Origin of the sequence: Lysinibacillus capsici (genome assembly GCF_003367505.1) — a bacterium.
In the GTDB taxonomy this organism is placed as follows: Bacteria; Bacillota; Bacilli; order Bacillales_A; family Planococcaceae; genus Lysinibacillus; species Lysinibacillus capsici.
Genome location: NZ_PXXX01000013.1, coordinates 57,672 through 252,418, shown reverse-complemented (window position 1 = coordinate 252,418; position 194,747 = coordinate 57,672). Strand labels below are relative to the sequence as shown.

Sequence of the window (194,747 nt, the reverse complement as noted above, 5' to 3'; positions counted from 1 at the left end):
TTTATAAAGGGTACACTTTACAATAGGACTGACCTTTTTACATGAAAAATCGCACTGCTGCCATAATGATTACTCCTGCAACTACTGTAATCGATAAGCTTTTTGTGACAAGGGCAATAATAAGAGTAGGAACAAATGTAATAAAGACTGGCCAATCAAGTGTCACTACTTTGCCGCTTTCAGTATCTATTAAATTTTCAATGACAAGAGCACTTAATATACAAACAGGAATAAAACTAAGCCATTTTAGCACAACATCAGGTAGTGTTACACTACGCACAAAAATAAATGGAATGACACGCGGTAGCCATGTTACAAGTGCGCAGCCGATAATAAGCCAGACCATATAAGAAGTTGTTGTCATTTATCTGTCACCACCCCAATTGTTGCGACAATCACAGTTGCCAGTAGCACAGCCACATGTGAAGGGACTACATAAGAAAGACCGTACATAATAACCGCCATATAGCCAATTAACTTGATATAATGCATGATTTTACTTTTACCAACACTGCTCAATTGCAAAACTAAAAGTGCAATAAACATGGCAACCAAGGCAAAATCTAAACCCCATTTTTCAGGATTTGCTACCCACTGTCCTAAAAAGGCACCCGTAACACAGGAAAGAATCCAGAAGATATAGGCTGTTATATTTAACCCATCCATCCATTTACCATATAATTTACCTGTTTGCATTTGCTTTGTGACTGCTACACCAAAGGTTTCATCCGTTAATAATGTACCAAAGCCCACATTTCTAAGCATGGAGTAGCGCGTAAAGTGAGGTGCTAATGTTAAACTCATTAATAAATGGCGTAGATTCACTACGAAAATGGTTACAATGATAGCAGAGGCAGGGCTACTTGTTAAAAGAAGTGCACAAAAAATAAATTGTGCAGAACCTGCGTAAATCAGTATCGTTAATAGCGCGATTTCAAGGACGGATAACCCTGAAGCGGAACCTACAACCCCAAATGCAAGTCCTATACTAATATAACCGAGTAATGTAGGCACGCAATCTTTCACGCCTTGTAAAAAACTGTCATTGGAAGAGCTTGTTGTGTCATCATGTTGAAGCTCTGTTGTACTTGTCATAAATAGGTCATCCTTTCTTGATAATTTCCATGTATACTATTGATGGAATTGTTTGATAGTTCTTGATGTTTATTAAAGTATACATATGTCTGATAAAATAAACAATAGAAATTGGTGAGTAAAGATGGAACAAATGAGTCGAAATTTAGCATTTCAATTAAAGAAAATTAGACAGCAACGTCATTTAAGTCTCGATGATGTGGCCAAAGCGACAGGTGTCAGTAAAGCACAGCTTGCACAAATCGAAAAAGGAGAGGCCAATCCGACTGTTTCAACAATTTGGAAAATTGCAGCGGGTATGCGTATGTCATTCTCTTCATTATTACAGCCGCCAACTGCCCATTACATGCGTTATAGCAGTAAAGATGTACCACATGTCGATGAGGATGAGGGACGCTATCGTGTTTACTCCATTATTCCGTATAATCCAGAGCGAGGCTGGGAGTTTTATAAGGTTGAAATGGAGCCAGGGGCAGTTAGTAGGAGTGAAGCCCATACAGAAGGGGTAGAGGAAACTGTAATGGTTATTAAAGGACAAGCAGTTATTTCTGCTGGAGACATGCATGAATTACTAGATGAAGGGGATACACTAGTATTCTCAGGGCATCAACCCCATGAATATCGCAATACTTCAGAAGGGTTAACAATTTTTCATTTAATTTTACAGTATAAATAGAGGTGTCGATATTGAATGAATGGTTTACTGTAGAAAATATTGAACAGGTTGCGGCACAGTATCGAACGTTCGGCCCAATCATTGGTTTACTGCTCCCGTTTTTAGAGGCGTTTTTACCATTCCTACCATTAGTCGTATTCGTTGTGGCGAATGCCAGTGCATTCGGCTTATGGCTAGGATTTCTATTATCTTGGCTAGGCTCTGTAGCTGGCTCCTATGCGGTTTTCTTACTTGTGCGTCATTTTGGCAAACATCCAAGACTACAATTTTTAACAGGTAGTAAAAAAGTACAGAAGCTTATTAAATGGGTGGATATGAATGGCATTAGCCCTCTTTTTGTCCTCCTCTGCTTCCCTTTTACACCATCTGTGATTGTCAATATTGTAGCGGGATTGTCACATATCCATAAAAAATTTTACTTAATCGTTTTACTTGCAGGAAAGTTTGTCATGATTTTAGGTATGAGTGTATTGGGCTATGATTTAAAATCGCTCTTGACTAGCCCAGTGAGATTGATAATTGCAGCTGTGGCCATTGTTATTTTATGGTGGGTTGGGAAGTTGATAGAGAAGCGTTTGAATGCCCGTGTAGAAAGAGATTTAAAGCAAGCGCGAAATTTGACGAAAAAGCAGGACCACCATGCCAGTTAGTAAAAATTTGTAGCCTCTTTCATTATGTGAAGAGGCTGCTTTTTTGTGTAATAAATTATCCTTTTTATAGGTAGGTGAAGGTTGATAGATAGTATTTACTAGTTTTTTTCGATAGAATTTAAGATAGATGATTTATGTTGTTTTTAGTAGGCTGGGAAAACTGCTCCACCATAGATGAGAAGCGATCAATAGTCTGGAGAAGCCGCTCCAAAATAGATGAGAAGTAATCAATTCAGTGAAAGAATCGCTCAAATAAAAGTACAAATTTTTATTTCATTAAAAGAGAGACACCCGCAACAGCAAGTTAATGAGGAGGGGGAAAGTAAATGACATTGCGTATTGTTTCAGGACGTTCGGGAACAGGAAAATCCGCATTTATTCATCAGGAAATTGTTGAGCAATTAAAGACAGATCCATTGGGACATCCAATTTTCATTATAGTGCCTGACCAAATGTCTTATTCTACGGAATATGAGCTGACAAATAAGCATGGTTTACAAGGCTTGATTCGAGCACAGGTGATGACGTTTAAACGTTTAGCATGGTTGGTTTTACAGGAAACAGGAGGTATTGCTCGTAAAGAAGTGAATGGCTATGGCTATCGAATGCTTATACGTAAACTTTTGGAGGAACAAAAAAGCGAGTTTTCCTTATTTCGACAAGCAGCAGGAAAACGTGGCTTTACGGAGGAAATTGAAACCCTTTTAAGAGAATTTAGTCGCTATAGCGTCAATAGCTCAGTCTTGGCAGAGGTAACGGAATCGTTAAAGGCAATAGATGCACCTAATACATTGCAGGCGAAAGCGAATGATTTACATGTCGTTTTGCAGGCATTGGAGGAACGACTTGGTACGACCTATGTTGACAGCGAGGGCTATTATCCGATTTTAACGGAGCAACTGAAGTATGCAGAAACGATGAAGCAAGCGACCATCTATATTGATGGTTTCACCGCTTTCACTGTGCGAGAGTTAGAACTGGTTCGTGAATTGTTAAAGGTAACGAAGCAAGTAACTGTCGTCCTTCCATTTGATCATATGGATGAAGCCTTTGATGAACAAGCTTTATTCCATGAAGCAGCGTTAACGAATCAACGTCTTCATGATATAGCAAAAGAAGAGGGCATTGATGTTGAATTACCATTACATTTTTATAAGACTCAAAGATTTCATTCTAAAGATTTACAGCATGTGGAGGCAAAGTTTGCTGTTTTGGAGCCCCAAACGATAAAAACTTCAGGAGATGTAACCGTGCTTGAAGCATCAAATCGTCGAGCAGAGATACATGCGATTGCCCGGGAAATAACAAAACTGACAAGAGAAGACGGTTTTCGCTATCAGGATATCGTACTTTTGTATAGACAAGCAGATCTCTACGATCCACTTATTACAAGTATTTTCCAACAATATGAAATTCCTATTTTTACAAATACAAAAAAGACAATGCTACATCATCCATTAATAGAGCTAAGTCGTTCAGCCTTGGAGGTTATGACCTCGAATTGGAAATATGAGCCAGTTTTTCGTAGTGTCAAAACCGATTTGTTTTTCCCATTACAAGCGGAGCTAACAATTTGGCGTGAGCGAGCAGATCGATTAGAAAATTATTGCTTGGCACAAGGCATCTATGGTGAACGATGGTTTGAGGAGGCACGTTGGTTTTATAAAAAATATCGAGGTCTAGAATTCCATTCGCGTGTACAAACAGATGAGGAGCGTGCAATGCAGGCAGAAATCGAGGCCATTCGAGATGAAATTCGCCAACCTCTAAAACTTTTACAAGACAAGCTTGATAGCGCCAAAAATGGCAGAGATATTGCGACTGCTTTATTTGAATTTATAGAGTCATTACAGGTATATGATAAACTGCAAGCCATGAAAGATCGTGAGCTAGAGCGAGGTGACGCATTAGCTGCAAGTGAACATGAACAAGCTTGGAATGAATGGATTGCTGTTCTTGACCAATTCGTTTATATGTTTGGAGAGCAGGAGATGTCTGTAGAGCAAGCAGCCAAAATTCTTGATGAAGGCTTTGATACATTAGAATTTTCAAGAATTCCGCCAACCCTTGATGAAGTAATGGTGGCTACTGTTGATTTAGCTCGTTTATCCAATATCAAAGTCGCTTTTGTAATAGGAATGAATGATGGTGTTTATCCAACTCGGATGGAGTATGAGGGCTTGTTGTCAGATATCGAACGTGAATGGTTTAGTCAAATTGGCTATGAGCTTGCTCCTACCTCTACTAATCGTTTATTACAGGAAAATTTCTTGTTCTATCGCGCTATTACAACGCCATCTAACAAATTGTATATGACCTATCCTACGGCGGATGAGGAAGGCAAGGCACTTCTAGCCTCACTTTATATTAAGAAAATAATAGGAAATGACAAAAAGGCTGGCTTATTAAGTGGTGTTTCGATAGAACGAGTGGTAGTCGATCCGATTGAATTACTAGATGGGGATGTTTTATCATATTTACGCCATCCAAGGACTGCATTGGCACATCTAATGGTACAGCTACGTCAAGCTGAACATAGCCGTGAACTAGCTCCAGAATGGCTAGCTTTACAAAGATTTTATAAACAAGATCCGTATTGGGCACTCATTTTCGACCGCGTACTTTATCCAATTACCCATAAAAATGAGGCTGAGCCACTTGAAACCTATATTACACAGGAATTATATGGTCAGAAGCTAACATCCAGTGTGTCGCGAATTGAGAAATACTTCAGATGTCCTTTTTCTCATTTCACTACGTATGGCCTACGTCTTGAAGAACGAGCTGAGTATCGGCTAGAAACGTTTGCAATGGGTGACTTATTCCATGAGGCATTAAAGTGGATTACAGAGGAAACACATCGTCAGCAATTATCTTGGATTCGTTTAACAACAAAGCAAATTAAACAATTAGCACGTCAAGCAGTAGAACAAATTGTTCCAGTTTTTTCCCATCAAATCCTATTATCCAGTGCCCGCTATCGCTATATTCAGCGTAAGCTAATTCGAATTGTTGAGCGTACAATGACAGCACTGACACAGCATGCAAATGTATCACACTTCAAACCAATTGCAATTGAGGCGTCGTTTGGTCCTGGACAACATGAACAGCTACCACCATTAGAGATTGATTTGACTGGTGGTAAGAAAATGTTTATGCGTGGACGTATTGATAGAGTGGATAGTGCAACGATAGATGACCGCTCTTATTTGCGGATTGTCGACTATAAATCCTCAGCTCGTGACCTTGATTTAAATGAGGTTTATTACGGATTATCCTTACAGGTCCTAACATATTTAGATGTGGCAATGGAAAATAGTTCTTACTGGCTCTCAGGTGAAGCAGAGCCAGCAGGGGTACTGTATGTCCATGTCCATAATCCGATGCTGAAGCTGGATAAAGATTTGACGGACAGTGAAATAGAAGAGGATCGTTTAAAGCAGTATAAAATGAAAGGTTTGCTATCTGAAAATGCTGAAGCGATTTTATCGATGGACGAGCAATTGGAAGAAAGTAGCGGACATTCAAAAATCATTCCTGTCTATATGAAAAAAGATGGGACACCGTCTGAGTCACAATCGCGTATAGTTCCTGTCAATGATATGAAAAAGTTGCAGCATTTTGTTCGTCGTAAACATCAGGAGGCAGGGAATGGTATCTTATCTGGTGATACGGCCATTAGCCCCTATAAATTAAAAGCTAAAACGGCATGTGATTATTGTCAATTTGCTGCGGTTTGCCAATTTGATCCATCAGATGGTAAACAAAGCTATCGTCAATTAATGCAAGCAAAGCCGAATGATATTGTCGATAAAATTCGGAAGGAGATAAAATAGCATGGTACAAACAATTCCTGTTAAGCCAGTAGATGTCACATGGACAGACGATCAGTGGAAGGCCATTTATGCTAGCGGTCAAGATACGCTTGTTTCGGCTGCAGCAGGGTCTGGGAAAACAGCGGTTCTGATCAATCGTATGATTGAAAAAGTCATTGCTACTGAAAACCCGATCAATGTAGATGAACTATTGGTAGTGACCTTTACAAATGCCTCAGCCGCTGAAATGCGCCATCGTATGTCTGAGGCATTAGAAAAGGCGATAGCAGAAAATCCAACATCTAATCATTTAAGACGGCAGCTAAGTCTTGTGAATAAAGCACAAATTTCTACGCTACATTCATTCTGTTTAGCAATTGTGAAGCAATATGCCTACTTACTTGATATAGACCCAGGCTTCCGTATTGCCAATGAAGCAGAAATAGCATTATTGCGAGATGATGTTTTAGCAGAAGTTTTAGAAGATGCCTACGATGCGGAGAATGAGGCTCACGTACAAGCCATCTATCGTCTTGTCGATAGCTTTACCTCAGATCGTGATGATCAAGCCATCGAAACGCTGATTAGTAAACTTTATGATACGTCTCGTGTCCATGCTGAGCCTCAAAAATGGCTTTGGAGCCTGCCGAAAGCTTATGAATTAGCTGAGGAAGTGACAATCGATGATTTAGAGCTATCTCAATACGTCAAATTAACCGTACGTCATAGTCTGGAAGAGGCGTTTATGTTAATTTCTGAAATGCGCACAATTACATTACAGCCAGATGGACCTGCACCCTATGCAGAAACGGCAGAGGTAGATTTTGCTATGATTCAGGAAGGGATACGCATTAGTCAAAGTGGGACATGGCAGGAGCTATTTGATTATTTTGCAACGGTTAAATGGTCTACCTTAAAGCGGGTATCGAAGGATGCACTAGTTAATGTAGAGCTACAGGAGCTCGCGAAGAAAAAACGAGAAGCAGCCAAAAAAATGATGAATAAAATCAAGGAGACATATTTTGTTCGTACGCCTGCACGGCTACTTGAGGAAATAAGGTTAATGGCACCGACCATTACTACGCTAGTTGAATTGACCACTACATTTAGTGAACAATTTCGACTAGCCAAGTTAGAACGGGGAATCATTGACTTTTCAGATTTAGAGCATTATGCACTTCAAATTTTAACGGTAGAGATAGATGGTGCACTTCATCCATCACCGGTTGCACTAGATATGAAAAAGCGATTTAAAGAAGTACTTGTGGATGAATATCAGGATACCAATATGCTACAGGAAACCATCTTACAGCTTGTCAAAACGGGTGAAGAACAAGATGGCAACCTTTTTATGGTTGGGGATGTTAAACAAAGTATATACCGTTTCCGATTAGCTGAGCCAAAGCTTTTTATGAGAAAATATAATGAATACTTGGAGTCACCTGATGTAACGGGGATGCGAATTGATTTAAACGCTAACTTCCGAAGTCGAAAAGAAGTATTAAATGCTACAAACTATGTTTTTGCACAAATTATGGGTGAGCGTGTCGGTGAGATTTCGTATAATGACAATGCGTCACTAAAGCCTGCTGCGCCCTATGATGATAAAGAAATACCTGTTGAGCTGGTCGTATTGCATCCACCACAGGAAGAGGAAACACCAGAAGAACTGGAAGAACTAAGCAATGAGGCAACGGAGCTAGAGGAATTAAAAAAATCACAGTACGAGGCACGATTTATTATCGATCGTATACGTCAAATGATGGAAGATGGAACAACCGTATACGATACGAAAACAAAAACAGAGCGACCATTAAAGTATAGTGATATTGTGATTTTAATGCGCTCGATGACATGGTCAACAGACTTAGTAGAGGAATTTAAGCTGGCAGGGATTCCACTCTATGCAGAATCATCTAAAGGTTATTTTGACGCACTCGAAGTAATGATTATGTTAAATGTCCTGAAGGTAGTCGATAATCCCTATCAGGATATCCCCTTAGCCTCTGTACTGCGCGCACCGTTTGTTGGTTTAACGGAAAATGAGCTGGCGAAAATTCGTTTAGCCGATCAAAAGGTACCTTTTTATGATGCTTTACGACAATTTATTCGTAGTGAAGGACATGGTGTGCAAACCACTACATTTGAGAAGTTGCAACGCTTTATGCTAGCCTTTGAAAATTGGCGTGATTTAGCACGTCGTGGATCATTATCAGATTTAATTTGGAAAATTTATTTAGATACACATTATTATGAAATGGTTGGGGCAATGCCGAATGGCAAACAGCGTCAAGCAAATCTACGCGTATTACATGATCGTGCATTAATGTATGAAAAAACGGCATTTCGTGGGCTATTCCGTTTTTTACGCTTTATTGATCGTATGCGTACGCGTGGCGATGATTTAGGTACGGCCAAATCAATTGGCGAAAAGGATGATGTAGTACGTCTGGTGACAATACACTCTTCCAAGGGGTTAGAATATCCAGTCGTCTTTGTGGCAGGAATGGGACGTCCGTTTAATAAAATGGATTTTCATCAACCCTATTTGTTTGATCAAGATTTTGGACTAGCTGTTAAGGCCATTGATCCCGAAAATCGTATCACCTATACATCGTTACCGTTTTTAGCATTGAAGGAGAAAAAAGAACTGGAGATGCGTGCAGAAGAAATGCGTGTCTTATATGTTGCGATGACTCGTGCGAAGGAGCGTTTGATTTTAGTAGGCTCAGTGAAGAACTGGGAGAAAACACGCGACAACTGGCAGGACGCACAAAGTTTACCAATGGATGCACCGCTTCAAGAATATTTACGTGCAAGAGCTAACAGCTATTTGGACTGGGTTGGCCCAGCAGTAGCAAGACATGCAGATTTTGCAGTAGTAGCAAGCACATCTTATAAAGAAGTGGAGGATCAATCACATTGGTGGGTTCAAGCCATCGATACAAAGCATTATTCATATGAGATAGAGGCGATGGGCGATGAAGTACAGCAAGTGCTTGCGATGCAAGAGGATGAGGACTTGCTGGCTGAAATCACTACCCGCTTTCAAGCGCAGTATGTCTATCAAAAATCTACAAGAAAGCGCTCCAAAACATCTGTTAGTGAAATAAAGCGATTAGAAAATTTACAGCGCCAGGAGGAACCTGAATTTTATTTTGCCTCTCCTATCAAGCAAAAGGCTTCGTCCATTGCACCTCGACCCGCTTTTTTACAGGAGCAACAGCTAACTGGTGCTGAAATTGGTACAGCTGTACACACAGTGATGCAGCATGTTCCTCAATATGGCTTTAGTCATATCGATGCTGTAAGGGACTTTGTGGAGGATTTAGTGGCAAGACAGCTTTTAACAGAGGCGGAGGGCAAAGTAGTTCCGCAAGCGAAAATTTATCGTTTTTTTGAGACAGAAATAGGGCAACGCTTTCAACGCGCAAGGCAGATACGTAGAGAAATGCCGTTTACAATTAGTAGAATCGATGAAGATGGTGATGCTCAAATTGTGCAAGGGATCATTGACTGCCTATTTGAGGATGAATACGGTAATTGGGTCTTGTTGGATTATAAAACGGATCGTATACAATCTCATTTTGCGCAGGAGCCAGCCTTGTCAAAGGAAATACTAGGTCGTTATGCCGTACAGCTTCGTGTTTATAGCGAAGCCATTGAATCCATCTTACACATCAAGGTGAACGATAAAGTATTATTTTTATTCGATAATGAACAGACCATACACGCATAAAGAACTTGTTACGGGCAAAGTGGGGCAAAGTTTTTTCTTGCCCTGCTTTCACCATAGCTGCTAGTCAAGAGGAGGCTATTTTGTGGAGTTAAAACCAACAATGTTGCAGGAACGAATAGCAACATTAGATATTTTACGAGGTATTAGTTTAGTAGGTATCTTACTTGTAAATATGTATACCTTTTATTTGCCAATGCCGCATATTGATTTGGCATCATGGTTTACAACCCCATCAGATATTGTTTGGCAGAAAAATATAGATATTTATGTGCAAGGCAGCTTTTACCCGCTTTTTGCCATGCTATTTGGTTATGGGCTAGCCATGCAGTGGCAAAAGGCTCAAAGTCGTCAACAAAACTTTTATACGCTGGGGCTTCGTAGACTGTCCATCCTGTTTGCTTTTGGTTTTATCCATGCTGTGCTAATTTGGTGGGGCGACATATTAATGATGTATGCATTTTGTGGCGTTTTCTTAGTGCTTTTACTACGATTGAGTCCCATCTGGCTATTAGCGAGTGCTTTGATTATTAATGGCTTGATGCAAGCTTTTATGCTCTTTGTAGTAGGGATTGTAAATTTTAATACAAAAGTAGATGATTACTTAGATATCGTTTCAGTAGAGAAGGCCATCACAGCTTATGGGACAGGAAACTGGGTAGATGCCTTTTTGCAACGCTTAACAGATTTATCGACGCAGGCAGGCATCGAGATGTGGTTTGTCGCACTGTTCACGATTTTACCGTATATGTTAATAGGTGCCGCTGCCTCTAAATGGCGTTTAGTAGAACGGGCTAAAGAATTGAAGTGGCTCTGGCTGACGTTTGCAATTGCTGGATTGGTCATCGGTATTGGTATAAAAAGCTTATCTATTATGTTTACAAGAACATATTTACTAGATTATTTAAAGGTATACATAGGGGGCCCAGTTCTATCGGTGGGCTATATTGGGGTCATTGTGTTACTTTGCTTAGTGCCAATAATGCTAAAACTACTTAGTCCTTTTGCTAAAATCGGACGCATGTCATTAACGATGTATATTCTTCAATCTATTATAGGTACTTGTTTATTCTACCAATTTGGCTTTGGCTGGTATGGTAAAGTAAGTGTAGAAACAGGGGTATTAATTGCTGTCGGCATTATTGTTGTGCAAATGATCATAGCAGAAATCTGGTTATCTAAGTGGAAACAAGGACCGTTAGAAACAATATGGCGTAAATTAACATATAAGCAAAAAGTAGAAGTGCGTTAATATATTCCTCTTCACATGCATATTTTATGAAGATATAACAACTTATAAAAATGTTGTCGCAAAAATGAGGTAATTTCTATCATATTGTTGTATTATGTAGAAAAAAGAAGGAGCTCTTTCAATCATGAAAATTTTATCATTCAAATTAGGTGGACATGTAAGCTTTGGACCAAAAGTAAAAAAAGAAGAAGCGGTATGGGATGTACTCGCTATTCAAAGTGAACTTCAAGTTCTCCCTTCTTTTTCAAGTTCAATCGTGGATGGCATTGCTTTAGGCTTTGATTTTGTGGAACAGATTCGTAAATTAGTAGAAGCAGCGGAAAAATCAGATAATGCTAATAGTTTTAAACGTGAATTTACAGAGATCGAATGGCTTTCACCAATTCCACGTACACCTAAAAATATTATGTGTATTGGTAAAAACTATGATGAACATGCAAAGGAAATGGGTGCAGAGGCAGCACCAACGGATTTAATGGTATTCACAAAATCACCAACTGCAATTGCTGCAGATGGACAAACAATTTCCATTCATGCAGATCTTTCTTCAAAAATGGATTATGAAGGTGAGCTAGCTATCGTTATTGGTAAACGTGGCAAAAACATTCCTAAAAACTTAGCGTTTGATTATGTATTTGGTTATACAATTGCCAATGATGTAACAGCTCGTGATTTACAAGAGAAACATAAACAATTCTTCTTGGGTAAAAGCTTGGATGGTACTTGCCCTCTTGGACCATACCTTGTGACAAAGGATGAGATCCCAAATCCACAAGACTTAACAGTAGTGACAAAGGTCAATGATGAAGTACGTCAAAATGGCTCTACGAAAGATATGATGTTCTCTGTTGAAACGTTAGTATCCATCCTATCTCAGCATGTAACATTAGAGCCAGGAGATGTGATTTTAACAGGTACGCCAGCTGGTGTTGGCAAAGGGATGAACCCGCCGCAATTCTTAAAAGCTGGAGATACAGTAAAAGTATCTATTCAAGGAATTGGTACTTTAGTCAACCATTTTGAATAATGATGATATCAATCCGCGTGAGTCTATACTCCGCGGATTTTTTACTGCTTTAAGGCATAGTAACAGAAGTAAAAACTATGAGATGCAAGGATTCCAAGTTTTAAATGATGTAAATTGTGTGAACACTATTGTAATATTTGAAACCCTTTCCATCGCATGGTAGGATAGAGTTTGATAGAAAAAGAATGAGGGGGACAATCATGAGTTTTTTAACTAGCCAAACGCATTTGCATATTACTACGTGGGTAGTAGGTATTGTCATCTTTTTAATTGCGGCACTAATGGGCAAGCAATCAAAAGGCTTACATATGACATTACGTCTGTTTTATGTACTAATAATCATCACAGGTGGGGCATTATTTATCGAGGCAATGGACTATGGTAAAGGTATGCTTTACGGATTTAAGTTCTTAGGTGGCATACTTGTAATTGGCATGATGGAAATGGTCTTAGTGCGTCAAAAGAAAAATAAACCAACAGCTATGTTTTGGATTTTATTTGCAGTATTCCTATTAATCACTTTGTTCCTAGGATTTAAACTGCCAATGGGTCAAGATTTCTTAGCATAATGATTTAAAAGTCGTGAAGTAGTTGCTTCACGGCTTTTATTTTGTAAACGAAAACGGAAGACGGAATTGACACCTTTTTGTCGTAATTCATTTCGCTTTTACGCAAAATCTTTGGAAAAGATAGCGACGTGACAGAGTTATTTGGTAAAATGACGTTGATTGGTTTGAAAGAGAGGGAATAACAGTGAAATTTAAGAAGTGGATAAGTGCGACGGCTGCATCACTTTTATTAGCAACTTCATTAGTAAGTACTATACCAGTAGCACATGCGGATGAATCAGCGACTAGAACAATAGCAGAAGAAAGCATCTATGATTTACTCGTTGACCGTTTCTTTAATGGCTCGGGCACAAACGATTTTGATACAAATACGCAGGACCCTTCGAAATTTGCGGGGGGCGATTTTACAGGTTTACAGGATAAACTGAAATTTATCGGTGAGATGGGCTATACAATTGTTTCCATTGGGCCTATTTTTTCTACAGAGAAGTATGATGGATCAATGCCCACAAGTTATACTACAATAGAACGTCATTTTGGAACAACGGAAGAATTCCAAAGTACTGTAGAGGCCTACAAAGCGAAAAATATGTCCATTATGGTGGATTTTCCACTTACAAATGTGAGTCCAAATCATGAGTGGGCAAAGGATGCATCGAAAGCGGATTGGATTGTATCTACCAATAATGAACAAGTACAGTGGGATTTATCGAATAAGGATGTGCAAGAAGCACTTATTCAAGCAGTAACTGAATTTGTTTCTACATATGACATCGGTGGCATTCGTTTAACAAATATCACAGGGGCTGATACAGCGTTTATCAATGCAGTAATAGCTGCATTAAAAGAGACAAAAACATCACTTTATGTGATAGCAAATGAAGAAAGCGATGCTGACTTTGATGCAACTTTCTCACCTGTAACGGCAGATATCTATCGTAATATATTTAAAAACGTGGATATGGATTCTTCTAAATTAATGGAACCCTTCACAGGAGAAAAACCGACACAAATTATGGTGGATTCACTTGAAACCCATCGTTTTACATTTGACTCTGCTAATGAAAATATGTTCCCACCTACCCGCTTAAAAATGGCGATGGGTGCTTTATTTATGCTACCAGGAATTCCTGTCGTACAATACGGGACAGAAATTGCTATGAATGGGGAAGCAAAACCAGATACACACCAGCTTTATAACTTTAAAACAGACGAGGAACTGATAGATTATATTAAAAATGTTCAATCTTTACGTAATCAATCAGCTACTTTACGTAATGGTGATTTTGAAGTCATTACAAATGAAAATGGCCTTCTTGTCTTTACACGTTCTTCTGACGAAGAAAAGTGGGTAATCATGGTTAATAATACTGGTAAAACACAACGCGTCGACTTAACACCGGAACAACTTGGTGAAGGGAAAATGCTGAACGGTATTTTACATGAGGAAAAAGTTCGCTTAAATGAAAAAGAAGTCTATCCTGTTATTTTAGACAGAGAAATGGTTGAAATTTATCAAGTTCGCAATGATGAAGGCTTAAACACTCCTTATATGGTGGCTCTTGGCTTAGTATGGGTGATCTTTATTGGCTTTGTTGTCATCATCATTAAACGAGGGAAAGTTCGTCGTCAGGAGCAAGACGTCCAATAATAATAACACGACAAAAAAGCATGCCAGGAACCATCCTAGCATGCTTTTTATTAGCCTTCAAAGCTTTTATTTGTGAAGAAAATTGCAATAGTCCCAGGTCCGACATGTGAGCCGATCGCGGAACCTATCATGGTAATTTGCACAGCTTGAGGTGAAAAACGCTCCTGAATAGAGGCTTTTGCTTCATTCGCAAAGGCAGCGTCGTCACTATGGCTAATACCTACGATTTTATTTGTAAAGCTGCCACCACGCTCCTGCATTAAATCTAACATACGATTAAGTGCTTTTTTTCGACCGCGTGACTTTTCAATCGGTACAAGTTTGCCATCTTCTACATTTAAAATAGGCTTAATACTAAGAAGGCCACCTAAAAATGCACTAGCTTTTGATACACGACCACCTTTTGCAAGGTAATCTAAGTCTTCTACTGTAAATAAATGCTCGACCTGAGGTGCAAGGGTATTTATTTTAGAGGCCATGTCTTCTAAGGATACTCCTATATTTCGCAGTCGTACAGCTTCTTCCACGACAAGGCCATGTCCTAGTGATGCGCATTTAGAGTCGATAATGACTAGTTTTAAGGAAGGATACTGCTCAAGTACCTGATTGCGAATCATTTGAGCGGTACTATATGTGCCTGATAATTCTGATGAAAAAGCGATATAAATACCTTCTTCATCATTTTTGGCTAGCTCCTCAAAATGCTTCAAAAAGAGCTCAGGTGACACTTGTGATGTTTTTGGCTGAGCACCTTGGCGTATTGCATCATAGATCTCTTTGGAATCAATTGAAATCACATCTTCATATTCTTTGTTGTTCAATTGCACTCGTAAAGGGAGTAGCACGACATCTTTTTCTTCATAGTAAGATTTTGGTAGATCACATCCACTATCCGTAAAAATCTTCATTCTCTTGTCCCCCTAATTTCAACTTACTTTTAAAGCTTTTTAACTTTATTCAGTAGATACTCACTTTAGATAAATGGAAGGGGTACCACTGAATAAAGTTAAACTGGTAAAAATGGAATGTTAACTTGAACTTACTACTTAACTATGATAATTTCAAGCGTTCAATGAGTATTTTTGCAATTCCATCATCATTATTCGTTGTCGTAATTTCATTGGCAATGTTTTTAAGACTTGAAATACCGTTCCCCATCGCTACACCAAGTCCAGCATATTCGATCATTTCTAAATCATTGTCTTCATCACCAAATGCGATGATGCGCTCACGAGGAATACCTAAATCTTTTGCGACATGTGCAATACCCACAGCTTTATTTAAGCCGCGACGCACAATTTCAATAATATGAAGTGGCGCGCCCCAGCGACGATGCTCGATGACTTCAGCATGCACTGCCTGTAAATGATCACGTATAATAACCGAATTGGCTTCATTTGCCTGAATCAGCAAACTTGTAGGATTTTCCAAGAGGTGTGTGTATAAATCGCCAAGTGTAATTTTTGGGTTACCCATATTAAAGATATTTAAGATACGATCGTCCTCTGTGTGAACATAAACTTCATCTTTTACCTCAGCGATAATATTTTCGTATTCATAACTGTTAATAGAATCAACGACATCATGTACGACACTTAAATCAATTGGTGTGTGCATATGTTGCCAAGAGACATTTTTAGGATGATGCACATATGCGCCATTAAAATTAACAATGGGTGTAGTGAGCCCAAGTTCTTGATAATAAATAGTACTTGCTCGGTAAGGACGTCCTGTCGCAATCATCACTTGATGCCCTTGTTCCTTAGCCTGCAATAATGTTTTTTTCGTTTTTGCAGAAATTTGCTGTTGATCTGTTAATAAAGTTCCATCTAAGTCTAATACGATTAAATGCGGTTTCATAGCTCGTTGCCCCTTTCCTATAGTTTGAATAGTATCTCTTTGTCTTACATTCGTCAAAATTTTGTCACAGTGAAAAAAGTTTGCTAACATAAAGATGAGAGAATAGTTGGGAGTGACAATAATGTTTGTAGAAAAAGAAGTGTGGGGAAATATTCCTTTATTACATATACATACAGACAATATGAATGAAGAAACCCCGGTAGTCATTTTTTTGCATGGCTTTATGAGTGCAAAAGAACATAACTTACACTATGCATACCAATTGGTGCATAAAGGGGTGCGTGTCCTATTGCCAGATGCAAAATTTCATGGTGAGCGTAGCGAAGGCCTAACAGAAATGCAAATGAATTTAAATTTTTGGGACATTGTTTTAAATTCTATTCATGAAGTACAACAATTATATGATGTATTAAAGAATAAAAATTTATTAGCTAGTCATAAAATTGGCATAGGAGGCACTTCAATGGGTGGCATCGTGACATCAGGCTGTCTGAAACTTTATGATTGGATACAAACAGCTGCAATATGCATGGGTGCACCTGGTTTTATAAAATTGGGTGAATACCAATTGCAACAATTTGCTAAAAGCGGAGTTAACTGGCCGATGTCAGAGGAAGACGTAGAAAAAATTAATGAAGCCCTTGCTAAATATGATGTCAGTTTAACACCAGAAAAATTCGCGGGTCGCCCTGTATTCTTTTGGCATGGAGAATTAGATAAAACAGTTCCTTTTCACGAAACGTATAAATTTTATGAAACATTACGGGAATACTATGAAGCAAACCCTGAATATTTAAAGTTCATGGTTAACAAAAGGGCTGGACATGCTGTACCACGTGACGGTATGCTAGCAGCTACAGCATGGCTTGCACAGCATTTGGCATAACAGGGTGCATCTGCTATGATAAGGTTAACACTATGATGGAAGGAGAAATACGAATGGATCAGGATATGAAAGATAGCATGTTAGGTGCTTTAGAAAACGTAATTGATCCTGAGCTTGGCATTGATATTGTCAACTTAGGTTTAGTATATGATGTGGAATTAGATGATGAAGGTGTTGCAACTGTTACGATGACACTAACATCTATGGGCTGCCCACTTGGTCCAGTCATTGTGGATCAAGTGAATACGGCGTTAGGTGAACTTCCAGAAGTGAAAAGTACAAATGTTAATATTGTATGGAATCCACCTTGGTCGAAAGATAAAATGTCACGCTATGCCAAAATGGCATTGGGCGTACGTTAAAATGGATTATTTAAAACCCTGCTTATTTTTCAATAAGCAGGGTTTTTGCTTGTAACGAAACTAATCGATACGGCATATTTGTAATGGACAATTTTCACAGGCAATTTCATTTTTTAAAAATTGTAAATCATGAATGGTAATAAATCCTTTATCAAAAGTGATAATCTCATGTTTTTTTAAATCATTCAGCATACGATTAATCATTTCCCGACTTGTCGCACACAGATTTGCAATTTCTGTATTTGTTAGCTGAAAATCAATAAAAATCGAGTCATTTTCTACAGGTTTACCATACGTATTGGACAGCCGAATGAGCGTTGAAAATAGAGCACCTTTTTTACCGTTTAACACTAAATCGCGCAAACGACTCTGATGCTTTAAGTTTTCTGTTTGTAGCCACTTCATGTATTCCACCATAACTGTCGGCTGCTCTTCTAGTAAATGCTCCAAAGATTTACGACTCAAAACATACAACGTAGAGGGTTCTAAAACTTTGGCAGTCATTGAATTATAGACGAGATTACAAAATAACGAACCTTCTCCTATTATGCTGTCAGGGCCACAAATACGAATGGTTAATTCCTTACCCGTCTCGGATTCTTGGCTAATCGAAATAACACCTGATTGGATGTAATAAATTTCTTTTGCCCGTTCACCCTCTAGAAAAATTTTATTTCCTTTATTCACTTTGATAAAAACACCGTGGTTTTGAAAAAGTTCTTTAATTTTTTCAAACATATTATCCATTAAAACCATATCTCCAACACATCGCTTTCTTTTTGTAATAAATGGCGATTATTACAAAAGGATAGTGGATTTCGATACTAAAACATAGAAACATACCATTATTATAACGTAAACTTCCATAATAAGTGAAAAAATTTTAGGACGATTTCTTTGCTAAGCATTGTCGAGTGATGTAAAATAAAGTTAGTCAAAAAAGGTCAAACTTTTTTAATGAATAAGAATGGGTATATAAATAATGAGAAATATGAAAAAAAGGAGTGCTAGCTATGCAATTTCAACAAACAGACAATAAAAAACCATTAGAACAATTTGGGCGCAATTTAATTGAAGAAGTAAAAAACGGCAAGATGGATCCTGTTATCGGGCGTGATGAAGAAATTCGAAATGTAATTCGTATTCTAACACGTAAAACGAAAAATAATCCTGTATTAATCGGTGAACCAGGAGTTGGTAAAACGGCAATTGTGGAAGGTTTAGCACAGCGTATTGTTAAAGGTGATGTACCAGAAGGCTTGAAAGAATGTGTGCTATATGAACTGGATATGAGTGCGTTAATCGCTGGTGCAAGTTATCGTGGACAATTTGAAGAACGCTTAAAAGGTGTGCTAAAAGAAGTAAAAGAATCAGAAGGACAAATCATTCTATTTATTGATGAAATTCATACGATCGTAGGTGCAGGAAAAACAGATGGCGCTATGGATGCAGGAAATATGCTAAAACCTATGCTAGCACGTGGTGAATTACACTGTATTGGTGCTACTACCTTAGACGAATATCGTATGTACATTGAAAAGGATCCTGCCTTAGAACGTCGATTCCAGCAAGTACTAGTGCGTGAGCCATCTATAGAGGATACGGTATCCATTTTACGTGGTTTAAAGGAACGCTTTGAATTACATCACGCAGTACGTATTCATGACAGAGCAATTGTTGCGGCAGCAGAACTATCCAATCGCTATATTACAGAACGATTTTTACCTGATAAGGCCATTGATTTAATTGATGAGGCTTGTGCAATGATTCGTACAGAAATTGATTCAATGCCACAGGAATTAGACGCAGTCACACGTCGTATTATGCAGCTTGAAATTGAGGAACAGGCATTGCGTAAGGAAAAGGACGAGGCAAGTAAAAAACGTCTGGAGCAATTACGCGAAGAATTAACAAAGTTAAAAGAGTCATCTAAGGGCATGCGACAACAATGGGAAGCAGAAAAAGAAAAACTACACGATATTCAGAAAAAACGTGAAACATTGGATAAATATCGTCGTGATCTAGATGAGGCAGAAAGTAAATATGATTTAAATAAAGCTGCTGAATTACGTCATGGTAAAATTCCGACACTTGAAAAAGACATTCAGGTACTTGAAAAGGAATTAGAGAACGGTGCAGAATCTCGTATTTTACGTGAAGAGGTAACAGCAGATGAAATCGCAGCAATTGTTTCACGTTGGACAGGAATCCCTGTAACAAAATTAGTAGAGGGTGAGCGTGAAAAATTATTACGTTTAAAGGATACATTACATGAACGTGTGGTTGGACAAGATACAGCAGTTCAATTAGTGACAGAAGCGGTATGGCGTGCACGTGCAGGTATCAAAGATCCACACCGACCTATTGGTAGCTTTTTATTTTTAGGTCCAACTGGTGTAGGTAAAACAGAACTTGCCAAGGCACTTGCTGCACAGTTATTTGATTCAGAAGATCACTTTATTCGGATTGATATGAGTGAATACATGGAGAAACATAGTGTGTCTCGACTTGTTGGGGCTCCTCCAGGCTATGTGGGCTATGAGGAAGGTGGACAACTAACGGAAGCAGTTCGCCGAAATCCTTATTCTGTGGTGCTTCTAGACGAGATTGAAAAAGCTCATCCTGATGTGGCGAACATTTTATTGCAAATTTTAGATGATGGGCGCATTACAGATAGTCAGGGACGAATGGTGAATTTTACAAATACAGTAGTCATTTTAACTTCGAATATCGGATCAAGTTATTTAATGGAGGCAAAGGAAAATGATGCGGCTGTGGAGGACTTAGTCATGTCAGCCCTACGACAACATTTTAAACCTGAGCTATTAAACAGAATGGATGATATCATCTTCTTCCATGCATTATCTACTAAACATTTTACTGCGATTGCCTGGAAGTATGTGGAGCAATTGATTAAACGTGTCGCAGAGCAAGAAATTACTTTATCTGTGGAGCAAGAAGTCATTGATTGGGTAGTAGAGCAAGGTGCAGATGCCCAATTTGGAGCAAGACCACTAAAACGCTTTGTACAGCGACATATCGAAACAGCCGTTGCTAAAGAACTATTACGCGGAGAAGTTTTACCGGGGGAGACGTTGCATGTGAAAATGCATGAGGGTCAATGTGTTGTGGAAAAATAACAGAAAAAACCTGTTCGGCATGAAGCTGAACAGGTTTTTTCTAGCTGAATTAATGATGGTCTGCAGCTTCTGGTGTAGGGTCGTTTGGAATGATTGCTCCAATAATAAAGATAAGGATGGAGAATACAACAGAAACGATTGCCCCAGTTTTGAAATCAAATGGTACACCAAGTACAGAGCTGACTACGTAGTTTAACATAGAAACTAGTAGGAATGACCATATGAACGTTACGATATATTGCATTAATTTCACCTCAACCGAACTTTTTTCATCATAAGGTTTTACTCATATTCATTATCATATCATAACATAAATCAAAAAAAAATGAACCATTTATGTGAAACATGGCGATTTTGTCACAACAAATATGAGATTTAGTATTTTATGTTTAGTAATGTAAAGTATTTAGGAACAGCTCTGAAATAGGGGAATGTGCTCCTAAGCGGGTGAAAAGTGCTCCAAAAGGGAAGAACACCGCTCATACATGATGCAAGGTGCTTTGAAAAATAATGAACAAGCTCAACAAAGTACGATAGATAAAGCTCTAAACAGAATAACCTCATTCCATAAAATTCTTCACTTCTTTATTCAAAGAACACTACCCTCAGCCGCATAAATTTTAAATCATCTTGCGTCATTCCTTTTATATGCGTTATAATTATGACCAGTTACTAATAATTGATAGTAAGAAAGCTGAGGGGTTGCTATATGAACGCTGGTATTATAGGAATAGGCAAATATGTTCCTGAGAAGGTCGTTACAAATTTTGATTTGGAAAAAATCATGGATACTTCTGATGAATGGATTCGTACTCGAACAGGCATTGAAGAACGTCATTTTGCGGCAGATGATCAGGAAACTTCAGATTTGGCAGTAGCTGCTGCAAAAGAAGCTATTGCAAATGCGGGTATTACGCCTGAGGAAATTGGTTTAATTCTTGTAGCAACTGTCACACAGGATCAAACTTTTCCAAGTGTAGCTTGTATGATTCAGGAACAAATCGGAGCAGTAAATGCTGCAGCAATGGATCAAGCAGCAGCATGTGCAGGATTTATATATAGTTTAGTGACAGCAAAGCACTTTGTTGAGGCAAATGCTTATAAATATGTCTTAGTAGTAGGTGTTGAAAAGCTGTCGAAAGTCGTTGATTGGGAAGATCGCAATACAGCTGTATTATTTGGCGATGGTGCCAGTGCAGCTATCATTGGGCAAGTCTCTGAAGGTAGAGGTATTCTATCCTTTGAACTTGGTGCAGATGGTACAGGCGGAAAGAATCTTTATTTAACGAAGCAAGATACAATTGCGATGAATGGTCGTGAAGTGTTTAAATTTGCTGTTCGACAAATGGGTGAATCGGCTGTTAATGTATTAGAGAAAGCGGGTTTAACAAAAGAAGACGTTGATTTCCTAGTGCCACATCAGGCAAATATACGTATTATGGAATCTGCACGTGAGCGTTTAGAGCTACCACCAGAAAAAATGTCAAAAACGATTCATAAATACGGAAATACTTCAGCAGCATCTATTGGTATTTCCTTGGTAGATGAGCTCGAAGCAGGTAAGATTAAAGAGGATGATTTATTAGTCCTTGTAGGTTTTGGTGGCGGCTTAACATGGGGTGCCGTAGCCATGAGATGGGGAAAATAAGTAGGAAAAATGCTTGAGGGGAGTAAGACAATGAGTAAAAGACGAGTAGTAATTACAGGAATTGGCGCAGTTACACCACTAGGAAATAGCATCGAAGAAACATGGGCAAACATTAAAGCTGGTAAATCTGGCATTGGTGAGCTGACACGTTTAAATAAAGATCTTTTTGCCGCAAAAATCGCCGCAGAAGTAAAGGACTTTGATATTGAAAAATACATTGATCGTAAAGAAGCACGTAAAATGGATCGCTTCACACAATACGCATTAGCGGCTTCTATTATGGCAATGGAAGATGCACAGCTATCAATTGATGAAGAGCTAGCTCCACGTGCAGGTGTATGGATTGGTTCTGGTATCGGTGGAATGGAAACATATGAACAACAATTTTTAACATTCCAAGAGCGTGGCGCAAGACGTGTTAGTCCTTTCTTTATCCCAATGATGATTCCTGATATGGCATCGGGCCAAGTCTCTATTCACTTTGGTGCAAAGGGGATTAATTCTTGTTCTGTAACGGCATGTGCTTCAGGCACAAACTCTATTGGTGATGCCTTTAAAGTAATTGAGCGTGGAGATGCTGATGTTATGATTTCTGGTGGTGCTGAATCACCAATCGTAACAATGGCGGTTGCAGGTTTTTGTGCCAATACAGCACTATCATTAAATCAAGATCCACAAGCAGCATGTCGCCCATTCGATAAAAACCGAGATGGCTTTATTATCGGAGAAGGAGCGGGTATTGTCATTTTAGAAGAATATGAACATGCAAAAGCTCGTGGTGCCAAAATCTATGCTGAAGTTTTAGGTTATGGTGCAACTGGGGATGCGCATCACATTACGGCTCCAGCTCCAGAGGGTGAAGGTGCAGCACGTGCGATGACGCAAGCATTAACAGATGGTGGCGTAGAGCCATCACAAGTTGATTATATTAATGCCCATGGTACAAGTACGCCATATAACGATTTATTCGAAACACAAGCTGTGAAAACTGCTTTTGGTGATCATGCGTATAACCTTGCAATGAGCTCAACAAAATCTATGACGGGTCACTTATTAGGAGCAGCAGGTGGTGTGGAAGCTATTTTCACAGCATTAGCCCTTAAAGAAGGAATTTTACCACCTACAATCAATTTAAAAGATCCTGATCCTGAATGTGATTTAGATTATGTTCCAAACGAAGCAAGAGAAGCAAATATTCAATATGCAATGAGTAATTCTCTTGGTTTTGGTGGTCATAATGCAAGTCTCCTATTCAAAAAATATGAAGCATAATAGATAAACATAAAAAAACGTCAGCCAAATTTAAATGGCTGACGTCTTTTTTTATAGTTTTGTGAATAAATGATAAGTAAGAAGAAATAGAAAGGATGCCATTACTATGTTTCGTCTCTTTTTATTTTTAGTAAGTTATGGCTTAATGATCCTCTCTGTAGGGAATCTCATATTGTATTTAAATTACCGCACACTAGGTTATTCATGGAAGGTTGTTTTCAAATTTATTTTTCAAACAACAGAATTTTATATGGCGGTAGGAGCCTGTATCATCATCTGCGCAGTTGTGCTTGATTTGGGCTTTGATCGATCCTCAGACAAGCCGTAAGTTTAGCGACGTGCGCGACCAAGACCCATAGCATCTTCCATACGTTTTAATGTAGCACTAGCAATCGCATTCGCCTTTTCAGCACCTTCATCTAGAATGACATCTAATTCTGATGATTCTACTAGATGATAGAATTTCTCTTGAATAGGTGTTAGGTGTTCAATTACTGCTGTTGCTACACCCTGCTTGAATCCACCATAACCAATTCCCTCATATTTTTTGACTAAATCTTCAACGGCTACCCCTGAAATAGCTGATTCGATTGTCAATAAATTTGAAACACCTGGTTTATTTTCCACATCAAATGCAACGATGCCGTCAGAGTCAGTTACAGCTGATTTAATTTTTTTCTCAATGTCTTTCGCAGTATCTAATAAGCGAATTGTCGCTTTCGTATTTGGATCTGATTTACTCATTTTCTTTGTTGGCTCTTGTAAGGATTTAATGCGTGCGCCAGCTTTAGGTAATTGAATTTCAGGAATTGTTAAAACATCGCCAAAGCGTTTGTTAAAGCGTTCTGCAAGGTCACGAGTTAGCTCAATATGCTGCTTCTGATCATCGCCGACAGGGACAATATTTGTGTTATAAAGTAGAATGTCTGCAGCCATTAGCGGTGGATATGTTAAAAGAGCAGCAGATACGCTTTCCTTACCATGTGATTTATCTTTGAATTGTGTCATACGTTCTAGCTCACCGATAGACGCAACACATTGTAACATCCATCCTGCCTGAGCATGCGCTGGCACCTCTGATTGAATAAATAATGTCGATTTTTTAGGGTCAATGCCAGTAGCAATGTAGGTAGCAGCAAGCTTACGAATACTTTCTCGTAATTCTTTAGGATCTTGTGCAACAGTGATGGCATGTTGATCAACGATACAATAAATAGCGTTTCCTTCATCTTGTAGTGCCGGGAACTGCTTGAATGCTCCTAAATAGTTCCCTAATGTTACGATACCTGTAGGCTGTACGCCAGAAAAAATAGTTGTCATAAAAAATTCCTCCTCGAATTCAATTGCTGTAACTTATGTCACAGTGTTGTCTTCACCTTTCAACTTGGTAATGAAGACAAAAAAACATCATGCGTCCTCATTAGATTTTTTCTAATGAAGGGACGAATGATGTTTGAATCCGCGGTACCACCCAGCTTGCCTAAAAAGGCCACTCAGCTTCGTAACGTGAAGGGACGAGCTTTGCTAATAGCTTCAAGTAGCGTTCACAAAGCTAACTCGGAAGTCCATTCCACATGCATCCACGATCTGTTTACAGCAACCACAGACTCTCTATACGTGAATTAGCATATGTACTACTCTTCGTCAGCGTTTTTCTCAATTTAAATTGTTCAAATTGATTTGATTGCAAAGAATTATATTATAAAGATTCCTTTGTGTAAAGTCAGACTTTTGACGGTGTTTTTTTTCTAGAAAAAATTATATGCTTTTTTTATTATGTAATTTTGTTATAAATTTATAATTTTTTATTAAAAAATTGTTTAGATGTACACGTGGGATTGACAATTTTCTCGATTATTTTTCTTAAATGAGAACAACTGAGATATCTGTTTAGATGTTTAAAATGCTTTAAAAATGGGAATGGTAGTAGTAGCACATAAGTTTGAAGAAAATACATCATATTTGAAAGCTGTATGAATAGACAGAATATTTATGGATAGGTTCAGATTTTTTTTATTGGAACTATATTCAAATACAGCTGAGTACTGTATAATGGTACTGTGTATTTTACATTACATTAATTCTAATTTAACACATTGGTTCTGGTTTATAGATAATGATTTTTAAATGAAAGGATGTGTCAGAATGATCGTAACCCTATTTACATCACCAAGTTGTACCTCTTGTCGTAAAGCAAAAGCTTGGTTAGAGGAGCACGAAATTCCATATACAGAACGTAATATATTTTCTGAACCGCTTAGCATAAGTGAAATAAAAAAAATTTTACGAATGACAGAAGATGGAACTGATGAAATCATTTCCACTCGTTCTAAAATATTCCAAAAATTAAATGTGGACGTTGAAAGCTTACCATTACAACGTTTATATGAATTAATTCAGGAATATCCTGGCTTACTACGTAGACCAATCATTTTAGATGAAAAACGTCTGCAGGTTGGCTACAATGAAGATGAAATTCGTCGTTTCTTACCTCGAAAAGTTCGAGCATATCAATTACAAGAAGCGCAACGAATGGTGAATTAAACCTTTCTATTCTGAATAATATATGTAATAGATGTTACAGATGTGGAATACATGTTGTGACATCTTTTTTTATGTTTTACTTCTGTAAAACCTTCTATATGAAGTATAATAATTAATAGGGAAAAGTCATATATTTCCGTAAAAGTATGTTAAACTTGATTTAAGTTAAATAGTTTACTACAATTTCAATAATTCAAATATCTTCTGTGAAACGGTGTATATCCTTTTCATTTTATGACAGAACAGCATACAATAGAGTTAGAGACAACTGTGAACACAAAAATTCATGTTTACGGTTACTCGATGGTTTTACTGTAGTGTGGTCAAAGGTTGAAAAACAAATGCAGTATGAAGGTTAAAAACAAAGAATAAAAGCATACTAATGAAACAAACTGTTTTTCGACATATGACAGTGAAGGGAGATGAGGTCTAGTGGACATCGAACGTGTAAATGAAAATACACTCAAGCTCTTTATTACGTACAATGATATAGAGGATCGCGGCTATAGTCGTGAAGAAATTTGGTACAATCGAGCAAAGGGTGAACAACTTTTTTGGGATATGATTGATGAAGTAAACACGGAGGATTATTTTGATGTAGAGGGTCCGATTTGGATTCATATCAATGCATCTGAAGTAGGCTTAGAAATCATTGTCACACGTGCACATATTTTAAAAGACGGTGAAACATTAGATGGTCATTCGAATTTTGATGAACACAAAGATATGTTTGCACCATTCGATGAAGTTGGAGAGGATCTTCTTAGCCAACTAACTCAATTTGGTGACATGGATGAGTCAGAATTATTTATGGATACAGACATTTATGTTTATAAATTTAAAGATATTGATGAGTTAATCCCTGTCGCAAAACGAATGACAGACGAATTAGTGGATTCCTCATTATTCAAATATGAAAATTGGTACTATCTAGTTGTTGATTTCGGAAACGCAGATGAGGATTTAAATCGTCATGATAGAAATGCAGTTATCAAGGAATTTTTAACACCATCCAATTTTACAATTCATCGTCTAGAGGAGTACGGTGAAAAGATTATGGAATTCAATTGCTTTGAAACAGTTCGAAAATACTTTGCATAGGCAATGAAATACTAATTATTTTAGACTGTAGTGAAACTCGTAAATGAATCGAGTTTCGCTACAGTCCTTTTTTATGTTTTCAGCATCAAAGAGCTTGAATAAGAGCGCATTTTTAAAATTTCAAGAAAAAGGTGCTTTATTTTTGTTAGTGAAAATCCATTCTATTATAGTTGGCTAAAAAGGAGCTGATACTATGCTGATTGCCTATAACAATCAACAGCAACTATTTCTCCCATATCAATATACGAGGAAAGCTTTACAGCGATATAGGCGGCAAATGAAATTTTATTGCCCTCAATGTTTAGAACAAGTTCAATTGAAAATAGGTAACTATAATATTCCCCACTTTGCTCACTTCACAAAAAATCAATGTTCACAGCTGTTCGCAGAAGGTGAATCTAAAATACATTTACAAGGTAAAGTGCAATTATATGAGTGGCTCCAAAAGCATGGACATCAGGTGAAACTAGAACCATATTTAAAGGAGGTTTCTCAGCGCCCAGATTTGCTTGTTACACTCGATAAGGAGCAGTTTGCAGTTGAATTTCAATGTAGTACTATCTCTCATGAAAAATGGCATCAACGAACAATGGGCTATGAAAGAAACGATATACAAGCAATTTGGCTTTTTCAAACTCCACAAGGCAAAGAAGCTGTCAACGGCATCAGAAAAATTAGAATCTCTCCACTCTTGCAAAAGGCGTTTATAACGACAACGGATTTACCATATTTATTGACGTACAACCCGGTGACAGCCCAGTTTGTTTATTGGACGAATCTTCTTCATGTTCATGGGCATACTTTCATAGGTAAAGTACAGAAAATTTCGGTCGATCTACAACATTTCCCTTTTTATAGACCTCAACGTATTACCCCAGAAGAATTTCAACGCTATTGGCAGCTCTATAAACAGACTTGTAGGCAATTTGCGCATAGTCGTCTTTTACATAGCAAGAAGGGGGCACAAGATCCATTTTTACGTAATTGCTATGAATTAAATCTTTCTCTTACTGCTCTGCCACCATACATTGGTATTCCAGTGAAAGAAGGAGCAGCTATCCCTTTGTTTACGAGCGAGTGGCAAATAATGCTGTTTTATTTTAGTAAACAATTAGGACGTCTTCCATTTGAATTAACAAAGGGGCAGATGGAAAACTTTTTATGTAAGCATCAGCTGGAAGTAACCGAACAAGCACTCAGGGCTATTCAAAATTATGGGTATCTTCTTAAGCGTATATATCATGAGGATGGTTTACTAGATAATTGTGAGCAAGTCTATGTACATTTATTTGCAATTGCCACAATATACTGAGAAAATATGAGAGTAAAAGGAAAAAAGCACATATAAAGGGGGCTGGCATATATGGCTAGTAACAGTAATCAGGTTTTGGTTCGAAAAGAAGTACCAGAAGAATTAACATGGCGCTTAGAAGACATCTTTGCAACAGATGCAGCTTGGGAAGAGGAATTGAAGGAGGTTGCAGAGCTTGCTAAACAAGCACCTAGCTATGCAGGTACTTTAAATAATGGGGCAGAGGCATTATTAGCAGCTTTACAGTATCATGATCATATATATGAACGTGCAATGAAGCTCTACACATATGCTCATATGCGCTATGATCAAGATACTACAAATAGCTTTTATCAAGATATGAACAGCCGTATTCAAACATTGGCAACGAGTATCTCAGCTGGCCTTTCCTATTTAACGCCAGAAATTCTGTCATTAAGTGAAGAAACGATTGAACGCTACTTAACAGAAAACCAACACCTAGAACTATATAAGCAATCTTTAAAAGAAATTACAATGGCACGTCCACATGTATTACCAGCCGAACAGGAGGCATTGCTAGCGCAAATGTCTGAGGTGACAGGTACAGCTTCGAATACATTCAGCATGTTAAACAATGCCGATATGGTATTCCCTCATGTGAAAAATGAAGAGGGAGAAGAAGTACAACTTACGCATGGTAATTATATCAAGTTTTTAGAGAGCAAGGATCGCTCTGTACGTGAAGGCGCATTTAAGGCTATGTACGAAACATACGGCAAGTTTAAAAATACGTTCTCGTCTACGCTAACTGGTAATGTAAAGAAGCATAATGTAAGTGCTCGAATTCGTCATTATGAATCTGCACGCCACGCTGCCATGTCTAATAACTTCATTCCTGAAAATGTCTATGATCAGCTGGTGGAAACAATTCATAAGCATTTACCAGCTATGCAACGTTATATTTCGTTGCGTAAGAAATTATTGGGTGTAGACGAATTGCATATGTGGGATTTATTTGCGCCACTAGTTAAAGAGGTGGAAATGAAGGTCTCTTATGATGAAGCGAAAGATATTTTAGTAAAGGCTTTAGCTCCATTAGGGGAGGAATATCAAAGCATCGTTCAAAATGGACTGGATAACCGCTGGGTCGATGTTTTAGAGAATAAAGGGAAGCGTAGTGGAGCCTATTCTTCAGGCGCCTATGGTACGAATCCGTATATTTTAATGAATTGGCAGGATAATGTGAACAATCTATTTACATTAGCACATGAATTTGGCCATAGTGTTCATAGTTATTATTCACGCAACAACCAGCCATTTGTTTATGGAGACTACTCTATTTTTGTGGCAGAGGTCGCTTCTACTTGCAATGAAGAGTTATTAAATGACTATTTACTGAAAACAATTGATGATCCACAACAAAAAATATACTTATTAAACCATTGGCTAGATGGCTTCAGAAGTACGGTATTCAGACAAACAATGTTTGCAGAGTTCGAACACCTTATTCATCAGATGGATAAGAACGGTGAATCCTTGACAGCAGATCGTTTAACAGAAGTTTACTATGAATTAAACAAAAAGTACTTCGGTGATGATATGGTGGTAGATGAGGAAATAGGCTTAGAATGGGCTCGTATTCCACACTTCTACTATAATTACTATGTTTATCAGTATGCGACTGGTAAATCAGCCGCTACAGCGTTGAGTAAACAAATTTTAGAGGAGGGTGCACCAGCTGTAGAACGTTATATTAATAACTTCTTAAAAGCGGGATGCTCTGATTTCCCTATTGAGGTATTAAAGGCAGCAGGCGTTGATATGAACGTAGCTAAGCCAATTGAAGATGCATGTAAAGTATTTGAAGAACGTTTAAATGAATTAGAAAAATTATTGTTAAATAACTAATTAATTGGGCTATAGGAATGTTCCTATAGCCCAATTATTTTTATTAACAGCATAAATTAAAAGGAAAGAATAATGTTTTTTTTTGATTTCTAAATAGTTTAAAAGTGTGCATCTTGGAAAAATACTGTTTGTAATCGCTTTCTATTTGACAAATTTGTGAATCTAGTATTGGTTTCATTGCTAAATATATTATTCCATGATAGAGTAATTCTTGTGAAATAAATCACAAAACAAACATACACCCCTTTGTTTGAACGTGAACATTTCTCCCATCCCCTTTGTGAAAAAGAAGCGTCTCTATCGGTCGAGGATAGAGGCGCTTCTTTGTATTTTGCGTTATCTTGAAAAAGGGACTCCATCATGATGATTGGAGTCCCTATTGTTTATTTTATTATTTAAGACGCCATAACGTAGCGTGAGTAGTCTGGATTCGTTCGATCTTTTGTTGCAGCATGCGTTTCTTTAGTTCACGCTCTGCTGCTTGCTCTGTTAATGAATAGATAAAAGCTATTTCATTTGTAGAAAGAGTATGGAATTTAGAAAATAAGTCCTCTATTGATGGTAAAGGCTGACGGACAAGCTGTTCGTTCAGCATTTCTTGTAAAATATGTTCATAAACTTCATAGGAATAGCTACCACTAACTTTTAGTCCCTCATCTTCAATACATTCATTGAAAAATACGATACTTGGTACTTCATCTACTTCCATTTCGCGTTTAATATATAAATCGCATTGGAAAGCACGTGCTGCCTCTTTTGAACCAAAGTCAACAGTAAACTCATTCATATCGAGTTGAACATCCTCAGCTATTTTTAAAAGCGTTGCATAGGAGTTTACATCTTGATGACTTAATAATACGTATTCTTGTAGTTTCGACAAATAACGCGCACCTGCACGTTTCCCCTGTAATTCAGCTGCTTTAATAGCGATAGAAGGTAAAACAGGGTGATTAATATCAAGTTCGATGCCTGAAATACAGCCTTTGACACGTTTACTTAAGCAATTTAAAGAAGTAAGTTCTGTACTTAAAACAAAGCGCCATGTAAAGTAATGGTTGTATTCAAGCTGTAATTTACGAAGAGTTGCTTGCATACTGAAAGCTTCAGGGCAAAGTGGATCTACGAAAATATACAATTCAATTGGCTTGTTTGCAGTAGAAATCGTTGGCGTTGGCTCTTGCAACATTTGAATATTATTCACGTAACAATTCCCCCTCATCGTCATTTGGCGTATTAACCATGTGATGAGCTGTTAATACTAAACGTTGATAATAAGTTTCACGGAACTTCCCTTCCAAACCTACCTCATCCATTGCTTCTGACATACACTCTAGCCAAGCTTGAGCGCGGTCAGGTGTAATAGGAAAATTCATGTGACGTGCACGCATCATCGGATGACCATGCTCCTCAGTAAAAAGATTTGGCCCTCCTAAATACTGTGTTTGAAATTGAATTTGTTTACGGGCTGTTTCTGTTAAATCTTTTGGAAAGATTGGAATAAGATCAGGATGCTGAGCAACTCTTTTATAGAACGCATGAATGAGTTCTGACAGTTTTTCAGCTCCCAGCTCCTCATAAGGAACAGTGTATTTTCGACTCATAAGTTATATGCTCCTTTAATTCTTTATATCGTAAAGTACCATATTGTATACTTCATCCTCATCAAATTGTGAAATTCTTGTGACTACCTTCATTCTATCAACGTCTTTTCGTTAACACAAACAAAGAGCTCTTTCGAATTGCTGTTCGCTACAAAAGCACAAATTTCACCACTATGGGTGAAATTTGTTGGAAATGACATAGATAACAGGAAAGATGCGATTACACTGTAAAGTAATTCATCACTTTTTTGACATAATTCTGTGTTTCTTTGAAAGGAGGGATTCCTCCATATTTCGTAACACGAGATGCGCCAGCATTATAAGCTGCTAATGCTAGTGAAGGGTCATTATTAAACTTATCTAGCATTTGACGCAAATATTTTGCACCAGCCATAATATTCTGCTCTGGATCAAAAGCGTTAGTCACACCCAAATATTGTGCTGTTTTGGGCATGAGTTGCATTAAACCTTGCGCACCCGCATGGCTTACTACAGTTGGATTAAAATTAGATTCTTGTTTAATAACCGCTGCAATAAGCTTCGCGGGTATCTGATAAGTAGCGGCTGCTTTTTCAATAATGGCAGTATACTCATTTGATCCTGCTAGTGAATTAGCATATGCTGTAGAGCCTATTACATCGTCTGAAACATAGGAATCAAGTTTGTTATTAGCATATGTGTTTGCTAAAGCTTGTTTGACTGATTCAGGTATAAACACAGCATTAGACCCTTTGTAAAGTAATGATTCTAATGGACTTTGCTCCAAAGTAGCTAATTCTTTGACGAAATTTGAATTATTTGCTGTTCCTGTAGCAAGCAAGCTTGATAATTTAGCATTACTTGCTGTCGAAGTTTCTCCTAATAATTCGTTAATCATATCAGAAAAAATAGACTCATTGTCCGTGGGTGAACTTTCGCTTGATCCAAGTGTTTGCAGAGCCCGAATTTCTAGTAAAGATTTGAATGATTGAATATCCAAGGAGTCAGACACCTTCCTTTTTTCTACTTTTATAAATTTTGTGCTTTTAGTGCCTTCATAAAACGAGCAATTTTTTTATCAGTTGGTTGCTTATCAATACCATATTTTTGTAAAAATTCGTCGAAAATTATATTTCCTTTTATTGCATCTTTTGCTTCATATTCTACCTCATAATCGTCACGCTGCAAATAGAAAGAATGATCAAAAACGAGAAGTCCCTCTTTGTAAGGAATTTCGACACGATCTGTAGTGAGAGAACCAAATACATGCAATTGTTCTAAAGGAATGTGATGAAGAGCTAATCTTTTAGCTACCTCTTGAGCATAAAATCCTTTGCCATCTAACATTTGTTGCGCCTCTATTGCTGTTATTTCATCCGTCGTTTCAAGGTGAGCATGCTCGGCGTTTTTTTCTTTGAGCGTACATTCGAAATAATCACCAATTTGTCTAATACGAAGACCACTTTGTAGGTTGCGAATTGCTTGATTAGGTGTGTCAAAATAATGATTTGTTTGACGATGAATAGCATTTTGGCTAATGTGGAACTCTTGTAATAATTGCTCGTATTGTTGTTTTGTTAATAGATTTTTAAATTCAATTTCAATTTCTTGTGTCATTTATAGTCACCTATTTATTTTTTATTTTTCATCCGTTGTTTCGCTCGAATTAATATTTACACACTGCAACTATTTACCCTGTGTGCTAAAATAAGAGGAAGAGTACAACGAAAAGGGGAACCGCATGTGCGTAAAATTTATACAATAGATACATCGAATTTTGAACAAGATCAACTTCATTTTAGTTTAAACGACAATGAAGTAAATTTACAGTTAAAACCTGCTGGACAACTCATTGCAGATTCAGATGATTTTGCATTCATTTATTTACTTGATGCAGGTGAAGACTATCATTACTTGCGTTTTCCACCGAGTAGTTGGGAAAATCTTGTACATATTTTACAAAAAGGGAAAAATCCATTGCTACGAATAGGTGAAGAAGTGATTGAGCTGACAAATTTCTACGAGGAATTGGAAATGCTCGTGTATAATATTGAAGGAAATTACAATTATGGGGCAGAATTTGTCCAGGCAGTGGAACAACACTTCAAGGCTATTCTTGCTGAATAGAAAGACAAAACGAACAGATGGTGGTGTTCGATACCGATTGTCGGGAGGTTTTTACAATGGGACAATGGGAAATTTTTTTAAGTCCTTATAAACAAGCAGTAGACGAATTAAAAGTAAAATTAAAGGGCATGCGTTCGCAATTTGGTATTGTTAATGCCAATTCGCCAATTGAATTTGTTACAGGACGTGTCAAGCCTTTAGCAAGTATATATGACAAAACGTTAGAAAAAGGACTAGCTTTTGAGCCTTCTAAACAACTTGGTGATGAACTTGGTGATATTGCTGGCCTTCGGATTATGTGTCAATTTGTTGATGATATTTCAACGGTAACTGAGCTAATTCGTCAGCGAAAAGATATGCGTGTAGTGGAAGAACGCGATTATATTACACATAATAAGCCTAGTGGTTATCGCTCCTACCATATGATAGTGGAGTATCCTGTTGAAACAATACAAGGAAAAAAAGTAGTATTAGCGGAAATACAAATCCGTACACTAGCCATGAATTTCTGGGCTTCAATAGAGCATTCTTTAAATTATAAATATAAGGGCATGTTCCCAGAAGAGATTAAGAATCGCTTGCAAAGTGCTGCCGAGGCAGCATTTCGGTTGGATGAGGAAATGTCATCCATTCGTAGTGAAATTCAAGAGGCACAGGCCTACTTTAGCGAATATAAAGAAGCATCGAATCCTAATTTACTAACGGAGAAGGAGCGTGACGCACAATGAAATTTTCGATTCAATCACGTAGAGATGCACAATCCAACGAGCTGATGGAACTTGCTAAAACCTATTTACAGGATTTTGGCTTGACCTATGATGAAGAGACGCCAGAAATTGTTGTTTCGATTGGAGGAGATGGCACACTATTGCATGCCTTTCATCGATACTCCCATTTATTAGATCAGGTAGCCTTCGTTGGTATCCATACAGGGCATTTAGGATTTTATGCGGATTGGAAACCATCTGAATTAGAAAAATTAGTTTTGTCCATTGCTAAGAAGGATTTTAATGTTGTGGAATATCCACTGCTGGAAGTAAGGGTAGAGCATCATAATGCCGAATCAAATACGTATCTTGCTTTAAACGAAGCAACCGTCAAATCGCCAGATGTTACACTTGTGATGGATGTAGAGTTAAATGGCAATCAATTTGAGCGTTTCCGTGGTGATGGTCTTTGTGTATCCACTCCCTCGGGTAGTACGGCTTATAATAAAGCTCTAGGTGGAGCCATCATACATCCTACACTAGCGGCACTCCAAGTCACTGAAATTGCCTCAATTAATAACCGCGTTTTCAGGACAGTAGGATCGCCATTAATCTTACCAGCACACCATCATTGTGTATTGCGTCCTGTAAATGAACAAAATTTTAATATGACTGTTGATCACTTGCAAATTACTCAAGGTGATGTCAAAGCCATAGCGTTTAATGTAGCAAATGAAAGAGTACGTTTTGCCCGTTTCCGACCATTCCCATTTTGGGAGCGAGTGCATGAATCATTTGTTGCAAATGAATAACGTGGATACAAGATTTACATTACAATTTGAGGCAAAGAAAAATGGCCAATTATTACGAGAGGCTCTTCAAGAGTGGCGTATTTCTAAGCGAGCTCTAACAGCTATTAAGTTTGATGGTGGCATGTTGACTGTGAATGATGTCGAACGTAATGTGAGACATATCCTGCAAGTTGGAGATTGTGTGAAAGTAACGTTTCCTCCTGAAGAAAAAAGTGAAGGGCTTGCTATCGAGTATGGAGATTTGTCCATTGTATACGAAGATGATGCCATCATAGTGCTCAACAAACCAGCTCATCAAAGTACGATACCCTCACGAGAGCATCCAACCAACAGCATTGCAAATTTAGTTTGTGGCTATTTTCAGCAACAAGGATTGGCCTCTACGGCTCATATTGTTACAAGGCTAGACCGAGATACATCAGGTTTACTATGCATAGCTAAGCATGCTCATATTCATCATTTAACAGGGCTTGCTCAGCGTAAGAGAGAGATTTCAAGACAATATGAAGCCATTGTACATGGACATATCGAACAAAACTTTCAATCGATTATAGCTCCGATTGGTCGTAAAGAAGCTAGTATTATTGAAAGAGAAGTACGAGAAGATGGACAATATGCACATACGGATGTAAAGGTTCTGAAGCGTTTTTCACTGGGTGCTGAACCAATGACACATGTACGACTTCAATTGCATACAGGGCGTACACATCAAATTCGCGTGCACATGTCACATCTTGGACACCCACTTGTGGGGGATGACCTTTATGGTGGTAGTCGTCTTCAGATTGATCGACAAGCATTACATTGTGTATCTTTAAGTATGGAGCATCCTTTAACAAGTGTGCCATTACACTTTACAAGTATGCTAAATGAAGACATGCAAAGATTACTGAAGGAATCTTCAGCATAAATTTTTGATAAAAGGAGGTGTTCGCGCAAACGAGCATCTCCTTATCGTTTTTTGAATTAGGTTAAACTGCGTATTTCTTCACGAGGGAGATTCTTAATATCACAGGTTGTATGGTAGGTGAAAATTGGATGTATTGTTTATCTGCGCGTCAACAACAACTATCTTGGAGTTTGGCTAGAGAAGTAGATTATTTTTTACACCTTATTCATAACAAAGTGACAAAGGTAAGGTATAGTAAAATAGAATCGTCATGATTTTAGGCGTAATATTGAATTTTATAAAAATCTGCCCAATTGCTCATAAATATAACTTAAAAAAGAGTTTGCAGAAAAGGTACATTACACTCTATTATATAGAAGGTAGATTTACGGCAGCATTGCCCGTAAAATGATTGAAAGCTCGGAAGGAGGGGACAAGCATGATAGAGGAAAGAAATGAAAAGGATGATGTGCAATTTGATGAGGCACATCTACGAGAAATGCTGGAAGCACATAATATTGACGCATTCCGTGATGAGTTTTTAGAACTTCATCCATATGATCAGGCAACGTTTTATGAAAAGGTGGAACCTGATATAAGGAAAATCATCTATTCGTTCTTGTCTCCGACAGAAATGGCTGATATTTTTGAGGCAATCGATATTGAAGATGATGAGTATAAAGCATATCTTGCTGAAATGGATCCATCATACGGTGCAGAAATGCTATCTCATATGTATGCGGATGATGCGGCAGATGTCTTAAATGAACTGGATACAGCACAGCGCGAAAGCTATTTAGAAATGATGGATGAAGAAGCGGCAGAAGATATTAATGAGCTACTAAGCTACGATGAATATACTGCTGGCTCTATCATGACCACTGAATATGTCGCTATACCAGAAAATTCAACAGTTCGTTCAGCTATGGCTATTTTGCGTAAAGAGGCACCAGATGCAGAGACCGTTTATTATATTTTTGTTGTGGATGAAGAACATCGTCTAACGGGTGTTATATCGTTACGTGACTTAATCATTGCTGACGAGGATACACTTATTCGGTCAATTATGAATGAACGTGTCGTAATGGTACATGTAGGCGATGACCAAGAAGAAGTCGCGCAAATTATGAAGGATTATAATTTTTTAGCGACACCTGTTATTGATGATAAAGGAGAATTACTTGGTATTATCACGGTTGACGATATTATTGATGTTATTGATGAAGAGGCTTCTGAGGATTACTCTAAATTAGCTGGTATTTCGGATATGGATAAATTTGATGTAACACCATTCCAAGCAGCTAAAAAACGTTTGCCATGGCTAGTAGTTCTACTGTTTCTAGGTATGTTAACAGCTAACCTAATGGGGCAATTTGAGGATACTTTAGATAAGGTTGCCTTACTAGCGGTCTTTATTCCATTAATTTCAGGAACTTCAGGTAATAGTGGAACACAGGCATTGGCCGTGGCCATTCGAGGGATTGCAACAGGTGATGTAGAAGAACATAGTAAATTGAAGTTACTATTACGTGAAGCAGGTACTGGCTTAATGTCAGGCATTGTTTGTGGATTAATTGTTATTGGGATCGTTTATTTTTGGAAACATGAACTTGTCCTAGGTATGTTAGTAGGGGCAGCGCTTTGTGGTTCTATTTTAGTGGCAACATTAGCTGGTTCATTTATTCCATTGTTAATGCATCGACTAAAAATTGACCCTGCTGTTGCATCAGGACCCTTTATTACTACATTAAATGATATTACAAGTATTTTAATTTATTTGGGCTTAGCGACAGTTTTCTTAAGCCAAATAGGCTAAGAACCAATTTGCTTACTTTCGCATATTGTATGGAAAAAAGGGAAGTGAGTAAAGTGGATCAAGAACCACGCTTGTTTATAAAATCACCATCATATTTTTTAAATATTTCTAAGGTGTTACATGAACTTGATTTGGATGAAAGTACATCTGTCTATGTAAAGGACACTATGTTCGATGAGCAAATAGTTGAAGAAAAAAATGAGACAGTGGATGAAGTACAAATAGATCCTTATTTACTGAAACAGCTCCAGTTTTTAGAAAAACCATTTCGTCAGAGAGCCTATCAGCCATTATTAGTTTGTTTAAAGGATGGTAGAAAATTAACTGGGACAGCTTCAGATGTACAGAATGATTCTTTAATGCTCACATCATTAGAATTAAAAATACAGGAAATCATTCATTTTGAAGATATACAGCAAATACTTTGGCGAGGAAGAAAATTGCCAACTTTATAAAAAAAGTGTACAGCAGAGGATGCTGTACACTTTTTTTATGTGTGTGTGTCAAAGGTGAAAGAATTAGTCACAAATCCCTAAGTCAACATCAGCGATACATTGTACAGCGCAGAAGCAAGATAAATCCACAGTAATACAGCTATCTGTTGAGCTCCAGTCATCTACTTTACAGATTTTCTTCATGTTGATACAACAACCATCTTTGCTTAGTAAGTCTACTGTACTTTCACTAGAGTCAAATGTACATAATGGCTCTAAAACACGTAAAGTAGCACAGCATTCATCAAACATATCTTCTACGCGGAAGAATACGGATGTACAAATACAAGGATCTGCTGTTGGAGAGTTAAAGAATGCTTTGAAAGGAGTACCATCTTTTGTAATTAACATGAAAACACGTGTATCTGCTTGTGAGCGTGCAGGACTAACAATCCCGCCTAGTGGCTCTAAGAAACAGTTTGCTGTACATGGAGAACACTCATCTCGCACCGCTTGATTTTGAATATCTAAAATAGCGCGAACTACGTCACAAACGCAGCCTGCTGAATGGATTGGTCCAATAGGATTTGTTGGCTTACCACAACCCATATTGTCACCCCCTTTCCTTGTTACTACTTCTACAATATGTACTTTTGAAAACTGGACTCGGGCTTTTGTGTATTTCTTTGAATGAATAGTTTTTTTATGTGTGGAGAAACTGTAAAGAAAAGGAGGGTAAAACTTGAGGCTACTAGGAATGACGTTACCTCTCTTAGTTGTTTTATCGCTGTTAAATGGTTGTGCTGAAAAGGAAAAATTTATCGTCTATGGGTCTCCACAAAATGAAAGTGAAGTCGAAACCCTTATTAAAGAAGAAGACTATGTTGATCGCTCAACGGTTATTCAATATGACGATAGTATGCTTATCGCAGTACAAATTAAACCATGGGAAAAGTGGAAAAAAACTAAGTTAGAGAAAAAATTGCAAAAGAAATTTGAAGAGAAATATCCAAACAAAGAAGTGTTTGTCTCCGCTGATTACAAAATTTTTTATGAAGCCAATAAAATAAAAAAGGATCAGATGGAAGATAATAAATTAAGCGATAAAATTACAGAACTAAAAGAGCTTGCAAAGGAGGAGACATAAATGGAAAAAGAGCAGTATCAACAGTTAGAGCAAAATGTTACACCAAAGCCCCCTTATTTAAAGAATGTAGCAAAAGCCTTTTTCGTTGGCGGTTTTATTTGTGCAATCGGTCAAGCTGTGTCTCTTTTTTATATTATTTTCTTCAATTTTACAGAAGCAACAGCAGGAAATCCTACGGTTGCAACGATGGTATTTTTCGCAATGATATTAACAGGTCTTGGCCTTTATAAAAGAATTGGTCAATTTGCTGGGGCTGGATCAGCAGTTCCAGTAACAGGCTTTGGTAATGCTGTTATTTCGGCAGCAATCGAGCATCGTTCTGAAGGGCTAGTATTGGGAGTCGGAGGAAATTTATTTAAATTAGCAGGATCAGTTGTTTTATTTGGTGTAGTGTCAGCATTTTTTGTAGCGCTCATTAAATATATCCTCGTAACGATAGGAGTGGTTTCATGGTAATTGTATTTCAATCGAAGCCCTCTCTTTTAGCAGGTGGTGTGGTAGCAGGTCCATTAGAAAATAGGAGTATTTTTAGTCAATATTTTGACTCTGTGTATGATGATGAACGTTGGCAAATGAAAACAAACGAACAGGGACATCGTAAAATGATCGAAGAGGCCTGTGAATTTGCTATGAAAAAAATGGGCGTACAAAAAGGTGATATCAATTATTTAATGGGTGGAGATTTAGTCAACCAAATGACGCCAACTAATTTTGCCGCTAGGGATTTAGAAATCCCTTTTATTGGACTCTTTTCGGCATGTGCCACATCTGTATCTTCAGTCATTATTGCATGCCTGTTAACCGAGTTAGGTGCTGCTAATTTTTCATTAGCAGGTGCCTCTAGTCAACATAATGCAATTGAACGCCAGTTTCGTTACCCCATCAATTATGGAGCACAAAAACCACAAACAGCTCAGTGGACTGTAACTGCTGCTGGTTATGCGTTAATTGGCAAGCATCGCGAGGAATATCCTTCTATAGAAGCGGCAACAATTGGCAAATCCGTTGACTATGGTATGGATGATCCTTTCCATATGGGTGCAGCAATGGCACCTGCTGCATTTCAGACGATTCAATCTCATTTACAACAGAGAAATCAAAAAATTTATCATTACGATTTAATTTTAACAGGCGATTTGGGCCAGCTTGGCTTAAAGCTATTGAAAGGAATGCTTGTGGAAAATGGCGTGAAAAATGAAGAGCTCACGTTATTACGTGATGCAGGTGCTGAATTTTATGGACAGGATGAAGCATTCCAATCTGGTGCAAGTGGTGCAGGCTGTTCGGCAGCTGTTTTTTTTAGTTATGTTATTCAACAAATGCGTGCAGGGAGCTATAAGCGAGTATTACTAGTAGCAACGGGTGCGTTATTATCTCCGCTATCCTATCAGCAAGGCGAGACGATTCCATGTACGGCACATGCGATAGAAATTACGATGAAATGAGGCAAAAAACATGGTTATGACTTTTGTATTTGCATTTATTGTTGGAGGCATTATTTGCGTCATAGGCCAATTATTAATGGATGTTGGCAATTTAACACCGGGCCATACACTAAGTACGTTAGTGGTTGTAGGTGCGATTTTGGATGGTATGGGCTTATATGAGCCATTAATTAATTTTGCTGGAGCAGGGGCGACAGTGCCCATTACATCCTTCGGGAATTCATTAACACATGGTGCTCTGGCGGAGGCAGAAAAACATGGACTTGTTGGCGTATTAACAGGCATGTTCGAAGTAACAAGCTCAGGAATCAGTGCTGCTATTGTGTTCGGCTTTATTGGTGCCTTAATATTTAGACCAAAAGGAAATATTGACTAGACGAATACCCCTCCCATTTTTACGACCGAAACATATTATAGGTTGTAGAAGGGAGGGGTGCTTTTATGGGATACCAAGGCTGGGGCTCACAACCGTACGGAAATAACGTTGGTGGGTGGAACAATAGCTACTGCGGAGGATACTCTGGAGGCAACAACTATGGTTATGGTTCTACATTTGTTCTAATTGTTGTACTATTCATTCTATTAATTATTGTTGGCGCTACTTACATCTAATTTGATGAACATAATAAAGGCTTTAGCTTTTATTTAGGAAATTCTAAATAAAGTTAAGGCCTCCACCATTTGCGAAATGTTTCGTGCAAGAAGCAAGGTCATATTGAGTTTTAATGATAGGAGGGAAAACATGCATCGCTCGTTTTTTAATTCGATTGAGCAAAAAACAGGTGTATCGATGGATGAAATCTTCGCATTAGCCAATGCCATTCAACATGCGGATTTTACCAGTGAAAAACAAGTAAGAAAAATTGTACGACGTGTTGCTAAAATATCTAACAGATCAATTACGCAAGAGTTAGAAGATAAATTAGTACAATCTATTATTCAAGATGGCGCATCACTAGATTTCGATAAAATCACTAGAATGATGAAGTAGCGCATGGCATATCTACTTGGCAATGCAGCTTGTTACGATAGAGTAGATAAATGGTGGCAAGCGAATTCGTCTCATAAAAAGGGGTGTTACGACATTATAAATATCGTAACACCCTTTCATTAAATATTCTTCTCCATAGCACGGTGTGGAATACCTGCATCCATAAACTCAGGTGAGGTAACTGTAAAGCCTAGCTTTTCGTAAAAGGGAATTGCATAGCTTTGTGCATGAAGTTTTAAGGCTTTTTTATTAATAGAAATGGCATGCTTCTCCATTTCCTTCATAATTAAAGCGCCTAATTTTTTGCCGCGTTGGGATTGTAAAATACAAACACGCTCAATTTTAGCTGTATTGTTGTCAATACTGCGTAAACGTGCTGCTCCTACAGGCTCATCGTTATTATACATAATGAAATGTGTTGCAGTTGCATCCTCAGCATCACATTCTAGATGAAGCGGAACACCTTGCTCTTCAACAAATACTTTTTTGCGAATGGCAAAGGCCTCATCGTGCTCTTGCTTTGTTTCAACAATTTTAACGGTATACAACAATCACTCAGCTCCAGACAAACGGAATGTTTCGTATGTTGTCCATGAACCATCTTCTAATTGATATAAAAGATGAATGCGATCAATTGTATCTTTTTCATCAACGCCCGTCATGCGTAATTGACCAAAAATGTCATCATGCTCTGAATCTGACATTTTTTGAGCGATTGTAATGTGTGGTACAAATACATGCTTCATTTCCCCATAAGGGATTTTTTCTTGAAGTTCATGTTGGAATGCTGCTAATTGTTCTGTTGGTTCAATGCGGAAGTAAATCGCATTTGTTGTAGGGAAAAACGAACTAATGCGAGATGCATGAATGTTTAAAGGTGCATATTTAGCAGCAAGTTCATCTAATTGCTTGACGATGGTTTGAATCTCTTCTTCAGACGCATCGAAGCTGTCCTTTAATGTCATATGCGGTGTAATCTTTGCATAATGAGGATCGTATCGTTTGCGATAAGTATTCGCTAAATCTTGCAATTTTTTTGATGGAAATGCCACAATACCGTACTTCATAGTCCATTACCTCCCGAAAATAAACAATTTTTCTAATTAAGTATAACAGAAATTTCAGTTTTCGTAATTTGAATCGCTTCATATTAATTGAAATTTTCAATTAATGCACGTCGAAGGTCTGGTTTCCAATATTTCCATGTATGATTGCCATCAAACTCGTCATAAAATGTAGTAAACCCTTTACTTATCATGAGATCATGCAATTGACGATTAGGTGTTAAAAAATCTTTGATGGTTTTATCCATTGTCACAACCTGATCTTCGCCTTTGCCGACGATATGGTAGATAGAAATAGATCCTGGATCTTTAAAATTTTCCACAGCCTTTAATACATCAGCATCTACATAAGGTGATTGTAGGATGACTTTGCCAAAGATGCTTGGATACTTTAAAGCAGCCATTAAGGAAGCAGTGGCAGCCATAGAGTCACCAATCACTCCACGACTCATACCCATTTGGTAAGTGGCATACTCCTGATCTAAATAAGGCACTAGCTCATGTGCTAAAAAGCGAAGATAGGCTTCATGTTGCTCACCGCTCGGGATATATTTATGACGTCGATCTTTTATGTCTTTGTAAGGAACAAATGCAATAATTAAATTTTCGATTTCATAGTCATCAATCAGTTCATCAGCTAGCTTTGTAATACCACCAAGTTGGAAATAATCTTTACCGTCTGATGCGATTAAAATGTTGTATTTATATAGTGGAGAATAATTTGCAGGAACATAAATATAGAGCTGTAATTCTTCCTGTAATGACTCACTGTAAAATGTTAAATCCTGTACTGTTCCCTTATCCAATGATGACACTCCTTCTTGTGTTTGTAACAAAATTGTACCATATTACGTAAGTAAAGGTATAATAGGTTGGGCTAGCATTATACTAGCAATAAAAATCGAAATGAGGGTTAATTATGCATAATAAAAGTATTCGTGTGCACTCTGACGAAGTAGCAAAGGCAGCTCAAGCCGCGTTAATTCGTAGAGGTGTAGCGATAGAGGATATCGCGCAAATTGTTTACGAAATGCAAAAAACCTATAATGAAGGTTTAACACTAGAGCATTGTGTTCATTCTGTTGAACGTGTATTACGTAAGCGAGAAGTGCAACATGCTTTATTAGTAGGGATTGAATTAGATGAATTAGCAGAGAAAAAATTATTATCTTCACCACTACAACAAATTATCGAATCAGATGAAGGTCTATTTGGTGTAGACGAAACAATTGCACTAGGATCTGTATTTACATATGGCAGCATTGCCGTTACTACTTTTGGTCATTTAGACAAGCAGAAAATAGGGATTATTAAAAAACTGGATACAGAACCCGGACATCATGTCAACACGTTCTTAGATGATTTGGTTGGTAGTATAGCAGCGTCAGCAGCTTCCCGTATTGCACATCGTATGCGTGACCTAGAAGAAGAAGGCGAAACATTCGCTGATATCGAACCTGAAGAGCTAGGACCAAAACCAAAATCACATAATGAAATTTAAAATGAGTTTCTTCTATATAAAAATGAGCCTTCTCAAATTTTGAGAAGGCTCTAATTTGTATTACTTTTTATCGTTATATGCTTTTACCAATTCTTTTACTTTTTCGCTATCTGCTTCAAGTTTTAAACCAGTATCAATTAATGGAGAGACTGTGGATACAGCTGGTTTTTTATTGCCTTGATAATAGCTAATGAATTCATCTTGGTTAATAGAGTATAGAATTGCTTTACGTAAATCTGCTGAATCAGAAACCGCACGGCCAGATGTATTCATTTGTAGGTAAGACACAGCATTACTATCTGCCGTATTTAATGTTAATTTAGCATCTGATTTGACAATATCCAGTTTCGTTTCTGGTACTGTTTGCAGAACATGAATTTCACCATTACGTAATGCAGATAGGGCACTATCAACATCAGAGATAAAACGGACATTGATTTTAGCAATTTTTGGCTCATATTCGCTACCAGCTCGATAAGCAGGATTTTTCACAAACTGTGCTTCATAATCATTTTTCTTCACTAAAATGTAAGGACCACTTGCATATAACTGGTTATTGAATGTAGCTGAACCTTCCGTTACAGTAGCTTGATCACCATAGGCAATGTCCTTGTCAGGGTTGTAGTTAGCCACATCATACGTATTAATACTTGTTACTTGTTTTTCAGATACGATACCACCAGATTGGTGTGCTAAATAGTTTAATACTTGTGGGAAAGGTGTAGGTGTTGTAATTTTAACAACTTGGTATGCACCTGCTGCATTATTAACAGCACCTTTATCTTTTGCTAATTGCGCTACAGAAGCAGGTAGGTTTTGTGATAATGCTTCTAAAACGGATTGCTCAGAGCCTGCTACTTTTTTATTTTGTAATTCAGTTAAATCTGAAACGATTTCGACTGTTTCAATGTTTTCATGAATGCTGTAAGTACGATGATCTGGTACTGAATTAGCGTCTTTCGCACGGTTTAATGAAAAGACTACATCTTCAGCTGACACTAATTCACCTGAATCAACAGCTGCACCATCTTTCACTGCTGCAAAATTGATATCATCTCGTAAAATGAAGTAATATTCTTGATTCCCTTCAGCCATTACATGGTTGTAAGATAATGAACCATCTGACACAACTTCATCTGTGTCTGTTAAGTTAACAAGACGAACATACATATTCGTGTTTAATGTGTTGATTGAACCATCATTCCCTTTGATTGGGTCTAGTGAAGTAAGAGAATTGATTGTTTGGTGTAAAATTAAAGGTTCTGTTGTATTTTTAGATGTATCATTAAATTCTATTTTTTCCCAAACTTGTGCTCGAGATTTTGGTAAAAGTACTGTTTTAGGGTTTACAAGTTCAGAGTAGATACCTTGATACTTATTGGAAATATATAAAGGCGCAATATAAGCTTGATCGAATACTAATAATTGTTCTAAATCTTTATATTTAGCTGCTGCTTCTTCACCAGTCAATGTACTCGCTTCATCAATCAATGCATCTAGTTTTGAATCTGCCACCACACTGTAGTCACCGCCAGTTTTAAATAAACCACGAACAGCATAGTCTGGGTTCCCTGTAACTGTCGTCCAGCTTGAAAGAGCAAGATCATAATTACCTGCTTCTTTTTGAGCAGAGAAAGAACCGTAATCAGGTTGAATATTTAGCTTTACATCAAAACCATTTTTCACTAATTGGTCACGCACAATATTCATATCTTCTTCAGAAGCTGCCATCCCTAATACTTCAATGGCAACCTTGCCATTGCTCTTGTCACTATCTTTTGAATCTTTACTGCCTTCTACGTCAGTTTTTGTTTGTACACAGCCAGCCAAAGCTAGTACTGCAACGAATAAAAATACAAGTAATTTCTTCATAGTTACCTCCGATTAATTTGTTTTTGGATCTAAAGCATCTCGTAAACCATCTCCTAAGAAGTTAAAGGAGAGGACAAGAAGCATAATACAAAGACCTGGGAAAATCGCGACATATGAATGTGTTTCCAGGTACGTACTACCAACTTTTAAAATATTGCCCCATTCAGGAATGTGTGGCTCAATACCTAGCCCTAAAAAACTTAAACTACTTGTGGAAATAACAGCTCCACCAATCGTTAATGTTGCTTTCACAATCATTGGTGCTAAAGAATTGGGGACAATGTGCTTGAAAATAATAGCTGCATCAGATGCACCTAAAGCTCTAGCCGATTCTACAAACTCATAATTAGCAAGCTGCATAACATTTGCCCGCATTGTACGGGCATAGGTTGGAATTGCTCCAACACTAAGTGCAATAATAAGATTCACAGTATTAGCACCAAATGCGGCGATAATAGCAATGGCTAACAATATCCCAGGAATGGCATATAAAATATCTAGACTTCGCATGATGATATTATCGGTGGATTTACCATAATAGCCTGAAAATGCTCCTAATGCGCCACCAATAACTGCGGGGATAATCGTGGAGAAAAATCCGACGATTAATGATATTTGTGCCCCAAACACAATACGAGAAAATAAATCTCGACCATAGTTATCTGTACCTAGTGGATATTCTAATGTCGGTGTTTGTAGCAATGCTCCATAATTATTTTCAGTAGCGAAATCATAGTCGAAAGTCCAAGAACTTGTAACGGATAACGAGAACATGAAAATAATGAAGAATAAGCCGAATACAGCCATTGTATTGCGTAAAATCTTCTCCCATATTTTTTGCCATTTCTCAATAGAAGATGGATTTGCCCTTCGAGCCTTTTGGATAAGGCTATATCCTAGTAAAGTCGCAAATAGATTACCAGTGAAAGTCGCCAATAACAGGACAATACCTGGAATGAGCATCCAGTTAGGTGCCTCAGTTGCTGTGACATATTTCGTACATAAAATGGCCATCACGATATAGAGAAGCGAGAGTACTAAGAAAACGCCCATTGCCAGTACAAAGGTATCTGTGACATATGGCTTAAATAAATTCAATGCTGCAATACCTAAGATGAATAGCTGTGTTATAAAGGCATAGGCAGCAAAAGTATATTCAGCAGTCTTTCTTTTTGACACAAGCATAAATGCAAAGGATGTCGAAAAAATATTGCCTGACAGTATCGTTATTAAAAGAGGATAGCCAAACATTCGAGTATTTTTTTGAATGTCACCATACGTTGCTAAATCCTTTTTAATTCGTAAATTGACGAAGGCAACATATGCCGTAGTGATGACATAAATAACAAAAAGTAGCAGAACCACTGGTCGCCAGCTATTGCTGGAAAAATTATAGCTATAGGCTAGAAATAGTAAAGAAAACAGTAAGGAAAAGACAAAAGTAAAATGAGAATTGACATATTCCTGTGTAATCTTCAATAGTAGTTTGACATGTAAGATGTTTTTCACAGGTGATCCTCCTTTAAGACTTCTTCATTTTCGAGCGAATGCGTGGATCAAAAAAGGCATACATGATATCAATGAATAAATTGACAATCGAAATGGTGATGGCAATATAAACAACGCCCCCAAGAATGGCCGGAATATCAGGGATAAATTGTTTATCGACGATATAGCTACCTATACCACTAATGTTGAATACCTTTTCTGTTACAGATGCGCCTCCCAACATACCTCCAAAAAGAAGTCCAATCACCGTAATAATCGGAATCATAGCATTGCGAATGGCATGTTTTGAAATCACTTTGAATTCATTTAAGCCCTTAGCTTTTGCTGTAATAATGTAATCCTCATGAATCACCTCAAGCATACTTGACCTTGTCATCCTAGCAATAGAAGCCGTAATGGATGTTCCTAAGACGACAATTGGCATGATAAGCGATAGCCAATTATGAGGGTTATAGGTAGCTGGAAACCATTGTAGCTTTAGAGCAAATGTCAAAATAAAAATTAAACCTTGCCAAAAGCTTGGGATGGATAGCCCAATTAAAGCAATGAACATAAATGTATAATCCAAATATGAATTTGGACGAACAGCTGAAATAATTCCAACTGGTATGGCAATAGCAATAGCCATTAGCAACGACAATACGGCAATTTCAAGAGTGACAGGAAATTTTGTAGCAATGCTATGTGTGATATCTTCTTTACCTGCAAAGGATGTACCTAAATCAAATGTAAATAGACCAGATAATGCGTTCCATAGCTGTGATAAATAAGGTTGATCCAAACCATGAATGCGATTAAAGTTTTCTATTTGCACAGGTGTTGCTTCAACTCCGAGTAGGTTTCTTGCTGGATCAAAAGGTGATAAATATAAAATGGTAAACACTAATGTAGCCACTCCAACAATCACAATGAAGCTTTGTAAAATACGTTCAATGATAAATTGCAGAAATGGATTCGCAAATAAGATAAGTACTACATAAAATAAAACAGCTGGTAGAAAGGTAAGAGCCACAAAACGTTTGTTAGTTAGTTGCTGATTAAAAAATTGGACATAGGATAGTTGTTGTATGTCCTCTTTTTGTAAATCCTGATCCACTTGCTGTTGAAGCTTCCTTTGAGCTAAGTGCTTGGCTGTGAGCTGAATTTGTGACTCCAATACAGCCTCTTTAAAAAATGTAGCTTTTGCTATTTCTTGTTGCTCAAATTCCTTTTGCCACTGGGCAACCAATCCATGCTCTATATAGTACTGACTACGCAATGCAAAAGCCTGATCATAAGTGTTTGAAAGATTCCTTTTCCGATAGATAAAGTATGTAAAAGGGTGAACTAAAATACTAAAAAGAAAAAGAAGTAGATGATAAGGCTTTTGATGCATTAGTTTTTGATAAACCGTAGAAAAGAAAATAAAATTCTCTGGTTTTAAATGATTTTTTGAAGTAACCATGCATTTCCTCCAAACGTAAATAAAATATTCAGCATTATATTGTATAATTCCTATCAGTATTGTAAAGTATGGATTATACTTGAAAGTAAGTCAATCACAAATTTTAAAAAGGATGGGTCGAATGAGTGAAAAGCTTTTAGAAATCAATAATCTTCGCGTATCCTTTATCACAGGGGAGACAGAATTTGAAGCCGTTAAGGACGTTAACTTCCATCTAAATAAAGGTGAAACACTAGGAATTGTGGGAGAGTCTGGGAGCGGGAAAAGTGTAACGGCTCGCTCCATTATGCGTTTATTACCATCGCCACCTTCATTTTTGAAATCTGGCTCAATTGTGTTTAAAGGGCAAGAACTCACTGAATTTAGTGAAAAACAAATGGAAGGGATACGTGGACAAGATATTAGTATGATTTTCCAAGATCCGATGACATCCACAAACCCTACTATTCGAATAGGTGATCAAGTGGCTGAAAGTTTAATCAAGCATCAGTCAATGTCAAAAAACGAAGCCTATCAACAAACAATAGAATTATTAAAATTGGTTGGTATTAGAGACGCCGAAGAACGGTATCGACAATACCCTCATGAATTTTCAGGTGGTATGCGTCAACGGGTAATGATTGCTATGGCGCTTGCTTGTAATCCCTCACTGCTTATTGCAGATGAGCCAACAACAGCACTGGACGTTACTATTCAAGCTCAAATCCTAAAATTGATGCGCGATATGCAAAAGAAAATGGGAACGTCTATTATTTTAATTACACACGATTTAGGCGTTGTTGCAGGTATGTGTGATCGCATCATAGTGATGAAAGAAGGAGAAATAGTTGAACAGGGCACAACAGAAGAAATTTTTGCAAATGCCCAGCATCCGTATACCCAGAAATTATTGAATGCCTTACCAAAACTGCATGAGAAAAAGCAGCCAAAAGAGATTGCTACTATTCAGCCAGGTATCGATCGACATAAGCCGTTAATCGAAGTGACCCATCTATCCAAAGAATTTCCATTAGGTCGTGGTCAAACGTTGAAAGCAGTGAATGATTTATCGTTCTATATATATCCTGGTGAAACATTGGGCTTGGTTGGTGAATCTGGTTCAGGTAAATCGACTACAGGTAGGACGATTCTTCAACTTCATCAGCCTACAAATGGAGAGGTTCTATATCAAGGAATACCTGTAACGAGGCTATCGAAAAAACAGCTAAAGGCAATGCGTCGCCATATGCAAATTATTTTCCAAGACCCCTATTCATCGTTAAATCCTCGCAGAAAAATCTTAGATATTATTGGCGAGGCTCTTGATATTCATGGTCTGGTGAAGACACATGAGGAGAGGCGACAACGTGTAGAGGAATTGCTTGAACTTGTTGGTTTGAAAAAAGAGCATGCCATGCGTTATCCTCATGAATTTTCGGGAGGTCAGCGTCAACGAATTGGTATTGCGAGAGCATTAGCGGTTGAGCCAAACTTTATTGTTTGTGATGAACCCTTATCGGCACTTGATGTTTCCATTCAAAGGCAGATTGTTGATTTATTAAAAGAATTACAACAAAAGCTAGGATTGACGTATTTATTTATTGCCCATGATTTATCCATGGTGAAGCACATCAGCGATCGTGTAGCTGTCATGTATGGTGGAAAGATTGTAGAACTGGCAGAAAGTGAAGAGCTATACGCTAACCCACAACATCCATATACACGTGCATTACTACGTTCTATTCCTATTCCAGATCCTGCAATTGAGAAGCAGAAATATACTGATGCTGATCATGCAGAAGACGTGAAAATACGTTATGAGGTAGAAAATAGTCAGTTAGTAGAGGTTTTACCAAATCACTGGGTAGCAGTGACAATATGATAGCTTGAATGTAGTAGCTTGATATTTTACAATAGAAACATCGTGAAACTTGTTGTCTTTCTGATGATGAGGTGCACAACTTATACGAATCGTAAGTATAAGCAATGATGATTAGTTGTGAGGGGCCTACTACATGAAAATGCAAGATATAAAAACATTAATAACAAGTGGTACGATTATTTTGGCTGTAGCATTGTACATGATATTTGGCAGATCACCTGCGGAAGATCAAAGTACTAAATCAGTTACAGATCAGCAAGGTACTATTACCATTGAACAAGTGGAAGGAAAAACAGGTAATAAACGCTTTGAGATAGACTATATTAAAGCATATGATGGGGATACGATTCAGGCGACAATTAATGATGAGAAACGAAAAATTCGTCTATTAATGGTGGATACTCCTGAAATGAATTACAATAAAGGTGGCGCTCAGCCATATGCGGAAGAAGCAAAAGAGTATACGATCAATTTATTGGAAAAGGCTAAGAAAATTGAAGCGGTCTATGATGTTGGACCAGAAACAGACAATTATGATCGCCTTCTAGCCTACGTGTTTGTAGATAATGTCTTATTGCAGGAATCTTTATTAAACGAAGGGCTTGCAGTTGTACGTTATATTCATAAACCAAACAATACATTTGAAGATGCATTTAGAGCTATTCAACAAAAAGCTCAGGATGCAAAATTAAATATTTGGTCACATGAGGATTACTTCCAAAAAGATGGTTTTCACCCTGAAGTAGTTCAATAATCTATAAATCCATTACTATACGCTTTTAAGTTTAATTTTAGCTAGGAAGCTGCTTCCAGTATCTTACTGGTAGAAGCTTCCTATTTTAAATTCCCTTTGCAGAAGCTTTTGGCATGAGAGGGTGATTCCCTTTTCTAGGGTCGTCTCTCTGTATATAATGCACTCATGATATTGGTCGTAAAAATCTACTGTAGAGGTTCAGCACACGGTAGCGGAAAGCGATTGCACAAAGAAAAGCAAGATGCCAGCAACGTTTTGTTTACTTAACAGTGGAAGACGGCTACTGATAAATGAAAAAATCATTTTTATTAATGTTGACAATCAATATGATAATGATTATCATTATCATATAAAGAATATTCCTTGTTCTACAATACAGTGTAGAGAGGATGAACTTTAGCTACTTTTCTCCAGAAGTTTGCTAGTTCATGATTACGCTCCTGAAACCCCCCTCATTTTTGGGAACGTTAAAAATTGTAGACGGCTCATTCTATTATAGAATGAGCCGTCTACAGTCTGAATCTATTTACTAATGAGTAGTAAATGGGTTCTCTTTTTATGCTTGTACATCTTTCGTCCATTCGGCTACTTTATCTTGATTATTGGCAATCCATTTTTTCGCAGCATCTGTGGCACTCATGCCTTCCATTATATCAAACATAACACTTTCTATATCTTCAGCACTCCAGTTGAAACGGTCAAGGACGCTATAGGCTTCAGGGGCATCCTCTTTTAAACCATTCCGCGCAAAAGTGCCAATATATTCTTCGTCTCCATATAAACCTTTGGGGTCATCTAAGTACTTTAAATCATAGGCATTAAAGATCCAGTGTGGTGACCAGCCTGTGATGATGATTTCTTCATTATTAGAGATAGCTTGACTGAGGGCTGCGGTCATTGCACCAGCAGACGAGGTCAATACATTCCAACCTTCCAGATTCTTATATTCCTTATAGGCATTTTCTGTCGTAGCCATCATATTAGCTCCTGGTTCAATGCCTGTAATGGTTTGATTAGCTTGGTTTGTTAAATCTTCAATAGAATCGACATCCATATAACTTGGTACAACCAAACCAATCTTAGCACCAGTTAGGTTTTCTCCTAAGTTCTCTATCTTATTGTTGTATTTTTCTACTTGTGGAGCATGTGTTTGTGGCAACCAAGCAGATACCATACCATCGACCTCTCCGTTTGCAAGTGCTTCCCACATGATCCCATTGTCTAAAGGTGTCAGTGTTACCTTATATCCTAAATCTTCTAGTACTTGTCCTACTACATGTGTAGATGCAACTTCAGTATCCCATTCAACATATGCTAAATTGATTTCACCTTTATCAGTATTCTTTGTGTCCTCATTTTCTGAACCACATGCAGTTAACACAATAAGGCATATAAATGCTATTCCTATTTTCAATAACTTGATGAGTTTCATATTACATCTCCTTTCTATTATTTCTTACATAAAAATAAAAATATTAACAAGTAACAACTTAATTTTATAAACAAGTTGTTACTTTTGTCAAATTGATGGTTTAGTCACACCGTGCTAAAAAGATGAAACATAATCAACTAACTTATTTGAGCCCATTAATTTTTTTATTGTTGTCATACGATAGGTGAAAATGGAGACGGAGATTTGAGGAGGCTTAGTATGCATTGGATTACAATTATTCTAATAGGAATCGCTGCGAATTTAGATAACTTGGGGATTGGTCTAGCCTATGGAGTTAAACAAGTTAAAATTCCAATTTTATCAAATGCTGTGATTGCTGTTATGTCAATGATTGTCACATATGTCGCAGTAACAGCTGGTAGCACAGTTGTTGAGTATATTTCACCGCATACTGCCAATTTACTAGGGAGTTTACTACTGTGTGTGATTGGTATATGGACTTTGATGTCCAATAATTTTTCTAATCAGCGGATAGCAGGAAATCCCGAATTATTTGATGAAGATAAAAATCTAGTAATCTCAACAAGAGAAGCAATGGCACTTGGCTTTGTCTTGTCAGCAAACTGTTTAGCAGGAGGGATTGCAATAGGCGCAAATGGCATCTCAGCCCTTTGGACAGTCATTTCCATCGGCGTATTTTCCTTTATCACAGTTGGAGTAGGAAGTAGATGTGGCTCTTTACTAGCAAAAACGTTTATTGGCAAGCATTCTACAGCAATCTCAGGATGGCTACTTATCATGATTGGTATTTTTGAGGTTTTTGCAAAATAATATATTGCTGCGGCTAAATATCACCAAATATTGGTGATATTCTTTTTATTATATAGAGAGGGATGTACCGATGACTCGACTTTTTTTATGTTTTAAAAATTTATTTTTAATTACTTGACGTAACTAAATTATTAATATATAGTAGGTTACAGAAAGTAATTAAAAACTTTTCATAAGCTAAGATGTAAACACATAAGTAACTACAAATGTTTATCCTATCCAATTTTGGGTAACATAAAAGATGTAGTTGCTTCATATTTTAAAATATATCTCGAAATCGAGATAAAATCAACCAATTGGAGGAATTTATAATGGCAAAATGGAACATTGATTTAGGACACTCAGCAATTAACTTTCAAGTAAAACACATGATGGTATCAAAAGTTAAGGGTGTATTTGACAGTTACTCAGCTGATATTGAGGCAGCAGATCTTGCAGATTTAACAACTGCTAACATTAGTTTTACAATCGATCCAGCAAGTATTAATACACGTAGCGAAGATCGCGATAATCATTTAAAAGCAGCAGATTTCTTTGATGCCGAAAAATATCCAACGATTACGTTTAAATCTACAAATATTGCTAAAAAAGCAGGCGATGAATATGCAGTAACTGGTGATTTAACAATCAAAGACGTTACAAAATCAGTAACATTTGATACAGAATTTAATGGAAAAGGCACAAATCCATGGGGTCAAGAAGTATACGGCTTTGAAGCTGAAACAACAATTAATCGTGAAGACTTTGGTCTAACTTGGAATGCGGCATTAGAAACTGGTGGGGTCCTTGTTGGGAAAGATATTAAAGTAACGGTTGAATTAGAAATTAATCCAGCTTAAAAATAGATAGCTAGGGCATGTTTGAAGTAATCTTCAAACATGCTTTTTATATAGCTCAAAATAGATACTTGTGAATGAAGAAATCTAGTAAAAAGAATTTGAGAAAATTTTCCAGTAAATAAGTTTCTTGCATATTTTTAGTAATTACTGCATATAAATCATCATATTGTTTTTGGGGGCGATAGGATGAATGTATTAGTGACAGGTGGCTATGGTTTTATTGGCAGTGCAGTAGGTAGGCGCTTTTTTGAAGAAGGTGCAACGGTTTATATTATTGATAATTTAAGTACGGGGCATTTACGGAATGTTGACTTCGAGCATAAATCCTATCTTTTAAATGTTGAGGATGAGGTTTGCGAGCATCTCTTTAAGGAAATAAACTTTGATGTGGTCGTCCATTGTGCAGCGCAAACGAGCGTGCAGCAATCTATCCAGGAGCCAGTAAAGGATATTTTGACAAATATAGTTGGGCTTAGCCAAATGCTTTTTTTATCATCCAAGTATAAGGTACAGCACTTTGTCTTTGCCTCCTCAGCAGCTGTTTACGGGGATAGTCACTATCCTCCATTAGAGGAATCAGATGTCTGTGAACCAATATCTATGTACGGATTAAACAAGAGCATTGGCGAAACCTACTGTGAGAAATGGCAAAAAGATTATCGTTTGCCCGTTCTTATCTATAGATTTGCCAATGTTTTCGGGCCAAGACAGCAAATGCAAGGTGAAGCAGCTGTGATTCCAAGTATGTTAAAAAGCAGTATGGCAGGTAAACCATTTACAATTTATGGTGATGGTGAACAAACACGTGATTTTATTTATGTAGACGATATTGCTGATGCTATTTACGCAGGTGTATCTGCACGTTTACAAGGCACGTATAATGTATCCACTAATGAGGCTTGGTCAATTCACCAGGTCATCTTACTGCTCCAACACTTAAACCATCCACTTGAAATTCAATATGCCCCATCACGAGAAGGAGATATTGAGCATTCATTTTTAAATAATGATAAATTAGCCAATGCAATTGGTTGGAAGCCTAAAATTTCTTTTGCAGAAGGCATTGAACGTACATTGCATGCGCTACAAAATGAATCATTAGCAGAAATTCAACAAAAAAGTGGATAAATTAAAAAGACATATTACATTGAGTAATATGTCTTTTTCTATGTCTATAGTATAATAATTCATTAAAGAAATGGTTGTGGACGGAGGCTTACATATGCTTGTAGATTTTAGAGTAAAGAATTGCTTAAGTTATAAAGATGATACGTTGTTTTCAATGGTAGCTGGAAGTCGCCTACGAAAATGGAAGGATACCCATACAATTCAGTTTGATACACTTCGTCTTGTAAAAAGCGCATTTATTTTTGGTCCAAATGGAAGCGGAAAATCTAATCTGTTTACGGCTATTAAAGTATTACGTTCCTTGCTTTTTAATTTTGAAAACTTAAATAATGTAAAGCAGTTACGTCTACCCTATCAACCGTTTAAGTTAGGAAGTCAGCAAGACAAACCAACAGAGTTTATGATATCGCTTTTTTTGGACGGAGCTTTATATGATTATGAAATACAGTATAATGCTTCTCAAGTTCTTTATGAACGTCTTGTGAAAACGAACAAGTCACTGAAGGAAGAACTATTTGTCAGACAATGGGATGGTACAGAATATTCTTATGAGACATTTCAAACAGCTTCACAGGAATTGACAAAATATACACGTAATAATACAGCCTTTCTATCCGTATTACATGTTTTTAATGATCCAGACGCTTTAAAGATATTCGATTGGTTTTTACATAAAATTCTTTTCCTAGATGAAGCAAATCGGTTATCAAGTCATCCTCTTATTCGTAAACTTGAAGAGGAGCCCTTTAAAAAGGAAGTGATCAAACTGCTAAAAATTGCAGACCTCTCCATTCAAGATGTCACGGCTAGACGTGTGGAACGCAGAGAGAAAAATACAATTGGCTATGAGTTTGATTCGCCTGAGGTGATTCAAGAAGTAGATATTGATCTACATTATTTATCATTTGATGAAGCAGGTGCACCGATAGGGACAAAAACAATTAATTGGACAATGGATTCTAAGGGCACAGTGCGAATGCTACATTTAGCCTGTGTGATGGTGGATGCTTATAATAAAGGAAAAACCATTTTTATAGACGAATTCGACACAGCCTTCCATGTATCGATTTGTGAGTTTTTAATGGCTATTATGAATAGCAAACGCAATAGCAGTAATCAATTTGTCGTGACAAGTCATGAAATAGAATTACTTGATCAGCCACTACGCGCCGATCAAATTTGGTTTGTTAATAAAAGCTTTAAAAATGAATCGGAACTATACTCCTTATTTGATTTTGCAGATTTACAAAGGAAACGTGGAGATCTTTCTTATGCGAAACGCTATATGAAAGGGGAATTTGGTGCAACGCCTGTCATTAATGAGTATTTATCTGAACAATACTTAGAAGAAGCGGAGGTATCTGAGCAGTGAGAGTACGTCAACAAGGGAGCCGAACACTGCGTAAAACTATTTTAATTTATTGTGAAGGTGAAACAGAACGCATCTATTTTGAACAAATGCGTATTTTAAAGCGCTCTAAGATGGTTAGCGTCAAAATAAAAAACGTTAAACGTTCAGCGATTAAGCTTGCCCAACATGCTTATCGAGATTCCAGCTACCAATACTTTGATGAAGTTTGGATTGTTTTTGATAAGGATGATCTAACCGAAAAGCAACTAGAGGAAGTAAATCAATTTTGTGAGGAAAAAAATATTCATATTGCCTATACAAATGAAGCATTTGAATTGTGGTTACTCTTGCATTTTGAGGAAGTTGATAGTACAGAAAAGTACCCTCGTGCTGTCCTTAATGACAAAATGGAACAGCATCTTGGTGTGAGTCGTTATTTCCGGCATAAGGCTGATGAATCCCTCATAGCCCCCATTGCATTACGACATGAGTTAGCGATTAAAAATTGCACAGATATGATGGCACTTCGAGAGACAGAGAGCCGTGACAACCCATACTGTAACATACATGAAATGATACGATACATATTTTAAGAATGAGCAGGTTTTCTATTAACAAATAGAAGCCTGTTTTTTATCTTTGCATAATGCTTTGTCGGAATGAAGGTATGTTTCTTTTTCCGAAACATATAGTGTATATGGAGCGAAATTAGTACATGTATGAAAGGGGATTGTGTGGATAACTCAAAGTCGAATCAATCCAAAAATGGAGAAGGAAACCCAAAGGATCATCAATTAGAGCCGTTTCGTGTCGAGAATGAGGGTACGAAAATGACAACGAATCAGGGACTAAGGGTGTCCAATGATGAGGATTCGTTAAAGGCAGGTGTTCGTGGTCCGACAATTATGGAGGATTTTCATCTTAGAGAAAAAATTACCCATTTTGATCATGAACGTATTCCAGAGCGTGTTGTACATGCCAGAGGTTTTGCAGCACATGGCGAGTTTGAATTATATGAATCCATGTCGGAATATACGAAGGCAAAATTTTTGCAGGATCCGAAAAAGAAGACACCTGTGTTTGTCAGATTTTCGACAGTGGTAGGGAGCTTAGGTTCAATGGACACAGCTCGTGATGTACGTGGGTTTGCAACAAAATTTTATACGGATGAGGGGAATTATGATTTAGTTGGTAATAATATCCCTGTATTTTTTATTCAGGACGCCATTAAGTTTCCCGATTTAATTCATGCCGTAAAGCCCGAGCCTCATAATGAAATGCCACAAGCAGCCTCCGCACACGATACTTTTTGGGATTTTGTAGCCAGTAATCAGGAAATTGCACATATGATAATGTGGGTAATGTCTGACCGTGCCATTCCGCGAAGCTTTCGTATGATGGAAGGTTTCGGTGTGCATACATTCCGTTTCGTCAATGACAAGGGAAGATCAAGATTTGTGAAATTCCACTGGAAGCCTGTGTTAGGAGTGCATTCTCTTGTTTGGGATGAAGCACAAATAATTGCAGGGAAGGATCCAGATTTTCAACGGAGAGATTTATGGGAAGCCATCGAAATTGGAGATTATCCAGAGTTTGAGTTAGGCATACAGATACTAGAACCTGAAGATGAATTTAAATTTGATTTTGATATTTTAGATGCGACAAAGCTTTGGCCAGAGGAATTAGTACCTGTGAAGAAAATTGGAAAGATGACCTTAAATCGCAATGTGGATAATGTCTTTGCTGAAACAGAGCAAGTTGCCTTTCATCCAGGTAATGTTGTACCTGGCATAGATTTTACGAATGATCCTCTACTACAAGGTCGATTGTTTTCCTATTTAGATACACAACTGATTCGATTAGGTGGACCAAATTTTGCAGAAATCCCTATTAATCGCCCGATTTGCCCAGTGCATAACAATCAACGTAATGGCTTTAGTCGACAGACCATTAATTTAGGAAGGGTAAGCTATCATAAAAATTCATTAGCAAATAATACACCAGCTACCTCTACTGCAAGAGAAGGCGGATATGTTCATTATGAAGAAAAGGTTGAAGGAAGAATCACGAGAGCGCGTAGTAAATCCTTTGACGATCACTTTTCACAAGCAAGGCTATTTTGGAACAGCATGTCTCCACCTGAAAAACAACACATTATCGATGCCTTTAGCTTCGAAGTAGGAAAAGTGAAAAGTAAATCTGTTCGACAGCAAGTAGTGGATATGTTTGTTCATGTGGATAAAGTAATGGCTACCACAGTGGCAGACAACGTTGGTGTTAATCGACCTAATGGCGAGCAGTCTAAAGTAACGGCCTCTTCACCTGCACTGAGTCAAGCCAATACCGTTAAATTACCCTATACGTTGAAAGTAGGCGTCTTAATTGGTGATGGCTTTGATGCAAATGAAGTCGGGGAAGTATTGAAATATTTAACAAGACAAGGTGTGCGCTATAGCATAATCTCTGATCGACTAGGTGTGGTAATAGGGAATAATGGTGTGCAATTAACGGCTACTGACACATTTATTACAACCGATGCTGTATTATTTGACTCATTATATGTTGTTGGAGTAAAGGCAAGTAATCAGGCGAAATTCAATACTTATATCGTCAATTATATAAATGAAGCATATCGTCACTTTAAGCCTATAGGATTTGCTGCAACTGGCACAACCTTCTTCAATATGTCGAATGCCAATGTAGGGCCAGGAATCGTTTTAGCTACAGGTAATAAAGATTTTCCGAAAAAGTTTGTAGCTGCCATTGCCCAGCAACGATTTTGGCAACGAAATATTTATTAAAAAGATCAATGAGCGTCGAATACTCATGAAAGAGAAGCAAATACCCGCGGAGAGAAAGCCTTATACCTGCGAAAGAGAAACGAATGCTCATAAACGTATACAAATAAGTCAAAAGGCCTTTCATTGTAATGAAAGGCTTTTACTATGTCTGTCATTGCATTCAAAATTTGCAAATGATATGGTGGTACATGAGGTGAAAATTATGGAAAATTTTGATATTGCGGATTATTGGAGCGGGACCAGGTGGCTATGTGGCTGCCATACATGCAGCCAAGAATGGCAAAAAAGTAGCACTCATCGAACGAGATAAATTGGGAGGAGCCTGCTATAATGTTGGCTGCATTCCATCAAAGATTTTATTGGAGCATAGTAAACTTGTGCAGGAAATAAAAAGAGGGAATAGCTGGGGAATAGAAGTGCCTAAAGTGGAAATTAATTTTCCTCGACTAATGCAACGGAAAGATACAATTATTCATGAACTACTAACAAACATTGAGCAATATATTATCAATAATCATATAACTTTATATCGTGGTGAAGCTTCAGTCGTAAAGGACTTAACGATAACTATCGGGAATGAGACGATAATGGCATCAGATATAATTTTAGCGACAGGTAGTAAACCCTTTGTTCCACGGTTTGAAGGGTTAGAGACATCCACCTACCATACGACGGACACATTTTTTGAGATAGACAAGCTTCCAGCACAGCTAACAATCATTGGCGGGGGCGTAATTGCCATTGAAATGGCGTTTAGTTTAGCACCACTTGGTACAAAGGTAACAGTGCTTAATCATAGCGAGGATATTTTACAAACGGAAGAGGCGGAAGCAAGACCGCTGATTCGAGAAAAGATGAAGAAATTTGGTATTGAACTTGTGACAGATTTTCATTTTGAAAAATTTGAAGGTAATATCATTCATACATCTAAAGGATCTTATACATATGAAAACCTTTTATTTGCTACTGGACGTCGTCCCAATATAGAAATTGCTGAGCAACTAGGATTAGCTTTTGATGGTCGATTAATCGCTGTTAATGAGCATTTTGAAACAAGCCTGCCGAATATTTATGCGATAGGTGACTTAGTGGGTGGTTATCAACTTGCACATTCTGCCAGTGCTGAAGGAATTTACGTTGTCGATTATATTGTAGGAAATCAACCAATACCAATTGATCAAACAAGCATTCCACGTTGTGTTTATACAAACCCTGAAATTGCTACATTTGGTTTACTAGAAGAGCAAGTAAAGGCACCGTACATTGTAACGAAAATGCCACTACAAACAAACCCAAAGGCATTAATGGAGGGGAATACTGAAGGTTTTGTCAAGCTAATTTCATCTAAGGATAATGGGCAAATTTTAGGGGCTTGTGTAGTAGCTGATGGTGCAACAGAAATACTTAATGCACTATTAGCAACAAAAAATGCTGGTGGTACAGCTCGAACACTTGCACATATGATTTTTCCACATCCTACTGTATCGGAGCATATTGGAGATGTGGCTAAAGCTGTGTTTGGGAAAGCAATACACCAATAAAAAGCTGTTGACATTCTAGAAATTTATGTTAAATTAATTTTATAAGAATACTAGGAATTTAAGTTAACTAGACATCTAGAGGCTTCTATTTTACAAAACGATGTTTCATCGATTTGTAGAATAGGGGCCTTTTTTATAACATTGCTAAAAGGAGTGGGCAAGATGACAAAAGCAGTCATTATTAATGGAAGTAATTCGAAAAATTCTAGAGTTACCGCCATTCATGAAAAGGTGGAGAATCATTTTATTGCACAAGGAGTAGAGGTTCACTCAAATTATATACATGAGCTCCCAGCTACAGATTTATTAACAGCGAATTTTTCTAGTAAGCAAATACAGTCTGAAAATGAGCATGTTAAGGAAGCAGATTTTATTGTCATCCTTACACCAATTTATAAAGCATCCTATACAGGTATTTTGAAGACTTACTTGGATCTACTACCGCAAAAAGCCTTGCTCGATAAGGCTATACTCCCTATTGCTGTAGGAGGTTCGATCAGTCATTTGTTGGCATTGGAATATGCATTAAAGCCAGTATTAGCTGTACTAGGAGCCACTTCCATTACCAATTCTGTTTACATTGTAGATAAACAAATTATACGTTTGGAAGAGGGCGGCTTTGCGATAGAAGAAGAGGCTATCAGTAGACTTGAAGCACAATTAAATCAGTTGCAGCAAGCATTCATTGTTAATTAGATTAAATAAAAACGCATTATAGGGGCATCCTATAATGCGTTATTTTTTAATTTCCTTCTGGATTTTCTTCATTCTCCACAGGTATTGTAGAGAGATATAAGAAAGCCTCATCTTGCAATAGCAATATTTTTTCTTCACAAATTCCATGCGATAATGGTCCAGAAAAAATGGACTCCCACCATGTTCCTGTTGTTGTTGTCATTCATCTACGCCCCCGTTTCGGTTTTAATATGTAGTTGTATATTTCCCGAGATGAAAAAACTAAAACATTTCATTTCACATATTGCTATTTCACCCCCTCGATGTAGAAAGAGGATTTTTGCCTCTCGATGTTGTATCGTATAGACAAAGATAGTTTGTTTCAAAATGAAAAAACTATGTATGCCATTTTAAAAAAAGGGGTGCTTTATTGATGAATTTTACGTCAAAAGATGTGGAAAATATGATTACAGAGCAACGTCAATTTTATTTTTCACGTGCTACAAAAAGTGTGAAATTTAGAAAAGAGCAATTAAAGAAATTAAAAACTTCAATTTTGAAATATGAGAAGGAAATATTAAATGCGCTTTACTTAGACCTTCGTAAAAGTGAATTTGAAGCGTATGCAACAGAAATTGGCATTGTATTAGATAGTATTTCATATATGGTAAAACATGTAGAAGAATGGATGGAACCAGAAGCAGTCAAAACACCAATACAATATCAAATGGGCAAGAGCTTTATTGTTCGTGAGCCCTATGGCGTAACGTTAATTATTGGGCCATTTAATTATCCATTCCAACTTGTAATGGAGCCACTGATTGGCGCCATAGTTGGAGGAAACACAGCAATCGTCAAACCATCAGAAACCTCTGTACACACAGCAGTCATTGTGAAAAAAATCATTGAGGAAACATTCCCGTCTTCATATGTACGTGTCGTGGAAGGCGAAAAGGAAGAGGTTACGGCTCTTATTCATGCTTCCTTCGATTATATCTTTTTTACAGGTAGTGTAGCCGTTGGTAAAGTAGTAGCAAAAGCTGCTGCAGAACGTTTGACACCAGTTGCGTTAGAGCTTGGTGGCAAAAGTCCAGCAATTGTCGATCAAACAGCAAATCTAGAGGTAGCAGCAAAGCGGATTGTGTGGGGTAAATTTACTAATACTGGACAGACATGTGTGGCCCCTGATTATCTGCTTGTACACAAAGACGTTTATGACCGTTTTATGAAAATATTAAAAGAAACAATCCGTTCGTTTTATGGCAAAAATCCTTTAAAAAGCCCTGATTATGGACGTATCGTTAATTTAAAACAATTTGATCGTTTACAGCAAATAATTGTGGACGAACGTGATGCCATTACATATGGTGGACGAATAGATCGGGATGATTTATATATTGAACCTACAATAGTTGAATATGTAAAATGGACAAGTCCATCCATGCAGGAAGAACTATTTGGTCCTATCTTACCTGTTATGATGTATAATGATTTGCCACTTGCCATTCATCAAATCCGGCAATTACCAAAGCCCTTAGCGGCATACTTCTTCTCAGAACATGAAAAAGCCATGCAATACTTTTTAGAAGAATTACCATTTGGTGGGGGATGTATTAACGACACCATCACACATGTTGGAAATTTACATTTACCATTTGGTGGTGTAGGTCCATCAGGTGTGAAAGCATACCATGGCAAAGCTAGCTTTGAAAACTTTACTCACCCGAAATCTATCTTGAAGAAATCTTCCAAGCTGGAGACAAATGTGTTGTTCCCGCCATATAAACAGAAAGTGAAAATTGTGCGCTCAATTATGAAATAGTTTAACAATGGAGGTATCTTCTTGATGCCTCCATTGTAACTATAAGCTTACCATGCATAGACAAGTGTTCTCTAAATAACCTTTTCTCGTTATGTCGAAAAATGCCGATTGGTGATTATAAATGAAAATTTGAAGAAAACATGATTTTTTCCTCAAATGAAAGCGGTTTCGTTGAAAAAACACTAGAGAGGCATTTTATTTATCATGAAATAAGTAGTAAAATAAGTTCAATAGAACGTGGGGGATTTCATATTGTCGTTTTTTGTCGATTATTAAGAATGATGACATGAGTGTAGAGATTGATTGGAGGATTATGAAATGTATGCAGAGGAATTGTTAAGCGCATTACCTTTGAAAAAAATAATTGGCGTGCTGCCAGATCAGGTTAGCGATATCGTAGTAGATTCAAGAAGTGTGCAACCAAATAGCATGTTTGTTTGTATCAAAGGGTATACAGTAGATGGGCATGATTATGCGCAAAAGGCTGTAGATGGTGGCGCAACAATTGTTGTGACGGAGCGAGAATTACCGTTAGGAGAGACAATCGCACAAGTGATTGTGAAAGATACAGATCGTGCAGTAGGTTTACTAGCTGCAAAGTTCTTTGATTATCCTTCAAAGGACATAACGATGATTGGTGTAACGGGAACGAATGGTAAAACATCCGTAACAGGAATTATTCAAAATATAATGCATGGTATGGGCGAGAAATCGGCTTTATCAGGCACAATTGGCTTTAATTTAAATGGAATTTTATATGAATCAGCTAATACAACGAGTGATGCGTTATCGACACAACAAATGATTTTCCGTGCAAAAATGGAAGGCTGTCGATTAATGACAATGGAAGTTTCATCACACGGGTTAGCACTTGGACGTTTAGCAGGTGTTGATTATGATATCGCTATTTTTACGAATCTAACGCACGATCATCTTGATTTCCATGGTACGATGGAGGAATATGGCCATGCAAAAGGCTTATTATTTTCCCAACTTGGACAAGATTTAGAAAAAAATAAATTTGTTGTGTTGAATGCAGACGATGCTTGGTCAGAGAGATATGCTGCAATGACACCATTTCCAGTGTGGACATATGGTTTAAAAAATGAAAATGCTGATTTCCGCGCCATTAACTGTGAATATCACGACTATATGACATCATTTGACGTGGAAATGCCTGAAGGAATTTATCGTGTAAAAATGAATTTGCTTGGGGAATTTAATATTTATAATGTATTGGCAGCCATGATTGCGTTTTATGGTAGGGGCTATTCAATGGAGTCCATTATTGAACAAATCGAGCAACTACCGCCAGTCAAGGGTCGTATGGAGAAAGTATGTTCAGATCTACCTGTGCAAATTTTTATTGATTATGCCCATACTCCAGATGCAATTGAAAAGGCAATTCAAGCAGCGCAACCTTATAAAAAGGGCAAGTTGATTTTCTTAGTTGGAACAGGTGGCAATCGTGATAAATCAAAGCGTCCTGCCATGGCTGAAAAAGCGTCTGCTGCGGAATATGTTATTTTAACGACAGATGATCCACGCTATGAAGACTTCGATAGTATTACAGGCGATCTTGCTAAAGGTATGCTTCATGATAATTATGCTTGTATTGGAGATCGTGCAGAGGCAGTGCGCCATGCGATTGAAATTGCTGAACCGGGTGACATGATTATTTTTGCTGGTAAAGGCCATGAGGATTATCAAATTATCGAAAATACAAAATTTCCACATAGTGATGCAGAAATTGCGATAGAAGCAGGCCGATTAAAATTCGTGTGATGAAAGCTAAATTCTTAGGAAACCCTTTTAGTTGTAACTAAAGGGTTTTCTTTTTTGAGATTTCATGTAAAAAGGTTGTACGAAAGGCAAGTCTTCTTTTATTATTATTAAGTATGAAAAAAGGAGAATGACGAGATGAATTCAAATTTAGAACAAGATATACTATCGCGTCGTACTTTTGCCATTATCAGTCACCCTGATGCTGGGAAAACGACGATTACAGAAAAGCTTTTACTTTTTGGTGGTGCTATTCGTGATGCAGGTACAGTAAAAGGTAAAAAAACAGGTAAATTTGCAACATCGGACTGGATGGAGATCGAAAAACAACGTGGGATTTCGGTTACTTCATCTGTCATGCAATTCGATTATAACGGCTCTCGTGTGAATATCTTGGATACCCCTGGTCACCAAGATTTCTCGGAAGACACATATCGTACATTGATGGCTGTAGATAGTGCTGTCATGGTAGTGGATGCTGCCAAAGGGATCGAGGCACAGACTTTAAAGCTATTTAAGGTTTGTAAAATGCGTGGTATTCCTATTTTTACATTTATTAACAAGTTAGACCGTCAAGGGAAAGAGCCGCTTGAATTGATCGAAGAGCTTGAAGAGGTATTAGGTATCAATGCATATCCTATGAACTGGCCAATCGGTATGGGTAAAGAGTTCCTTGGTATTTATGATCGTTACAATAAACGCATTGAGCAATTCCGTACAGATGAAGCGGAACGTTTCTTACCAATTGACGACAATGGGGAGCTTGCTGTGGAGCATCCAATGAAGGTGACTTCTTATTATTCACAAGCAATGGACGATATTTTACTTTTAGATGAAGCGGGGAATGCGTATTCTGAGGAAAAAATTCGTCGTGGGGAATTAACACCTGTATTCTTTGGTTCAGCATTAACGAACTTTGGTGTTCAAACTTTCCTGGAAACCTATTTACAATTCGCACCGACGCCACAGCCAAGAATTACTGAAGATGAGCAGTTTATTGATCCCGTGGAGCATGATGAGTTTTCAGGTTTTATTTTCAAGATTCAGGCCAATATGAATCCAGCACACCGTGATCGTATTGCCTTTGTACGTATTGTTTCTGGTAAATTTGAACGTGGAATGAATATGACGTTATCTCGTACAGGGAAGTCATTTAAAGTCACACAATCTACACAGTTCCTTGCAGATGATCGTGAGACAGTAGATGAAGCAGTTGCTGGCGATATTATTGGTTTATATGATACAGGAACATACCAAATTGGAGACACTGTTGTAGGTGGCAAGAAAACATTCCAATTTGAAAAATTACCACAGTTTACACCAGAATTATTCGTCCGTGTCACGGCGAAGAACGTTATGAAATCAAAGCAATTCCATAAAGGGATTTTACAATTAGTGCAAGAGGGTGCTATTCAATACTATAAAACGCTGCATACAGAGGAAGTTATACTTGGAGCAGTTGGTCAATTACAATTTGAAGTATTTGAACATCGTATGAAAAATGAATACAATGTGGAAGTAAAAATGGAGCCAATTGGTTCGAAAATCGCACGCTGGATTGAAAATGAAGAGGATGTCAAAGAATCAATGTCATCAGGTCGATCAATGCTTGTAAAAGACCGTTTTGACAATCTTGTTTTCCTATTTGAAAATGAGTTCGCTATGCGTTGGTTTGCAGATAAAAACGAAAACATTAAACTTTATAGCCTTTTATAATTATAAAACACGAATCGACAATTTTGCGATTCGTGTTTTTTTGCAAGGAAAAATGACACTGTTTGTAGAATATATACATTATTAGGAAATATAAGTTTCCTTAGAGATAGTATCTCAATAACAGGAGCTTATTTATAAAATAATCTCCTTTTCGGCTATCATAGAAAGGAAGAGGTAGAAAAGGAGTTTGTTTATATGAATATTAGTCATTTTTCTATTAAAAGACCTGTCTTTACGATTGTTACTATGCTTTTTGTCATCATACTAGGCGGTGTATCTTTATTAAAAATACCGATTACGTTAATTCCAGAGTTAAATCCTCCTATTGGAGTGGTTGTCACCTCTTATCCTGGGGCAAGCCCGACGGAGGTAAATGAAAAGATAACGAAGCCATTAGAGGCTACACTTGCCACCTTACCTGGTATCAAAAAAATCCAGTCAACCTCACAGGAAGGCTCCAATTTAATTGTGCTTGAGTTCAACTGGTCCACAAATATGGATGTTGTCCAACTTGATATTTTACAGCGAATTGATATGACCCCATTGCCTAATGATGCTGGCAAGCCTAGTTTCCTAAAATTTGATCCGTCTCAATTTCCTATTATTCAGCTGTCTTTACGTGCGGAAAATAATCAAGTAGATGTACGTGTATTAGCAGAGCACTTAGAGAAGGAACTGCTACGGACAGAGGGTGTTGCCAGTGTGAATGTTTCTGGCAAATTGATTGATGAAATCCAAATAGAATTGGATGAAGCAAAGCTAGTTGAAAAAGGCTTGACTCAGACAGACGTGATGCAAATAGTTCAAGCGAATAATGTGTCTCTTCCTGGTGAGCCTGTTTCAACAGATGATGGCAAAATGCTAACAACACGTATAGTTAGCACATTATCTTCTCCGGAAAGCATTGCCAATTTAATTGTTTCGGTGGACCCTTTAACGGGCAAATCATTAACCATTGGTGATCTTGCAACCGTTGAGAGGACAGAACAACAATCTATTACCACAACACGAGCAAATGAGCATCCAGCTGTTCTTATGTCTGTATTACAGGAATCTGGTGCAAATACGGCAGAGGTTTCTAAGGATTTCCAGAAGGCCTTAGAGACATTACTAAAGAAAGATCAGTATAAAGGTATCACAGCAGATATTTTAATTGATCAAGGTAATTATGTGGATTTAGCGATTAGTAATATTGGCTCTTCCTTACTTTTAGGTGGATTATTTGCGATGTTCATCCTATTTGTTTTTTTACGTAGTGTAAAGAGTCCGATCATTATTGGTATTGCGATTCCTTACTCCGTTATTGTCACATTTGTTTTGATGTTTTTTGCGGATTTTTCCCTCAATATTATGACATTAGGTGCTCTGGCACTTGGAATTGGTATGCTTGTGGATAATGCCATAGTCGTTATTGAGAATATAGAAAGACATCTAGGACTAGAAAAAGACCCGATAACTGCAGCAAAGGAAGGAACAAAGGAAGTAGCCCTTGCCATTACAGCTTCCACTTTAACCACAATAGCAGTATTCATTCCTGTTATGTTCATCGAAGGATTGATTGGTCAAATATTTACAGAGTTTGCCTTAACAATCTCATTCAGCTTAATTGCATCTTTAGTAGTTGCGCTTACAGTCGTTCCGATGCTAGCAAGTCGACTTTTAAAAATGAAAAACAATAATTTTTATGTACAACGCAGTAAATCACGTTTTTATAGGCATTACAAGGCGTCAATTGTATGGGTACTAAAGCATCGAATGCTTATACTGCTTTTTACAGTGGTTTGCTTTAGTCTTTCTTTGTTTGGACTGACTAGAATAGGTACTGAATTTTTACCGCCTACAGATGAGGGGTTCACCTCTATAAGTGTCAATCTTGAAAAAGGTGTCGCTGTATCAGAAACAGAAAAGATTGTTAAGCAAATTGAGGAACGTTTAAAGCAGGAAAAGGATGTAGATGTGTATGTTAGTTTAATTGGCGGTACACAACAATCCCAAGCACGTGGACAAACTAGCGCCAACCAAGCTGAGATATATGTAAAGCTTGTCCCATTAGCAGAAAGGCAACGTTCCATTTTTAAATTTGTAGAAGAGCTAGAACAAGATATACAGGGAGAGCTTGAAGAGCAAGCTGAAATTACATTTAATGTATCGACAGCTACAGGATCGTCACCACACACCTTAACATTCCGTTTAACAGATTCCGATGAACAGAGGCTACAGCAAACTGTTAAGAAAGTGCAGCAGGAACTACTAGCGATTCAGCAAGTGACAAATGTCTCTACGGATTTAGATAATACTGTTCAAGAGATTCAAATTGAGGTTAATCGTGAAAAAGCAAAAGACTATGGTTTTGCTCCAGCACAAATCGCTCAAACTGTAAATCAAATGACAAAAGGTCAATTAACGTCCCAATTGATTACTGATGACGGTGCAGTATTACCCGTTTATACAGGTTTTGGGCAGTCATTTAATACGAGTATAGATGCTTTAAAAGCCATGCAGCTGCGTTCGCCAGCAGGATTATTTGTAAAATTAGAGGAAGTGGCTACTGTTTCTATACAAGAGGGGCCGGTATCCATTCGTCGTTCTGATCAAGCAGCAGCAGTGGCCTTTTTTGTAGATTATGAAACAAAGGAATCGTTGGGAGGAATCTCTGCAAAAGTAGATAAAGCATTAGAACAAGTTAATTTACCATCTACTACTCAAGTTGTGTTCAGTGGGGACAGAGAGCTCTATGATAGTGCAATTGATGATATGTTACTAGCTGTGATGCTAGCCATCGTGCTTGTATATATTGTGATGGCAGCTCAATTTGAGTCATTTAAATATCCGTTTGTTATCATGTTTACTGTTCCATTAATGATCATTGGTGTGGCGATAGCTATGTTCCTAACAAATACTTTAATTGGTGTAACCTCAGTTATCGGTATCCTAGTACTAGTAGGAATAGTCGTAAATAACGGTATTGTGCTGGTAGATTATATTAATCAGCAAAAGGCAATGGGCATGCCAGCTTATGAGGCAATTTTACTTGCTACCCAAGATCGGCTTCGTCCAATTTTAATGACAGCCTTAACAACTATTTTAGGGCTTTTACCACTCGCACTGGGCATTGGAGAAGGGACCGAGATGAATCAGCCAATGGGGATTGCTGTTATCGGAGGGCTTGTGACCTCAACTTTACTGACACTGTATATTGTACCGATCATTTACAGTTTAATGGATAAAGATACAAGAAAGATGCACTAGGTTCAAGGGGGAATGGGAGATGAAGGTTCATTTTTTTACAGGTTTTCCTGGTTTCATTTCGAGTCAACTAATTCGAGCATTATTTCAAAAGAAACAAGCACAACAAGTAATTACCATCGTATTGGCTGGTGAAACCATAAAGGCACATAAAGAAAAAAACAAAATATTAGAGGATTTTCCTGACTGTTCGATTCGAATTGTGGAAGGCGATATTACACTACCAAACCTTGGATTAGAAAATCAAATCATCAAAGAAATTGTACCGCAAATTGAAGTGCTTTGGCATTTAGCTGCTATCTATGATTTAGCTGTACCACGTGATATTGCCTGGAAGGTAAATGTTCATGGTACAACAATGGTTAATGATTTTGTTAGCACCTTACCAAATTTACAGCGCTATATGTATTTCAGCACTGCCTATGTGGCTGGTACACGTGAGGGCGTACTGCGTGAAAATGAATTAATTCGACCAACAGCATTTAAAAACCACTATGAGGAAACAAAATATGAGGCTGAGCACAGAGTAGAAGATTTAAAATCGGAAATACCATTGACAATAATTAGACCTGGAATTGTTCGTGGTCATTCCCAAACTGGTGAAACCATTAAATTTGATGGTCCTTATTTCTTCTTAAACTTAGTTGAACGTTTAAAAGGTTTACCTTTTATTCCGTACATTGGTCAAACTTCATCGACAATTAATGTAGTGCCAGTTGATTATATTATAAATGCTTCTACTTTTCTGGTTAGTGAACAGAGTGCAGAAGGGAAGACACTTCATTTAACTGATCCTAATCCTCACCCTGTACAGGAGGTATACCGTACAATGGTGAAACTAGTTACAAATTCTTATCCAAAAGGACGTTTACCATTTACATTGGCTAAGCTTTCATTGCAGATTCCATTTATTCGAAAAAAATTAGGTGTCGAACAAGAAACATTAGATTATTTAACATGGAATGCTTCATTTGATACGACTGAAGCATATCATATCTTACAAAAAGGTGGTATTACATGTCCTGATTTTATACAGACGATGCCAAAAATGATTGAGTTTTATTTAGCACATAAGGAAGAGAAGAGCTATCAAATTCAGATTAAGTAACGAAAAAAACATATAGATATTTTTGTCAGTTGTAAATGATAGTGCTATAATATTTGAAAGAAGATACCTTCGACAATTTGTCAAAGGGGAGTAGCTAACAGGTAATTAACTTTCCCTGGTTTCACATTCGTCAAGACATGGTACAACCATCGGGTGTGATAGTGAATGGCTCTATACGTATGACGTGTAGATTGAAGTACCATAAATAGAAAGGGTACGAATTTACTTAGCGAGACCTTTGCCTGAATTAGGGCAGGGGTTTTTTTCTTTTATACTTGAATGACAGGGTCATTGAGGGTATAGAGAGCTTAGAGGAGGCACTAGAATGGAAGCGATTTTACTACAATATGGCTGGGTGTTAATTGTCCTTGTTGTATTAGAGGGATTACTAGCAGCTGATAACGCGGTAGTAATGGCTGTTATGGTGAAGCATTTACCACAAGAGCAGCAAAAAAAGGCGTTATTTTATGGACTATTTGGAGCATTGATATTCCGATTCTCCGCATTATTTGTTATTACAGTTTTAGTAAATTATTGGCAAATACAAGCGGTCGGTGCAGCTTATCTATTATTTATGTCTGCGAAAAATATATATGATTTACGAAAACATAAAGATGAAGAAGAAGCAGCAACCGAAAATGGTGGAAAAAAGGGTTCTGGTTTCTGGTTAACAGTACTAAAAGTAGAGGCTGCCGATATAGCATTTGCTATTGATTCGATGCTAGCAGCCGTTGCAATTGCTGTAACTTTGCCACACTTAGGTGAATTTGATATTGGTGGCATCAATGGCGGTCAGTTCATTGTGATGCTCCTTGGCGGATTTATTGGTGTCATTATGATGCGGTTTGCGGCCCAATGGTTTGTAAAAATATTAAATGATTACCCTTCACTTGAAACAGCGGCATTTCTAATCGTTGGCTGGGTAGGTGTGAAGTTAGTTGTCTTAACATTGGCACATGAGAAGGTGGGAATATTGCCTAAAGAATTTCCACATTCCACGGCATGGGAGTTAACATTCTGGATTGTCCTAGTAGGTATTGCTTTTGTCGGCTATTTAGTCGGTGTAAGAAAGAAAAAATAAGTAGATGAACGTTGGAGGAATAGTTATCACTATTCCTCTTTCTTTTTTTATGTATTTTTTCTATACTATAATCTATCTAGTTGGGCATCATATGTGGGAGGAGTTGTTAAAGTGCCTTGGAAAAAATCATCAAATAAACTAGTCACACCATTTCAGGTACTTGTTTCTTATTATTTTATAGCAATAGCGATTTCCTTCCTGTTATTACGGCTTCCAGGCGTTCATCAAGAAGGTGTAAAAGTCTCTTTTTTAGATAGCTTGTTTACAGCAGTAAGTGCAGTAAGTGTTACTGGGTTAACAACCATTAATATTTCGGAAACCTATACTACCTTTGGGCTTGTAATGATTCTTGTTATTTTACAGTTAGGCGCCATTGGTATTATGTCACTTGGTACCTTTGTGTGGCTGCTTGTTGGGAAAAAAATAGGCATGCGTGAGCGACAGTTAATCATGATTGATCATAACCAGTACAGTGTCTCTGGTGTTGTTAAATTAATCCGCGAAATTTTAAAAATTTTATTTGGCATTGAATTAACGGGTACCATTATTTTAACGCTACATTTTACCAATTATTTTGATACATTAGAAGAAGCCTTTTTACATGGAATTTTTGCCTCTATTTCTGCTACGACAAATGGAGGATTCGATATAACGGGAATGAGCTTACTCCCATTCCATGATGATTATTTTGTACAGATGGTTACCATGGTACTGATTGTATTAGGTGCTATCGGATTTCCGGTATTAATTGAATTGAAGACTTTTTTGCTTAATCGACGCGAGAATTTCCGTTTTAGTTTATTTACTAAAATCACTACTTCAACATACGCTATTTTATTTATAGTTGGTGCGCTTGTCATTTTACTCCTTGAATCATTCCATTCTTTTAAGGAAATGTCTTGGCATGAGGCATTATTTTCAGCAATGTTCCATTCTGTATCAACGAGATCAGCTGGATTGACTACTTACGATGTCACGACTTTTAGTGAAGCTACAGATATATTCATGAGCTTCCTGATGTTCATTGGCTCTTCCCCAAGCTCAGTTGGTGGAGGTATTCGCACCACAACTTTTGCCTTGGCCATTTTATTCTTAATTACCTTTGCTAGAGGAAGAGAGGATATCCAAGTATTTGGACGAGAAATTCATTTGATTGATGTCTTCCGATCATTTGTTGTAATTTTATTAGCATTTTTCATGGTATTAGTTGCAACCCTTATCTTGCTTATAACAGAGCCACAAGCATCTCTTATTCAAATTATTTTTGAAATTACTTCAGCGTTCGGTACATGTGGTATGTCGTTAGGCATAACATCTGATTTATCAGTGGTTGGTAAAATCATTATCATTATTTTAATGTTTATTGGTCGAGTTGGATTAATATCATTCCTTTATACTCTTGGGGGTGGCGGAAGAGGAAAGAAATCAGGCTTCCACTATCCGAAGGAACGCGTAATTATTGGTTAAATTTTTAAAGTATGTGAGGCATTAAGTAAGGAGTAATTCCTTCGTAAACCTCATATAAAAGTAAAAATTATTATCTTGTCATAAAATATTCAAAAAATTTAAACTTTTATTTCCTGATTAGATAGATTGTTTTTTGGGCATTTTTTACAAAGTTTTATCAATCTTTGTTTAAGGAATTTGACCTATATTGGTAAGGCTGGCTATGAGTACTTAACTAACCGAACAATGAAGGGCAGAAGGAATAAATTTAGCAGTCTTTATTGTTACTATGAGGATTTAAGAATCGTTTAAGTAATAAAAAAAGCTAGTCCTGATAGTTATGACAGGACTAGCGTTTCTTATTAGTTAGAGTAGATTGTTGCAAAGTAAGGTGCTTGACCATGTCGGAAATAGGTTAACAGATAGCCATTTTTTTGTACAATTTTGCCATTTGCAAACTCTTGGTAATCAAGAGCATGAGGGCTAATCAAGGTATGCTTAAACAACTCTTTTTCAGTTAACTTAAAGTTAGCAAATTCCTCGCCTGCGATAGCTGGATCTTCTCGTAAAGCGTGATAAAGGGCTTTTTGTTGCTCTTCTGTAGGACGCTCATTCCACCATAGCTTCCGTGGTTGGAACTGCTGAGCCATTAAGTAATCAAGCTGCATTAAACTCTGGACAATGTTTAAATTCACATCATCAATCGTTTCTAAAAACATTAATAAACGACGGAATAAATCCTCTAGCTGATGGCCAATACGAGACCAACCTTTTGTTTCCCAATATGTTCCGAAGTTTTGGAAGAAATCAAATGGTGTATCAAAGACCTCTGTAACCAAGTATTCAATCGTATGATCCATACGGTGATCATTCCAATACTTTTCAAGAACATCCTCTGCATGCTTAATACGGACGATATCATCAAATGTTAGAACATTATTTGAAAAGATTTCGTAAGGAGATAGATCCACATAGGTATAGCCAAACTTCTCGGCTTCTAATCGAAGTCCTGTGCCGCGTAAAAGTTTCAAAAATCCAAGCTGTAATTCCTCTGGCCGCATTGCAAAGACATCATTAAATGTTTGACGAAAACTAGCGTAATCTTCCTCTGGTAAACCAGCAATTAAATCTAAATGTTGATCTATTTTTCCGCCATCTTTCACCATAGTAACTGTTCGCTTTAGTTTTTCAAAGTTTTGACGACGTTTTACAAGAGTATTTGTTAAATCGTTCGTAGATTGAACACCTATTTCGAATCGGAACAAACCTTTTGGTGCATTATCATTTAAGAATTGAATGACTTCAGGGCGCATTATATCAGCCGTGATTTCAAACTGGAATACAACACCTGGTTTGTGTTCATCAATTAAAAATTGGAACATTTCCATTGCGTAGCTACGACTGATGTTGAAGGTGCGATCCACAAATTTAATTGTTCGAGCTCCGTTATCCATTAAGAAACGAATATCCTCTTTTATTTTTTCACGGTTAAAGTATCGGACGCCAACTTCAATAGAAGATAAACAAAATTGGCAGCTAAATGGGCAGCCTCGGCTTGTTTCGATATATTGAATTCGCTTACCTAGGTAGGGAAGATCCTCCTCAAAACGAAAAGGACTTGGTAATTCGCGCAAATCAATTTTAGGTGGCATAGCGTGAATCTTGACTTTCTCGTCCTCTAAATAACAAATACCAGGAACATCTTCTAACAATATTTCACCGTGGAAATAGCGCAGTAATTGTTTAAATGAAGTTTCTCCTTCACCCATCACAATGAAGTCTACCTCAGGTATTCGACGTAACCAATGGTGACAATCATAAGAAACCTCAGGTCCCCCGAGCAGAATTTTAACATTTGGACAGACAGTTTTTAACATCTTGATAACGTGAATTGTTTCTTCGATGTTCCAGATATAGCAACTAAATCCAACGATATCAGGTTTTTTTTGGAATAAATCTGATACAATATTAAAAGCAGGGTCTTTAATAGTATACTCTGCTATAATTGGATTAAACTCCGGTAAAGCTGCGCCTTTTAAATAGCGCAATGCTAAATTTGTGTGAATATACTTTGCATTCAAAGTAGTTAAAATAGTATTCATGCAATAATCTTCCTTTCAACATCCTATTGTATCAGTCAAGTATCTGACATACAATATAATTCTTTTTACCTATTTATTTTGTGAACGGTTCGTGAAATAATTTAAAATACTTAAATTTACTAAATTTTGTAATAATAGAATCGTGCTGTCATAAAGTATAGTAAAGGCTCAAAATTCGATTTTAGAGGTTTTTTACTCTTTTGAAAGGTTCGGTGAGAAAGTTGAAGCAAAATGATATTAATCAATGTTTTGGAAATCTTATGAAAAGTACTTCGTCACCAACACTTATACTCAATAAAGCAGGGAAAATTTTAAACGTCAATGAGGCTGCTATCAATCTTTTCAATCTTAATTTAACCTATATTGGCTATTTAGCTATGGACGAGCCATCTAATTTTAAATGGACTAAGTTCGTCAAACAGTTACAAAATGATTTACGTTCAGAGGAAATTTTCAATATTCGCACAGTTGGAAATGACTACGAAATGTTATCTTTCAAATGCTTTTACGATCCTAATACAGAGGAAATTGTTGCGCAAATTTCAACATTAAATGATGATGTTGCCCATAAATTATATGTTAGCCAAGCACATGAGAGAGCGCAATCTTTTAATGCCTACGATTACTTACCTTATGCTGTTATTGTTAGTGACGCTAGTGGTATTATTCTTGGGCTAAATAAATATGCGGAAATGTTTCTGAAAGTTGAAAATTCGCAGCTTCTTCATAAAGCGCATCAGCATATATTTGATTCGTTTACATTGAAAAAGGGGCAAATTACAACCTACCTTTCTAAGTTAATGGGTGAAAAACATGCAAGCATTCATGTAGTCGATGAAACACAAGTAAGCAGAACTTGCTATTATGAAATTTCAAGTATTTTTGATGAATACAATAATATTATTGTCACTGTGATTAATGATGAAACAGAGAAGAAGCAACTTCAACATAAAGTTGAGCATCAGCAAGCATTAAACGTTGTGGGACAGATGGCAGCGAGTATTGCGCATGAAATTCGTAACCCATTAACTTCTTTAAAGGGTTTTACTGAATTACTAAAATTAAATGCTGATGATGAATCACGCATGTATCTCTCTGTTATTGACAGTGAGCTTCAACGGATGGAACAGATCTTATCCGAATTATTAGTATTGTCTAAGCCAACAACGATGAAAGTGGAATTATTAGAACTGGATCATATTGTAAAGCAAGTCATTGAGTTTATGCTACCAGATGCACTCATGAAAAATATTATGATTCAGTATATTTCAACCCCTAATCAAGTCTATATTGGCGGCAACGAGAATCGACTAAAGCAAGTGCTGATGAATTTAATTAAAAATGCAATGGAATCCATGAATAATGGTGGTACGATTACCGTCGAAATGGCAACAATTGACTGTGCGATTGTCGAACTTATGATAAAAGATGAAGGTGTTGGCATGGACAGCACGACACTTCAAAACCTATTCCAGCCTTTTTACACGACAAAATCAACAGGGACAGGACTGGGCCTTGCTTTCGTGAAAAAGGTGATTGAAGAACATGAAGGAGTAATTGGCGTTAGTAGTGAACTACAGAAGGGGACATGCTTCCATCTGCAGTTTCCAATTTACACATTCAATCAGATGGATACAATGGAAGTATCCACAAAAGATTCTGCTTATTTAGTAACATAAAGAAAGTAAAAATGGTTGCATAATGAACAACAAAACCTTCTAAATCATATATTGCTTTTGACAATGCTTTTCTAATGTCGCTATAATGTCATGTATAAAGAGCGAAGTGAGAGGAAAAGAATATGCCGTCAGAAGATCTAAAACAATCTTTAAAATTATATATTGTATTATCACGTGCACTAAAAGCAATTAATGAAACAACACATCAATTATTTCAGGATAATGGTTTAAACCCAACTGAATTTGCTGTTCTAGAACTTCTCTATCATAAAGGAAGACAGCCATTACAGCAAATTGGCAATAAAATTTTGTTAGCCAGTGGGTCTATTACGTATGTCATTGATAAGCTAGAGAAGAGAGGTTACTTATTACGAGTATCTTGTCCTGCTGATCGTCGTGTTACGTATGCAGAAATCACCCCTGAAGGTGAAGCTTTTATGGGAGAGCTGTTCCCAAAACACGAACAGCATTTGCATGAATTAATGAGTGTACTATCCCCAGAAGAAAAAGAACAAGCTATTACGTTATTGAAGAAAATTGGCCTTTCTATCAAAGACCTATCTTATTAAAAAAGTTGTCTCATTGATTTGAGACAACTTTTTTGTGATCAAATAGAAGGACGATAGACTATGTCTATCGTCCTTAGCATTTTATTATTTTTTAGATATAGTTGCTGCCATATTAAGCATAGCATCTGTTAAATCTTGTTCATCATTATCATGAATAGTGAATTTTGTAATGAGACCATCTTTCTCAAGGACAACCCCAATTACTTTCTCAGTGTCGAAGTCCACAACATACCCCTCGATATTTTGAACATCTTTAAATGCTGCTAATTCCTCAGCAGTTAGAGCTACTGTTTCACCCACTGCGTTCATATAATCTTGCATAGTTGTTTTTACTTCTTCAAAGCTCGATTGTGAAGCTTCAATTGTTTCAATACGCATAAACACTTCGTCATCATCATTGGACACTAACATGTCTTTACCAGGCTCTTCTTGTGTCAGTGTAAAACCAGGAAGCTGTTGTAGTTTATAGCTTTGATCAACACTTGCTGATTCAGTTGCCTTTTCAGTTTTATCTACACCTTTTTGGACGTATTTTACATCTTGTTGAGGCTGTTTAGAAGCATCCTCTGTATTTGTATCATTTGATGCAGGTGTATCTTCTTCTTCCTCATTTGATTCACCTGCTGTATCATCTCCAGATGGTTTTTGATCGGCAGCAGTATTTGATGGCTCATTTTGTTGAGCATCTGAATCCCCTGTTTTATCAGATGTATTACACCCTACAACTAATACGGCTGTTAGTAATAATGCAAGAATAGAAACTAATTTTTTTTGCATAAAAAACCCTCCTTTTCTAAATTAAACGTTAGTAAAGATAAAATGTTTCCAAATATTAATGTTATGATGTTAACGGCAACACTAAAAATAATAATAGTACAAAAACGACATGAGCTACAATAACAAGTGGCATACTTTTACGCCATTCATATAAGAAGCCCCAAATAATGCTTGTTACCAATGCAGCAATGACACCAAGCATAAATCCGCTAAGGGCAATTGATACAGCACATAATACTGCGGTAACTATGACAGCCAGCGGTGGGCGCATAAAACGTTTTAACTGTTGTTGGATATAACCACGCCAAAATAATTCTTCACCTATGGCAACGATAAATACGAGTAAAACATAGTGCCAAATATTTTGTGGTCCGTAGCTTGCTAAAAATTTTTGAACGGATTGTACTAAGTTATTATTAATATATGGAGCGAGCCAGTAACCAAAGCGAATAATACCATATGTGATGGTACCGTATCCAATACCAAAGAGTAAAAATTGCCATGTAGGTAATTGATCTTCAATGGAGCCAGCTAAGATGGCAATGGCAATACATACTAGTAGAGTGAATGCATACATGTACCAAAATACAGCTTGGTTAGCAAAGGTAAAAGCAAGCATACCATAAACGAATAATAAAGAAAGGAGAAATAGTATTGTTTGTTTCGAATTTATTAGCATATTCGACCTCCATACCTTAATCTTATCAAAAAAATAGTCCCTTATCATCTATTAAGACAAATAGGGACTATTCAGACTATTAAGCTTCATTAGTATATAAAATTTTATATCGTTTATGATTGACGACCGTTTTTTCTTCAATTTCAAGGGAATCAAAATTCTCCATATATGTTAAGTTAACGATCACCGAATTTTCATTTACCTTTTCTACAATACCTTGGAGACCATTTTTAAACTCGATAATATTTCCAACTTCAGCTATTTTCACAGACAGTCAGCTCCTTCATCGACTAATAATATACAGTTTGCATGAAAAATTGGTAAACGTAAAGCTTTTTTTAAATAATTCATAATTTATTACACAAATGAGGCAAAGAGAGGAATAAAGTTCATGGAAAAATACGAAAATATGCTTAAACAATTACAAAATGGGGAAAGAGAAAGTATTGAAATTCAAAAGGAAGAATTTTACGAATTTCGTGAAATTCTTGTAAAACACCCATTATTTAAACATTATAGAGGTGAGGCCAAGCAAAATGGGCGAATTATCTATACTTATACTGAAACACCAAGAAGTTAATTTGTCGAACATTGTCGTAAGTTAATGCTGTAAGAAATGAAATATAAATGTATAATAATGGTATGATTATTTGTGTGTGGAGGGTTGTATGAATGGTCAATCTACTCTTGAAACAAATGGAACAAACTCGTGAGATGATGATTCGCTCAGGTGTAGAAAACGGGTTACAAAATGCAAAAACCATTCAACTGAGTCGCAGATTAGATCAGTTAATGAATACTTATTATAGACAGATGGCATTTGAAGAAGAAAAAGATCAAGAAGACTAAAAAAGATTGTTCCAGTATTCAGAGTAAAAAACATTTTAACATATATGTTTAAAATGCATTTCAATGGGGAATAACTTACTATGAACACAGCAACATTCTCATTTCCCCCTTTAGAGCAGTGATCCCCCAATCACTTGCTCTCTTTTTTTTGCTTATTCGGTATATATGCCCTACATATAAATTTTAGTACAAGTTGTGGGAAGAGTTTGAATTATTTCATTCCTTCACCTAAACTGAAAAGATATAGAGTTGGACTCTCACGGAGAGTACAGACATTCTAGAACAAAGGAGCATGTACATATGACAAAGAAACGTATTGCATTTATTGGAACTGGAGTAATGGGTGCTAGTATTATTAAGCATTTACTAAAAAATGGTCATGAAGTAACCGTCTATACTCGTACGCAAGAAAAAGCAGAGCCTCTTGTTGCCTTAGGGGCGTCATGGGCAAGCTCACCTGCTGAAGCATTTAAAAATCATGAAATTGCCTTTACAATGGTTGGCTATCCTTCAGATGTAGAGGAAGTATATTTTGGGGAAAATGGCCTCTTCCAAACAGCAGAACAAGGCAATATTGTCATTGATATGACGACTTCAGAGCCATCTTTAGCAAAGAAAATTTATATGTATGCTCAATCCATCGGTGTAGAGGCTTTAGACGCCCCTGTTTCAGGTGGGGATATTGGTGCTCAAAATGGCACTTTGTCTATCATGATTGGTGGCGATCAGGTCACATACGACAAGGTATTGCCAATTATGAAGCAATTTGGAGAAAATATAATTTATCAGGGTGAAGCAGGAGCTGGGCAGCATGCAAAGATGTGCAATCAAATTGTTATTGCCTCTGGTATGATTGGCGTGTGTGAATCACTAGCTTATGGACTAAAGGCAGGATTAGATTTACCTACCGTTTTACAATCGATCTCTTCAGGTGCAGCAGGTTCATGGTCTTTAAGCAATTTAGCCCCACGTATGATAAAAGAAGATTTTGCACCAGGCTTTTATATTAAACATTTTGTAAAGGATATGAAAATAGCTTTAGACGAATCAAACAAAATGGGCATAACATTACCAGGACTTGCATTAGCCTATGAAATGTATGAGAAATTAATCGCAGCAGGCTATGGTGATAATGGTACACAAGCACTCTTAAAGTATTATAAATAATTCGCGATGGGATTCTGAATAGGAAACCTGAAGGCTCCTTAAATGGGAGACCTTCAGGTTTTTTGTTTTACTCTTTCCCGAAAAGTTGAGAATCCAGTGAGAAGCTGGATGCGCCTGCGAGAGTAAAGTAAAGAGCTATTGCACCTAAAGCTAAATCTAATTCATAACCAGCCAATCCATCTGCCCCGATAAAGCCGATGCTAAGTTTTGCTGTAAAGATCGCCACAATCATTGTAATGGTTAATAAAGCACCAAATATTCTTGTTGCTAAACCTAAAATAATTGCAATTCCTCCAACTAATTCAATAATTGCCACGATATACGCCATAAATCCTGGTATACCTAGGCTATCAAAGAAGTCAGCTGTATAGCTAATGCCACCTTGAAATTTTTGAAAACCATGCACTGCAAAAATAACGCCTAGAACGATACGTAAAATTGTTGAACCAATATTTTGCATAATAAAGTAACTCCTTATCTTTTTTTGCTTACAATTCGTAACTTAGTTTATTTTTAAAAACAACTTTTGTCAAGTAACTTAATGTATTTTTAGAACAAGTTTTTTTAAAAAGTGATATACTCTTAAATAGGAACTAATATACAAAGGGGGGAAGTCATTTGGATCAAAAAAATATTTGTCCGCGATTTGAAAAAGCACTCATGATATTAAATCATCGTTGGAATACGCTACTTATTTATCAGCTATTAGATGGTCCGCAAAGGTATTCGACCATTAAAAATCAGTTGAATATTAGTAGTCGTGTATTAACAGAACGTTTAAAGGAATTAGAGACTGAGCAAATAGTGCTACGTACAGTAATTCCATCAACACCAGTTTTCATTGAGTATGAACTTACAGAAAAGGGTTATGCTATTGCACCTGTGCTAAAAGCGATTGAGCAATGGTCCTCTGAATGGGTAACCATAGATATAGAATGATAAAAAGGTATTCAAGCGAGGGGCTTGAATACCTTTTTTGGTTTTACACAGAAAATAAGCGTTCAATTATCGACCATTTGGCAGTTATTTTTCAGTGAATTTACTGTTATATTGTAAATAATATTAATTTTCTTTAAAAAAAGGTATTTTTTATTTCAGAGAGAAATTAATTGTTTATTATAGAGAATGGAGAGGAGGGTTTTATGAAGAAGAGTACAGCTATAGACGTACAACATCGAAGTCAATTAGCCATTTATTTATCATTACCGATACTTTCATGGGCATTTTATGATTTTGCGAATACAATTTTTTCTTCAAATATAAATACAATATTTTTTCCCTTTTACATGGATGAGGTTTTAGGAACAAATGAAGTCATGCAACAAGTTGCGAGCACCTTTATATCTTATGCAAATGCCATTGCAAGCTTGTTGCTCGTTATCTTTTCACCCCTTTTCGGTGTGTGGATTGATAACACAGGTTATAAAAAGAGATTTATTGTATGGTTTGCATCCATATCTATTCTATTTACATTTATTATGGGAATATTTGCTAATGCACAAACCACTGTCAATTACTCTGGTGTGCCTCTTAGTTTATTTTTGGTAGTTGCAAGTTTTGTCATAGCAAAATTTTTCTTTAATTCAAGTTTAGTATTTTACGATTCTATGATGGGTGATCTAGGGACAAAAGAAGAGATGCCGCTCATTTCAGGGTATGGTGTTGCAATCGGGTATCTTGGTACACTTTTTGGATTACTTGTTTACTTGTATGTTGGTAACAGCGATTTTCATCGAGCATTTATCCCAACAGCCATTCTGTATCTACTCTTTTCATTGCCATTATTCTTAATTAATAAAGATACACCGATCCCAAAGTCCCAACGAAAGTCCTTAAAGTTTTTAGATGGTTATAAAGAAATCATTCAAACATTTAAAGATATGAAGCAATATAAAGCAATCTTTACCTTTATGATTGCTTATTTCTTTCTAAATGATGCCATTGCTACGACGATTGCTATGATGGCTGTTTATGCGACAACGATTGTTGGCTTTAGTTCTGGACAATTTATTGTACTTTATTTGGTCTCTACTGTCTCAACAATCATTGGGTCACTTGCCTTTGGGTATATTACGAAATCAATAGGCGCTAAACGTGCCATTACAATTGTTGCACTTATTATGATTGTTGCTTTGGTATTCGCTGTTTTTGCTTCAGCACAATGGATGTTCTGGCTTGCTGGTAGTCTATTTGGTATATCACTTGGCTCAATGTGGGTGACATCTCGGACATATATTATTGAATTATCACCAAACGAAAAACGTGGACAATTTTTTGGGTTGTTTGCTTTTTCAGGTAAAGTATCCTCCATTATTGGTCCAGCTATATATGGAACTGTTACATTATGGATGAAGGATTATGGTACTATTGCTAGTCGTGTAGCATTATCAACGTTGATCGTTATGACTGTCGTTGGTCTATTGGTACATCTAAAAGTTAATGATAAAAATGGAAATAGCAAGTAGGAGAAATGTATTGCCTATGATACAATTGAATTATAAACAGATGTAGAGAAAGGAGCGGGGTTGCATTGGAACATAAAGGAATATTATTAGAAAGTGGCACAAATGAGCTAGAGATTGTTGAATTTGAAGTAGCAAACAATAAGTTTGGCATCAATGTTATTAAAGTAAAAGAAATTATTCAACCGATCCCAGTAACGTTTATCCCACACGCGCACCCGCATGTAGAAGGAATCATTCAATTAAGAGGTGAGGTATTACCTGTTGTAGATATGCTACGAGTATTAGGAATTCAAGGTGCTGAGCGTAATCCACAACAAAAATATATTGTCGCAGAATTTAATAAACAACGTGTCGTTTTCCATGTAGATAATGTAACACAAATTCATCGTATTTCTTGGAATCAAATCGAAAAGCCTTCAGATATGTATCAAGGGGGTACATCACAAGTAATTGGTGTGATTAAACAGAATGAGCAAATGATTCTATTACTAGATTTCGAAAGAATTATGGTGGATATCAATCCTGCATCAGGAATTAGTGTGGAATCTGTTAAAAAGCTCGGTAAACGTGAGCGATCTGGAAAGCGAATTTTAATTGCAGAAGATTCACCGTTATTACGTAAATTACTGTTTGATACTATGAGTGAAGCTGGTTATGACAATGTTGAATTCTTTGAAAATGGCCGCGATGCTTATGAATACTTAGAGGGAATTGCAAAGAGTGGTAGTGACATAGCAGAGCATATTCAATTGGTGGTAACGGATATTGAAATGCCACAAATGGATGGCCATCATTTAACACGAAAAATCAAAGAGCATCCCGATCTTCAAAAGCTTCCTGTTATCATTTTTTCAAGTCTAATTACAGATGACCTTCGTCATAAAGGTGATCAAGTAGGGGCTGAGGATCAAATAAGTAAGCCAGAAATTGCAGAGCTCATTTTACGTGTTGACCAACTTATTCTGTAATCACCATGGCTTACATGATACTTCTCAATTTTAATAATGGGTATCCTGCAAGTATAAATAAATGAAAGTAAAGTCGGATGCCTTAATTAAGAGGGTCCGATTTTTTTGTATATGTCCAAATATTATGAACAAAATAAATGGTAGATGCTTGAAGGATGTGATTATTTGAATGAATTAAAAACAGCTATTATTGATATCGGCTCCAATACTATACGATTAGTATTATATCAATATGATAATGAAGAGGGACTTCATGAGCTTGGAAATATTAAGACGGTAGCACGTTTGCGTACATATTTACAGCCCTCAGGAGAGATGTCTGATGAAGGTATTCAAGTGTTATCAGAAACTTTATTAACATTTAAAGCAATGCTTGAGGATTTTGAAGTAACAGATGTAAAAGCTGCTGCGACTGCGGCTATTCGACAAGCCACTAATCGAGACAAAATTATAGAGGAAATGAAAGAACGGACTGGTATCCAAATAGAGCTTTTATCAGAAGAGGAAGAGGCCTATTTTGGCTACGTTGCTGTTGCTTATTCCATGGGTACGAAATCGGCCGTAACAATCGATATCGGTGGTGGTAGTACCGAAATTACGCTGTTTGAAAATAAAGAAATTCAGCAATCACATAGTTTCCCTTTTGGGACAGTTTCTTTAAAGCAACGTTTTGTAAAAGGTGACATTATCAATAGTAGTGAGAAAAAAGAGCTTCTTGCCTTTGTCAAAGAGCAGTTCCAAACACTCCCTTGGATAAAAAATGTTGCTCTACCTATTATCGCAATTGGTGGTAGTGCGCGTAATATTGCTCAAATACATCAACAAAAGCATGATTATCCTATTGCCAGCGTACATGGTTATGAAATGACAAAGGAAAATTTGGATGATTTAAGCTTATTTTTAGGGCAATTAAGCTTTCAGGAATTGAAACAATTGGATGGTCTCTCATCTGACCGTGCAGATATCATTGTTCCTGCATTAGAGGTATTTAGAGTGTTGATGGAGGTAGTTGGTAGTGAGACCTTCCAACTGACAAAGCGAGGGTTACGTGAGGGACTCATTATTCAACGGATTTTGCAAACAGATACAAAGGCATTTGATAAATATAATGTATTTGAAGGAAATGCTAGAAGATTAGCACGTCAGTATGGTCGGAGTGAAGTGGAAGTAGATTATTTAATGCATTTAGCAGACCAATTGTATCGTGAATGTTGTCATTTAGGCTACTTGCAATATCATCCAGAAGATTTGCATTTATTAGCAAAAGCGGCGAAGGTTTTTAATATAGGAGAGTATATCGAATTAAGCTCTTCAAGCCAACATACTTTTTATTTAATTGCGAATCAATCCATTGATGGTTTAAATCATTTAGAACGAGTAAAACTAGCACTTCTTGCCTCCTATAAAAATAAAGATTATTTCGAACGATTTGCTGCTCCATTTGCTACATGGATGAGTCGGGAGGAACATCGTAAAATAAGAGATTTCGGAGCGTTATTAAAATTTGTCTATGCATTAAATGTTTCAAAACGCAATATAGTACATGCTATTGAAATGCACACCGAAGAAGATCATGTTCAGCTTAATATTTATGTAAAAAAGAATGCTGCGGCTGAAAAGTATCAAGCCAATCGACATAGAAAGCATTTAGAACGTGCATTAAAAATCCCAATGAAGATCAATTTTATTGAAGAAGGGTGGAACAATGGATGACAACTGAAGTAACGAAAAACGAGCTACATGGGGAAGAGTTCTCCGAAAACTACAATCTATTGTTAGAGGAAATTGCAAAGCCTCAATATTATAATAATCGTGAATTAAGCTGGCTTGCCTTTAATGAACGCGTGCTAGAGGAAGCAGAGGATATTAATAATCCTCTGCTCGAGCGTTTAAAATTTTTAGCTATATTTAGTTCCAATCTAGATGAATTTTTTATGGTTCGTGTTGCAGGCTTACAGGACCAGGTACGTGCTGGTTTTCATAAGCCCGAAAACAAATCTGGCTTAACGCCGAAGGAACAGTTGGCCAAAATAGCAGAACGCACACAAGCATTAGTGCGTCGACAAACTGAGGTGTATAGACATTTAATCTATGATTTACTACCTCAACATAATGTACATATTGCGGACATGAAAGATTTAAATAGCAAGCAAAAATCATTTATCAATGAAATGTTTGCAGAAACTATCTTCCCTGTTTTAACCCCTGTTGCAGTGGATGCATATCGTCCTTTCCCAACCTTGCTTGGTAAAACTTTGAATTTATTAGTGCTGTTAGAGCAGGATGAGTCAGATCTTGAAAGTCGTGAAAAAGTGGCGATTGTCCAGGTTCCATCAGTGTTAGATCGCTATATAAAAGTACCGTCCGAAGAAGGTAAGACAGTTGTAGTTTTATTGGAGGATGTGATAGTAGCGCATATTGAAAAGCTGTTTTATGGCTATAGCGTAAAATCAGCACAAGCCTTCCGCTTAACAAGAAATGCAGATTTAACTATCCATGAAGAAGGGGCTCGAGATCTTCTCGTGGAGATCGAAAAAGAGCTGAAAAAGCGAAAATGGGGAGTAGGAAGCCGTTTAGAAGTTCGAGTTGGAGAAATGAACGAGGAAGTGCTGCAATACTTACTAGATGAATTCGAAATAGAAGAATCGGATGTTTTCCATATTGATGGTCCTTTGGATTTAACGTTTATGTTCTCTTTTGTGAAAGGTATTTCAGTAGGTCGTGAGCATTTAGAATATGAAAGCTTTATCCCACAGCCACCTTTAGATTTACAGTCTGACGAAAATATTTTTGAAAAAGCACTTCAACAGGATATATTTTTCCATCATCCATATGAATCTTTTGCCCCTATTGTTGATTTTATTTCTGAGGCCGCTATCAACCCGAATGTGTTGGCTATAAAACAGACATTATATCGAGTAAGCGGAAATTCACCGATTATTCAAGCGTTAAAACTTGCCGCTGAAAACGGTAAACAAGTAACGGTATTAGTGGAGCTAAAGGCTCGCTTCGATGAAGAAAACAATGTGCACTGGGCAAAACAATTAGAACAAGCAGGTTGTCTTGTGATCTATGGGATGAATAATTTAAAAACGCACTCAAAAATCACGCTAGTCGTTAGTCGTCGTAACGGCAAAATTGAACGTTTTGTCCATTTGGGTACAGGAAATTATAATGATGCTACTGCAAAAATTTATACGGATATGGGCATAATAACGACAGATAAAGAGTTTGGCATTGATGCGACAAATTTCTTTAACTACTTAAGTGGTTATACAGAAAAACCTACCTTTAATCATTTAGTCGTTGCACCATTTGATATACGCGATGAGTTTATTCGGTTAATGGATGAGGAAATTGCCTGTCATAAAAAATATGGAAATGGTTTTATTCGTGCAAAAATGAATTCATTGACAGACAAAGATTTAATGATGAAGCTTTATGAGGCATCGATTGCGGGTGTAAAGGTCGAGCTTATTATTCGTGGTATATGCTGTATTAGACCAGGAATCCCAGGTATTAGTGAGAACATTACCGTAACAAGTATTGTTGGTCGTTTCCTTGAACATTCTCGTATTTATTGGTTCCATCATAATGGGGAAAATAAAGTATATTTATCCTCTGCAGATATGATGACACGCAATATGATTAAACGTGTGGAAATTTTATTCCCTGTATATGCAAGTGAAGCAAAAACTCGTATTATTGACATAATGAATGCACAATTAATGGATACTGCCAAAGCCCGTATTCAAGACTCTAATGGTAAGTATCATTATAAAGAGTTTGATCGTAGCGAAGATCCATTAAATAGCCAGGAAATTTTCTTGAAGGATGCATTAAAGCCTACGCTAGACGAAGAATAGAGCAAACACGCTACTTAGTGAGGGATAGAATGAAAAAATGTAGAGAAAATGTAGCGCCATTTGCAGAATATCAACAGCTCATGCAACTGAATCCATTTGATGCAATCATTTGTTTGAGACAAGTTGATAAGACAGTGTTTGAGGTCGTTGAATTTAATGAAAAGCTATCGTCAATGATTGAGTTGGAGGATATAACAGCCAAAAACGCTGAGAACTTTTTTACTAAGCAATGCTGGCTGCAATTGTCGGGATTTCTAATTGAAGAAATCAATAAACAGCATACTCTAAAATTAGGTAACGGTCTTCAAGAGAAAACATTTATGCTTCATGTTCAGCACTTTTCTGAATCAATAGTTGCCATTATTCTTCGAGCGACACCATTTGAAGAAAATCCCTATTTACAGTTCATTGAACAACATATAAGTCCAGTGTTAACGACAGATTTACAAGGTCGAATAATTCATCAAAATATTGCTGCTACTGCTACACTATCGAGAGAGCAGCACAGTCTAATTGGACTAGATATTTTTTCATTACTCGAAAGTAAATATCTCAATGAGTTTAAACTATTATTTACCAAAACAATCGAAGGTTCAGCGTTTGGCATGCCTAAATGCTTATTGAAAGGTGATTTACTAAGCAAAGAGCCCTTTTATTTAAGAACGCATCCAACCTATTATAATGGTGAAGTTGTGGGTGTCCACCTATTTGTTAAAGATGCTAATTCATTTATGAATGATCATGAAGCATTCTATTACCTAGCACTGATGGATGAATTAACAGGTATTTGGAATCGAAAAGCTTTTAAGGAGCATTGGCTACAGCATTTAAATGATAAAAAGCAAGAGCATAAGCAAGCCGCTCTTATTTTAGTTGACATTGACCGTTTTAAAAAGTTTAATGAATCCCTTGGCGAGAGCAAGGGAGATGATTTGATGCGTATGTTTAGTCATAGGTTACGGGAGCTTTGCTACTCAAAGTGTTCGCTATATCGATATAATAGTGATGAGTTTATTTTTGTGCTAAAAGATGCAACCATCCAAAAAATTGAACGAACTGCAAACTTGATTATGGACGTATTAAAACAGCCATTTATGATAGATGGACAGGAATATTTTATTAGCGTATCGATTGGGATTTCACTTAGCCCAGCAGATGGTAAAGATATCGAGACACTTGTACGGAAAGCAGATAAAGCTTTATTTTCTGTTAAAGAACATGGTCGTTCACATTATCGCTACTACCGTGAAGATATGACGGCCATTTTTCCAAACGAAGCATTAATGGAGGCACATTTACGTCGAGCAATTGAATTTAATGAGCTAAGTCTTCATCTACAACCGCAAATGGATTTAGCAAATAATAGCATCAATAGCTTTGAAGCATTATTACGATGGAATAACCGTAAATTTGGTTTTGTATCACCAGCACAATTTATTCCTATTGCGGAAGCCTCAGGGTTGATTATTGAAATCGGTGATTGGATTATTGATGAGGTATGTCGTTACCAAAAAGAATGGCAATCGAAAGGATATCGTCCTGTACGGATTGCAGTCAATATATCCCCAAAACAGTTTAGAAAAGAAAATTTTGCCCGAAAAATTAAAACAGCTTTAAAGAAATATGGTGTACCGCCTGAATTATTAGAAGTAGAAATTACCGAAAGTTCCATGACAAATGTACATGAAACATTTTCGATTCTTACAGAACTGAAGCAATTAGGTGTTTATGTGTCTGTGGATGACTTTGGGACAGGCTATTCCTCATTAAGTTATCTCAAGCGTTATCCGATTGATATTATTAAAATTGATCAGTCATTTATTGCAGATATAGCAAAGGATGACAAAAATGAAGCCATCATAAAAGCCATTATTTCGATGTCTCATAATTTAGGATTAGAGGTCATTGCTGAGGGAATTGAAGAACCAATACAAGTTGATTTTCTCAAACGCCATCGTTGTCAAAAAGGGCAAGGCTATTTGTATAATAAACCATTACCAGTTGAAACGATTGTACAACAATATTTTGTAAGCTAGAAAACGAGTAGCACTTTCATCACAAAATAGATGAAGTGCTACTTTTTTATTTGCCGTTTTTAAGACCGTTTAAGACAATTGCTGTGAATTGCGCCATTTCAGAGGCTAGGTCAAAGTCTTCACTATGTATCAACCAATCATAGACATTCGCACGCATACAGCGCTGAATAAGTGTTTGTATGGTAGCAGCAGAAACATCTTGTCTAAATTCCCCATGTTGAATTCCTTCCTCGATATATGTATTCATTATCTGAAAAATCTTACGTTGTGGATTGATTAAATAATGATCCTGTTCTACTTGGTTTGTCATAGCAGCCGTATATACTGTACGTAATAAATCCTTTCCCACAATATTGGTTAAATATCTCATTTGCTCTTGATACACTAAGAGTATTTTTTCACTTGCTGGTAATGTGGGATCAATATTTTTTTCAACTGTACGATAAAAATTATCAAGCTCCTTAAATTTTTCTAAAATAACATCATATTTAGATGGGAAATGTGTATAAAATGTACCCTTTGAAACATTACATGCCTTTGTAATTTGTTCAACAGAAACATGTTCATAACCATGCTTGTTAAATAAATCTAAAGAAGTTTTCAATAATTTTTCACGTGTTTCTAATGCCTTTTTCTGTCTGCTTGTGAGTGTTTCCATTGGTAGCTAATACCTCCTATATTAAATATTGTAAAATATCTTTTGTAAAAAATATTCTGAAAATATTAATTTTTTAATTGACGAGATGGATTTCGATTGATTATGATTTAAATGACCGAAGTCAATGACTGCGGTCAATGATGTTATCTCGTTACTAATGTTACTTTAAAAAATGAAAGTTGGCTAGTATCTCATCAAGTTTTCTGTTGTATTTTCAAGGAATGGGGAGGTCACAATGAAGAAAAAATTGGGTTTTATTGGCTTAGGGAATATGGGTTTACCGATGGCTATTAACTTATTAAGAGCAGATTATCAGGTATATGGTTTCGATACGAATGCGGAAGCAATGGAACAATTCGCAGCAGCAGGTGGTTTCGGCCTTGAGACAGCTATGGATATTGCAAAAAAATGTGATGTTATTATGACAAGCTTGCCTACCCCTCAGGTTGTAGAATTGGTTTATCGATCAGAGCAAGGAATTTTACAACATGCAAAGAAAGGGTGCCTACTGATTGATTTTAGTACTGTTAATCCCGAATTGAATGATACGTTACATACAGAAGCTATAGCTTTGGGATTACGTTATTTGGGAGCGCCTGTCAGTGGGGGTGTCATAGGGGCTATCAATGCGACATTAACTATTATGGTTGGTGGTGGCACAGATGATTATATAAGTGCTAGTGAAATATTCAGAATAGTCGGTAAAAATATTTATCATTTAGGCACATCTTCAAGTATAGGAACGCGAATTAAATTACTCAATAACTTAATGATTGGCTTTTACACAGAGGCAGTTGCTGAAACGATTGTACTTGGCGAAAAAATGGGTATTCAGGCAGACACGCTCTATGAAGTATTAAATAATAGTTATGGGCAAAGCCGTATTTATGAACGTAATTATTTGGAATATATGAAAAATGATAATTATGAGCCGGGCTTTTCGACAAATCTACTATTAAAAGATTTGAAGTTAGCTAAGGAAATGGCGGATGAAGCAGGCGTATCGCTACGAATCGGCGAAAAGTTAGTGGATCTTTATAGTGAAATTGCTCAGCAGGGCTATGGAGAAAAAGATATGTCTGCAGCTTATTTAAGTTTAAAAGAAAAATGTAAACTAGAACAATTTTAAGAGGAGGAAATGGATATGACAACGACACAAGAGGTTAAAACATTAACACATTTTATTGGTGGCAAATTGGTTGAAGGAAAAAGTGGCCGATTCGGTTCGGTATTTAACCCAACAACAGGTGAAGTCATTGCTAAGGTACCCCTTGCAACAGTAGAGGAAACACAAGATGCAATCGAGCAAGCTCAAGCAGCATTTCCGGCTTGGCGTGATACATCAGTGGCTAAGCGTGCAGAAATTGTATTAAAGTTCCGTAACCTTATCACTGAAAATATGGAAGAGCTATTACAAATCATTTGTACTGAAAGCGGTAAAACGATTGAAGATGCCAAAGGTGAGATTACACGAGGACTTGAATCTGTTGACTTAGCCATTGGTGCGCCACATTTAATGAAAGGAGAATACTCCGTAAATGTTGGAGGTCAAATAAATGCTTATTCTGCAAAATATCCATTAGGGGTTGTGGCAGCAATTTCTCCATTTAATTTCCCCATCATGGTGCCTCTAGCACAAACGAGTATGGCCATTGCTGTAGGAAATGCGGTTATTTTAAAGGCATCTGAGCGTGTGCCAATGACTTCATTATATGTTAGTGAGCTTTGGAAGAAGGCGGGATTGCCTGATGGTATTTGGACAGTAATCAATGGTGATAAAGATGCGGTCAATGAACTTTTAGAAAACCCAGCTGTGCAAGCGATTTCATTTGTTGGATCAACACCAGTAGCTAAATATATTTATGAAACAGGATCAAAGTACGGTAAACGTGTCACGGCTCTTGGTGGTGGTAAAAACAATATGGTCGTGATGCCAGATGCGGATCTTGAACAGGTTGCTAATGCCTTTATTGGTGCAGCTTATGGAGCAGCATCCCAACGTTGCATGGCAATATCTACTATCATGCCTGTAGGAAAGGATACTGCTGATCGCCTAGTAGATATTCTTAAGGAAAAAATTTCTAATCTGAAAGTAGGCCCATATACAAACCCTGATTCAGATTTTGGCCCTGTTATTTCTCAGCAATCAAAAGAAGCAATTCTTACTGCAATTAATCGAGGGGAAGCCGAAGGAGCTTCAGTAATTTGTGACGGACGAGAACTTGATATTGTCAAAGAGTCTAAAGGGTTTTATGTAGGGCCTACATTATTAGATCATGTAAAGCCAGGCATGGAAGTTTACGAGCAAGAAATATTTGGTCCAGCTCGCAATGTTGTTCGTGTAGATTCCTTAGAGGAAGCTATTACACTTATCAATAAGCATGAGCTAGGTAATGGTGTCACAATCTTTACGAATGATGGATTAGCAGCTCGAAAATTTACAACAGAAATTGATGTTGGCATGGTTGGTGTCAATGTACCAATTCCAATTCCTGTTGGCTACCATAACTTTGCAGGCTTTAAAGGATCTCGTTTTGGTGAGGGGCATATGTTTGGCCCAGATCAAGCACGATTCTTTACAAAAACTAAGACAATTTCAGAGCGTTGGATGGCTGGCAATGCCTCCTCAGCATCCACGTTTGCATTCCCAAGCAATAACGACTAATAAAACCTAGAGCTGTAGAGTTATACTGCTCTTTTTCTAAAAAAGGGGATGGGTGGGGTGTAAATGTTAGAGTATATTGGTCTTTTTGGTAGTTTAGCATTATTAGTTTATTTAACAATGAAGGGTGTAAATCTACTTATTTCAGCACCGTTAACTGCGCTGTTAGCAGCCTTAACAAACGGTCTTGCATTTTTTCCTCAAACAGCTGATAAAGATCAGGCCAACTTTCTAACGAGCTATATGGATGGGTTCACCGGATTTGTTGGTTCATGGTATTTAATGTTCATGGCGGGCGCCATTTTCGGCAAAGTCATGGAGGACACAGGCGCTGCAGATAGTGTCTCTAAATGGATTGTAGAAAAAATAGGGGTGAAATATGCCACATATGCTGTAGTTTTAGCTGCAGCAGTACTCACATATGGTGGTGTTTCAGTTTTTATCGTAGCCTTTTCAGTTTATCCAATGGCTATTAGTTTATTTAAACAAGCAAACTTTCCACGACGTTTTATTCCTGCTGCGCTGGGCCTAGGTTCTGTCACATTTACGATGACATCAGCAGGCTCACCTGAGATTCAAAATTGGATACCAATTCCATATCTTGGTACAACTCCATATGCAGGTTGGCAAGTTAGTATTGTCGTGGCTATTTTTATGGCCGTTGGTGGCTCGCTTTGGCTGAATTGGATGATTAAACGCGCTGTTAACAATGGGGAAATTTTCATTGAGCGCTCCACCGATCCAGTAGCTGATGAAACAAGAAAGCTTCCGAGTCCCCTTTTGAGTCTCATACCATTATTAGTTGTTTTAGTCATTTCTTATATTTTCCATGATTCACTTGGAACCTCTGCTTTAATTGTAGCCTTAACTAGTGGCTGTATCGTTGCTTATTTAGTGAGTTACAAATATGCAAAGTCAGTTGGCGCAACATTAGCAGCAGGTGCAATGGGTGCTATTATTGCCATTGCAAATACGGCGGCTGTTGTCGGCTTTGGCGGGGTAGTAAAAGCAACACCATCCTTTGTTGCAACTGTTGATGTAATGACCAATATCCCTGGCAGTCCGCTGATTGGAGGAGCCTTAGCAATTGCGGTTATTGCTGGTTTAACAGGTTCAGCATCAGGGGGACAAACAATTGCTATGCCCTTACTAGCACCGCATTATATCGAGATGGGTGTAGATACAGAGGCGTTGCATCGGACAATCGCTATAGCATCTGGTTCCCTAGATTCATTGCCGCACGGAGGATATGTTGTGACAACCATCAATTCAGTATGTAATGAAAAGCATAAGGATGCATATATGCCATTTGGAGCTTTGACGGTTATTATCCCTATCATAGGTACAATACTTGCAATCATATTATTCTCATTAGGGATGTAGGAGGGATGAAGTATGCGAGGAAAAACGGTTTTTATTACAGGGGCAGCTCGTGGTATTGGTCTTGCTATGGCACAAGCATTTGCTGAGCAAGGGGCTAATGTTGTGATAACAGATAAAAATGAACTGCTTCTTGAGGAAGCCGTCGCACAATACCCCTCTTTAACTTCCTATATATGTGATGTGACAGAAGAACAAGCGATAAGAGAAGCCATTGATTTTACGATTAATAAATTCTCAACATTAGATATTTTAATCAATAATGCAGGTTTTCAACATGTGTCACTTATTGAGGATTTTAAGACAGAAATTTTTGAGTCAATGCAAAAAGTGATGGTCGTTGCTCCCTTTGTGGCGATGAAGTATGCGTTACCACATATGAAGAAAAATCAATTTGGTCGTATTATCAATATGGCCTCCATCAATGGTGTCATTGGGTTTGCTGGGAAGGCAGGATATAATGCAGCAAAGCATGGTGTGATTGGGCTTACTAAGGTAACGGCACTAGAGGTGGCGACAGATGGAATTACGGTAAATGCTATTTGTCCAGGGTATGTTGACACGGAATTAGTACGTAATCAGTTTATGGACTTAGCACAGACACGGGGTATTCAAGTGGAAGAAGTTCTTGAACAAGTGTTATATCCACTTGTACCGCAAAAACGTTTACTTGATGTCTCAGAAATTACAGGACTTGCATTATATTTAGCAAGTGATGTAGCAAAGGGGTTAACCGGCCAGGCCATTCTATTAGATGGTGGCTATACAGCTCAATAGCTTAGGAGGGAAAATATGATTCAAACAAAAACCATCTTTACTGTTCATTCTCCAGGAACGATTGTATATGGTCGAGATTCATTTGAAGAAGTAGGAGAGTATGCGAAAAAACTAGGTTCAAAGGCATTAATTATTAGTGATCCAATTATGGACAGTTTAGGCTTTATCAAGAAATGCCATACACTGTTAAAGACCCAAGGGATAGACGTCGTTTCATATATAGGGGTGACAACTGAGCCAGATGATACGTATGTAGCAGAGGGATTGCAGCTTTTGCAGAAAGAAAACTGTGATGTCATTATTTCTGTTGGTGGTGGTAGCTGTATTGATACGGCGAAGGCGATTGCAGTAGTGGCTACAAATGGCGGCTACATAGGAGATTATATGAAAATGGCAAAGGTTGCAGCTGAAGCACCAATTCCACACATTGCGATACCAACAACAGCAGGTACAGGCTCTGAAGCAACAGATGCCACTGTTATTACCAATACAAAAAGTGATGTGAAAATGATGATTAAGCAACCAGCTTTTATGCCCACTATAGCGGTTGTTGATCCTATTTTAACCATTACCTCACCTCCAGCAATTACCGCAGCAACTGGAATAGATGCATTGAGCCATGCCATTGAGAGCTATTTATCACGTTTAGCTCATCCTTATTCGAATGTGCTCGCCTTATCTGCTATGGAATTAATTGTGAATAACATCATAAGGGTTTATGAATATGGAGATGATGTTGATGCTAGGGAAGCGATGTCATTGGGTTCGATGCAGGCAGGGCTGTCATTTTCTAATGCTTCTGTTGCCCTTGTACATGGAATGTCTCGTCCGATTGGGGCACTTTTCCACGTACCGCATGGCATCTCCAATGCGATGCTTTTACCAGCTGTACTAGATTATTCAATAGACGCTTGTATAGATCGATTGGCAGATTTAGGACAATTTTTTAATAAAACAAAAGAACGTCTATCGCAAGAGGAACTTGCTCAGCTTGCTATTACGTCCATTAAAGATATGTGTAAGTATATGAAAATTGGCAATTTAAAGCAATGGGGAATCGAGGAGCATGCTTATTATCAGGCCATTCCTAAAATGGCTGAGGATGCACTTGCAAGTGGGAGTCCTGGTAACAATCCGAAGATACCAACTTTAGAAGAGTTAATGGAGCTATATAAAATTGCCTATACGTATGAGTTTTAATGATATTGGAGAGCTATTCATTGAATGAATGGCTCTTTTATATTTTTTCAGAAAATAAACTCGCATTCTATAGAATTAATATGACATATTCGAGAATATATAGTAAACTTTTAGTGAATCACCATTCATTTTTAACAAAGGGGGAAATGGAATGTTGCAAGGGAAAACGATTATTATTACGGGTGGATCAAGTGGTATGGGGCTGTATATGGCAAAGCAGTTCGTAACTGAGGGAGCTAATGTTGTCATAACAGGTCGTAACGAAGAACGATTAGCAGAGGCAAAGAAATTTATAGCGGAGGCTGGTCCCTCTATTGAGACATTCCAAATGGATGTACGTGTACCTGAGCATGCTGAGGCTATGCTCGCATTTGCTATTGAAAAATTTGGTCAAGTGGATGGGCTTGTGAATAATGCAGCAGGTAACTTTATTGTACGTGCAGAGGATTTATCACCGAATGGCTGGAAGGCTGTCGTAGATATTGTATTAAATGGTACATTCTATTGCTCTTCAGCAGTAGGCAAGTATTGGATTGAGAATAAGATCAAAGGGTCTATATTAAATATGGTAGCGACGTATGCTTGGAATGCAGGAGCAGGAGTGATCCATTCAGCTGCAGCAAAAGCAGGGGTACTATCATTGACGAGAACGCTAGCTGTTGAGTGGGGGAAACAGTATGGGATTCGGGTTAATGCTATTGCACCAGGTCCGATCGAGCGTACTGGTGGAGCCGATAAGCTTTGGGAATCAGAAGCAGCGGCAGCTCGTACACTAGATTCTGTTCCACTAGGCCGTATAGGAACACCAGAAGAAATTGCTGATTTAGCTACATTTATGATGTCTAATAAAGCAAGTTATATGAATGGAGAATGTGTAACTTTGGATGGTGGGCAGTGGCTCAATCAATATCCATTCTAAAAATCTTTGCATAACGAATAGCTGGGTTGACGCATACTAAGGGTAAAGAAAGGAGTTTTGCCGATGGGTATGTGGTTAATACCAGCAATTATTGCCATTGTGATCATTTCTGCTATTTCGTTTGTTTATACGTTAAAAATAGCTAAAATGACTTCTGAACGGAAATCTGAAAATGATACCCCTATTTCAGAAACAGTTGAAGAATATGCAACGATGTTGAACCCAATTGTTTGGGTCTATGCAATTTTTTTGCTTTTTTTAGGGATCATGATTTTTTACTACTGGAGTAAGGCGGGCTATTAGTTAAGAACCATCTTCATTCGGTCACGAAAAACTTGACTGGATGAAGATATTCTAAGTTTTTGCTGTAAAGGCTAAAATAATTCATTGTTCATGAAAAACTCTTCTCGGCCTGGTCATGGTCATACATAGAAAAGTTGTGATATGATGAAAGGGAAGGACTGTTCTACACAGTGAGGACAGAAAAGGAGAAGAAGTTCATGATTTCAACTAACAGCAAAGACTTATTAGCAATGCCAATTAGTGATTTTATCATTTCCTCTGAAAAAGTTGCGCATGTACAAAGTGGAAATAGTGCGGAACATGCACTCCTTGTACTAACACGTACAGGGTACTCGTCCATACCTGTATTAGATTTGAAATATCGACTTCAAGGTTTACTTAGCATGAAAATGATTACCGAATCGATTCTTGGACTTGAGCATATTGAATATGAAAAGCTACCTGATATTAAGGTTGACTCTATTATGGAAAAAGAGATCGCTGTATTGAAGCTGACGGATACTTTCCAGCGTGCTTTGGATTTAGTTATTAACCACGCCTTTTTATGTGTAGTGGACGAAGATGGTACATTCGCAGGGATATTAACAAGACGTGTTATTTTAAAGCAATTGAAAAAATATATTTATCAAAAAGAGTAGTAGCTTAAGAGGGAACTCAGATGAAAATCATGAGGCCCTCTTTGCTTGTATTGGAGGTTTACAGATTGATGGCAACAGAGGCAGAAATTTTAAAAATCTTAGCTGAAGAACGCAATATGCGGAAAGCAGCAGAACGTCTATTTTTATCCCAACCAGCCCTTTCACAACGATTGCAAACGATTGAGAAAGACTGGGGTGCACAATTATTTATTCGTTCACAAAAAGGTTTAACAGCAACACCTGCTGGTGAACAAGTTATTGCTTATGCAAAGGAAATGCTAGCCAAAAAGGAAGAAATATTTGAAACGATTCAATCCTTAACGACAAAGGTAAACGGGACATTGAAAATTGCTTGTGCATCCATTGTTGGTCAGAACTGGCTACCAAAAATCTTGAAGGAGTTTGTGTCAAAATATCCAGAGGCTAAAATATCACTGATGACTGGCTGGAGTTCTGAAATTGTGAAGGCTCTTTACGAGGGCGAGGCCCATGTAGGCATTGTACGAGGCCAAGTTGACTGGAAAGGAGAAAAGATCCACCTTTTCAGAGATACTCTTTATTTAGTGGACAAAGAGGTTAAAACAATTGAAGATGTGTTAAAGACAGACCGTCCATTTATTCAATATAAGAGTGATTCCAACTATTATCAAGAAATTCAGCAATGGTGGCAGCAGCATTTTGCCTCGAATCCAAGAAAACAAATTTTAGTGGATCAAATTGAAATTTGCAAGCAAATGGCATTAAATGGTATCGGTTATGCGATCTTGCCTTCTATTACGTTAAATGACCACGATGCCATTCACAAAATCCCTCTATCAAATGATGAAAAAGAGTTTGGTCTTACACGCGATACTTGGTTAATTGGTTATGAATCCTCTTTTGAATTAAGACAAGTAGAGGCGTTTGTGGAAGTAGTGCAGGATCATGCACGGTGTTTGTTTGATTATACTAAATAGAAAATCAGGCAGCTCCAGGTTGTTTTGGAGTTGCCTTTTTGCATTGTAGAATTCTTAAGAGTTTATGAATATTAATGAAGATAACATAAGAAATGGAACAAAATGCAATATAAATCGTATAATTATGTAACCATCTATTTACATAAAAAGGGGTTGAGCTTTTGAAAAAGACAAAATGGACGGCACTGACCTTACTAGTCATGCTGGTAATGAGCTTTATCTTGCCTACAACTCAGGCAAGTGCTGCTGCTACGCTAGAGGTGAAAGCAACAGCGGGTGTTTCTGGTAAAGCGAAATATCAATCAGTAGTACCACTCCAAGTTACAGTGAAAAATAATGGAGCTGACTTCTCAGGAGATATGGCGATTAATTCATCAAATTCTTATGAGGCAGCTTCAGCACTTGTCGTTCCAATTGATATAGCAGCAGGAGAGGAAAAGACATTTACTTTCTATCTTGATGGTTTAGCTGACTATAGTTATTCGGACACCGATTTATTTGCTTTTTATGAGGGAAGCATTGAAAAAGGAAAAAAGATTGCCTATAAGGGAACTAAACGTCTGCAATCAAATTTTTTAGACCCCTCATCAACATTCATTTATACATTAACAGATAAAAGTGATCGTCTTTCTGCACTATTACGTTTATCAACATTTGTAGCTCAAAGTAATGTGGAAGTATTTAATATCAATCAATTAAAAGATTATACACTTCCAGAAGATTCGCAGGGACTTGCGATGGCCAATGTCATTGTTGTAGATGAAGTGGCTATTGCTGATTTAACACCGAAACAACAAGAAGCATTACTAAAATGGGTACAGGATGGTGGTACCTTACTTCTAGGTGCTGCTGACCAAATTAATGCTACAGCAGGGGTTTTTAAAGAGTATTTACCTTTGTCATTATCACAAGAAATGACTGCGATTTCTGCAGAAGCTTTAACTAAATTGTCAGGAGGCGGCATTTTTACACAGCCGATTTCAGTATACTCAGCTACTAGTAGTGAAGGAAGTTTACCTGTATTAACAGAAAATAATGAAGTGTTAGCAGCAAAGAAAAAAGTGGGTAGCGGGGAAGTGATTCAAACAACCTTCTCTTTAGGTGATCAACCACTTGCTTCTATGGACGGCTACGGAGCACTTTTAGCCAAAGTGATAAATATTCAAAGTATTTCACAGCAAGGAATGATGAGACAGGGACAATCTCCTCTCGATCAAATATCTTATGAACTTCGTAACATTAATGAACTATTTCCATCATTCGAAGTATCAGTGAGCTATATGCTAATTGTCATTATTCTTTATATTTTAATAATCGGGCCAATTCTTTATTTTGTCTTGAAAAAAGCGGACAAGCGTGAGCATGCATGGTGGATAATACCGTCCATCTCTGTTGTTCTTTCCATTGTTCTCTTTATTGTCGGAGCGAAGGATCGTATTGTTCAGCCACAAGTTCAACAATCTGCATTCTATAAAGTAAATGAAGACAATAGTGTAAATGGCTATTATGTAGAGTCCATTCTAACGAATCGCAGTGGGGACTTTGTGGTCAATGCTGACCAAAATACAACTGCTGTTGCATTAAGAAATTATAATAACTTCACAGGCACGATGGGACCATTACATGAATCTTCTTATATAAAAGAAAATGCTAGCGGTTCAACACTAACATTACGTGATTTAAGCTACTGGTCTGTGCAATCCTTTGGTGGAAAAACATCAGCACAAAATATCGGGAAGATGGATATAGATATAACACTGAAAAATGAAAAACTAACAGGAACAGTTAAAAATAATTTCCCGTTTGCATTAAAAGATGTCACATTAATCTCTGGTGTGAAAGAAGTAAAACTAGGTGATATTGAAGCAAATGGAACATTACAGGTAAATAAGGAACTGAAAACAACGGTTCTTCAAAAACCATCTATTTTCAATAATTATAATTATAGTTACCCATCGAAAAAGGATGAGGTAAACCCAATGCGGATTGAACGAATGAAAACTTTAGCATTGCCGCTTGTCGAAAAGGATAACCAGCCAATACTTACAGCTTGGACAGATCAAGCTGTGGTAGGTGTTGAATTAGAAACAAGTGCCAATATGTCACCGATTACGATGCTTGTTCAACCATTTAAAGGAAAAGTTGAGCTAACAGGGCCATTTACAATGAAGCGTAATAACTTCTCGTATTCAGTAGAGCCACTATCAGCAAATGGCTATTATGAAAAGATCGAGGAAGAATTGAATAAATGGTACCTATCTGAAGGGTTGTACGAAGTAACGATGACCATGCCAGATCAATTCATGGATGCCGTTGAATCACTTAATGAGCTGACAATTTCTAATAAGGATGTTTCACGTATGCAGCTATCCATTTGGAATAATGAAACGAATATATATGAGCCTTTAGTCGATACAAAGCAAGTGTTTACAGACAAGGTTTCAACATACTTTAATCAAGATGGAGAGCTTCGAATTGAAATCAAATATGGTCCCGATCCATCAGGAGAACAAACGAAGTTACCAGACATAGAGCTGAAAGGAGTGGCAAAATAATGATTGAAATTCGTGATTTAACGAAACGATACGGCTCCTTTACAGCATTAGATCATTTAAACTTATCTTTAGAAGAAGGCGTTGTATTTGGATTTGTTGGCGCAAATGGAGCAGGGAAATCAACGACATTCTCTATTTTAGCTACACTATTGTCACCGACTTCAGGAGATGCTCTGATAAATGGCAAAAGTGTTGTGAAGGAACCAAAAGAAGTTCGAAAGCAAATTGGTTATATGCCCGATTTCTTTGGTGTTTATGATCAGTTAAAAGTAGATGAATATTTAGATTTTTATGGAGCGAGCTACGGTATCCAATTAGCAGAGCGTCAAGTGTTAATTCCACAACTATTAGAACTAGTGAATTTAACAAGTAAACGCTATGAATATGTTGATTTATTATCACGTGGTATGAAGCAACGCTTATGTTTAGCTCGTGCACTCATCCATGATCCAAAGGTACTGATTCTAGATGAACCTGCATCAGGACTAGATCCGCGTGCTCGTGTGGAAATGCGAGATATTTTACGGAATTTAAAGTCTATGGGAAAAACAATTTTAATTTCGTCGCATATTTTACCTGAACTTGCTGAGATGTGTGATGAAATCGGTGTTATTGATAATGGTAAATTAATTGCACATGGAAATGTAGCCGCGATTCAGGCCCAGCTACAAGGAGAAAAGCGTATTGTGTTGAAAGTGACAGATCAATTGGATGCAGTACGAGCGTTTTTAGAGGAAGATCCTCATATTTCATCAATTGATGTCATTGAAAATCGTTTAGAAATAGCCTTTAACTATCGAGGAACAGATGCTGAGCAGGTGGCATTGCTAAAAAAAGCTATGCTTACAGATTTACCAATCTATGCATTAAGTGAAGAAGAGAAGGATTTAGAGGATGTCTTTATGGCGATTACGAAGGGAGCGGACAATCAATGATGGAAAGATTTTATAATCCAGTACTTGTTAAAGAATTGAAGTTACGCTTCCGTTCTTTTAAAAGCTTTTCAGGTTTAATGTTTTATTTAGCTGTACTGTGTATTTTCATTGCAGGGTTTTTATTGCTTACAACTGAATTTACTGGCAGAGGCTTCTTTAAACCAGAGACAAGCTTTATGATGTTTGCTGTGCTAACCATCTTGCAAATGGCATTAGTTCTTTTCATTACACCAAGTTTGACTGCTGGTGCTATCAGTAGTGAGCGCGAAAAGCAAACATTAAATATTTTATTAACAACGACACAAAGTTCTACACAAATTGTTATTGGAAAATTACTATCCTCCGTAGCATTTCTAGTATTGATGCTGGTAGCGGGATTACCACTTTACAGTCTAGTGTTTCTATTCGGTGGTGTGTCGCCTTCACAGCTTATTTCTATATTTTTATTTTATTTAGTCACTGTAGTAGCAATAGGTAGTATAGGCGTGATGTTTTCTACGATTACTAAGAGGACTATTGTTGCCATGATTGCCACATACGGCTCAATCATTTTCTTAGGAGGTATTACAGCATTCTTCTTCTTTTTAACAATGGCCTTTCATCAAATGGGCAATGCCATTGGAACAGGTGCCTCCTTTATGACCTATTTCTGGGCATCTATTAATCCAGGTGCCTTGATGCTGACACTTATTTCTCCAGAGATGGGGGATGCATTAGCAGAGCTTTCGGGTGTAGAACTACCTGTATGGATTACTTATTTAATTGCTTATGTATTCATCATTGTGCTTTGTTTAACGATTGCGATTAAAAAATTGCGTGCCAACATGAAAAGTAACCGATGAGGAGGAATTGGTATGGAGCGTCGTAAGCAATTACGAAAATATATTCAGCGTGCAAAATCGAGATTAACTCTTGAAAGGAGCATTCCCATTGCACAATACGGTTTGTTTTTGGCATTGCTTTCGAGTGCTTCTCTCGTACTTATTTCCCGACTATTTGTCTGGCCATATTATCGCCAAATAGCGTTAGGAGCCTTTATTACCGTTATTATTTCAACCATTGCTTATATTTGGTGGAAACGGGTCAAAGAGAAAGAGGCATTGCATAAACTGGATCATTATTTCTCACATAATGAATTAGTGACAGCTTTATCATTTAAAGATGATCAGGATCCTCTTGTTCAATCATTATTATCGAAAGCTATCCAAAATGCTGAAAAAGCTTTCGCAGACTTTAAGGCTCGAAAGAAAAATCTATTTCGTCCAAAGGCGTTTATCGGTTTATTTATTACAACAGTTGTACTAGCCATTCTTTATATGTTCCCAGCAGCTACGCAAATTGAAGCAATAGAGGTTGAAAAGGAGCAAGCAGTTATCGAAGATATGAAGAAGGAAGTTGCTGAATTAGAGAAGAAGGCGGAAACAAAAGAAGTAAAGGAGCAATTGCAAGAACTTCAAAATACTTTAAAAGAGGCTGAAACAGCAGAAGAAGCTTTACGAGAAGTTGTCAAAAAGCAAAAGGAGCTAGCATTAAAGGAGCAGCAATTAAAGGATAAACAAACGGCTAGTCAAGATGGCACAACAGAAGGCCAAGGATTATCGAAGGAAGAGGTTGAGCAGCTAAAAGAGCTTGCCCAAATGCAGCAAGGGCTCACAGAAAATGCAAATGCCACACAAACTGCTATGAGTAAACTTGGTAAACCAGCAAGTAACTCCTTACAAAATGCAATTGCGAGTGCCAATAATGCCAGCAGCCACACTCAAAACAGTCAACAGTCATCTGGTAATTCCCAACCTAGTAATCAACAAAGCCAGTCTAGTCAAAATAATGCTCAAAGTGGTTCTCAACAGCAAAATGGTAGTGGCCAGAGCAATGGTCAAGGCCAGGGCCAAGGCCAAGGCCAGGGCCAAGGCCAAGGCCAAGGCCAGGGCCAAGGCCAGGGACAAGGCCAAGGCCAAGGACAGGGCCAAGGACAGGGACAAGGACAAGGACAGGGCCAAGGTCAAGGACAGGGCCAAGGTGGTCAAGGAGCAGGAAGTGGCCAAGGCGGTCGGAATTTGCTAACGACACCGAATCGAATAGGTGGGGCAAGTGAGACATCAGTAGATGGTGGCGCATTAGGAGATGGTTCCCATGTATCTGAGCAACAAGGAAATGGTCCGATAACAAAAGGTTCTATTCGACCTTATGAAGAAGTAATTGGCTCTTATAAAGACAGCTATTTAGAGAGTTCAGAGCGCTTACAATTACCGAAGGATTTACAAAATGTCGTGCAATCTTATTTCACGTCAATTGAGTCGCAGTAGGAGGAAAAGAAATGGCCTTTACAGAGCAACAGTATGTAGATATGAGTACGAAATTACAACAAGTTAAAGAAGAAATCCATCGCTTCATTGTTGGACAGGAAGAAGCAATTGATTATACCCTGTATGCAGTATTAGCGGATGGTCATGCATTGTTAGAAGGTTTACCTGGTTTAGGAAAAACGATGTTAATTCGTACCATTTCAGAGGTACTGGATCTGTCGTTTTCACGTATTCAATTTACACCAGATCTTATGCCAGCAGATATAACAGGTACGAGCATGATTGAACGTACACCCGATGGGAAGCAGCAATTTACCTTTCAACCTGGGCCAATCTTTAGTCAAATGGTATTGGCTGATGAGATAAATCGCGCAACACCCAAAACCCAAAGTGCCTTGTTGGAAGCAATGGGAGAAAAAACGGTAACCATATTAGGGGATACAAAAAAAATGGCGAGACCATTTTTCGTGCTGGCAACTCAAAACCCTATTGAAATGGAAGGAACATACCCATTACCAGAAGCACAGATGGACCGTTTCCTTTGTAAAATTCTTGTACCCTATCCAGAAAAAAGCGAACTTATGGAAATTATGAAGCGAACGACAGGTGCCCAGGAAATTGGTTTACAGAAACAGATGGATACGGATGCTCTCATTCAAGCTCAGCAAATGGTAAAGGAAGTGATGGTTGCTGATGAAATGCTAGAGTATGCAACTGATCTAGTAGTGGCTACGCATCCTGAGAGAACAGATGCGCTTGATGAGGTTAAACAATATGCAATGTATGGCAGTGGTCCACGTGGTTTGCAGAGCTTAATCAAATTGGCAAAGGCAAGAGCTTTAATGAATGGTCGTTTTCATGTTTCTGTAGCGGATATTAAATCTGTTGCTAAGCCTGTTTTACGTCATCGCATGCTGTTGAATTATGAAGGGGAGGCTTCAGGAAAAACAGCAGACGATGTGATTGATGTTATTTTAGAAAAAGTTCAGCAAGGTATTAGCAAGTGACAGCAAAATACTTATTGCCCGAAGACTGGTTAGCGAAAATCAGTCGCTTTCAAGTAGCGACGGCCTCCAAACTACGCGGGCAACATAAGGGCTCGCACCGTTCTCAACGCTTCGGGGCATCCCTTGATTTCTCGGATTTTCGAGAATACCATTTAGGAGATGATGTACGCCAAGTGGATTGGAACGTCTTTGCTCGTACAGATAAATACTTTATTAAAAGGTTTTTAGATGAGCAAGAGATGCGTGTACATATTCTACTAGATGCTACCAAATCGATGGGGCAACATGCTAAGTGGTTATTTGCTCGTCAAATTGTGGCCTCCCTCGGTCTAATGGTATTAGGTCGAGATGATCGTCTATCTTTTTCTTTTGTCCAAGATGAAGTGAAGCCACCATTTCGACGGAAGGGTACCATGTATCGCCGAGCTTTTTTACAGCTAGTAACAGATATAGAGGAAGCTAATTACTCTAATCGTTTTGCCAAGGATGCACTTAAAGCTTTACCTAAAGATAGTACCGTATTATTCATTGTTACAGATGGATTAGAGCCAATTGAGGAATGGGAACAGCTATTAAAAAGGCTACCACGCTATGCTGGAGATGTTCGCATTTTGCAAATTGTAACGCAAGAAGAACTGTCACCAAATTATTCGGGTGATGTACGTCTCCTTGATCGTGAAACAGGTAATGATGTGAATGTGACGATGTCCTCTAAAGTATTAGAGTCCTACCATGCAAGACGCATACTACATGAAGAAGAATTTGAAGCCATTTGCCGTCGCTTTGGTGTTCGAAAATTACAATTGAAAGTGGAAGATGGATTGCAACATGCGATTTTCCAGCAATTATTAAAAGCACATTGGATTAGGTGAGGTGAGCCGTATTGGGCTTTAGTCAAATTATATTTAGCTGGACGGCCATCATCCCGGTCATTGTCCTACTTTATTATTTCTTTCGAAAAAAATATACAGATCAAACAGTTTCTTCGACGCTTTTTTGGTCGGAGATTATGCAGGAAACGCGAGTATCGCCTTATTTAAAGCATTTACAAAAAAATGCCCTACTATATTTACAGCTTCTTGCTTTACTGCTACTTGTTTTGGCATTGATGAATCCTTATATAAAAAAATCAACCATTGTTGGTGCACAAACCATATTTATTGTAGATACTTCAGCCACAATGCTGGCAGGTAAAGAGCAATCAACCTTTGACGCTCATAAACAGGAAATGCTGAACTTGATGAATGAATTGAATGGTCGACCTGTCACATTAATTACAACTGGTGCTGCACCAAAAGCTGTTTTACAGCAAGAAACAAACACGAGTGAAATAAAAAAAGCTATTCAAGATTTACAAGTAACCTATGAAACTGCTGAAATGAATAAGGCGCTGGATGTAGCACAGGCATTTGTGGGCGATACACCAACTTCTATCTATGTTTTTACAGATACACTTGATAAAAAGCAATTACCGATGGACAAGGATTCTGTGAAATGGCTAGTAAGAGGTGCTACAAAAGACTTAACAAATATCGCTATCACCCGCTTTGCTGCTACGACAGATGGACAAGCTACGCTGGCACTTGTACAACTCCATAATGATACAAATACCGAGCAAAAGGTAACACTCGCATTGAATAATGCAGAGGGTGAGGAGCTGGTAGCAGAAAGTGTCGTTGTGCCTCCAAATGAAGCCATTACGAAAACATTTAAAGATTTGCCTTTAGCAAAATCCATGACAGCTATTATTGATGCAAAAGATGATTATGACATAGACAATCAACAAACAGTTTTACTACAAACGACTACGTCAAAAATTATTGTTGATCAAGGCTTGCATCAACTGATACAAAAAGGTTTTCAAACAGTTAGTAGTGGCGTAAAAATCGTCCCTTCCTTGCAAGTCGCTGACAATCAAGATGCTACCATAATCACAAACCAATCAGCCTTATTGGAAAAGATGGACAATCCCCTCGTATTATTTGGTCGTGATGATGCAGAAAAAGTAGATGCGAATGGGACGGTAAGTACTAGAAGTGATGCATTATTTGCCTTTAGTGAACTAAAGGATGTTTATGTTAGTGCTGTTTATCCTGGCTTTGCGGACTATGAAACGATTGCTTCTGTTGGAGAAGAGCCGTTCATCCAACGCTCCCCAAAAGGAGATATCGTTGTTTTAGCCGATATTGCTGATACAGATTGGCCTTTACATCCATCATTCCCACTATTTCTATGGAGTACAGAGCAGCAGCTAACAGAATCAGTTGGTTCACTTGGGATTTTTTCACCCAATGAACAACGTGCAGTTGCTTTAGCGCAAGGAGACTGGAATGTTTATTCGCAAGAAGACGAGTTTCTTTCGTCTGTTACGAAGGGGATGCTAACTGCGCCCAAACAGCCAGGCATTTATATGGTACGCTCAAATAATGAGGAAAAACAATTGATTGTGCAATTGCAAGCACAAGAACGTGTCATTGAACAAGGAACAAGTTTTACATTAGGTGATATTTCAGACAATGGAAAGGAAGAAGTGTCGATGACCTCTTTCGTGCCTTGGCTAATTGTAATTATTTTACTATTGCTTGTTTCAGAGTGGGAGGTACAACGACGTCGTGGATTTACGAATTGATATGCCGTTAGTATTGTTGTTACTCCTTCCATTATTCTTGTATTTTGGATGGACATACTTTCATGAGCGACAGCGACTTAAAAGAAGTCATATTGTTGTACTTACTATTCGCATAGTGGCAGCAGGCTGTTTAGTTTTTGCACTCGCAGGTCCATATCTATTATTACCAATCAAAGAAGAACAAATTATTTATTTAGTAGACCGTTCTGCTTCTATGAATGGTACGGAAGATGAGATGGTTCAGTTTATACAGGAGAGCCTCCAATCAAAAAAAGAACCGCAGCTTGCGGGCATTTATTCATTTTCCTCTACTTTACAAACAGAAGCCATTTTATCTAAAACATTAAAGGAAGTACCGAAACTAACTGAAATTAAAGCTACCGATCAAACAAATATAGAACAAAGTCTACAGCTTGCTTCAGGGATTATAGATCCTAAAAAAGCAACTCGTCTTGTGCTATTAACAGATGGCAATGAGACAAAGGGCGATGCTTTAGAATTTGCTACGAAGTTGAAAGGCTCTAATATTAGTGTGGATATTAAGCCTTTTAGTCAACCAGTTGTCAATGATGTATCACTAAAAAGCTTTGTATCCCCTCAAGTGGCTTATGTTGGAGAGCAACAACAATTAGTGACAGACATACAGGCAACCTCAGCAGGCCAAGGTGAGCTGTTATTATATGAAAATGATGAGCTTATTCATCGAGAGGCAGTTGAGCTGACAGAAGGCACGAATGTGTTTACCTATAAACATGCAGCAACAGCTGAAGGACTTGTAAAATATGAAGCCGTTGTTCAAGTTGGTCAGGATGCCATTTTTGAAAACAATAAGTTAACTAGTGTCACAATGGTTCAAAGTGAACCACATTTATTAATCGTTAATGGTTATGAAACAGCTTCACCCATCGCAGCAGCACTTGGTAGTCAATCCATTGCTTATGATGTTGTAGCACCTAAAAGTTTACCAAATGAACTATCCAGCTATTTGCAATATAATGCTATCATTTTCGACAATGTACCAGGTCATTTAGTGGGTGAAGCAAAAATGAGTGTTATTGAGCAAGCAGTCAAAAACTTTGGAGTTGGTTTTACAATGGTGGGTGGAGAAAATAGTTTTGGTCTAGGCGGCTATTTTAAAACACCGATTGAAACCTTATTGCCAGTGGAAATGGAAATTAAGGGCAAAGAGCAATTACCTTCCTTAGGATTAGTGATTGTACTTGACCGTTCTGGCAGTATGCAAGGCTCGAAGCTTGAGCTTGCTAAGGAAGCAGCGGCACGTTCTGTTGAGATGTTGCGAGATGAGGATACATTAGGATTCATCGCCTTTGATGATCGTCCTTGGGAGATTATAGAGACAGGGCCTCTTAACAGTAAAGAAGAGGCTGTGGATACTATTTTATCAGTAACACCTGGTGGGGGAACAGAAATCTATAGTTCATTAGCTAAAGCCTACGAGAACCTTGCTGATTTAAAGCTCCAACGTAAGCATATTATCCTCTTAACAGATGGGCAGTCACAGGCAGGGAACTATGAGGATTTAATTGGTGAAGGGAAAGAAGAGGGTATAACCTTATCGACAGTAGCGATTGGACAAGATGCCGATGCGAACTTATTAGAAGCGCTTAGTGACATGGGCAGTGGACGTTTCTATGATGTGATAGATGAGCAAACCATTCCTTCTATTTTATCTCGGGAAACAGCTATGATTTCCCGCACCTATATTGAGGACAATCCATTCTATCCGGCAATTTATAATGCAGCAGGATGGAACTCACTGTTTGCTAATGGTGTCCCACAAATGAATGCATATATTGGGACAACGGCAAAACAGGGGGCTACTGTTGTAGCAGAAAGCGAGAAAGAAGATCCTGTGTTAGCGCAGTGGCAATATGGTCTTGGTAAAACATTTGCCTTTACATCTGATTCAACGGGTAAATGGACTGGAGATTGGGCAAGATGGCAGAATTGGGGAGCATTTTGGCAAACACTTATTTCTCAAATGCTACCAAGCTACAATGATGTAGCCTATGATGTAAGATTGGAAGCAGATGGTTCCTTTATGATTACAGACCCTACAAATGAAGCCGCATTTTTAGATATTGTAGCGGTAAATGAAGCAGGGGAGGAGCTAGAAACACAACTTGAAACCATTTCCGCATCTCAAGTTCGAGCTGTAGTACAAGCTGAACCTGGATTAATTTTCTTCCGTATAGCAGATGAAAAGCAGGCCATTTATCAGGCAGGGCTAAGTGTTCCTTATAGTGCTGAATACGAACTACTCCCTGTAAATAACCAACTGATAGAAGAGTTAACTCAACGAACAGGAGGCACTGTTTTAAAGGAACCACAAGATGTCTTCCGTGACTTTACGACAAAAGGAGCAGATCGGCAAAATATTGCCACATGGCTACTCTTAGCGAGTATGCTTCTTTTCTTTATTGATATTACCATAAGACGTTTTGGTTGGAATTTCCTAACGAATGCGAAGAAAAAAGAGCCGCTGGTTGAGGAAAAAACTATAGAAGCAGAAGACACAAATGTAGCACAGTTGTTAAAAGGCATGAAAAAACGATCTTAAAATAGAGGAAGCAGTGCAAACTCGAATAGTTTTGCACTGCTTTTTTATATTGCATGAAATAAAGAGTTATCCCCTTTGTAAAGAGGGTAAATGAGAAGAAAAGCGATCCAAATTGGACTACCCCAGCTCAATGAATGCTCATAATTCAATCTCTCTCAATAAAGAGAAGAATTAAACCTCTTTACTAGCTCTGTTTTACGCAAGCTACTCGCAACCATTACACCTAAAATAGCACCGATCGTACTTGATGTTAAAAAGGCTGGTAGGAAGAAGAATGCTGCTACAGATGTTCCCATGAATAATTTTGCATAAGGGACGGCAATAAGTGAAGCCAGAATGCCCGTTCCGATAACTTCTCCGATACCAGCTAACCACATTTTATTGCTATATTTATAGGCAAGGGCAGCACAGAACGCACCGATGATACTACCAGGGATAGCTAGTAGAGAGCCTGTTCCAGTAAGGATACGAATGATGGCAGTGACAAAGGCAACTATAACTGTTGGTACGGGTCCAAGTATAATGGCTCCTATCACATTAATAGCATGCTGAACTGGGTAAGCACGTGCGATTCCTGTTGGGATGGATACGAAAGTAGAGCCTGCAACAGCAACGGCTACTAATAAAGCCATGACTGTTAATTTACGAATTGACATAAAGTTCACTCCTTTTGGTAAAGTTCGTGAGGAAAAATAAAAAGGCCACCCCCTTTAAACAATAGGAAGCGGCCTTGCGTGTATATAGTGACAACAGCAAGTAGCGCCACTTCCCTCCGCTAGTGTGAACTAGATCAGGTTCAAAGGGTCCGTATATTACCATATACGTCTCAGCCTTTTAAAGACTCCCCTAGTGGTTAAAATCATTCAATTTTGTGAATCAACAATAATGTAACATACTGCTAAAAATAGTCAATGATTTTTCAGACTATTTTGTATCGGGATGCATTAAATGAGGTGCTTTTTTCACTGTCCAGATGAGCGCAAGGAAGAAACAGGCTAATAATATGATAGAACCGAAAATATATGGGCTATTCATATTCCAGTCAAATAATAAACCTGCCAAAGCGGGTCCAATCATATTTCCGAGGCTCATATAGGCATTATTCAAGCCCGCAGCAAATCCCTGCTCTTTCTCTGCAAGCTTTGAGATGAGTGTATTAACAGCTGGACGAATTAATGTCGTTGCTGTAGAGAAAATTGTTGCTACAACTAAAATAAGGGCAAAGCCAGAAACAAATAATATTAAGAAAATAGCAACGGATGCAATAAATAAATTTACTAGTACTACTTTCATTTCACCATAACGATTGAACAGTGGTGTAATAATAAACATTTGTACTACTACTCCAAAAGCACCACCAACAACTAATATAATCGCTATATCTACAGGTGTGTAATTAAACTTTTCTGTCACAAATAATGACAATGTCGTTTGGAAATTTGCAATTCCAAACGAGAACACCAGCATAATTATGAGCATAACAAAATAAGGCATATGTATGGAACGAGCCATTTGCTTCGCCAGATTGTCTTGCTTTTGTTTCTGTTGAGCAGTGTTTGGTTTGGTAGAAGGTAATAAAAAGTAAGATAAAATAGATGCTACAATGGCTGCAGCTCCAGCTGTGAAAAATGGGAAATGTAAGCTTACCTTTGCTAAAAAGCCACCAATACCAGGTCCAATCATAAAGCCAAGAGACATAGCGGCACCCAACATCCCCATACCTTTCCCACGTTCTTCATAGGTTGTGACGTCAGCGACAAAAGCCATAATAGGAGGTGCAACAAATGCGGAACCTAGACCACCTAAAAATCGTGCTAAAAAGAGCATCCATACATCTGTAGCAAGGCCAAATCCGATTTGTGCAAGACCTGTTACGATAAGACCGAAAATAATTAAATTTTTTCGTCCGTACTGATCTGAAAGATTCCCAGCAATAGGAGAAAATACGAATTGAGCTAAGGCGAACGTTGCGATTAGCATACCTAGAACTTGTCCTGCTGCACCAAATATTTTTAAATACTCTGGCATGACAGGAATAATAATGCCAATACTCCCCATTGCGATAAACATATTAAACATTAAAATATACAAAGCCGCCTTATTGGACTTCTGCTGGGTCATCGAATGAACCCCCTTTTTGTAATCAAATATAGTACAGTCTATCATAAAGAATTATTGCTTGGCTAATAGTTAAGATTATAGTACTGGTTCTATATTTAGAATGGTTTTCCACAAAAGTTTTTATCCACGCACCTATGCATGATGAAATAATACATTTTAGTCATAAAAGTTGAGGGAAAAGAAGCTATGGGAGGATAAATTAGTAAAGCAACAACAATTGAGGGACTTCTCTTATAAAGGGAGAATTAAAAATTTGGAGAGTCTGTCTGTAATGGTATAAAGCATGGCTATAAATTGTAGCGATGTTGAGCGTTAGAAGTTATGGACTATCAAAAATACACTAATGTGAGAATCTATTAAAATTTAGATAAAATATTTTATAAATATAATAATGCAAATAGTCGATTGAAAATGTTCTTAGTTTAATAAACAGTTAGATAAGCAGAGTAAAAAACTAGCGAATTGGTGTGAAAACCAATTCGCTAGTTTAATTATCTGATACTCATTTTAAATTCTAAAAATAATTCGTTGTATTTCCCTAAATAATCAGGTCCTAAATTTTTGTAGACCTCTAATGTATCGCGTTGTTCTTCAGAAGGATAGTAGCGTTCGTCAGAAACAACTTCTTCGTCCATTAAGTCCATAGCGGCAATATTAGGAGTAGAATAGCCTACAAAATCAGCATTTTGAGCACCTGATTCAGCACTTAGCATGAAGTTAATAAAGGCGTGGGCACCATCAATATTTTTTGATGTTTTTGGGATGACCATATTATCAAACCATAAGTTTGAGCCTTCCTCAGGTACAGCAAAGTCTAACTCTTCATTTTCATACATCATATCAGCTGCTTGGCCAGACCATGTAAGGGCAACAGTTGCCTCATTATTGATCATTAACGGTGTGATTTCATCTCCAATGATCGCTTTAACATTTGGTGCAAGTGTAATTAATTTGTCAGTAGCTTCACGAAGTTCCTGATCATCTAGTGAATTCAGAGAATAGCCAAGACTGTTTAAGCCCATCCCAATGACTTCACGCGCACCATCTACTAAAAAGACTTTTCGCTTTAAAGAAGGGTCCCATAAATCGTCCCAAGAGGAGAAGTCTAAGTCTCCAACAAGGCTCGGATTGTAGACAATACCTACTGTTCCCCAAAAATAAGGGACAGAATATTTATTGTTAGCATCGAATGGTAAATCTAAAAAGTAAGGATCAATATTTTTTAAATTAGGGATTTTCGTTTTATCTAAAGGAATTAATAATTTTTCTTCCTTCATCTTCTCAATCATATATTCAGAAGGGACAGCAATATCATAAGCTGTTCCGCCTTGCTGAATCTTTGTCATCATAGCTTCATTGGAATCGAATGTTTCATAGATGACATGAATGCCTGTTTCTTTTTCAAATTCTTTTAACAAATCAGGATCAATATATTCTCCCCAGTTAAAGATGGTTAACGTGTCTTTTCCACTTTTACCGCCTCCCGCACTTAAGGCATCAGCCGCATAGAATAAAAGGGCTGAAACGACAAGGATGGCGATGGTAGCTTGAATTAGTGACTTCATCGATGCCCCTCCATTCTTTTACTCGTACGACTTGTCATGAAATAATAACCAACAACAACTAAAACCGTAACAAAGAATACTAATCCAGAAATTGCATTCACCGTTAGAGAAATTCCTGCGCGGGCCATTGAATAAATTTCTACGGATAAAGTACTAAAGCCATTACCTGTTACAAAGAATGTCACAGCAAAATCATCTAATGAATACGTAAGGGCAAGGAAGAAGCCTGCAAAAATACCTGGCTGAATATAAGGAAGAATGACACGCATCATAACGTCCTTTTTCGTTGCCCCTAAATCTAATGCTGCATCGATTAATGAGTTATTCATTTCTAGTAGTTTTGGTAAAACCATTAATACAACAATCGGTACACTAAATGCAACATGGGCTAATAAAACAGATGCAAAGCCCAGTTTAATGCCTACCATTGTAAATAAAATTAAGAAGCTAGCCCCGATAATTACGTCTGGGCTGACGATTAAGACATTGTTTAAGGATAATAAAGTATTACGCATTTTAGAATCCTTAACCGTCACAATTCCAATTGCTCCTAGCGTACCAATAATAGTAGAAATGAGAGCAGAAAGTAATGCCACGATGACCGTATTTATTAATATAACAAGAAGACGCGAATCTTCAAAAACAGCTTGATAATGCTCCAAAGTAAAGGATTCAAAATTATTCATGGAGCCGCCACTATTAAACGAGTAAAAGATTAAATAGAAAATTGGAGCATAGAGAACGATAAAAACAATTGTTAAATAGACTTTGGCTGAAGCAGATAGTTTGTTCATCGTACGCGACCTCCTTTATCCTTTTGTCCCGTAATTAGCATGATAATAACCATGAATAAAATTAAGAATACAGCAATAGTGGAGCCCATACCCCAGTTTTGCGTCACAAGGAATTGCTGTTCAATCGCTGTGCCTAGAGTAATGACACGGTTCCCTGCAATTAAGCGAGTAATCATGAACAGGGATAGGGCAGGGATAAAGACAACTTGAATACCAGATTTAACGCCATCCATTGTCAATGGTAAAACAACACGACGGAAGGTTGTAAAAGCCGAAGCACCCAAATCCCGTGCTGCATAAATGAGCGTTGGGTTTAAACGATCTAAAGAATTGAAGATCGGTAAAATCATAAATGGAATAAAAATATAGACCGACACAAAGACAAAGCTAATATCGGTAAAGAGCATTTGCTTTGGATCGAAGCCAAATACTTCGATAAATGCATTAATAGGCCCGTATAACCCAAAGATGCCGATAAAGGCATATGTTTTTAACAAAAGATTAATCCATGAAGGAATAATAATAAGTAGAAGCCAAAGTTGTTTATGCTTTGTCTTCGTTAAAAAATAAGCAGTTGGGTATGAAATTAATAGTGTAAAGAATGTAATTAAAAATGCATACCAAAACGAGCTCAAAGTCATCTTTAAGTAAACAGAAGAAAAGAACGCTTTATAGTTATCGAGCGTAAAGTTGCCATGTAAATCAAGCAGGGAATAATAGACAACGAGTGCAATTGGCGCGATAACGAAAAAGGCAATCCATAACACATATGGAAATAACGCTGATTTTGATGTTTTAGTTTGCATCTTCATCGTCTCCATACGATTCTAATCGTTTATCAAACTCTTCCTCTGTTTCGTTTAAGCGCATTACGTGAATCGCCTCAGGATCAAAGTCTAAGCCAATCTCAGTCCCTACTTCTGCTTTCTTCAATGAATGGACTAGCCACTCATTACCATCTTTATCGTATGTGGATAATTCATAATGTACCCCTCGGAATAATTGTGTATCCACTTTTACCACAAGTTTGCCTTTATCAATCGTTGTCATTTCTAAATCTTCTGGTCGAATGACAATGTCTATTTTTTCATTTGGCTTCATCCCTTGGTCGACACATTCAAAAACTTTGCCAGCAAATTCAACCTTGAAATCCTCAATCATCACGCCGGGTACAATATTGGATTCACCAATAAAGTCAGCAACAAAGCGGTTAATCGGTTCATCATAAATATCCACTGGTGTACCTGACTGCTGAATTTGTCCTTCACTTAAGACAAAAATTTCATCACTCATGGCAAGTGCTTCTTCTTGATCATGTGTAACAAAGACAAATGTTTTACCAAGACGTTGCTGTAATTCACGTAGCTCATATTGCATTTCTGTACGTAGCTTTAAGTCTAAAGCTGAAAGTGGCTCATCCAGTAAAATTACTTCAGGGTCATTGACAATGGCACGTGCAATCGCGACTCGTTGTCGTTGTCCACCAGACATTTCAGATATTTCGCGGTTACCATAGCCTGCCAAATTGACAAACTTTAAGGCTTCAGCTACACGCTCTTTTATGTCCTTTTCAGGAAGCTTTTTAATACGTAGGCCAAATGCGACATTTTCAAACACATTTAAATGAGGGAACAGCGCATAATCCTGAAAAACAGTATTAACTTGACGTTCATTGGCAGGAACTGCATTAATCTTTTTATCATGGAAAAATATATTTCCTGTTGTAGGTTCCGTAAATCCTGCAATAATTCGTAAAATGGTTGTTTTACCACAACCTGATGGACCAAGCAGTGTATAAAATTTCCCTTTTTCAAGCTCCAAATTGATATTTTTTAAAACGACGGTACCGTCGCTATATGACTTTGAAACATTTTCAAAGCGGATAATTGAATTGGTTGTCATGGATGCGCCTCCTTAAGCTATAAATAAGAATCTGTTGCGACAAGTAAAATTTTTGTTTCATCATCATGTGCATTAAAAATCTGATGATGGTCTGTCGCGTCATAATAAAGTGCGTTACCTTCACTTGCGATATACTGTTCATTCCCTAAAACGAGACGAATACGCCCTTTAACAACATAAATAAATGTTTCAGAAAGCGAAGGCTCAAACTGTTTAAACTCGCCATCTGCTGCAAAGGTTAAGAAAATGGGTTCCATCTCTTTTTCATTCGAAGTAGGAATCAGCCATTGAATTTCATATTTTTTTTCTTCATCTGTATAGGTAGATTGATCTTCCTCTGTATAAACAACCTTCTGTTCAGGTGATTCATCATCAAAAAAGTCTTTGGGTCTTGACCCTAATACTTCTAATATTGAAAATAATGTTTCAATTGAAGGTGAGTTTAGATCACGTTCTAATTGGGAAATATAACCTTTGCTTAAATCTGTACGTTCTCCAAGTTCCTCTTGGGTAAGACCTTTTTTTAAACGAAGCGCTTTAATTTTTGCTCCTATTTGCATCTTTTCCCTCCTAAGAGAAGTTTAGCAATGATAAACTTTCGAAATATGAAGTTTACTTTAACGAAACTTTTAGTTTACTAAAACCATTACAATTATACATAATAATAAAAAATTTGCAATCGTTTTTCGTGAAAAAAATAGCTGTAAAAAGTTAAAAAATAGGGTATAAATGAAAGTGAGAAAAATTTTGAATAGAGTAGAATATTATTGTCAAAAATAGCTTGTAGATAAACAATAGCAATAATTCCAGTTATGGATTTGACGAATTTTTGTCAATCCATTTTAATCATCCAAACGGGCGGAGTTTACTTGTTTGAAAAACTGCGGTTACTCTGCTATCGTAGAAGACGAGTTCGCTAGTGCGAATGGAATATATAAACTACATATTTATTCGGAGGGATTTATTATGGCAGAACGCATGGTAGGTAAACAAGCACCTGACTTTACAATGGAAGCAGTACTTTCAGACAAATCGTTTGGTAAAGTATCATTAGAAGATATTAAAGCACAAGATAAATGGACAGTTCTTTTCTTCTATCCAATGGACTTTACATTTGTATGTCCAACTGAAATCACTGCAATGAGCGATCGTTATGACGAGTTCGAAGACTTAGATGCAGAAGTAATCGGTGTTTCTACTGACACAATCCACACACACTTAGCATGGATTAACACAGACCGTACGCAAAATGGTCTTGGTGAATTAAAATACCCATTAGCTGCTGATACAAACCATCAAGTATCTAAAGAATATGGTGTATTAATTGAAGAAGAAGGTATCGCATTACGTGGTTTATTCATCATCAACCCAGAAGGCGAATTAAAATACCAAACAGTGTTTGATAACAACATCGGCCGTGATGTTGATGAAACACTACGTGTACTTCAAGCACTACAAACTGGTGGTCTTTGCCCAGCTAACTGGCGTCCAGGCCAAGCAACTCTATAATCTAAATAGAGTCGAATCATTATGCGAAAAATTAAAAGTCCCCACGACAAGCTTGTGGGGACTTTTAACTGAATTTTTGTTTTGGGAAAGAGTTTTTATACCGTTATCTAAATATTTGAAGACAAACGATCTTTTAGAGGAGGATTTTTATGAAACTTCGTGAACAAATGCCTGAATTAGTTGGCGCAACGACTTGGTTAAATGGTGAAGTAACTAAAGCAGAATTAGTAGGCAAAAAACCAACATTAATCCACTTCTGGTCAGTAAGCTGTCATTTATGTAAAGAAGCAATGCCAGATGTGAACAATTTCCGCGATCAATATAAAGATGAATTAAACGTTGTAGCAGTACATATGCCACGTTCTGAGGCAGATACTGATTTAGACACAATTAAAGCAGTAGCAGCAGAGCATGATATTGTGCAACCAATCTTTGTAGATAGTGAAATGAAGCTAACAGATGCTTTTGAAAACCAATATGTTCCAGCATATTTTGTGTTCGATAAAGATGGTCAGCTGCGTCATATGCAAGCTGGTGGTAGTGGTATGAAAATGCTAGAAAAGCGTGTAAACCGCGTGCTAGATGAGATGCGTAACGCAGAATAATAATGATATGTTGAAGACGGGGATTAAGGTCCTCGTCTTTTTTGTTGTCCACCATTGACGAATTGGCTCTTGTTTTGACAATACATATCGCAGAGAATAGGCTACAATGGTGGTATAGTAGTTTTCGGAGGGATTTTTATGATGAAAAAAGAGTTTGCAGTCATAGGGCTTGGACGTTTTGGAGGCAGTATTGTTCGTGAATTAATGAGTCAGGGCGCACAGGTAATGGCAATTGATCATTCTTCAGAGCGTGTAGATGAGTTTGCTTCCATTGCTACACAAGCTGTTATTGCAGATTCAACCGATGAATCGGTGTTGAATTCATTAGGTATTCGTAATTTTGAGCACGTGATTGTAGCAATTGGGGAAGATATTCAAGCAAGTATATTAACAACAATCATTTTAAAGGAAATTGGTGTTGAGCAAATTACAGTAAAAGCTCAAAACGATTACCATGAAAAGGTTTTACGTAAAATTGGCGCAGATTTTGTCGTCCATCCTGAGCGAGATATGGGTATTCGTATTGCTAATAATATGTTGTCGAATACTGTTCTAGATTATTTAGAGCTATCAGATGAACACTCCATTATGGAATTAAAGGCTAATGATGCGATTGCTGGCTATTCCATTATGGATTTAGATATTCGCGCTAAATATGGCATCAATATTGTAGGAATTAAGCGTGGGGCTGATATTATCGTATCTCCACAGGCGAGTGACAAGATTTTATTAGGAGATATTATGCTTGTTATAGGCGCTGATGTTGATATAAATCGCTTTGTTAAAAAGGCCTTGAATGGGTAAGAGCAAATGACGAAACGCAGATGGAGACTTGTTATATTCGCTGGTATTTTATTAGTCGGTGCTTTTATTATGCAAAACAGAGAAAAAAGTGAAGATGAAGCAATTTCTCTTGTTCTAGATCATGCCACAGAAATTGACGACATTGAATTATTCCAAGGAGATCAATCATTATTTCGTGCTACAGGCGATGAAGCACAAGACTTTATTGAGAAATATCCTTTAAGTCATGTAAGGAAGCTTTCCAAAAAGGAAAGAACTATTTTTGAAGAAAAGCCTGTATATCATATCGTTTATAAAATGAAGGATAAGCCTCTTTATGAGGTAGAAATATTAAAAGTGGCTATTAGTTCTGAACTTGATGAAGAGTTACAGCAAATGGTTTTTCGTGTGGATGATGCACAATATTTGGTTTATTGGGCAAAAGAGAAAAAGGTACTCGAACAATCGACCAACACGCAACGATTACTTGAACAATACGGGCAATAATGCAGGTAGTGATACAGCAATTCATGCTGGTCACTACTTTTTTATTCTATTTTTAAGAAAAAATTGGAAAAAATATTTGATTTCATCGAGAGAGTTAGATTAAACTTTGACATAAAGAAGGGGGCTAGATGTAATGAAAATCATGTCAACTAATTGTGTAATCGAACAATTACAACCAAAGCATTTTACAGATATACAAAAACTCTACTCTAATAAACAAGTTCGAACTTATCTCGGTGGTGTTCCATCAAACAGCTATATAGAAGCATCTTTTAAAGGCATGCTAGAAGCGCCATTCCCTAATACATATTTATATATTACTTTAAAGGAGACAGGTGAATTTATAGGTCTTGTCTCGATCGATGAATACCATGATAAGGAGTTATATGAGCTTTCCTATCAATTTTTACCTCAATTTTGGGGGAGGGGGTTAGCTTTTGAAGTGCTAACGCAGGTAATTCAGGATGGTTTGAATTATCTGAATATAGAATCTATTGTGGCAGAAACACAAACTGCGAACAAGGCATCATGTCGCTTGCTCGAAAAATTAGGAATGAAGAATGTACAGATGTTAGAAAGATTTGGGCAGGAACAAGCTGTCTATGAATTAAGTAAAAATAATGAACCGATAAGACAAATCATTGCCCTATCAGGTGGTGGGTTTTCTCAACAGAACCCTTCATTTATCGATGAGTACATTTTACGACAAACTCAGAAAAATGAACGAGTTAAAATTTGTTTTATTCCCACAGCAAGTAATGATGCACAAGGGTATATCGAGAAGTTTTATGCAGCATTCCATCATTGTGATGCAACCCATATCTTGCAAAAAGATATGCATGATAGAAGCATTCGAGAAAAAGTACTAGCGCAGCATATTATCTATGTGGGTGGAGGGAATACAGGTTATCTTCTTCAAAAGTGGCGAGAATATGGTTTTGATAAATTGTTAAAGGAAGCTTATCAAAAAGGGATTATATTAGCTGGCATCAGTGCTGGGGCAATGTGTTGGTTTGAAAAATGCTATAGTGAAAATACATATGATGATTTTGAGGAATGGAATGGCTTAGGACTATTATCAGGTACCTATTGTCCACATTATAATGATCAAGAGAGAAGGAGGGCATTTGATCGCTGGATAGAAAATCATCCCACATTACAAGCATACACACTCATAGATACTGAGACACTCCATTTTAGGAATGAAAAGCTAGTAGCTAAAATTCAAACCTACTAGAAGGGACGAAGAAAAGTATGAGAATTCCAGCAAAATTAACACTGGGTGATGAGATACTTTGGTGGCAAGGTCCATATAAATACAAAAGAATTGAGGATTCAGGTGACTATATTTTAGAAGGAGAACGTGTTCAACATGATCATAAGAGAAGCAACCCGACATGACAGTGAACGAATTATAGCTGTTATGGCAAATGCAGAGGCATCAAATTATATGTTATTTGGACCAGGTGAGCGCAATTTAGCACCTAAGCCATTTGGGGAGTATATAGACAAGCTATATCATAGTCACCACTCAGCTTTGTTCATAGCTGAAATGGATGAGCAGGTTGTGGCGTACTTAATTGTACAAGGCAATGAGCCGTCAAGAATTGCTCACCGTGCTTATCTTGTCATAGGCATACATAGTGACTATAGAGGAAGAAAAATTGGAACAGCTTTATTTCAACACGTAGAAAATTGGGCAATAGTGAATGGTGTACATCGTCTAGAATTAACCGTCATGGAAAATAATGAGGCTGGTGTTGCTTTGTATAAGAAAATGGGCTTTGATATTGAAGGAACGAAGCGGGCTTCGCTGTATGTAGATGGACAATATATTAATGAATACTACATGTCAAAACTATTGATTGGGAAAGGAACTACCGTATGACTTCAAAAATAAACATCGGCATTTATTCCCCGTCCTCCCCAGCAACGGTGACGGCTTTGGAACGATATGAACGTGCTAAAGCATTTCTCGAGAATAAAAATTTTCAAATCGTGACAGGTTCTCTAACTGGTAAAACTGATTATTATCGTTCAGGTTCGCCAAAAGAAAGAGCAGAAGAATTGAATGAGTTATTACGTAATCCAAATGTGGATATGATTATGTCTACGATAGGGGGCACCAATGCCAATAGTATGCTACCTTATATTGATTATGAGGCTTTTCGTAAACATCCCAAAATGGTCGTAGGTTATTCAGATGCAACGGCCGTTCTACTGGCACTTTATGCAAAGACGGGAATCTCAACTTTTTATGGTCCAGCCCTCGTACCTTCCTTTGGTGAGTTTGAACCATTAGTAAATGATACCTTCAAATTTTTTGAGCATTATTTCTTTAAGCCTCAAGCATTACCATACGAAATTCCAATGCCTTCTTATTGGTCGGATGAACCTGTTAATTGGCTAGAGAAGACAGTTGATAAAAAACTCAAGAAGAATGAATGGTTAGCGATTCAGGGTGGGGTTGCTGAAGGAAGGTTAATTGGCGGGAATGCCAATGCCATGTATGGATTTATTGGTACGCCGTATTTCCCTAAAATTGTGGAAGGTGATATTTTATTAGTGGAGGACTGCTTAAAAAATGCTGCTGTTGTTGAAAAGAATTTTGCAATGCTAAAATTGCATGGTGTCTTTAACAAAGTTAGTGGGATTATTTTGGGGAAACATGAATGCTACGATGATTTAGGAACGGGTCGACAGCCATATCATATTCTACTTGAACAGTTGGATGGAATAAAGATTCCTATATTAGCAGAGGTGGATATTTGTCATACACATCCTATGCATCCAATTGCGATAGGCAAACGAGTAAGGATAGATGCCACAGCTAAGAAGATATACTGTTTGGAAAGATGGTTGTAATGATAAAGCCTTGCAAATCGTAGCAAGGCTTTATTTTCTAGAGGTTCCTATAATCATCATCAGTGATAGCGTACATTTTTACATGTTGGTATTGTCCTTTAACAAGCATACTTTTCCGTAATAACCCTTCAAACTGCATACCTGACTTCTCCATAACCTTTTGTGAGCCAATGTTTTCTTCAAAGCATCGTGCTTGGATACGTACTAAATCTAATTCATTAAAACCGAAGTCAATGAGTTTTTTTGTTGCTTCTGTTGTGAACCCCTTATTCCAAAAATCCTCAGAAAGCACATAGCCAATTTCCGCGTATTTATGGGTGTCATTAATCGTCACAAAATCAATCGTTCCAATAATTGTGCCTGCATATTCAATACCCCATAACATCAAATTGCCTTGCTGATAGCCATTAAAAATTAATGCCATAAAAGCCTTTGTATCCTCTAAGCTCGTGTGTGCTTGCCATGTCACATAACGCGCCACATTTTTACTGGAAGAGTAGTCATACATTGCTTCTAAATCCCCATGTGTAATTGGTCTTAATAGTAACCTTTCCGTTTTCATAATTGGTATTTTACTCATGATTTACCTCCTTTAACAAATAGTATATAAAAAAGTCGACCTATAATTATGAATTAGGTCGACTTTTTATATTTATTCATTTTTGCAGCGATCACATTAAGGATAGCGCTTATCTGTTGCAGAGGAATCCTTAGTTTTGGTTTTATGTTGTTCATCTTTCACTTTTTCATTCAATTCTTCGACAGGTATTGGATCTACTGTTTTCATGTCCTCGTGTTTATCAAAAATGCTTTCTTTATCTGTATCCAAAACATCAGGGTTATTCGTATTACGTGTTTTTGCCTGTTTTTTATCATTCATTCACTATCACCTCTTACTATTAACTTTCACTTTTTTACTAGAGTGTAAACATTTTATTTTGGGTGATAGTGTAAGCTAATTGTTTGTTGTCAGCGTCAATCCATAAGGACATAGCTTTTACTCGAATGATAATGAGTATAGTGAAACAGAGATGGCTATCATTTCTACCATTTTTGTTAGGAAGATATAGTGGTCTTTCCCTGAAGTGCACGTTCTTCCATAGCTGTGTCAAACTCTTTTTCAGATTTTGACACGACAACACAAGCTACGCCATTACCAATTAAATTTGTAACAGCTCGAGCCTCAGACATAAAGCGATCTACACCGATTAACAGCGCTATTCCTTCCACTGGTATCATTGGGAAGGCAGCCAAAGTTGCTGCTAATGTAATAAATCCTGAGCCTGTTACACCTGCTGCACCTTTAGAAGTAATCATTAAAATTCCGAGCAGTGTAATGATTTGAATCCAAGTTAGTTCCATTCCATATGCTTGTGCGATAAACAATGCAGCCATGGACAGGTAGATGGAAGTCCCATCTAGATTGAAGGAGTACCCGGTAGGAACGACTAAACCTACAACCTGCTTCGAGCAACCATAGTTCTCAAGCTTACGCATCATAGATGGCAGAGCTGATTCAGAAGAGGAAGTCCCAATTACTAAGAAAATCTCATCTTTGATATAAGCGATAAATTTAAAGATGTTGAATCCAAAGAACTTTGCAATGGCACCTAAAATAAAGACAACAAATAAAAACATTGTTATATATACGGCAGCCATTAATAAACCTAGATTACCTAAAGATTTTAAACCAAAATTTCCAATTGTATAGGCCATTGCACCAAAAGCTCCGATTGGTGATATTTTCATAACCATACTTACAATCTTGAAGAATATCTCTGCTACTTGCTCAAAGAATGTGATGACTGGTTTTGCGGGTGCACCGATTGAGGCAGCTGCTAAGCCAAATAAAACAGCAGAGAATAGGACTGGTAATAATTGACCAGTTGCCAATGCACCAACTACATTTTCTGGAATAATACTAGAAATGAAGGCACCTAAGCCTTGCTCAGATTCAGCTGCAGCAGTTGTATATTTCGAAATATCAGCATCAGATGCACCTGATGTATCCAAGCCTGTACCAGGACTTACGATTAAAGCAACAGCAATTCCGATTGCTAATGCAATTGTGGAAACTATTTCGAAGTAAAGCAATGCCTTACCTCCGATTTTCCCGACCTTTTTCATATCTCCCATACTGCCGATTCCAATAACAACTGTTAGGAAAATAATAGGAGCAATTAACATTTTAATTAATTTGATGAATAGATCTGCTAAGATTTTCAAGCTGGCACCGAACTCGGGGAAAATGGCTCCGACAATAATCCCAAGTATGATAGCCACTATAACCTGAACAGTCAAATTTTTCAGTAACTTCATTTTTTGCTACCTCTTTTCTAAATTTTCTCTTTGATATCGCTTTCACTAAAAGTATCATAGCGAATATTTCTTTAAAAAAGAGATTTAGAAAATAAGAAACATATCGTTCATTAAGTACATTTACTTACATTTACATATAAATATAGTAATATCAATAACTATTTCTGTTATGGTACGCTATAGTTAATTAATTATTGTTATAATACAAAAACATAGAGTGATAATTAAGTTCTTTTTAAATTACCAGTTTATAATATTGTTCATTAAATTCAATATTTTCTGCTACTTATATAGATTAAATATGTTGTCAAAAGATTTTTTTGCAGATAATCTTAAAACTAAATATGTGTGCCACTGATTATGAGAATGCAAATTTGAAAGGAAGGAATTTTTTAATGATGAAAATGCCTGTGAACGGCAAAATACTGTTAGTGACATTTTTAATCATTGCACTCTCCTTTTTACTAGGTGGTATTTTTTTACTCGGTAACCTATTATCTGAACAGGAAAAAGATTTTGGACAGCGAGCAATGCTTGTGGCAAGAACTGTATCAAATGTACCAGAGCTTAGTGTACATCTGGAAAATGCCAATATAAAAGAATCTGCAAAAAATATTAATAAAATTGTAGATGGCATTAGAGTGATTCATAAGGCCGAGTATATTGTTGTAATGAATATGGAGCGTATTAAACTATCACACCCAGTAAGTAAGGAAATAGGAAAACGCAGTGAGTCGCAGGATTTAAACGCCGCATTTAGTGAACATTATTATGTATCAAAGGCACGTGGAGAATCGGGTGTTATGATACGGGCTTTCGTGCCAATTATTAATGATAAAAGGGAACAAGTGGGCATTGTAGTCGTTGGCTATTCATTACCAGATTTTCTGGAAATGTTACAAAGTTATGAGCGAGAAATTATGATAACTATTGTTATATCACTGATTTTCAGTATTTTCGGTGCCTATACACTAGGACGACATATAAAAAAACAAATGTTTGGGCTTGAACCTCATGAAATTGCAAAAATGTATGTGGAAAGAACAGAAACCTTTAATGCCATGCATGAGGGAATAATAGCGGTAGATAAGGAAATGAATATCACTATTTTTAATGAAAAAGCGGCCGATATTTTAGGTGTTACTAGGAAAATAGAGGACTGTATTGGACAAAAGATTTATGACGTTTTGCCTGATACCCGTCTGCCTGAAATTGTTGAAACAGCAACACCTGTTTATGATCAAGAGCTTTACATTAATCATCATAGTATCTTAAGTAATCGTGTACCTATTATTGTGAATGGAGAGCTAGTTGGTGCAGTTGCTATGTTTAAAGATTTAACAGCTGTGAAAAAGCTTGCGGAGGAAGTAACAGGTGTAAAGGCCTTTGTTCAAGCATTACGTGTACAAACCCATGAGCATAAAAATAAGATTCATACGATTGCGGGACTACTGCAATTGGGACATACAAAGCAAGCACTTGAATATGTTACTGTTACTACTGAAAATGAAGCCTCATTAACGAAGTTTTTAAATGAACGCTTTCATAATGAAAATATTTCAGGTTTGTTATTAAGTAAAGTAAGTTATGGAAAAGAACTGGGTATCGAGGTTGAAATTGATCGGAAAAGTCATTTTAAACGCTTTCCACCTCTATTAGATCATCATGATTTTGTTGTGTTGTTTGGCAATTTAATTGAAAATGCTTTTGAGGCATTAAATGTACTTTCTAAGGAAGATAAATATGTAGCCATCTCTGTAGACGAGCATGATGGCGTCTTAGCGATTGCAGTTACCGATAACGGTATTGGCATGACCAAAGAGGTGCAGGAGCGTATGTTTGAAAATGGATTTTCGTCAAAGGCTAGTGAAAATCGAGGCATTGGCTTGCATTTAGTCTATGAAATTGTAAGAAAAGGCAATGGAGATATTGAAGTAACAAGTGAATTTATGAAAGGAACAAGTTTCTTAATTTTATTTGAGTTAGGAGAAGTATAGATGGATGTAATAAATGTCTTATTGATTGAAGATGATCCAATGGTACGAGAAGTGAACAGACAATTTATTGAACAAATCAAAGGTTTTTCATTAGTTGGCTATGCTAGCAATGGAATTGAGGGAATTCAAAAAATTAAACAATTAACCCCAGAGCTTGTCTTTATGGACATTTTTATGCCAGAGCAGGATGGCATTATTACGTTAGGGAAAATACGAGAAGAGCATCTTCATGTTGATGTTATTGCTGTAACAGCTGCGAATGATATGCCCACTGTGCAGCGAATATTACACTTAGGTGTCTATGATTATATTATGAAGCCCTTTACGTTTGAGCGGATTGAGCAGACTTTAAAAAATTATCAAAGCTATAGAAGGAAAATAAGCGGCATGCAAGATTTAACTCAGCATGATGTCGATCATTTAATGCAACAGCGTCTTCCTGAACAAATTGTAGTAGAAACAACAGGAATGGATGCCATTCTTATAGAAGAACTCCCAAAAGGGTTTAATCGAGCTACCTTAGATAAGGTACTTGCATATATAAAAAAAAGTGGCGAGGCAGTATCAGCTGAGGAGGTATCAGCTTATATAGGTACAGCACGTGTTACAGCTAGACGCTATCTAGACTTTTTAGAAAAGCAGAAACTATTAAAAGTAGATATACAATATGGAAACGTAGGACGTCCTATTCATCGTTATTATATTTAATGATAATAGATTTATTTTAGTTCAATTAGATTAAAGTCCGTATTTTAATAAGTTATGGTGAAAAATGTACAGATAAATTCTAAGCGTCCTATTTCCTAATACATATCTTTAAATTCCTTTAAGGGCAACATCTAAATTTTTTGGATACCGAAGTTGTTGCGTATTGGAAGAGATCTTCATGACCATTTAAATTTTAAATAATTATAATTCAGATATTGTGGGAAGCAAGATGCTAAAGCACAAAAAATTATTCCCAAGACATAAATAAAGATGGAAAAAGCCCTGCATAAAGCAAGGCTTTTTTAACGTCAAGATTCGTTTGAGATTGTGTATAGGCTAAATTTAAATGTTATTTTTTATTTTTTTTATTAACAATTTTCTTGAAATAAAATCTTCACTTTTTTTCTAGCGAGTCAACATGCTCAGCAGTAGGTTTACCAGCTTTTAATAAGACTTTACTGCCCAGAAGGAAAAATCCTTGGATGAAGAGTAATAATCCTGTACCGATGAGTAGCCACTCAATAGCAATAATATCAGCTATTGGCCCGAAAATTAGCATTCCTAAAGGCATCATAGAGGTAGATATCATACTAAGAATGCCAAATACTCTTCCCATATAGTCACTTTCCACTTTTTCTTGTAATAACACCGTTGCAGGTGTATTAAAGATTGGCATGGCTATGCCAGTAATGGCCATGATTCCGAGGTACAACCAAAAAATAGGGATGACGCCGAGAGCCATTGTACAAAGACCAAATAACAAAGCAGATAATGTCATCGTATGCACTTTATTTTTAAAGCCACCCCATGTTGCGATTGCGATACCACCGATTAACATCCCAATGGCAAAGGCCATTTCGATGGCAGTCAAACGCCATACATCATTGCCAAAAGTTCGTGTAACTTGTAAAGGCGTTAAAAAGGCAGCAGGTGCAGCAAGCAGCATGAAAAAGGCAAAGAACAAGAATAATTGTTTCAAGAAAGCATGCTCTTTAATATAGATGAAGCCTTGTTTCATATCACTAAAATAGCCTGTTGTTTGTGGCTGATTAGCTTTTGCATGTGCAGGGATATGCAGAAATAATAAGAAGATAGCGATGGCAATAGCCGCTGTTGTCACATCAATAAAGAAAATGGATTCAATAGAAGCCATCGTTAATAATGCACCACTTGCCATAGGTGCAAGAATCATGATGAAGGCTTGAATACTACTATTTGCACCATTGACCTTCATTAAATGCTCTTCAGGCACAAATTGTGGCAAAATTGCGCCCACTGCTGGTGTTTGAATACCTGCACCAACTGCGCGTACGGCTGATATAACAAATAGTAGCCAGAGCTCATCATAGCCGATTAAAAATAAAATAGCTAGAATTAGCGTAGATAAGGCAATCATTCCATCTGCTAAAATAATAAGCCATTTACGGTTATAGCGATCTGCCCAGACACCAGCAATAGGTGCTAAGAAGAAGGTTGGTAAAAAGCCGCAAATGATCGCGATGGTCATCATGCTGCCTGATTGTGTTGTAAGTGTGATATACCATGTAATGGCATATTGCACAAGAGCAGAGCCAAAAAGTGAAATCGTTTGACTACTTAAAAAAAGTATTGTGTTACGTTTCCAATGTTCCAATTTCGTCATCCCTTTCTAACAGTAGTGCCTGTGTGGAAAGTAAAAGACAACACAAAAAAAGAGGGGAGTAGAAGTCCCCTCTTTTCCAGTATTCCTAAAACAGACTAGACCTAATTCCATTTCCCTTGCACAGCAGGCAAAGTGTACACATATTTAATTAATAAGGTGAAATCGTAGTCTAATTGAAGCTGTCATTTGGAATACCCTCCGTTCTATATAAGTTGTGTTGATTGTAGCATAAAGTTCATCGATGCGTAAAGAATGAATTAAGCAAAAACTAGGTTGAATTTAAAAATTTGGAAATTGTGAAATGAATCTCATAAAATGAAACGCCATGCATCTATATTTATCGATTTCTTTAAAGGAAAAGTACTATTCATTGTCTTTTCAGTAGTTTTTTTATACATATTTTGAAACTATCGGGAACGTTTGTTAGAGATGAAACTTATCATTGATTCCAATAAAGTTGCTTCGGAGACGTGCATATAGCGAGTACTTGTCATATACTAAAATAGAAAAATAGCAAATGGAGGAAATATGAGAAAGAAAAATAGTAAATGGAAGATCTTAACTTTAGTCGCGATGATTTTTGTGTTATGCCTATCGACAATCCCTACAAAGACTGCCATGGCAAGCACGACACAGCCAAAAAGGGAGATGAGGGCTGTCTGGATTTCAACCGTTCTTAATCTTGATATGAAAGCAGGTATGACGAAGGAGCAGTACACGGCTTGGACACGCCAAACTTTGGATCAACTAAAAGCCAATAAATTCAATACTGTTATTTATCAAGTAAGACCAACAAATGATGCAATGTATGCCTCTGATTTAGCGCCATGGTCATCTTACATAACAGGCAAAAAGCAAGGCACGAATCCAGGCTACGATCCTCTTGCGATCATGATAGAGGAAAGTCATAAACGGGGTATGGAGCTACATGCATGGATGAATCCTTATCGTGTAACAATGTCTGGACAAAAACTGACAGACCTTGCTGCTGATAATGTGGCTAGAACACATCCAAATTGGGTTATCAAATACGGTAAGCAATATTATTTAAATCCTGGTTTACCAGAAGTACAAGACTATTTAGTTGAAGTAGTAAGAGAGCTAGTAGCCAATTATGATATTGACGCAGTGCATATGGATGATTATTTTTATCCATATAAAGTTGCTAATGAAGTTTTTCCAGATCAAGCAGCTTTTAAAAACTATGGTGCTTCCTTCAAAAAGGTGGAGGATTGGCGACGAGATAATGTCAACCGTCTTGTAGAAAATCTTTACACGGCCATTAAAGACACAAAGCCATATGTTCAATTTGGTATTTCACCATTTGGTGTATGGCGCAATAAATCGCTAGATAAAACAGGAAGCGATACAAGGGCTGGTGTTAATAATTACGATGATTTATATGCAGACGTCAGAACATGGATTCAAAATGGCACAATTGATTACATTACACCACAAATTTATTGGTCAAGAACATTATCTGTTGCGAAATATGGAACGCTGCTAGATTGGTGGAGCCATGAAGTGCAAACCTACGCAACAACACACCCTGTACATCTATACATTGGGCTTGCTGATTACAAAGTTGGCAATGATAGTGATGCAGCATGGAAAAATAAAATGGAGCTACCTAGTCAAATACTAGCGAATCGTTCGGAAAAGGTAGCGGCTGAGGGGCAAATGCATTTCTCCTTGAGAAGCTTTCAAAACAATAAACTAGGCTATGCAACGATTGTTAGTCAACAATTATATAATTACACAGCACTGACACCAGAAACAACTTGGGATGATGACACAGTGCCGAACGTGCCGACTTTTGTGCAAGTGACAAAGGAAGCGGCAGGTCGTAAGATAGAGATTATAGACGAAAATGAAACACAACCACGCAAGTATGTCATTTATCGTTTTACAGGAAACAAAGAAGGCTCTTATGATGACCCTCGAAATATAGTGGATGTTGTTTATAATATGGATGGATTCACTAAATTTGTGGACAAGTCAGCTCTTGCTAAGCATAGCTATACATACGGCATTAAGGCTGTATCAAATACAGGTGTGGAAAGCAAGGAAGTTTTTGTAGTAATAGAAAATCAATAAAAAGCTTAGGATAAAAAATAACCACTCACGCAAAGATTGCATGAGTGGTTGTTTTTTTTTATTAATTTTCTTCAATATCTTTACGGTTTTTCTTTAACATTTTAGATAGCATTTCATAAACAATTGGTACAACAACGAGTGTTAATAGGGTAGAAGATAATAAACCGCCAATTACAGTAATAGCTAAGTCTTTGGAAATTAACCCACTACCGCCAGTACCAAGTGCCATTGGAATCATAGCTCCAATTGTAGCGATGGCTGTCATCAGGATAGGACGTAAACGTGTTGCTCCTGCTTCAAGGATCGCTTCACGCATGGCAAGACCATCATGTTCCATATGAATGATACGGTCAACTAATACGATGGCATTTGTTACGACGATACCAATCAACATCAATAGACCCATCATGACAGATACAGAAATAGTCTGCCCTGTAACGAATAAACCAATAAATGCACCAATTACTGCGAATGGTAGTGAGAAAAGAATAGCGAATGGAGCTAAACCTTCTCCGAATGTTACCACTAGAATGAAGTAAACAATGGCAATGGCTGCTAACATCGCAATACCAAGCTTAGTGAATGTTTCTTGCATATCTGCAGCAACACCAGCAACACCAAGTGTTACACCTTTTTGTAAATCTAATTTATCAATTTTTTTATCAGCAGCAGTAGTGGCTTTTGAAATATCGTCACCGATAATCGTACCAGATACTGTTGCGAAATATTCACCTTTTGAACGAGATAATGAGTTAAGTGTTGTACCTTCCTCAACATCTACTAATTCTCCGATAGTCATTGTTGTACCTAATGCTGTTTTAATTTCAGTGGCTAAGACATCATCAAGTGAAGTCGCAGCTGCTTTAGCATCGCGTTGAACGATGACATCGATATCTTTACCATCGTTTTTCACGGTAGTTAATACTTCTTGCGATGTATTTGAATTTAATGCCATCACGATTTGAGCTGTCGTTAACCCGTATTGAAGGACATTTTTTTGTTCAACTTTTAGCACATGCTCTACGTATGGATCTTCATTATCAGATTTAATATCTTCTAAGCCATCCACTTCTTTTAGAGCACCCTCTACTTGTTTCACAGCATCTCGAAGTTTATCTAAATCATCACTATACAGTGTATAGCTGACTTCGTTTGATGACATCGACATAGAAGTGAAGTTTTGAGACTTCCATTCTCCTGATTGCCCGATGTTAAATACATAGTCTTCAACCTCATCACGAGCTTTAGGGAAGTCTTCCATATCCGGATCAAAGATAAGGTACATTAAGGCACCGCCAGCACCTCCACCCATCATCATTGCTGATGGATCGACATTCTTCGCATCTGTAATGGAAACTTGTAAAATATCAACATCTTTACGTTTCATTAATTCTTTTTCTACTTTTTCAACATTTGCTGCCGTTTCGTCAGCCAGCTCTCCCGTTGCAGGCGTATACGTTAAGTACATAACTTTTTCTTCTTGTGAGCCCATAAAACTAAAACCAATAAGTGGTGTTAATGCAAGAGAACCAACAAGTAAAAGAATCGCAAGGACAGATGTAATAATTTTGTGATTTAATACTTTTTCTAAGACACCTTTGTACCAGGTAGCAAGTTTACCAACTTCTTTATGTTGGCTTTCAGTCTTCTCACCGTATAACTTTTTACGGAATAAGAAGTGAGATAAAGCAGGTACGATTGTGATCGCAACTAATAACGATGCACCTAATGCAAATGTCATTGTAAGGGCAAATGGCATGAATAATTCGCCTACCATACCACCTACGAAAATAAGAGGAGCGAATACAGCGACCGTTACCAATGTTGAAGAAAGAATGGGTTTGAACATTTCAATTGTTGCTTCGCGAATTAGGGCACGACCTGTAAGTTTTTCTTGTTTTAAGTGAATTCGTCGGTAAATATTTTCTACAACTACGATTGAGTCATCGATAACACGACCGATTGCGACGGTAATCGCGCCGAGGGTCATGATGTTTAATGTAATATCCATCCAGTTTAATAGGAGTAATGCCATAAAGATAGAAACTGGGATAGAAATAATTGAAATAATCGTTGATTTGAAATCACGTAAGAATAGTAAAATGATTAATACGGCAATTGCGCCACCAAAGACTGCTTTTTCGATCATTGTAAATACAGAATCTTCAATTGGGGCACCTTGGTCAAGAGAGATCTCTACGTTTAAGCCATCTAATCGTTTTTCCTCATCCTTCATAAGGTCTTTTACGGCATTAACAACTGTTACCGTATTCGCATCTTGGCCTTTTACGATTTGAATAGCAATGGCATCTTGACCATTTGTACGTGAAACAGATTGCACTTTACCTTCTACTTCAATTTTTGCAATATCACCTAGACGAACGAAAGGTGAAGGATTTGTAGCTGAAGGTGTAACTGGAATTAATAAGTCTTTCAGTTCATCCACTGATTTTACCTTACCATCTACTGAAACGGCTTGTTCCCCGACAGTAAATTGATATAAACCAAGTGACAGTGACATATCACTTGCCTGAATCATTTGTTTAACAGTTTCCTCTGTTAAACCAAGTGCTGCCATTTTTTCTTCATCGTATTTAAACGATACTTGTTCAATATGCTGACCTGTGATGGTAGCAGATGCAACACCATCAATCTTTTCGATTTTAGGCAGTAAAACTTCTTCTACTGTTGAAGTTAAATCAACAATATCTTCCTTAGAGCTACTTACAGATAAAGCGACTACGGGCATCATGTTCATGCTGATTGCCATAATAGTAGGCTCTTGAGCACCTTCAGGTAGTTTAAGATTATCTAAAGCTGCTTCTAATTGACGTTTTTTCTCATCCATATCAATTCCATAGTCGTATTCCACTTGAACTTGTGCTACGTTGGAAGAGGAAGTTGAGTAAACAGCCTTCACATCTTCTAAACTTTCTATGGATTTTTCGAACGGAATGGAAAGTTCATTCATGACTTGTTCAGGCGTTGCGCCAGGATATACGCCCATGACAATTAAATACGGGATCGAAATATCAGGTATCGATTCCATTTTCATCCTTGTACCCGAATAAATACCAGAGACAGTGATGATAATTGTTAATAACCACACTGCCAATTTGTTCTTTAATACGAAATTAACTAAACCTTTCACCTTCACACCTACCCTTTATTGACTATCTAAATTCAATTATTTATACTAATGACTAATCGGTCATTTGTCAACGAAATGCATTAGGAGAGAGTTAAAAATATGTTAAAAAAGCAATTAATTATGGAGAAAGCGTTAGAACTGTTTTCTGAACAGGGTTTTGAAGCTACGTCAGTACAACAAATTACAGAACGCTGCGGGATTTCTAAAGGTGCATTTTATTTATCCTTCAAAACCAAAGATGAGCTTGTTATATCTATGGTTGATTACTATTTACAGCAGTTTATTACAGATGTTGACCAAGTAGTCAGAGGAACGTATAACAAAGAAACTGTTTTGGTTGAATTTTATAAAAGTATTTTTCAAGCATTCAAAGACCATTCTGCATCTGCACGTGTATTCTTTAATGAAAAGGTCTTTTTAACAAAAAAAGAGCTATTTCATAAAATAACAGCGTATGAAGCAGAAATGTCGAAATCAATTCTCTATATGCTTGAGCAGCTTTATCAGGATCAATTAAAAGAAATGAAATATGATGTAATGTACTGCATAAAAGGATTTATGAAGAGCTATGCTGAGCTTTTTATTTTTTCAGATATGCCACTTGATTTAGAGCAATTAGCTAAATCTTTAGCAGAAAAGACAGATATTATTGCCCATCATACAACCATTCCATTTATTACAGCAGATCTTGTGCCGTTTATTGCAAAGCCGTGTGAGGAAGACGTGTCAAAAGATGCTTTACTACAATTATTGGAGCAAAATATAAATCATACTGAGGATTCTATAGAAAAAGAATCCATTGAGTTGTTAAAGCAAGAAATAGAAAATCCTACTTATGGTAAAGCAATCATTAAGGGGCTAATTGAAAATCTACGTTTAGACCCAGCGTATCATTGGATTGCATATGTAACTGCAAAATACTTTAATATTTGAACTCTAGGATAGAATTGTTCACGTTTGGCGGTGAACAATTCTATTTTTAATGGTTTTTATCTATGAATGGGGGCATAGATTGCAAGGCCTCTAACGCACTTGCAAAGGGTTCTTGAATCCATAATAGGCGCTCAAGAAAATCTTGGACTTTGATTGGTAATTTTAATTCCTGCTGCCAAGCTTTCTCTTTTTTCTTGCTTGGCTTGTAGTCTGAGTATAGTAAAAATAATAAAAAATGGCCGACAAAATAAAGATCACTAATATGATTTTCGGCACGTTTTGGATTTTCAATCGTAGAGATATCGATTTGCTTTTGATAAGTGGTAGCTAGACCAAAGTCAATAATATGCAATTGCTGACCCACTAACAATATATTCGGAATCCGTAAATCGCGATGTACAATACCATAATTGTGTAACTGTACAATTTGCTCTAATAATTGCTTTGTAATAGCAAGGGATTGAGCAATTGTAAATTTGGTACCATTCTGAAAAATAAGCTCCTCAAAAGTTTGCCCATTGACATAGTCCATGATAAAAAATGGGCTGTCTGAAATTGTTCCTGCTGAATGGATGGTAGGAACATAGGGTAGTGAAAGTTGCTGGAGTATGTGAATTTCTTGTTGAAATTTATGAATGGTTTTCTGGTGATGACGATGTTTGGGTCGCAAGCATTTTAAAACAAATAGACTTGCTGACGAGCAATCTTCAATTAAATACGTACGACCATATGAGCCATAGCCAAGGAATTTTTTAAAAGAAAAATCGGGATGTTCGGCTATGTAAAGTTCTACAGCCTGGTCAAAACTTTTTTCGGAAATTCGTTTCCACCACATTAGCTACTAAAGAAACTCATAGAGCTGAAAAAACTGCGTGAGCTTTTACGAGAGCCACGCTTATAATGCTTGTGACCATAATAATTATGTCGCTTTGAATATCTACTACGGCTACTTGATGAAGAATAATGGCGTTTGGATTTACTATTGAGTAAGGAATGAAGAATTTTATCTAGCATAAAAACGCTCCTTTTTGATGTTGTTATTACTATATACGCAAAAATAAAAAGGAGGTTTCAAAAATAAAAAAGAAACTATGTAAATTTTACATAGTTTCTTTTTACGAGGTTAAACCTCCATAATAATCGGTAAGATCATTGGACGACGTTTTGTTTTTTCGAATAGATAAGGTCCCAATACGTCTGTAATTTCATTTTTCAATTCTGTCCATTGAGGAGTTTTGCTTTGAATTGTTTCATTCAGATGACGGTTTAGCATTTTTTGTGCCTCGTTGATCATCGTACCTGATTCACGCATATAGACAAATCCACGTGAGATGATGTCAGGGCCAGAAACAATTTTTTGGTTTTCCATATCAACACTTACAACTACAATCACTAAACCTTCTTCAGAAAGAATACGGCGATCACGTAACACGATATTACCGATATCGCCAATACCATTGCCATCAATGTAAACATCTCCTGAAGGAATACGCCCAGCTACATGTGCTTCATTGGCACTTAGTGCTAGAACATCACCATTTTCCATAACAAATGTATTGTCTAGTGGAACATCGCAATCTTCAGCTAAATGTGTATGCATTTTTAACATACGGAATTCACCATGGATAGGCATAAAGAACTTAGGCTTCATTAAACGAAGCATCAGTTTTTGTTCTTCTTGAGATCCGTGACCAGATGTATGAATGTTGTTTAATGCACCATGAATGACTTCTGCACCTGCACGGAACAATAAATTAATGATTTTATTAACACTCACGGTATTACCTGGTACTGGTGAAGAAGAAAAGATAACTGTATCGCCAGGCTGTATTTGAATCTGACGATGTGTCCCGTTGGCAATACGTGACAAGGCAGCCATTGGTTCACCTTGAGAGCCTGTACATAAAATCATCACTTCGTTTGCAGGAAGTCGATTGATGCTTTGAGCATCAATAAATGTATCCTTTGGAGCAGTAATGTAACCTAGCTCACGACCAATCGTAATAGCATTGTCCATTGAGCGACCAAAGACAGCAATCTTTCTTCCGTATTTTACGGCTGCGTCTGTGGCTTGCTGTAAACGGTGAATATTTGATGCAAAGGTAGCAAAAATAATACGGCTATCCACCTTACGGAAAATCTCGTCGATACTTTTTCCAACTGTGCGCTCTGACATTGTGAAATTAGGCTTTTCAGCGTTAGTACTATCAGATAGTAAGCAAAGCACGCCATCACGTCCGATTTCAGCCATCTTTGTTAGGTTGGCTGGTTCACCCACTGGTGTAAAGTCAAATTTAAAGTCACCTGTGTGAACGATATTACCAGGTGGTGTTTTAACAACAATTCCATAAGCATCAGGAATACTATGTGTTGTTCTAAAGAAGCTAACAGATGTTTTTCTGAATTTAATAACATCCTCTTCTTTAATTTCAATGAGTTTTGTTGTACGTAGCAAGCCATGTTCTTCTAATTTATTACGTAATAAGCCAAGTGCAAGCTTACCGCCATAGACAGGGATATTTACTTGACGTAAAAGGTATGGAATACCACCAATATGATCCTCATGCCCATGGGTAATAAACAGTCCTTTGATTTTATCGACATTACGTACTAAGTACGTGTAATCAGGAATAACATAGTCAATGCCGAGTAAGTCGTCTTCTGGAAATTTTATACCGGCGTCAATTAAGATAATTTCATCTTGAAATTGAACGCCATAAGTGTTTTTGCCGATTTCGCCCAGTCCGCCGAGCGCGAAAACAGCTGCTTGGTCATTTTTAACAAACTTCATGTTTGTTAAATTTCCTCCAAGACGAAGTTCGGGCTTGCTTGTTCGTACTCTAAGTAGTTACCCTCAAGCAGTTGAATGAACTCGATGTTATAGTTTCGGTCTTTTAGCTTTTCACGTACTTCACGTTCTGAAGTAGCTTCTAGGTATAGACTTTTAGTATTTTCGCGAACTGGAATCTCATTTGCATTTTCTTGATAATAAACTTTGTAAATCATAGTTTGCTCTCCTTTAATTGCGTACAATTTTCTTGCACCTTTGACTACTACCACACACGTGCTACAAGAAAACAACGAATTTCTTTTATTGAAGAAATGTACGTTTGTAATACTTGTATCTCAATGCTTCAGATGTGCACTATGTTATAAAATTGTATAGGAAGTAGTGAGACAGTGGTTGCGTATAGCCAAATAAATGCATTTCCTTTATATTATCACGCACTTCCTCTAAAATAAAGAAAAGCCCTTCAAATAATGAAGGGCAAATGTTAGGCAATTGATTTTTTTCCGAGTACGCCGCGAAGTTGCTTCAATAATTTTCGTTTGAGTTTCTTCAGCATGGCACATCACTCCTTAGGATCATTATAATTAAAATTATTGTCTATGTAAAGTCATTTAGCTTGAAAGGATAATATTTATGGAAAGGGTTAATAGAATGAACAAAATTTTATTTTTTGATGTCGATGGTACTCTCTATAACAGTGAAAAAAAGTTACCTTCATCTGCAAAAGAGGCACTTTTGACAGCACGACGTAATGGTTATGAATTGGCAATTGCTACTGGTCGAGCACCATTTATGATTGAGTCATTGCTAGAAGAATTAGAGATCGATACGTATGTTACCTTCAATGGCCAATATGTTGTCTATAAAGGTGAGGTTGTCTATACAAATGGGATTGCGAAAGATGAACTAGCTAAAATTATTGCCTTTGGTGAGGCGCGTAACGAACCGGTAGTGTTTTTAGATGATAAACGGATGATTGCCTCAGTTGGCGATCATCGTATGGTAGCTGAAAGCTTAGATACTCTTAAATATCCGTATCCAGAATTAGACTCATCTTATTATATGCAGAACAATGTATATCAAACACTTATTTTTATGGAAGAAAAAGATGAACCTTTATATAATGAAACATTCCCAAATGTTCAATTTGTACGTTGGCATCGTTATTCTTGTGATATTTTGCCAAAGGGAGGTTCGAAGGCTGCTGGTATTGTAAAGGTGCTTGAAAAAATGGGCATCACTTTACAAGATACCTTTGCTTTTGGCGATGGCATAAATGATATTGAGATGCTACAGGCAGTTGGGACAAGTGTTGCTATGGGAAATGGCCATGAGCGAGTGAAGGCAGTTGCTCATCATATTGCAGACCATGTAGACGAGGATGGTCTCTCTAAAATAATGCGTAAGCTATCCATTATTTAAAAATGAAAAACAACTAGTTGTGAAATTTACAACTAGTTGTTTTTTATTGATTAATGGTCTATGCCATATTGACGGTTTTTATTTGAACACCTTTTTCCGAAAAATGTTGAATCGTCTTTTTGGATAGTGCGTCATCTGTGATAATGACATCTACGTCATCCACTGGACAAACTTGAATCGCTACATCTTTATTAAATTTTGAGGAATCTGTAGCTACGTAGACTTTTTGAGAGATGGAAATAATTTGCTTTCTAGTAATCGCTTCATCCAAGCTAAAATCAGATATGCCTTTTTCAATTGAAACGCCACTAGCGCAAATAAAAGCTTTATTGATATTAAGATGTTCGAAGCGAAATAAAAATTCATTTGATGTCACTGATTTTTCAGAATGGCGTACTTTACCCCCAAGCAGTATAACCTCAATGTTAGAGCCGATTAGATCAAATGCTACAGGTAGTGAATTTGTCACCACTGTTAGTTTTTCCTTGTCCAATAAAAATGGTGTCATTTGATAGGTAGTTGTTCCGCTATCAATGAAAATACATTCCCCATCTTGAACGAGCGAAGCACATGCTCTGGCAATGGCGATTTTCTCTGTTAACTGTTCGTGAAGTCGGTGATCAATTAGTCCTTCTACTGGCTCAATATATTTAACGCCCCCATAAAATTTTTCAATTTTTTTGTCTTGCATCAACTGTTGGACATCACGACGGATCGTTTCCATTGAAACGTTAAACTCTTTTGTAAGTGTTACTAATTTTACTACCTTATGTTGACGTATAAACTGCAAAATTTGGTGTTGCCTTTCTATCATATACATTTCATCACCTCTACTAGATATTTACTCAAAATAATCATAACTTTGTCAACAGTTGGTCAGAATTTACTCAACATTTACACAAATAAACATTTTCCTTTACAAATGGTCTCTATACTGAAGCTAAGAACTGAGTGAGGTGACCCAATTTGTTAGAGCTAAAAAATATCTCAAAAAGCTATAAAAATAAAAAAGTTTTAGTAGATATCAATGTAACCATCGAATCAGGTGAGATTATTTCATTGCTAGGGCCGAGTGGCTGCGGTAAAACTACTTTGCTTAATATCATTTTAGGACTTGTAGATCCAACTGCTGGTCAGCTTGTCTACAATGGACAAGATATTTCCAAGCAATCAATGCAAGAAAGAGGATTTAATATAGTGTTTCAGGATTTTGCGTTATTTCCTCATTTAAATGCATACGACAATATCATTTATGGATTAAAAAATAAAAACGTGAAAATGTCCAAAGAGGAGATACAAGAATACATTGATTTTTTAGAGCTAGCTCCTCATTTGCATAAGAAGATTCATGAATTGTCTGGTGGGCAAAAACAACGCGTTTCCATTGCAAGAACACTCGTGATGCAACCTAAAATTCTATTATTAGACGAACCACTAAGTGCACTAGATGGCGTTATAAAGGAATCTATAAAGGAACGTATTAAATCCATCGCCCGTGAATTTAATTTGACGACGATTATCGTGACACATGATCCGGAAGAAGCCCTTACCTTATCGGATAAAGTCATCATTATTAATGAAGGTACAGTTGCTCAATTTGGCACACCTCATGAAATTGTTACAGCGCCAAAAAATCAATTTGTAGAAGATTTTATCTTAAGGCAGCTTCATATTAAGCGACATAACATCTATCAATTGTTTGGAGAAACATATGCTTAAAACGAATAAAATAATGAAATTAATTTTTCTACCGATTCTACTATTTTTTCTATTCTTTTTAATTGTGCCATTGCTTTATATGTTTTGGCAGTCATTCAAAATAGGCAATGTCGTTACCACTCAAAATTATATAGAAGCTTTACGGAATATCGAAATTCGTGAAGCTTTTACGAATAGTTTTAAAGTTTCTTTTGTAGCATCAGTGATTACAACCATTTTAGCCTTTTGGTTGGCCTATGCTGTTCATTTTACTACGATGCATCGCCATACAAAAAAGCTAGTTCAAATTGGAATTACCTTGCCGATGCTACTGCCAACCATCACCTATGGCTTTGTATTGATTTATACATTTGGGAATCAAGGAATTCTAACAAAACTAGTGGGGCAGCCTCTTTTTACAATCTATGGGTATAACGGCTTGGTGATCGGTTACGTCTTATACACATTACCAGTTGCTTTTATATTAATGCAAAACTCCATGCAATATATCGATAAACGTTTTTTACTTGTTTCAATATTAATGCATGATCAGCCAATGCGTCGTTTTTATCATACCGTATACCGTCCTATGGTTGGGACAATTGGCGGGGCATTTATTTTAACATTTGTTTTAAGCTTCACAGACTTTGGAATCCCTGCATCGGTTGGTGGCAATTACAGGGTAATAGCTACTGAACTCTACCAAGCTATGTTAGGTTCCATTGTGCATTTTGAACGTGGAGCAGTCATTTCTGTGTTAATGCTAGTACCTGCTGTATTAGGTGTTGTCATGCTAACGATTTTAGAGCGCTTTAATTTTCAATATAAACAGGTTGGGCAAAGTGAACTTGTAAAGCATCGTTTACGAGACGCGCTATTTACAATTTATTCAATTCTCTGTGTAACAGCTGTATGTATTATTTTTTCAACCATGTTTATTGTGCCTTTTACCAAAGGCTATCCGTACGATTTCAGCTTTACATTAGAGCATGTTCAAAATGTACTCGCAGAGAAAGATTTAACAAAGGTTTACATCAATTCTCTCATCGTAGCGATTCTAACAGCAATATTAGGTGTGGGCATAACATTTATGTCGGCGCTTCTTAATACAAGGACACCATTAAAGGGAAGAAAAAGCTTAGATGTAACTTCTATGATGACAAATACAGTTCCAGGTATGGTACTTGGATTATCCTACTTATTTTTCTTTAATGGAAGTTCTTTAAAGGGTACTTTTCTTATCATTATCGCATGTAATATCGTGCATTTTTTTACGACACCTTATTTAATGGCGAAAAATTCATTGCAAAAAATGGATCCTACGTGGGAAGTGACAGCTGAGCTGTTAAAGGATTCGTGGTTAAAAACCGTGATACGAATTATTTTACCGAATATTAGGCCAACGATTTATCAAATGTTTAGCTACTATTTTTTAAATGCGATGGTTACAGTCAGCGGTGTTATTTTTCTTGTCAGCACAAAGACAATGCTTGTATCGACAAGGATAAAAGAGCTACAGCATTTCGCAAAGTACACCGATATTTTTGTTTTATCGATATTCATTTTATGTACAAACCTCATTGTGAAATTAGGTTGTGATTATATAGCAGCACATAAAGAAAAAACGGAGGAGATTACAAAATGAAGAAGTCAACAGGCATGATGTTAGGGACAGTAAGTGCAGCAGCAGTCGTTTTAGCTGCATGTGGAGGAGTAGCAGCAGATTCCAAAGAGCAAGTCATCATTTATTCAAATGCTGATGATGAAGCTATTGAAGTGATGGAAACTACATTAGATGATAAAGGCTATAAAGGTAAGTATTTAATCCAGTCGTTTGGTACTTCTGAGTTAGGTGGCAAAATGATGGCGGAAGGGACAGATATTGAAGCAGATGTTGTAACAATGGCTTCTTATTTTATAGAAAGTGCACAAACCTCAAAATCCATGTTTGTGGATATTTCTTCAGACTTAAAGCCTCTTGATGGGAGTGTTACGTATGCATTACCGATTTTAGGCAATGTAGGCTCTATCTTTATTAATACAGAGGTATTACAACAAAAGGGGCTATCTATTCCGAAATCCATTAAAGATTTGACAGACCCTGCTTATAAGGATTTAGTGTCATTCCCAAACATTATGGACTCCTCAACAGGGTGGCTTCTAGTACAAGCTATTATAAAGGAATATGGTGAAGAGGAAGGGAAAAAAGTTCTAGCAGAGTTAATTAAAAATGCAGGACCACATATTGAAAGTTCAGGCTCTGGCCCTATTAAAAAGGTGAAAACAGGAGAAGTTGCTGCAGGCTTTGGTTTACGTATCCAAGCTATTGATGCCAAAAACGAAGGGTTACCGATTGATTATATTGACCCGACAGAAGGAAATTTCACTTTAACGGAATCTGTAACTGTTGTAGATAAAGAAGGTGAGGAAGCATTAGCAAAAGAAATTGCAAAGGTAATTGCAACAGAGGCTCGTGATGGTCTTCTAGAGCAATATCCTGTAGCTCTATATGAAGGAGAACAAGTAAAGGACGAGCACGTTCCTACCTATTTGAAAAAATGGGATACTACCTTAACCGTAGATTTATTAGAAAAACACCAAGCCTTCTTTAAAGAAGCACAGCGATAAGGAGTTATAGCAGATGAGTAACTATAAATTATTGACGCCAGGTCCATTGACAACAACTGAAGCAGTGAAACGAGAAATGTTAAAAGATCGTTGTACATGGGATGACGATTATAAAAATGTGACACAAGTGATTCGTAAGCAACTCTTAAAATTAGCAAAAGTTGATGAAGCTGATTACACTACGGTACTAATGCAAGGAAGTGGAAGCTTTGTAGTAGAGTCTGTACTAACAACAGCAATTGGTGAAAATGATAAGGTGTTGATACTAACAAATGGTGCTTATGGTGAAAGAATTGTTGAAATGGCCAAAGCCTTAAAGTTACAGCATGTTGTTTATAGTGCTCCTTATGATGAACAGCCCTCCTTGTTAGAAGTTCAATCCTTCCTTGAAAGAGATAGGAGTATTACTCATGTAGCTCTCGTACATTGTGAGACGACTACTGGTATTTTAAATCCTATTAAAGAAATTGGGGAAGTTGTTCATTCGTTCAACAAAACGTTTATTGTGGACGCCATGAGTAGCTTTGGAGGCGTACCAATGGATTTATCAAGCTTGCATATTGATTTTTGTATTAGTAGTGCCAATAAATGTATTCAGGGTGTCCCAGGCTTTGGTTTTGTTATCGCGAATACAAGAACACTGGAAAAATGTAAGGGACAAGCTCGAAGTGTTGCATTAGATTTGCATAGTCAGTGGGAAGTAATGAAGCAAGATGGGAAATGGCGTTTCACATCGCCTACACATGTAGTGGCAGCTTTTGCGAAGGCGCTTGAAGAGTTGAATGAAGAAGGCGGAATTCATGCCCGCTACAAACGCTATGCCTATAATAATCAACTACTTCGCTCTCGCTTGGCAGTGCTGGGATTTAAAGCGTATATTTCGGAGGAGCTTCAATCACCAATTATCACAACATTTTTATTCCCGTATAAAGAGTTTTCTTTTGAGCATTTTTATCAAGAAATAAAAAATGCAGGTTTCGTTATCTATCCAGGTAAGCTGACGGATGTCGATACATTCCGTATTGGCAATATTGGTGATATTCATGAGGAAGATATTCTTGCATTATGTGAAATCATTGAAAATTATATGGTGGTGAAAAACAATGAAAATTGAGACGGTTATTTTGGACTGGGCAGGCACAGCAGTTGACTTTGGTTGTTTTGCTCCTGTTAATGTTTTTTTAACAATTTTTGAGGATGCTGGTGTAATAGTTACACTGGAAGAGGCTCGTAAACCAATGGGGATGCTGAAAATTGATCATATCCGCACCATGCTAGAAATGCCAAGAATTAAAGCAGAATGGCATCGTGTACATGGACAATCCTTTACTGAAAAGGATGTACATGTATTGTATAATCATTTTGAAACAAAATTAATGGAGTCTTTGGCGACCTATACAGATCCTATCCAGCACGTGAAAACAACAGTACAGCAATTAAGAGATGCAGGTATTCGAATAGGCTCTACAACTGGCTATACAGATGCAATGATGGAAGTAGTGACAAAGCATGCTGCTGACAAGGGCTATCAACCTGATTTTCTTGTAACACCAACACAGGTTGGTGATAAAGGGCGACCATATCCATATATGATTTTTAAAAATATGGAGGCATTAGGTTCGCAAGCGACGAAGCAAGTTGTGAAGGTTGGCGATACAACATCAGATATAAAGGAAGCCTTGAATGCAGGTGTTTGGGCTGTTGGCGTTATTATTGGAAGCTCAGAAATGGGACTATCCGAAGAAGAATTCAATGCCCTATCTTCAGAAGAACAGCAACAAATCATAGAGAAAACAAAATGTGTTTTTGAAGAATCTGGCGCTCATTATACAATTGAAACAATGGCGGAGTTGCCAGCATTAATTGAAACGATCAATGCTCGGTTAAATATGGCTAGACAATTAGAATATAAATAATAATTAACCTCGGCAGAAGTAATAAACTGCCGAGGTTGTTGTTTTTAGTCGCGCTCATATGGGATTGAATCTGGTATTTCCGCAAATGGATTCTTTTCATTAATACGGTCATAAAACATAATGCCATTTAGATGATCTAATTCATGCTGAAAGGCAATAGCTGGCAAGCCCTTAAGGCGCATTTTTTTCTCTTCACCATCAATTGTTTTAAATTTTACTGTGATGCGTGCATGGCGAGGTACATACCCAGGAATATTACGGTCAACAGAAAGACATCCTTCTCCTGCTGATAGGTATGTGCTTTCAACAGAATGGCTAACGATCTTTGGATTTATGGCTACAAAGCTTAATTGATCACCAGCCTCATCTTTTAAATGAAGAGCAAACATACGCTGTAAGCTATTTACCTGATTGGCAGCCAAACCAATGCCACTACGCAAATTATATTTTTCTGCCATTTCAGGATCTTGGCTGTTGATTAAATATTGAAGCATATCCTCAGCGAGCTTTCTTGTTTCTTCAGTTAAAGGGAATTTAACTTCCTCTGCTTTTGTGCGTAAAGTCGGATGACCTTCGCGGATAATATCATCCATTAAAATCATAATAGTAATCTTCCTTTCAACTTTGTAGTGCTTACTAATAAGTATACATCACGTTTTCGTACAATCCCATGAAAAAAGTCCTTATTTGAATATACTCAAAAAATTTTTCTAATGCTATTAGATTTTCGAGAATGGGGTATTCTACTAGGGGAAAACCTGTTGGAAAACGTAAGAGTTGTATGGTGTGAGTAAGGTGTTGTAATACAGAATTTGAATATTAGTAATACAGTATAGGACAGCGGTGTTTGATTGTTATTCTAGAAAAAATCTTTGTATATAGCAGTAATAGATGATTGACCGACAGTATTTTATTCAGTATACTGAGTGTCAAGAATAAGTTGTACTAGTTAAAAAGGTGATTTATTTTAATACAGCTGAAAGGGAGATGTGACAAATGAGCAAGAAAAACAATAATATTTTTGATGCTAAACAAACGCTAACTGAAATCGAAGATAAGTTTGAAATGTTTCAAATTTTGAATGAAGAAGGCGAAATTATAAATAAAGAGGCAGATCCGAAATTATCAGATGAGGAACTAGTTGAGTTAATGACACGTATGGTTTACACACGTATTTTAGATCAACGTTCAATCTCATTAAATCGTCAAGGACGTTTAGGCTTCTATGCACCGACTGCTGGTCAAGAAGCTTCACAACTTGCTTCTCACTTTGCATTAGAACAAGAAGATTGGATTTTACCAGGTTACCGTGATGTACCTCAAATTGTATGGCATGGCTTACCTCTTGAAAAAGCATTTTTATTCTCACGTGGTCACTTCATGGGGAATCAGGTTCCTGAAGGTGTAAACGTTTTAGCTCCACAAATTATTATTGGAGCACAATATATTCAAGCTGCTGGGGTAGCACTTGGTATTAAAAAACGCGGGAAAAAAGCTGTTGCAGTAACTTATACTGGTGACGGTGGTTCTTCTCAGGGAGACTTCTATGAAGGCATTAACTTTGCAGGTGCATTTAAATCTCCAGCAATCTTCATCGTACAAAATAACCAATATGCAATCTCAACACCTCGTGAATTGCAAACAGCTGCTAAAACAATTGCACAAAAAGGTGTAGCAGCAGGATTACCAAGTATTTTAGTAGATGGAATGGATGCGCTTGCAGTTTATGTAGCAACTCGTGATGCTCGTGAGCGCGCGGTTAATGGTGAAGGCCCAACATTAATTGAAACAATGTGTTACCGTTATGGACCTCATACAATGGCTGGGGATGACCCAACTCGTTACCGTACTTCTGATACAGATAATGAATGGGCTCAAAAAGATCCTCTAGTTCGCTTCCGTAAATACCTAGAAGCAAAAGGTATATGGGATGAGAAAAAAGAAGAAGCAGTTATTGAGCGAGCAAAAGAAGAAATTAAAGAAGCAATCAAAAAAGCAGATGCTGCTCCAAAACAAAAAGTAACAGAATTAATGGAAAATATGTATAAAGGCGAAATGCCATCTAATCTAAAAGAACAGTATGAAATCTATAAAGAGAAGGAGTCGAAATAACCTATGGCACAAATGACGATGATTCAAGCAATTACAGATGCACTTCGCACAGAATTAAAGAATGATGAAAACGTTCTTGTATTCGGGGAAGATGTAGGTGTCAACGGTGGGGTATTCCGCGCGACAGAAGGCCTACAAAAAGAATTTGGGGTTGACCGCGTATTTGATACACCATTAGCAGAATCAGGTATTGGTGGCTTAGCAGTTGGCCTTTCTCTTCAAGGATTCCGTCCAGTTCCTGAAATTCAATTCTTTGGTTTCGTTTATGAAGTAATGGATTCAATTAGTGGCCAGCTAGCACGTATGAGCTACCGTAGTGGTGGCGTCTACAATGCTCCAGTAACAATCCGTTCACCATTTGGTGGTGGTGTGCACACACCTGAAATGCACTCAGATAGCTTAGAAAGCTTAATGACAGCACAACCAGGATTAACAGTTGTTGTTCCATCAACACCATATGATGCAAAAGGTTTACTTATTTCTTCTATTCGTAATGACAACCCAGTTATTTTCTTAGAGCATTTAAAACTATACCGTTCATTCCGTGAAGAAGTGCCTGAGGAAGCATACGAAATTCCACTAGGAAAAGCGGATGTAAAACGTGAAGGTACTGATTTAACAATTGTTGCTTACGGTTTAATGGTTCATGAAAGCTTAAAGGCTGCAGAAGAACTTGAAAAAGAAGGACATTCTGTAGAAGTAATTGACTTACGTACAATTCAACCAATCGATGTGGAAACAATTATCGCATCTGTTGAAAAAACAGGTCGTGCAATCGTTGTCCAAGAAGCTCAAAAACAAGCAGGTATCGCTGCGAACGTAGTAGCAGAAATTACAGAGCGTGCAATTCTAAGCTTAGAGGCTCCTGTTCTTCGTGTGGCTGCACCAGATACTGTGTACCCATTCCCACAAGCTGAAGGTGTTTGGTTACCAAACTACAAAGATGTAATGGAAACAGCGAAAAAAGTTTTAACATTCTAATAAAGCTTCTAAACTTGAACAACAGTAAATAGAAAGGATGGGTACACATGGCATTTGAATTCAGATTACCGGATATTGGCGAGGGTATTCACGAAGGCGAGATTGTGAAATGGTTCGTTAAAGCTGGAGATACAGTAAAAGAAGACGATATTCTTTGTGAAGTACAAAATGATAAAGCAGTAGTAGAAATCCCTTCACCAGTTGAAGGAACAGTAGAGGAAGTTTTAGTAGGAGAAGGAACAGTTGCCGTAGTTGGCGATGTTTTAATCCGATTAGACGCACCTGGCTATGAAGACTTAAAGCTAAAAGGTGACGATCATGCCGAAGCAAAAACAGAGGCACAAGTTCAAGCAACTGCTGAATCTGGTCAGAACGTAGAAAAAGCTCCTGCTAAAGAGGAAAAGGCACCAGAAAAAGCTCCCGAAAAAGCTCCAGAAAAAGTGGAGACAGTAGTTGATGAAACAAAACGTGTGATCGCGATGCCTTCTGTACGTAAATTTGCCCGTGATAACGATGTAAATATTCGTGAAGTGAAGGGTACAGGCAAAAACGGTCGAATCCTTAAAGAAGATATTGAAAACTTCTTAAAAGGTGGAGGCACTGTAGAGGCTGAAACTACAAATATCGAAACATCAGAAGATACAGTTCAACAAGAAACGTCTACACCAGCAGCACCAGTAGTTCTTGAGGGGGATTTCCCAGAGACTCGTGAAAAAATGTCAGGTATTCGAAAAGCGATTGCAAAAGCAATGGTACACTCGAAACAAACGGCTCCTCATGTTACACTAATGGATGAAGTCGATGTAACAGCTCTTGTAGCACATCGTAAAAAATTCAAAGATATCGCTGCCGAAAAAGGTGTTAAATTAACATACTTACCATATGTAGTGAAAGCACTTATTTCAACTTTACGCGAGTTCCCAGAATTTAATCGCTCTTTAGATGATGCAACACAAGAAATTATCCAAAAGCATTACTATAACATTGGTATTGCAGCAGATACTGAAAGAGGCTTACTAGTACCAGTTATTAAGCATGCAGATCGTAAATCTGTATTTGCAGTGTCTAATGAAATTAATGAATTAGCGACAAAAGCCCGTGAAGGTAAGCTAGCACCACATGAAATGAAAGGTGCTTCCATGTCCATTACGAATATTGGCTCTGCAGGAGGACAATGGTTTACACCAGTTATTAACCATCCTGAAGTAGCAATTCTAGGTATTGGTCGAATTTCAGAAAAACCTGTAATAAAAAATGGTGAAATTGTAGCCGCACCTGTGTTAGCATTATCATTGAGCTTTGATCATCGTATGATCGATGGAGCCACTGCGCAAAATGCTTTAAATCATTTAAAGCGTTTGTTAAGTGAGCCAGAATTATTATTAATGGAGGCGTAACAAAAATGGTAGTAGGAGATTTCCCAATCGAAACAGATACTCTTGTCATTGGTTCAGGTCCTGGAGGATATGTAGCAGCAATTCGTGCAGCTCAAACTGGCCAAAAAGTAACAATCGTTGAAAAAAATGTACTTGGTGGAGTGTGCTTAAACGTAGGTTGTATCCCATCAAAAGCATTAATTTCAGTAGGTCACCGTTTTGAGCAAGCTAAACATTCAGATGACATGGGAATCATCGCTTCTGATGTGAAATTAGACTTCTCAAAAGCACAAGCATTTAAAGACAGCGTTGTTAAGAAATTAACTGGCGGTGTTGAAGGCTTACTTAAAGGTAACAAAGTTGAAATAGTACAAGGTGAAGCTTATTTCGTTGACGCTCATTCAGTGCGTATCATCAATGGTGAATCTGCTCAAACTTACACATTTAACAATGTCATTATTGCAACAGGTTCTCGTCCAGTTGAAATTCCAACATTCAAATTCACTGATCGTGTATTAAATTCTACTGGTGCACTTTCTCTACAAGAAGTACCTGGTAAATTAGTTGTTATCGGTGGCGGTTATATTGGTACTGAGCTTGGATCAGCTTATGCGAACCTTGGCTCTCAAGTAACAATTATTGAAGGCGGAAAAGATATTTTAGCTGGCTTCGAAAAACAAATGACGCAAATCGTGAAAAAAGGCCTTAAAAAGAAAGGCGTTGAAATTGAAGTTAACGCATCTGCAAAAGGCGTAGAAGAAACTGAAAACGGCGTAGTAGTAACTTATGAAGTAGGCGGAGAAGAGAAAAAAGTTGAAGCTGATTACGTATTAGTTACTGTAGGACGTCGTCCAAATACAGATGAAATGGGCCTTGCTGAAATCGGAGTTGAATTCGGTGAACGTGGTCTAATCAATGTTGACAAACAATGTCGTACAAATATTCCAAACATCTATGCAATCGGTGATATCGTAGCAGGTCCACAACTTGCACATAAAGCATCTTACGAAGGTAAAGTTGCTGCTGAAGCAATTGCGGGTGAAAAATCAGTAGTTGATTATCTTGCTGTGCCGGCTGTATGTTTCACAGATCCAGAAATGGCGACAGTTGGTTACAACGAAGAACAAGCAAAAGCTGAAGGCATTGAATACACTGCAGCGAAATTCCCATTCGCAGCAAATGGTCGTGCTCTTGCATTAAACCAATCAGAAGGTTTCGTGAAACTTGTTGCTCGTAAAGAAGACGGCTTATTAATTGGTGCTCAAATCGTAGGTGCTGGTGCATCTGATATGATCGCTGAAATGGGCTTAGCAATTGAAGGCGGCATGACTGCTGAGGATATCGCATTAACAATTCACGCTCACCCAACATTAGGTGAAATTACAATGGAAACTGCTGAAGTATTACTTGGCAACCCAATCCACATTGTAGCGAAAAAATAATTTGAATAAAGGAGTGTAGATAAAGCGAGACATTCGCTTATCTACACTCTTTTTTTAGCCAATGTTTTATATGAACAATTAATTTTTCTATTAGCTTTTTCCCGTAACAGGCTTGAATGATAATGATAAGTAATAAGTAGCTCCTCATGGAAAATATTCAATTATTATAGCTTTTAAATCGTATTTCTACCTTTTACAAGCTCCTTTGATTATTCTGAATAATCGATAAATGCTATAATGATAGCATTGTAGAAAGTAAGGGAGGATTTAATAATGGAGCTTAATTTAACGGGGAAAGTAGCAATTATAACAGGATCGAGTAAAGGAATTGGCTATTATACAGCCATGCAGCTTGTTAAAGAGGGTGCACAGGTTGTACTTTGCGCTCGTGGTGAAAAACAACTGCAAGTGGCTGCAGGATGCATAAAAAATGAAACAGGCGTAGATGTATTAATTGTTCCAACTGACATTACAAAAGAAAAAGATTGTAAGTATCTCATTGAGCGTACTGTAGAGCATTTTGGACGTGTGGATATTCTTATTAATAATGCTGGTACAGCTTCAGCGAATTCCTTTGAAACGGTGAGTAGTGAGCTGTGGCAGGCAGATTTAGATTTAAAGGTATTTGGAGCTATTCATTGTTCAAAATATGCTGCTCCATATATGCGAAAGGCTGGGGGCGGTGCAATCGTTAATGTGACTGCCGTGATGGCTAAAACTCCACCTGCAAGTTCACTTCCAACTACTGTAAGCCGTGCTGCGGGGCTTGCCTTGACAAAAGCGATGAGCAAGGATTTAGGGAAGGATAATATTCGAGTAAATTCTGTATGTATAGGACTTATTCGTAGTGATCAAATCGAAAAGAAATGGAAAAAGGAAGAACCAAATTTATCGTGGGAAGAATATTCTCGTAAAGTGGGGCAAGCAATTCCGCTGGGTCGTGTAGGTGATACGCAAGAAGCAGCAAACGTTATCACTTTTTTAGTATCTGATGCGGCGAGCTATGTTACAGGTACAGCTGTTAATATTGATGGTGGCTCTGGTCACGCATTATAGAATAGTAAAAATCCACTATACTCATAGAAGTATAGTGGATTTTTAAGAATATTTATCCTTCTTCATTAATAAGTACATTTTTACCACGTATTTTCATAATCAGTGGTATAAGTAACCAAGAAATGGCAACCACTAAAAATAGTAATGATAAAGGCTTTATTATAAAAATAGAAAAGTCTCCATTCGAAATGGTTAATGCACGGCGCATATTATTTTCAATCATCGGCCCTAGTACTAATGCAAGTACTAATGGAGCTACTGGGTAATCATTTTTAGCAAATAGATAACCAAGTACACCACAAGCTACTAATAAAAATAAATCAAACGTGGCGAATTGTACGGCATAAACTCCAAAAATTGAAATTGCAATAATAATAGGCAATAAATATTTTTTAGGTGTTTCGATGATTTTGGCAAAAATGCGGACCAAAGGCATATTTAATGCTAATAACATTAAATTTCCAATAAACATACTGGCAATTAATCCCCAAGCAACTTGAGGATGTTCATCAAATAATAATGGACCTGGCTGAATATTATACATAATAAGTGCACCCATTAAAATAGCAGTAGTACCTGAGCCGGGAATTCCTAAAGTTAGTAATGGGATCATTGCACCGCCTGATGCAGCATTGTTCGCTGATTCAGGTCCAGCTACACCCGCAATATGACCTTTTCCAAATTGCTCGGGTGTTTTACTGAATTTTTTCTCGGTAATATAAGAAAAGAATGAGGCAAGTGTTGCGCCTGCGCCGGGTAATACGCCGATGAAAAAGCCTAATAAGGAGCCGCGAGCAATAGGAACAGCACTATCCTTTAAATCTTGCTTTGTTGGTAATACACGATTAATTTTGGCTAATTGACCATCCTCTTCTTCTTTTTCAAGAATGGTTTTAAATACTTCGCCTAATGCAAATAAACCAACAGCGATGGTTAAAAATTCAATGCCAGAGAACAGCATTGGCTGACCAAATGTAAAACGTTCTATACCTGATACGGCATCAATACCAACTGTTCCGAGCATAAGCCCTAAAACAGTCATAATTAAAGCTTTGGTAATAGAACGTCCTGCTAGGCCACTTACTGCTGCAAGTCCTAATAACATCAAAGAAAAGTATTCTGCGGGTCCAAATTTAAGTGCTAATTTTGACAATGGATTAGCTAATAATATCAGACCTAGTAGTGCTACAACGCCTGCACAAAATGAGCCAATGGCCGCGATAGAAAGAGCACTTCCAGCACGACCTTGTTTAGCCATTTGATAGCCATCCAATGTTGTCACAACTGATGAGGATTCACCAGGCGTGTTTAATAGAATGGAAGTTGTTGATCCACCATACATGGCCCCATAGTATACCCCTGCAAGTAAAATAATTGAGCTGGTAGCGGCAGCCTCAGTAGGTAGTCCAGCTGTAATGGTTGCTGTAACGGGGATTAATAATGCAACTCCACTCATTGGACCTATACCTGGAAGTACACCAACTGCTGTACCAATTATGACACCAACAAGAGCGAATAAAAGGTTTTGCCATTGAAGGGCAACTGCAAATCCATCAGCTAAAAATTGCAATGTCGACATATGTTCACTCCTGTACTAAAAAATTGGGAAACTAGGCAATGACCCTCCTAGTAAACTTGTAAATAAATAATAGACGCCCAGTGAAAATCCAGCTGCAATAATAATTGAATAAATAAGTTTAGTACGTTCCATTGTTTGGAAACTAATACACAAAAATAAAAATGTTGTTATCATATAGCCAATTTTTTCAAGGAAAAATACATACGCAAGAGCGCTACCTAAAATAATTAAGAACTTTTTGAGCTCTGTTGAAGATATTTTAGAAGAAGTAGTTGGTCCTCCTGTGACTCGCTCTCTCACAGCTTTTTTCCATGATTCATAAAATAATTGAAGACTTAATAAACCTAAAATAATACCTAAACCTAATGGAAAAATTTTGGGACCAACTGTAGACCCATAAGCACTATCAGAAATCTGTGTTGCTTGAAAAATAAACAAAATACTAAGTGCTAAGAGGGTAATGCTAAATGTTTTATCAAATGTATAGCTCAACCGTTTTACACCTCCATTGAAAATAGATAAAGTTACACAAGTAGTTCTATATTTAATGGAAATACTTGTGCCTTTTTAAAAAAAACGATTCGTTATTTTTGCATACCAAGAGCTGTTAGTAGTTCAATGATTATTTTATTTTGACTGTCTAGATAAGCTGTAAATTCTTCCGCATTACGGTATTCTGCTTGCCAGCCATTACGTGTCACCTCAGCTTGCCATTCTTTTGATTCAGACATTGCCTGTAATTTTTCAGACCAATAGGCAATCGCATCTTCACTCATATTTTTTGGACCAAAGATACCACGCCAAATTGTAAACTCCTCATCAATACCGGCTTCTTTAAAAGTAGGAACCTCTGCTAGCTCACCTTCTAAGCGTTCAGAGGAACTGACAGCTAATACACGAACATCTCCGGATTTAACATAAGTAGCAATTGTGGAGGCATCTGTTGCAATTACATCCGCATTGCCACCTAATAATGCTGTAACCGCCTCACCGCCACCATCATAAGAAACATATTTAATTGTTTTTAAGTCAATCCCCGCTTTATAAGCCGGGATAATTCCTACTAGATGATCCATCGAACCTGGTGCAGACCCACCTGCTAATGTGACATCTTTTGGTGAAGTTTTCATGGCATTTAAAACATCTGCAAGCGTTTGGAAAGGAGAATCCTTTCTAACAACGATTGCGCCATAGTCCCGTGTTAATTGTGCTAAAGGTGTAGTATCCTTATAGCCAAATTTACTATTTCCTTCAGCCTTTTCATGATTTATAAGGATCGGTGGTGATTTAACCATTAACATATAATCATTATTGGCTTCCTTTGTAGCAAATGTTGCCATGAAGGCAGCACCACCACCACCTGGCTTATTCTCAACTTGAATCGCCTTATCAATCAACCCAGTATCACTCATTGTTTTTGCTACTGCACGAGCCGTTAAATCCCAGCCACCACCAGCACCTGATGGAGCAACAATGGTAATATTACTTTTTGGATAATCACTGGCATTCTTTCCCTCTGTTTTTTCTCCATTTGATGCTGAACAGCCAACCAAACTAGTAAATAGTAAGCCAGCTACCATTATTTTAGAAATGTTCCTCCACATAAAAATCCCCCTTAAAAATAAAATGGTAGCGCTATCAATTTAGCGCTACCCATACTATAACTTACTTCTCAATTTTGGAAATATTGTGATAATAATGTGGATTAACATCATTTTGTTCATAAAGTTTATGTGGAAATAAAGTATCGTCGTTCAGGACGCCCAACTGTACCATAAGTCAGTTCGGTATAGACCTGCTTTTGTGTAACTAAAAATTCTAAATAACGACGAGCGGTGGAACGGCTGACACCTATATTCTTTCCCAACAGCTCAGCTGTACTACCATTCTCCATTATACTTAAATGGTTGATAACATGATTCATTGTTGTTGGATCTATCCCTTTTGGTAATAATAACGGTGTTTCTTGAAGGGGGGATGAACCTGCTTTTGGCCAAAGGTATTGAATTTTTTCATGTGTAAATTTCTCATTATTTTTCAGCAATAGATACTTGTAACGGAATTTTTCTATACTCTCTTTTAGCTGTTCGAATGTAAATGGCTTTAAAATGTAATCAGTAACATTTTTCTGATAAGCTTTCTGTACTATATGTGCCTCTGTAGCTGCGGTAATCAAAATAATACTACTTGTTGGGCTCACTTCTTGGATTTTATCAATTAAATCTACTCCCAGTATATCTGGCAAAAAGACATCGAGTAATATAAGGTGTGGTGAAAATGATTGAAGCCAATCTAAAGCTTCTTCTCCCGTACTTGCCCGTGCAATTACTGTAAAGCCTTCAATTTTTTCTAAAAAACGACAATGTACATCTGCTACACGTACATCATCTTCAATTACTAGCACTTCAATATTGTTCATGGATCATAGTCCCCCTTTTGCTAATAGATACGATAAATAGGGCACCTCCTAAATCTCCTTCTTCAAGAGCAAGAGTACCGTTTAAATCTTGGATACTGGAAATGACTTTCCTTAATCCATAGCCTCGATGCTTACTATCTTTCGTAGAAATATTTTCTGAAAATAGCACGTCTAGTTTTTCTTGTGCAAAACCTTGTCCCGAGTCCTCAACCTCAAAGATGATTTCCTCTCCATTATCAAATATAAAAAGTCTAATAATTGGCTGTCGCTCTTTGTTTTTTTCAACCTCTTCAAAAGCATTGGTTAATAAATTTCCAATAATGGAAATAATTAAGCTTTTTTCGATGCTTTCAGGGAATGTTTCTAAATAACTATCCTCATCAAAAATCAACTTGATTTTTAATTCACGTGCACGATTAAAAAATCCGATAATTAAACCATTTAAAAATGGGTCCTTTACACGCTTTGTTATAAATTGGGTTAGAGAAGAATGTCCTTGTACCTCTTTATGAATAATAGATAGTGCTTCATCAGATGCATTTAATTGAATAAGGCCTGATATTGTGTAAAGGACATTATTAAACTCATGTGTTTGAGCACGTAAAGCTTCTGTATATTGCTTTACTTGTGATAATTCGATAGCCATTTGTTCTATTTCTGATTGTAATCGGAAACTTGCAACTGCGCCGACAACTTTACCATTCACCTTCATAGGTACACGGTTAACAATAATTTCATGACCATTAACAATCATCAATTTATCAAGTTGTTTTTCACCCTTCATTAATACGTTAAGCAGATGTGTGTTTGGTATATGCTGTTCGATATTATCGCCCATGATAGAAGCTGAATCCGTTAAATGTAAGATTTTCGCGGCAGCATTGTTTAGGGTCGTAATTTCACCTTTCTGATTTACCGTAATAATAGCTTCACGAACTGATTCAATTAAAGTATTTTTTTCTGTTAATAGACTGGCAATTTCACTTGGCTCCAGATTAAAAATTTGCTTTTTAATGTTTCGGGATAAAAAAATAGAGCCGATAATACCAATGCCTAGTGCAATAACCATCGTATAAAAAATATTATCAAGGTATAAAAAATATAAGCGATCTAATTCACTTGTTAAGTAACCAATTGAAACAACACCAATAATCGATCCATTTGAGTCTAAGATAGGTGCTTTCCCACGAATGGATTGTCCCATTGAACCATTTGCAATGGAAATATAAGACTCACCGTTGATTAATGCTCGGTCATTATCATCTCCGACCATCGATTTACCAATACGGTCAGCGATAGGATGGGTGTAGCGTATACCATTTTTATCTCCTATTACAACATAAGTAGCTTTTGCAGCAAGCATAATCTCTTTGCTAATTTTTTGCAGACTTTCGGAAGGGTTATTTGTATGAAACGCTTCAATTACATCACCCCTGCTAGCCGTTGTTTCCGCCAAATATAGTGCCCGGTTTCCAATTTGTGTTTGCAATGCATCAGATATGGTCATATAAAAGAGGATGCCTGCTAAAATAACAATAATAAAAATTAAAAAACTGCTGTAATAGGCAAAGCGGGCTTGGAGTGTTAATGTTTTAAAGAAAATAGTGAATCCCACCTTTGTGTTTATTCTAGAAATTTTAGTCATTGATAATACTAGTAATCTTTTGTAATTTTCGATTATATAAAAAAATTTCGAAATTTGCTAGATGATCATTAAAAAAGTGATTTGAAGTGGATAGGCACAATATAAAAAAGTTGATAAGTCAAAATGATAAAAAGTTAAATCATGAAGTTCTTGTAGAATAGGACTTTTAATACTGTTTCATAGAATTGCTTGGATATTTCTGTATTTGATTATTATTTTTCTAAAATTACAATAGACAGAAAATTCCTACAGATGTAGAATGAACGATATAGGGGGTGAAAAGTGGCGAAATGTTGAACGAAAATTTTGCTACGTTGTTGTTACGAGCTGTTCGGATTATTGTGCAAATCGGTATACTTACTATTTTCTATTACATGGGGGTTGGCATTGTTTCTTATCTGCACATACCTCTTCCAGGAAGCGTCATTGGCTTACTTTTATTAGCACTTTCACTCAATTTTAAAATTATTAAGGTCGAATATATACAAGATGGAGCAGGTTTTTTAATTGGCATCTTAACGTTGTTTTTCATTCCAGCAACTGTAGGTGTTATTGATTATCCAGAGCTCATGACATTCACTGGTCTGCTCATCATTTTAGCAGTTATTGCTAGTACATTAATCTCTATTTATGTAACAGGATTGCTGACACAACTCATTGAAAAAAGAGAACTGGCCAAAAAAGAAAGCTCAAAGCCTACTGTGGAAGAAGGAAAGGGGGAATTAACTGTTGATTGAAGTAACGGTTGTCCTTAGCACCATCATCATGTTTATTTTATTTACAAAGCTCTATCAACGATTTCCCCATCCTATCATGATTCCCTTGGTCACGACTACGATTGTCAGTGCAATGATTTTACTTGTATTTGATATTCCTTATTCAACTTATATGCAAGGTGGGGAATGGCTTCAGAAAATGCTTGGGCCTGCTGTTGTGGCACTTGCATATCCTCTCTATAATCAACGAGCTATTATTATGAAATATAAGTATTCTATTTTATCAGGACTTCTAATCGGCATGATAACAGGCTTAGTGACAATTTTTGTGTTACTAAAATGGATCGGTGTAGAACCTAGCTGGATGCTGACAGCCTTACCTAAATCGTTAACAACGCCTGTTGGAATGCAGGTGAGCGAAACGATTGGGGGCATTCCTCCTTTAACGGCTGTTTTCGTCATGATTGCAGGGTTTGTAGGGGCCATTATCGGACCGTTAGTCATTAAGTATGGCAAAATTGACTCTGCCGTGAGTAGGGGAGTGGCAGTAGGAAGTGCCTCACATGGGGTAGGTCTTGTGAAATTAAGAGAATATGGGGAACAGGAATTATCAGTTGGTTCCTTATCAATGGGTTTAACGGCTATTATCGGAGCCTTCTTCTGCCCTTTATTTGTGTATTTATTTTTATAATAGAATGGTGCTTTATAGAAAAAGGAGCTGTCTCAAAAAAGATAGGAAACAACCCTTTTGTTTTAAATAAATGGTTATTTCTAGAAGCAATTATTCATTGTGAAAATGAAATGAAAAAAACTTCAGATAATATTCTATTATAACTATTTTGTAATAGAGAGAATGTTTTCTGGTTGTGTTCAACAAGAAGAATATATACTCACATCTGTATTTATAAATATAAAAGCTAACCCTTCAAATTGAAGAGCTAGCTTATATTTTTTAGAAAATTGGCTTACGTTCTTTGATTACACGAATTGTTTTTAATGTTGTATCCTCTGGTCCTTGAACGGGTAAACCTGCTTCAATATTCATTTGAATATAATGAATATTTTCTTGAGTAATTATTTCCCCGGGAATAAAAATAGGAATCCCAGGAGGATATACCATAATAAATTCTGCACAAATACAGTTATCTGCTTCTGCAAGAGGAACGACTTCTGTATCTGCATAAAAAGCATCACGCGGAGACATGGCGAGAGCTGGAATTTCTGGCACATTTACCAAAGCCTCTGTTATAGCCGCTTCAGAATCAAATGCTTTTGACATACGAGTTAACGCATTTATTAAAAGATTAATTTCCTTTTTTGTATCTCCTAAAGTCACTAAACATAAGATATTATAAAGGTCAGACAATTCGACTTCAATATTGGCATTATAACGCAACCATTCCTCAGCTCGATGACCAGAAATACCTAAATCTTTCACACTAATCAGAAGTTTTAATGGATCCATATCATAAGTTGCAGAAGAATGTAACTTTTCCTTACCTGCACACTTTAAATGTGGTATTTGATTGATGCGTTTACGAGCATCCTTTGCTAAACGTAATGCATCGTCAATTAAATCGTATCCATGAATGGCTAACTGACGTCGAGCTGTGTCAAGTGAAGCAAGTAATGGATAGGATGTCGATGTAGTTGTTAACATAGAAAATACAGCTTGTACACGTTTTGCAGAAACAAGACCCTCACGTACATTTAAAATAGACGTTTGTGTCATGGAGCCACCAAGCTTATGAACGCTTGTTGCTGCCATGTCAGCACCTGCTTCCATAGCTGAATATGGAAGGTCATCATGGAATTTTATGTGTACACCATGTGCTTCATCTACTACTACCGGAATATTACGGTCATGAGCAATCTCCACAATACGCTTTAAATCAGCTGTAAAGCCAAAATATGTTGGATTAATAACAAGTACTGCCTTTGTATCTGGGTAAGCATTTAATGCTTTTTCAACAGCTTCAGGGGATATGCCATGAGAAATCCCATATTCGCTGTCAACTTCAGGATGAATAAAAATTGGAATGGCACCAGCGAATACAATCGCCGACATAATAGATTTATGAACATTCCGTGGCACTAGAATTTTATCACCTGGACCGACGACGGTCAGAATCATCGTCATGATGGCGCCACTAGTACCTTGAACGGAAAAGAATGTATGATCAGCACCAAAGGCTTCAGCTGCTAAGTTTTGCGCTTCTTTTATAGCACCCTTTGGTGAATGTAAATCGTCTAGTGGAGCAATATTAATTAAATCAATTGATAAAACGTTGTCGCCGACGAATTCTCGGAAAGCAGGATCCATTCCTTGCCCTTTCTTATGGCCTGGAATATGGAACTGAATGGGATGTCTGTTCCGATGTTTTAATAATACGTCGAACAATGGAGTCTCTAATTGTGACAACGCAGGTACCACCTCACTTTATAATATCTAAGAAAACAAATGAATTATAGCACCTAACGACACGAAAAAATAGGCTTTTCCTAAAAAATAAAAGGATTTTTTTCAGGATACCGAGAAAATAGTATTGAACGAAAGGGGAGGTACTATGAATTGGAATACACGTGTGACGGATCTTTTACAGGTTAAATATCCAATTATTCAAGGGGGATTAGCCTATTTAGCATATGCTGATTTAGCCGCAGCTGTGTCGAATGCTGGTGGTTTAGGGCAAATAACGGCTATGAGTTTACGAGATCCTGAATTATTACGAGCAGAGATCCATAAGGTACGAACATTAACAGATAAACCTTTTGGCGTAAATTTTGCGATTGGCATGCATGGTACAGGCTATGAGGATATGGTGCGCGTTGCAATCGAAGAAGAAGTTCCAGTTGTTACAATGACAGGGGGAAATCCAGCGCCTATATTTAATTTACTGGCAGGCACAGCTATAAAAAAATTAGTCCTTGTAGCTGCTCGTAGACAAGCTCAAAAGGCTGAACAGCTTGGAGCAGATGCTGTAATGGTTGTGGGTCAAGAGGGTGGCGGTCATCTTGGGCGTGATGATGTCGGTACAATGGTTCTTGTTCCCCAGGTGGTTGATAGTGTTAGTATTCCTGTCATTGCTTCAGGTGGAATTGGTGATGGACGCGGCTGGATGGCTGCTCAAGCATTGGGAGCTGAAGGCATTGAAATGGGCACTCGTTTTATAGCAACACGAGAGTGTGTTGATGCTTCTGAGGCTTATAAAGAGGCACTAGTTGCAAGTACTGAAGCAGATACAACCATTATTAAGCGCTCAATTGGTGCGCCGGCTCGTGCATTACGCAATGACTTTACTACAAAGATTTTAGAAATTGAGGAAAAAACACCAACATATGAGGCGTTGAAAGAATATATAAGTGGTTCAGCAAATAAACGCTTTATTTACGATGGTGATAAGGAACAGGGCTTTGGCTGGGCTGGACAAGTGACTGGAATGATTCACGATATCCCAACCGTTGATGACCTTATTAAGCGAATGGTTGCAGAAGCTGAAAGTATACGGTTAAAATGGGGGCAATAACGTAAAGGTGGTTTTGTCGAATGGAATACTCTTATCCGTTTTCAACTGATTGGTCCACAGAAGAGATTGTGGATGTTGTTCAATTCTTTGAGGGAATTGAGAAAGCTTATGAAAAAGGCATCAAGCGTGAAGTTATGCTAGCTAAATATCGACGCTTTAAAGAGATTGTTCCTTCCCAAGCAGAGGAAAAATCAATTTTTCGCGAATTTGAAGAGGCGAGTGGCTACATTAGCTATCCAGTTGTAAAACAAACAAAGGAAGCCGAAGATGGGATGATTATAAAAGTTACCCCAAGAAATGGCCATTAAAAAAAGTGGATGTGAGATCAACTCACATCCACTCTTTATTTTTTTGTGTTAAAAAACGACATATTGCATAAACTACATCAATAAAAAACTTTATAAGGTTAGCTTATTTTCCAACAATAATGTTGTAAAGAGGAAGTAAGCTGTTAAATGTGTCTTCTGTTAATTGATGTAATTCGATTGCTGTTAGTTTGGTTGCTTGTTCTTTTGGAATATGACGGCCAATTAAAAACTCACCCTTTTTGACATCTCGTAGGCGAATAAGCAGTTCTTCAAGCTTGTCTTCTTTTGCCACTTCGAGAGAAACGGCCTCAGGGGACATATGATCTCCTGACACAATAAAATCATCTGGAAGCTGCTCAATTAAAGATTTATGAGCTAGTAAACGCTCAGCCATAACATTTTTTTGAGGCGCTTCATAAATAATAGCTAAGACGATGAATAAATGTGTGTGCCATAGACCAATCTGAAAGTGAGGCAATGATTTATAACCTCTTTTATAAGGGGCGAAGGCAACCCAACTATCTTTTGGAGGGTTAACAGTTCTTCGAGCATGTTTAGCCACATGCGGGAAGAATTCTTCACCTAATTGGCTAGAGAAAAATGCAGAAAAATCTTCACCTAGCTGATTGAATTTTGGACGTACATGTAAATTTAAAGCATCCATTCTCTGTTCTAAACCGTCTATTGTAAAAACCTTAAAGTCTTTGTTTGTCCACTTTATTTTTGGCAATTTTATTTTACTCCTTTCGTTTTATAAGGTTTATTTTACGCTGAATTTGGGAAAAAATCTTATAACAAGAACTTTATCAAATGAGTAAAGTTTCTGTAAAAAAATTAAAAAAAGGAAGTGTTTTTTATGAAACCATTCGTAAAAATTATACGTAAAGTTGACATTGAAAAGCAATATGAGCACATTTTACAATTAGAATTAGATTATGAATTAGCTTCACTTTTTGCAGCAATGAATGAAAAAAATGACATGGAAATTGAAAAAAGTAAAAAACGTCTGGCAGAAATTCAGATGGAACTTGAAAGTTTGCACGCCTATGCGTAATCAAAATCTAATACCCATTTAAAAAATCACTTGCTGAATATTCCGACAGCAGGTGATTTTTATTGTGACAAAGGGTAAAATAGAAATTATATCATAAGGTAGTACTAGGTTTTATATAGCAAAAGTTGTGAAGTAGTGGGAAAAGGCATCATAAACATACGAGAGCGATTAATATAAAAGGCCTTTTCTTATATTCGAAGGGTGGGTTATGAGTGGATTTACAACAAATTGATAAATTTGCAAAAGATATTATTTTTGAAGCTGGGCGACGTATTCGAGAGGCTTTTTCGTATAATCTAGTAATTGAGACAAAATCAGGTGCAAATGACCTCGTTACCAATATTGATCGAGAGACGGAGTTATTCTTTATTGAGCAAATTAAAGCTTTTGATCCAACCCATAAAATTCTAGGGGAAGAAGGAATGGGCGAACAGGTTAAATCACTAGATGGTGTAGTTTGGATTATTGATCCAATTGATGGAACGATGAATTTTGTTAAACAGCATCGCCATTTTATGATTTCAATCGGTATTTTTGTCAATGGCGTAGGAAAGTTAGGTTACATATTTGATGTCATGCGGGAGGATTTATTTAGTGCCATCGAGGGGCAAGGGGCATGGTATAATGATTCACCATTGCGTAAACTACAGTCTGTTACAATGGAGGAGTCTGTCATTGGCATAAATGCACATTGGGTCGCACCTAATCGACATATTCACCATGAAAAGGTGATAGATATGGTTCGTAAAGTTCGCGGTACACGGTCCTATGGCTCCGCAGCAATGGAAATTGCATTTGTTGTAAGTGGCAAATTAGATGCCTATGTCTCTATGCGTTTAGCACCATGGGATATTGCAGGAGGGACCATCATTGCTCAGGAAGTTGGAGCAGTTGCTACAAATCTACATGGTGAAGGCTTTGATTTCCTTCATCAGGATACATTTATTATTGCTAATCCCGCTATTCATAAAGAATTATTAGAAAAATATATAGTGCCATATGAATAAAAAGGAGCCGTCTATTTATTAGACAGCTCCTTTTTATGTTCTTTAAAGTAATCCTTGCGCACGTAGTTTACGCTTCATTTTAAAGGCTGTCATGAAAATGACACAAGTAGCCACAATACCAGCTATTACACCAAATACATTACTAGCTGCAACAGAGTAGCCGATAGAACACATTGCTAATACAGCTGCCAATGCATAGATGGCCATTACGATTTTTGCACGATTCATAGCCTAGCCTCCTATATAAAAAATTTGTCGATCAAATATATTTTTTAGAATGATGGAAATTCTAATAAGGACATTTCTATCCTTCTTGTGCTATAATATCACAGTTAAACATTCGAAAAAAGAATATGGAGTGGAATAATGACAAACTTACGTCAAGATCTTCGCAATATCGCAATTATCGCCCACGTTGACCATGGTAAAACTACTTTAGTCGACCAATTATTAAAACAATCAGGTACATTCCGTTCAAACGAACATGTTGAAGAACGTGCAATGGACTCTAATGATATTGAACGCGAACGTGGTATTACAATTTTAGCAAAAAATACTGCAGTAAACTATAACGGAACTCGTATTAACATCCTTGATACGCCTGGACACGCCGACTTCGGTGGTGAGGTAGAACGTATTTTAAAAATGGTAGATGGCGTTTTACTAGTTGTCGATGCGTATGAGGGTTGTATGCCGCAAACACGCTTTGTACTGAAAAAAGCGTTGGAACAAAAGTTAACACCGATTGTAGTTGTAAACAAAGTTGATAAAGATTCAGCTCGTCCTTTAGAAGTAGTAGATGAAGTATTAGAATTATTCATCGAGCTAGGCGCTGATGATGATCAATTAGATTTCCCTGTTGTGTATGCATCAGGTGTAAACGGTACAGCTTCTCTTGATGCTGATCCAGCAAAACAAGAAGAAAATATGCAATGTCTATTTGAAAAGGTAATTGAAGCAATTCCTGCACCAGTAGACAACTCAGCAGATCCATTACAATTCCAAGTGGCATTACTTGACTACAATGATTATGTTGGTCGTATTGGGATTGGACGCGTATTCCGCGGAACAATTGAAGTAGGGCAACAAGTTGCTTTAATGAAGTTAGATGGGACTGTGAAACAATTCCGTGTAACAAAACTATTTGGTTTCTTTGGTTTAAAACGTGAAGAAATCCAATCAGCAAAAGCTGGTGACTTAATTGCTGTTTCAGGTATGGAAGACATCAACGTTGGGGAAACAGTATGTCCGGTGGAACATCAAGAAGCTTTAACACCATTACGTATAGACGAGCCAACATTACAAATGACTTTCTTAGTGAATAATTCACCGTTTGCAGGTCGTGAAGGGAAATGGGTAACTGCTCGTAAAGTAGAAGAGCGTTTACGTTCACAACTTCAAACGGACGTATCTCTACGTGTAGAAGATACAGATTCACCAGATGCATGGACGGTTTCTGGACGTGGTGAGCTACATTTATCAATTCTTATTGAAAATATGCGCCGTGAAGGCTTTGAACTACAAGTATCAAAACCTCAAGTTATCATTCGTGAAATTGATGGTGTAAAATGTGAACCATTTGAACGTGTACAAATTGATGTTCCAGAAGAAAATGTAGGTTCGGTTATTGAATCGATTGGTACGCGTAAAGGTGAAATGTTGGATATGGTGAACAATGGCAATGGCCAAGTACGTTTAACATTCCTTGTTCCTGCCCGTGGTTTAATTGGATATACAACAGAATTCATGTCTATGACGAAAGGTTTTGGTATCATTAACCATACATTCGATTGTTACCAACCATATATTCCAGGCCGTATTGGTGGACGTCACCAAGGTGTTCTTGTATCAATGGAAACTGGTAAATCGACAACTTATGGTATGATGCAAGTAGAGGACCGTGGTACACTATTTGTTGAGCCAGGTACTGAAATTTATGAAGGTATGATTGTTGGTGAAAATACACGTGATAATGATATCACTGTAAACATAACAAAAATGAAGCAAAAAACGAATGTTCGTTCTGCGACAAAAGATGCAACAAACGTTATTAAAAAGCCGCGTCTATTAACACTAGAAGAAGCATTAGAGTTCTTAAATGATGATGAGTATTTAGAAATCACTCCAGAATCTATTCGCCTTCGTAAACAAATTCTAGATAAAAATGAACGTGAAAGAATAGCGAAAAAACTAAAAAACGCTGAACAATAATTTTTTGCTTCCACGAAAGGAAGAGGAGTCTTGGATCTGAAGTCCGCTTTATTGGGTGAACTAAATGTTATTCAAGTTGCTGCACAGACAGGTACAGATGAAACAACACGAGTTTATGGGAGAATGGCTGGTATCACTAGATTTTTATATGAAAATTTACCAAGCTATGAAATAGCAGGTTATGTTGTATTTCTTCTTGTATTTGTACTTTCTGCCATTGTCTATAAACTAGGCTTTGCCAAGAAATTAAAGTTATCTCAAAATATTATTATTTATGCGTTCCTATTTTTAGGTTGTATCATGCTTACATTCTTCGCCCTATTCTTACCAATGATTGAAGGTCTGATTGTAGCGGCCTTAATTCTAATTGTCTATAAAACAAGGCTATGGCGTGAAAAAAGAGAAGAGCAACAAGCTACCAATCAATAACAATTACGTACTTTATAATAAGAACTTTTTATCTGTTATAAACAGTCTTAGCGGTTTTAATGCTAAGGCTGTTTTTTTGTATGTTTCCCCCTGTAGTCAAGCTGAGGAAAACACCCGCACTCTACACAAATTAAAAAATGATAGGCACCGAAATCTTCTTATGTGAATAAGTTAATGTCGATAGGCTTATTTTCAACACATCAAGGAGGAAAGGGAATGCGTTGGCTTACAAAAGGTTTATTATTAGGTGTCATTGCTTTGTTACTCCTTTCTTTGACGGCATGTAATAAAGCAGAGCTAGAAAAAGTCAAAGTAGGAGAAGTAACTCGTTCGATTTTCTATGCGCCTCAATATGTAGCACTTGAGAAAGGTTTCTTCGAGGAGGAGGGTCTTTCTGTTGAGCTACAAACGATTGCAGGTGGCGATAAAACGATGACGGCGTTACTGTCAGATGGAATTGATATAGCTTTAGTTGGGTCTGAGACGTCTATTTATGTCACTTTACAAGGTGCAAATGATCCCATTCAAAATTTTGCACAGTTAACACAAACGGATGGTACCTTTTTAGTGGCAAGAGATAAGATAGATAATTTTTCGTGGGATCAATTGAAGGGCTCAACGTTTTTGGGGCAACGTAAAGGTGGAATGCCACAAATGGCAGGTGAATTCGTGCTGAAAAAACATGGCATCGACCCTGTAAATGATTTAACGCTCATTCAAAATATTGATTTTGCCAACATTGCTACTGCTTTTGCATCAGGTACTGGTGACTATGTTCAATTATTTGAACCTACTGCGAGTGTCTTTGAGAAAGAAGGAAAGGGTTATATTGTAGCTTCGTTTGGAACGGAGTCTGGTAATCTTCCTTACACGTCCTTTATGGCCAAAAGTAGTTATTTAAAGGATGAAGCTTCAACTGTTCAAGCCTTTACAAATGCATTGAAACGAGCACAGGATTTTGTGCAAAATGAGAGTGCTGCTGAAGTAGCAAAAATTATTCAACCGTATTTTGAAAATGTGGATATAGAGATAATTGAAACGGTAATTGAGCGATATAAAGCACAAGGCTCTTATGCTACTGACCCAATCCTTGATGAAGGAGAGTGGGATAACTTGCAAACAATTATGGAGGAAGCAGGTGAACTTCCTCAACGAGTGGAGTATGAAAAACTTGTGAACACTACTTTTGCCAAAAAGGCTGCTGAGTAATATGGAATTTTTACAGCTGGAGAATATTCACCATAGTTATTTTTCAAGTACACAGGCAAAGGAAGTATTACGTGATATCAGTTTAGCCATTCATGAAGGAGAGTTTGTTTCGTTTATTGGGCCGAGTGGCTGCGGTAAAACCACATTATTATCAATTATTGCAGGATTATTCCCTGCCACTGAAGGCAATGTTTATATAGATGGTGAAAAGCTATCAGCGAGTAATCAATCAAGCATTGGCTATATGCTTCAGCAGGACTATTTATTTCCTTGGAAGACCATTGAAGAAAACGTCACAATCGGATTGAAAATAATGGAAAAAAGTCGTAAAACACATAAAGTAACGGCCAATGCGTTATTACAGGAAGTAGGATTACCGCATGTGGGGAACAATTACCCTCGAGAATTATCAGGAGGTATGCGGCAACGTGTGGCCCTTGCTCGTACCTTAGCTGTAAATCCTAAAATTTTATTATTAGATGAACCATTTTCAGCGTTAGATTATCAGTCTAAATTAAAGCTTGAGGATTTAGTGGTGGAAACATTAAAAACTTATAAAAAGACTGCTATTCTTGTGACACATGATATTGGTGAAGCAATCGCAATGAGTGAGCGCGTAGTTCTATTTTCTGCAAACCCAGGGGCAGTTCACAAAGTGTTTGAAATACCTAAAGCCCTTAATGAACTATCACCTTTTGATGTAAGACAGCATCCAGCCTATGCAGATATTTTCCAAACTATTTGGAAGGAGCTGGAGAGCCTTGGATAATACATTATTTAAGCAATATCAGCAATTGTTAAAAAAAGAAAAACGCTATGTTCGAATATATCAGTTTATTATTTTACTGCTATTCTTTGGTGGATGGGAGCTGCTTTCAAGATTAGAATGGATTGATCGGTTAATTTTTAGCTCGCCAACTCATGTATGGCATACATTTATTGAGAAAGTCATTGACGGTTCTTTAACATTGCATGTGAGTGTTACATTAATGGAGACAGTTATTGGCTTTTTAGCGGGGACTTTATTAGGAACATTGATAGCTGTTGTCTTGTGGTGGTCCCCGTTACTATCAAAAGTACTCGATCCCTATCTAGTAATTTTAAACGCGATGCCAAAAGTTGCACTTGGTCCGATTTTGATTGTTGCACTCGGCCCAGGTTATTTTTCTATCATAGCTATGGGTGCATTAATATCCATCATTATAACAACGATTGTTGTATATACGGCATTTAAAGGTGTCGATCCGAATTATAGTAAGGTTTTACAAACCTTTGGAGCGACAAGATGGCAAATCTTTCGTGAGGTCATTTTGCCAGCCTCATTTCCTACAATCATTTCGACCTTGAAAGTGAATGTTGGCTTATCATGGGTAGGGGTTATTGTAGGGGAATTTTTAGTAGCTTCAAAAGGACTTGGTTATTTAATTATCTATGGCTTCCAAGTATTTAATTTTAACCTTGTCCTTATGTCACTTCTGATCATTGCCTTTTTTGCTACCATTATGTATCAAGTTGTAGAATTAGTTGAAAAAACGATTATTAAAAATAATGGATAGTATAAAAAAGAGGTGTCTCAAAATAGAGGCACCTCTTTTTAATCTGTTCTTTAGTTAAAATTCTTTATCCATCTGGGGTGAAGTACGATAAAAACGGAAATTGCCTGTTTCCATTCGTGCTACAGTATTTTCCGAAATGCGATCATGACAAATATCGCACATATAAGTATGAATTGGTCGATTTCGCAATTTTTTTGCTAAAGGTAAATTATCGTCTAAATTATGAATCGTATCGCAAATAACGCATTTAACGCGCATTGCATTCCCTCCTATTCAGCGCGAATGGCTGATACGTTTTTAATAGGATTGTCAATATTTGAACCGTCTCTTAGTAATACATGGATGGGACCGTCTTCTAAAAGAGGCTTACCGTCTTGGCTATATTTTAAAATAAGTGTATAAGCTTCTTCAATTGTAAAAGGATATTCTTGACCATCTTTGCAAGTTAAGACGATTTTTGTCGCTTCTGGTTTAATTTCAGCATTCTTCAAGAAGTGACTTAATTCGATACCAAATGTACCTGTCTCCATTCCTTTACGGTCAAATTTCCTTTCTGATTTTAATGTAGGTGGGAATGTTGCTCCTTCCATAATTTCACGTGACCAGTGTGCTCCTACTTCACGCATATATTTGACGTCAGCATCTTCCTCAACATTTTGAGTAGTGAAGTAAGTGTTTAAATCTAATTTACGATCATCGAAAATCCACACAGTAGGATCTAATGTTAGTTGGTATGTGACTGCACCTGTGATAGGAATTATTGTTTCCATAATAGAAATCCTCCTCAAATCTTGTATATCCATGACATAGTATAACGCTAATGCCTAGAGATAATAAAGAAATATAATTCGAATTCTCTATTTTCCAATGAAGACACTTGCATTTTTATCGACTAAAAGATAAACTTTATTAAGATAGAATCGAAGAAATATCAGATAATGGGGGCGTCCTCATGGATACGAAATCACAAACTTCTTTTCAAGAGAAGGCTTTGGAGCTATTAGTTGCTGATGCAGATAAGATTGCTCGCCTTATTCGAGTACAAATGGATCATTTAACAATGCCACAATGCCCTTTATATGAGGAAGTATTAGATACACAAATGTTCGGTCTATCACGTGAAATTGACTTTGCTGTGAAGCTTGGATTGATTGAACGTGAAAAAGGCAAAGAAATTCTCGATTCACTCGAGAAGGAACTTTCTGTACTACACGACGCGTATACAGACAAATAAAAAGAAAAACTCAAACGCTTCTTTGCGCTTTGAGTTTTTTTACTAGAACGAGGTTTTCCAATGAGACAATACTTAAAACGCTATGCACAAAATTTTGATTATCCCTTATTTTTTACGGTCCTATTATTAAGTTTATTTGGGTTAATAATGATTTACAGTTCAAGTATGATGGTTGCTATTGTTCAAAAAGGTCAAGCACCTGATTATTTTTATCAAAAGCAAGTGACCAATTTAATGGTGGCATTTCTTGGCTTTATCATTACAGCATTTTTCCCATATAAACATTATGCGAATAAGAATATTATGTTATTGCTAACTGTTGTATTGGTTGTGTTATTTACATGGGTAAAAGTAGCAGGGAATGGGGCAGAAGAAGTAGGTTCTCAAAGTTGGATTGCTATCCCAGGTTTAGGGAATTTTCAACCTTCAGAGTATGCGAAACTATTTATAATTTTATATTTTGCAGCTGCTTTTTATCGAAAAGCGCAAAAATATACGTTTGAAAAGCTACAACCGACTGAAATTTTTTACCCAATTTTTCTATGGATTTTAGTAGTTGCTGGGGTAGCCTTTGAAACAGACTTAGGAGCAGTCATTATTCTATGTGGTATTGCCGTTTCAGTTGTAGCTTCAAGTGGTATTCCATTTAGAACATTTTGGAAATTTTTTGGTGTATTAGGTGCGTTTGGTACAGCTATTCTTGGTATTCTATGGATATTTAAGGGAGAGCTACTAACAGGAAATCGAAAAGGACGGATATTGTCTTACTTAAATCCATTTGAGTATGAGGATGGTAGTGGTCACCAAGTGGTGAATAGTTATTATGCCATTGGTGGAGGCGGCTTAGAAGGGCGGGGCCTTGGTCAATCCATTCAAAAATTAGGATACTTGCCTGAACCACAAACAGATTTTATTATGGCAATCATAATGGAAGAGTTAGGGATATGGGGCGTTTTGATTGTCTTATGTGGCTTGGGATTTATTGTATATAAAGGTTTTTCTATTGCATTGCGGACAAAAGATCCATTGGCACGCATGATTGCGGCTGGTATTGCGAGCTGGATAGGCTGGCAATCGTTTATTAATCTTGGGGGTGTAACCGGGTTAATCCCGTTAACCGGTGTAACGTTACCTTTTATAAGCTATGGCGGTACATCTATAATCATTCTATCTTTAGCGATGGGAATATTGATCAATGTTTCTATGTTTGAAAAGGTAGAGAGGAAAAAAACACAATCATAAAGGGGGATACCTATGGAATCAATCAACAAAATTCTCGTAGCCAATCGAGGAGAAATTGCAATTCGTATTTTCCGTGCTTGTACGGAGCTGAATATCCAAACTGTTGCCATCTATTCAAGAGAAGATAGTGGTGCTTTTCATCGCTTTAAAGCAGATGAAGCTTATTTAGTGGGAGCTGGCAAGAAACCAATCGATGCTTATTTAGATATTGAAGGTATTATTGCCATCGCAAAAGATGCAGATGTTGATGCGATTCATCCAGGGTATGGTTTTTTATCAGAAAACGTGGAATTTGCACGTCGCTGTGAGGAAGAGGGCATTGTCTTTATCGGACCAACTTCTCAGCATTTAGATATGTTTGGAGATAAGGTCAAAGCACGTTCTCAAGCCATTGCGGCTGAGATTCCTGTTATTCCTGGTACAGATGGCCCAGTAGCCGATCTAGCAGAGGTAGAGACGTTTGCTAGCAATTATGGCTATCCAGTTATGATTAAGGCAGCACTTGGCGGTGGTGGTCGAGGGATGCGTCTAGTCCATACGCCAGAGGATCTTGCTTCCTCCTATGAAAGAGCAAAATCTGAGGCAAAGGCTGCTTTTGGTTCCGATGAAGTATATGTAGAAAAAGCAATCATAAAACCAAAACACATTGAAGTACAAATTATTGGCGATAAACATGGCAATATTGTGCATTTATATGAGCGTGATTGCTCAATTCAGCGTCGACATCAAAAAGTGGTAGAAATTGCGCCATCTCATTCGATTTCACAAGAGTTAAGAAATCGTATTTGCGATGCTGCTGTGAAATTAATGAAGAATGTCTCGTACATAAATGCAGGGACAGTGGAATTTTTAGTCGCAGGAGACGATTTTTATTTCATCGAGGTAAACCCTCGCATTCAAGTAGAACATACAATTACAGAAATGATTACAGGTGTTGATATCGTCCATGCCCAAATTAAGGTAGCGGCAGGCTATGGACTTCACAGTGAAGAAATTCATATGCCAAAGCAAGAAGATATGCCAATGATTGGCTATGCCATTCAAGCACGTGTGACAACAGAAGACCCTGCAAATGACTTTATGCCAGATACAGGAAAGTTAATGGTTTACCGTTCAAGTGGTGGTTTTGGCGTGCGATTAGATGCTGGGAATGGCTTCCAGGGTGCTGTCGTTACACCATACTATGACTCTTTGTTGGTGAAAATTTCTACTTCGGGTATGAACTTTAAAGAAGCTGCTGCGAAAATGGATCGTAATTTAAAAGAATTCCGTATTCGTGGCGTTAAAACGAATATTCCGTTTTTAAATAATGTGGTGACTCATGAAAAGTTTTTATCAGGGGCCTTTGATACTAGCTTTATTGATACAACACCAGAGCTTTTCGAGTTCCCTGTGCGTAAAGACCGTGGAACAAAGCTGTTAAGCTATATTGGGAATGTGACCTTAAATGGCTTCCCTGGTGTAGAGAAGAAGTCAAAACCTATCTTTGTCCAGCCAAACCAACCTAAAATTGATCCTTTAATTGTACCACCAGCAGGTACCAAGCAGATTTTAGATACACAGGGAGCAGATGGCTTAGTGCAGTGGATTTTAGCACAGGAAGACGTACTACTAACAGATACTACATTCCGCGATGCTCACCAATCCCTGCTTGCAACACGTGTTCGTTCACAGGATATGTATCAAATTGCAGATGCAACAGCTCGCATGATGCATCAGTTATTCTCGCTGGAAATGTGGGGCGGTGCAACATTCGATGTAGCATATCGCTTCTTAAAAGAAGATCCATGGGAGCGGCTAGCGAAACTGCGTGAGCAAGTGCCGAATGTGTTATTCCAGATGTTACTGCGTGGAGCTAATGCTGTTGGTTATACAAACTATCCTGACAATCTAATCCGAGAATTTATCGCTGAATCGGCTTCATCAGGAATTGATGTATTCCGTATTTTCGATAGCTTAAATTGGATTAAAGGCATGGAAGTAGCGATAGATGCTGTGCGTCAATCAGGAAAAATTGCTGAAGCAGCCATCTGTTATACGGGGGATATCCTCGATGACAGTCGTGCGAAATATTCAGTGCAATACTATAAGGATATGGCGAAAGAGCTTGAAGCAGCTGGTGCCCATATTTTAGCGATTAAAGATATGGCTGGTTTATTGAAACCGGAAGCGGCGTACCGTTTAATTTCCGAGTTAAAAGAGACGACAAGTCTGCCAATCCACTTGCATACACACGATACTAGTGGCAATGGAATTTACTTATATGCTAAAGCGATAGAAGCAGGTGTTGATATTATTGATACAGCGCTTGGATCTATGGCAGGTCTAACATCTCAACCAAGTGCAAACTCCTTGTACTATGCAATGAAGGGCGGAAAACGTGAGGTACGAGCGGATATCGATGCATTAGAAAAATTATCGTACTACTGGGAAGATGTTCGTAAATACTATAAAGATTTTGAAAGTGGCATGATCAGCCCGCATTCTGAGATTTACGTACATGAGATGCCTGGTGGTCAGTATAGTAACTTACAGCAACAAGCAAAAGCTGTAGGGCTTGGTGATCGATGGGAAGAAGTGAAACGCATGTATTCCCGTGTAAATCTACTATTTGGTGATATTGTTAAAGTTACACCATCCTCCAAGGTAGTGGGTGATATGGCTTTATTTATGGTGCAAAATGATCTAGACGAAAATACAGTCTTAACAAGAGGGAAAACGATTGACTTCCCAGATTCTGTGATTGAATTCTTCCAAGGTTATCTTGGGCAGCCACATGGCGGGTTCCCAGAGGCATTACAACAAGTAGTGTTAAAAGATCGAGAAGCAATTACAGTTCGTCCAGGAGAATTATTAGAGCCTATTCAATTTGATCAATTAGAGGCTGTGCTAGAGGAAAAGTTAAATCGCCCAGTTACGAAAAAAGATGTACTGGCTTATGCACTTTATCCAAAAGTCTTTGAGGAATATGCGAAAACAGCAGAATCCTTTGGCAATATTTCAGTTCTTGACACACCGACATTCTTATATGGCTTAAAGCTTGGTGAAATTATTGAGGTCGAAATTGAAAAAGGGAAAACATTGATTATTAAACTCGTTTCAATCGGGGAACCACAACACAATGGAACACGTGTCCTTTACTTTGAGCTTAATGGTCAATCGCGTGAATTGGTGATTCAAGATATGACTGTTGAGGTTGATGGCAATTTAGCATTAAAAGCCGATCCAAGCAATCCAAACCAAATCGGTGCTACAATGCCAGGTACTGTGTTGAAAGTTGTTGTTTCTAAAGGTAGTCCTGTTAAACGTGGTGATCACCTGTTAATTACAGAAGCCATGAAAATGGAAACAACTGTCCAAGCACCTAAAGACGGCATTGTAAAAGAGGTATATGCAAGTGCAGGAGATGCCATTTCAACAGGGGATCTATTAATTGAAATTGAATAAATAGTCATGAAAAAAAGGTTATTAGATGCTTTTATTAGTATCTACATAACCTTTTTTATTGTGTTTAAGCGATAAATCATATAAAATCTGATTACTTAATCAGGAAAATGTTTATTCAATCAATCAGGAGAATTCTATGGATAACAATAAAAATACCTTTATTCAGGAAGCAAGAAAGCAGCAAATTATTGAAGCTACGATAGCGACACTTGATGATATAGGCTATGTAAAGGCAAGTTTAGCACAAATCGCTAAACGTGCTTCTATTAGCACAGCATTAATTTCTTATCACTTTGTAGATCGACAAGATTTAATCAACCAAAGTCTGCAAGCACTAATTGAGCAATCCACAACTTTCATTTTGACAAAAACATATACTGCCAGTGACCCTGTCACACAATTAGCAAACTTCATAGAGGCAAGCATTGCTTATCAAGCGACACACCCAAAAGAAAATGCAGCATTATTAGAAATTGTCTTCAACGCTCGGACTGCACATGACATCCCTTACTATAAACTGCCAGATGAAGAGGAAGACCCACTATTGACGGCATTATGTAATATTTTGGAAGATGGTAAAAAACAGGGGACTTTTAGTGTTCGCTCTGTCAATGTAATGGCAAAAGTAATTCAAGGAGCGATTGGTGAATATATGCTTATAGGGGGACCGCTTGCGATTGCGGCAGAGGATTACAGTCTCGAAGTAACAAATATTATATGGACAGCAATGAAAGTAGAGGGGCCAAAAAATGCTTAGAGCGCTATTTAACTGGATGTTAGTCATTGGTTTAATTTTATTAGGAGGCCGTCTCGTAACGCTAATTTGTCGATATTTCGACATTCCTTTTACAACATTTTTTAAAGATTATGCACTGGTATCCATGATTATTTTAATTGTTGGAATTATAGGGACTGAAGCTATGAAGAAACAAAAATAGTCATAGAAAAAAGATTCGACACATCTTTGGTGGCGAATCTTTTTTAATGGGCTATTTCTGGGCTATTTCTTTTTCTCATTATAATTACTTCGAGCAACTAGCATGATCATATAGCATAATAAACCGAATAAAAGGGAAATAAATAATGAATGCAGTAAAGCTACCGTTAAATTCAGTTTAGTAAGAACTACTAACATACCTGCAATAACTTGTAAAACTACTATAGTAAAGGCAATTATCCATCCATAGTAGATAACACGTTGATGTTTATATTCCTTTACAGCGTGCCAAGTTATGTATGCTATCCAAATGAAAATAATAAGAACAGCTAATCGATGTCCCATTTGCACCCATTCATACATATTATTCGGGGGTGCCAAAGGTGTTTCATTATAGCAAAATGGCCAATCGGGACAAATTAAGCTCGAATCTGTATGTCGAACTAGCGCCCCAGTATAAACGACTAAATAAGAATAAATTGTGACAGCAATTGTATGCCAACGTAACTTTTTACCGATAAATACGTTATCGGCATCAAATTTCCGATCGACTTCAAATACAATCATAGAGAGAAGAAGAACAGCGGCAAAGGAAATCAGAGATATCCCAAAATGTAGTGCTAAGATGAAATCACCTTGCCCCCATAATACTTGAGCTGCTCCAATAAGAGCTTGCGCGATTAAGAAAAACATTGCTAGGAAACCTAATAGTTTTACTTCGCGAATATGTCCGAGCTTACGCCATGTCCAAACGGTTAACACAAGAATTGAAATAGATACAACTCCTGTAACGAGACGGTGTGAGAATTCAATAAGGACTTCTGGTGTAATCTCCTTTGGAATAAGAGATCCATTACAATCAGGCCAGTTTCGACCACAGCCTAGGCCACTATCTGTTTTGGTAACGAGAGCCCCACCTAGTAATATAAGGAGCATCCCTACTGTAGCGGCAACAGCAAACCACTTCAAATACCTGTTGTGTTGCATAAAATGAGTCACCTACTTTATCTATCAACATTACAAGAACGTAATGTTTCTGCTACTAGATAATATCGAAAATACGTATAAAAAACAACTTGTAAAGAGAAGGGACTACTAGATGTCGATTCCATTTCACAAATTGTTCATAATTTCGTGCTTTAACCTTCACAATTCATTTTAGAAAATGTTTTACTATAGATATGTTGTTTTTAATTATATTTCTAGACAAAACTAATTTTTACAACTTCATCTAAATTTCACTTAATGTCTAGAAATCAATCGCAAATTTCGCTATAGTTGTTGTTAGCGGAATATGCTTACAAAAATGAAAGGAGAGGTATTATGTCAAACGGTCGTACACTGGCGGCTACTAGAAATCCTGGTCCAGAAACAACATCTGTTGTAAAAGATTTCTTAGCACTAATAAAAATTGGAATCGTTAACTCGAATCTTGTCACAACGTTTACAGGGATGTGGCTGGCTTTTCAGTTTACTAGTAGACATTTCTTGCAAGAGCTTGATGTCATATTTTACACCATGCTGGGTGCGGCATTAATCATTGGTGGCTCAGGTGCAATGAATAACTTCATTGATCAGGATATAGATCCCATCATGAAAAGAACTAAGGCAAGACCGACAGTGACAGGCAGATTTAAGCCAAACTTTGTGTTGACCATTGCCCTCTCATTTTTAATTGTAGGTGAAATTTTGTTATTTGCGGCATCGTTTGCAGCCGGCATGTGGGGACTAGTAGGAATATTTGCTTATGTCGTTCTGTATTCAATGTGGTCAAAGAGGAAGCATGTTAGTAACACGGTTGTAGGTAGTATTTCGGGGGCTATTCCTCCTGTTATTGGATTCGCAGCGATTGAGCCTGCCTTAGGTCCAGGAGCACTAGCCTTATTCCTTATCATGTTTGCATGGCAACCACCACATTTCTATGCGCTTGCTATGAAACGGACTGAGGAATATCGTGCAGCTAAAATACCAATGCTACCTGTTGTAAAGGGATTTAAACGTACAAAGTACTCAATGTTATTCTGGATTCTTTTATTATTACCGTTACCTTTCCTTTTAACAGAGCTTGGAATTGGCTTTTTAACTCTTGCTACTGCATTGAACTTGGGTTGGTTAATACTAGCTCTGAAAGGCTTTACAACAAAAGATGATATGAAATGGGCAAATAAAATGTTTATTTATTCGTTGAATCATATGACCATACTATTTGTAGCCATCATAATATTTGCGGTGTTTAGCTAAAGTTAGGGATTCTTTCTTTTTATAAGAATTCATATAGACAGAACTGATGTCCTAGGTACACATGAAAATACAACAAAGAAAGAGGGGTTTAATTAAGCTATGATGAAAGGGCTTAAAAAATGGCGTCTTTTTTCACTTCTAGCAGTGATGATGGTTTTCCTTTCAGGTTGTGGTGAAGATTATCTTTCTACACTAAAACCATCTGGAGAAGTAGGTAAACAACAATTAAATTTATTACTGTTAACTACTGTAATTATGACGCTAGTAGTAGTAATAGTATCTGTTATCTATTTACTTGCATTCCTAAAATACCGTCGTGCACGCGTAGGTGAAAATGTTATCCCTAAGCAAGTAGAGGGTAGTCATACTTTAGAAGTGATTTGGACAGTTATTCCGATTATTTTATTATTAATTATCGCTGTACCAGTTGTTACAACTACTTATAAATTTGCAGATGTTGCTGCAATGGATGAGGTAGATGAAGAAGGGAACAAAACAGCCCTAACAATCAATGTAACGGCAAAATTATACTGGTGGGAATTCGAATATCCTAACCAAGGTATCGTAACGGCTCAAGAGTTAGTGGTACCAACAGGTGAAAAAGTTTACTTTAATTTAAAAGCTGCCGATGTTAAGCACTCATTCTGGATTCCTGCTGTAGGCGGTAAAATGGATACAAACGTGGAAAACTTAAACAAATTCTACTTAGTATTCGATAAAGAATCAAAAGATCTTAAAGATGGCGTATTTTATGGAAAATGTGCTGAATTATGTGGACCTTCACATGCATTAATGGACTTTAAAGTAAAAACATTAAGCCCAGACGCATTTGATGCATGGGTTGATGCAATGAAAGCAACTGAAGGACAAACTGCTGACAAAGCTTCAACAGATCTTGGTGAAGCAACTTTTGCAAATAGCTGCTTAGGCTGTCATGCTATCTCTGGTTCAGGAGCAGGCGGTACACCAGGTCCAAACTTAACTACGTTTGGTGACCGTAACCGTGTTGCTGGTTTCTTAGAGCATAATGAAGAAAGCTTAAAAGCTTGGATTAAAAACCCTGAGGAATTTAAACCAGGTAACTTAATGATGAATGCTGATGGCACTGCGCCTATCTACGGTAATTTATCTGATGAAGAAATTGAAGCTCTTGCAACTTACATCATGGGCTTATCAGTAGAAAAATAATTTTCGTTCTATGTAACAAATTTTGAGGGAGGTAAAAGTTGTGAGCTCATACACACAGAAAAAGGGCTTTGGAGCAGCTGTCTGGGATTACATCACTACTGTTGACCATAAAAAGTTAGCAGTGATGTATTTATTAGCCGGTACATTGTTCTTCGCTATCGCTGGTTTTGAAGCATTATTAATGCGTATTCAATTAATGAAACCAAATAATGATTTCGTATCAGCTGGTTTTTTCAATGAATTATTAACAATGCATGGAACAACAATGTTATTCCTAGCTGCTACGCCACTACTATTCGCATTTATGAACATGCTTGTACCATTACAAATTGGTGCGCGTGACGTTGCATTCCCGTTCCTTAACTCATTAGGGTTCTGGTTATTCTTCCTAGGTGCAGTATTCCTTCACCTGTCATTCTTTATGGGTGGCGCTCCTGATGCGGGCTGGACTTCTTATGCATCATTATCTTTATACTCTCCAGGACATGGTATTGATTTCTATGTTCTTGGTTTACAAATTTCAGGGGCAGGTACATTAATTTCAGGTCTTAACTTTATCGTTACGATTATTACAATGCGTGCTCCAGGTATGACATTTATGCGTATGCCATTATTCACTTGGACTGCTCTTGTATCAAGTGCCTTAATCTTATTCGCATTCCCTCCATTAACAATTGGTTTATTAATGATGTTATTTGACCGTATGTTCGGTGGTAACTTCTTTGACCATACAATGGGTGGTAACACAGTAATTTGGGAACACTTATTCTGGATCTTCGGACACCCAGAGGTTTATATCTTAGTATTACCAGCATTCGGTTTATTCTCTGAGATTATTCCAGCGTTCTCTCGTAAACGTCTATTCGGATACTCTTCAATGGTATTCGCTACAATTTTAATTGGTTTCTTAGGGTTCATGGTTTGGGCTCACCATATGTTTACAGTTGGTCTTGGGCCAACAGCAAACGCAATCTTCGCTGTTGCAACAATGGCAATTGCGGTTCCAACAGGTATGAAAGTATTCAACTGGATCCTAACTATTTGGGGTGGATCTATTAAAGTTACAACACCAATGCTTTATGCACTTGGATTTATCCCGTCATTCGTTGCGGGTGGTGTTACAGGGGTCATGCAAGCATCTGCACCTCTTGACTATCAATTACATGATTCTTACTTTATCGTTGCTCACTTCCACTACGTAATCGTTGGTGGTATCGTTACAGCATTATTCGGTTCAGCCCACTTCTACTGGCCAATTTTCTTCAACCGTATGTTAAACGAAACGCTTGGTAAAATTACTTTCTGGGTATTCTTTATCGGATTCCATTTAACATTCTTCCTTCAACATTTCTTAGGTTTGATGGGTATGCCACGTCGTGTATTCACTTACATGGAAGGTCAAGGTTGGGATCAATTCAACTATATCTCTACAATCGGTGCATTAATGATGGGTGTAGGGGTTATCTTAATGGTAATCAACTGCTTAATGTCTATTAAGGGCAAACCAGCAGGACGCGACCCTTGGGGCGATGGACGTACTTTAGAATGGTCAATTCCACAACCAATTCCATTCTATAATTTCCGTCAAACTCCACTTGTTCGTGGTTTAGATCCATGGTGGATTGAAAAACAAGAAGGTAATAAAGAAGTAACATTTGCTGAGCCACTAGGTGATATCCATATGCCAAATAACTCAGCGATTCCATTCGTTATTTCATTAGGTATGTTTATTGCAGCATTTGGTGCACTTTACAATCCAGACGCAGATAAGCCATGGTCTATTTATGTATTAATCATTGGTTTAGCAATTACATTTGGTGCGATGATTGCTCGTTCTGTTAAAGACGATCATGGTTTCCATTTACACAAAGAAGAAATTCTTGAAATTGAAGAACATCTTTACGGCAAAGGAGGAAATAAATAATGGATTTCAATACTAAATTTACTCCTCATACTTGGCCAGATCATCCTGAACAAGCTACGATGGAAGGTAAAAATAAAGTCGTTGGTTTCTGGATTTTCCTTGCCTGTGAAGTTGTACTTTTCGCAAGTTTATTCGCTACTTATTTAGCGCTTAAGAACAAAGGGCCAGCTGGCATGGAGTTCACAACTCAAGGTTTATTTGAATTACCATTAGCATTTGCTATGACGATGTTATTATTAACATCATCACTAACATCTGTTTATGCAATTTACCATATGCGTAACTTTAACTTTAAAGGTATGCAAACTTGGTTAGCGATTACATTAGCTTTAGGTCTTGGATTCTTAGCACTTGAAATCTATGAGTTCAACCACTATGTGCACCTTGGTTTTACATTTAATCAATCTGCATTCGCAACAGCGTTTTATTCGTTAGTTGGTACACACGGTTTCCACGTAACTTTAGGTCTTGTATGGATTGGTACTTTAATGATCCGTAATGCTAAACGTGGATTAAACCTGTACAATGCACCTAAATTCTTCGTTGCTGCTTTATATTGGCACTTTATCGACGTAGTTTGGGTATTTATCTTTACAGTAGTATACTTGATGGGAGTGATCGGATAATGTCTTCACACGATACACCTATAGTTGCTAAGTCACAGGCACAGTATGAGTATGATCGTCATCATAATGCCGTTCATATGCGTAAACAAGTAATCAACTTTGCGATTATGATTTTCTTCACTTTTATCGCATTCGCAGTAGTTGCAGCTGATTTTTCTAAATACTTAATTATGCCATTCGTATTATTATTGGCTGGCGTTCAAGTTGTACTTCAACTTTATTCTTTCATGCACTTAGAAGATAAAAAAACTCACTTTGGTGGTGTTATTGGTTTCTTCATGTGGATGGGAATTTTAATCGCATTTACATTCTTCTTAGCATTTTTAACAATCATTTGGTGGTAATCACCAAAAAAGCACGTTCGTTATTTTGTACGAACGTGCTTTTCTTATGTTTTGAGGTTATTTAGGTATCCAAAGAGGCAACACTGTTGAAACTTAACATTTGTTCACCTTTCGTTCATTGCAGTATAGCTGTAAGCGTTTTATAATAGGAGTACTGAAGTTTAAAGGAGTGCGTTCCATATGCCACTTAGTATATTTGGTTTCCAAGCATTGTGGAGCCCGTATTTAATAGGGGTTCTTGTTTTTATAACAATCATCTATTTTTTAGTCACAACAAAGTGGCGTAAAGATTTTAAAGTAAGTGAACCTTTGAAAAAAAGTGAAGCTATTTACTTTGTTTTAGCTATGATTACCATCTATATTATCAAAGGATCTCCGATTGATTTAATGGCTCATATTATGTTTACCATGCACATGGTGCAAATGGCTATTCTGTTATTGCTGGTCCCTATTTTCTTAATTAAAGGGATTCCCTGGTGGGTTTGGAAGGTGGCTATTGAGGCACCTGTAGTTAGAACTTTGTTTAAAGTGCTAACATTACCAGTTGTTGCTGTCTTTGTATTTATCGGTCTATTTTCTTTCTATCATTTACCGTCCATATTGGATTACATTAAATTAAATGAAACATTACATGGTACCTATACATTTGTATTATTTCTATCTGCAGTGTTTATGTACTGGCCTTTAATTCAAAATATGCCAAATAGTAATCAAATGAAGCCTTTGCATAAATTGGCGTATATTATTGCTAATGCTGTTTTAATTACACCTGCTTGTGGATTAATCATCTTTGCGCCAAATGCAATGTATGAGACATATACAAACGGTGATGCATGGTTAAAGGCAATGGAGCTTTGTGTACCAGCCTCTACATTGTCAGGATTATCTTTATCTGGACCAGAGCTATTTACAGACATGAAACCAGTTGCAGATCAGCAATTAGGTGGCGTGTTAATGAAAATCCTACAAGAGCTTATTTTTGGTGTACTAATTGGTACGATCTTCACAAGATGGTATCGATCTGAGCAAAAAGATCCAGATAAAATCACTGCTGACGCTTTAGCTGCCCACCAAAAGAAGTGGGAAAGTCAACAGCAACATTAATTGAAGAATAGAAATTTACTTTGTGTAAGGGGTTTTGACAATGGAATTGCAAATTTTGCCTACTATTAGTACATCGTTTATCGTTATTAGTGCTGTACTAGTAGCGATAGGGTGGGGCTTAATTATAAAAAGAAATGTAGAGGGACATAAGAAAGTGATGCTTGCTGCAGGTGTTGCAGCACTTATTTTCTTTATCATCTATGCGTCCCGTACAATCTTTATTGGAAATACAGCTTTTGGCGGTGGAGAAGATTTAAAACCATACTATACGTTCTTCTTGATTTTCCATATTATTTTAGCGACATCTGGAGCTGTGTTTGGTATCGTTAGTATTATTTCAGGTCTGAAAATGAACATTAAATTACACAGACGAATTGGGCCAATTACAAGTATTATTTGGTTCTTTGTTGCCATAACTGGTGTATTAGTTTATTTATTATTGTATATTTTATTTGAGCCTGGTGAAACAACATCAGTAATTAAAGCCATTTTAGGATTTTAAAAAAATCTCCCTCCTTATTTCTGTGCAGGAGGGAGATTTTTTATAGTTGGTTGGAATAGTGAAAGCACTACGACAACCAGTAATGGACCAATTAATATTCCAATAAATCCAAAGATTTTAAAACCAATAAACATGGCAATAAAGGTATTTAAGGAAGAAAGTCCAATTTTATCGCCAATAATTTTTGGCTCAATCATTCGTCGGACTAGAAATTGTCCAATGGTTAGTAAAATTAAGACAGCTGCATATAAATAATCGCCAGCAAAGACCTGATAGATTGCCCATGGGACTAATAAAATAAATGAATCAAGAAAAGGGATAAAGTCTAAAACAACAAGTAAAATTGCTAACAATATAGGGAATGGTGTTTTTAAAAAATAAAATGCAGCGAATGATATAGCAAAGATCCCTATCCCTACAAGTAATTGAGCTTTCAGAAATCCAAATAAGGCTAGCTTAACACGTTGGCCAATAAAGATAATTTTTTGATGGTAATGAAAAGGAACGGGCGATAATAATTTACGATTAATTGTTGGTAATTCTAAAAGCAACATATACAACACAATCCAATAAACAAATATATCAAAAAGACGTGTGGGAATATATGTTAGTAACGTTGACCAAACATTGACGTTCGTTAAGGATAAAGAAAATTTTTCGATGGATGCTAAAGCTTTTGCAATCATAAATTGAATTTGTGAAACTAGCTCTACCGGTAAATGATAGGTGTAATTGCTGAGCTTAGATTGCATTTGAATCCATAGGGCAGACAATTGATTAAGATAATCAGGTATATCAATAATAAAGGAAGAAAATTGTTTCCAGCTTATATAAAGGATAAGTGTACATAATAATAAAGATATACTTAGAAAAAACAAAAAAAAGAAGAAGACAACGATTTTCCGTTTTTTTCTAAACCGTTTGCTCATTCGAACGATGATTGGTTCTAACAATAACGCGGTTAAGTAGGCAAGTAAAATTGGTAATGATATGGAGATGGACCAAAGGATCAGTATACCCATTGCAATAACAATAATGGGATGACGAAAAAAAGGACGATTAAAAAATGATAACATTTTTCTCACCTACATCTTGTAATAGATATAGGTAGTATGAGAAAAAAATTTTTTTTTACTCAAAATAAAAAAGACTGGACCACCAGTCTTTTTACAACCATGAAGCTATTTACGCTTACTTGCCGTCACTTCAATGTACGAAAGATTAGCGTGCGTTAACAGGTTCAAAGTTATTTTTATTTGTAGGCTCGATTGAGAATTGATCTAACTCTAATTTAACCTTTTTTAAGATTTCTTCACATTTTTTTACAAGGTGTGCTGGATAAACCTCGTCATCGCCATATTCAACACCATGCGGATAATAGTATTTACCAAGGACTGGTTTCATTAATGTAAGGATAGCATCGTGTGCACCTACGTCACCAGAAATAGCATATGCGAATACGCGTAGGTAATAACGACCTTCACGAGTATCGAATCGTTTATCGAATGTCATACGCTCGTAATCCCAGCCGCCATCACATTCTAAACCATGTTTTTTCATAATGCTGACAAGTAGCTCTTGATCAGCTGTTAAATTTTCAAGGTTAGTATTTTCAAAATACATGTATAGTCCTCCTTTAGGTTCTCGTACAAAGTATACGCTCATTTTTATAATAGAGCATATTCGACATTGTTGCAATGACAACATTGTGTCAACCCAATTACAATTGATATAATAACTTACAATAATGGTGATGAAAAGGAGTCCTGTATGAAAGCTTTATTCCGCATTTTAATGGTTTGTGGTGCAGTTGCATTAATTGGTTTTATGTTTTTTAATACCCCTAAGGAAAATGAGCCACTAGAAGGCCCAAATACCAATTCGAATATCATACCTAAAACACAGCTAAAGCAGGAACCTGCAATAGGAGCAATGACACGTCCACAAACGGGTATATCCACATTGATAGGAAAAGGCACACAAACTGTTTTAGAACAATATGGGGAGCCTGCAAGAAAAGAGCCGTCTTCATTCGGTTATCAATGGTGGGTCTACAATGAAGACGTTTCAACTTTTTTTATGATTGGTATTGATAATAATATTGTGACACAAATTTACATAGCAGGACAAGAAATTGATGCATTTCCTTTTAAAGTAGGCCAAAAACGTGATGAAATATACAGAATGACGATCATTGATTATGAGGTAGCCGCCACTGTAGGCGAAAATATTTTCATTTTCTCAATGAGTGAAGAAGATATGCAAACAAGGCTGCTTATCAAATTTGATGGTCTTTATGCACAGCTTTACATAGATAGGGAGACAAGTGAGTTGCAAGGGATACGATATACAGACAGTGAAACACTTGTCCTTCATCAGCCATATGAAATGAGCTATCAAGGGGAGCTTGTTAGACGTGCTCCACCTTCCTCTTTCTTACAGCAAGAAATTGATGTGGCTAGCGCTAAACAATTAGACGATTTGCTAAATGTAACAAGAGTCCACCATGATTTACTTCCTTTAGAAATGGATGAATCATTGGAGGAAGCAGCAAGAATGCATAGTGAGGACATGAAGGTGCAAAATTTTTTAGCGCATGAATCTCCAACCTATGGGGATCTAAAAAAACGATTACAGACGCAAAAAATCGAGTATAGTGAAGCGAACGAAAACCTGGCAACTGCTTATTTTGATGCGATTGAAGCCATGCATGGCTGGACAAATTCTCCTGAACATAGAAAAGTTCTTTTGAATGATCGATATACCCGCGTTGGTTCTGGCGCCTTTGTAGATTATTATACGCAAATATATCTTGAACCTACTACACAAGAAGTGGGTAGAGAAGAGCAAGATAATGAAGAGACGAAAAATGAAAAACAAGATAGCGAAGAATCTACAGATAAATCAAATCAAACCTTACCATAACAGAAGAATATTCAGATGAAGACAAGCTTTCAACAAACGGGCTTGTCTTCATTTTTTATGTGGAGTTTCTCCTTCTTTTAGGCTTCTACATTTTTCGTCACACCGTTACAAACGCCGTCATATGATAGAGAACTGAAAGGGGGAATGAGGTTTGCAATTAGCAGAGTTATTAAAAGACTGGCCATGTAGCGTGACGGGAGGATCTATACGGACAGAAATTACTGGTGTAGAGGACTATGCACAGGCGGTACAACCTGGTGATATATTTATTGTGCGAAAAGGTAAAAAAACATCGGGAAGTCGGTTTGTCAAAGAGGCATTGGCACGTGGAGCTGCTGCCATCGTTTCAGAAGAAAGTATCTCTTTGCCAATTATAGATAAAGAAATTCCTTTTGTATGGGTTCCAAATACAGCATTATTTTTATCGTATGCAAGTGCAAAGCTTGCTGCTTTTCCAGCAGAAGCTTTAACTGTTATCGCCATTACAGGTACAAATGGAAAGACGACAGTGAGCCATTTTGTTAGTCAGCTTCTAAATGCACTACATAAACATGCAGCAGTTATTGGAACGGTTGGCTTTTTCATCAATGGTGAGAAACAACAAACGGCTTATGAGCAATTAACAACATTGCAAGCTAAAGAATTACACCCCATTCTTAAGCAATGTGTGCGAAAAGGTGTGACCCATGTTGTATTAGAAGCTTCTTCAATGGGGTTGCAGCAGCATAGGCTCGATCATTGTGACATTGACTGTGGTGTATTTTTAAATTTATCAGAAGATCATTTAGAAGATCATGGAGGTTTAGAAGCTTATAAACGTGCCAAGAAACGTTTAGCGGATTTATCAAAAAAGCTAGTATTAAATGGAGATGATAATTTTTGCCGTTCTGTTGGTATTTATGATAAGAAAAAATCTTGCTCATTTGGTTTTGATAATCACAATGATTTACATATTCAAATCGTCAGTGAATCAGTTGGAAAAACCGTACTTTGTTTACAGACTTCCGCGAGTGAGCATATTGTAGAAATTCCTTTTGTCGGTAAATACCATGTGCAAAATGCTGTTGCATCCTTAATGGCTGTATGGCGCTTAGGTGTCCCTATGGAAGATATAGTTGGACATATGTGGTCGTTAAGGCTACCAGAGGGCAGGCTAGAGAAGATTGAAAATCCATTAGGAATTGATGTTTATGTAGATTATGCCCATACAGCAGAAGCATTGCAAGCAGTATTGCAAACCTTTGATCGCTCTAAAACAATTTACCTTGTCTTCAGTTGTGGAGGAAATCGAGACAAGGCGAAACGCTTTGCAATGGGGGCAGTAGCAAGTAAATATGCTGATGTTATTTATTTAACAACAGATAATCCTCGTGATGAAGATCCTATTGTGATTAATGAAAGTATTATTGCTGGTTTTACAGAGCAACAATATTATGAAATTTATTTAGATCGCAAACTTGCGATCCATCAAGCATTAGCAAAGGCAGAAAAGGGAGACATTGTCCTTGTTGCCGGAAAAGGGCATGAACAAACACAGCAAATTAAAAATCAAAAGTTCCCTTTTTCCGATCAACAATGTATTAAAGACTATTTTGCGAGTTTAATTACGGACGACGCTGAATAACGAAGAAAGATCCTGTAGCAATGGCAAGCCTGCGACCAGTCTCATCTTCAATATCACATTCCATGACAAGCGTTTGGCGTCCCTTATGAACAAAACGACCACGTGCAATCAATTCTTTATTTGTAGTGGTAGCAATATACGATATATTCATGTTCGTAGTAACTACATTATAGCCCTCAGGCACAGAGCGCGAAGCAAGCCCTCCCATAGCGGCATCGGCAATCGTTGCAACAATACCTCCGTGTGGCACCTTTATCGTATTATGGATGACCGGTGTAATAGGGATACGGACCTCACTGACCTCAGGCTCAAATTTACCTACCATATGTAAAGTAGCATTAATATAACGACGGTGAATGCCTTGCTGTTTCTCCCGTAGGCCATTTAAAAGATGTAATAAAACTTCTTCATCTTCCTCGGTACTGTCTTGTAAAATCTCGGCCACTAACTGTTCAACCTGCTCCTTAGATGTTGTCATCATTTGGAAAACCTCTTTCATTAAAATTATCATTAATGTAAAATTACCATAAAATCTGTTATGATGGGAAAGAGATTGGGGGAATTAAAGATGATGATGACCTCTGACTGGGTAATCATTTTGGATGAGGCGGAAGCGCTTTGTGAGATGATTCTTTCCTCAGAACCTGCGATGGCGCTACAACAAGCGTATGAAGCTGTATATAGTGATGCACAAATTGTAGAGGCTATATATGCATTTAATCGCATGAAAGAGCAGTACGAAGATGTACAACGTTTCGGAAAATATCATCCGGACTACCATACAATTATGAAGTCGATTCGCCAACAGAAAAGGGCACTTGACTTAAATGAGAAAGTTTCAGCCTTGAAAATTGCTGAAAACGATTTTCAGGATTTACTGGATGAGATTAGCCTATTAATAGGAAAAACGGTCTCTGAAGCGGTAAAAGTTCCTGTTAGTAATCCATTCTTTGCATCTGGTTCATCTTGCGGAGGTGGATGTGGCTCG

182 protein-coding genes, 1 riboswitch and 1 other annotated feature (1 of these 184 only partly in view) are annotated in these 194,747 nt (G+C 37.3%); of the genes, 125 read left to right on the top strand and 57 right to left on the bottom strand.

The genetic code is table 11. From position 1 onward, the window contains the following. Window positions 1-37: 37 nt before the first annotated feature. Entirely contained in the window at window positions 38-364 is a 327-nt protein-coding gene (locus C7B89_RS12800) for an AzlD domain-containing protein (protein ID WP_048392045.1), read from the bottom strand. Then, window positions 361-1,095: an AzlC family ABC transporter permease gene (locus C7B89_RS12795; RefSeq protein WP_115673846.1), complete on the bottom strand. Its 735-nt coding sequence runs from the start codon at window positions 1,093-1,095 to the stop codon at window positions 361-363. Before C7B89_RS12795 ends, C7B89_RS12800 begins: the two co-directional genes overlap by 4 nt. Before the next feature lie 124 nt (window positions 1,096-1,219). Between C7B89_RS12795 and C7B89_RS12790 the strand changes: the two genes are divergently transcribed. The 8 genes from C7B89_RS12790 (at window position 1,220) to C7B89_RS12755 (ending at window position 14,471) form a co-directional block, all read left to right on the top strand. Continuing rightward, window positions 1,220-1,771 (top strand): helix-turn-helix domain-containing protein, encoded by a 552-nt coding sequence (locus C7B89_RS12790; protein ID WP_048392043.1) that lies wholly within the window; start codon window positions 1,220-1,222, stop codon window positions 1,769-1,771. Window positions 1,772-1,782: 11 nt separating this feature from the next. After that, window positions 1,783-2,421 carry a TVP38/TMEM64 family protein gene (locus C7B89_RS12785; RefSeq protein ID WP_004227497.1) on the top strand — a complete coding sequence of 213 codons (639 nt, stop codon included), beginning with the start codon at window positions 1,783-1,785 and terminating at the stop codon, window positions 2,419-2,421. A gap of 326 nt (window positions 2,422-2,747) precedes the next feature. Continuing rightward, the gene (gene addB, locus C7B89_RS12780; RefSeq protein ID WP_115673845.1) at window positions 2,748-6,257 is read left to right on the top strand and encodes a helicase-exonuclease AddAB subunit AddB; all 3,510 of its coding nucleotides are present in this window, start codon (window positions 2,748-2,750) and stop codon (window positions 6,255-6,257) included. 1 nt (window position 6,258) lies between these two features. After that, on the top strand, window positions 6,259-9,975 hold the full coding sequence (addA, locus tag C7B89_RS12775; RefSeq protein WP_115673844.1) for a helicase-exonuclease AddAB subunit AddA: 3,717 nt from the start codon (window positions 6,259-6,261) through the stop codon (window positions 9,973-9,975). Window positions 9,976-10,057: 82 nt separating this feature from the next. Beyond that, complete coding sequence (locus C7B89_RS12770; RefSeq protein WP_016993448.1) at window positions 10,058-11,224, top strand: DUF418 domain-containing protein; 1,167 nt, start codon at window positions 10,058-10,060, stop codon at window positions 11,222-11,224. A 124-nt stretch (window positions 11,225-11,348) separates the two neighbouring features. Next, the gene (locus C7B89_RS12765; RefSeq protein WP_048392038.1) at window positions 11,349-12,251 is read left to right on the top strand and encodes a fumarylacetoacetate hydrolase family protein; all 903 of its coding nucleotides are present in this window, start codon (window positions 11,349-11,351) and stop codon (window positions 12,249-12,251) included. Window positions 12,252-12,451: 200 nt separating this feature from the next. Beyond that, on the top strand, window positions 12,452-12,820 hold the full coding sequence (locus C7B89_RS12760; RefSeq protein WP_004227486.1) for a YisL family protein: 369 nt from the start codon (window positions 12,452-12,454) through the stop codon (window positions 12,818-12,820). Between the two features lie 184 nt (window positions 12,821-13,004). Then, window positions 13,005-14,471, top strand: coding sequence for an alpha-amylase family glycosyl hydrolase (locus tag C7B89_RS12755; protein ID WP_115673843.1), 1,467 nt, complete (start codon window positions 13,005-13,007; stop codon window positions 14,469-14,471). Window positions 14,472-14,521: 50 nt separating this feature from the next. Here the strand turns inward: C7B89_RS12755 and C7B89_RS12750 are convergent, their stop codons facing one another. Together C7B89_RS12750 and C7B89_RS12745 are read right to left on the bottom strand one after the other, a co-directional pair. Continuing rightward, the gene (locus tag C7B89_RS12750; RefSeq protein WP_048392036.1) at window positions 14,522-15,379 is read right to left on the bottom strand and encodes a DegV family protein; all 858 of its coding nucleotides are present in this window, start codon (window positions 15,377-15,379) and stop codon (window positions 14,522-14,524) included. Between the two features lie 142 nt (window positions 15,380-15,521). After that, complete coding sequence (locus C7B89_RS12745; protein ID WP_048392035.1) at window positions 15,522-16,331, bottom strand: Cof-type HAD-IIB family hydrolase; 810 nt, start codon at window positions 16,329-16,331, stop codon at window positions 15,522-15,524. 121 nt (window positions 16,332-16,452) lie between these two features. On the opposite strand from C7B89_RS12745, the gene C7B89_RS12740 reads away from it, so the two are divergent. Continuing rightward, window positions 16,453-17,217, top strand: coding sequence for a prolyl oligopeptidase family serine peptidase (locus C7B89_RS12740; RefSeq protein WP_048392034.1), 765 nt, complete (start codon window positions 16,453-16,455; stop codon window positions 17,215-17,217). 53 nt (window positions 17,218-17,270) lie between these two features. Further along, the gene (locus C7B89_RS12735; protein ID WP_004227477.1) at window positions 17,271-17,579 is read left to right on the top strand and encodes a metal-sulfur cluster assembly factor; all 309 of its coding nucleotides are present in this window, start codon (window positions 17,271-17,273) and stop codon (window positions 17,577-17,579) included. Window positions 17,580-17,639: 60 nt separating this feature from the next. Here the strand turns inward: C7B89_RS12735 and C7B89_RS12730 are convergent, their stop codons facing one another. Next, window positions 17,640-18,326: a Crp/Fnr family transcriptional regulator gene (locus C7B89_RS12730; RefSeq protein ID WP_048392033.1), complete on the bottom strand. Its 687-nt coding sequence runs from the start codon at window positions 18,324-18,326 to the stop codon at window positions 17,640-17,642. A 266-nt stretch (window positions 18,327-18,592) separates the two neighbouring features. Here C7B89_RS12730 and C7B89_RS12725 point away from each other — a divergent pair, with 266 nt between their 5' ends. Next, window positions 18,593-20,719, top strand: a complete 2,127-nt coding sequence (locus tag C7B89_RS12725) for an ATP-dependent Clp protease ATP-binding subunit (RefSeq protein ID WP_082148127.1) — start codon at window positions 18,593-18,595, stop codon at window positions 20,717-20,719. A gap of 49 nt (window positions 20,720-20,768) precedes the next feature. Here C7B89_RS12725 and C7B89_RS12720 read toward each other — a convergent pair whose 3' ends face one another. Next, the gene (locus C7B89_RS12720) at window positions 20,769-20,963 is read right to left on the bottom strand and encodes a YjzD family protein (protein WP_004227469.1); all 195 of its coding nucleotides are present in this window, start codon (window positions 20,961-20,963) and stop codon (window positions 20,769-20,771) included. Between the two features lie 465 nt (window positions 20,964-21,428). Here C7B89_RS12720 and C7B89_RS12715 point away from each other — a divergent pair, with 465 nt between their 5' ends. From C7B89_RS12715 to C7B89_RS12705, 3 genes are all read left to right on the top strand, one after another. Next, a complete protein-coding gene (locus tag C7B89_RS12715) occupies window positions 21,429-22,367 on the top strand; it encodes a beta-ketoacyl-ACP synthase III (RefSeq protein WP_048392032.1) in 939 nt (312 codons plus the stop codon). 30 nt (window positions 22,368-22,397) lie between these two features. Further along, the gene (gene fabF, locus C7B89_RS12710) at window positions 22,398-23,639 is read left to right on the top strand and encodes a beta-ketoacyl-ACP synthase II (protein WP_115673842.1); all 1,242 of its coding nucleotides are present in this window, start codon (window positions 22,398-22,400) and stop codon (window positions 23,637-23,639) included. 106 nt (window positions 23,640-23,745) lie between these two features. Then, window positions 23,746-23,967 (top strand): YuzI family membrane protein, encoded by a 222-nt coding sequence (locus C7B89_RS12705; protein ID WP_016994330.1) that lies wholly within the window; start codon window positions 23,746-23,748, stop codon window positions 23,965-23,967. A gap of 2 nt (window positions 23,968-23,969) precedes the next feature. On the opposite strand, the gene trpS is transcribed toward C7B89_RS12705, so the two are convergent. Next, window positions 23,970-24,959, bottom strand: coding sequence for a tryptophan--tRNA ligase (trpS, locus tag C7B89_RS12700; RefSeq protein WP_048392030.1), 990 nt, complete (start codon window positions 24,957-24,959; stop codon window positions 23,970-23,972). 115 nt (window positions 24,960-25,074) lie between these two features. Then, window positions 25,075-25,296, bottom strand: a binding site (T-box leader). A gap of 491 nt (window positions 25,297-25,787) precedes the next feature. On the opposite strand from trpS, the gene spxA reads away from it, so the two are divergent. The 4 genes from spxA (at window position 25,788) to pepF (ending at window position 30,465) form a co-directional block, all read left to right on the top strand. Beyond that, a complete protein-coding gene (gene spxA / locus C7B89_RS12695) occupies window positions 25,788-26,183 on the top strand; it encodes a transcriptional regulator SpxA (RefSeq protein ID WP_025116803.1) in 396 nt (131 codons plus the stop codon). Between the two features lie 432 nt (window positions 26,184-26,615). After that, the gene (gene mecA, locus C7B89_RS12690) at window positions 26,616-27,284 is read left to right on the top strand and encodes an adaptor protein MecA (protein ID WP_004227456.1); all 669 of its coding nucleotides are present in this window, start codon (window positions 26,616-26,618) and stop codon (window positions 27,282-27,284) included. 193 nt (window positions 27,285-27,477) lie between these two features. Further along, window positions 27,478-28,596, top strand: a complete 1,119-nt coding sequence (locus C7B89_RS12685) for a competence protein CoiA (protein WP_115673841.1) — start codon at window positions 27,478-27,480, stop codon at window positions 28,594-28,596. 51 nt (window positions 28,597-28,647) lie between these two features. After that, on the top strand, window positions 28,648-30,465 hold the full coding sequence (pepF, locus tag C7B89_RS12680) for an oligoendopeptidase F (protein WP_115673840.1): 1,818 nt from the start codon (window positions 28,648-28,650) through the stop codon (window positions 30,463-30,465). Window positions 30,466-30,856: 391 nt separating this feature from the next. On the opposite strand, the gene C7B89_RS12675 is transcribed toward pepF, so the two are convergent. The 4 genes from C7B89_RS12675 to C7B89_RS12660 form a co-directional block, all read right to left on the bottom strand. After that, window positions 30,857-31,666, bottom strand: a complete 810-nt coding sequence (locus tag C7B89_RS12675; protein WP_004227450.1) for a DsbA family protein — start codon at window positions 31,664-31,666, stop codon at window positions 30,857-30,859. Next, window positions 31,659-32,066 carry a globin domain-containing protein gene (locus C7B89_RS12670; protein ID WP_004227447.1) on the bottom strand — a complete coding sequence of 136 codons (408 nt, stop codon included), beginning with the start codon at window positions 32,064-32,066 and terminating at the stop codon, window positions 31,659-31,661. The genes C7B89_RS12675 and C7B89_RS12670 overlap by 8 nt, the downstream gene beginning before the upstream one ends. 220 nt (window positions 32,067-32,286) lie before the next feature. After that, entirely contained in the window at window positions 32,287-33,045 is a 759-nt protein-coding gene (locus C7B89_RS12665; protein WP_048392027.1) for a lytic transglycosylase domain-containing protein, read from the bottom strand. A 29-nt stretch (window positions 33,046-33,074) separates the two neighbouring features. After that, entirely contained in the window at window positions 33,075-33,662 is a 588-nt protein-coding gene (locus tag C7B89_RS12660) for a CYTH domain-containing protein (RefSeq protein ID WP_103117496.1), read from the bottom strand. A gap of 126 nt (window positions 33,663-33,788) precedes the next feature. Between C7B89_RS12660 and C7B89_RS12655 the strand changes: the two genes are divergently transcribed. The 6 genes from C7B89_RS12655 to C7B89_RS12630 all read left to right on the top strand — a co-directional run bounded on the left by C7B89_RS12655 (window position 33,789) and on the right by C7B89_RS12630 (window position 38,851). Next, window positions 33,789-34,172 carry a UPF0738 family protein gene (locus C7B89_RS12655; RefSeq protein ID WP_004227440.1) on the top strand — a complete coding sequence of 128 codons (384 nt, stop codon included), beginning with the start codon at window positions 33,789-33,791 and terminating at the stop codon, window positions 34,170-34,172. A gap of 56 nt (window positions 34,173-34,228) precedes the next feature. Continuing rightward, the gene (yjbM, locus tag C7B89_RS12650; RefSeq protein ID WP_004227437.1) at window positions 34,229-34,900 is read left to right on the top strand and encodes a GTP diphosphokinase; all 672 of its coding nucleotides are present in this window, start codon (window positions 34,229-34,231) and stop codon (window positions 34,898-34,900) included. Next, entirely contained in the window at window positions 34,897-35,691 is a 795-nt protein-coding gene (locus C7B89_RS12645) for an NAD kinase (protein ID WP_004227435.1), read from the top strand. The genes yjbM and C7B89_RS12645 overlap by 4 nt, the downstream gene beginning before the upstream one ends. After that, window positions 35,666-36,601 (top strand): RluA family pseudouridine synthase, encoded by a 936-nt coding sequence (locus tag C7B89_RS12640; RefSeq protein ID WP_103117497.1) that lies wholly within the window; start codon window positions 35,666-35,668, stop codon window positions 36,599-36,601. Before C7B89_RS12645 ends, C7B89_RS12640 begins: the two co-directional genes overlap by 26 nt. Before the next feature lie 418 nt (window positions 36,602-37,019). Then, window positions 37,020-38,396, top strand: coding sequence for a magnesium transporter (gene mgtE, locus C7B89_RS12635; RefSeq protein WP_048392024.1), 1,377 nt, complete (start codon window positions 37,020-37,022; stop codon window positions 38,394-38,396). Between the two features lie 53 nt (window positions 38,397-38,449). Then, a complete protein-coding gene (locus C7B89_RS12630) occupies window positions 38,450-38,851 on the top strand; it encodes a hypothetical protein (protein WP_231595610.1) in 402 nt (133 codons plus the stop codon). Between the two features lie 63 nt (window positions 38,852-38,914). On the opposite strand, the gene C7B89_RS12625 is transcribed toward C7B89_RS12630, so the two are convergent. Then, the gene (locus C7B89_RS12625) at window positions 38,915-39,439 is read right to left on the bottom strand and encodes a CotY/CotZ family spore coat protein (protein ID WP_004230953.1); all 525 of its coding nucleotides are present in this window, start codon (window positions 39,437-39,439) and stop codon (window positions 38,915-38,917) included. 133 nt (window positions 39,440-39,572) lie between these two features. On the opposite strand from C7B89_RS12625, the gene C7B89_RS12620 reads away from it, so the two are divergent. The 6 genes from C7B89_RS12620 to C7B89_RS12595 all read left to right on the top strand — a co-directional run bounded on the left by C7B89_RS12620 (window position 39,573) and on the right by C7B89_RS12595 (window position 42,413). Further along, a complete protein-coding gene (locus C7B89_RS12620) occupies window positions 39,573-39,977 on the top strand; it encodes a YhcN/YlaJ family sporulation lipoprotein (protein ID WP_225340734.1) in 405 nt (134 codons plus the stop codon). Beyond that, window positions 39,978-40,433 carry a stage V sporulation protein AC gene (spoVAC, locus tag C7B89_RS12615; protein WP_004230957.1) on the top strand — a complete coding sequence of 152 codons (456 nt, stop codon included), beginning with the start codon at window positions 39,978-39,980 and terminating at the stop codon, window positions 40,431-40,433. Next, window positions 40,427-41,422, top strand: coding sequence for a stage V sporulation protein AD (locus tag C7B89_RS12610; RefSeq protein ID WP_054549787.1), 996 nt, complete (start codon window positions 40,427-40,429; stop codon window positions 41,420-41,422). Before spoVAC ends, C7B89_RS12610 begins: the two co-directional genes overlap by 7 nt. Window positions 41,423-41,438: 16 nt before the next feature. Next, complete coding sequence (gene spoVAE / locus C7B89_RS12605) at window positions 41,439-41,798, top strand: stage V sporulation protein AE (RefSeq protein ID WP_369700615.1); 360 nt, start codon at window positions 41,439-41,441, stop codon at window positions 41,796-41,798. A gap of 65 nt (window positions 41,799-41,863) precedes the next feature. Further along, window positions 41,864-42,034, top strand: coding sequence for a YjcZ family sporulation protein (locus C7B89_RS12600; RefSeq protein WP_009374137.1), 171 nt, complete (start codon window positions 41,864-41,866; stop codon window positions 42,032-42,034). A 130-nt stretch (window positions 42,035-42,164) separates the two neighbouring features. Further along, a complete protein-coding gene (locus C7B89_RS12595) occupies window positions 42,165-42,413 on the top strand; it encodes a stage VI sporulation protein F (RefSeq protein WP_004230969.1) in 249 nt (82 codons plus the stop codon). Between the two features lie 119 nt (window positions 42,414-42,532). Here C7B89_RS12595 and C7B89_RS12590 read toward each other — a convergent pair whose 3' ends face one another. The 3 genes from C7B89_RS12590 to C7B89_RS12580 form a co-directional block, all read right to left on the bottom strand. Next, the gene (locus C7B89_RS12590) at window positions 42,533-42,961 is read right to left on the bottom strand and encodes a GNAT family N-acetyltransferase (RefSeq protein WP_167444834.1); all 429 of its coding nucleotides are present in this window, start codon (window positions 42,959-42,961) and stop codon (window positions 42,533-42,535) included. 3 nt (window positions 42,962-42,964) lie between these two features. Further along, entirely contained in the window at window positions 42,965-43,480 is a 516-nt protein-coding gene (locus tag C7B89_RS12585; RefSeq protein WP_054549788.1) for a YjcG family protein, read from the bottom strand. Window positions 43,481-43,563: 83 nt separating this feature from the next. Further along, window positions 43,564-44,283, bottom strand: a complete 720-nt coding sequence (locus C7B89_RS12580; RefSeq protein WP_115673838.1) for an alpha/beta hydrolase — start codon at window positions 44,281-44,283, stop codon at window positions 43,564-43,566. Between the two features lie 113 nt (window positions 44,284-44,396). Here C7B89_RS12580 and C7B89_RS12575 point away from each other — a divergent pair, with 113 nt between their 5' ends. Beyond that, window positions 44,397-44,978 (top strand): phosphatidylglycerophosphatase A family protein, encoded by a 582-nt coding sequence (locus C7B89_RS12575; protein ID WP_054549790.1) that lies wholly within the window; start codon window positions 44,397-44,399, stop codon window positions 44,976-44,978. Between the two features lie 60 nt (window positions 44,979-45,038). On the opposite strand, the gene C7B89_RS12570 is transcribed toward C7B89_RS12575, so the two are convergent. Genes C7B89_RS12570 through C7B89_RS12560 form a run of 3 tightly spaced genes read right to left on the bottom strand, consistent with a single transcriptional unit; the run spans window position 45,039 to window position 49,803 of the window. Beyond that, on the bottom strand, window positions 45,039-46,850 hold the full coding sequence (locus C7B89_RS12570) for an ABC transporter substrate-binding protein (protein ID WP_115673837.1): 1,812 nt from the start codon (window positions 46,848-46,850) through the stop codon (window positions 45,039-45,041). 12 nt (window positions 46,851-46,862) lie between these two features. After that, window positions 46,863-48,359 (bottom strand): ABC transporter permease, encoded by a 1,497-nt coding sequence (locus tag C7B89_RS12565; RefSeq protein WP_115673836.1) that lies wholly within the window; start codon window positions 48,357-48,359, stop codon window positions 46,863-46,865. 13 nt (window positions 48,360-48,372) lie between these two features. Next, entirely contained in the window at window positions 48,373-49,803 is a 1,431-nt protein-coding gene (locus C7B89_RS12560) for an ABC transporter permease (protein ID WP_115673835.1), read from the bottom strand. Window positions 49,804-49,924: 121 nt separating this feature from the next. On the opposite strand from C7B89_RS12560, the gene C7B89_RS12555 reads away from it, so the two are divergent. Both C7B89_RS12555 and C7B89_RS12550 read left to right on the top strand, forming a co-directional pair. After that, window positions 49,925-51,664: an ABC transporter ATP-binding protein gene (locus C7B89_RS12555; protein WP_103117502.1), complete on the top strand. Its 1,740-nt coding sequence runs from the start codon at window positions 49,925-49,927 to the stop codon at window positions 51,662-51,664. 133 nt (window positions 51,665-51,797) lie between these two features. Beyond that, window positions 51,798-52,418, top strand: a complete 621-nt coding sequence (locus tag C7B89_RS12550) for a thermonuclease family protein (protein WP_048392013.1) — start codon at window positions 51,798-51,800, stop codon at window positions 52,416-52,418. Between the two features lie 556 nt (window positions 52,419-52,974). Here the strand turns inward: C7B89_RS12550 and C7B89_RS12545 are convergent. Then, a complete protein-coding gene (locus C7B89_RS12545) occupies window positions 52,975-53,850 on the bottom strand; it encodes a glycine betaine ABC transporter substrate-binding protein (RefSeq protein WP_048392012.1) in 876 nt (291 codons plus the stop codon). A 219-nt stretch (window positions 53,851-54,069) separates the two neighbouring features. Here C7B89_RS12545 and C7B89_RS12540 point away from each other — a divergent pair, with 219 nt between their 5' ends. The 8 genes from C7B89_RS12540 to ssuE all read left to right on the top strand — a co-directional run bounded on the left by C7B89_RS12540 (window position 54,070) and on the right by ssuE (window position 62,998). Continuing rightward, a complete protein-coding gene (locus C7B89_RS12540; RefSeq protein ID WP_048392011.1) occupies window positions 54,070-54,642 on the top strand; it encodes a manganese efflux pump in 573 nt (190 codons plus the stop codon). A gap of 311 nt (window positions 54,643-54,953) precedes the next feature. Further along, window positions 54,954-55,481 carry a YceI family protein gene (locus C7B89_RS12535; protein ID WP_004224534.1) on the top strand — a complete coding sequence of 176 codons (528 nt, stop codon included), beginning with the start codon at window positions 54,954-54,956 and terminating at the stop codon, window positions 55,479-55,481. Between the two features lie 186 nt (window positions 55,482-55,667). Further along, complete coding sequence (locus tag C7B89_RS12530) at window positions 55,668-56,609, top strand: NAD-dependent epimerase/dehydratase family protein (RefSeq protein WP_115673834.1); 942 nt, start codon at window positions 55,668-55,670, stop codon at window positions 56,607-56,609. Between the two features lie 94 nt (window positions 56,610-56,703). Next, window positions 56,704-57,981: an AAA family ATPase gene (locus C7B89_RS12525; protein ID WP_066036265.1), complete on the top strand. Its 1,278-nt coding sequence runs from the start codon at window positions 56,704-56,706 to the stop codon at window positions 57,979-57,981. Further along, window positions 57,978-58,553, top strand: coding sequence for an RloB family protein (locus C7B89_RS12520; RefSeq protein ID WP_048392008.1), 576 nt, complete (start codon window positions 57,978-57,980; stop codon window positions 58,551-58,553). The genes C7B89_RS12525 and C7B89_RS12520 overlap by 4 nt, the downstream gene beginning before the upstream one ends. Window positions 58,554-58,679: 126 nt before the next feature. Then, a complete protein-coding gene (locus C7B89_RS12515; protein ID WP_167444833.1) occupies window positions 58,680-60,761 on the top strand; it encodes a catalase in 2,082 nt (693 codons plus the stop codon). A 218-nt stretch (window positions 60,762-60,979) separates the two neighbouring features. Beyond that, the gene (gene lpdA / locus C7B89_RS12510) at window positions 60,980-62,302 is read left to right on the top strand and encodes a dihydrolipoyl dehydrogenase (protein ID WP_244205655.1); all 1,323 of its coding nucleotides are present in this window, start codon (window positions 60,980-60,982) and stop codon (window positions 62,300-62,302) included. Window positions 62,303-62,464: 162 nt separating this feature from the next. Beyond that, the gene (gene ssuE, locus C7B89_RS12505; RefSeq protein ID WP_048392005.1) at window positions 62,465-62,998 is read left to right on the top strand and encodes an NADPH-dependent FMN reductase; all 534 of its coding nucleotides are present in this window, start codon (window positions 62,465-62,467) and stop codon (window positions 62,996-62,998) included. 46 nt (window positions 62,999-63,044) lie between these two features. On the opposite strand, the gene C7B89_RS23085 is transcribed toward ssuE, so the two are convergent. Next, window positions 63,045-63,200, bottom strand: a complete 156-nt coding sequence (locus C7B89_RS23085; RefSeq protein WP_004224556.1) for a hypothetical protein — start codon at window positions 63,198-63,200, stop codon at window positions 63,045-63,047. Between the two features lie 210 nt (window positions 63,201-63,410). On the opposite strand from C7B89_RS23085, the gene C7B89_RS12500 reads away from it, so the two are divergent. The 7 genes from C7B89_RS12500 (at window position 63,411) to C7B89_RS12470 (ending at window position 75,199) form a co-directional block, all read left to right on the top strand. After that, window positions 63,411-64,799: an aldehyde dehydrogenase gene (locus C7B89_RS12500; protein ID WP_103117506.1), complete on the top strand. Its 1,389-nt coding sequence runs from the start codon at window positions 63,411-63,413 to the stop codon at window positions 64,797-64,799. Between the two features lie 318 nt (window positions 64,800-65,117). Then, on the top strand, window positions 65,118-66,584 hold the full coding sequence (locus C7B89_RS12495; protein ID WP_054549802.1) for a UDP-N-acetylmuramoyl-L-alanyl-D-glutamate--2,6-diaminopimelate ligase: 1,467 nt from the start codon (window positions 65,118-65,120) through the stop codon (window positions 66,582-66,584). A 135-nt stretch (window positions 66,585-66,719) separates the two neighbouring features. Then, a complete protein-coding gene (locus C7B89_RS12490) occupies window positions 66,720-68,297 on the top strand; it encodes a peptide chain release factor 3 (RefSeq protein WP_048392002.1) in 1,578 nt (525 codons plus the stop codon). 195 nt (window positions 68,298-68,492) lie between these two features. Further along, window positions 68,493-71,546 carry an efflux RND transporter permease subunit gene (locus tag C7B89_RS12485; protein ID WP_054549803.1) on the top strand — a complete coding sequence of 1,018 codons (3,054 nt, stop codon included), beginning with the start codon at window positions 68,493-68,495 and terminating at the stop codon, window positions 71,544-71,546. Between the two features lie 19 nt (window positions 71,547-71,565). Continuing rightward, the gene (locus C7B89_RS12480; protein ID WP_103117508.1) at window positions 71,566-72,651 is read left to right on the top strand and encodes an SDR family oxidoreductase; all 1,086 of its coding nucleotides are present in this window, start codon (window positions 71,566-71,568) and stop codon (window positions 72,649-72,651) included. 325 nt (window positions 72,652-72,976) lie between these two features. After that, window positions 72,977-73,732: a TerC family protein gene (locus tag C7B89_RS12475; protein WP_054549805.1), complete on the top strand. Its 756-nt coding sequence runs from the start codon at window positions 72,977-72,979 to the stop codon at window positions 73,730-73,732. Between the two features lie 111 nt (window positions 73,733-73,843). Further along, window positions 73,844-75,199 carry a TrkH family potassium uptake protein gene (locus C7B89_RS12470; RefSeq protein ID WP_036075771.1) on the top strand — a complete coding sequence of 452 codons (1,356 nt, stop codon included), beginning with the start codon at window positions 73,844-73,846 and terminating at the stop codon, window positions 75,197-75,199. 341 nt (window positions 75,200-75,540) lie between these two features. On the opposite strand, the gene C7B89_RS12465 is transcribed toward C7B89_RS12470, so the two are convergent. Beyond that, window positions 75,541-77,280 carry a B12-binding domain-containing radical SAM protein gene (locus C7B89_RS12465; protein WP_115673831.1) on the bottom strand — a complete coding sequence of 580 codons (1,740 nt, stop codon included), beginning with the start codon at window positions 77,278-77,280 and terminating at the stop codon, window positions 75,541-75,543. 260 nt (window positions 77,281-77,540) lie between these two features. Between C7B89_RS12465 and C7B89_RS12460 the strand changes: the two genes are divergently transcribed. Both C7B89_RS12460 and C7B89_RS12455 read left to right on the top strand, forming a co-directional pair. After that, on the top strand, window positions 77,541-78,959 hold the full coding sequence (locus C7B89_RS12460) for a PAS domain-containing sensor histidine kinase (protein WP_244205654.1): 1,419 nt from the start codon (window positions 77,541-77,543) through the stop codon (window positions 78,957-78,959). Between the two features lie 122 nt (window positions 78,960-79,081). Beyond that, window positions 79,082-79,528 carry a MarR family winged helix-turn-helix transcriptional regulator gene (locus C7B89_RS12455; protein WP_004224579.1) on the top strand — a complete coding sequence of 149 codons (447 nt, stop codon included), beginning with the start codon at window positions 79,082-79,084 and terminating at the stop codon, window positions 79,526-79,528. Window positions 79,529-79,612: 84 nt separating this feature from the next. Here the strand turns inward: C7B89_RS12455 and C7B89_RS12450 are convergent, their stop codons facing one another. From C7B89_RS12450 to C7B89_RS12440, 3 genes are all read right to left on the bottom strand, one after another. Beyond that, entirely contained in the window at window positions 79,613-80,305 is a 693-nt protein-coding gene (locus tag C7B89_RS12450; RefSeq protein ID WP_112117427.1) for a hypothetical protein, read from the bottom strand. A gap of 61 nt (window positions 80,306-80,366) precedes the next feature. Then, window positions 80,367-80,984: a CPBP family intramembrane glutamic endopeptidase gene (locus tag C7B89_RS12445; protein WP_112117428.1), complete on the bottom strand. Its 618-nt coding sequence runs from the start codon at window positions 80,982-80,984 to the stop codon at window positions 80,367-80,369. 79 nt (window positions 80,985-81,063) lie between these two features. Further along, a complete protein-coding gene (locus tag C7B89_RS12440; RefSeq protein ID WP_004224583.1) occupies window positions 81,064-81,252 on the bottom strand; it encodes a YkvS family protein in 189 nt (62 codons plus the stop codon). A gap of 123 nt (window positions 81,253-81,375) precedes the next feature. On the opposite strand from C7B89_RS12440, the gene C7B89_RS12435 reads away from it, so the two are divergent. From C7B89_RS12435 to C7B89_RS12425, 3 genes are all read left to right on the top strand, one after another. Then, complete coding sequence (locus C7B89_RS12435) at window positions 81,376-81,564, top strand: hypothetical protein (RefSeq protein ID WP_048391995.1); 189 nt, start codon at window positions 81,376-81,378, stop codon at window positions 81,562-81,564. Between the two features lie 92 nt (window positions 81,565-81,656). Then, on the top strand, window positions 81,657-81,833 hold the full coding sequence (locus C7B89_RS12430; protein WP_004224595.1) for an aspartyl-phosphate phosphatase Spo0E family protein: 177 nt from the start codon (window positions 81,657-81,659) through the stop codon (window positions 81,831-81,833). A 300-nt stretch (window positions 81,834-82,133) separates the two neighbouring features. After that, on the top strand, window positions 82,134-83,000 hold the full coding sequence (locus C7B89_RS12425; protein ID WP_048391994.1) for an NAD(P)-dependent oxidoreductase: 867 nt from the start codon (window positions 82,134-82,136) through the stop codon (window positions 82,998-83,000). A gap of 67 nt (window positions 83,001-83,067) precedes the next feature. On the opposite strand, the gene C7B89_RS12420 is transcribed toward C7B89_RS12425, so the two are convergent. Then, window positions 83,068-83,460, bottom strand: coding sequence for a DoxX family protein (locus tag C7B89_RS12420; RefSeq protein WP_048391993.1), 393 nt, complete (start codon window positions 83,458-83,460; stop codon window positions 83,068-83,070). A 158-nt stretch (window positions 83,461-83,618) separates the two neighbouring features. Here C7B89_RS12420 and C7B89_RS12415 point away from each other — a divergent pair, with 158 nt between their 5' ends. The 6 genes from C7B89_RS12415 to C7B89_RS12390 all read left to right on the top strand — a co-directional run bounded on the left by C7B89_RS12415 (window position 83,619) and on the right by C7B89_RS12390 (window position 92,335). Next, window positions 83,619-83,939 (top strand): winged helix-turn-helix transcriptional regulator, encoded by a 321-nt coding sequence (locus C7B89_RS12415; protein WP_115673829.1) that lies wholly within the window; start codon window positions 83,619-83,621, stop codon window positions 83,937-83,939. A 203-nt stretch (window positions 83,940-84,142) separates the two neighbouring features. After that, a complete protein-coding gene (locus C7B89_RS12410) occupies window positions 84,143-85,465 on the top strand; it encodes an MFS transporter (RefSeq protein WP_115673828.1) in 1,323 nt (440 codons plus the stop codon). A gap of 65 nt (window positions 85,466-85,530) precedes the next feature. Then, complete coding sequence (locus tag C7B89_RS12405) at window positions 85,531-86,433, top strand: chemotaxis protein (protein WP_048391990.1); 903 nt, start codon at window positions 85,531-85,533, stop codon at window positions 86,431-86,433. 165 nt (window positions 86,434-86,598) lie between these two features. Continuing rightward, window positions 86,599-88,146 carry a Ppx/GppA family phosphatase gene (locus C7B89_RS12400; protein WP_115673827.1) on the top strand — a complete coding sequence of 516 codons (1,548 nt, stop codon included), beginning with the start codon at window positions 86,599-86,601 and terminating at the stop codon, window positions 88,144-88,146. Continuing rightward, the gene (locus C7B89_RS12395) at window positions 88,143-90,299 is read left to right on the top strand and encodes an RNA degradosome polyphosphate kinase (RefSeq protein ID WP_115673826.1); all 2,157 of its coding nucleotides are present in this window, start codon (window positions 88,143-88,145) and stop codon (window positions 90,297-90,299) included. The genes C7B89_RS12400 and C7B89_RS12395 overlap by 4 nt, the downstream gene beginning before the upstream one ends. A 29-nt stretch (window positions 90,300-90,328) precedes the next feature. Next, window positions 90,329-92,335, top strand: a complete 2,007-nt coding sequence (locus tag C7B89_RS12390; RefSeq protein ID WP_115673825.1) for a GGDEF and EAL domain-containing protein — start codon at window positions 90,329-90,331, stop codon at window positions 92,333-92,335. Between the two features lie 46 nt (window positions 92,336-92,381). Here C7B89_RS12390 and C7B89_RS12385 read toward each other — a convergent pair whose 3' ends face one another. Then, window positions 92,382-92,993 (bottom strand): TetR/AcrR family transcriptional regulator, encoded by a 612-nt coding sequence (locus tag C7B89_RS12385; protein WP_048391986.1) that lies wholly within the window; start codon window positions 92,991-92,993, stop codon window positions 92,382-92,384. A gap of 235 nt (window positions 92,994-93,228) precedes the next feature. Here C7B89_RS12385 and C7B89_RS12380 point away from each other — a divergent pair, with 235 nt between their 5' ends. From C7B89_RS12380 to C7B89_RS12300, 17 genes are all read left to right on the top strand, one after another. Continuing rightward, window positions 93,229-94,122, top strand: a complete 894-nt coding sequence (locus tag C7B89_RS12380) for an NAD(P)-dependent oxidoreductase (protein WP_115673824.1) — start codon at window positions 93,229-93,231, stop codon at window positions 94,120-94,122. A gap of 15 nt (window positions 94,123-94,137) precedes the next feature. Then, window positions 94,138-95,658: a CoA-acylating methylmalonate-semialdehyde dehydrogenase gene (locus C7B89_RS12375; RefSeq protein WP_115673823.1), complete on the top strand. Its 1,521-nt coding sequence runs from the start codon at window positions 94,138-94,140 to the stop codon at window positions 95,656-95,658. 63 nt (window positions 95,659-95,721) lie between these two features. Beyond that, window positions 95,722-97,038 (top strand): GntP family permease, encoded by a 1,317-nt coding sequence (locus C7B89_RS12370; RefSeq protein ID WP_054549811.1) that lies wholly within the window; start codon window positions 95,722-95,724, stop codon window positions 97,036-97,038. A gap of 12 nt (window positions 97,039-97,050) precedes the next feature. After that, window positions 97,051-97,812, top strand: coding sequence for a 3-hydroxybutyrate dehydrogenase (locus C7B89_RS12365; protein ID WP_115673822.1), 762 nt, complete (start codon window positions 97,051-97,053; stop codon window positions 97,810-97,812). 15 nt (window positions 97,813-97,827) lie between these two features. Continuing rightward, entirely contained in the window at window positions 97,828-99,012 is a 1,185-nt protein-coding gene (locus tag C7B89_RS12360; RefSeq protein WP_115673821.1) for an iron-containing alcohol dehydrogenase, read from the top strand. A 151-nt stretch (window positions 99,013-99,163) separates the two neighbouring features. After that, entirely contained in the window at window positions 99,164-99,931 is a 768-nt protein-coding gene (gene fadH / locus C7B89_RS12355; RefSeq protein WP_048391980.1) for a 2,4-dienoyl-CoA reductase, read from the top strand. Between the two features lie 63 nt (window positions 99,932-99,994). Then, on the top strand, window positions 99,995-100,234 hold the full coding sequence (locus C7B89_RS12350; protein WP_048391979.1) for a hypothetical protein: 240 nt from the start codon (window positions 99,995-99,997) through the stop codon (window positions 100,232-100,234). 197 nt (window positions 100,235-100,431) lie between these two features. Further along, window positions 100,432-100,872 (top strand): cyclic-di-AMP-binding protein CbpB, encoded by a 441-nt coding sequence (cbpB, locus tag C7B89_RS12345; protein ID WP_004224640.1) that lies wholly within the window; start codon window positions 100,432-100,434, stop codon window positions 100,870-100,872. 68 nt (window positions 100,873-100,940) lie between these two features. After that, a complete protein-coding gene (locus C7B89_RS12340) occupies window positions 100,941-101,828 on the top strand; it encodes a LysR family transcriptional regulator (protein WP_048391978.1) in 888 nt (295 codons plus the stop codon). Window positions 101,829-101,989: 161 nt separating this feature from the next. After that, entirely contained in the window at window positions 101,990-104,383 is a 2,394-nt protein-coding gene (locus C7B89_RS12335) for a DUF7408 domain-containing protein (protein ID WP_112117432.1), read from the top strand. Further along, on the top strand, window positions 104,383-105,318 hold the full coding sequence (locus C7B89_RS12330) for an ABC transporter ATP-binding protein (protein WP_004224654.1): 936 nt from the start codon (window positions 104,383-104,385) through the stop codon (window positions 105,316-105,318). The genes C7B89_RS12335 and C7B89_RS12330 overlap by 1 nt, the downstream gene beginning before the upstream one ends. Beyond that, window positions 105,315-106,160, top strand: coding sequence for an ABC transporter permease (locus C7B89_RS12325; RefSeq protein ID WP_066037223.1), 846 nt, complete (start codon window positions 105,315-105,317; stop codon window positions 106,158-106,160). Before C7B89_RS12330 ends, C7B89_RS12325 begins: the two co-directional genes overlap by 4 nt. A gap of 12 nt (window positions 106,161-106,172) precedes the next feature. After that, window positions 106,173-107,624, top strand: a complete 1,452-nt coding sequence (locus tag C7B89_RS12320; RefSeq protein WP_115673820.1) for a hypothetical protein — start codon at window positions 106,173-106,175, stop codon at window positions 107,622-107,624. An 11-nt stretch (window positions 107,625-107,635) separates the two neighbouring features. Continuing rightward, window positions 107,636-108,631: an AAA family ATPase gene (locus C7B89_RS12315; protein ID WP_048391973.1), complete on the top strand. Its 996-nt coding sequence runs from the start codon at window positions 107,636-107,638 to the stop codon at window positions 108,629-108,631. Beyond that, a complete protein-coding gene (locus C7B89_RS12310) occupies window positions 108,628-109,503 on the top strand; it encodes a DUF58 domain-containing protein (protein ID WP_066037221.1) in 876 nt (291 codons plus the stop codon). The genes C7B89_RS12315 and C7B89_RS12310 overlap by 4 nt, the downstream gene beginning before the upstream one ends. Window positions 109,504-109,514: 11 nt before the next feature. Beyond that, entirely contained in the window at window positions 109,515-111,260 is a 1,746-nt protein-coding gene (locus C7B89_RS12305; protein ID WP_112117436.1) for a vWA domain-containing protein, read from the top strand. Next, a complete protein-coding gene (locus C7B89_RS12300) occupies window positions 111,244-113,841 on the top strand; it encodes a VWA domain-containing protein (protein ID WP_115673819.1) in 2,598 nt (865 codons plus the stop codon). Before C7B89_RS12305 ends, C7B89_RS12300 begins: the two co-directional genes overlap by 17 nt. A 155-nt stretch (window positions 113,842-113,996) precedes the next feature. On the opposite strand, the gene thiW is transcribed toward C7B89_RS12300, so the two are convergent. From thiW to C7B89_RS12265, 7 genes are all read right to left on the bottom strand, one after another. Then, window positions 113,997-114,497 (bottom strand): energy coupling factor transporter S component ThiW, encoded by a 501-nt coding sequence (thiW, locus tag C7B89_RS12295; protein WP_054549817.1) that lies wholly within the window; start codon window positions 114,495-114,497, stop codon window positions 113,997-113,999. Window positions 114,498-114,591: 94 nt separating this feature from the next. Next, window positions 114,592-114,699, bottom strand: a riboswitch (TPP riboswitch). 66 nt (window positions 114,700-114,765) lie between these two features. Then, the gene (locus C7B89_RS12290; RefSeq protein ID WP_048391968.1) at window positions 114,766-115,962 is read right to left on the bottom strand and encodes an MFS transporter; all 1,197 of its coding nucleotides are present in this window, start codon (window positions 115,960-115,962) and stop codon (window positions 114,766-114,768) included. 491 nt (window positions 115,963-116,453) lie between these two features. Next, the gene (locus C7B89_RS12285) at window positions 116,454-117,527 is read right to left on the bottom strand and encodes an ABC transporter substrate-binding protein (RefSeq protein ID WP_054549818.1); all 1,074 of its coding nucleotides are present in this window, start codon (window positions 117,525-117,527) and stop codon (window positions 116,454-116,456) included. Continuing rightward, window positions 117,524-118,321, bottom strand: coding sequence for an ABC transporter permease (locus C7B89_RS12280; protein WP_048391966.1), 798 nt, complete (start codon window positions 118,319-118,321; stop codon window positions 117,524-117,526). The genes C7B89_RS12285 and C7B89_RS12280 overlap by 4 nt, the downstream gene beginning before the upstream one ends. Further along, complete coding sequence (locus tag C7B89_RS12275; RefSeq protein ID WP_048391965.1) at window positions 118,318-119,127, bottom strand: ABC transporter permease; 810 nt, start codon at window positions 119,125-119,127, stop codon at window positions 118,318-118,320. The genes C7B89_RS12280 and C7B89_RS12275 overlap by 4 nt, the downstream gene beginning before the upstream one ends. Beyond that, window positions 119,117-120,223 (bottom strand): ABC transporter ATP-binding protein, encoded by a 1,107-nt coding sequence (locus C7B89_RS12270; RefSeq protein ID WP_048391964.1) that lies wholly within the window; start codon window positions 120,221-120,223, stop codon window positions 119,117-119,119. The genes C7B89_RS12275 and C7B89_RS12270 overlap by 11 nt, the downstream gene beginning before the upstream one ends. A 17-nt stretch (window positions 120,224-120,240) precedes the next feature. Continuing rightward, window positions 120,241-120,783 (bottom strand): helix-turn-helix domain-containing protein, encoded by a 543-nt coding sequence (locus C7B89_RS12265; protein WP_004224674.1) that lies wholly within the window; start codon window positions 120,781-120,783, stop codon window positions 120,241-120,243. A 406-nt stretch (window positions 120,784-121,189) separates the two neighbouring features. Here C7B89_RS12265 and C7B89_RS12260 point away from each other — a divergent pair, with 406 nt between their 5' ends. The 8 genes from C7B89_RS12260 to C7B89_RS12230 all read left to right on the top strand — a co-directional run bounded on the left by C7B89_RS12260 (window position 121,190) and on the right by C7B89_RS12230 (window position 126,492). Beyond that, a complete protein-coding gene (locus C7B89_RS12260; protein ID WP_004224676.1) occupies window positions 121,190-121,732 on the top strand; it encodes a peroxiredoxin in 543 nt (180 codons plus the stop codon). Window positions 121,733-121,881: 149 nt separating this feature from the next. After that, window positions 121,882-122,337, top strand: coding sequence for a TlpA family protein disulfide reductase (locus C7B89_RS12255; protein WP_004224678.1), 456 nt, complete (start codon window positions 121,882-121,884; stop codon window positions 122,335-122,337). Between the two features lie 141 nt (window positions 122,338-122,478). After that, window positions 122,479-123,141, top strand: a complete 663-nt coding sequence (locus tag C7B89_RS12250) for a potassium channel family protein (protein ID WP_004224679.1) — start codon at window positions 122,479-122,481, stop codon at window positions 123,139-123,141. 6 nt (window positions 123,142-123,147) lie between these two features. Then, window positions 123,148-123,627 (top strand): hypothetical protein, encoded by a 480-nt coding sequence (locus C7B89_RS12245; RefSeq protein ID WP_115673818.1) that lies wholly within the window; start codon window positions 123,148-123,150, stop codon window positions 123,625-123,627. A gap of 133 nt (window positions 123,628-123,760) precedes the next feature. Continuing rightward, window positions 123,761-124,864 (top strand): GNAT family N-acetyltransferase, encoded by a 1,104-nt coding sequence (locus tag C7B89_RS12240; protein WP_115673817.1) that lies wholly within the window; start codon window positions 123,761-123,763, stop codon window positions 124,862-124,864. Window positions 124,865-124,881: 17 nt separating this feature from the next. Then, window positions 124,882-125,028 (top strand): hypothetical protein, encoded by a 147-nt coding sequence (locus C7B89_RS22925; RefSeq protein ID WP_155483381.1) that lies wholly within the window; start codon window positions 124,882-124,884, stop codon window positions 125,026-125,028. Beyond that, window positions 125,000-125,515, top strand: a complete 516-nt coding sequence (locus tag C7B89_RS12235; RefSeq protein ID WP_115673816.1) for a GNAT family N-acetyltransferase — start codon at window positions 125,000-125,002, stop codon at window positions 125,513-125,515. Before C7B89_RS22925 ends, C7B89_RS12235 begins: the two co-directional genes overlap by 29 nt. Beyond that, window positions 125,512-126,492 (top strand): S66 family peptidase, encoded by a 981-nt coding sequence (locus C7B89_RS12230; RefSeq protein WP_115673815.1) that lies wholly within the window; start codon window positions 125,512-125,514, stop codon window positions 126,490-126,492. The genes C7B89_RS12235 and C7B89_RS12230 overlap by 4 nt, the downstream gene beginning before the upstream one ends. 37 nt (window positions 126,493-126,529) lie before the next feature. Here C7B89_RS12230 and C7B89_RS12225 read toward each other — a convergent pair whose 3' ends face one another. From C7B89_RS12225 to C7B89_RS12215, 3 genes are all read right to left on the bottom strand, one after another. Next, window positions 126,530-127,072 (bottom strand): GNAT family N-acetyltransferase, encoded by a 543-nt coding sequence (locus C7B89_RS12225; RefSeq protein WP_115673814.1) that lies wholly within the window; start codon window positions 127,070-127,072, stop codon window positions 126,530-126,532. Between the two features lie 96 nt (window positions 127,073-127,168). Continuing rightward, on the bottom strand, window positions 127,169-127,372 hold the full coding sequence (locus C7B89_RS12220; protein WP_004224696.1) for a hypothetical protein: 204 nt from the start codon (window positions 127,370-127,372) through the stop codon (window positions 127,169-127,171). Between the two features lie 176 nt (window positions 127,373-127,548). Further along, window positions 127,549-128,811 (bottom strand): dicarboxylate/amino acid:cation symporter, encoded by a 1,263-nt coding sequence (locus C7B89_RS12215; protein ID WP_048391960.1) that lies wholly within the window; start codon window positions 128,809-128,811, stop codon window positions 127,549-127,551. A gap of 395 nt (window positions 128,812-129,206) precedes the next feature. Between C7B89_RS12215 and C7B89_RS12210 the strand changes: the two genes are divergently transcribed. Together C7B89_RS12210 and C7B89_RS12205 are read left to right on the top strand one after the other, a co-directional pair. Next, on the top strand, window positions 129,207-130,808 hold the full coding sequence (locus C7B89_RS12210) for an ATP-binding protein (RefSeq protein WP_054549826.1): 1,602 nt from the start codon (window positions 129,207-129,209) through the stop codon (window positions 130,806-130,808). Next, on the top strand, window positions 130,809-131,516 hold the full coding sequence (locus C7B89_RS12205) for a response regulator (RefSeq protein WP_048391959.1): 708 nt from the start codon (window positions 130,809-130,811) through the stop codon (window positions 131,514-131,516). A gap of 394 nt (window positions 131,517-131,910) precedes the next feature. Here the strand turns inward: C7B89_RS12205 and C7B89_RS12200 are convergent, their stop codons facing one another. Continuing rightward, window positions 131,911-133,158 (bottom strand): MFS transporter, encoded by a 1,248-nt coding sequence (locus C7B89_RS12200; RefSeq protein WP_048391958.1) that lies wholly within the window; start codon window positions 133,156-133,158, stop codon window positions 131,911-131,913. Window positions 133,159-133,686: 528 nt separating this feature from the next. On the opposite strand from C7B89_RS12200, the gene C7B89_RS12195 reads away from it, so the two are divergent. Beyond that, window positions 133,687-135,255: a glycoside hydrolase family 10-like protein gene (locus C7B89_RS12195; protein WP_054549828.1), complete on the top strand. Its 1,569-nt coding sequence runs from the start codon at window positions 133,687-133,689 to the stop codon at window positions 135,253-135,255. A gap of 61 nt (window positions 135,256-135,316) precedes the next feature. Here the strand turns inward: C7B89_RS12195 and C7B89_RS12190 are convergent, their stop codons facing one another. Continuing rightward, entirely contained in the window at window positions 135,317-138,406 is a 3,090-nt protein-coding gene (locus tag C7B89_RS12190; RefSeq protein ID WP_103117526.1) for an efflux RND transporter permease subunit, read from the bottom strand. Between the two features lie 99 nt (window positions 138,407-138,505). Here C7B89_RS12190 and C7B89_RS12185 point away from each other — a divergent pair, with 99 nt between their 5' ends. After that, window positions 138,506-139,339 (top strand): TetR/AcrR family transcriptional regulator, encoded by an 834-nt coding sequence (locus C7B89_RS12185; RefSeq protein ID WP_004224709.1) that lies wholly within the window; start codon window positions 138,506-138,508, stop codon window positions 139,337-139,339. Window positions 139,340-139,385: 46 nt separating this feature from the next. On the opposite strand, the gene C7B89_RS12180 is transcribed toward C7B89_RS12185, so the two are convergent. The 3 genes from C7B89_RS12180 to C7B89_RS12165 form a co-directional block, all read right to left on the bottom strand. Beyond that, window positions 139,386-140,174, bottom strand: coding sequence for a protein kinase domain-containing protein (locus C7B89_RS12180; protein ID WP_115673813.1), 789 nt, complete (start codon window positions 140,172-140,174; stop codon window positions 139,386-139,388). Between the two features lie 288 nt (window positions 140,175-140,462). Then, window positions 140,463-142,130 (bottom strand): ribonuclease J1, encoded by a 1,668-nt coding sequence (gene rnjA / locus C7B89_RS12170; protein WP_004224711.1) that lies wholly within the window; start codon window positions 142,128-142,130, stop codon window positions 140,463-140,465. A 5-nt stretch (window positions 142,131-142,135) separates the two neighbouring features. Further along, complete coding sequence (locus tag C7B89_RS12165) at window positions 142,136-142,345, bottom strand: DNA-dependent RNA polymerase subunit epsilon (RefSeq protein ID WP_004224712.1); 210 nt, start codon at window positions 142,343-142,345, stop codon at window positions 142,136-142,138. Window positions 142,346-142,781: 436 nt separating this feature from the next. On the opposite strand from C7B89_RS12165, the gene C7B89_RS12160 reads away from it, so the two are divergent. Further along, window positions 142,782-143,552 (top strand): Cof-type HAD-IIB family hydrolase, encoded by a 771-nt coding sequence (locus C7B89_RS12160; RefSeq protein WP_115673811.1) that lies wholly within the window; start codon window positions 142,782-142,784, stop codon window positions 143,550-143,552. Window positions 143,553-143,610: 58 nt separating this feature from the next. On the opposite strand, the gene C7B89_RS12155 is transcribed toward C7B89_RS12160, so the two are convergent. Then, entirely contained in the window at window positions 143,611-144,366 is a 756-nt protein-coding gene (locus C7B89_RS12155) for a DeoR/GlpR family DNA-binding transcription regulator (RefSeq protein ID WP_115673847.1), read from the bottom strand. A 152-nt stretch (window positions 144,367-144,518) separates the two neighbouring features. Here C7B89_RS12155 and C7B89_RS12150 point away from each other — a divergent pair, with 152 nt between their 5' ends. The 5 genes from C7B89_RS12150 to phnX are packed head-to-tail and all read left to right on the top strand — an operon-like array spanning window position 144,519 to window position 149,794. Beyond that, window positions 144,519-145,271: an ABC transporter ATP-binding protein gene (locus C7B89_RS12150; RefSeq protein WP_054549832.1), complete on the top strand. Its 753-nt coding sequence runs from the start codon at window positions 144,519-144,521 to the stop codon at window positions 145,269-145,271. After that, window positions 145,264-146,895 (top strand): ABC transporter permease subunit, encoded by a 1,632-nt coding sequence (locus C7B89_RS12145; protein WP_054549833.1) that lies wholly within the window; start codon window positions 145,264-145,266, stop codon window positions 146,893-146,895. The genes C7B89_RS12150 and C7B89_RS12145 overlap by 8 nt, the downstream gene beginning before the upstream one ends. After that, a complete protein-coding gene (locus C7B89_RS12140; protein ID WP_115673810.1) occupies window positions 146,892-147,878 on the top strand; it encodes an extracellular solute-binding protein in 987 nt (328 codons plus the stop codon). The genes C7B89_RS12145 and C7B89_RS12140 overlap by 4 nt, the downstream gene beginning before the upstream one ends. Before the next feature lie 13 nt (window positions 147,879-147,891). Further along, window positions 147,892-148,992 carry a 2-aminoethylphosphonate--pyruvate transaminase gene (gene phnW / locus C7B89_RS12135; protein ID WP_115673809.1) on the top strand — a complete coding sequence of 367 codons (1,101 nt, stop codon included), beginning with the start codon at window positions 147,892-147,894 and terminating at the stop codon, window positions 148,990-148,992. Further along, complete coding sequence (gene phnX / locus C7B89_RS12130) at window positions 148,982-149,794, top strand: phosphonoacetaldehyde hydrolase (protein ID WP_115673808.1); 813 nt, start codon at window positions 148,982-148,984, stop codon at window positions 149,792-149,794. The genes phnW and phnX overlap by 11 nt, the downstream gene beginning before the upstream one ends. Window positions 149,795-149,838: 44 nt before the next feature. Here the strand turns inward: phnX and def are convergent, their stop codons facing one another. Then, the gene (def, locus tag C7B89_RS12125; RefSeq protein WP_115673807.1) at window positions 149,839-150,396 is read right to left on the bottom strand and encodes a peptide deformylase; all 558 of its coding nucleotides are present in this window, start codon (window positions 150,394-150,396) and stop codon (window positions 149,839-149,841) included. A 394-nt stretch (window positions 150,397-150,790) separates the two neighbouring features. Here def and pdhA point away from each other — a divergent pair, with 394 nt between their 5' ends. The 5 genes from pdhA to C7B89_RS12100 all read left to right on the top strand — a co-directional run bounded on the left by pdhA (window position 150,791) and on the right by C7B89_RS12100 (window position 156,761). Continuing rightward, window positions 150,791-151,906, top strand: a complete 1,116-nt coding sequence (gene pdhA / locus C7B89_RS12120; RefSeq protein WP_004224731.1) for a pyruvate dehydrogenase (acetyl-transferring) E1 component subunit alpha — start codon at window positions 150,791-150,793, stop codon at window positions 151,904-151,906. Between the two features lie 3 nt (window positions 151,907-151,909). Next, the gene (locus C7B89_RS12115) at window positions 151,910-152,887 is read left to right on the top strand and encodes an alpha-ketoacid dehydrogenase subunit beta (RefSeq protein WP_004224734.1); all 978 of its coding nucleotides are present in this window, start codon (window positions 151,910-151,912) and stop codon (window positions 152,885-152,887) included. A gap of 47 nt (window positions 152,888-152,934) precedes the next feature. Continuing rightward, entirely contained in the window at window positions 152,935-154,284 is a 1,350-nt protein-coding gene (locus tag C7B89_RS12110) for a dihydrolipoamide acetyltransferase family protein (RefSeq protein ID WP_066037206.1), read from the top strand. A gap of 5 nt (window positions 154,285-154,289) precedes the next feature. Beyond that, window positions 154,290-155,705, top strand: a complete 1,416-nt coding sequence (gene lpdA, locus C7B89_RS12105; RefSeq protein WP_004224738.1) for a dihydrolipoyl dehydrogenase — start codon at window positions 154,290-154,292, stop codon at window positions 155,703-155,705. Window positions 155,706-155,978: 273 nt separating this feature from the next. Beyond that, a complete protein-coding gene (locus C7B89_RS12100; RefSeq protein WP_048391943.1) occupies window positions 155,979-156,761 on the top strand; it encodes an SDR family NAD(P)-dependent oxidoreductase in 783 nt (260 codons plus the stop codon). A 52-nt stretch (window positions 156,762-156,813) separates the two neighbouring features. Here the strand turns inward: C7B89_RS12100 and C7B89_RS12095 are convergent, their stop codons facing one another. The 5 genes from C7B89_RS12095 to C7B89_RS12075 form a co-directional block, all read right to left on the bottom strand. Further along, window positions 156,814-158,340 (bottom strand): tripartite tricarboxylate transporter permease, encoded by a 1,527-nt coding sequence (locus C7B89_RS12095; RefSeq protein ID WP_115673806.1) that lies wholly within the window; start codon window positions 158,338-158,340, stop codon window positions 156,814-156,816. A 15-nt stretch (window positions 158,341-158,355) separates the two neighbouring features. After that, window positions 158,356-158,832: a tripartite tricarboxylate transporter TctB family protein gene (locus C7B89_RS12090; protein ID WP_054549838.1), complete on the bottom strand. Its 477-nt coding sequence runs from the start codon at window positions 158,830-158,832 to the stop codon at window positions 158,356-158,358. Between the two features lie 92 nt (window positions 158,833-158,924). Then, entirely contained in the window at window positions 158,925-159,944 is a 1,020-nt protein-coding gene (locus C7B89_RS12085) for a tripartite tricarboxylate transporter substrate binding protein (RefSeq protein WP_048391940.1), read from the bottom strand. 125 nt (window positions 159,945-160,069) lie between these two features. Beyond that, entirely contained in the window at window positions 160,070-160,759 is a 690-nt protein-coding gene (locus C7B89_RS12080) for a response regulator (protein WP_048391939.1), read from the bottom strand. After that, window positions 160,746-162,404 (bottom strand): ATP-binding protein, encoded by a 1,659-nt coding sequence (locus C7B89_RS12075; RefSeq protein WP_241489996.1) that lies wholly within the window; start codon window positions 162,402-162,404, stop codon window positions 160,746-160,748. The genes C7B89_RS12080 and C7B89_RS12075 overlap by 14 nt, the downstream gene beginning before the upstream one ends. Window positions 162,405-162,694: 290 nt before the next feature. Here C7B89_RS12075 and C7B89_RS12070 point away from each other — a divergent pair, with 290 nt between their 5' ends. Beyond that, window positions 162,695-163,141 carry a CidA/LrgA family protein gene (locus C7B89_RS12070; protein WP_244205650.1) on the top strand — a complete coding sequence of 149 codons (447 nt, stop codon included), beginning with the start codon at window positions 162,695-162,697 and terminating at the stop codon, window positions 163,139-163,141. After that, window positions 163,134-163,811, top strand: a complete 678-nt coding sequence (locus tag C7B89_RS12065; protein WP_115673804.1) for an LrgB family protein — start codon at window positions 163,134-163,136, stop codon at window positions 163,809-163,811. Before C7B89_RS12070 ends, C7B89_RS12065 begins: the two co-directional genes overlap by 8 nt. 261 nt (window positions 163,812-164,072) lie before the next feature. On the opposite strand, the gene C7B89_RS12060 is transcribed toward C7B89_RS12065, so the two are convergent. Continuing rightward, the gene (locus tag C7B89_RS12060; protein ID WP_004224764.1) at window positions 164,073-165,542 is read right to left on the bottom strand and encodes an aminotransferase class I/II-fold pyridoxal phosphate-dependent enzyme; all 1,470 of its coding nucleotides are present in this window, start codon (window positions 165,540-165,542) and stop codon (window positions 164,073-164,075) included. Window positions 165,543-165,687: 145 nt separating this feature from the next. Here C7B89_RS12060 and C7B89_RS12055 point away from each other — a divergent pair, with 145 nt between their 5' ends. Further along, on the top strand, window positions 165,688-166,647 hold the full coding sequence (locus C7B89_RS12055; RefSeq protein WP_048394725.1) for an NAD(P)H-dependent flavin oxidoreductase: 960 nt from the start codon (window positions 165,688-165,690) through the stop codon (window positions 166,645-166,647). A gap of 20 nt (window positions 166,648-166,667) precedes the next feature. Beyond that, complete coding sequence (locus C7B89_RS12050; protein ID WP_054549842.1) at window positions 166,668-166,955, top strand: UPF0223 family protein; 288 nt, start codon at window positions 166,668-166,670, stop codon at window positions 166,953-166,955. A 103-nt stretch (window positions 166,956-167,058) separates the two neighbouring features. Here C7B89_RS12050 and C7B89_RS12045 read toward each other — a convergent pair whose 3' ends face one another. After that, the gene (locus C7B89_RS12045) at window positions 167,059-167,685 is read right to left on the bottom strand and encodes a YktB family protein (RefSeq protein WP_115673803.1); all 627 of its coding nucleotides are present in this window, start codon (window positions 167,683-167,685) and stop codon (window positions 167,059-167,061) included. A 126-nt stretch (window positions 167,686-167,811) separates the two neighbouring features. Here C7B89_RS12045 and C7B89_RS12040 point away from each other — a divergent pair, with 126 nt between their 5' ends. Both C7B89_RS12040 and C7B89_RS12035 read left to right on the top strand, forming a co-directional pair. Beyond that, on the top strand, window positions 167,812-168,009 hold the full coding sequence (locus C7B89_RS12040; protein ID WP_004224768.1) for a hypothetical protein: 198 nt from the start codon (window positions 167,812-167,814) through the stop codon (window positions 168,007-168,009). A gap of 212 nt (window positions 168,010-168,221) precedes the next feature. Beyond that, complete coding sequence (locus C7B89_RS12035; protein WP_004224769.1) at window positions 168,222-169,016, top strand: inositol monophosphatase family protein; 795 nt, start codon at window positions 168,222-168,224, stop codon at window positions 169,014-169,016. A gap of 42 nt (window positions 169,017-169,058) precedes the next feature. Here the strand turns inward: C7B89_RS12035 and C7B89_RS12030 are convergent, their stop codons facing one another. Further along, the gene (locus C7B89_RS12030) at window positions 169,059-169,244 is read right to left on the bottom strand and encodes a DUF5325 family protein (protein ID WP_004224770.1); all 186 of its coding nucleotides are present in this window, start codon (window positions 169,242-169,244) and stop codon (window positions 169,059-169,061) included. A 138-nt stretch (window positions 169,245-169,382) separates the two neighbouring features. Here C7B89_RS12030 and typA point away from each other — a divergent pair, with 138 nt between their 5' ends. From typA to C7B89_RS12005, 5 genes are all read left to right on the top strand, one after another. Beyond that, window positions 169,383-171,227, top strand: coding sequence for a translational GTPase TypA (gene typA / locus C7B89_RS12025; protein WP_054549845.1), 1,845 nt, complete (start codon window positions 169,383-169,385; stop codon window positions 171,225-171,227). A gap of 30 nt (window positions 171,228-171,257) precedes the next feature. Then, window positions 171,258-171,656 (top strand): YlaH-like family protein, encoded by a 399-nt coding sequence (locus tag C7B89_RS12020; protein ID WP_004224772.1) that lies wholly within the window; start codon window positions 171,258-171,260, stop codon window positions 171,654-171,656. A gap of 216 nt (window positions 171,657-171,872) precedes the next feature. Continuing rightward, window positions 171,873-172,865, top strand: a complete 993-nt coding sequence (locus tag C7B89_RS12015; RefSeq protein WP_004224773.1) for an ABC transporter substrate-binding protein — start codon at window positions 171,873-171,875, stop codon at window positions 172,863-172,865. Window position 172,866: 1 nt separating this feature from the next. Then, the gene (locus C7B89_RS12010) at window positions 172,867-173,634 is read left to right on the top strand and encodes an ABC transporter ATP-binding protein (RefSeq protein ID WP_115673802.1); all 768 of its coding nucleotides are present in this window, start codon (window positions 172,867-172,869) and stop codon (window positions 173,632-173,634) included. Beyond that, on the top strand, window positions 173,627-174,421 hold the full coding sequence (locus C7B89_RS12005) for an ABC transporter permease (protein ID WP_115673801.1): 795 nt from the start codon (window positions 173,627-173,629) through the stop codon (window positions 174,419-174,421). The genes C7B89_RS12010 and C7B89_RS12005 overlap by 8 nt, the downstream gene beginning before the upstream one ends. Window positions 174,422-174,475: 54 nt before the next feature. Here C7B89_RS12005 and C7B89_RS12000 read toward each other — a convergent pair whose 3' ends face one another. Further along, on the bottom strand, window positions 174,476-174,679 hold the full coding sequence (locus tag C7B89_RS12000; protein ID WP_048394712.1) for a YlaI family protein: 204 nt from the start codon (window positions 174,677-174,679) through the stop codon (window positions 174,476-174,478). Window positions 174,680-174,690: 11 nt separating this feature from the next. Beyond that, window positions 174,691-175,191 (bottom strand): molybdopterin-binding protein, encoded by a 501-nt coding sequence (locus C7B89_RS11995; RefSeq protein ID WP_036077076.1) that lies wholly within the window; start codon window positions 175,189-175,191, stop codon window positions 174,691-174,693. A gap of 182 nt (window positions 175,192-175,373) precedes the next feature. Between C7B89_RS11995 and C7B89_RS11990 the strand changes: the two genes are divergently transcribed. From C7B89_RS11990 to C7B89_RS11970, 5 genes are all read left to right on the top strand, one after another. Next, a complete protein-coding gene (locus tag C7B89_RS11990; RefSeq protein ID WP_004224778.1) occupies window positions 175,374-175,655 on the top strand; it encodes an Fpa/YlaN family protein in 282 nt (93 codons plus the stop codon). Window positions 175,656-175,715: 60 nt separating this feature from the next. Continuing rightward, entirely contained in the window at window positions 175,716-176,897 is a 1,182-nt protein-coding gene (locus C7B89_RS11985) for an FtsW/RodA/SpoVE family cell cycle protein (protein ID WP_048394707.1), read from the top strand. A gap of 12 nt (window positions 176,898-176,909) precedes the next feature. After that, entirely contained in the window at window positions 176,910-180,344 is a 3,435-nt protein-coding gene (gene pyc / locus C7B89_RS11980; RefSeq protein ID WP_048394705.1) for a pyruvate carboxylase, read from the top strand. A gap of 136 nt (window positions 180,345-180,480) precedes the next feature. Then, window positions 180,481-181,101: a TetR/AcrR family transcriptional regulator gene (locus C7B89_RS11975; RefSeq protein WP_115673800.1), complete on the top strand. Its 621-nt coding sequence runs from the start codon at window positions 180,481-180,483 to the stop codon at window positions 181,099-181,101. Beyond that, window positions 181,094-181,282: a hypothetical protein gene (locus C7B89_RS11970; protein WP_004224783.1), complete on the top strand. Its 189-nt coding sequence runs from the start codon at window positions 181,094-181,096 to the stop codon at window positions 181,280-181,282. Before C7B89_RS11975 ends, C7B89_RS11970 begins: the two co-directional genes overlap by 8 nt. 62 nt (window positions 181,283-181,344) lie before the next feature. Here C7B89_RS11970 and C7B89_RS11965 read toward each other — a convergent pair whose 3' ends face one another. After that, window positions 181,345-182,268, bottom strand: a complete 924-nt coding sequence (locus C7B89_RS11965; protein ID WP_048394700.1) for a COX15/CtaA family protein — start codon at window positions 182,266-182,268, stop codon at window positions 181,345-181,347. 336 nt (window positions 182,269-182,604) lie between these two features. On the opposite strand from C7B89_RS11965, the gene cyoE reads away from it, so the two are divergent. From cyoE to C7B89_RS11930, 7 genes are all read left to right on the top strand, one after another. Continuing rightward, a complete protein-coding gene (gene cyoE / locus C7B89_RS11960; RefSeq protein ID WP_048394698.1) occupies window positions 182,605-183,522 on the top strand; it encodes a heme o synthase in 918 nt (305 codons plus the stop codon). A gap of 99 nt (window positions 183,523-183,621) precedes the next feature. Continuing rightward, entirely contained in the window at window positions 183,622-184,710 is a 1,089-nt protein-coding gene (coxB, locus tag C7B89_RS11955) for a cytochrome c oxidase subunit II (protein WP_048394696.1), read from the top strand. A gap of 40 nt (window positions 184,711-184,750) precedes the next feature. After that, on the top strand, window positions 184,751-186,634 hold the full coding sequence (ctaD, locus tag C7B89_RS11950; protein WP_004224787.1) for a cytochrome c oxidase subunit I: 1,884 nt from the start codon (window positions 184,751-184,753) through the stop codon (window positions 186,632-186,634). Further along, complete coding sequence (locus C7B89_RS11945; RefSeq protein WP_004224788.1) at window positions 186,634-187,260, top strand: cytochrome c oxidase subunit 3; 627 nt, start codon at window positions 186,634-186,636, stop codon at window positions 187,258-187,260. The genes ctaD and C7B89_RS11945 overlap by 1 nt, the downstream gene beginning before the upstream one ends. After that, on the top strand, window positions 187,260-187,604 hold the full coding sequence (locus C7B89_RS11940; RefSeq protein WP_004224789.1) for a cytochrome C oxidase subunit IV family protein: 345 nt from the start codon (window positions 187,260-187,262) through the stop codon (window positions 187,602-187,604). The genes C7B89_RS11945 and C7B89_RS11940 overlap by 1 nt, the downstream gene beginning before the upstream one ends. Before the next feature lie 180 nt (window positions 187,605-187,784). Further along, window positions 187,785-188,708 carry a cytochrome c oxidase assembly factor CtaG gene (gene ctaG / locus C7B89_RS11935; protein WP_004224790.1) on the top strand — a complete coding sequence of 308 codons (924 nt, stop codon included), beginning with the start codon at window positions 187,785-187,787 and terminating at the stop codon, window positions 188,706-188,708. Window positions 188,709-188,748: 40 nt separating this feature from the next. Continuing rightward, window positions 188,749-189,210: a DUF420 domain-containing protein gene (locus tag C7B89_RS11930; RefSeq protein WP_016992774.1), complete on the top strand. Its 462-nt coding sequence runs from the start codon at window positions 188,749-188,751 to the stop codon at window positions 189,208-189,210. A gap of 14 nt (window positions 189,211-189,224) precedes the next feature. Here C7B89_RS11930 and ytvI read toward each other — a convergent pair whose 3' ends face one another. Beyond that, on the bottom strand, window positions 189,225-190,286 hold the full coding sequence (gene ytvI / locus C7B89_RS11925; protein WP_081010996.1) for a sporulation integral membrane protein YtvI: 1,062 nt from the start codon (window positions 190,284-190,286) through the stop codon (window positions 189,225-189,227). Between the two features lie 145 nt (window positions 190,287-190,431). Beyond that, window positions 190,432-190,833, bottom strand: a complete 402-nt coding sequence (locus tag C7B89_RS11920; RefSeq protein WP_004224795.1) for a YugN family protein — start codon at window positions 190,831-190,833, stop codon at window positions 190,432-190,434. A 147-nt stretch (window positions 190,834-190,980) separates the two neighbouring features. Between C7B89_RS11920 and C7B89_RS11915 the strand changes: the two genes are divergently transcribed. Both C7B89_RS11915 and C7B89_RS11910 read left to right on the top strand, forming a co-directional pair. Continuing rightward, window positions 190,981-192,135, top strand: coding sequence for a CAP domain-containing protein (locus C7B89_RS11915; RefSeq protein ID WP_115673799.1), 1,155 nt, complete (start codon window positions 190,981-190,983; stop codon window positions 192,133-192,135). 151 nt (window positions 192,136-192,286) lie between these two features. Further along, on the top strand, window positions 192,287-193,759 hold the full coding sequence (locus tag C7B89_RS11910) for a UDP-N-acetylmuramoyl-L-alanyl-D-glutamate--2,6-diaminopimelate ligase (RefSeq protein ID WP_048394690.1): 1,473 nt from the start codon (window positions 192,287-192,289) through the stop codon (window positions 193,757-193,759). Here the strand turns inward: C7B89_RS11910 and C7B89_RS11905 are convergent. Beyond that, window positions 193,740-194,240 (bottom strand): PaaI family thioesterase, encoded by a 501-nt coding sequence (locus C7B89_RS11905; RefSeq protein WP_048394688.1) that lies wholly within the window; start codon window positions 194,238-194,240, stop codon window positions 193,740-193,742. The genes C7B89_RS11910 and C7B89_RS11905 overlap by 20 nt on opposite strands. 87 nt (window positions 194,241-194,327) lie before the next feature. On the opposite strand from C7B89_RS11905, the gene C7B89_RS11900 reads away from it, so the two are divergent. Beyond that, window positions 194,328-194,747, top strand: the 5' portion of a protein-coding gene (locus C7B89_RS11900) for a YlbF/YmcA family competence regulator (RefSeq protein WP_004224800.1). It continues 27 nt past the right edge of the window; only the first 420 of its 447 coding nucleotides appear in the window; it begins with the start codon at window positions 194,328-194,330; its stop codon lies beyond the right edge, outside the window.

What these genes read in the sequence shown, in the direction of transcription:
- C7B89_RS11965 (WP_048394700.1), bottom strand. Translation starts at nt 182,268, where the DNA reads ATGCAACACAACAGGTATTTGAAGTGGTTTGCTGTTGCCGCTACAGTA.
- C7B89_RS11990 (WP_004224778.1), top strand. Translation starts at nt 175,374, where the DNA reads ATGGATACGAAATCACAAACTTCTTTTCAAGAGAAGGCTTTGGAGCTA.
- C7B89_RS12160 (WP_115673811.1), top strand. Translation starts at nt 142,782, where the DNA reads ATGAACAAAATTTTATTTTTTGATGTCGATGGTACTCTCTATAACAGT.
- C7B89_RS11915 (WP_115673799.1), top strand. Translation starts at nt 190,981, where the DNA reads ATGAAAGCTTTATTCCGCATTTTAATGGTTTGTGGTGCAGTTGCATTA.
- C7B89_RS12010 (WP_115673802.1), top strand. Translation starts at nt 172,867, where the DNA reads ATGGAATTTTTACAGCTGGAGAATATTCACCATAGTTATTTTTCAAGT.
- C7B89_RS12410 (WP_115673828.1), top strand. Translation starts at nt 84,143, where the DNA reads ATGAAGAAGAGTACAGCTATAGACGTACAACATCGAAGTCAATTAGCC.
- C7B89_RS12220 (WP_004224696.1), bottom strand. Translation starts at nt 127,372, where the DNA reads ATGAATGATAAAAAACAGGCAAAAACACGTAATACGAATAACCCTGAT.
- C7B89_RS12325 (WP_066037223.1), top strand. Translation starts at nt 105,315, where the DNA reads ATGATGGAAAGATTTTATAATCCAGTACTTGTTAAAGAATTGAAGTTA.
- C7B89_RS12435 (WP_048391995.1), top strand. Translation starts at nt 81,376, where the DNA reads ATGGAAAAATACGAAAATATGCTTAAACAATTACAAAATGGGGAAAGA.
- lpdA (WP_004224738.1), top strand. Translation starts at nt 154,290, where the DNA reads ATGGTAGTAGGAGATTTCCCAATCGAAACAGATACTCTTGTCATTGGT.
- C7B89_RS12430 (WP_004224595.1), top strand. Translation starts at nt 81,657, where the DNA reads ATGGTCAATCTACTCTTGAAACAAATGGAACAAACTCGTGAGATGATG.
- C7B89_RS11905 (WP_048394688.1), bottom strand. Translation starts at nt 194,240, where the DNA reads ATGATGACAACATCTAAGGAGCAGGTTGAACAGTTAGTGGCCGAGATT.
- C7B89_RS12095 (WP_115673806.1), bottom strand. Translation starts at nt 158,340, where the DNA reads ATGTCGACATTGCAATTTTTAGCTGATGGATTTGCAGTTGCCCTTCAA.
- C7B89_RS12215 (WP_048391960.1), bottom strand. Translation starts at nt 128,811, where the DNA reads ATGAAGTTACTGAAAAATTTGACTGTTCAGGTTATAGTGGCTATCATA.
- spoVAE (WP_369700615.1), top strand. Translation starts at nt 41,439, where the DNA reads ATGACTTTTGTATTTGCATTTATTGTTGGAGGCATTATTTGCGTCATA.
- C7B89_RS11985 (WP_048394707.1), top strand. Translation starts at nt 175,716, where the DNA reads ATGAGACAATACTTAAAACGCTATGCACAAAATTTTGATTATCCCTTA.
- C7B89_RS12185 (WP_004224709.1), top strand. Translation starts at nt 138,506, where the DNA reads ATGTTAAAAAAGCAATTAATTATGGAGAAAGCGTTAGAACTGTTTTCT.
- C7B89_RS12210 (WP_054549826.1), top strand. Translation starts at nt 129,207, where the DNA reads ATGATGAAAATGCCTGTGAACGGCAAAATACTGTTAGTGACATTTTTA.
- C7B89_RS12480 (WP_103117508.1), top strand. Translation starts at nt 71,566, where the DNA reads ATGAAGGTTCATTTTTTTACAGGTTTTCCTGGTTTCATTTCGAGTCAA.
- C7B89_RS12140 (WP_115673810.1), top strand. Translation starts at nt 146,892, where the DNA reads ATGAAGAAGTCAACAGGCATGATGTTAGGGACAGTAAGTGCAGCAGCA.
- rnjA (WP_004224711.1), bottom strand. Translation starts at nt 142,130, where the DNA reads ATGAAGTTTGTTAAAAATGACCAAGCAGCTGTTTTCGCGCTCGGCGGA.
- C7B89_RS12460 (WP_244205654.1), top strand. Translation starts at nt 77,541, where the DNA reads ATGAAAAGTACTTCGTCACCAACACTTATACTCAATAAAGCAGGGAAA.
- C7B89_RS12225 (WP_115673814.1), bottom strand. Translation starts at nt 127,072, where the DNA reads ATGAGTAAAATACCAATTATGAAAACGGAAAGGTTACTATTAAGACCA.
- C7B89_RS12340 (WP_048391978.1), top strand. Translation starts at nt 100,941, where the DNA reads ATGGCAACAGAGGCAGAAATTTTAAAAATCTTAGCTGAAGAACGCAAT.
- C7B89_RS12550 (WP_048392013.1), top strand. Translation starts at nt 51,798, where the DNA reads ATGAAAATGCAAGATATAAAAACATTAATAACAAGTGGTACGATTATT.
- C7B89_RS12055 (WP_048394725.1), top strand. Translation starts at nt 165,688, where the DNA reads ATGAATTGGAATACACGTGTGACGGATCTTTTACAGGTTAAATATCCA.
- C7B89_RS12385 (WP_048391986.1), bottom strand. Translation starts at nt 92,993, where the DNA reads ATGGAAACACTCACAAGCAGACAGAAAAAGGCATTAGAAACACGTGAA.
- C7B89_RS11995 (WP_036077076.1), bottom strand. Translation starts at nt 175,191, where the DNA reads ATGGAAACAATAATTCCTATCACAGGTGCAGTCACATACCAACTAACA.
- phnX (WP_115673808.1), top strand. Translation starts at nt 148,982, where the DNA reads ATGAAAATTGAGACGGTTATTTTGGACTGGGCAGGCACAGCAGTTGAC.
- C7B89_RS12315 (WP_048391973.1), top strand. Translation starts at nt 107,636, where the DNA reads ATGGCCTTTACAGAGCAACAGTATGTAGATATGAGTACGAAATTACAA.
- C7B89_RS12420 (WP_048391993.1), bottom strand. Translation starts at nt 83,460, where the DNA reads ATGCAAAATATTGGTTCAACAATTTTACGTATCGTTCTAGGCGTTATT.
- C7B89_RS12720 (WP_004227469.1), bottom strand. Translation starts at nt 20,963, where the DNA reads ATGCAATATATCGTAACGTTCATATGGTCATTCCTACTAGTTTCTATG.
- C7B89_RS12265 (WP_004224674.1), bottom strand. Translation starts at nt 120,783, where the DNA reads ATGCAAATAGGAGCAAAAATTAAAGCGCTTCGTTTAAAAAAAGGTCTT.
- C7B89_RS12200 (WP_048391958.1), bottom strand. Translation starts at nt 133,158, where the DNA reads ATGACGAAATTGGAACATTGGAAACGTAACACAATACTTTTTTTAAGT.
- C7B89_RS12285 (WP_054549818.1), bottom strand. Translation starts at nt 117,527, where the DNA reads ATGAAGTCACTAATTCAAGCTACCATCGCCATCCTTGTCGTTTCAGCC.
- C7B89_RS22925 (WP_155483381.1), top strand. Translation starts at nt 124,882, where the DNA reads ATGAGAATTCCAGCAAAATTAACACTGGGTGATGAGATACTTTGGTGG.
- C7B89_RS12450 (WP_112117427.1), bottom strand. Translation starts at nt 80,305, where the DNA reads ATGCAAAAAAAATTAGTTTCTATTCTTGCATTATTACTAACAGCCGTA.
- C7B89_RS11940 (WP_004224789.1), top strand. Translation starts at nt 187,260, where the DNA reads ATGTCTTCACACGATACACCTATAGTTGCTAAGTCACAGGCACAGTAT.
- phnW (WP_115673809.1), top strand. Translation starts at nt 147,892, where the DNA reads ATGAGTAACTATAAATTATTGACGCCAGGTCCATTGACAACAACTGAA.
- C7B89_RS12740 (WP_048392034.1), top strand. Translation starts at nt 16,453, where the DNA reads ATGTTTGTAGAAAAAGAAGTGTGGGGAAATATTCCTTTATTACATATA.
- C7B89_RS12395 (WP_115673826.1), top strand. Translation starts at nt 88,143, where the DNA reads ATGACAACTGAAGTAACGAAAAACGAGCTACATGGGGAAGAGTTCTCC.
- C7B89_RS12290 (WP_048391968.1), bottom strand. Translation starts at nt 115,962, where the DNA reads ATGACCCAGCAGAAGTCCAATAAGGCGGCTTTGTATATTTTAATGTTT.
- C7B89_RS12795 (WP_115673846.1), bottom strand. Translation starts at nt 1,095, where the DNA reads ATGACAAGTACAACAGAGCTTCAACATGATGACACAACAAGCTCTTCC.
- C7B89_RS12260 (WP_004224676.1), top strand. Translation starts at nt 121,190, where the DNA reads ATGGCAGAACGCATGGTAGGTAAACAAGCACCTGACTTTACAATGGAA.
- C7B89_RS12715 (WP_048392032.1), top strand. Translation starts at nt 21,429, where the DNA reads ATGAACGCTGGTATTATAGGAATAGGCAAATATGTTCCTGAGAAGGTC.
- C7B89_RS12110 (WP_066037206.1), top strand. Translation starts at nt 152,935, where the DNA reads ATGGCATTTGAATTCAGATTACCGGATATTGGCGAGGGTATTCACGAA.
- yjbM (WP_004227437.1), top strand. Translation starts at nt 34,229, where the DNA reads ATGGGACAATGGGAAATTTTTTTAAGTCCTTATAAACAAGCAGTAGAC.
- thiW (WP_054549817.1), bottom strand. Translation starts at nt 114,497, where the DNA reads ATGTCAATTCGTAAATTAACAGTCATGGCTTTATTAGTAGCCGTTGCT.
- def (WP_115673807.1), bottom strand. Translation starts at nt 150,396, where the DNA reads ATGATTTTAATGGATGATATTATCCGCGAAGGTCATCCGACTTTACGC.
- ssuE (WP_048392005.1), top strand. Translation starts at nt 62,465, where the DNA reads ATGACAAAAGCAGTCATTATTAATGGAAGTAATTCGAAAAATTCTAGA.
- C7B89_RS12465 (WP_115673831.1), bottom strand. Translation starts at nt 77,280, where the DNA reads ATGAATACTATTTTAACTACTTTGAATGCAAAGTATATTCACACAAAT.
- C7B89_RS11970 (WP_004224783.1), top strand. Translation starts at nt 181,094, where the DNA reads ATGCTTAGAGCGCTATTTAACTGGATGTTAGTCATTGGTTTAATTTTA.
- C7B89_RS12380 (WP_115673824.1), top strand. Translation starts at nt 93,229, where the DNA reads ATGAAGAAAAAATTGGGTTTTATTGGCTTAGGGAATATGGGTTTACCG.
- C7B89_RS12270 (WP_048391964.1), bottom strand. Translation starts at nt 120,223, where the DNA reads ATGACAACCAATTCAATTATCCGCTTTGAAAATGTTTCAAAGTCATAT.
- C7B89_RS12075 (WP_241489996.1), bottom strand. Translation starts at nt 162,404, where the DNA reads ATGACTAAAATTTCTAGAATAAACACAAAGGTGGGATTCACTATTTTC.
- trpS (WP_048392030.1), bottom strand. Translation starts at nt 24,959, where the DNA reads ATGACAACTATTTTTTCTGGCGTACAGCCTACAGGTATCGTAACATTA.
- C7B89_RS12280 (WP_048391966.1), bottom strand. Translation starts at nt 118,321, where the DNA reads ATGAACAAACTATCTGCTTCAGCCAAAGTCTATTTAACAATTGTTTTT.
- C7B89_RS12495 (WP_054549802.1), top strand. Translation starts at nt 65,118, where the DNA reads ATGTATGCAGAGGAATTGTTAAGCGCATTACCTTTGAAAAAAATAATT.
- C7B89_RS12115 (WP_004224734.1), top strand. Translation starts at nt 151,910, where the DNA reads ATGGCACAAATGACGATGATTCAAGCAATTACAGATGCACTTCGCACA.
- C7B89_RS12560 (WP_115673835.1), bottom strand. Translation starts at nt 49,803, where the DNA reads ATGGTTACTTCAAAAAATCATTTAAAACCAGAGAATTTTATTTTCTTT.
- C7B89_RS12250 (WP_004224679.1), top strand. Translation starts at nt 122,479, where the DNA reads ATGAAAAAAGAGTTTGCAGTCATAGGGCTTGGACGTTTTGGAGGCAGT.
- C7B89_RS12570 (WP_115673837.1), bottom strand. Translation starts at nt 46,850, where the DNA reads ATGAAGAAATTACTTGTATTTTTATTCGTTGCAGTACTAGCTTTGGCT.
- C7B89_RS12230 (WP_115673815.1), top strand. Translation starts at nt 125,512, where the DNA reads ATGACTTCAAAAATAAACATCGGCATTTATTCCCCGTCCTCCCCAGCA.
- C7B89_RS12445 (WP_112117428.1), bottom strand. Translation starts at nt 80,984, where the DNA reads ATGCTAATAAATTCGAAACAAACAATACTATTTCTCCTTTCTTTATTA.
- C7B89_RS12660 (WP_103117496.1), bottom strand. Translation starts at nt 33,662, where the DNA reads ATGACACAAGAAATTGAAATTGAATTTAAAAATCTATTAACAAAACAA.
- C7B89_RS12760 (WP_004227486.1), top strand. Translation starts at nt 12,452, where the DNA reads ATGAGTTTTTTAACTAGCCAAACGCATTTGCATATTACTACGTGGGTA.
- C7B89_RS12205 (WP_048391959.1), top strand. Translation starts at nt 130,809, where the DNA reads ATGGATGTAATAAATGTCTTATTGATTGAAGATGATCCAATGGTACGA.
- cbpB (WP_004224640.1), top strand. Translation starts at nt 100,432, where the DNA reads ATGATTTCAACTAACAGCAAAGACTTATTAGCAATGCCAATTAGTGAT.
- C7B89_RS12765 (WP_048392038.1), top strand. Translation starts at nt 11,349, where the DNA reads ATGAAAATTTTATCATTCAAATTAGGTGGACATGTAAGCTTTGGACCA.
- C7B89_RS12595 (WP_004230969.1), top strand. Translation starts at nt 42,165, where the DNA reads ATGCATCGCTCGTTTTTTAATTCGATTGAGCAAAAAACAGGTGTATCG.
- C7B89_RS12365 (WP_115673822.1), top strand. Translation starts at nt 97,051, where the DNA reads ATGCGAGGAAAAACGGTTTTTATTACAGGGGCAGCTCGTGGTATTGGT.
- C7B89_RS12475 (WP_054549805.1), top strand. Translation starts at nt 72,977, where the DNA reads ATGGAAGCGATTTTACTACAATATGGCTGGGTGTTAATTGTCCTTGTT.
- C7B89_RS12235 (WP_115673816.1), top strand. Translation starts at nt 125,000, where the DNA reads ATGATCATAAGAGAAGCAACCCGACATGACAGTGAACGAATTATAGCT.
- C7B89_RS12585 (WP_054549788.1), bottom strand. Translation starts at nt 43,480, where the DNA reads ATGAAGTACGGTATTGTGGCATTTCCATCAAAAAAATTGCAAGATTTA.
- C7B89_RS12100 (WP_048391943.1), top strand. Translation starts at nt 155,979, where the DNA reads ATGGAGCTTAATTTAACGGGGAAAGTAGCAATTATAACAGGATCGAGT.
- C7B89_RS12455 (WP_004224579.1), top strand. Translation starts at nt 79,082, where the DNA reads ATGCCGTCAGAAGATCTAAAACAATCTTTAAAATTATATATTGTATTA.
- C7B89_RS12350 (WP_048391979.1), top strand. Translation starts at nt 99,995, where the DNA reads ATGGGTATGTGGTTAATACCAGCAATTATTGCCATTGTGATCATTTCT.
- C7B89_RS12670 (WP_004227447.1), bottom strand. Translation starts at nt 32,066, where the DNA reads ATGAGTCGAAAATACACTGTTCCTTATGAGGAGCTGGGAGCTGAAAAA.
- C7B89_RS12030 (WP_004224770.1), bottom strand. Translation starts at nt 169,244, where the DNA reads ATGAATCGTGCAAAAATCGTAATGGCCATCTATGCATTGGCAGCTGTA.
- fabF (WP_115673842.1), top strand. Translation starts at nt 22,398, where the DNA reads ATGAGTAAAAGACGAGTAGTAATTACAGGAATTGGCGCAGTTACACCA.
- C7B89_RS12145 (WP_054549833.1), top strand. Translation starts at nt 145,264, where the DNA reads ATGCTTAAAACGAATAAAATAATGAAATTAATTTTTCTACCGATTCTA.
- C7B89_RS12070 (WP_244205650.1), top strand. Translation starts at nt 162,695, where the DNA reads ATGTTGAACGAAAATTTTGCTACGTTGTTGTTACGAGCTGTTCGGATT.
- C7B89_RS12370 (WP_054549811.1), top strand. Translation starts at nt 95,722, where the DNA reads ATGTTAGAGTATATTGGTCTTTTTGGTAGTTTAGCATTATTAGTTTAT.
- C7B89_RS12800 (WP_048392045.1), bottom strand. Translation starts at nt 364, where the DNA reads ATGACAACAACTTCTTATATGGTCTGGCTTATTATCGGCTGCGCACTT.
- C7B89_RS12425 (WP_048391994.1), top strand. Translation starts at nt 82,134, where the DNA reads ATGACAAAGAAACGTATTGCATTTATTGGAACTGGAGTAATGGGTGCT.
- C7B89_RS12015 (WP_004224773.1), top strand. Translation starts at nt 171,873, where the DNA reads ATGCGTTGGCTTACAAAAGGTTTATTATTAGGTGTCATTGCTTTGTTA.
- C7B89_RS12275 (WP_048391965.1), bottom strand. Translation starts at nt 119,127, where the DNA reads ATGCAAACTAAAACATCAAAATCAGCGTTATTTCCATATGTGTTATGG.
- C7B89_RS12330 (WP_004224654.1), top strand. Translation starts at nt 104,383, where the DNA reads ATGATTGAAATTCGTGATTTAACGAAACGATACGGCTCCTTTACAGCA.
- C7B89_RS12645 (WP_004227435.1), top strand. Translation starts at nt 34,897, where the DNA reads ATGAAATTTTCGATTCAATCACGTAGAGATGCACAATCCAACGAGCTG.
- C7B89_RS12085 (WP_048391940.1), bottom strand. Translation starts at nt 159,944, where the DNA reads ATGTGGAGGAACATTTCTAAAATAATGGTAGCTGGCTTACTATTTACT.
- C7B89_RS12245 (WP_115673818.1), top strand. Translation starts at nt 123,148, where the DNA reads ATGACGAAACGCAGATGGAGACTTGTTATATTCGCTGGTATTTTATTA.
- C7B89_RS12640 (WP_103117497.1), top strand. Translation starts at nt 35,666, where the DNA reads ATGAATCATTTGTTGCAAATGAATAACGTGGATACAAGATTTACATTA.
- C7B89_RS12165 (WP_004224712.1), bottom strand. Translation starts at nt 142,345, where the DNA reads ATGATTTACAAAGTTTATTATCAAGAAAATGCAAATGAGATTCCAGTT.
- spoVAC (WP_004230957.1), top strand. Translation starts at nt 39,978, where the DNA reads ATGGAAAAAGAGCAGTATCAACAGTTAGAGCAAAATGTTACACCAAAG.
- C7B89_RS12730 (WP_048392033.1), bottom strand. Translation starts at nt 18,326, where the DNA reads ATGGATAATATGTTTGAAAAAATTAAAGAACTTTTTCAAAACCACGGT.
- C7B89_RS12255 (WP_004224678.1), top strand. Translation starts at nt 121,882, where the DNA reads ATGAAACTTCGTGAACAAATGCCTGAATTAGTTGGCGCAACGACTTGG.
- C7B89_RS12705 (WP_016994330.1), top strand. Translation starts at nt 23,746, where the DNA reads ATGTTTCGTCTCTTTTTATTTTTAGTAAGTTATGGCTTAATGATCCTC.
- ctaG (WP_004224790.1), top strand. Translation starts at nt 187,785, where the DNA reads ATGCCACTTAGTATATTTGGTTTCCAAGCATTGTGGAGCCCGTATTTA.
- C7B89_RS12155 (WP_115673847.1), bottom strand. Translation starts at nt 144,366, where the DNA reads ATGATAGAAAGGCAACACCAAATTTTGCAGTTTATACGTCAACATAAG.
- C7B89_RS12515 (WP_167444833.1), top strand. Translation starts at nt 58,680, where the DNA reads ATGAAAGGGGATTGTGTGGATAACTCAAAGTCGAATCAATCCAAAAAT.
- C7B89_RS12540 (WP_048392011.1), top strand. Translation starts at nt 54,070, where the DNA reads ATGCATTGGATTACAATTATTCTAATAGGAATCGCTGCGAATTTAGAT.
- C7B89_RS12735 (WP_004227477.1), top strand. Translation starts at nt 17,271, where the DNA reads ATGGATCAGGATATGAAAGATAGCATGTTAGGTGCTTTAGAAAACGTA.
- C7B89_RS12610 (WP_054549787.1), top strand. Translation starts at nt 40,427, where the DNA reads ATGGTAATTGTATTTCAATCGAAGCCCTCTCTTTTAGCAGGTGGTGTG.
- C7B89_RS12750 (WP_048392036.1), bottom strand. Translation starts at nt 15,379, where the DNA reads ATGAAGATTTTTACGGATAGTGGATGTGATCTACCAAAATCTTACTAT.
- C7B89_RS12500 (WP_103117506.1), top strand. Translation starts at nt 63,411, where the DNA reads ATGAATTTTACGTCAAAAGATGTGGAAAATATGATTACAGAGCAACGT.
- pyc (WP_048394705.1), top strand. Translation starts at nt 176,910, where the DNA reads ATGGAATCAATCAACAAAATTCTCGTAGCCAATCGAGGAGAAATTGCA.
- C7B89_RS12725 (WP_082148127.1), top strand. Translation starts at nt 18,593, where the DNA reads ATGCAATTTCAACAAACAGACAATAAAAAACCATTAGAACAATTTGGG.
- C7B89_RS11945 (WP_004224788.1), top strand. Translation starts at nt 186,634, where the DNA reads ATGGATTTCAATACTAAATTTACTCCTCATACTTGGCCAGATCATCCT.
- C7B89_RS12600 (WP_009374137.1), top strand. Translation starts at nt 41,864, where the DNA reads ATGGGATACCAAGGCTGGGGCTCACAACCGTACGGAAATAACGTTGGT.
- C7B89_RS12535 (WP_004224534.1), top strand. Translation starts at nt 54,954, where the DNA reads ATGGCAAAATGGAACATTGATTTAGGACACTCAGCAATTAACTTTCAA.
- cyoE (WP_048394698.1), top strand. Translation starts at nt 182,605, where the DNA reads ATGTCAAACGGTCGTACACTGGCGGCTACTAGAAATCCTGGTCCAGAA.
- C7B89_RS12790 (WP_048392043.1), top strand. Translation starts at nt 1,220, where the DNA reads ATGGAACAAATGAGTCGAAATTTAGCATTTCAATTAAAGAAAATTAGA.
- C7B89_RS12320 (WP_115673820.1), top strand. Translation starts at nt 106,173, where the DNA reads ATGGAGCGTCGTAAGCAATTACGAAAATATATTCAGCGTGCAAAATCG.
- C7B89_RS12375 (WP_115673823.1), top strand. Translation starts at nt 94,138, where the DNA reads ATGACAACGACACAAGAGGTTAAAACATTAACACATTTTATTGGTGGC.
- C7B89_RS12485 (WP_054549803.1), top strand. Translation starts at nt 68,493, where the DNA reads ATGAATATTAGTCATTTTTCTATTAAAAGACCTGTCTTTACGATTGTT.
- C7B89_RS12240 (WP_115673817.1), top strand. Translation starts at nt 123,761, where the DNA reads ATGAAAATCATGTCAACTAATTGTGTAATCGAACAATTACAACCAAAG.
- C7B89_RS12050 (WP_054549842.1), top strand. Translation starts at nt 166,668, where the DNA reads ATGGAATACTCTTATCCGTTTTCAACTGATTGGTCCACAGAAGAGATT.
- C7B89_RS11920 (WP_004224795.1), bottom strand. Translation starts at nt 190,833, where the DNA reads ATGTATTTTGAAAATACTAACCTTGAAAATTTAACAGCTGATCAAGAG.
- C7B89_RS12545 (WP_048392012.1), bottom strand. Translation starts at nt 53,850, where the DNA reads ATGAAACTCATCAAGTTATTGAAAATAGGAATAGCATTTATATGCCTT.
- C7B89_RS12195 (WP_054549828.1), top strand. Translation starts at nt 133,687, where the DNA reads ATGAGAAAGAAAAATAGTAAATGGAAGATCTTAACTTTAGTCGCGATG.
- C7B89_RS12745 (WP_048392035.1), bottom strand. Translation starts at nt 16,331, where the DNA reads ATGAAACCGCATTTAATCGTATTAGACTTAGATGGAACTTTATTAACA.
- C7B89_RS12555 (WP_103117502.1), top strand. Translation starts at nt 49,925, where the DNA reads ATGAGTGAAAAGCTTTTAGAAATCAATAATCTTCGCGTATCCTTTATC.
- C7B89_RS11930 (WP_016992774.1), top strand. Translation starts at nt 188,749, where the DNA reads ATGGAATTGCAAATTTTGCCTACTATTAGTACATCGTTTATCGTTATT.
- addB (WP_115673845.1), top strand. Translation starts at nt 2,748, where the DNA reads ATGACATTGCGTATTGTTTCAGGACGTTCGGGAACAGGAAAATCCGCA.
- mgtE (WP_048392024.1), top strand. Translation starts at nt 37,020, where the DNA reads ATGATAGAGGAAAGAAATGAAAAGGATGATGTGCAATTTGATGAGGCA.
- C7B89_RS12000 (WP_048394712.1), bottom strand. Translation starts at nt 174,679, where the DNA reads ATGCGCGTTAAATGCGTTATTTGCGATACGATTCATAATTTAGACGAT.
- coxB (WP_048394696.1), top strand. Translation starts at nt 183,622, where the DNA reads ATGATGAAAGGGCTTAAAAAATGGCGTCTTTTTTCACTTCTAGCAGTG.
- C7B89_RS12575 (WP_054549790.1), top strand. Translation starts at nt 44,397, where the DNA reads ATGCATAATAAAAGTATTCGTGTGCACTCTGACGAAGTAGCAAAGGCA.
- C7B89_RS23085 (WP_004224556.1), bottom strand. Translation starts at nt 63,200, where the DNA reads ATGACAACAACAACAGGAACATGGTGGGAGTCCATTTTTTCTGGACCA.
- C7B89_RS12080 (WP_048391939.1), bottom strand. Translation starts at nt 160,759, where the DNA reads ATGAACAATATTGAAGTGCTAGTAATTGAAGATGATGTACGTGTAGCA.
- C7B89_RS12490 (WP_048392002.1), top strand. Translation starts at nt 66,720, where the DNA reads ATGAATTCAAATTTAGAACAAGATATACTATCGCGTCGTACTTTTGCC.
- pepF (WP_115673840.1), top strand. Translation starts at nt 28,648, where the DNA reads ATGGCTAGTAACAGTAATCAGGTTTTGGTTCGAAAAGAAGTACCAGAA.
- C7B89_RS12040 (WP_004224768.1), top strand. Translation starts at nt 167,812, where the DNA reads ATGAAACCATTCGTAAAAATTATACGTAAAGTTGACATTGAAAAGCAA.
- typA (WP_054549845.1), top strand. Translation starts at nt 169,383, where the DNA reads ATGACAAACTTACGTCAAGATCTTCGCAATATCGCAATTATCGCCCAC.
- C7B89_RS12625 (WP_004230953.1), bottom strand. Translation starts at nt 39,439, where the DNA reads ATGGGTTGTGGTAAGCCAACAAATCCTATTGGACCAATCCATTCAGCA.
- ytvI (WP_081010996.1), bottom strand. Translation starts at nt 190,286, where the DNA reads ATGTTATCATTTTTTAATCGTCCTTTTTTTCGTCATCCCATTATTGTT.
- C7B89_RS12390 (WP_115673825.1), top strand. Translation starts at nt 90,329, where the DNA reads ATGAAAAAATGTAGAGAAAATGTAGCGCCATTTGCAGAATATCAACAG.
- C7B89_RS12530 (WP_115673834.1), top strand. Translation starts at nt 55,668, where the DNA reads ATGAATGTATTAGTGACAGGTGGCTATGGTTTTATTGGCAGTGCAGTA.
- C7B89_RS12360 (WP_115673821.1), top strand. Translation starts at nt 97,828, where the DNA reads ATGATTCAAACAAAAACCATCTTTACTGTTCATTCTCCAGGAACGATT.
- pdhA (WP_004224731.1), top strand. Translation starts at nt 150,791, where the DNA reads ATGAGCAAGAAAAACAATAATATTTTTGATGCTAAACAAACGCTAACT.
- C7B89_RS11975 (WP_115673800.1), top strand. Translation starts at nt 180,481, where the DNA reads ATGGATAACAATAAAAATACCTTTATTCAGGAAGCAAGAAAGCAGCAA.
- fadH (WP_048391980.1), top strand. Translation starts at nt 99,164, where the DNA reads ATGTTGCAAGGGAAAACGATTATTATTACGGGTGGATCAAGTGGTATG.
- C7B89_RS12525 (WP_066036265.1), top strand. Translation starts at nt 56,704, where the DNA reads ATGCTTGTAGATTTTAGAGTAAAGAATTGCTTAAGTTATAAAGATGAT.
- C7B89_RS12180 (WP_115673813.1), bottom strand. Translation starts at nt 140,174, where the DNA reads ATGTGGTGGAAACGAATTTCCGAAAAAAGTTTTGACCAGGCTGTAGAA.
- C7B89_RS12685 (WP_115673841.1), top strand. Translation starts at nt 27,478, where the DNA reads ATGCTGATTGCCTATAACAATCAACAGCAACTATTTCTCCCATATCAA.
- addA (WP_115673844.1), top strand. Translation starts at nt 6,259, where the DNA reads ATGGTACAAACAATTCCTGTTAAGCCAGTAGATGTCACATGGACAGAC.